This is a genomic window from Methylococcus capsulatus str. Texas = ATCC 19069, from assembly GCF_000424685.1.
Classification (GTDB): Bacteria; Pseudomonadota; Gammaproteobacteria; order Methylococcales; family Methylococcaceae; genus Methylococcus; species Methylococcus capsulatus.
This window is the reverse complement of record NZ_AUKJ01000016.1, coordinates 109706-340391: the sequence shown is the minus strand read 5'-3', so window position 1 is coordinate 340391 and position 230686 is coordinate 109706. Positions and strand designations below refer to the sequence as shown.

The following is a 230686-nucleotide window of genomic DNA, read 5'->3' as shown; positions in this document are numbered from 1 at the left end:
GAACGCGCCGCCCGCATTGGCCGCGATCACCAGGTTGATGAAACCGAGGCTGACGAACTTGGGACTCTTGGCCCCGACCGCCATCACCACCGCGCCGACCAACAGCGCCGAGGTCAGGTTGTCAGCCACGGAAGACAGGAAGAAGGTGATGACGCCGGTGATCCAGAACAGTTTGCGGTAACCGAATTTTCGGGTCACCAGCCAGGACCGCAGCGCCTCGAACACATTGCGCTCGGCCATGGCGTTGATGTAGGTCATGGCGACCAGCAGGAACAGCATCAGTTCCGCGTATTCCTTGAGGTCGTGCTCGAACGCCCGGTGCACCTCCTCGGCAGCGACGCCGGCGGTGCTGGCCATATAAGCAACCTGCGCCCAGATGATGCCGGCAGCCAGGATCACCGGCTTGGATTTCCGAAGATGGGTGAATTCCTCGGTCATCACGAAGGCATAGGCCACGACGAAGATCAGAACACAGTATAATCCCCGATGGGTTGCAGTCAGATCGAGATTCCGGGTTTCCTCCGCCAGGGCAAGCCCGGGCAGCCCCAGAAAAAGCGACAGTAAGACGAATGCGCGTAACAAGGCCAGATCCTCTATATTGTTATGAATCAAATAAAAACGCGGCCGCTCCATGAGCGGCCCGCCTGTTCCCAAATCCGACCCGCGATTATATAAGAAGAACATCCGGACTGACGAATCCACCGGGCGCCGGCGCGCCAGCGGCGCGCATGCCGTTTCAGCCCCACCACCATGCACCGGCTGCAGGCGTCGACTCCGACATGCGATGGTGTTATCGTCGATTTCATAGCAAAAAACTCAGGATATCGCCGAAGCGAACACCCACAGCAAACACGCCATGTATCAATACGACCAATATGACCAGCGGCTGGTCGACGAACGGGTTGCCCAGTTCCGCAGCCAGACCCGCCGATTTCTCCAGGGCGAACTGAGCGAGGACCAGTTCCGTCCCTTGCGACTGATGAACGGGCTGTACCTCCAGCGTCATGCCCCCATGCTGCGCGTCGCCATTCCTTACGGCGTGCTCTCGTCCCGGCAGCTGCACAAGCTGGCCGAGATCGCCCGCCGTTACGACAAATCCGTCGCTCATTTCACCACCCGCCAGAACATCCAGTTCAACTGGCCACGCCTGGAAGACGTGCCGGACATCCTGGCGGAGTTGGCGACGGTCCAAATGCACGCCATCCAGACCAGCGGCAACTGCATCCGCAACGTCACCAGCGACCCGCTGGCCGGCGTCTGTCCCGACGAGATCGAAGACCCCAGGCCCTATTGCGAAATCATCCGGCAGTGGTCGACCCTGCATCCGGAGTTCAGCTACCTGCCGCGCAAGTTCAAGATCGCCGTCAGCGGTGCGAGGAAAGACCGCGCCGCGACCCAGGTACACGACATCGGCTTGCAGATGGTCGAAAACGAGACGGGCGAAACCGGCTTCGAGGTCCTGGTCGGCGGCGGCCTCGGACGCACCCCGATCATCGGCCAGACCATCCGCCCCTTCCTCGCCAAGACGGATCTCCTCTCCTACCTGGAAGCCATCCTGCGCGTATACAACCGCTTCGGGCGGCGCGACAACAAATACAAGGCGCGCATCAAAATCCTGCTCAAAGAGACCGGCATCGAAGATTTCACCCGTCGGGTCGAGGCCGAATGGGTGCAAATCCGCCAGCGATTGGTGCTGGACACCGGCGAGATCGAGCGTGTAAAGAGGCATTTCACGGCGCCCGACTACAAGACCGTGGCCGGTCCCGGCCCGGACGCCCAGGCGGCGGCCGACCCGCGCTTCGCCGTCTGGCTGAGGAACAACACCACGCCGCACAAGATCCCCGGTTACCGGGCGGTATTCCTTTCGCTGAAAGCCTGCGGCGTACCGCCGGGTGACATCGCCGACACCCAGTTGGATGCCGTGGCCGACCTCGCGGAGCGTTACAGCTTCGGCGAGGTCCGCGCCACCCACACCCAGAACCTGGTGTTCGCGGATGTGCATCAGGACGACCTGCACGAACTCTGGCAGCGCCTGGACTCCATCGGCTTGGCGACGCCCAACATCGGCAAGGCGACTGACATGATCTGCTGCCCCGGTCTGGATTACTGCTCGCTGGCCAATGCCAGTTCGATCTCGGTGGCGGAAGACATCTATTCGCGCATCGACGATCTCGACTATCTGCACGACCTCGGCGACCTGCGGATCAACATCTCCGGCTGCATGAATGGCTGCGCCCATCAAAGCGTCGGCCACATCGGCATTCTGGGCGTCGACAAGAAAGGCGAGGAATGGTACCAGCTCACGCTCGGCGGCAGCTCCAGCAATGACGCCTCCCTCGGCGAGCGCCTCGGGCCCGCCATCGACAAGGCCCACGTGGCCGAAGCCGTGGAAACCATTCTGCAAACCTACATCGAGCTACGTCAGGACGGGGAATCCTTCCTCGATACCGTGCGGCGTCTCGGCATCAACCCGTTTCAGGAGCGCGTCTATGCCCATCATTAAAGACGGAGCCATCGTCACCGACACCTGGCACCACCTGGCCGACGACGAACCGGTGAGTGCCGCCCCCTGCACCGTCTCGCTCGCACGTTGGAAGCGGGAGAAGAGCGAACTGGCCGCCCACGGTGGCGCCTTGGGGCTGCGTCTCAGTGGAGACGATCGGGTGGAAGACTTCGCCGGCGAACTCGACCAGTTCCCGCTGGTCGTGGTGGAATTCCCCAGCATGGGCGATGGTCGCGGCTTTTCCATCGCGCGGCTGCTGCGGGAGCGCTACGACTACCGCGGTGAACTGCGGGCGCGCGGAGCCTTCATCCCGGACCAGGTGTTCTATCTGCGGCGCGTGGGATTCAACGCCTTCGAATTCACGTACGATGCGAACCTGCAAACCGCGCTGCCTCTGCTCAATGAATTCAGCGTGACTTACCAGGCCGCCGCGGACGAGCCGCTGCCACTTTATCGGCGCTGCGCCCGATGAACCTTTCACCCTCAAGACCGCGACCGGTCCGACAGGCAGTACGGTGTGCCCCGAAACGCCCGACTACCGGCTTTGCCCCTCCCTCAGCCGCTCCATGAGCACGCGAGCTTCGGCCCTCTGGCGTTCACTCCCCGCGGCGAGGATCTCCTCGAGTAGTTCGCGGGCCGAATCGGAGTCACCCATGTCGACATAGGCCTTGCTGAGGTCGAGCTTGGTCTCGAGCGGGTCCATGTCGGTGATGTCCCCATACGGATCCGTGTCTTCCCGTGTCAGGCCAGGCGCACTCGAACCCGGCTCCCCGGCGCTTCCCCCGCTTCGCTGCGCCGGAACCGCCTCGATCTCGATGGTCAACGGCGGTTCGGACAGGAGGGCCGAGGTCTCCTGTGCCGGAGATCTTTCGGCATTTTCGCCAAGACCGTCCAGCTCCGCGAGTAGCGCCTCGAGGGACTCATCCCGGGGACCTGCCGAACCGGCATACGGCTCCGGTTCATAAGCGATGAGATTGCCGGCGTCATGGACGATCTCCGGCTCTTCCTTCACGATTCCACCCCGCGCCGCCGGTTCCAGCCCAGCGAGATCGAACTCGAGAGGGGGTATATCTTCGGTCGTAGCCTCCTCTCCATGTGCAGCGCCGGCCGATAGCTCCGCCTCGACGGCCTCCGGCGGTACTTGTTCCGCGGCCGCAGGCGGCGGTGGCGGCTCGGGAGCGGTCTCGCCCGCGAGCGGCGGGAGCGCCGGCGCAGCGGCCGCATCGGGGAAACCGTCCGGAGCATCGGCCGGGACAGGAGATTTCAGGCGCAGCTTGAGACTCAAGCGGGATACCTCCCCCCAAAGTTCCGGCCGCGTCTCGCGCCAGCCCGACAACTCCTCCGCCAGCTCCTCGAACGCCTGGTATTTCCCTTCCAGATACAAAACCTCGAGCAGTTTCAGGTGAAATTCGTCGCGTTCGGGGTGGGCCGCGACGGCAGCCCGCATCAGCTGTTCGGCCTGGACATGCTTTCCGTTGGCCAGAAAAGCATCGGCCTCGGCGATCGGGTCGACCGGCTCCACGGCGTCCACCCCTTTGACCATGTTGCCGTATGCTTCCAGACTGCGGACACCCGCGGCGGAAACGGTCCGCGTCGCCGCAGATTCCTTGCTGCCGGTCATCAACCTATCGAGACTCGAAGGCAGCCCCAGGCCAAGGTCGAACAGCCAACGCTTCCGGTTCGCCCACCAGGCCAACGCCGCCGCGAGCGTGATGGCGCCCACACCCAGCCCCCAAAACCATGAGCCATTGGCAGGCGAATCCTCCGACGGCGCAGTTGCCTCCGCCGGAGGCTGGATCACCACAGTCACAGGCGCTGCGGCGCCGGTTTCGGCGACCGGCGACGGCTCCGGCGATGGAGTCGCGTCCGCCTGGGGAGATGTCGCGGCCGGCAAGACACCGGTGCCCGCTCCTGCAGCCGGGGCGACAGCCTGCATCGCCGCGATTTGCTGCTCCTTCGATTCGAGGAGTTTCTGAAGGGCGGAAAGCTGCTGTTCGAGCGCCCCCAGTCGGGCGCGAATTTCTTCATTTTCCTGACGAAGGCTCTCGGCGAGCTCCAGGGCGATGTCCTCCCGGGCGCCGGCGCCGCCAACCTGCCCTTTGCCGCCAGGCGCAAGAAGCTTGAGTCGGGAGCCGTGGGCCGCCGCCTCTCCCCCTTCCGACAGAGGCATGGGAGGCGACGTCGCCGGCGGGGAGACGGGGGCATCCTCCGAGCCACCGCGACGCGCCGCCCGCCGCAATTCCCGCCATTCCCTGGCAGCGTCTGCCGGCTGCAGCCCTGCCAGTACCGAGTGCGGAGGAATGTTCAACACGGCTCCCTGCCTGAGAGCATCGACGTTGCCCCCGACGAAAGCCTCCGGGTTGGCGCGGTAGATGCCGACCTTGACTTGGTCCGGAGTGAGGTCGCCGTTGGCATTGACGGCCTTGGCGATGGAAGAGAGTGTGTCGCGACGCCTTACGGGACCGAATTCCGACATTTCGCCGGCGGACCCGGCGCGACCGGCGGTAGGGAAAGCGGGATGGTCCGCGGCATGCAGCGAACGCGGCACCGGCTCGCGCGGGTATTGGGAGACCCGCTCGGACCGGCCGGGAGAACCCAGGTCGGGGAGGACCGGGGTCGGCGGATCGACCAACACGGTGAACTCCTTGACGACCCGGCCATCCGGCCAATCGACCTCCATGAGAAAACTCAGGAACGGCTCACGGATGGGCTCCCGGGAGCTGATACGGATCACCCCGCTCCCGTCGGCACGCCGCTCCGCCTGAAACCGCAGGCTCGACAGGAACTGCTGGCGCTCGATGCCGGCCTGGGCGAAAGCCTCCGGCGAAGCGAGCATCACCTTGATGTCCTCGAGTTTCTCGTCCGAAACGACGAGAGGCACCTCAGCCTTCAGCGTCTGGTTGAGGGCGGACTGCAACCTGAGTTCCCCGACCCCCAGGGCATGGGAGCCGGGAGAAACAAGGATGCCGATGAGCGTCAGGGACCGACGCGCCAATCTGATCCTCTCCGCTCCGTACACCGCGAGTCGTCAATAAGAATTATAAAAGTTGATGTTTCAAATATACTTGTCTATCAATATCTCCGCAATCTGCACGCTGTTGAGCGCCGCGCCCTTGCGGATGTTGTCCGCGACCACCCACAGATTCAGGCCGCGCGGATGAGAAATGTCCTCGCGGATACGGCCGACGAACACCGGGTCCTTGCCAGCGGCCTCCGTGACGGCGGTCGGGTAGCCTCCCGGCTGGTGCTCGTCGAGCACCACGACGCCCGGCGCCTTCCGCAGCAACGCCCGCGCCTGATCCGCCGTGATCTTGTCACGGGTCTCAATGTGCACGGCCTCCGAATGACCGTAGAACACCGGCACCCGCACCGTGGTCGGATTCACCCGAATGGAATCATCACCCATGATCTTCCGGGTCTCCCAGACCATCTTCATCTCTTCCTTGGTGTAACCGTTGTCCAGAAAGACGTCGATCTGCGGCAACACGTTGAAAGCGATCTGTTTGGGATACACCGAAGACTGGCACGGCCGGCCGTTGAGCAATTGCGCGGCCTGACCGGCGAGTTCCTCGATGGCCTTTTTGCCGGTGCCGGACACCGCCTGGTAGGTGCAGACGTTGATGCGTTCGATGCCGACGGCGTCGTAGATCGGCTTCAGCGCCACCAGCATCTGGATGGTGGAACAGTTGGGGTTGGCGATGATGCCGCGGTTCCGGTAATCGGCGATCTTCTCCGGATTGACCTCCGGCACCACCAGCGGGATGTCGTCCTCGTAGCGGAATCGCGAGGTATTGTCGATCACCACACAACCGGCCGCTGCCGCCTGAGGCGCGTAGACGTCAGAAACCGAGGCGCCGGGCGAAAACAGCCCGATCTGGACCTGGGACCAGTCGAATTCCTCGACGTCCAACACTTTGAGCCGGCTGTCCCGGAACTCCACGCGCTGACCGGCGGAACGGCTGCTGGCCAGCGCGTATACCTCACCCACCGGGAACTGGCGCTGGTCCAGGATGGACAGCATCGTTTCGCCGACGGCCCCGGTGGCACCCAGCACGGCGACGTTGTAGGTCTTGCTCATGATATGACTCGGTTCGGTGAAATTCGGTTGGCGGTCCCTCTCTCCGGGAAGCGTTCGGATCAGACGGCGCGCAAGGCGGTGACGATGGCATCGCCCATCGCAGCGGTACCGACCTCGACGGTGCCTTCCGAGACGATGTCCGCCGTGCGGAAACCCTGATCCAGCGCCGTCTGTACCGCCTTCTCGATCCGCTCTGCCGAGACCGCCTCATCGAAGCTGTAGCGCAACATCATGGCCAGCGACAGGATGGTGGCGATCGGGTTGGCGATGCCGCGGCCGGCGATATCCGGGGCCGAACCGTGGATGGGCTCGTACATCCCCTTGCCGCTCTCGGCGAGGGAAGCGGAAGGCAGCATGCCGATCGAGCCGGTCAGCATGGCGGCACAGTCGGACAGGATGTCGCCGAACATGTTGTCGGTCAGCATCACGTCGAACTGCTTCGGGTTACGGACCAACTGCATCGCGGCGTTGTCCACGTACATGTGGCTCAGCGCCACGTCGGGATAGTCCTTGCCGACCTCGATCACCACCTCGCGCCACAGTTCCGTGCATTCCAGCACATTGGCCTTGTCGATGCTGCACAGGCGCCTGTTACGCTTCCGGGCGATCTGGAACGCGCTATGGGCTATGCGGCGGATTTCCGATTCGCTGTATACCAGGGTGTTGTAGCCCTCCCGCTCTCCGTCCTCGTTGATGCGACGACCGCGCGGCTTGCCGAAATATATGCCGCCGGTCAGCTCCCGCACGATCATGATGTCGAGGCCGGCGACCACCTCGGGCTTGAGGGTCGAAGCCGACACCAGCTGAGGATAGAGCACCGCCGGGCGCAGGTTGGAAAACAGTTCCAGCTCCGAACGCAAGCCCAGGAGCCCCCGCTCGGGCCGCAGCGAATAATCCAACGGCTCCCATTTGGGACCGCCGACCGCTCCAAGCAGGATCGAATCGGCAGCCCGGCACAGCTCCAGGGTTTCCTTGGGGAACGGCGTGCCGTGCGCATCATAGGCCGCGCCGCCGATCAGGGCGTGTTCGGTTTCGACCGCGAGGCCGAAGTCGGACCGCAGGCAGTCCAGAACCTTCAGGGCCTCGGCGACGATTTCGGGACCGATGCCGTCACCGGGCAAGACAGCGATTTTGATAGTCATTGAAGCGATACCTGAATTACTCGAGATTTCAAGGAACGGCAAACAGCCAGGGTGCGGACTTCCTGCGGGCGGCTTCGTAGGCGCGGATGGCATCGGCATGCTGAAGGGTCAGACCGATGTCGTCCAGGCCGTTCAGCAGACGATGCTTGCGGGAGGCATCCACGTCGAAATGGAAGGTCTCGCCGAACGGCGTCGCCACGGTCTGCGACTCCAGGTCGACGGTGAGCTCGAAGCCGGGCCCGGCCTCGCTAAACAGCCGGTCGACCGTGGCCTCGTCGAGCACGATGGGCAGGATGCCGTTCTTGAAGCAGTTGTTGTAGAAGATATCGGCGAAACTCGGCGCGATGATGGCGCGGAAGCCGTAATCCTCCAGCGCCCAGGGCGCATGCTCGCGCGAGGAGCCACAGCCGAAGTTCTTGCGGACCAGCAATATCCTGGCGCCGGCGTAACAGGGCAGGTTGAGCACGAACTCCGGGTTGAGCGGACGGTGGCTGCAATCCATGTCGGGCTCGCCACGGTCCAGGTAACGCCACTCGTCGAACAGATAGGGACCGAACCCGCTGCGGCGGATGGACTTCAGGAACTGCTTGGGAATGATGGCGTCGGTGTCGACATTGGCGCGGTCCAACGGCACGACTCGCGAAGTGAATTTCTTGAAAGGCTTCATGCGCGCCCTCGTTCGGTGATGTCGACGAAATGCCCGTGAATGGCCGCCGCAGCCGCCATGGCCGGACTCACCAGATGGGTACGCCCGCCATAGCCCTGGCGCCCCTCAAAATTCCGGTTGGAGGTCGAGGCGCAACGCTCGCCGGGTTCCAGGCGGTCGGCGTTCATCGCCAGACACATGGAACAACCCGGGTCGCGCCATTCGAAACCGGCCTCGAGGAACACCTTGTCCAGCCCCTCCTGCTCCGCCTGCCGCTTGACCAAACCCGAGCCGGGCACCACCAGTGCCTGCTTCACGCTGGCAGCGCGCTTGTGCCCCCGGACGACTTCCGCCGCGGCGCGCAGATCCTCGATCCTGGCATTGGTGCAGGAGCCGATGAACACCCGATCGACCCGGATCGCGCCGATTGGCGTGCCCGGCAGGAGATCCATGTACTGCAGCGCCCGCTCCATGCTCTCCCGCCGCACGGGATCGGCTTCCGTGGCCGGGTCGGGCACCTCGGCATCCACCGCCACGACCTGTTCCGGCGAAGTCCCCCAGGTCACCTGCGGCTTGATGCTGGCGGCATCGATCTCGACGACCTTGTCGAATACCGCATCCGGATCGCTGTGCAGGTCTTTCCATGCCTCGACCGCCCGCTCCCACAACGCGCCCGCCGGAGCGAACGGGCGGCCCTCGAGGTAGTCGAGCGTGACTTCGTCCACCGCCACCAGGCCGGCACGTGCGCCCGCCTCGATCGCCATGTTGCAGACCGTCATCCGGCCTTCCATCGACAGACCGCGAATGGCTTCGCCAGCGAATTCGATGGTGTAGCCGGTGCCGCCGGCGGTTCCGATACGTGCGATGACCGCCAGTACCAGATCTTTCGCCGTCACGCCCGGCGCCAGCTTGCCCTGGACGCGGACCAGCATGTTCTTCGCCTTGCGCTGCACCAGGCATTGCGTGGCCAGTACGTGCTCGACCTCAGAAGTGCCGATCCCGAAGGCGAGCGCCCCGAAAGCGCCGTGAGTCGAAGTATGCGAATCGCCGCAAACGATGGTCATGCCCGGCAGGGTCGCGCCCTGCTCGGGCCCGATCACATGCACGATACCCTGGCGCACGTCGTCCATCGCGAATTCGGTGATGCCGAAATCGGCGCAGTTCTTGTCCAGGGTTTCCACCTGCAGGCGCGACACCGGATCGGCGATACCCCTGTCGCGGTCGGCGGTGGGGACGTTGTGGTCGGCCACCGCAAGATTGGCATCCACCCGCCAGGGTACACGCCCCGCCATCCGCAGCCCTTCGAATGCCTGAGGCGAGGTCACCTCGTGGATTAGATGACGATCGATGTAGATCAGGCACGATCCGTCCGCATCGACATGCACGACGTGGTCGTCCCACAGCTTGTCGTAAAGGGTTTTTCCGCTCATGGCTTCTAGATGCAAAGATGGTTCCGGCGGCATCTTCAGGCCAGGCTGGCCAGCACCGCGTCACGGATCGCCTCGACGCTGCCCACCCCCGGCACGGTGTGGAACTTCACCCCGCCCTGTGCCGCTTTGCTCCGGTAGTAATCGACCAATGGCTTGGTCTGGACATGGTAGATCTCCAAGCGCCTGCGGATGGTCTCCTCCTTGTCATCCTCGCGTTGGACCAGCGGCTCGCCGGTCTCGTCGTCCTTGCCTTCCACCTTTGGGGGATTGAACACCACGTGGTAGGTACGCCCGGAAGCCGGATGCACCCGCCGGCCGCTCAAACGCCGGACAATCTCCTCGTCATCCACCGCGATCTCCACCACGTGGTCGAGCGTCACGCCCAACTCGGCCAAAGCGTCGGCCTGGACGATCGTTCGAGGAAAGCCATCCAACAGAAAGCCGTTCGCGCAGTCCGGCGCGGCAATACGCTCCTTGATCAAGGCGAGGATGATCGAATCCGACACCAGCTGCCCGGCATCCATGATCTTCTTCGCCTCCATGCCCAGAGGCGTACCCTCGCGCACCGCGGCACGCAGCATGTCGCCGGTGGAAATCTGGGGGATGCCGAAACGCTCCGTGAGGTACTTGGCCTGCGTACCCTTACCAGACCCAGGGCTTCCCAGCAACATGATGCGCATGAATGACTCCGACGGTTTTGTGTGAGAAACCCTGCATCATGCCATAGATACGACCGCTGCGCCTACCGGCCCACTCCCGATGCCCGGCAAAACGGTGGCGGGCCGCTCGCCGAACGGACCGGACCGACTCTGTCCGCTCCGCAACGTTGGGGAAATACTCCCGATACAACCTCGTGATCTACTTGGCATCGTGGGTCGAAGCCTACTCCCCGGCCCACATCGACAGTCAACCATGGAACCGGTGCCCCAGCGGCCAGCCGCCCTAGCTGGCCGCTCCCTGCCTCGAACCCCGCCGCGGCCCTCCACGATCCCCGCCCCCGAACTCGACCGGCAACACTATGGCGTCCCCGTGCGCCCCGCCCTCTCCGTCTCCTTCCCGCCACAAAGACCGGAAAAACCGGCTACATCCCGGAAATAATCCCGATACACACGAGTGTTGAACTGTCGTTAGGGAATGGAAACACCATGACGATCCTCCTCGGTGTCTCGCGTAGCTTGGGTCCCTTTCGGCGGCCGGCCGGGGTTGCCCCTCCCTCACCTCACGTGCCCGGCTGGCCGCCCCTTCACCCGTTAGCTGGCGTTCTGGAGAGCAAACTCCCAGTTCAACAGCTTTTCGAGAACGGCATTCACATAATCGGCGCGGCGGTTCTGGTAGTCCAGATAATAAGCATGCTCCCAGACGTCGATTACCAGCAATGGCTTTTTTCCGGACGTCAAAGGAATGTCGGCATTGGCCGTCCTGATGATCTCGAGTTTGTCGCCATCGAGAACGAGCCAGGCCCAGCCACTACCGAACTGCGAAACCGCTGCGCTCGCGAACTCCTTTTTACAAGCAGCGACGCTGCCGAACGAAGCTTCGATTTTCCGCCTCAGTGCGGCCGGGGGCTCGCCACCACCGTTGGGCCGCAGGCTTTTCCAGTAAAAGGTATGATTCCAAACCTGGGCCGCATTATTGAAAATCGAAGTCCGGTCCGCCTTCCCGGCAGTATCGTGAATGATTTTTTCCAAAGTAGAATCGGCATATTCCGTCCCTGCCACGAGCTTGTTCAGGTTGTCCACATAACCCTTGTGATGCTTGCCATAGTGAAAGCCGATGGTATTGGCCGAAATCACCGGCGCCAGGGCGTTCTCGGCATAAGGCAGCGGCGGCAAGACATGGGGGGATGCAGCCTTCGAAACTCTGGGGAGCCCGCCTGCCGCCAACCAGGCGACGGCTCCCGCGGATGCGACAAGAAAGCTGCGACGCTCGTGTAAGATCGATGATTCACGCACATGATTCTCTCTCATAGCTGCACCTGATGGGTGGGATGGATGTTTGGCCCCCTCCTTGTCACCGCAGGCCGATTCAGGCTTTCTTGACAAATTCCGATTTCAGACCCATCGCGCCGATACCTTCGATCTTGCAATCGATGTCATGGTCGCCATCGACCAAACGAATGTTCTTGACCTTGGTACCGACTTTGACCACCGATGATGAGCCCTTGACTTTCAAATCCTTGATCACCGTCACACTGTCCCCATCTTTCAGCACGTTGCCGTAAGCGTCCTTCACCACATTCCCGCCTTCCGCGCTTTCGCCTGCGGCGGTTCTGGCCCATTCGTATCCGCATTCCGGACAGATGAACATGTCGCCGTCTTCATAGGTGAATTCGGAATTGCATCCGGGGCAACGCGGAAAACTGGCCATTTGATACCTTTTGAAGTCGGCTATGAAAAGTGGACGGAATCTACACTGCCGCCTGGAACGAAGTCAAAGACGAGGAACGGAAGGCGGTTCCTTCCATCGAGCGGGCTCTTGTTCCAAACGACCTGGAAAGGGAGCCGTCCCGGCAAGACTCCGCCCTCGCCGGTTCGGCAGACCACGGGGCCTTCGCCTGTACGGCACGCCAGAAGGCGATTACACAATGCTGACATTCCGCACACATTCAAGACACAACCCCGTGCTGAACTGTTCACCGTGAATCAGCCACCTCGGCAAAGCTGCGGGTGACTATTCATGGTTCATCATCTCCCATCTTCGGCGACCGGCATCGCGTCCCCTCCCTGCCGGTCGCCGGCTTTTTGGGCCGGGGGCCTCGGTTTCGGTGTCGAATGTGGCGGGGCGGATCGGATGTCCGGCTATTCGGGGACGATGGCGCGTCTCGCGCCGTTACGACGCTGAAATGCAGCCATGGTCGCTCGCAGTTGTGTACCAGTTCACTGCACCACTACGCTGCAATGCCTGCTATTGCGATAGCTATGGTGCCTCGGGCCGGGATCGAACCGGCACGGCCTTGCAGCCGAGAGATTTTAAGTCTCTTGTGTCTACCAGTTTCACCACCGAGGCGTGGGTGCGTGCAGTAGCCGCACGCATCTTATCATTTCACCTCGGTTCTGGCAGCGCGCACCGCACCCTGCCAGGCTCAAGCATGAGTCCGTGCTCTGATCTCGACACTCGGTTACGACTCACCGCCTCCGGGCGTCACCAGCCGCGCCTCGAGCCTGCCCGCGAAGGGAGTTTATTACAGAGGGTAGCCTTCGTCCCGAAAAAGGGCCTTGCAGGCGTCGACGACCCGCGGGTCGTACCAGCTCCCGCGGCGCGCCTCCAATTCCGCCAAAGCCGCTTCCTTGCCGAGACCGGGCCGGTAGGGGCGGTGTGACGACATCGCCTCCATGACGTCCGCGACCGCGATGATCCGGGCACCGAGGAGAATGGCCTCACCGGCCAGTCCTTGCGGATACCCCGAACCGTCCAGCTTCTCGTGATGCTGCAGAACCATGTCTGCGATCGGCCAGGGGAATGCGATGTCCTTGAGTATGTCGTACCCGACCTGGGAGTGGGTTTTGATGAAATCGAATTCCAAGGGAGTCAGCCGCCCGGGCTTGGTCAGGATTTCGGCGGGGATGCGAATCTTGCCGAGATCGTGGACCATGGCGGCCAGGCGGATACCATGCACTTCGTCTTCGGAAAGATTCAGCTTTTTCGCGATGGCCGCAGCCAGCTCGGCCACCCGCCGCTGGTGGCCGGCGGTGTAAGGGTCCCGCATTTCGAGGGTGGTGGCGACGGCTTGAATCGTCTGCTCCAGGCTTCGCGTGATCCGATCGGCGGTCTTCAGGCGTTCGGCCTGATCCCGCAGATGAGCGATGCCGTAGGCCATGTCCCCCGCAAGCTTTTCCAGCAGTGCCATTTCGTCGCCATCGAAAGCCTCCACAGTGTCCCCGCAGAGCCCCAGCATGCCGGTGACCTCCGAGCCGTTCCGTATCGGAATCAGCGCAAAGGCATCACAGCCCAGGGCGATGGCACAGTGACGCAAGGGGAACAGCGGCGATGCTTCGTCGACCTCCCTGGCCACCCGCCTGACCCCCGAATGGCCCACGCTGCGGAGGATGGAATCGAACACCCCGCGATCCCGCAGCCGAGCAGCGAAATCCGCAATCCCCGGCGTTGAGCTGTGATAAACCTCAGGCGGCCGATGTGCGTTCGCATCCTCCGGGAGCACGCCCACCCAAGCTTTGCCATAGCCGCCGGCGTCGGCGATGACGCGGCACATCTCGCCGAGCAGCTCGGCTTCGCTCCGCGCCCGGACCAGGATACTGTCGCAGCCGATGATGGTCTCGAGAACCCTGTTGAGCCGCCGCAACGCCTGCTCCGATCGCTTGACCTCGGTGATGTCGCGCCCGATCACGGAAGCGCCCACCACTTTCCCGTCTTCACCGCGCAGAGGGGATATCGTCAGCGAAACGTCGAACAGCTTCCCGCTCCGGGTCAGACGCCGGGTCTCAACGCCCCTGACCGCCCTGCCTTGGGCAATTTCCGCCAGACACCGGCGAATCTCGCCGTGGAGTTCCGGGGGCACCAGCCGGGTGACGGGCTGGCCGATGATTTCCTCGGCGCGGTATCCGTACATCTTCTCGGCACCGGCGTTCCAGCTCGTGATGATGCCATCGAGATTCTTGGTCACGATGGCGTCCTCCGACGACTCGACGATGGCGGCCAGCCGGGCCTTGAGGGCATCCGCATGTTTGCGCTCGGTGATGTCCCGGATGATGCCGATGGCAGCCCACTCCCCGCGAATCTTCACCGAAGAGACCGAAAGCTCTATCGGAAATTCAGTGCCCCCCTTGCGCAATGCGAACATTTCCCGTGTCTGGCCGATCGCCGCACCGGTGCCGCTCCGCCGGAACTCGGCGATTCCGGCGCGGTAACGCTCGAGGTAGGGACCAGGCGCCAGCACCTCATGGAGATCGCGCCCCATGATTTCATCACTCGAGTAACCGAACATGGCCTCCGCCGCCGGGTTCCAGTAGGTCACCCGACCGTGACCGTCGATGATCGCAATGGCGTCCAACGCCGCCGTGCTGATCTGGCGGAACTTCTCCTCGCTCTCGGCCAGATCGTCCTGGACGGCCCGGCGAATGTCGCATTCGCGCTGAAGCTCCTGGGTCTTTTCCGACAATGCGCGGGTGCGCTCTTCCACGCGCTGTTCGAGCAGGCGGTTGGAGCGGGCCAGTTCCGCCACGAACACGCGATTCTCCAGTGTCCTTGCCACGACATTGGCGATGTTGCTGAGGAAATCACGGTAATTGCGGAACTCCGCCGGATCCGACAGGCGCAGCAGCAATACCCCATAGAAACGAGACGCGATCCGCAAGGGGTAAACGAAAAGCCGCTGGCCTTTCCCCAGAGGGCCGGCCACGATCCGGGCATGATTGGACTCCATCCCGGCACACAGGGACGCAAGCTCGGCACACGCCGGCATCAGCCTGCCATTGATGCAAAGATGGGCGCCCGCCACCCCGGGCACCTCGGCCAAAGCAGCGTTCAAGAACTCCCCTATGCCAGCAGGGTCGGGAAGTATGTCCAGCGTCTCCTGAATCACCAGGAGACGGCCGAGGACGGTCGCCTCCAATTCCAACCGCGTCATCGCTCAGACGTTCGGGACAGGATAACGGGCGAAATATTCCTCCGGGGAGAGATAGTAGGGATTGTGCACGACCTGTCCCCGCACGATCATCATGGGGTGGGCGTTGAGAATCTTGAAGAGGGTGGCGCCGTCGAAGTGGTTGGCGTCGTACTGGCAAATCACGGTGAGCGGGCAATCGACCACCAGGAGGTTGATGCGGGACTCGTATTCGGCGAGCCGTTCCGAGCCCGGCAGCCCCCGCAGCGCCCAGTGCATTTCCCCGGTCAGCCGGACGCCGTTGAACCCTTCCCGGATGCCATCCTCGTAGGCCGAACGCAGCCGGCCCAGCATCCTGTCGGGCGAGAAACGGCCCTCCGGGCAATACACGTCGACGGACGGGTCGATTTCCAACTGCGCCTCCTCGGTGGGTACGATGCCGAGGCCAGCGAGATAGTCGCGCAGCGCCTGAGGACTCATTTCCTCGACGAAATACGCGATCTTTTCCCCGCTTTCGATGCCGCTGCGCACGAACTCGGACATGATTTCCAGGCGTTCCCGCTCGTCGTTGTAGATGTAGCACATATGGGTGCCGGGCGGAAAAAGCTCTGCGGTGAAACCCAGCGATACCGTGGCCCGTGCAGATGCCGTCATGTGCTCCTCCTAGTTGTGGGTTGTCTCGGCTGCAGCGGACAAGCATAGGCCTTTTTCCGCCGATTCATAGCCAGCGCAAACGGTTGGCATTGGTGACCACGGTGACCGAAGAAAGCGCCATGGCCGCGCCGGCGATCATCGGGTTCAACAGTATGCCGGCGAAGGGATACAGGATTCCGGCTGCGATCGGTATGCTCAGGGTGTTGTAAATGAACGCCCCCAGCAGATTCTGTTTGATGTTGCGCACCGTCAGCCGCGACAAGTGAACGGCCTCGGAGACTTTCAGCGGCGAACCCGCCATGATCACGACGTCACCGCTTTCGATGGCGATGTCGGTGCCGGTGCCGATGGCGAAACCCACATCGGCTTGCGCAAGGGCCGGAGCGTCGTTGATGCCGTCGCCGACCATGCCGACGATCTCGCCGCGCGACTGGAGTTCTTTCACCACCGTCGCCTTGTCCTGCGGCAATACCTGGGCTCGGACTTCGTCGATCCCGACCGAGCGGGCGATCGCCCGGGCGGTCGCCTCATGATCGCCGGTCACCATCAATACCCGGACACCCAGCTCCTTCAGGCGTTGCACCGCTTCACGCGCATCCGGCTTGATCGGGTCGGCGACCCGCAGCAGACCGACCACCCGGCCGTCGGCCGCCAGCAGGAGTGGCGTCAGCGCCTCCTGGAAGCAGTTCGCCAGCAGACCCTCGAACGCATGCAAATCGACGCCGTACTTTTCCATCATGGCCACGTTGCCGAGCAGCAAGCGACTGCCGTCGACGCTGCCGGCCACACCGTGACCAGGCTCCGCGGCGAAACCCTCCACCGCGGACGTGGCTATCTTGCCCGCCTCCGCGGCCCGCAGCACCGCCGAAGCCAGCGGATGTTCGGACCCTGCTTCGAGGCTCGCGGCCAGGCCCAGCACCCGTTCCTCCGACCAGCCCGGGGCCGTGTCGATGCCCATCACGCTGGGCCGGCCTTCGGTGATCGTCCCCGTCTTGTCCAGCACCGCGGCGGTGAGACGGCCCGCGCTCTGCAACGCCTCGCCCCGGCGGATGAGGATGCCGTGCTGGGCGGCGCGGCCGACCGCGACCATGATCGAAATCGGCGTCGCCAACCCCAGGGCACAGGGACAGGCGATGACCAATACCGTCATCGCGGTGACGAAGGCATAGCCGAACGAAGGCGCCGGCCCGAAAATCCACCAGACCAGAAAGGTGAAGGCGGAAATGCCGACCACCACTGGCACGAACACCGCGGACACTTTGTCCACCAGGCGGGCGATCTCGGGCTTGGTAGACTGGGCCTGACGCACGCTGGCGATGATCTGCGCCAGTACGGTATCACGCCCAATGCGGGTGGCGCGGAACAAGAAGCTGCCGGACTGGTTCAAAGTGCCCGCCACCACGGTATCGCCCTCGCCTTTTTCCACCGGCATGGGCTCGCCGGTCAGCATGGACTCGTCCACGGTCGACCGGCCCTCGACCAGGATGCCGTCCACGGGAATCTTTTCTCCCGGCCGTACCCGCAGGATTTCGTCCAGACCGACCTCGGCAATCGGTACGTCGAGTTCCTGGCCGCCGCGGATCACCCGCGCGGTGCGGGGCTGCAGGCCGATCAACGCGCGGATCGCGGAAGAAGTCTTGCCGCGGGCGCGCGTCTCCAACGCCGAACCGAGATTGATGAACGCGAGGATGACCGCCGCCGCCTCGAAATAGGCATGCTGCCCTTGCGCCGGCAGCAGCTCGACGGAGTCGATGGCAACCGTCGAATAAAACCAGGCCGCGCCAGTGCCCAGCGCAATGAGGGTGTCCATGTTCGCCTGGCGGTGCTGGAACGACTTGACCGCGCCGCGGAAGAAATGCCCGCCGGAGAAATACAGCACGACCAGGGTGAGCAGCGAAACGAGGGTCCAGAACGTCGTCCCCGAGGCCGTTCCGATCATCGGAAACCAATCCAGGTGCGCCCCCAGCATCAGCGGCACGCCCAGTGAGCCGGCCCAGGCGGCTTTTTTCAGCAGTTCGCGGTAGCGCTCCTCTTCGGCCCGCTCCTGCGCTGCCGGGTCTTCGAGGGCTTCCATCACCGCACCGTCATAGCCCGCCTCCTTGAGCGCGGCCTTCAGGCTTTCCGGATCGGCCTCGCCCTTCACCAGGGCGGAATGGTCGCCGAAATTGACGCTGACGGACTCCACACCCGGCACCTCCTTCAACGCGGTTTCCACCGCCTCGACGCATCCGGCACAACGCATGCCCAAGACGGACAAGCGCAACCCCTGGTCATTGCTCGAATCGTTACGGTCGTTCATGACTTGGCGTGATCCTCAGTGGTCGGTTACGGAGGGCGGTCGAGGCCTGTAAGGCCGGTTTGCCCGTGTGGATAAACCATATCACGGACGGCAGAGCATCCGCAGCAGGACGGATAGTCCCCCTGCCGCCGAAACCACTGCCGGAACCTCCCCCGCCGAAGCCGGACCCGCCGGAGCTGCGCGGCGCCGAGCTCATGGCTGACGCGGCCCGCGCCATCATCGTGGGCCGCTCCCGCAAAAATCAGGACCGCCCACCGCGTCCCCAGCACCGGCCCCTGCCATCGAAGCACACGGCCGGCACCCTGCGCTGGGCGGTTTCGTCAAGCTCGGAGAAGGCACGGGCGGGGCCCCGAACCGACATGGCCCGATCACGGGCAGCAATGAGTGCCTCCAGCGCACCTTTTCGTTCGCGACATGTGCCTTGATGGTTTCCAGCAGGTTCGAAACCAGATCGTGGCGGCGCTCGAGCCGCACCACAGTGCGTCATAGGTGAAAACGATCGAATGGATGATCAGGATGAGGACCAGAACCGCATACTGCATGGCTGCCTTGGCTCCTCGTCGACTCGAACCGGCAAGGTGACGCGCCGGCGGCCGTCTCTGGGTACAGGAGGGTTTTGTGAAATCCGGAAAGCCTCCGAAAGACGGGATATTTTCCCTATCCATTCCGGGCAGCCGTTCCCTATCATTGCGCGATTTTTTGAGAGTGACATCGACATGCGCAAGATCACGGTGTGCAGCCTCGCCGCCTTGAGTTTCGCCCAGTGCGCCGGCGCAGCGGAGGACACCTCCAGCACGGCCGACGCCGGGGCGGCGGGGGACAAGACGGTGCAACTGGAAACCGTCAAGGTCATAACCGACTCGCCGGTGGGTGATTCAGGGGTGGAGGAATACAAGCTGCCTTCGCATGTCCAGACCGTCGACGCCAAGGAGCTGGACCAGGCGGAAAGCGTCACTCTGCCGGACTACATGAACCGCTTCTTCGGCAGCGTCAATGTCAATGACGCCCAGAACAACCCGTTCCAGCCGGACGTGCAGTACCGCGGTTTCGTCGCCTCGCCTTTGCTGGGGTTGCCGCAAGGGCTTTCCATTTACGTCAACGGCATCCGCTTCAACGAGCCCTTCGGCGACACGGTGAACTGGGACCTGATCCCCGAGGGCGCCATCGACAGGATGAGCCTCGAATCCGGTTCCAATCCGGTGTTCGGCCAGAACACCCTGGGTGGCGCGATCAGCGTCCGCACCAAAACCGGTTTCACCGCACCGGGCTACCGCGCGGAACTGTTCGGCGGTTCGTGGGGACGCAACTCGGAGGAGGTCGAGACAGGCTGGAACAACGGCGAATTCGGGGCCTATTTCCATTTCCGCAATTTCCACGAGGACGGCTGGCGCGAATACTCACCCACCGGCGTGATGCAGTGGTTCTCCACCCTCAGCTGGAAAAACGACGACCGCTCCAACCTGAACTTGAACTTCGCGGCCACCGACGACAACATGGTCGGCAACGGCGCGGTTCCAGTCCAGCTCTACGACCAGCAGCCCAACGCCGTCTTCACCTATCCGGACCAGACCAAGACGAACCTCTTCCTGGCCTCGCTGGACGGCAACCACTGGCTGACCGACGACATCGAACTGTCCGGCAACGCCTTCTTCCGCCAGAACCTGATCAGCACCTTCAACGGCGACGGTTCGGACTACGAACCCTGTGAAAACGATCCCACCTATATGTGCAACGAAGGCGGGGAAGGCGAAGAAGTACTCGACATCGAAGGCAGGCCCGTGGTGTCCACCCCCAAGGTCGAGGGCGCCACCAACAATTTCACCCAGACCAACCAGCGCAACTACGGCGGCAGCCTGCAGACGGCCTTCAACCAGACGCTGGGCGGCTACGGCAACCGTCTGCTGGTCGGCGGCGTCTACAATCAGGGTCAGGTCGATTACGGCGCCGACACCGAACTGGCTGCACTCTTGAGCAGCCGTGGCACCCTGGGCAGCGGTGTCATCCTCGAAGAGCCGCGGGTGCGCCTCCATACCAGCGTCTACAACTACGGAGTCTATCTGAGCGATTCGTTTTCGCTCACCGACGAGCTCACCTTCACCGTATCGGGCCGCTACAATCTGACCCAGATCGAACTCACCGATCAGATAGGTACCGAGCTGAACGGCAAACACAGCTACGACCGGATCAATCCTTCCGCCGGCCTCACCTACAACTGGCGACCGGAACTCAACTTCTTCGGCAACTTCAGCCAGTCGAACCGCGCGCCGACGCCGCTCGAACTCAGCTGTGCCGACCCGGCCCAGCCCTGCAAGCTGCCCAACGCCTTCCTATCCGATCCGCCGCTCAAACAGGTGGTCGCGACCACCGGCGAAATCGGCGCGCGCGGCATGTTCGAGGACATCGATTTCGGGGTGGGACTGGAAGGCGATGTCAACTGGAACGCGACGCTGTTCCAGACCGAGAACAGCAACGACATCCTGTTCATCGCCGCCAGCGGGGTGTACAACAACCAGGGCTATTTCGACAACGTCGGCCAGACCCTGCGCCAGGGCTTTGAGTTTGGGATCAATGCCGAATTCGAGCGGTTCAGGCTGGGGCTGAACTACACCCTGCTCGACGCCACTTTTCAGACGCCGTTCGTCGAGAACAGTCCGAACAACCCCTATGCCCGGGACGGCCTGATCTATGTGCAAAAAGGCGACCACATTCCCGGCATCCCGCAGAACATGCTGAAGTTCAATGCTTCCGTGACCATTCTGGAAGGGCTCACTGCCGGCACCGAGATCATCTACAACAGCGGGCAGTATCTGCGCGGCGACGAAGCCAATCTGACCGCACCGCTGCAGGACTACACCCTCGTGATGCTGCACGGAGAATACCGCTACGACGAGCACTTCTCGATGTTCTTCCGCGTCAACAACCTGTTCGACGCGCAATACCAGACGTTCGGCATGTATGGCAATCCGCAGGAAGTGCTGGGACCTGCCTATACCAACAACCGCTTCGTCGGACCAGGATCGCCCAGGGCCGCCTGGGCGGGCGTCAAGCTGGCATTCTGAAGGAAAACCGGCGGGAGGCCGGTATAATTCCAGGAGCAGCTCATCTCCCCGGAATCGGCATGGACTCGATCACGCTGGCGACACCCGACGACTGGCATCTGCACCTGCGCGACGGCGCAGCCATGGCGGACATCGTGGACCACAGTGCCCGCCAGTTCGGCCGGGCGGTCGTCATGCCCAACCTGAAGCCACCGGTGACGACGGTGACGGCCGCACTGGAATACCGTGGCCGTATCCTGGCGGCCCTGCCGGACGACGCGCGTTTTGAGCCGCTGATGGCGCTTTATCTGACGGATGCCACGCCGGCCGATGAAGTCCGGCGCGCGGCCGAAACGCCTGAAATCATCGGCTTCAAGCTCTACCCGGCCGGCGCCACGACCCACTCCGAGGCCGGCGTCACGGCCATCGGAAAGATCCAGCGGACGCTCGAAGCCCTGGAACGGCATGATGTACCCCTGCTCGTTCACGGCGAGGTCACCGACGCGGAAATCGACATTTTCGACCGGGAAGCGCGTTTCATCGAATCGGTCCTCGAGCCGCTGGTCAGGCGCTTCCCGGCATTGCGCATCGTCCTGGAACACGTGACGACGAAGGAGGGTGTGGAGTTCGTGCAAGGCTGCGGTCCCCGGATCGGGGCCACCATCACGGCCCACCATCTGCTCTATAACCGCAATGCCTTGCTGGCCGGCGGCATCCGCCCTCACCACTACTGCCTGCCGGTGCTCAAGCGCGAATCCCACCGGCAGGCACTGGTATCGGCCGCGACCAGCGGCGACGCCCACTTCTTTCTGGGCACCGACAGCGCTCCCCACCCCCGGCCACACAAGGAGAGTGCCTGCGGTTGCGCCGGCTGCTACACGGCATTCACGGCCGTGGAACTTTACGCCCTTGCATTCGAGCGGGCCGGCGCGCTGGACAAGCTCGAGCGCTTCGCCAGCCACAACGGCGCCGATTTCTACGGCCTCCCCAGGAACCGCGGAACCCTCACCCTGCACCGGACGCCGTGGCGGGTTCCCGACGCTCTGCCATTCGGGCGGGACAGCCTGGTTCCCGCCATGGCCGGAGAAGGCATCCCTTGGCGGGCATCCCGCCACCCGGGTTAGACCGTCCAGAAAAAAAGCCCGCTTCACGAGCGGGCTTTTTGCAGCAGGGCAAGGAACCGTCAGGGCGATACCGGTTTTGCCTTTTCCTTCTCGATGGCTTCGTTGGCGCGGTCTTCGATGCCCTGCAGCTCGAACTCCATTTCCACACCCTCGCCCCCGCCAAAATCCTCCCCCAGCGGAGGATTGCCATCGTGAATGAGATAGTTCCGCTGCTGGAAATAGGCATTGCGGATGAACTCGTAACGGTCCACCGACGCCTCGTCGGCGATCTTGGTCGCGCTCAGCATGTCGGCCCGGACGTCCACGAACCGCCCGGCTCCGGCGCCCCAGGGAATGCTCGCGGGAGTGATGTAGTTGATGGGATTGGCCGCGGTGTCGCCGGCAAACCCGACCACGCCGCGCGGCGAACCTGGCCCGATAACGGGCAGCACGAGATAGGGACCGGATGGCACCCCCCAGGTCGCCAAAGTCTGGTCGAAATCCTCGTAGTGTTTGGGCAGATCGAGCTTATCGGCCACGTCGATGAATCCCGCCATGCCGATCGTCGAGTTGACGAGGAAGCGCCCCAGGTCCTGCCCCGTCTGCAACAATTTGAACTGCAGCAGATCGTTCGCGATCACCGAGACGTCGTCGACGTTGCTGAAGAAATTCGTGACCCCCTTGTCGACGAACTTGGGAGTGGCCCATTGATAGCCCTTGGCCACGGGCTTCATGAAATAGTCGTCGAGTCCATCGTTAAAGGACTGAACACCGCGGTTCCACTCCTCCCAAGGGTCGCGCGAATCGACATGCGTCCGGGGGGCGCCCGCCTCGGGCCCCTCCTGTTTGACCTTGTCCGAGGCACAGCCGGCCGCCCCTGCTGCGACGATGAGGACCAGCGCCAGCCGGCCGCCTATGATTCGAGAGTTTTCCATACTGTTTTTGTACCCTTGATCTCGTGATTCCAGGGGATCTTGACGCGTATCCCGTATTCTAAACGCTACACCGCAATCCGCAATGCAATCCCCCCCGAAATCGCCTTACAATGGGTTTAATGCACCGCAAACCCGCGATCGGCACTCGTCATGACATCCCGCAAATCCCCCCTGGCCCGGCGTTTCCGGAGTTATCTGCCGGTCGTCGTGGACGTCGAAACCTCAGGGTTCGATCCGCACGCCAATGCCTTGCTCGAAATCGCCGCCGTCCACCTGGATATGGACGAATCGGGGAATCTTCACCCCGTCCGCACCCATCAGCTGCATGTGAAACCCTTCGAAGGCGCCAAGCTGGATGAGGCCGCACTGAACTTCAACAAAATCAACCCGTTTCATCCGTTCCGGTTCGCGGTGGACGAACGCGAGGCTCTGTCGCAGATTTTCGACGCCGTCCAGCAGTCCATCCGCCAGCACGGCTGCACGAGGGCGATCCTGGTGGGTCACAACCCGGCCTTCGACATCGCCTTCCTCAACGCGGCATCGAGCCGCGCCAGGATCAAGAAGAACCCCTTCCACCCATTCAGCACGTTCGACACCGCGACCCTGGGGGGACTCGCCTACGGCCAGACCGTGCTGGCACGAGCGGCGCAAGCGGCGGGACTCAGCTGGGACCATCAGGAGGCCCATTCCGCCGCTTACGACGCCAACCAGACCGCCCGGCTGTTTTGCACCATCGTCAACCGCTGGAAGCGGATGACCGAACTCCTGCCGCCGGAGTGATCGGCCGGATTCAGTCCTGCCGCTCCCCGGCCTTCGTTGCCCCCGCCAGCAGTTTCTGCAGTTCGCCGCTCTCGTAAAGCTCCATCATGATGTCGCTGCCGCCGACCAGCTCCCCGCGAACGAACAACTGGGGAAACGTCGGCCAATGGGACACGAGCTTCAGGTTTTCACGGACCTCGGGCGCCTCGAAGACGTTGACGAAAGCGTATTCAACGCCGCACTTGTCGAGAATCTGAACGGCTCGTCCGGAAAATCCGCATTGGGGAAAATCGGGCGTCCCCTTCATGTACAAGATGACGGGATTGTCTGCGATCTGGCGCTTGATATTCTCGATCACGTCCACTGTTTGCCTCGTTCACTTCGGATGAAACCTGTCGATTTTTCGACACCCACCCCGAAACGTCAAGCGGAACGACCGACGGCCCGGCACCTGCCAGCCCGGTTGAAACGGCCTGCCGTATCGGGTCGATGAAGTTCTTGTGCTGTTCCCTCTTTTCCGTTAACCTTCCGAACTTCATCTAGGCAGTCTGGTTCGACTGCCTTTTGTTTTTTCGGGTTTTTCCGCACATCGATGACGAGCAACATCATGCCGACTTATGCCCGGCAACCCGTGACGTTCACCCACGGCGAGGGGGCCTGGCTTTTCGACACCGAAGGCAAACGCTACCTCGACGCCGTTTCCGGCGTCGCCGTCTGCAGCCTGGGCCACGCCCATCCGGCAGTTGCGAAGGCCTTGTGCGATCAGGCGGGGCGGCTGGTCCACTGCTCCAACCTCTACCGTATCGGGCTGCAGGAAGACCTGGCCAAGCAGCTGTGCGACCTGAGCGGGATGGACAATGCCTTCTTTTGCAACTCAGGCGCCGAGGCCAATGAGACCGCGCTCAAGATCGCGCGCCGTTACGGCCATCACCGCGGTATCGACACCCCGAAAATCGTCGTCATGGAAGGGAGCTTCCACGGCCGTACGCTGGCCACGCTGAGCGCCACTGGCAACCCCAAGGTGCAGGAAGGATTCGCCCCCCTGGTCGGCGGCTTCGTCCGGCTCCCCTACGGCGACGCGGAGGCCGTCGCCGCCGTCGACGACCCCGACGTCGTCGCCGTCCTGGTCGAACCGGTGCAGGGCGAAGGCGGGGTCCGCATTCCGCCTCACGACTACCTGGCGCGGCTCAAATCGCTGTGCGAACACCGCGGCTGGCTGCTGATGCTCGACGAAGTACAAACCGGCATGGGCCGTACCGGCCGGATGTTCGGCCACCAACATACGGGGATCACCCCGGACGTGATGGCACTGGCGAAAGCGCTCGGCAATGGCGTGCCGATCGGTGCCTGTCTCGCCCGCGGCGTGGCCGCGGAAATGCTCACGGCCGGCAAGCACGGCTCCACCTTCGGCGGCAATCCGCTGGCCTGCGCTGCGGCCCTGGCGGTGATCGACACCCTGACCCGGCAGTCCCTGGCCCAGCGGGCGGAGATCCTCGGCCAGCGACTGCTGGACGGCTTCCGGACCCGCCTGAGCGGACGTCCCGGCGTCATCGAAATCCGAGGCATGGGCCTGATGATCGGTCTCGAACTCGAGCGCCCCTGTACCCGCCTCGTCGGGATGGCGCTGGAGCAGGGCCTGCTCATCAATGTCACCGCGGAGCGGACCGTGCGCCTGCTCCCGCCCCTGATACTGACGGACGCCCAGGCCGACGATCTGGTGGAGCGATTGTGCTCCCTCGTCGAAGCCTATCTGGACGCCGCCGGCTGATATCACCGATCCAGCAGATTCGCCATGAAACCGCGTCATTTCGTCACCTTGCGCGATCTCAGTTCCGCCGAATTCCGTGCGCTGATCGCCCGCGCCATCGATCTCAAGGCCCGGAAGGAACCCTACGAACCCCTGAAAAACAAGGTCCTCGGAATGGTGTTCGAAAAATCGTCGACCCGCACCCGGGTGTCGTTCGAGGTCGGCATGGCCCAGTTCGGCGGCAGTTCCATCTTCCTGTCGCCGCGCGATACCCAGCTCGGGCGCGGCGAGCCGATCGAGGATTCGGCACGGGTTTTGTCCCGCATGGTGGACTGCATCATGCTTCGCACCCACGCCCATCGCACCGTGGAAATCTTCGCCGAGTATTCCAGGGTGCCGGTGATCAACGGGCTGACGGACCGCTTCCACCCCTGCCAGCTGCTGGCAGACATGCAGACCTATTTCGAACACCGGGGAGACATCGCCGGCAAGACCGTTGCCTGGATCGGCGACGGCAACAACATGTGCCAGACCTACGTCCACGCCGCCGGACTGCTCGATTTCCGGTTGCGCATCGCCTGCCCGCCGGGGTACGAACCCGAAGCCGAGCTGGTCGAAGCGGCGGGGAAATGCGTGGAGGTTGGTCATGACGTCCGGACCGCGGTGAACGGCGCCGACCTGGTTGTGACCGACGTCTGGGCCAGCATGGGGCAGGAGAGTGAGCAGACCGAGCGCACGGGCGCGTTTCGGGACTACCAGGTGAATGCGGCGCTCATGGCCCTGGCCCACGCCGACGCGCTGTTCATGCACTGCCTTCCCGCCCACCGCGGCGAGGAAGTGTCCGCGGAGGTGCTGGAAGGGCCACAAAGCGTAGTCTGGGACGAAGCCGAAAACCGGCTGCATGCCCAGAAAGCCTTGCTGGAATTCCTGCTGACGGCCTGAAGCGGTTTACCGGCCGCCTTGGGGACTCCGCTGTCGGCGTTATAATTCCGGTTTCGATGCAGGACATGACCCGTCCCCATCTGCATTCGTCCGTACTCTCATTGGTGTTCGGCCCGAAATGAAAAGGACCCTAGCCTGTTATCTGCTTGCCGCTGCCTCGGCAGCGAGCGCTGCACCAGAACACGGCCGCGTGCCGGCCGATGCCGCCCCCCCTCCGGCCCAGGTCTCGAAACCACGCGGCGGGCAAGTCGTTCTCCTGAAGGATTTCAATGAGGTCAAGCAGAAAAACCTCGAGCTCAAACAGAAACTCGCCGAACTGGAAAACGCGCGTAAATCGCTGGAAGCGGAGCTCGCCGGCCTGCGGGCCGGGCGGGAGGCGGCGGAATCGAACTCCCGCAGTCTCGGCGCGGAAAACGAGCGTTTGATGGCCGAACTGGCCGCGATCCGGCAGACTTCGGCCAATGCCCTTCAGATCGAAGCGGAACGCAACCGGCTGCGGGAAACCCTGGCGACCGTCGAACGTGATCTCGAAGCCAAGCGGCTGGAGAACCAGGCGCTGGCCGAAGACAGCCGGCAGCGCTGGTTCCTGATCGGCGCCGGCGTACTGGCCGGCGGCTTCCTGCTGGGCCTGATCGCTCCCCAGCTCGGTTGGCGCAGACGCAGCAGCTGGGATTCGTTTTGACGCATCTCATCCCCGCCTCCCCCGGCGAACCGGACATTCCACAAGGAAACTCATCATGACCGACAAGCACCCCCGTCCCCATTCGTCCCAGGTCGTCGACGGCATGGAGCGCGCCCCGAGCCGCGCGATGCTGCACGCCGTCGGCTTCGCCGATGCCGACTTCGCCAAACCGCAGATCGGCATCGCTTCCACCTGGGCGATGGTGACGCCGTGCAACATGCACATCAACAAGCTCGCCGAGGACGCAGCACGCGGCGTCGACGGCGGTGGCGGCAAGGCAGTGATCTTCAACACCATCACCATTTCCGACGGCATCTCGATGGGCACCGAAGGAATGAAATACTCCCTCGTGTCGCGGGAAGTCATCGCCGACTCGATCGAAACCGTGGTGGCCTGTCAGGGTTATGACGGCGTGGTCGCCATCGGCGGCTGCGACAAGAACATGCCCGGCTGCCTGATCGCCCTCGCCCGCCTCAACCGTCCGGCGGTGTTCGTCTATGGCGGCACCATCCTGCCGGGCTGCCACGACGGCAAGAAGCTGGACGTGGTGTCGGTGTTCGAAGCGGTCGGCGCCCGCGCCAACCACCGCATCGACGATGCCGAACTGCACGCCATCGAATCCAATGCCATCCCCGGTCCGGGCTCCTGCGGTGGCATGTATACCGCCAACACCATGGCCTCCGCCATCGAGGCATTAGGGATGAGCCTGCCGGGCAGTTCGGCCCAGGTGGCCATTTCCCGCGCCAAGGAACTGGATTGCGAGCGGGCCGGCGCGCAGGTCCTCAAGCTCCTGGACCTGGGGCTCAAACCCCGCGACATCATGACCAAGAAGGCGTTCGAGAACGCCATCACGGTGGTGATCGCCCTGGGCGGCTCCACCAACGCCGTGCTGCACCTCCTGGCCATGGCCAACGCCTGCGGCGTCGACCTGAAGCTCGACGATTTCACCCGCATCGGGCGCAAAGTGCCGATGCTGGCGGATCTGAAACCCAGCGGCAGATACTCCATGGCCGAACTGGTGGAAATCGGCGGCATCCAGCCGCTGATGAAGACCTTGCTGGACGCGGGACTCCTGCACGGCGACTGCATGACCGTAACCGGCAAGACCCTGGAAGAAAACCTGGCCGACGCGCCCGACTACCCGGCCGGACAAGACATGATCCGGTCGCTGGACAACCCCATCAAAAAGGACAGCCATCTGGTGGTCCTGAGGGGCAACCTGGCGCCGGAAGGCGCGGTCGCCAAGATCACCGGCAAGGAAGGACTGAGCTTCACCGGCACCGCCCGCGTATTCGACTGCGAGGAAGCGGCGCTCACGGCCATCCTCGACGGCACGATCGTGAAAGGCGACGTCATCGTCATCCGCTATGAAGGCCCCAAGGGCGGCCCCGGCATGCGCGAGATGCTCTCGCCGACCTCGGCGGTCATGGGCAAGGGATTGGGCAAGGAGGTCGCCCTCATCACCGACGGTCGCTTTTCCGGCGGCACCCACGGCTTCGTGGTCGGCCACATCACGCCGGAGGCCTACACCGGCGGCCCCCTGGCGATCGTCCGGGACGGCGATACCATCACCATCGACGCCGAGACCCGCGAACTGATGCTGCACGTCACCGACGATGAAATCGGCCGGCGCCTGGCGCAGTGGACTCAACCGGCGCCGCGCTACACCAAGGGCGTGCTGGCCAAATACGCCAGGTTGGTGAGCTCGGCCTCGGAAGGCGCCGTCACCGACGACGGCCTCTGACACCGTCACGGCGACCATGGCCCGGCGCCTGCCGTCCCTGCGCGAGATGATCCGGGCGCTGATCGCCCGGCCTTCGGTCAGTTGCACCGATCCGCGCTTCGACCAGTCCAACCGGGCGGTGATCGACCTGCTGGCGGAATGGGCCGAAGCACTGGGATTCCGCGTCGCGATCCAGCCGCTGGCACACGGCAAGGCCAACCTGATCGCCAGCCTCGGGCCGACGGAACGTGGCGGAGGTCTGGCGCTGTCCGGCCATACCGACACGGTGCCCTGCGATCCCGACCGCTGGCACAGCGACCCGTTCACGGCGGTCGAGAAGGACGGGCGGATCTACGGCCTCGGCAGTGCGGACATGAAATCCTTCTTTGCTCTGGTGCTCTCCGCTGCGAGCGAAATCGACCCGGCTACGCTGCGGAGGCCCCTGCTGCTGGTCGCCACGGCGGACGAGGAGAGCTCCATGGCCGGTGCCAAGGCGCTCCTGCCGGAACAGCTCGCCCCGGCCCGCTGCTGCGTGATCGGCGAACCGACCGGCCTCAGGCCCATTCGCATGCACAAGGGCGTCATGATGGAGTCGATCCGCGTCCGCGGCCAGACCGGGCACTCCAGCGATCCCGCCCTCGGCGCGAACGCCATCGAGGGCATGCACCGGGTGATTTCCGAACTGCTGGCCATCCGCGAGGAGTTGCAGGAGCGCTACCGCGATCCGGCCTTCGCCGTGCCGGTGCCGACCCTGAACCTCGGCGCCATCCACGGCGGCGACAATCCCAACCGCATCTGCGGCCATTGCGAGCTGAGCATCGACCTGAGGCCTCTGCCCGGCATGGATATCGGGGAACTCCGCAGCCTGCTGAAGCGGCGGCTGGGACAGGCATTGCCGGCTTCGCCGCGGCTCGGGCTTTCCGTCGAATCCCTGTTCGGCGGCGTGCCGGCTTTCGAGACCCGGGCGGATGCCGATCTGGTGCGCAGCTGCGAGCATCTCAGTCACGCCCGGGCCGGCGCGGTGTCCTTCGGCACCGAGGCCCCCTTCCTGTCCCGGCTCGGCGTGGAAACCGTGGTCCTGGGCGCCGGCCACATCGAACAGGCCCACCAGCCCGACGAATACCTCCCGCTGGAACACATCGAGCCTGCAACTGCGATTCTCCGCGGTCTCATCGAGCGCTACTGCATCGCGCCGGCACCCTGACGGAGGATAGCTCGGGATGAATCCAGACATAGCTCCCCAGACCTTCGTACGCTGGCTCCGTAGCGCCGCTCCCTACATCCATGCGCACCGGAACCGCACCTTCGTCGTCAGTTTCGGCGGCGAAGCCCTGACCGATGGGCGCTTCGCGGAGCTGGTCCACGACTTCGCCCTGCTCCACAGCTTGGGAGTCGGGCTGGTGCTGGTGCACGGTACCCGTCCTCAGGTCGAGCGGCGCCTGCGCAGCCGCGGTGCGGAACTGCGCTACCACCAGGGTCTGCGGATCACCGATGCGACCGGGCTGGAATGCGTGCAGGAGGCCGCCGGCGCCGTCCGTGTCGAGATCGAGGCCCTGCTGTCGATGGGCGCCGCCAATTCACCCATGGCCGGGGCACGGATCCGGGTGGCCTCGGGCAATTTCGTGGTCGCCAAACCTTTGGGCGTACGCGACGGCGTGGATTTCGGCTACACCGGCGAGGTGCGCCGGGTGGACGCCGGGGCGATGCGCCGGCTGCTGGACGAAGGCAGCGTGGTTCTGGTGTCTCCGCTCGGCTATTCCCCCACCGGGGAAATCTTCAACCTCAGCGCCGAGGAGGTGGCGACTGCCGTGGCCGGAGCCCTCGGGGCCGACAAGCTTCTGTTGCTGATGGAACAGCCCTGCGCCGGTCCCGACGGCCGGATGATCCACCAGATCACGGTGCAGGAAGCCGAGCGTCTGCTGGAACGCGGCGGCCCGGCGGAACCGGGCGTGGCCGCCCACCTGGCCGCCGCCCTCAAGGCCTGCCGCTCCGGCGTGGCCCGCGCCCATCTGCTGGACCGCCACATCGACGGCGCCCTGCTGCTGGAGCTGTTCACCCGCGACGGCGTCGGCACCCTCGTCAGCGCCAATCCGTTCGAGGAATTGCGCCCGGCCCGCATCAACGACGTGGTCGGCATCCTGGATCTGATCCGGCCGCTCGAACAGACCGGCGCCTTGGTGAACCGCTCCCGTGAACGCCTGGAGACTGAAATCGAGGACTACGTCGTCATCGAGCGCGACGGACTGATCGTAGGCTGCGCCGCCCTGCATCCATTTCCGGCCGAATCCGTGGGCGAGTTCGCCTGCCTCGCCCTGCACCCCGAATACCGGGGCGAAAGCCGGGGCGAAAGGCTGCTGGAATTCATCGAGCAGCGGGCCCGCAAGCTCGGCCTGGCGCGGCTCTTCGCACTGACCACCCAGGCCATGCAGTGGTTCCGCGAACGCGGTTTCGAGCCCGCCTCACTCACGGACCTGCCTGCGCAGCGGCGTGCCAGTTACAGCCCCGAGCGCAACTCCCAGGTGCTGATCAAGACGATCAGGCCATGTGAAGTTCCCCGAAAAAGCTGAACACCATGCCGGACTCCGGAACGCTGTGCCTCCTCCAGCTCACCGATTCGCACATCCTGCCCGACGCGGAGTCCCGGTTTTACGGCAGTGACAGCGCGGCCAGCCTGGGCGCCGTCATCGACCATGCGAACCGGCGCCGCTTCGACCTGGTCCTGTTCACCGGCGACCTGGCGCAGGAGCCGGTACCGCAAAGCTACCGGCGGCTCGCCGGGATTTGTGCCGCACTGCCGGCGCCGTGCCACTGGCTGCCGGGGAATCACGACGAACCCGCGCTCGCCCGCCACGTCCTGGAATCCACGCCGCTGCTGCACCAACCCGTGATCCGGCGAGGCCGCTGGCTGATCGTCTGCCTGGACAGCACCGTACCCGGCTCGGCCGGCGGTTCCTTGTCGACGGGACAGTTCGACCTGCTGGAACGGACCCTGAGCCGCCATCCGTCGCTGCACACCCTCGTCGCCCTGCATCACCATCCCGTTCCCTCGGGGAGCGCCTGGATGGACACGATGATCCTGGACAATGCCGGCGAGTTTTTCGCCGTCCTCCGCCGGCACCCGCAGGTCAAGGCGGTCGTGCACGGCCATACGCATCAGGTCGCGGACGTGGAGATCGAGGGAACGCGGGTGCTGGGGACCCCCTCGACCTGCATCCAGTTCCGCCCCGCCAGCCAGACCTTCGCGCTGGATGCGGAACGGCCTGGCTACCGCTGGCTCGAGCTGGGTCCGGACGGTTCGGTGGCCACGGGGATCTGCCGGGTCGCGGTACCGCCGGCATCGGACACGGCCTGAGCGCCGGCCGGCCGGCCGGCCTGCAAAGCCCGCTGCAGTTCGCTCAAGGCCTGGCGGTAGACTTCCCGCTTGAAATAAACGACGTCGCTCAAGGGATGCCAGTAATCGACCCAGCACCAGCGGTCGAACTCCGGACGCTCGGAACAGTCCAACCGGATGTTGGCATCGGTTCCGGTCAGACGCAGGATGTACCAGATCTGCTTCTGGCCGATGCAAAGTGGATAAGAGCGCCGGCGGATGAAGCGCTCCGGAAGCTGGTAGCGCAACCAGCCCTTGGTGCGGGCGATGATTTCGACGTACTGGCGCTCCAGGCCCACTTCCTCGTAAAGCTCGCGGAACATCGCGGCATCCGGGTCTTCATCGACCTTGATGCCTCCCTGAGGGAACTGCCATGACCGCATGCCCGCCCGGCGCGCCCAGAACACCCGGCCCTCGTCGTTGCTGAGGATGATGCCGACATTCAAGCGATAGCCCTCGGCATCGATCATATCTCCCGCTAATCCGCCCATAATCTCCAACTGGTATACTGTTCCCGGTCGCAAGTGCCATAGCGTCGTTCCGCCGGCCATCGCCCCTGCCACCGCCCCAAAGGACCCGGTGGAAAGGCTCGAAGGCAGACGAAGCAGTACACCGCTGCGAAATTCCGTCAATGTATTTGGAATGTAAAGGAAACCCGTGACTCTGGCAATATTCGACCTCGACAACACGTTGCTCGCCGGCGACAGCGACTACCTGTGGGGGCGCTTCCTGGTGGACCGGGGCATCGTCGATCCCGAGATCTATGAAATGGCCAACACCCGTTTCTATGAAGCCTACAAGAACGGCACACTGGATATCGGCGAATTCCTGGAGTTCGCCTTGCGCCCGCTGAGGGAAAACGACCCCGAGCAGTTGTTTCGCTGGCGTGAATCATTCATCGAAGAAAAAATCCTGCCGATCATGCAAACGGCGGCGCGGGAGCTGGTCGAACGGCACCGCTCGGCCGGCCATACGCTCCTGGTCATCACCGCTACCAACCGCTTCGTGACCGAACCCATCGTGCGGCTGTACGGCATCGACAACCTCATCGCCACCGAGCCCGAGCTCCGCGAAGGCCGCTACACGGGCCGGGTCGAGGGCATCCCGTCCTTCCAGGAGGGCAAGGTCCAGCGGCTTTCGGCCTGGCTGGCGGACAACGACGGTCACGACCTGGAAGACACCTGGTTCTACAGCGATTCCCACAACGACATTCCCTTGCTCTCGCGTGTCGCCCATCCCGTGGCGGTGGACCCCGACCCAGTGCTGCACCGCACGGCCCAGCAACGGGGCTGGCCGGTGATCAGCCTGCGAGCGGCCTGACGATCCTCTTAGCCTTTGCGGATGAGGAAAAGGTGCGTCCCGGCCTCTTCGGCATAATCGACGAGCACATGGCCCGCCTGTTCGAGATAGACGCCGAAATCGAGGACCGATGCGGGATCGGTCGCCCGTACACGCACGGTCTGGCCGCTGCCCAGAGTCTGCAGGGCCTTTTTCAGGCGCAGCAGTGGCAGCGGACACATCAGCCCGCTGGTATCCAGCTCCTGGTCGATGACGATCATGTTTTTTGACTCCGTTGCCCGGGGCCTCATTCTAACAAAAGCCGTTCCATGGATTACCTGCCGATTTTCCTCAAGCTTCGCGACCTCCCCTGCCTGATCGTGGGGGGCGGCGAGGTCGCCGTCCGCAAACTCGGCCTGCTGCTCGATGCGGGCGCAGCAGTCACCGTGATCGCCGCCAGCGCCGAAGCGGTCATCGTCGAACTCGCCGACCGCGGCCTGATCCGACTACGTACCAAAGTTTTCGAGGCGACCGACAGCGAAGGTTTCCGGCTGATCATTGCGGCAACCGACGACCGCGCGGTCAATGCCGCCGTCGCAACCGCTGCGCGGCGACACGGCATCCCGGTCAACGTGGTCGATTGCCCCGACCTGTGCGACTTCATCTTCCCGGCCATCATCGACCGCTCGCCGGTGCTGGTCGCGGTTTCCACCGGTGGCGCCTCACCCGTGTTGGCCCGGCAGCTTCGCACCCGCATCGAGGCCTGTATTCCCTCCCGTTTCGGTACGCTGGCCCGGCTCGCCGCCGACTTGCGGGAACGGGTCCGGCAGGCGATTCCCGAACCGCGCGCCCGCCGCCATTTCTGGGAGCGGACACTGGAGGGGCCAGCCGCAGAACTGGCGCTGCAGGGGCGCGCCGAGGACGCAGAGCGCGTGCTGCTCGAAGCAGCGGACGCAGCCGCCCGGCAAGAAAGACCGGCGTGGGGCTCGGTCGCGCTGGTCGGCGCGGGACCCGGCGATCCGGACCTCCTGACGCTACGCGCTCTGCGCCTGATCCAGGAAGCCGACGTCATCGTCTATGACCGTCTGGTCTCGGCCGAGATCCTGGCGCTGGCGCGCCGGGACGCGCGGCGCATCTATGCCGGCAAGGAACGCAGCCGCCATAGCATCCCGCAGGACGATATCAATGCCCTGCTGGCGAATCTGGCCGCCGAAGGCAACCGGGTGGTCCGCCTCAAAGGCGGCGACCCCTTCATTTTCGGCCGGGGCGGCGAAGAGATCGAAACCCTGATGGCCTGCGGCATCCCATTCCAGGTCGTCCCGGGAATCACGGCGGCGTCGGGATGCGCCGCCTATGCCGGCATCCCCCTGACCCACCGCGCCCATGCGCATGCCTGCGTGTTCGTCGCCGGCCACCTGAAGGATGGAACCCTGCAGGATCTGGACTGGTCTCAGCTGGTCCAACCCCACCAGACCGTGGTGGTGTACATGGGCTTACAGGGCCTGCCACAGATCTGCGCCGAACTGATCCGCCACGGCGCGCCGCCATCCCGTCCTGCAGCGCTGATCCAGCAGGGCACCACCCGCGACCAGAAGGTCTTGACCGCCACGCTGGAAACGCTCCCGGACAAAGTCGCCGACGCGGGAATCAAGGCCCCCACCCTGATCATCATCGGCGAGGTGGTAGGGCTGCGGAAAAAACTCGCCTGGTACCGCAGCCGCCAGGAAACCGAGGGAAGGTCCGGAAACGGCTGACAGGGGCCCGGCTCAATCGGTAGGGGGTCCTTCCGCGCCGTTCCGGTCCTCGGACGGCTCCGCCGGATCGATCGGTTCACCGGGAATGGCGTAGTCCTCGTTGGCCCAACTGCCCAGATCGATCAGCCGGCAACGTTCGCTGCAAAATGGCCTGAATCTCTGCGTTTCGTTCCAGGGTACCGGCTTGCCGCAGCGGGGACAACGCACGACGGTATAAATGTGCGACATCGACAATGGAGCTTCAAAGCAGACAGACGGTCAGCTGGAAAGGCACATCCTCACTGCACTGGACGGGACGCTCGTTCGACAGGCCGGTGAGGAAACGGACCGTGAAACGGTGCTTACTGCCGCTGATTTCGGCGAAATAGGGCAACTCGATCGGCACCGCAACACGCAGCAGCTGCACCGCCGCGGCATGATCCAGATTTTTCTGGAAGAATCCACCATGGGCGGTTTCCCAGATGCCGGCGGCACTGTCACGGAGCAACCCGAGGATGAGCGCGATCCCCTCCTGGACGGGATGGAAACAGTCCAGCCATTCGGTGGCCTCGTTCCTTCGCCGCTCGACGTCCCGCTCCAGCCAGAAATGATAACCCGGCAGATCGAACGAACAGGTGCCGCCCGGAATCGCCGTCCGCTGCGCGACCGATTTGAACAGCTCGTTCTCCATCACCTGATAGCCGATCCGTCCGCTATGGCCGTAGATGCGCTGGGCGGCGGCATCGATCTGGCCGAGCACCGTCGCCAATGCGGCCTGGTCGATATGCTGGTTGCCCTGCATCTTGCCCAACCCGCCGCCGAGCCGATCGAGTTCCTTGAGCAGCTCCGACTTGATGTCATTGCGGGCGAGCAGCGCGACGATCTCGTTCAAGGTCGCCACGACCGCACGGCAATCCCAGACCGAACCGCCCTGGTTGAAATGCCGGGCCTGACGGAACAGTTGCTCCAGGCGCATAAACAAGCGCATCCGTTCGTTCAACGGAAACTCATAAACGATTTGATTCTTCAAGTTCGGGAAACCGGTCGGATTGGGGGATAGGGATATGCCCGCGGGATCGTCGGACCGGACGATCGGTCGACGGCGACATTGTCAACTTTGGTCCCCATTAGTCAAGCCGCGGCGAGAAGGCTGTAGCGCCTGTGCAAGGCATCCACCTCCGCCTCCAGGCCGGCGGTGTCGGCGGCATTGACGATGACGTCGTCCGCCGCCGCCAGCCGCTCACTGCGGGAGACCTGGGCAGCCATGATGGCCCGCACCTCCTCGGGCCGCAGACCGCTCCGCCGGACCACCCGCTCGATCTGGAGGCTTTCCGGACAATCCACGACCAGCAGGCGGTCCACGAACCGGCGCCGGCCCGTCTCCAGCAACAGCGGAACGGACAGCACGCAATAGCTGCCTGCCGCTCCCAGCACCAGACGCGCGAGTTCGGCATAGACCAGGGGGTGTACGATCCCTTCCAGACGCTTGCGGGCCTTCGGTTCGGCGAACACGCGGCGCCGCAGCGCCGCCCGGTCCAGTCTGCCGTCCGCGCCGAGGATGTCGCTGCCGAACGCCCGGGCGACGGCCTTGAGCGCCGGCTGTCCCGGCTCCAGCAGTCGGTGTGCCACTTCGTCCGCCTCGAACACCTCGACGCCGCGTGCGGCGAACATGCGGGCGACCGTGGACTTGCCGGCGCCGATACCGCCCGTCAAACCGACTACGAGCATCGTTATGCTAGCCTCCAGGAGCGGCCCAGCGCCAATAGGCGTCGTTGAGCGCATTTCCCCACAGCAGGGCGATCCAGCCACCCGCCGCCAGAAACGGCCCGAAGGGAATCGGCGTGTCCCTCCCCTTGCCGCCGACTGCCAGCGCAACCGAACCGATCACCGCACCCGAGATGGATGAGAACAGGATGATGACCGGCAGCATCGGCCACCCCATCCAGGCACCGAGCATGGCGAGTAGCTTGAAGTCGCCGAACCCCATGCCCTCCCGGCCGGTCAGGAGCAGAAAGCCGCGATGCACCGTCCATAGCAGGAGATAGCCTCCAACGGCACCGTACAGCGCCGTCTCCAGACTGCAGAAGAGGCCTTGGGCATTCAGCAGCAGCCCCAGCCACAACAGGGGAAGCGTGATGTCGTCCGGCAGTACCAAGTGATCCAGGTCGATGAAAGCCAGGGCGATCAGGCCAGCCGTTAGGGCGCACGCCGCCAGCGCCTGCCAGGACGCGCCGAAATGCCAAGCCACCATTGCGAACAGCACCCCCGTGAGCGTTTCGACCAAAGGATAACGCCAGGAAATCGCCGTGCCGCAAGCGGCACAACGGCCACGCAGCCAAAGATAGCTGAACACGGGGACATTCTGCCAGAACCGGACCGGCGCCTGGCAGTGCGGACACTGCGATCCGGGTCTCCACAGGTTGTATTCGGCTTCCCCCACCGGCCGTCCGGTGCCGGGCTCGAGCAACTCCCCGCACTCCCTGCGCCAGGCCTGCTCCATCATGAGCGGCAGGCGGTGGATGACCACGTTGAGAAAACTCCCGATGATCAGTCCGAACGATCCGCAGAGGGCAACCCCCGCCGGCCCGGTCGGCAACAACATCATAAAGTCGGTCAAAGATCCCCCCCTTCAGACGACGGAACCCAGTTTGAAAATCGGCAGATACATGGCGATCACGAGCCCCCCGATCAACACGCCCAGAACCACCATGATCAAAGGTTCGAGCAGGCTGCTCAACGAATCCACGGCATTGTCCACTTCTTCCTCGTAGAAATCGGCGACCTTGGACAGCATGCTGTCGAGCGCCCCCGACTCCTCGCCAATCGCCACCATCTGCATCACCATGTTGGGAAACAGATTGGCCTGGCGCATCGACATCTGGAGCTGCTGGCCGGTGGATACGTCTTCGCGCATACGCATGACCGCTTCACCGTAGATGATGTTTCCGGTCGCCCCCGCCACCGATTGCAATGCCTCGACCAGGGGCACGCCGGCCGCGGACATGGTGGACAAGGTCCGGGCGAAGCGCGCGACGGCGGCCTTGCGCAGGATGGCGCCGACGACCGGCAGCCCCAAGGCCAGCCGGTCCAGCAGATGATTGAACGCCGGCGAGCGCTGCCGGGCCTTCACGAACGCCGCGGCGGCTACGCCTAGCGAGCCGAACACCACGTACCACCAGTCCCGCAGCCAACGCGAAAGGTTGATCACCATCTGGGTGAAGGCCGGCAGATCGGCGCCGAAGCTCTTGAACAGATCCTCGAAGGTCGGCACCACGAAAATCAGCAAGATCGACGTCACGATCACCGCAACCACGACGACGGCGATCGGATAAGCCAAGGCCTTCTTGATCTTGCCCTTGAGGGACTCGGTTTTTTCCTTGTAGTCCGCCACCTTGTGCAACAAGGTTTCCAGCACGCCGGCCTGTTCGCCGGCCCGGACCAGATTACAGAACAGCTCGTCGAAATGGACCGGGTGCTTCGACAGGGCATCCGCCAGGGTCGTGCCGGCTTCCACGTCGGCCTTGATGCTCATCAGCAGATCCTGCATGGCCGGATTGTCATGGCCGCGGCCCACGATGTCGAATGCCTGGACCAGGGGAACCCCGGCCGACAGCATGGTCGCCAACTGGCGGCTGAATACGGCGATGTGCTTGGGCGTGATCTTCTGGCGTGGACCACTGAAGAGGGGCTTGGGCTTCTTCTTGATCTTGACGACGCGGATGCCCTGGCGCCTCAGCTCCGTGCGCGCCGTGATCTCCGACCGGGAGCTGATTTCACCCCGGGTCCGGCTGCCGTTCCTGTCCAGGCCCTCCCAGACGAACAAAGCGGTTTCCTGGTTCGCCACGTGCTCAGTCCCTCGTCACGCGGTCGATTTCCTCGAGGCTGGTGATACCCGCCTTCACCTTCTTCAAGCCAGACTCCCTCAGATCCGCGATACCTTCCGCATGCGCCTGCTCGGTCAGGGCCATCACGTTCCCTCCCTCCAGGATGATGCGGTTGATTTCTTCCGAAATCGGCATGACCTGGTAAATGCCGACCCGCCCCTTGTAGCCCTTCACACATTGATCGCAGCCCGCCGGCCCGAACAGCGTGAAATTGCCGATGTCTTCCTCCCGGAAGCCGGAGGCGAGCAGGACCTCGGGCGGCACTTTCTCCTCCCGCTTGCACCGCGGACAAAGCCGGCGGGCCAGCCGCTGCGCCATGATCAGCAGCACGGAGGAGGCGATGTTGAACGCGGGGATCCCCATCTGCATCAGACGGTTCAAGGTCTGCGGGGCATCGTTGGTATGCAGGGTCGACAGCACCAGATGCCCGGTCTGGGCCGCCTTGACGGCGATTTCGGCGGTTTCCAGGTCGCGGATCTCGCCCACCATGATGATGTCAGGGTCCTGGCGCAGAAACGCCCGCAGCGCCTCGGCGAAAGTGAGGCCGGTCTTGTAATTGACATTGACCTGGTTGATCCCCGGCACTGTGATCTCGACCGGGTCCTCCACCGTGGAGATGTTCGCTTCGACGCGGTTGAGGAGGTTCAGACCGGTGTAGAGGGTAACGGTCTTACCGCTGCCGGTGGGGCCGGTAACCAGGATCATGCCATAGGGCTTTTCCAGCGCACGCAGGAAATTGTCCCGCTGTTCCGGCTCGAATCCCAGCATTTCGACGCCGATCTGGGCCGAGCTCGGATCGAGGATACGCAGCACGATCTTTTCCCCGAACAGCGTCGGACAGGTATTGACGCGGAAATCGATGGCGCGGGAGCGCGACAGCGTCATCTTGATGCGTCCGTCCTGGGGAATGCGGTGTTCCGCGATATCCATGCGCGACATCACTTTGATGCGAGCGCAGATCTTGACGCCCAGCGCAGGCGGCGGATTCGCCACCTCATGCAGGATGCCGTCGTGCCGGAAGCGGATGCGCAGGAACTTTTCGTAAGGCTCGATATGGATGTCCGAGGCCCCCTTCCGCACCGCGTCCAGCAGAAGGCGGTTGACGAAGCGCACGATCGGCGCATCGTCGATACCGGAGATTTCCGGCTCGGCGTGCGGGCCTTCGTCGTCCCCGGCGGTGATCTGCAGACTGTCCAGATCCTCTTCGAGCAGCTGCTTCAGGCTGGTATCCGCCGCATCCAGGACCGCCTCGATGCAGCGCGAAAGCTTGTTCTCCTCGACCAGGACACAGTCGGTGACGAGACGGGTCTGGAAAGTGATTTCATCCAGTCCCAGGAAATTGGTCGGATCCGAGACCGCGACGAAGAGGTGATTCCCCCGTCGCAGCAAGGGCAGGATGTGATGGCGGCGTATCAGCTTCTCGCCGACCCACTGCGTGGGGGGAATGTCGAAGACGACTGCGTCCAGATCGAGCAGGGGCAGCCCGAACTCCTGGTGGGCGACCTGGGCGATCTGGAGACCGTCCAGGATCTTGTTGGCGACGAGATAGCTGACGAAAGGGGTGTTCTTCCTGCGCGCATCCTCGAAGTACGCCTGGGCGTCCGCCTCCGAAAGCAACTGGGCCTTGACCAGGCTTTTCGCCAGACCGCTCAGCTGCTGGACGCCGGAAACCGCCGCCATGCTCAGGCCATTCCCCCGAACCCCGCCGATCGTGAATCGGACGGGACCATCACAGCGCCTGAATACGTTCTTTCTGGGCGACCAGAGAAGCCAGACCGGCCTGCAGATCGGCCAGACGGGCCTTCTCTTTTTCCACCACCGCCGGCGGCGCCTTGCTCAGGAAAGAGGCATCGCCGAGCTTGCCTTCCAGCCGCGGCAGCTCCTTGCCCAGGCGCTGGATTTCCTTGTCCAGCCTGGTCAGCTCGGCCTCCTTGTCGATCAGGCCCCGCATTGGGATGAGGACGCGCAGCTCGCCCACCAGGGCGATCGCCGCTTCCGGTTCGGGCTGGCCCGGCGCGAGCCAGTTCAGGCTTTCCAGCCGTGCCAGTTTCTCCAGCAGCGGGCCCGAACGTGCCGACCAGACCCGGTCCTGGCCGGTGCCGTGACTCAGCAGCACCGGCAGCGGCCGGGCCGGAGCGAGGTTCATTTCCGCCCGGATGCGGCGCACTCCCAGGATCACCTCCATCACCCAGGCCATTTCACGCTCGGCCTCGGGATCAGCGAGAGCCGGATCGACTTCAGGATAGCTTTGCCGCATGATCGTGGGCGCGAATGCTCCCGTCAGCGGCGCCACCCGGGTCCAGATCTCCTCGGTGATGAACGGCATGAACGGATGTGCCAGCCGCAGCAGGGACTCCAGAACCCCCGCCAGCGTCTGGCGGGTGCCGCGTCGTTCGGCCTCGTTGCCGGACTGGAGCACCACCTTGGCCAGCTCCAGGTACCAGTCGCAGTATTCGTTCCAGACGAACTCGTACAGGGCCTGAGCCGCCAGATCGAAGCGGTACTGACCCATCGCCTCGGTCACAGTGCCGACGGCGGCTTGGAACCGGCTCCTGATCCAGCGGTCCGGCAAACTGTAGCTGCAGGCGCTGCCGCCCGAGCCGCAATCCTGCCCTTCGGTGTTCATCAGCACATAACGCGCCGCGTTCCACAGCTTGTTGCAGAAGTTGCGGCAACCCTCCACCCGTTTCAGGTCGAAACGGATGTCGCGGCCGGTGGACGCCAGCGAGGCGAAGGTGAAGCGCAGTGCGTCGGTGCCATAGGACGGAATGCCCTCGGGGAAGTCCTGGCGGGTGCGCTTCTCGATCCGCGCAGCCATCTGCGGCTGCATCAACCCCTGGGTCCTCTTCGCGACCAGATCCTCCAACGAGATGCCGTCGATCAGGTCGATGGGGTCCAGCACGTTGCCCTTGGACTTGGACATCTTCTGGCCTTCGGCATCGCGCACCAGCCCATGGATGTAGACCTCACGGAACGGTACGTCACCCATGAACTTGAGGCCCATCATGATCATCCGGGCCACCCAGAAGAAGATGATGTCGAAACCCGTGACCAGGACGCTGGTGGGATAGAAGGTGTCGAGTTCCGGCTTGCGCTCGGGCCAGCCCAGGGTGGAGAACGGCCACAGGGCGGAGGAAAACCAGGTGTCCAACACGTCTTCGTCCTGCCGCAGGGGGATGGACGCATCGAGGCCATGCTTCGCGCGGACTTCCTCCTCGGAACGGCCGACGTAGACCCGGCCTTCGCCGTCGTACCAGGCCGGAATGCGGTGTCCCCACCAGATCTGCCGGCTGATGCACCAGTCCTGGATGTTGTACATCCACTGGTAATAGGTGTTGCTCCAGTTTTCCGGCACGAAGCGGATGCGCCCCTCCTCCACGGCCTTGATGGCCGGCCCGGCCAGGGGACCGGCCTTGACGAACCACTGATCGGTCAGGAATGGCTCGACCACCACGCCGGTACGGTCCCCGCGCGGCACCATCAGCCGGTGCCCTTCGATCTTCTCGATCAGACCGAGTTCGTTGAGATCATGGACAACCAGGTCGCGCGCCTCGTAGCGGTCGAGGCCGTGGTACTTGGCGGGAATATCCGCCCTCGGAAGAATCGCCGCGCCCTGATCGAATATGCTGATCATCGGCAGGGCGTGGCGCACGCCGATGGCGTAGTCGTTGAAGTCATGGGCCGGGGTGATCTTGACACAGCCAGAGCCGAATTCGGGATCCACATACGTGTCGCCTATCACCGGGATCTCGCGGCCGGTGAGCGGCAGCCGGACCGAATGGCCGATCAGGTGGCGGTAGCGCTCGTCCTCCGGATGTACCGCCACCGCAGTGTCGCCGAGCATGGTTTCCGGCCGGGTGGTCGCCACCACCAGATGGCCGCTGCCATCGGCCAGTGGGTAGCGCATGTGCCAGAGATGCCCCTGCTCCTCCTCGGAGATCACTTCCAGATCGGACACGGCGGTATGCAGCACCGGGTCCCAGTTCACCAGGCGTTTGCCGCGATAAATGAGTCCCTCCTCGTAGAGGCGGACGAATACCTCTCGCACGGCCCGCGACAACCCCTCGTCCAGAGTGAAACGCTCGCGCGACCAGTCCAGCGAGGCTCCCATGCGGCGGAGCTGACGGGTGATGGTGCCGCCGGAAGTCTCCTTCCATTGCCAGACCCGCTCGATGAACGCCTCGCGGCCCAAATCGTGGCGGGTCTGACCGACGCCGGCGAGCTGGCGCTCCACCACCATCTGGGTGGCGATGCCGGCGTGGTCGGTACCGGCCTGCCAGAGGGTGCGGTCGCCCTTCATGCGGTGGTACCGGATGAGGACATCCATCACCGTGTCCTGAAAGGCGTGCCCCATGTGCAGGCTGCCGGTGACATTGGGCGGCGGGATCATGATGCAGTAAGGCGCGCCCTCGCCCACCGGGGCGAAGAAGCCGGATGCCTCCCAGTGCTGATACCAGCGCTGTTCGATGGCGTGGGGTTCGTAGACTTTGTCCATGGATTTCAAAGAGATGAGCGAAGCCGGTCGGCGTCGAAGCCGGCGTTTTCCAGCAATTATAATATTGTTAATGATATCCAACCCGCCGGAAGGGGCTCGCCTCGGCTTCGAGGTCGACCATGGTGGGGCTCAGCCCCTCGCTCCGATAATGGCGGAAATGTTCGCGCTTGAGTGCCCGCGCGGCATCATCCGGCCCGACCAGCTCGATCACGCGCCGGAAGCGGCGGAATGCCTCGGGCACGGCAGAACCCAGATTGATCATCACATCGTCGAACCCGACGGGCGGTTCCCGGCCCACCGCCACCGGACAAGGGCCGGCAGCCGTGTGACCGGTCACTGCGCGGTGTGGGACGAAACTGCCCTGCCGGAAAGTCCACAGCATGTCGTCCAGTTGCGCCGCCTCGTCATCGGTATCCGTCACCAGGAACACCGTGTGTCCTTGGCGGTAGGCCTTCTCGGTCAGCCGGCAGGCGTAGGACAACAGGCTTTCACCGGCCGGCAGCAGATAGAAATCGACCCGGGTCATGCCGCCCGGTCGATGAGGTATTGCACCAGGAGCGGCACCGGACGGCCGGTAGCGCCCTTGTCGGCTCCCGTTTTCCAGGCCGTCCCCGCGATGTCGAGATGCGCCCATTTGAAGTCTTTGGCGAACCGCGACAGGAAGCAGGCGGCGGTGATGCTGCCGCCATCCGGCCCACCGATGTTGGCGACATCGGCGAAATTGGACTTGAGCTGTTCCTGGTAATCGTCCCAGATCGGCATGCGCCAGACCCGGTCCCAGGTGGTTTCGCCGGCCCGGGTCAACTGCTCGCACAGCGCGTCGTCATTGCCCATCAGGCCGCTGGGATGACGCCCCAGCGCCACGATACAAGCCCCGGTCAGGGTCGCCACGTCGATCACCGCGACGGGGTCGAAACGCTTGGCATAGGTCAGCGCGTCACACAGGATGAGGCGCCCTTCCGCGTCGGTATTGAGGATCTCGACGGTGATGCCGGCCATGCTCCTGACGATGTCGCCGGGCTTGTTGGCATTGCCATCCGGCAGATTCTCGGAAGCCGGCACCAGACCGACCACGTTCAACGGCAGCCCCATCTCCGCCACCGCCTGGATCGCGCCGATGACGCCGGCGCCCCCGCACATGTCGTATTTCATCTCGTCCATGTTGGCGGCAGGCTTCAGGGAAATACCTCCCGCATCGAAGGTCAGACCCTTGCCGATGAGGACATAAGGCCTGGCCTTGCCGCCGGCACCACGGTATTCCAGGACGATCAGCTTGGCCGGCTGGCGGCTGCCGCGCGCCACCGACAGCAAGGCTCCCATACCCAGTTCCTCCATGTCGCTCTCTTCCAGCACCGAAACCTTCAGCTTCTTGTATTCCTTGCCGAGCTTCAGCGCCTGTTCGGCGAGGTAAGCGGGTGTGCAGACGTTCCCCGGAAGATTGCCCAGGTTGCGGGCCAGGGTCATGCCGTGGGCGATCGCCTGACCCTCCCGGATTCCCGTTTCGACCGGGGCCGCATCCTGATCGGAGGCCAACAGGAATTGCAGCCGGGACAGGCGGGGCGGATGGTCTTCGGCAGACTCCCCCTTCATCTCCCGGAAGCGGTAGAGCCCGCTTTCCAGCAGCTCGATGGCCTGACGGATCTTCCAGTCCGCCCCCCGCTGGCCAACCTCCACCTCGTGCAGAGCCGACACCGCATGCTTGGCGCCGGATTCCTTCAACACCTTGAACGCCGCCGCCAGACTTTTACGATAGGCGGCGACGTTCAGCTCCTCGCGTTTCCCCAGCCCGACCAGCAGCACCCGGTCGATCCGGCCGCCCGGCACATGGTTGACCAGCAGGGTATCGCCGGCCTTGCCTTCCACGTCATCGCGCTTGAGCAGCCTGGCCAGCAGCCCGTCGAACAGCGCATCCAGCGCCTCGGCCGTGGGTGCGAGTTTACGCTTCTGGAACACGCCCACGATCAGACAATCGGTCGAAAGCCGCTCCAGCGTGTCAGTTCTTGTCGAATACTCCATGCTATCATCCGCCTGCTTTTTAGTCGCCCGGCACCGCCGCGTCCACACGCAGCCCAGCCGCCGGAAAAGCTGCTAGGTTAGTATGAATCCGCCGCCTTTTGAACCCGGAAAAGCACGCCGTTCCTTCGGACTCCCGACGATCGACCGTTTGATTGCAGGCGAGCTGGCCAAGACCCTGCTCGCGGTGCTGTTCGTTCTGGTGACCATCGTCGTCAGCCGCAAGTTCCTGGCCATTCTGGCGCGCGCGATCGAAGGCGAAGTCGCCACTGACACGATCTTCACCCTGCTGGGCCTGAAGGTCGTCGTCACCCTCGCCTCCCTCCTGCCGGCCTCGGTGTTCCTCAGTGTACTGATGGTGCTCGGACGCATGTACCGCGACAACGAGATGACGGTGTTCGCCTGCGCGGGCGTCGGTCCCCTCAGGATTTACCGCTCCATCCTGCTGTTCGCCGGGCCGGTCTGCGTACTGGGCGCATTCCTTTCCCTGCAGGCGATGCCATGGTCCGAACGCTTGAGCCAGGAACTCATCAGTAAGGACGAGAAAGGCGCCGACGTGCGTGGCATCAAGGCCGGCCGGTTCAACGAATTCAGCCAGGGCGACGTGGTGCTGTACGCCGAGCAGCTGAACACGGACAAGACCATGAGCCGGGTTTTCGCGCAAAGCCGTCGCGGCGACGAAACCGGTATCGTCATCGCCGAAAGCGGTCACATGGAAATCAACGACGTGGGCGACCATTTCGTGGTCCTGAACAACGGCCGCCGCTACCAGGGCGTACCTGGACGTGCCGATTTCGTGCTCAACGAATTTCAGGCCTATGGCGTGCGAATCAACCCGCCCGAGGGCAGCCAGGCGGCGCTCAAGCGCGAAGCCGCGGACAGCCTGCATCTGTGGATGTCGGGCCGGCCACGCGAACTCGCCGAACTCCAGCGCCGTCTGGCGGTACCGCTGGGCACCTTCACCCTAACCCTACTGGCAGTGCCGATCGCACGGACCTCGCCGCGCGGCGGCGTCTGGGGCAATCTCATCAGCGCCTTCCTGATCTACATCATCTACGAGAACCTGCAGAAGATATCGCAGGGTCTGCTCGCCACCGGCAAGCTATCGGTGTGGACGAGCTACGCCGGCATCTATGCCGTGATGCTGCTCGCCACGTCCGTCCTCCTGGCCCGCAATAGCGGCTGGCGCTGGGTGCGCGACACGGCGCTGGGCCGCCGATGAATACGCTGAACCGCTACATCGGCTGGGAAGTCATCAAGGGGGCGGCATTCGCTGCCCTGGTCCTCCTCGCCCTCCTGAATTTCTTCACCTTCGCCGACGAACTGCGCGACCTGGGTGAGGGCAACTACGGGCTGGGCAGCATCTTCCTCTATCTGACGCTGACCTCGCCCCACAGCCTGTACGAACTCATCCCTTCCGGCGCACTGATCGGCGGCCTGGTGGTGCTCGGCAACATGGCAAACAACCATGAACTGGTGGCGATGCAGGCCGCCGGCGTTTCCCGGGGTCGCATCGTCTGGGCGGTCCTGCGGGCGGGCATCGTGATCTCGCTGATATCGGTCGTCATCAGCGAATACGTCATTCCGCCGGCGGAACGGGCCGCCCAGATGCTCAAGGCCACCGCAACCCGCCAACAGGTCGCCTCCCAGACCAAGTACGGAGTCTGGATCCGGGACGGTAACGTTTACGTCAACGTCCGGGAAATCGAGAACCAGGAACGCCTGGGCGACATCCACATCTTCGAAATATCGCCGGACGGCCGCCCGGCCTTGGCCATGCATGCCGCGCGCGCCAGTTTCGACCGCGGCATCTGGAAACTCGAGGACATCGGCCTCACCCGCTTCGACCCCGCGGGGAACGCCGCCATCGCCGAACACAAGGAACAGGAGGATTGGTCCTCCGTCCTATCCCCGGACATGCTCGACGTGTTCATCGTCCGTCCGGAAAACCTGTCGGCACAGGACCTCGCCAAGTACATGGCCTATCAGACCGAAAACGCGCAGAAATCGCTGGCCGTGGAGCAAGCCTTCTGGGGACGCATGGTCAACCCGCTCATCACGCTGGCCATGCTCCTGCTGGCCATCCCTTTCGTGTTCAACGCCCGCCGTGACGTCAGCAGCGGGCAACGGATCGTGATCGGCGTCACGATCGGCCTCGGCTTTTATCTGACCAACAGAATGGTGTCCCATCTGGGACTGGTCTACGAAGTGAATGCCCCACTGACGATGGTAACACCTCCCCTGGTCGTCCTCTTCGCCGCCCTCGCCGCCTTCAGACGCCGCCCCTAGTCCTTTCAGTCGACCCTCAGCACCCGCACCCGGGAAACGATGTCCTGCAAGGTTCGGCGCTTGACGTCGAACCAAGCCCAGAAAGTCCCCAAGCCTAGCGTCAGAATGCCAGCCAGCAACCGGACCGCGACCTGGGACCCGCGCAAGGGCCCGGGATTTTCCGTACACAGCCGGATACGCCAGGCACGCATGCCCGGCGTCTGTCCGCCATGGGTCCAGAACCAGCCGAAATAAAGGAAAACGAACAGCGCCAGAAGCGCGGAGTACGCCGGATGCCCGGAACGAAACGCCTGCCCCTCGTTCAAAGGCAGTACGGCCGCCGTGACCGCGAACAGCAAACCTGCCAGCAGAAAAGCGTCGTAAAGAAACGCGGCGAAGCGGCGGAACACCCCCGCCACCTCGCCGCACCCCGGCATGCCCCCGTCCACGGGGCCCGCAGCGGATCTCATGGATTTCACGGAGGAATGGTCACTCCCGGCTCACCAGCTTTGCACCGAAATACATCGAAAGATAAATCAGCCCACCGACAAAGAGCATGTTGAGCACGACGGGAGGACGAACCAGCGGCATGAACATCAGGATGCCGATGTCGGCAACCAGCAGGCTGGTCAGGAGCGGATGACCGACGAACGTGTTGACGTCAAACTTGAACGGCATAGAACCTCCTCCAAAATTAATTATTGTGGACCCCCAAGGGTCGCTTTGGATTTTAGCCATCTGCCCGGTCTGGATTCCACCGGTCAGATCAGGGGAATTATAACCGTCCCCCGCCGTGCAGCTATCCGCCGACGCGATGACGGAGGGAAACCGGCGCAGACCGGACATCGGGTCGCCCCAGCGATCCCGTGAAGCAACGGCCAGCGCGCACGCCGGGTCTCGGCCTTCGTGGACAACCCCGAACCAAGCCTCCCTGAACGAGCAAGCATCCCCGCTGCCGCGGCGACACGCGCCGGCCGCCCGTTCGCGGCGGTCCATGACCGACGTGCCGCACCTCCGCAGAGTTCTCTGCGATCCCATACCTCGTACAGGCACCGGCCCGATCGACCCTCCGGCCATGACTAGCCCTTGTCAAGAACATCCGGCTACGCCGGCCATCGGCCCGGAGATCGCTTTTCACCACGCCCTAAATATTATTCCATCACTTCAAAAAATGGATGCTTCGAGCACACCCAATTGATTTTCTGGACTGCTATGCGGCGAGATTCGAGCCCGATATTCCGACCAAACAGGGAATAACACGGATCAATCTTCTGTATCGCCAACGATTACGTCCGTCTTAACCGACCAGCCATGAAAAACGACTTTACGGAGGCATCCGAAATGTTTCATTTCCAGTTCGACGCCATGCCATCGAACGGTGGTTGATTTCACTTGCCTGTGCGAAATAAACCTTACGACCGAAGCTTCGCAATGCTCTTGAGACCCTATCGGCCTGAATGATGCGCTGACCCGGCCGCTGCTCCCTCACGCAACCATCTATTTGTTCCTTAAGTCAAAATCCCGTGTCCACGGCGGCTGTTGCCGAGACCGGGGAAGTTCACTCGAAACACGCTCCTCCTCTACCGGCAGCACGAACCGGCTTTGCCTACGAGATGGCATGCCCAATGCTTACGCCTCAAAAAAACTCGACCACCTGTTGCCGGCAACTTTGACTGGGACCACTGCATGAGTGCGATTATTTCTTCTCTATACAGAGTATCGGACAGACAATCTTCATCACCAAAAAAACATCGAAGCGGCCCATTAGAGCTTGAGTATGAGCATTACCATGAGCTTGCAGACTACACGCCGGAACACTTCGACTCGTGCAATAGACTGGAAGATTTTTTTTACAGAACGACCGACACGGACCCAGAACAATTTTGCGCCATAGAAGACGGTATAATATATTCGTATCGCGATATAGACATCCGCTCAAACAAACTTGCCTGCTATTTGTTGACGAATGGAATTGTGGCAGGCATGCGCATAGGATTAATGCTTGATCCAAGCATAGATCTATATGTTTGCCTGCTGGCCATACTAAAAGCAGGGGCCGTATATGTTCCCATGGACCCATCCTTCCCGATCGACCGTCTCACCTATATAGCCAATGACTCTGAAACGAAGACGATCATCACTGCCAACTCGATGCCACAAGGCATGGAAGATTTTCCGTGCGAGATCATTCATATTGACAGAATAAAAGATATCGTTGATTCGTTACCAGAATCCAGGCCCAAGTCGGTTACGTCGGTCGATTTCGAGTGCTATATCTGCTACACATCGGGATCCACCGGAGCACCAAAGGGCATAGCGATAACCCACTCCAACATATGCAATTTTATTCGAGCCGCAACACCCATCTATGGATTCAGGCGCACCGACCTGGTCTATCAGGGCATGAGTATCGCTTTTGATTTCTCGGTGGAGGAAATCTGGACATCGTTTGCCGTCGGCGCGACGCTGGTTCCCAGGCCGGCAGGAATGGAGCGCTTCGGAGAAGGGCTATGCGATTTCCTTAATCAGATGGGGATAACCGTCTTATGCTGCGTGCCCACATTGCTGGCCACCCTGAATCGTGACATCCCGTCATTGCGACTCTTGATGGTGGGAGGCGAAGCATGCTCGCGGGCATTGGTTCAGAGATGGTCCAAACCAGGGCGGCGCATCCTGAATACTTATGGACCTACCGAGACGACGGTGACGGCGACCTGGACGGAGCTCATGCCAGACAAACCTGTCACCATTGGCAAGGCTCTGCCTACCTATTCAGTATATCTGCTGGATGACCGGCTTATGCCGGTCAATGGTTCGGAAACAGGAGAGATCTGTATAGGCGGCCCCGGGGTCGCCAAAGGCTATGTCAACCGGCCAGAGCTGACTGCGGAACGTTTCCTGCCAGACCCTTTCCGTCCGGCTGGTGAACACAGCCGTCTTTATCGTACCGGAGACTTGGGGCGCTATACTGAAAATGGCGAAATCGAATTTCTTGGGCGATGTGACACTCAGGTAAAAATCCGTGGCTATCGGATAGAACTCAGTGAAATCGAGGAAGTCATCAGAGGCGAGACCGGCGTCAAGGACGTTGTTGTGACCACACTCGACGGCAATACCGAAGCTCCGGATCTGGTGGCCTACGTGATTCTTGCCGGATCGGCTTCTCCCGCCAAGGCCGATGCCGAGCGTCTCCATCGTGTATGCCGCGACAGATTACCCTCCTATATGGTACCGGCATGGATCGAGTTTCTCTCCGATTTCCCCGTTCTGACGAGCGGCAAGGTGGATCGCAAATCTCTCCCCCCACCAAAATCCTCGCGTATCGGCACGGGTGGTAACATCGTCTCTCCAGCCACCTCGAACGAAGCACGGCTCGTCGAACTTTGGAAATCAATACTGGGCGTTGACGAGATTTCGGTGGAAGCCGACTTCTTTACCGATCTGGGCGGGCACTCCCTGCTCGCTGCCTATGCAATTGCCGAGCTGCGGCGAGATCCCGATTACCAAGCACTGTCTATGGGAGATATTTATAACTTCCCTACCATTCGTTTGTTGGCCCGACACTGCGAAACGTTGCAACGGGACACCTGCAAACGGCGGATTCCCGATACGACGGATAACTACCGCAAGGCATCCAATCTGCAAGTATATATCTGCGGCCTGCTTCAGTGTACTTTCATAGCAATCTATCTGACCCTTTTCCTTGCTCCTGCCGCATTCCTGCTCTACGCCATTGATTGGGGGCGGATACCCGATTGGACCTCATCAGCGTTTTGGTCGGACATTTCCGGTGCGATATCGCACTTCCGCATCGGAAGCCTGAATTTATATCCAAATTCGACCGATTCGACACACCTGGATCTTCTTCGAATCATATCTCGGTCCGTATCCCGCATTACGACTTGGTTCACTTCCTGGACGGCTGAAGACGGGCTCTCGCCAGCGTTCATTTTCCTGTTGCCGTCACTGATGCTTGTCAATTCGCTGCTATTGCCCATCCTGGCAAAGAAGCTCATTGTCGGCAAACTGACACCGGGTCGGTATCCATTGTGGGGATCCACATTCCTCAGGTGGTGGATCGAGCGTAAGACGACGCTGATTGCGCCAACCTATCTGCTCGCCGGCACGCCTTTCCTGAATACGTTCATGCGCGCATTGGGTGCTACGATCGGAAAGAATGTCCACCTGATATCGAGTAACCTGAACAACCCCGGTCTCGTTGTCATCGGCGAAGGTACCACGGTCGGCTACGATACCGAGGTTCAACCCTTTCGGATAGCGGATGGCTGGCTTCATCTCAGTCCGATCACCATCGGCCGGGACGTCGGCATAGGCCCGAGGTGTCTGCTCATGGGCGGCTGCGTCCTCGAAGATGCTTCCCGCCTCGGCGCGCTGACGCTGGTACCCGCTGGCCAGCGGATCGAGGCGGGTCAATACTGGCAGGGCTCTCCCGCTCATCCGGTTTCAGATCCGCCGCTGAGCGACATAAAGCTCCGCGAGCTGGGAAACGCGCCAGACAAATGGACCAGGGCGCATTTGTGTGGATTTCTTGGGGGAATTCTGATGGTTTATCATGCCCCTTTTCATGCCGCCCTTGCTGGTATGCTCCTGGCCTCCGCTGCCTTAAACCATTGGGGTTTCATCGGCGGACTGGCCACTGTAGTACCGGCCGGCCTGATTTTCGTATTGATGCTTTGCGGATTCATCGCATTCATAAAGCGGATTTGCCTCCCCCATCTGGAGCCGGGGATTCATCCTTTGCGCTCGATGCAGGGGGTCTACAACTGGCTGTCCGATAAACTCATGGAAACCAGCTTGCTCTATACGAACTCACTCTACTCCACGCTTTATACGGCACCATGGCTACGTATGTTGGGTGCCAAAGTCGGGGCACGGGCGGAGATTTCCACTGTCAGCGACATTGACCCCGATCTGCTCACTCTGGGAGATGAGTGCTTCGTTGCCGATATGGCATCCATCGGTCCGACCACACACCTGCGCGGCTGGTTCGAGATCGGGCCGACCACCATCGGAAAACGCTCGTTCGTCGGAAACGCAGCGTTGGTACCTGCAAACTCTCGCATGGAAGACAATTCGCTGCTGGGGGTTCAATCGACGACCGCTGCAGGTGAGATTCCCCCAAACACGTCCTGGCTCGGATCACCGGCGTTGTACCTGCCCAACCGTGAGGTAGTCCAAGCCGGCGAAGCGCAAACCTATCGCCCGCCCCTCCTTGCCTATGCGGTAAGGCTGGTGATCGAGTTTTTCAGGGTGACACTGCCCGAGGGCTTGAGCCTGTTCAGCGCCAGTCTGGTTTTCAGCCTGCTCAGGCAGATACCCGATTCCGTACCACTTTGGCAGAAGCTGACGGTTTATCCGATGGCCATTTTCGGTACGGGTATAGGCCTCGTCGTCCTTGTCGCCATCATCAAGTGGACCTTGGTGGGCTCCTATCGTCCGCGCAAAGAACCCAACTGGGCTCTGTTCGTCCGCCGTACCGAACTGGTCACGGCGCTGTACGAGAACGTATCGGTCAGCTTGGTGCTGGACTGGCTCACGGGCACACCATGGCTAGCGCCTTTTCTCAGGATACACGGAGTAAAAATCGGCAAGCGCGTGTATTGTGACTCGACGTTCATCACTGAATTCGACCTGCTCGAAATTGGAGACGACTGCGCCATCGGGAAAGATACATCATTGCAGACACATTTATTTGAGGACAGGGTAATGAAAATGTCCAAGGTCAAGATAGAAAGTCAGTCGCAGATAGGATCGCGATGTATCGTTCTTTACGATGCGATCGTTTCCAAAGGGAGCTATATCGAGAATCTTTCAATGGTGATGAAAGCGGAATTCATACCACCACGATCTCGCTGGATAGGCATTCCAGCCTATCCCTATCGTTCCTGATGATTCCGCAAGAAGCGCCAAATTCTTGTCGAAACCTATCCCGTATCCAAGAATACTTCCGGCCGTCGCAATGGCATTGACGACCGATCTTACGCATGCCGATATATCACCCGTCATTCAGATTTTTACTGGCGGACTGGATGGTCAAGGAGAACTGACGACCAGTCTTCACGTCAACGCAACGCCGCAGGGCATCACGAGGGGGAGCTATGTCGGGGAAATCATGAATGGGGGCGGGGTCAGGATAACCCCGGAACTGTCCTACGGGTTGCTCGAATCACTGGAAGGCAGCTTGTACCTGCCAGTCGTGACCGATGAACACGGGCAATGGAATGTCGCCGGCGGGATAGGTAGGCTCACGTGGGTTCCCATCGAGGCACCCGATGAAGGTGGATGGTTTCTTGGAACCACTTGGGCATTCTCAGACTACAATTGGAAATATTCACAAGCCACTCTCAATCTCAATGGCGGGTTCACGGCGGGCTATGACGATGATGACTGGCTATTTGCGATCAATGCCTTTTTCAACTGGGGTCTGAACGATCGCTACCAAAGCTCAGACGTGCCAGGTCTCGAACCGGCATTCGCGGCCAAACACTATTTTGGCGAGAACTTGACGCTCGGCCTCGAATACTATGGTGCCATCGGTCCCATCGCCCATCCCGAGCCGATTCATCTGCAGTCCCATACTATTTTCGCCACAGTCGACTGGGACGAGGAGGATTGGAGTATCAACTTCGGAATTGGCAGAGGACTGACCAGCGAGACGGATGACTGGACGATCAAAACGATTTTGTTCGTACCGATAGGCAATTATTGATCTACCAATGTCACCGACATGACGATGAAAAGAACCGCTGTCCGGACACCATTGACTGCAATCGCATCGATGGTCATCGCGAGCGGTTGCGTGACTGACCAGGAGTTTCTTGCCGAACACTCCGGCGCCGCGCTCAAGTTTGCGGAAGTCCAAGCACGCATCGACCTTGACTGTGATCGAGTCAGCGGCACCATCGTTTCTGAACGTATCGCCCAACGAATGCGGTGGGTCGGACGAGAAGAACTGGCTGAATACTCCATCAAGGTCGCAGGTTGTGGCAAGAATGCCACTTATGACATAAAGTGCCTCTCCGGCTCGGTATGCAGCAAATGATCATGCCGCATTCCTTTGAAACCAGGTTACGATCGACCGAGGGTCGGGCATACCCGTTGGCGGCATGGAGCCCTGCCGCCAACGAGCGAAACGGGGCATGTCGGGGGCTGCTGCACGGCCTCGTGACCCGTAGACCCCAAACCGTGGGACCTGTCCGGCTCCTCCTACGGCGTCACCGAAACCATCGCAGGCCCAACCCGATGCCAGACTCCGATAGATCCGCGAGCGCCGTTCTCTGAAACCCGTATGGCGTAACCTGCTCGAGGTCCCGATCCTCGAATTCGATGGATGCTCTCCGGCCATCGCAGGTGATGCTTGCAAGCATCGTCCGCGGGACGATCGTTCGGCCTGGTGAAGGCACGCTCATTCCAGCCGAGCCTGATTCGTGGTGGATTACACCCTATTTTTGCGGATGGAGCACTCGACGGGACGTTCATGCCACTGATTCATAACGTGGTATCCATACATGGCTTCGTATTTGCTTCAGGCCGAGTGTCACACCCTCCCCAAGCGAATCGCCCCGCCCCGGGGCTGCCCCATGCACTGCACACGCGGAAAATCGTGACCGTATTTTTGTCCTCGACATGGAAATTTCGCTGCACCGGCTAGTCAACACTTCATGGCCTCACGAAGGTGGCATACCGTTCCATAGGATTTTGGCTCTCCTGGGATTTCTTGCCGGCCTCGGCCTGTGGCTTGCGCCATCCTGGGCCGGCGTGGAGCCTTTGACCGAAAGCCAGGTCATCGGCCTGTTCTATGCCCGCAATCTCTCCATCCTCTCTGCGGAATTGGGACTGGAAACAGCACAGGCCCAAAAAGTGATCGCCGCCGCCATACCGAACCCGGAACTGAGCATCTATCAGCAGGAATGGGCCCCGAATTATCCCGTTTGGCAAAACGGACCGGCCACCTATGTGGCGGTCAGCCAGCTCATCGAAACCGCGGGAAAACGCCGACTCCGCATGGAAAACAGCCTGCTGGGCGAACAAGCCGTGGAAAGCGAGCTGCGCGATGTGATCCGCACGTTGACTCAGGCCTTACGCCGCGCCTACTACGGACTCCTGCTGGCGCAGGAAACGATGGATGCCGCCCTGGAACAGAGCCGTCACGTTCAACGGTTGGTCGAAGTGCAACAGAAGCGCTTCGAGGTCGGCGACATTTCGGAGCGGGACCTCACCCGGATCAAAATCGAAGCGCTGAAAGCGCAATCGGATATCGACAAAATCGCCGCCCAGCTCGTCGCGGCGCGATCGCAGTTGGCGGTGTTCCTGGCATGGCCGGACGATGCCGGCAACCTGAGCGTGAAAGACCAGTGGCCGGACGGAAAGTCTTTCGAAGATCTCAAAGACGAGATGGCGGCGGTGAACGCAGCCTTGGAGCGACGCCCCGACCTGCTGGCGGCCAAGACGCGGTACGCGCAGGCCAAACAGGGTATCGACCTCGCCAAGGCCCAACGCATCCCCGATATCAAAGTCACAGCCGGCTTCGCCCATGACCTCGGCAACTATATACAGAATGGGGCGACGCTGGGGCTGAGTATCCCCCTGCCCTTGTTTTACAGGCAGGAAGGCGAGATCGCCCAGGCAGGCATCCGGGCGAACGACAACGAGTTACGCGTCAGGCAAACGGAAGTCGCGGTACGTTCCGAAGTGAACACCGCCTTCGCCGCCTGGATCTCGGCAAACACCGTCGTTAAACGCTTCGAGACCGAGATCATGCAGAAGGCAAAACACATCCGGGATTCGGCCGAAATCGCCTATACCAATGGCAGCACCGATATCATCGACCTCATCCAGGCACAGCGTGATTACCGGAATACGATCATGGATTACTACCAAGCCCAGGCCAACCGCGCCTACGCCTATGCCGACCTAAAAATGGCCATCGGCGCGGAGTGAAGGAGTGAAGACGAAGGAGCTGCTCCAAGAGCTTCACGAACTCCGACGCCTCGTGCGTTTGACCCGGCGTAATCCGAAGGGGTGAATCACGGAGCCTTTTCCTTTTCCTTGACGTCCGACAGGGCTTTCTTGGCTTCGTCGGCGGCATCGCCTGCGACCTTCTTTTTCGCATCCTTCTCGGCTTTCTTCAGCTCCCGGAAAGCCTTGCGGTCGGCTTCTGCTTTCGGAGCGTCGCCGCTTATCTGCTTCAGGGGTTCGGCGTAAGGACGTGTCTTGTTTTCCTTGATCAGATGTTTCTCGGCGTCTTCGAGCTCTTTCGCCGCTTTCGAAGTCGCGCCCTTCGCACTGTCCTGCGCCGCTTTCTCCAGGTCTTCGATGGCCTCCTCGCCCTGCTCGTCCGCGAGAACCAGCGATGGCGATGCAGCCGCAACGAACACGGAGAGGGTCAGACCGAAAATGTTCATGTCGTTTTTCATTGCAACGTCTCCTTAGGGAATCAACGCGGGCCGGACCGGATCAGAAGCTGATGACTACGTCCGTGGAAAACAGAATCTGGTCTCGCCTGTCTCCGGCATAGCCCACCGATGCGCCGCCGTTGTTGAATGGCTTCGCGTTGTCCGCCCAATCGTAGCGCAGGTTGGGGCGGACGATCAGCCACTGCGAAGGCTTCCAGTTCAACCCCAAGGTAAATTCATAGTAGCTCGAGGCGGGCAGCCCGGAGCCCAGTCCAACCCCGCCGACCTGACGGCCGATGGAATAGACCCGACCAAAGTTTGCGCCACTCGAACCGAAATTCACCAAGGCATCGTCGTCCCTGAACCATTCGCCTCTGAGACCGATCGAGAGATCGTCCTGAATGTCGTAGAAAAGATAGTTGTTGATGCCATACCAGGTTGCATCCTGCGGCTTGCCATTGGCGCCCATCGACGCACCGTTGGCAAAACCATGGTCATGCTGGAAGACGTAGTGCAGGTCTTCGGTGATGTCGTGCTGGATCACCAGGCTGTAGATACTCCACTGGTTGGAGTTGGTCTCGGAGGTGGGACCGGTGGTGCCGGAAATGTTGACTTTGGTGCCTTGGTCGTCGCTGACCCAGCCGATGCCGCCAATGCCGGACCAGGCTCCCAGCCCCTGGTTGAAGCCGCCGTCCCAGCCACCGGTCACGCTGCCGGTCACGACACCGCCGGTCAGAGTCCAGTTGGAGTCGATCGGATAGCTGCCCAGGAGGCCGGTATGGGTGAAGGGCTCCCCATACTGCATGGTATAGGCATGCGAATAGAAGAAGTTGTCGGGCGCCGTGACGACTTCATAGCCGATGATGGTGTAGAAGTGGCCGAGCTTGAGGGTCAGGCCATTGCCGATGGGCGCGTAGACCGAAGCATAGGCCTGGGGCAGCGCGGTCCGGTAGTACTTGATGTTGCTGGCGTTGAGGTGCAGATCCCAGTTGCCCTGGGGCGCACCATAGGTTTGGGTGAATCCTGCGTCGGTGCCGTACATGAAGTCGAAACGGCCGCCGAAGTCCCAGTCATCGCCCGAGGTCGCCACGGCCCGTTCCAGATAGAGGTAGAGCTGGTTCATCTGCAACTCGGCCGAGCGGTCGCCGAACGATACCGGACCGTTCCATTTACTGTTGGTGAAATTCGTCGACACTCCCGTATCGATCCAGCCTCCCCATTTCACACCCCACTCCTCGAAAGGCTGCACGTTGGCGCCGTCGGTCGCCCAGTCCAGCAACCCCGTCGTTTCCGCGAAATCCTTCGCTTCCCCGCCCATGGAAAGTGTCGCCAGGATCCCGAACACCAGCGGTCTCAGCTTGGCCGTTTGAGTCATCATCGTCTCCAGTTGGTTATGCAGCGTCATCTTGGATCGCTACTCTCACCTGGAACCGAAGCACAGGGCATGCCATCTCGAAAACACCCATCGAACAACGAATTGGAGCAGGTCAAAGCATCATGATTTGCTAATAATTGCACCACAGTGATGCAATCGTGCTCCATATTTGCACTGATGCAACAAAAAACCGATTTATCACCAACGCCATCGTCCCAGTGCCTCCCAACGCAGTCCCCATACCGCAACGCCCGCCATTGCGCTAAAGTGTGACACCGTATTCTGCCGCATCCGACACGCCGGGCAGCGGCACCGCCTCAAGGTGCACCCTGCGGAATCCTCCGGATAAAGCATTTTCAGACGACCGATTCACGATCTATGCGGCACCCTACGGCTATCGTCAGCATTGCGCTGCTTACGGGGAGCGTCCTCACCGGCTGTATGTCCATCCGGACCCGCACACCGGAAGGCGGTGACGTCACCATGAACGAACGGGAATTCGCCACCTACGTCGAACACGTCTTCCGCCACCACAACCGGGTACTGGACGAGCTGATCACTTCGGAGCAAACCGCCCTGGCGAACGGCGACGTCGACGCCGACGAACTGGAGGAGGCCGAAGCGGACATGATCAGGACCTGCGACCCCCTCAATGAAGTGATCGCCGCGGAAGCCGAACAGCACCATGCCAGCTTTTCCACCCTGATGAAGCTCGCGGACGTGGTACCGGAATGCGAGTCCATGACCCGTGAGCTGGAAGCCCTGCTGCACCCCGCTCCTGCGACACTCGGCGCCCCCCGCGTCAATTCGGGAGGTGCCGGAACATCCGGTACCGGGGAGGGACCGGCTAGTGATACCGCCCCCTGATGGCCTGCGCCAGTTCGTGCACGGCCATGGCATAGTAGGTACTGTTGTTGTAACGGGTGATCACATAGAAATTCGGCAGGCCCAACCAGTACTCATCGCCCGCCTCCGCACGCAGCCGCAACAGACTGACGGGCATGTCCGCATCCAGGACGCCACGGGGCATGATGCCGTTGCGGGCCAGTTCAGCCACCGAATAACGGGTGTGGTATCCCGTTTCGAGCTCGCAGCGCCCGCCGCGCATCAGGACCGCCGGTATAACGACCCCCTCCCCGCTGCGCCAGCCGTGCGCGGCGAAATAGTTGGCCACACTGCCGATGGCGTCCGCAGGCTGCCAGAGATCTTTCCGGCCGTCGCCGTCGAAATCGACCGCCCACTTCAGAAAGCTGCTGGGCATGAACTGCCCCAGACCCATGGCACCGGCGAAGGATCCCCTCGGCTGCGCAGGATCGATCCGCTCCTGCCTCGCCATCAGGAGGAATTTCTCCAACTCCTCGGTGAAATAATCGGCCCGCCGTGGCGAATCGAACGCCAGAGTCGTCAAGGCATCCAGCACCCGGTGGCTGCCGAGGTTGGCCCCATAGACCGTCTCCACGCCCATGATGCCGAGAATGTACTCCGCCGGCACACCATAGCGCTCGCTGGCCTGGCGCAAGGTGCCGGCATGCCGGCGCCAGAAATCGACACCCCGGGCGATGTGCAGACCGTCCAGGAACTGGGCCCGGTACCGGGACCATCCGCCCGGACTGGGCGGCCCCGGCTTGGATTCCTTGCGCATGTAGTTGATGGTCCAGGTTTTGCGCTGCGCCTGGGAAAACAGGCCTTTCAGATAGTCATGGGGAAACCCGTGCTGCTGCGCCATCCTGGCAATGAAGCGGTCGAGCGCCGGGTAGCCGGCATAATCCCCGGTGACCGTTCGCGCTGAATAGCCCCCTTCGAGCGGCATGTCTGATTCGGCTGCGGTGGGCCGGGACGCCTCCCCGACCGCGGGCACGGCCGCGCGGTCCGCGATGGCACCGGGCCGGGCCGGGGGATGGGAAGAGCAGCCCGACAGGAGGAGGAGTCCGACGAATATTGCAGGGGATACTGAAAATCGATGACGCATAGCCAGAGGGGAGTCCGCGATTGCGCCCCGCCGGGGGGCCGTGGCCAGGCATTCTAATCCATCGGCCGCCGGATGGCTGGCATACCGGCCTGTCCGGACGGTATCCTTCACCCGGTCAATCCGTGCAGACCTTTTGCCCTGGACCCGATAGAGTCTTCGCCGATGGAACCCGACGCCGCACCGAAACCGCCAGACCCGCCCGTCCGGAAGACCCGGCCCAAACGGCAATCCAAGCCGCGCCGCCGCAAGAAGAAAAAAAACAGCATCCCGGCCTGGAAACGCACGGCCATGATCGGCACCGAAGCGGGAGCATTGACCGCCGCGTCGCTGGTGGCCATCATCGCCGTGCTGGGCCATTCGGCGGACTGGTTTTCCGGCACCGGTTTCTGGGCGCATCTGCTGCCCTTCACGGCGATGGTGCTGGCCCTGGCCCTCGCGCATGCCCTGGCGCTCCGGCTCTGGTTCCTCCTCCGCCCCTGGCTCGCGGGAAAAGCAGAAATCCTGCCGGCGATCCTGGCCGTGCTCGTCGCCGCCGGCGCCGGCACCCACGCTTCCCGCGAACAATTCCGGCAGGAACTCGGCAGTCTGCGGACCCTGGTCGGCGGCAAAGAGGAAGCCGAACGCATCACCCTCTCCCACCAGGTCTTCGCCGCCTACCGGCGCTCCAACCTGGCCGACCTGCAGCGGCTGATCGAGCGGAGCCAGCTCTTCTGGCCCGCGATCCAGGAGGCTGCAGCGAGTTTCGACATCGAAACGGAACTCCTGCTCGGCGTCGCTTCCACGGAATCCTCGTTTCTCCCCCGCGACAGCAAGGACGGCGGCCGCGGCCTGTTCCAGATCACCGCAGCGCCGGCACCGGCCGTGGAAGCCGCCCGGAAACGGCTGGCCACCGCCAGGCTGGACCTGGCGAATCCGCGCCACAACGCCTACGTCGGGGCCGCCACGTTCCGGCACTACCAAACCGAAATGCATGGCGACCTGTTCCTCGCCCTGCTGGCCTATAACATCGGTCCCAAGAACGGCGGCCTCCACTCGATCATGAGCCAGTACGGCGCCCGCGATTTCGTCACGATCCAGCCGTACCTGCAAAACCTGCCGAGGGACTATCCGATCCGGGTATTGAGTTCGGCCCTTGCCTTCCGGCTCTGGCGGCTGGACGGCAAGCTGCCACGCTACGAGGAAGGCGACAACGCCATGCATATCCAGAACGTCGGCATTCCCGGTCTGGACCCCGGCCGGTCGGGCGGATCGCCGTTGAGCGCCGCGCTGCTCCACTGAAGGCTCACCCCCCGGCCAGCCGTGCCCGGACCAGCTCGCGTACCTCCTCCACCGGATCGTCGAGTAGCCCCCGCAGGGATTCCGGCGGCGCCTTTGCGGCGGCGAGGTAACGGATCAGCCATTCGCGATCACGCAGCAGCAGCGTCGCGCCTGCCGGGTCCATCCGCTCGGCGACGATCTGGCGGACTTGCAGGTTTTCGTCGTAGGCCATCAGGGCAAGGCTCTGCGGCGGCAGCCGCCGCGCCACTTCCTTGCGCACCTGCTCGTCCGGATCGGCGATCAGGCGGAACAGCCGCCCCACCGGCAGCCGCCGCGCCACGTAGACCCGCACCAGGTAATCCGGATCCACGACCATGGCCTCCAGCCGCTCCGCCGGCAGCCGATCGGCCACCGTGATCCGGACCTCGCGGTCGACGTCGTGCATCAGGGCGTCCAGCCAGTCTACCGGCACCCGATAGGCGACGGTCCGCCGGACCGCCTCGTCGTCGTCGAACAAGAGTGGCTTGAGCGCGCTCTGGCTGGCATAACGGGCGGCGACGGCCCGCTGCTCCCACCGGGAGTCGAAGAGATAGCGTTCGGCAAGATGCGGATTGCGCTTCAGAAAACCGTCGATCCGGCGGCTGTTCTGAACCTGGATGCAGGCATCCCCCGGATCGCAGCGGCTCGATGCCAACAGGTCGTTCTGGAATTCGCAGCCGGCGCAACCCGGCGCCAAAGCAGAAACAGCCCCCGTCCCGGCTGTCGTGGCAGCATCGGTGACCGGCTCAGGCATGGCTTTCACGCCGTTGCGCACGCCGTAGCAGGTGCAGAATCTCGAGGTTCGCCGCCAGATCCATGGCCGTGAAGTCGTCATCCGTCCGGATGCCGGGATCGGCGCCGCGGTCGAGCAACAGCGAGACGACCTCGGTCCTGCCGGAGGAGGCGGCGAAAACGAGGGCGGTCGCGCCCGAGGGATTACGGCGGTCCGGATCGACGCCGGCGTCGAGCACCGCCGCAACGGTCGTAAGATCCCCGCTGTAGCACGCCGCCCACAGGGCGTCGTTGCCGTAAGCGTCGGTCACCGTCAGATCGGCCCCGGCGGCGGCAAGCGCCTCGACGATATCGGCCCTTCCCTGTTGGCAGGCCTTAATGAGGGGCCATGTCCCGCCGCCCTGACGGTTCGGCTCGCCCGGCTCGAAGCCGTGTTCGCGCAGCCAGTCGGCCAGTGGAGCGGCCGTCATCCCCACGTGCGCCGTGTCGGCATGCCAGGCCTCGAAGCCACCGTCCAGGCTGTATACTTCGCCGAAACCGAGATCGGCAAACAGCCGGGCGATATCCTGGCTGGCGATGCCGTGATAGCAGTATACGAGCAATGGTTTGTCGCGCGGCAGGACTCTGCGCAGCGCCAGCGGATCGAGATCGGAGAACAGCAGCGCCCCCGGGAGGTGGCCGCTGCGGTAGGCGCTGGCGTCGCGGATGTCGAGCAGCAGCGGCTCCCTGGTCGCGATCAGCTCGCGCGCTTCACGTGTCGATATGCGTCGGTACATCACACAGTGTCGGATCGGTTGTAGGATTCAGGACAACGGTCACGGCGCGCTCCAGGGTGGCGTCCCGCCCTGCGGCAACCGGGCCCCACGGCCTCCCGCGCCGGCGCCGGAGGCATCAAGCACCATGAAGCAAATCCTCTGCCAGGCTACCCTCTTACCACCCAAACACCCTCTGGAGACCAGCGACGATGACCATCCACCATGCCCTGGTGCTCAACCTGCATCAGCCTCCCGGCAACCTCGAACACCTGCTCGACCATCAAAGCTGGGAAGCCAAGGAAATCCTGTTCGCCTACGACCGCATCGCCCGCTCGCTGTGGGACTATTCCGACGTCGGCCGGGTCCATCTGTCAGTCTCCGGCACCCTGCTGGAAACCCTCTCCAGTCCGGGATTCCAGGAACGGGTCTACGGGATCGTCGACTGCGGCTCGCTGCTGTGGCACTGGCAGAACCAATCCATCATCGATATCCTCGGCACCGGCTACTACCACCCGGTGCTACCACTGATCCCCGAACGCGACCGGCTCGAGCACCTCAAGCGCTGGCAGGGCATCGCCGGTCATGTGTTCTGGCGCCAGCGTTTCAACGGCTTCTGGCCGCCGGAAATGGGCTTCTCCATGGAACTGATCCCTCTGCTGAGGAAATTCGGCTACCGCTACGTGATCGTCGACAGCGAACACGTGGAGCCGGTCACGCCCATGGCCTGGCAGGAAATCCGCTACCGCCCCCACATCGCCCGCCACGGCAGCCTGGAGATCATCGTCATCGTGCGCGACCGTGAGCTGTCGGACGCCCAGGAAGCGGGCATGGAACCGACCTGGTTCGAGAACGAGCTGAAGGAGCGCACCAAGTGGTGCAATTTCGAGCCGCTGGTAACCACCTGCACCGACGGCGAAAATGGTGGCTGGTTCCGCAACACCACTCAGGAGGCCAACTTCTGGGGCGCGTTCTACCAGCCGCTGCTGGCGACCGCACGCAAGGGCGGCGACATCCAGCCGGTATTCATCCACGACTACCTGGACCGCTATGGGGTTTTTGGCGAGGTCGAGGTCAAAACCGGCGCCTGGAACACCGGCTGGCACCACGGCCGTGACTTCACCCAGTGGACGGGGTCGGATGCGCAGAGACGCGGGCTGGCGGAAATCCGGGCCTTGAGTGACACCTTGCACGCCGAACTCGACAAACCCGGCGCGCCGCCGCCCGGACACGACCTGGACACCGCGCTCTGGCGGCTGCTGCGGGCGGAAACGAGCTGCAATTTCTACTGGGGCGAGGATTGGGTCGGACGCGCCCGTGCCGACTTGGAGGAGGCCCGGGCCGCGCTGACCCGCCACCTCGCCGCCCGTCCGGCGGACGCTGCCGCCGACGCCGCGGGACCGGAAACTCGGCGTCAACCGGAAGAGCCCCAATAGCCGGCCAGCAGACACCGATCAAGCCCGATCGCTTGTGTATCATTGCCGGACGTCAATTACGTCCCCCCGTCCCAATTCGAGGAGTTGTCCATGACCGAGATCGCGGAATACGTCGACGGCCTGCCCAACATCTGCGGCAACGAAAACTCGATCGACGAGGCGCTGAAGCGGCGCCCGCCAGAGGTCTTCCGGCCTTCGAGCCCGATCGCCTTCGATCGCATCCGCAGCGCCTGCGCCATCGCCCTGCACATGCACCAGCCGCTCATCCCGGCCGGCGGCGGCGACCTCGCCAGCGCCGAGATCATCGGCAACCTCCAGTACATGATGGAAAACCAGCACATCGGCGACAACCACAATGCGCCGGTGTTCCACTGGTGCTACAAGCGCATGGGCGAGTTCATCCCCCAGCTCATGCAGGAAGGCAAGGAACCGCGGGTGATGCTGGAATATTCCGGAACGCTGTTCCACGGCCTGCGCAAGATGGGACTCAACGACGTTTTCGACAGTCTGAAAACCATCACCTGCCATCCCGAATACCGCCGCGCCGTGGAGTGGCTGGGCTGCCCTTGGGGACACGCCGTCGCACCGTCCACCCCGAGTCAGGATTTCCGGCTGCACGTCAAGGCCTGGCAGCAGCATTTTGCCGGCATCTTCGGCCTGGAAGCTCTGCAAAGGGTGCGGGGTTTCTCACCGTCCGAGATGGCCCTGCCCAATCATCCCGACGTCGCCTTCGAATTCGTCAAGACCCTCAAGGAGTGCGGTTATCTGTGGGTGATGGTGCAGGAGCACACGGTGGAACGCCCCGACAACGGCGGGGGGCCGGAACTGAAACACCTGCCCCACCGGCTGGTCTGCCGCAATACCGCCGGCGAAAGCGTCAGCATCATCGCCATCGTCAAGACCCAGGGCAGCGACACCAAACTGGTCGCGCAGATGCAGCCTTACTATGAGGCACTGGGCCTTTCGCGCTGGGAGCTGGCCGGCAAGAGCGTCCCTCCCCTGGTCACCCAGATCGCCGACGGCGAGAACGGGGGGGTGATGATGAACGAATTCCCGCCCAAGTTCATGGAGGTGGTGCGCGCAGCCAGCGACAGCGACACCCCGCTGATGAATGCCACCGAATACCTGGAATTCCTGTTCGGCTTGGGCATCCAGGAATCCGACCTGCCCGAACTCCAGCCCATCCACCAGAAGAAAATCTGGGACCGCTTCCAGCCGGGCGAGGACCCGGAGAAGCTGGCCCATACCATCGAGGAACTGAAGAAGGAAGACCACCGCTTCCACATGGAGGGCGGAAGCTGGACCAACGACATCTCCTGGGTGCGCGGCTACGAGAACGTACTGGGGCCGATGGAGGAAGCCAGTGTGGCGTTCAACGCCAAAGCCATCGAAGCCGGAGTGAGCCCCGCAGAACCCCGCTACCGCAAGGCCCTGTTCCATCTCCTCACGGCGCAGACGAGCTGCTACCGCTACTGGGGTCAGGGACTGTGGACCGACTATGGCCGGGAACTTTGCCGCCGTACGTTGACCATCCTCCAGCAGGAATTCTGAAGAAACCGCAAAATATCCTCACCGGAAGCCCTCCTGGGACGGCTTCCGGATGTTATCCTTTGGTTTTTCAACTCCGGCATCCTGTTAGAGCGTGGCGTCCGCTTTGTCAAGGATAAGGAAACGGCCGGGACCAGCCCGATCTGACATGGAACACCAGCCCAACATCTCTCAAAAACTCCGCGTCACCTGTACCAACTGCAGCCTTAATTCGCTCTGCATACCGCGCGGCCTCGCCAAGGACGACGTCGACCGGATCGCCGACATCGTCGGACGTCGGAAGACCCTGGCGCGCGGTGAATACCTTTACCGGCGCGGCGATTCCTTCCGCGGCATCATCGCGATCAAGGCCGGCACCGCCAAGCTGATCGCCCAGGACCGTCGCGGCGAGGAATTCGTCTCCGCGTTCCTGCTGCCGGGCGAACTGCTCGGGTTCGACGGCCTCTCCACGGACATCCACCAGTGTTCCGCCATCGCGCTGGAAACCTTCAGCTATTGCGAACTGCCCGCCGCCCAGCTGGACTCCCTGTGCAAGGAAGTGCCGAAACTCCTGCGCGAGCTGTTCCGGCATGCGGGCAAGAGTATCGACAGCGCCACCGACCTCGCCCTGCTGGCCAAACGGCCTGCCGAAGCCCGGGTCGCCGCCTTTCTCGCCGATCTGTCCGAACGCCTGCAGCAGCGCGGATTCTCCGGAGCCGAGTTCCGCCTGAGCCTGACCCGGCAGGAAATCGGTGAATACCTGGGGATGGCACTGGAAACCGTCAGCCGGATCCTCAGCCAGTTCGCCAGCCAGGGCGTCATCACCATCAACAGTCGCAACGTCCAGATCCTCGATACCGCCACGCTGAACCGGATCGCCCGAGGCGACCCCTGGCTCAAGTCTTGAGGCCCGTCCCTCGCCGCAACAGGATCAGGGCTGCCAGCGTCAGAACCAGGATCAGTATCCCGACCATGGCGAAGGCCAGCTCCACCGGAACGTCGGAAATGCCCAGAAAACCGTAGCGGAAGGCATTGATCATGTACAGGATGGGATTGAAGCGCGAGGCCTCCCGCCAGAAATCCGGCAGCAGTTCGATCGAGTAAAACACCCCGCCCAGGTAGACCAGCGGCGTGAGCACGAAATTCGGGACGATGGAAATGTCGTCGAAGCTGTTGGCGAATATCGCGTTCAGGAAACCCGCCAGGGAGAACAGGGTCGCGGTCAGCACGAGCATGGCCGCCACCGCCCAGGGATGCACCGGGTGAAAATCCGCGAACAGCGCCGATATCGCCAGCACCACCCCGCCGACCACCAGTCCCCGCATCACCCCGCCGCCGACGTAGCCCGCCAGAATCACTCCATCGGGCACCGGCGCCACCAGCAATTCCTCGATATTGTGCTGGAACTTGGTGGAATAGAACGAAGACACCACGTTCATGTACGAATTGGTGATGACCGACATCAGGACCACGCCGGGGACGATGTAGTCGATGTAGCTGAAGCCGCCCATTTCACCGATCCGGGCGCCGACCACCGTGCCGAAGATCAGGAAATACAGCCCCGTGGTCACCGCGGGCGGCAGCACGGTCTGCGGCCAGATCCGCAGGAACCGGTAGATTTCCTTGAACAGGATGGTCTGGAGAGCGACGCGGTAGGTCATATCGGCTTCAGATGTCGTCTTCGGAAGACTCAAGCATGTCCACGAAAAGCTGTTCCAACCGGTTCGCCGCATTGCGCAGGCTCGCCACCTCGATGCCGGCCTGACCGAGGGCGTCGAACAGGCCATGCACCCCGAGCTCCGTCGGCACCGTGGCCAGGACGCTGCGATCTCCCCGCAGCTCCAGCCGATAGCCGGGAACCTCGGGCAGCGCCGACACGGGGCGACGCAGTTCCAGGATGAAGGCGTTCGCCTCGAGCTTGGCCAGCAGGCTGGCCATGTCGCTGTGCTCCACGATCCGGCCGTGATTGATGATGGCGATATGGCGGCAGAGGTTTTCGGCTTCTTCCAGGTAGTGGGTGGTCAGGATGATGGTCGTGCCTTCCCGGTTGATGCGGCGCAGCAGCGCCCACATGGAGCGGCGTATCTCGATGTCCACGCCGGCGGTCGGCTCGTCGAGGATCAGCAGCCGCGGCCGATGCACCAGCGCCCGGGCGATCATCAGGCGCCGCTTCATGCCACCGGACAACTGCCGGGAAACGGTGTTGCGCTTGTCCCAGAGCCCCAGCTGGGTGAGGCACTCCTCGGCGCGGCGGCGAGCCTCGCGACGGGGAATGCCGTAGTAGCCCGCCTGGTTGATCACGACGTCGATGACTTTCTCGAACTGGTTGAAATTGACCTCCTGCGGCACCAGGCCCAGGCAGCGCTTGGCGGCCTCCCGCTCGCGGTCGAGATCATGGCCGAAGATGCGCACCGTGCCCGAACCCTTGGTCACCAGGGAGCTCAGGATGCCGATGGTGGTGGACTTGCCGGCGCCGTTCGGCCCCAGCAGGGCGAAGAAATCCCCCGCCGCCACATCGAGGTCGATGCCTTTGAGAGCCTCGTGGCCGTTGCGGTAGGTCTTGCGGAGATCGCGGATGGAAAGGGCCGGCGTCACGGAAATTTGGCGGCTCGATTGATTACAATGGAGACGTCCGTTCCCCCACAGCCGAGACCGCCCATTGTATCAGAACCCTCCCGCCGCCGCGTCCCCGGCCACCAGCAGCGACCGCAGGCCCAAAGGCAGCCGCCCCCCGCCGGAACTCGTCGCCGCGATCGACCTCGGTTCCAACAGCTTCCACATGATCGTCGCCAGCCTTCGCGGTGGTGAACTGATCGTGGTCGACCGCCTGCGCGAAATGGTGCGGCTGGCCGCTGGGCTCACATCGGCGCGCAATCTGACGCCGGAAGTCCAGTTGCGAGCGCTGGAATGCCTGGAACGCTTCGGCCAGCGGGTGCGTGACATGCCGCCTGGCACCGTCCGCGCCGTGGGCACCAATACCCTCCGGGCCGCCCGCAACGCCCAGTCCTTCCTGATCATGGCGGAACAGGCGCTGGGCCATCCCATCGAGGTCATTTCCGGCATCGAGGAGGCCCGTCTGACCTATCTGGGCGTCGCACAGAGCCTGGCCGCCAATGGCCGGCGCCGGTTGGTCATGGATATCGGCGGCGGCAGCACCGAATTCATCATCGGCGTGGACAACACTCCGCGCGACAAGGAGAGCCTGCGCCTGGGCTGCGTGTCCCTGAGCTCCACCCATTTCGGTGACGGCAAGATCACATCCAAACGCTTCCGGCGCGCCGTCCTCCACGCCGAGCAGGAACTCGAACCGATCGAACACGCCTTCAACCGCGACCACTGGGACGAAGCGGTGGGCTCGTCCGGCACCTTGCGCGTAGTCCAGCGCATCATCCAGGCTGCAGGATGGAGCCGGGACGGCATCACCCCGGAAGGGCTGAACCGGCTGGCGGATGCAATGCTTACGGCCGGACACGTCGACCGTCTGGCGCTGCCAGAACTCAGCCTCGAGCGCCGGCCCATCATCGTCGGGGGAGTGGCGATCGTCCATGCCGCCTTCAACGTGCTGCGCATCCCCCTCATGAAGGTCGCGGACGGCGCCCTGCGCGAAGGTCTGCTGTATGATCTGCTGGGCCGTCTGTTCGACGACGATGTCCGCAGCCGCAGCGTCTCGGCCCTGGCGGCGCGCTACCACGTCGATGCCGTCCATGCCGGACGGGTGCGCGACACCGCCCGCCATCTGTTCGAACAATGGCCTTGGACCAGCGCCATCGACCGCGACGTCGCCCGCCTCTGGCTGGACTGGGCGGCCGAACTCCACGAGATCGGCCTCGACATAGCCCACAGCCAGTACCAGAAACACGGCGCCTACATCGCCGCCAACGCCGATCTGGCGGGATTCTCACGCCACGAGCAGAACATCCTCGCTGCGCTGATCCGCGCCCACCGCCGGAAGTTCCAGCCCAAGTCGTTCCGCGAATTGCCCGCCCCCTGGAACGAGGCCGGCAAAATCCTCGCGGTCATACTGCGGCTCGCCGTCGTCCTCAACCGCAGCCGCCACAACGTCCCGCCACCCACGACACTGGAGCGCCATGGCAATACGATCGCCTTGCGCTTTCCCGAAGGCTGGATCAACGATCACCCCCTTACCAGCGCCGATCTGGAACAGGAAGCCGAATACCTGCGGGGAGCGGACCTGGTGCTGACTTTCACCTGAATTCGTGTCCGCAGGCGGGAAAATCCCGGAGTTCCAGCACGGGTTTCATTCGCCGACACGTTTCGGTGCCTGCTCGATCCGATTGCGGTCCGGACGCGGACCCGCCGCGAGCCGTCGACCGATGACGGGACGTGCAGCCGGTATCAAGGTTTGTCCTCGGGCTCGAAGAATGATGCCGAGCATCCCGAATCTCTCTTGACGATGGGTGACGAGCTCCTGCGTCCCCCCGATGTCACATCCCCCGCGACTCAGTGTCCCGCACCCACCAGCTGCCGATAGATGCCGGCCAGACGCTGCCCCTGTGTCGCCGCATCGTATTCCGATTCGATGCGCCGCCTTCCCGCCGCGAGGATGCTTTCCCATTCGGGCGCCGCGGCGAGGCACTGGCGCAGGCAGTCCAGCAGGCCGTCCACGTCGCGCTCGTCGGCCAACCAGCCGGTCTCGCCGTCCAGCACGATCTCGGGGATGTCGCAATGCCGGCTGCTGACGATGGGCATCCCGCTGGCCGCCAGTTCGATGATGGCGACCGGGGCGCCGCCTTCGGTATCCCCGTCGTGGCCGGTGATGCTGGGGGAGAGGAATATGTGGCTGGCGTAGGCTTCGCGCCAGAACACCTCATGTGGCTGAAACCCCAGCATGCGCGTCACCGGTCCAAGATTCGTCCGCTCGATCACCGCCAGGATCTTCCGCTTTTCCTCCCGGCTTTCCTCCGACGCGCCAGCATCGCCGATCACCGTGATTTCCACCGGCAGCTCGCGCTTCAGCCGGGCCAGCGCTTCCAAGGCATAGGGAATGCCTTTGCGCTCGTGGAAGCTCGCGGCAATCAGCACTTTCAACGGTGCGCCCGGCGTCCAGGCCCTGGGCCGGTAGCGGATCGTCTCCACCGGTACCCCGAGATGCTGTACCCGGATGCGCTCCGGGGGGCAGCCAAGGCCGGCCAGGGCTTTGGCCATGGCATGGCCCTCGCACAGATAGAACGTCCCCTCCTCGGCGAACATCTCCCGGTAGCGCTCGCGCCAAGCCGGATTGACCGCCGGCATCCGCGACACGTCCTGGCCGTAGAAAGTCACGACATGGGGCACACCCAGACGCCGCACGGCCTTGTGCACGGTCCAGCCGTTGTTGCCGAAATGGGAGTGGACGAGGTTGGGCCGGATGCGGGCGGCGGTCTGGTCGAAAAAGCTGAATCCTTCCCGGAACCCCGCCAGGAACAGGGCACGGTGCAGCAGATAGCCGACCGGGCTTTCCCGTTTGAGGCAATGGATGTTGGGCACCTCGAACTGGTGCAGGTTCCTGACGCTGCGGCATACGACGTGGTTTTCGAACCCGGCCGGCAGGTGGCTGACCTGGCCGTACAGCCAGGTTTCGGTCAGCGGCAGCCAGACCGGCGAGTAATGGAGGACCTTGAGCGGCTTGTCTGTCATGGTTCCGAGTGTAAGAAATGGGCGATCAGCGCAGTACGATGGCGCGGACGGCGTCGATGACGTAGGCGACGTCGCTGTCGCTCAAGGCGGGCGACAGCGGCAGGCTCACGGTCTGGCGGCCGATGCGTCGGGCGTGGGGAAAGTCCTCCGGCCGCCAGCCCAGCGTCTCGCGGTAATACGGGTGCTCCGGCAGGCTGAGGTAGTGGACGCCGACCCCGACCCTGCGCGCCGTCATCGCATCCAGGAAGGCATCACGGCTCACACCGGTTTCCTTCTCGTCGATCAGCAGTGTGTACAGGTGGTAGGCGTGGCGGCAATCCGGCGCCGCCTCGGCCGGCCGGGTCACCGGCAGGTCGGCGAAGGCCTCCTGGTAGCGCGCCCATATCTCGCGGCGGCGGCGCCAGCTCTCCTCCACCCGGGCGAGCTGATGGATGCCGATCGCGGCCTGCAAATCCATCATGTTGTATTTGAATCCGCATTCGACGACCTGGTAATGCTTGAAGCCCTCGTCGCCGAAGCGCTTCCAGGCGTCCCGACTCATGCCGTGCAACGCCAGGGTCTTGACCCGGCCGATGCTGTCGGCATCCTTGCCGATCACCATGCCGCCTTCGCCGGTGACGACATTCTTGGTCACGTAGAAGCTGAAGCAGGCGAACTCACCGAAGGTGCCGGCGGGCTGGCTGCGGAATTCGGTTTCGATGGCGTGGGCGCAGTCCTCCACCACGCGCAGGCCGTGGCGGGCGGCTATTTCGCCCAGGGCGGCCATGTCGCAGGGATGGCCGGCGAAATGCACCGGCAGGATCGCCCGCGTCCGCTCGCCGACGGCAGCCCCCACCGCCGCCGGATCGAGATTCAGCGTCGCCGGATCGACGTCCGCCAGCACCGGCCTGAGTCCGGCGTGAAGTATGGCGTTGACGGTGGCACAGAACGTCAGCGGCGTGGTGATGACCTCGTCCCCCGGCTCCAGGCCCAACGCCAGGAGGCTCAGGTGCAGGGCCGCGGTGCAGGAATTCACGGCGGCGACGCGCTGTTCCGGCACGCCTTTGTAGCGGGCGAAATCCGACTCGAACCGGGCCACCCGCGGCCCCGTCCCGATCCACCCCGATTCGAGGCAGGCGACGACTTCGTCGATCTCCGCGCGGGAAATGGCGGGCGCGCCGAAAACCAGGAAATCTTCCCTGAGCGCCGGGCTGGTCTGCTTGGTCATGTGATGTGGTATCTGCTGCGGATTGGTGCCGTGACCCGGAGCCGCGAAGCCCGGTCCCCCATGCCTTGGTGTAAACTTCGGGGTTCTTTCGACGGCCTCTCGGAGAGCCACCCGATCATGCCCTGCGCGTATCGCATCCCCCCGGTTTCCCTGGCCCGAAACGGCGGGATTATAGCCGCCGCCACGGCCTTCGTCCTGTCCCAACGGGAGAACCGCCGATGAAGGTGCTGCACGTCGAAGGCGGCAGAAACCTCTACGGCGGCGCCCGCCAGGTGCTGTACCTGCTGGAAGGGCTCGAGCAGCGCGGGATAGACAACGTACTGGTCTGCCCGGCCGGCAGCGAACTCGCCCGGGAGGCCGCCGCCCATGCCGAGGTGCATGCCATTCCGATGTCCGGCGACCTCGATTTCCGCCTCATCGGCCGGCTTTACCGGATCATCGGGCGGGTCCGGCCGGACCTCGCGCACCTGCACAGCCGGATCGGGGCGGACGTCATGGGCGGCATCGCCGCGCGTCTGGCCGGCGTGCCGGTGGTTCATTCCAGGCGTCAGGACAACCCCGAGATGCGCTGGGCCGTCGCCGTGAAATACCGTCTGCATGACCGGGTGGTCGCGATTTCCGAAGGCATCGCGCGGGTACTCGCCTCGGAAGGTCTGCCGGCGGCGAAATTGCGTGTCGTGCGCAGCGCCATCGATCCGGCCCCTTTCCTCCAGCCCGGCGACCGCCCCGGGTTCCGCACCGAATTTGGCCTGCCCGAGGACTGCACGGTGATCGGCGTGATCGCCCAGCTCATCGAACGCAAGGGCCATCGCTTTCTGCTCGAAGCCCTGCCCGAACTGACCGGGCGCTATCCGGGCCTGCACGTCCTCCTGTTCGGCAAGGGCCCGCTGGAATCTTCCCTGATCGAAACCGTACGCCACCTCGGCTTGGCGGACCGCGTCCATTTCGCCGGCTTCCGGGACGATCTGCCGCGCATCCTGCCCTGCCTGGACCTGGTGGTGCATCCGGCCCTGCGCGAAGGACTGGGAATCTCACTGCTGCAGGCCGCCGCGGCCGGCGTCCCCATCGTGGCCTCGCGCGCCGGTGGGATTCCCGAAGCCGTGCGCGACGGCGACAATGGACTGCTCGTCCCACCGGGCGATGCCGCGGCCCTGGCCGCCGCCATCCGCCGCCTGCTCGACGATCGGGACCTGGCGCGGGACATGGGCCAGCGCGGCCGGGCGCTGATCGACCGTGAGTTCTCGGTCGATGGCATGGTCGAAGGGAACCTGGCAGTCTACCGGGAACTGCTGGCGGAGAAAGGTGGCCCGCTCAGCTGATCCAGTCGAGCGGGTCCTCGTCGGGCGACGGCTTGAGTCCCGGTCGATCGATAAACAGCCGGTGCCAGATCGCAAACTGCATCAGGCAGAAGATCTCCCGGCTGGCATTCCCCTTCTTGCGCTGGGCCTGGAACAGGGCGGGAAAATGACGGGTGTCGAACCATTCGCGCACCGCCGCGTTGCCCGAGAGCTTGCCTTCCAGCCGGTCCAACAGCTCGCCGCCCAGCCATTCCCGCACCGGCACGGTGAAGCCGCGCTTCTTGGTGTAGAGATGCTCCTTCGGCACATGGCGCTCGGCCCAGCGGCGCAGGAACACCTTGGGCCGTTTGCCATCGGTCTTGAGCGCATCGGGCAGGCCCAGGCCGAATTCGACGACCCGGTGGTCGAGGAAGGGCACCCGCCCTTCCAGGCCGAAACCCATCATCATCCGGTCCACCTTGACCAGCAGACTGTCCGGCAGGTCGGTGACCAGATCGGTATACTGGCAGTGCTGCAGATGGCTCCATACCGCGGGCGCCTCGCTCCAGGCCTTGAGGTACGGAGCACGGAAATGCTTCCGCTCGGCCGCCAGCGCCGGCCCGAACAGACGCTGTGAGCGCTTCCGCCACCATTCGCTGCGGGTGCGGAAACCGCCCGTCCCCGGTGCCAGGAGATTTCTGGCCAGCCACGCCAGTCGCGGCTGACGGTAGCGCCGGTAGCCGCCGAAGACCTCGTCGCCGCCTTCGCCGGTGAACACCACCTTGAGTTCCTTCGCCGCCGCCTCGGACAGCGCCGAAGTCGGAAAGCTCGCGTAATCCCGCATCAGGTCGTCGGCGGCCCAGACCGTGTGGGGAATCCGCCGGAACAGATCCTCGCGGCGCAGGCGGATCGACGTGTGCCGGCTGCCGAACACCTGCGCGATCCGCTCGGCATCGCCCAGCTCGTCCTTCATCGCCGCATCGACGTAACCGATGGAAAAGGTCCGGACCGGCTGTGCCTGCAAGCGGCTGAGCATGGCCAGCAGGATCGCCGAATCGTTGCCCCCGGACAGAAACAGGCCATAGGGCACGTCGGAGCGGACGTGCTCCTTCATCACCTGCTCGAACATCCCCTCGAATTCGGCCTCAGCCTCCGCGAAGTCCAGCGCCCGCGACCTCACGCCGAGCGGCGTCCAGTACCGCCGCTTGCGGAGGTTCAGCTCGGCGTCTGCCTCGAGGATCTCACCCGGCCCGAGGCGCCGGATGCCGGAAAACAGGGTCTCTTCGCCGGTCGAGCAGTGCGTGTGGAGGAACTGGGAAAAGGCGCCGGCGTCGATAGTGGGCGCGTTCGGCAGCAGCGGCAGGATCGCCTTCATCTCGGACGCGAACACCAGCCGGTCGGGCAGCGCGGCGTAGAACAAGGGCTTGATCCCCAAACGGTCGCGTCCCAGCACCAGCCGCCGGCGGACGCCGTCGTACAGCGCGAATGCGAACATGCCGTGGAGACGCCCGGCGAATCCTTCCGGATCGAGCGCGTAAGCATGCAGGATGGTTTCGCTGTCGGAATGCGTGGCGAAACGGCGCCCCTCCCGCTCCAGCGCCTCGCGGAGCTCGACGTGGTTGTAGATCTCGCCGTTGGCGACGACGGCGAGCCGGCCGTCGTCGGCCAGAATGGGCTGGCGGCCGCCGCTGAGATCGATGATCGACAGGCGGGTGTGGGCCAGGCCGAATCCGCCTTCGGTGAATACCCCCTGACCGTCCGGCCCCCGATGGGCCAGGCGCTCGATCATGGGGTGGAGCCTGTCTGCCTGGACATTCCGTCCTTTCAGGACGAGCCCCGCTATTCCGCACATGTGCTGTAATCGACGAAACGGTTCGCAAGAAAAAAGGCGCCTTCCTCGAAGACGCCTTCCCCTCGCAGGGTAAGGAATCCCCCTTTATCCTGCCAGCTATTTCTTCTTGCCGCGCGAATGCATCAACCGGCTGATGAGGCCGAGCGTGATGTCGATCATGTGGCCGAGGAAGCCGCCGACCATGGCGAGCACGTCCCCGCCCGTCATGCCGCTCAGGCGCTCGCGCCCGAACCGCAGGGCGACCGGCGTTCCGAATATGCCGAGCACCATCCCCAGCACCAGGCTGCCGCTGAACCAGGAACCGGAGGGCGCCGCCGCAGTCTGGTCCGACTTCTTCACTGTGGACTCGCCGGGTTTCTCCACACCGGCAGTCGGCGGTGCCACCGCAGGCTGAACCTTGCCATCGGGAGCCGGGGTGTAATTGTCGGGAATCGCGGCATCGGTCACGCCGGGAATGGTCGGGAAGGTGCCACTGCCCTTGCCCACGATCAGTTCGCCCTTCATGCCCTTTTCCATGTGCTGGGCGATGTCGCAGTGCACCAGGTAGGTCCGGTCCTCCTTGGGCAGGATCAGGGTACCGCTGATCTTCGCGGGTCCTGTGACCTCCAGATGGAACATGCCTTTGTCATACAGATACTTGGGCAGGCCATGCATCATCCACTGGTGGCGGATGTTGTCCTCGTTGATGAAATGCACGGTGAGCCGCGTGCAGGGTTTGAAGCGCCACTCATGCTCGCTGAACCCGTACATGGTACCCGGGAACTCCTTCGCGTACTTGTGGCCTGCGCGGACGGTGATTTCCGCCTCTTCGGAGATCCTGCTGCAGCCGCCGGGCAGTTTGTCCTTGTTCTGTCCCATGACCATGCCGCCGTCCATGTCCATCAGGTGACCGTCGCCATGGTCCATGAGCCGGGTATGCTCCCTGATTTCGGCCGTCTCCGCGGCCACGGCGGCAACGCTGACGGCGAGCAGCCCGGCCGAACAAAGGTAACTCAAACGGATCGTGATCGACTTGGTATTCATGTCTCTATTTCCGTACGGCGGCGATCCACTCGGATGCGGTTTCCAGCAGCTTCGCCCGGTTGAGATAGGCGAAATAGCCGGCGATACCCAACAGGAGTCCCAGCAACAGGTTGCGGCCGGTGTTGCCCGGCGCCACCGGCTCGGCACCGGATGCGGCGGGCTTGGTGGTGGCGGCCGGCTTGACCTCCGCCTTGACGAAAGTCTCGGGATCGCCGAGGCTGGCGTCGAACACTTCCTGCCAGGGCGAGATCTTCCGCTCCCAGTATTTCTTGGTGAAATACTGGGCCAGACTCATGCCGTGGGCATGCGGCGTGCCGTTCTCGTCGAGGTATTGCTTGTAGGCGATCAGACTGATGCTGCCGCCCTCGCCCATGCCATCGGTCGTGAACGCCCTTTCGACGTGGTCATGGAACATCCACAGGCCGGGGCCGAAGCTGCGCAGGCCGTCATCGACGGTTTCCAGCTCGAGATCCAGGCGCTGCGCCGGAGAAAGGGTATAGACGTCACGCCGGATACGTGCCTCGGGCCGCTGCTCGACGCCGTCATAATGCGTTTCCACCGCCTTGTGGCCATGGGTATGCAGCGAGATGACCTCGGTGTGACCGTTGAGCACCCGTAGCTTTATCTTCTGGTTGGGTTCGACCACCACCAGGGATTCCCGGAGGGTATACGGGAAGGCGCGGCCGTTGAGGAGGTAATAGTCGTCGGTCGCGTCGGTGATGTCGTAGTCCTGGTTGATGGCGCGGGCGATCAGGCGGGGGTCGTTGAACGACTGCGGCAGCTTGTGCAGTTCCTTGTCGACCGACTGATAATGCAGGTCGTACTCGGCATCATACTTTTCCGCCACTGCCTTGGAGGGGTGCCTGACCTGACCGGCACCGACGTTGAAAACCTGCACCCAGTTGTTCGGCCGGTTTTCCTCGACGATGAACATGCCCGCCAGCCCCAGCGGAATGTGCGTATGCGGCTGGACATGGCAGTGGTAATACATGGTGCCGGCCTGGCGCGGCTTGATCACATAGGTCTTGCTCTGACCCGGCATCACGTCCATTGCGCTGGTCTGTCCGACGCCGTCGTTGCCCTCGCCGCTGAAATCCATGAAGGGATGATCCACCCCATGCAGGTGGATCGAATGCGGGAAGTAATGGGTGTTTTCCAGCACCAGCCAGACGACGTCTCCCTGTTCCACACGAATGACCGGCGCCGGCATTCGGAGCATGGGATTGGCCTCGGCGCTGGCGAAACTGCGGGTGGACATGTCGCGGGTCTTGGGCGCGAACACCCAGAATGCCGGCTGAATGCCCGGCGCGATGTCGTAGGTCGGCACGACTCCAGCAAAGTCCGGGGAATGGCCGTTCAGCTCCATGACTTCCAGCTTGATGATGTAATGGTCCGGGTCGCCGTCGTTGTCCATGTCGTTCGACAGGATGAGGGCGTCGGCGGCCAGGTTGGTATCCATCAGCGTCTGCATGGAAACGTTGTTCGTGCCCTTCACGAACGCTGCGATTTCGGCGGGGCTGTCTGGATTGCACAACCTGGACTCCCGGATTTCCACACCTTCCAGCACCTGGGCCTTGCGCCACTCCGCCGGCGCTCCGCTGTTGCAGAACGGCTCGACTTCACCGAGCTCGACCTTCTTGGTTGCGGGTAGGGCGGTCACGGCCGGCGCACCTACGGACCAGGCCAGAAAGGCAGACCCCAGCGCTGCCGACAAAGAGCGTTTGATCATGATCATGGTAACCAGGGCACGGTGACTGAGAAATGCGAAAACACGCCGGAAGCGCCCATCACCCGGCCAGGCGGGCGATGGGCCGGCGTACCTTCAGGTTTTCTTCTTGATCAGCAGCAGCGAATCCACGACTTTCTTGAAGCCTGCATTCGAGAGATAGAGGATGTAACCGAGCGCGATGACGATCACCAGGATGATGATCCAGGTGGAGCCGGAAACACTGGTCTGATTGACGCCGACCTTGAAAGGAATGTGCGCATCGATCTTCTGGCCTTCGTTCACCAGCGTCACGTGCGCCAGGTAGTCGGAGGGCTCGGTGAAGTTGATGGTGGCGTTCACGGTGCCCGTGGGATACGCGGCAGGCGCCTGGTAGAACACGCGGCTGCCCTCGGGCTCCTTGGTGATTTCGAACTCGACGGTCATGTTGCGGAGCGCCTTGCCTTCATAGTCGAAGACCAGGGTGGTCGATCCGGTTTCCGGAATCTTGTCGCAGTATTCGGTGGTGCCGGTGAGCTGCGGCTGATAAGCGGTGAAATGGACCCAGAAACCGCCCACCGGGATGCGGCAGGAGTCGACGTCGACGCCGGAACCACCCCCATGTGCCCACAGGGTCGCAGGAATCAGGGCGCCAAGACCCAGAATCGCAGCCAGCAGGCCGCACTTAAGAAATTTCGTTCTTATCATTGGAGACGTCCCTCACTGAATGTAGTGATTTATTCTAATAATTGCCGGAGCCCGCACTCGTTAAGCCCCGCGAGCGCACCGCATCCGTGACGGAAGCAGCGGCATGGCATTGCGCGCGGGCAGACTAACATAGACAACCCTTGAATTAAAGGCCGCCCGGGGGAGGCGCGGTATCACTCTAGACCACGCCGGCCGCCCTTTCGTTCCCTTCGTCCAGCGTCTTCGGAGGCCTGGCCAGCAGGGTATATACGGCCGGAATGACGAACACCGTGAATACGGTCCCGATGAGCAGTCCACCGACGATGACCCAGCCGATCTGCTGCCGGCTCTCGGCCCCGGCGCCCGACGACAAGGCCAGCGGCAGGGCACCCAGAATCATGGTCAGCGAGGTCATCAGGATCGGCCGGAAGCGCAGCACGGAGGCTTCGACCACAGCCTCCACGAGACCGCGCCCCGCCCGTTGGAGCTGGTTGGCAAACTCCACGATCAGAATGCCGTTCTTGGTCACCAGGCCGATCAGCATGATCATGCCGATCTGGCTATAGACATTGAGGGTGCCACCGGTCCATTTCAGTGAAAGCAGCGCACCGGTCACGGCCAGTGGCACAGTGAGCATGATGATGAACGGATCGGAGAAGCTCTCGAACTGCGCCGCGAGCACCAGATAAATGAACAGCAGCGCGAACACGAAGGTGAGGTAGAGCGTGCGACTGGATTCGACGAACTCGCGCGACTGGCCATCGAGATCGGTCTTGAAATCGGCCGGCAGAATCTCCTTCGCCGCTGCACCGAGGTAGGACAGGGCCTCACCCAATGTGAAGCCGGGAGTGACGCTGGCGGACAGCACCGCCGAACGCAGCCGGTTGAAATGGTTGAGTTCCTTGGCCGCGCCTTTTTCCCGGGTCTCGACCAGATTGGCGAGCTGGACCAGCCGGCCGCCGGCACCGCGCAGGTAGATCGAGCCCACGTCGTTCACGGTCATCCGCTCGGCATCCTCCAGTTCGACGATCACGTCGTACTGTTCACCGCCCTTCTTGAAACGCGTCACCTGACGCCCGCCCAGCAGCGTCTGCAGCGTCCGGCCGATCTCGTCGACGTCGACCCCGACGTCAGCGGCCTTTTCCCGGTTCACCTGCACACTGATCTGCGGCTTATCGAGTTTGAGGTCGGTATCGGCGTTGACCAAGCCGGCGTACTGCCGGGCCCGGTCGACCAATTGCGCCGCCACACCATCGAGCTTTTCGTAGGTCGGCCCCTGGATCACGAACTGCACGGGCGGGCTGCGGAAGCTCTGCCCCAGGGAAGGAGGATTGATGGCGAAAGCCATCACCCCCGGCAAGGCCATCAGCTTCGGCAACAAGGTCGCCGCGATCTCCTGCTGCGAGCGGTGGCGCTGCTGCCATGGCTTCAAGCGCACGAAACCGATCGCGGAATTCACCGGGTTGGGCCGGTCCAACCCCGGCGCCACCACCATGAAATAACTCCGGACTTCCGGGATCGGCTGGACCATCGCCTCGACTTCGCGGGCATAACGGTCGGTGTACTCCACGGTCGCACCTTCGGGGGCCGCGATCATGATGATGATGTTGCCGCGGTCCTCCAGCGGCGACAGTTCCGCGTTGAGCGCACGGAACAGCCCTACCGCGCCGACGGCTATACCCAGCATCACCCCGATCACGGCCCACCGGTGCCGCAAGGCGGCCTTGAGCCCCTTTCGGTAGAGCGCCGTGAAACCGGAGGCCTGGCCGCCTTCGGCCCGCCCCGTCCTGACGGTAGCGCCCGGCTTCAACAGGCGTGAGCACATCATCGGGGTCAGCGTCAGCGCCACGAAACCGGAGACCAACACTGCGCAGGACACCGCCAGAGCGAATTCAGAGAACAGCCGGCCGGTATTGCCGCTCATGAACGCCAGCGGCGCGAATACCGAAGCCAGCGTCAACGTCATGGCAACCACCGCGAAGGCGATTTCCCGGCTGCCCTCGACCGCCGCCCTCAAAGGGGGTGCACCGCCTTCGATGCGCCGGTAGATGTTCTCCATCATCACGATGGCGTCATCCACCACCAGGCCGATGGCGAGCACCAACGCCAGCAGGGTCAGAATGTTGACCGAAAACCCCAGTGCATAAATGAAGATGAAGGCGCCGATCAGAGAGACCGGGATGGTCACGAACGGGATGAGGGTAGCGCGCGCCGAACGCAGAAACGACCAGGTAACCAGCGTGACCAACCCCAGGGACTCGGCCAGGGTCTTGTAGACGGAATGGATGGACTCGTCGATGAACTGGGAGGTGTCGAAGGACACTTCCAGCTTCATCCCGTCCGGCAGGGTTTGCAGGATTTTCGGCAGCTCCGCCCGCACCGACCGGGCCACCTCCAGGGTGTTGGCCGTGGCCTGCTTGACCACCCCCAGCGCCACCGCCGGATTGCCGTTCACCCGCACGATGTTGCGCTCATCCGCCGCCCCCAGCTCGGCCCGACCGATGTCCGACAGCCGCACCAGAAAACCGTTCACCTCCCGCACGATCAGAGCGTTGAATTCTTCGACCGTTTTCAGGTCGGTCTCGCTGAATACGGTGAACTCGCGCTGTGCACTTTCGATGCGTCCGCCTGGCAGTTCGACGTTGCGCTTCTGCAGCGCAGCCTCGACATCCTGCACCGTCACCCCGTGGGCAGCCATCCGCTCGCGGTTGAGCCACAGCCGCATCGCATAGCGGCGTTCACCGCCGATGATCACACTGGCGACGCCCGGCAGAGTCTGCAGCCGGTCCTGCACGTAACGATCGGCGAAATCGGTGATTTCCAGGGGACTGTGGCGATCGCTGGAAAAAGCAAGCCACAGGATGGGCTGGGCGTCGGCTTCGATCTTGCTGATGACGGGTTCGTCCATCTCGCGCGGCAGCCGGGCCCTGACCCGCGACACCCGGTCGCGCACATCGGCCGCCGCCGAATCCTGGTCGCGGCTGACGTTGAACTCGAGGGTGATCTGGCTGACTTCTTCGCGGCTGACCGACTTCATGGTCCGGATGCCTTCGATGCCGGACAGCGAGTCCTCCAGCGGCCGCGTCACCTGGCTCTCGATCACCTCCGAACTGGCGCCCTTGTAGACGCTGCGGACCGAGACTACGGGTGCATCGATGTTGGGATACTCCCGCACCGGCAGGCGCTGGAAACACATCAGCCCGACCAGCACCAAAGCGAGGCTCATCACCGTCGCCAGCACCGGCCGGCGGATGGAAATGTCGCTCAGTGTCATGGGGCGGGCGGATTTTCCTTCGCTTCGAGAACCGCGACCGGGGCCCCGTCGCGAAGCTTGACCTGGCCTTCGGTCACGACGCTGTCACCCTCGGCGAGCCCCTGCACGATTTCGACCTTGCCCTTGTAGCGCGCGCCAATCGCCACCGGAGTCGCGACCGCCTTGCCGGCTACCACCCGGAACACCGACGCGGAGCTGCCCTTCACCACCAGGGCGGACTCCGGCACGAAAAGCGCCCTGCGCGCCGCGCCCAGTGCCAGATGGATACGCGCGAACATACCCGGACGCAGTGCCCGATCGGGGTTCGGCAGCCGCGCCCTCACCCTCAGGGCGCGGCTTTCCTCCTCGAGACGCGGGTCCACGGCGTAGACCTGGCCGGAAAAAACCCGCCCGGGATAAGCCGCCACCTCGGCAGTCAGGGCGAGCCCCCTCGTCACGGTACCGGCATACTTCTCCGGCACCTTGAAATCCAGCTTGACCGGGTCCAGGGCCTCCAGGTTGACCAGCGCCTTGCCCTTGTCAAGGTATTCCCCGACGCTGACCTGCCGGATACCGACGATGCCGTCGAACGGCGCGCGCAGCACGGTCTTCTGCAGCAGCACCCGGTCCCGCTCCACCAGGGCGTTCGAATACTTGAGCTTGGACACGGCCTCGTCGTACTGCTGGGCACTGACATGGGCGCGCTCACGCATCGCCTTCATGCGCGCGAAGTTGGCCTGGTCCAGCTCCTGCTGGGCCAGACTCTGGGCCAAGGCCGCCCGGTATTCGTCCTGCTCGAGCTCGATCAGCACCTCGCCCGCCCTGACCGGTTTACCCTCGGTGAACCGGATCGCTTTGACCCGTCCCGGGACCTCCGGGCGGATCACGACCGACTCGTCAGCCAAGAGGGTACCGACGGCGTCGATGGCATCGTCGACGGACTCAGCCCAGACCCGCGCCACGAACACCGGGACCGACGGCGGCACCCGCACGTCGGCGGGCGGCACCGCTGCCGGCGGCGTCGCGGTATGTCGCCACCATCCGGCGATGGCAGCCAGCGAAGCGGCCAGGACCAGAACGCCGAAACTTTTGTTGGACATGGAGGGACGCCCCTCGAACCGGTGGCAAATGAAGCGGAAAGGAAATGTCAGGCCGGGCCGGACAGCAGCTCGCCCAGCTCGCCGGTGCGCTCCAGCGCAGCCAGATCGTCGAACCCGCCCACGTGCCTGTCGCCGATGAAAATCTGCGGCACGGTGCGGCGGTGGGTGATCGTCATCATTTCCTGGAATCTGGCGGGATCCAGGTCGACCCGGATCTTTTCGATCTCCACGACCCCCTTGGACTTCAACAGCCGCTCGGCCGCCGAGCAGAAAGGACACATGGCTGTGCTATACATGCGGACTGGGAGCATAATCGTCGCATCGGCTCTATGGCGGGAAGAGTTTCCGAGTTTAACACGCGCCCCGGGCCGGAGACGCCTCCCGATCGTTCAGCGGTCCCTCTTTACAAATCCATGTTTCGTGAGAATATTAGAATTTACTGGAATGACCTGGGTGAATACCATGACTACTGAACGCTGGGTACGTATCGTCGCCGGCTTTTTCATCCTGCTCTCCCTGTCCCTCGGCGTGGAAGCCAGCCCCCTCTTCGTCAACGCCAACTGGCTCTGGTTCACCGCCTTCGTCGGTGCCAACCTGTTCCAGAGCGGCTTTACCCGCTTCTGTCCGCTGGAAAGCATCTTGCGGAAACTGGGCGTGAAAAGCGCCTGCGGCACGGAATAGCCATGCAACTGGTCTGCCCGGCCTGCCTCACCCGCAACCGCGTGCCTGCCGACCGGCTCGGCGAGCAGCCCAAATGCGGCCGCTGCTCCACGCCGCTGTTGAGCGGCCATCCGGTCGAACTCGACGACGGCGGCTTCGATACTTACACCCGTCACTCCGATCTGCCGGTGCTGGTGGATTTCTGGGCGACCTGGTGCGGACCCTGCCGATCCCTCGCACCGGTCGTGGCCCAGGCGGCGGACGCCCTCAATGGCAGGATCCTGGTCGCCAAGCTGGACGTCGACCGGGCCCCTGCTACGGCTCAGCGTTTCAACATCCGCAGCGTCCCGACCCTGGTGCTGTTCCGGCACGGCCAGGAAACGCGCCGAATCAGCGGAGCGCTCGGCTTCGGCCCCTTGATGGATTGGCTGCAACGCGGTTGATGCAGCGGAAAGAGCGACCCGGCAAATTGCCGGGCCCCCTGCCCGATGGCATCGATACCCCGGTCCGTTTGATCCCGATCGTTTTCTGGCCGCCCAGGCCAAGGACTAGGCGAATGCGATCGCCGAACCTCGCGCGGGCCGCAAGCGAACGCATTGGATAAAGTTCTTCGGCGGAAAACCGGACGACAGAAAGCCTGGCCATCCGCGCGGAGATGACCTCCGGCAGATGAGATTGGAGACGGGGCCGTGATCGACGCCGAGGAACCGGCCCGAACCTCCAGCTCATGCCCCTGGCAGGGCATCTTCCAATACCCTGCCAGGGAACCAGGGAAAGAAACCCGGCGTCAGGGGTGATAGGCGGTTTCGCCGTGCTCACGGATGTCCAATCCCTCACGCTCGGTCTCCTCGGAAACCCGAAGGCCGACGAGCAGATCGACGATCTTGTAGGCGATCAGGGAGACCACGCCGCTCCAGACGATGGTGACGCCCACACCCCAGCACTGGCTGATGACCTGGCTCACCATGTCGTATTCGGCGACGGCGTTGGCCACATAGTCGTAGACCCCGGCACCGCCGAGGGCGGGAGAGGCGAAGATGCCGGTGCCCAGCGCGCCGATGATACCGCCCACGCCGTGGACACCGAACACGTCGAGCGAGTCGTCATAGCCCAGCGCATTCTTGAGGGTAGTCACGGACCAGAAGCACACCGCGCCGGCCGCCAAACCCAGCACGATCGAACCCATCGGACCGATGAAACCGCAGGCCGGCGTGATGGCCACCAGGCCGGCGACCGCACCCGAAGCACCGCCCAGCATGCTGGGCTTGCCGCGCGCGATCCATTCGACGGCCGACCACGCCAGCGTCGCGGCAGCGGTGGCCAGCATGGTGTTGACGAAGGCCAAAGCTGCGGTGCCGGTGGCCTCCAGGTTGGAACCGGCGTTGAAGCCAAACCAACCGACCCAAAGGAGCGAGGCGCCGATCATGGTCATAGGAACGCTGTGCGGCGCCATCGACTCCTTCTTGTAGCCGATGCGTTTACCCACCAGCAGACAGCCGACCAGGCCGGCGATGCCCGCATTGATGTGAACCACGGTGCCGCCGGCGAAATCCAGCGCACCCTTTTGAAACAGGAAGCCGGCGGTAGCGGTCGCCTTTTCGCCCGCCGCGGCATCGGTATAGGCGTCGGGGCCGGCCCAGTACCACACCATGTGGGCGATCGGCAGATAGGAGAAGGTGAACCACAACACCATGAACAGCAGCACCGCGCTGAACTTCATGCGCTCGGCAAAGGCACCGACGATCAGGGCCGGCGTGATGCAGGCGAAGGTCAACTGGAACGCGACGTAGATCAGTTCGGGGATCACCACACCCTTGCTGAAGGTGGCGGCAGTCGAATCGGGCGTCACGCCGGCGAGGAAGGCCTTGTCCAGACTGCCGAAGAAGACGCCCCCTTCGGTAAACGCGATGCTGTAACCGTAGACGGCCCAGAGTACGGCCATCAGCGAAAAGATCACGAAGACCTGCATCAGCACAGACAGCATGTTCTTGGCGCGGACCATGCCGCCGTAGAACAACGCCAGCCCCGGAATGACCATCAGGGTCACCAGCACCGTGGCGACGATCATCCAGGCCGTATCACCCTTGTCCGGGGTCGGAACGGCAGGGGTAGCGGCCTGCTGCACCGTCTCGACCACGGTCTCGACGATCTCGGTGGCGCCTTCGGCCTGCGCGGCGGCACCGAAACCGAGGCACGCCAGAGTCACCAGTAAAGTCGGAATGTTTTTCATATGAAGGGTCTCCATCGTCCGTTGTCGTTGTCACAGGGCATCCGGACCGGTCTCGCCGGTGCGAATCCGGACGACTTGTTCGAGATCGGCCACGAAAATCTTGCCATCGCCGATCTTGCCGGTATTGGCCGTCTTGGTGATCGCATCGATCACCGCCTCGAGCTGGTCGTCGGTGATCGCCACCTCGAGCTTCACCTTGGGCAGAAAATCCACGACGTACTCTGCGCCACGGTATAATTCGGTATGCCCTTTCTGTCTCCCGAACCCCTTGACTTCAGTGACCGTGATGCCGGTGATGCCGACCTCGGACAGGGCTTCCCTGACGTCGTCAAGCTTGAAAGGCTTGAGTATTGCGGTAACGAATTTCATGCAGGTCTCCTTGGTTGAAGTATTACGCGGTCGGCCTCACGTCTCCTTAGCACGGCGAATCAGGCGCGATCCGATGGCTCCACTGGATGAAAAGCATGAGCCATGCCACGGGAGATAAAAGAGCAGCCAAGAGCCAAACAAACCCTGGCCCCAAACAAATTGCACCTTTGTTGTCAAACGACCGCAACATTACGCACCAATTTAAGGCGCGCCGGCGCACATCCGGCACTTACCCATTCCGAACCTCCAGGCGGACCGCCATGATCGACAAGACCACTCTCGACGAACTTTCCAGACGCCTCGCCGACGCCGTGCCCACCGGGCTGCTCGGCGTCCGCGACGAGCTGGAAAAAAATTTCAACGCCGTGCTGCAGGGCACGCTCAGCCGCCTCAACCTGGTGAGCCGGGAAGAGTTCGATGTGCAGCGCGCGGTGCTGGAACGGGCCCGCACCCGCCTGGTGGAACTCGAAGCCCGCCTCTCCGAACTGGAAAAACGACTGCCTCCCGCCTGAAGCCGGACATGGCGCTCGCGATCGTCCACAGCCGCGCCTGCCAGGGCATCGACGCACCGGAGGTGACGGTGGAAGTCCACATCGCTCCGGGGCTGCCCAATCTCACCATCGTGGGACTGCCGGAAACCGCGGTGCGCGAGAGCAAGGACCGGGTGCGCAGCGCTCTCGTCACCACCGGCTTCGAGTTTCCCGCCCAACGCATCACCGTCAACCTGGCCCCGGCCGATCTGCCCAAGGAAGGCGGCCGTTTCGACCTGCCCATCGCCCTCGGCATACTGGCCGCTTCCAAGCAGATCCGTACCGAGCCTCTGCTGGCGCTGGAGTGTGTCGGCGAGCTGGCGCTTACCGGTGAACTGCGTCCGGTCCCCGGAGCCTTGCCCGTCGCCCTCCAGTCGCGCCGTGCCGAGCGCAGCCTGATCGTACCCTGGGACAATGCCGGCGAAGCGGCGCTGGTCTCCGGCGCCTGCGTGCTCCCGGCGCGCCATCTGCTGGACGTGTGCGCCCATCTGGACGGCAGCCGCCCGCTCGCCGCCGCCGAACCGTGCACCGAAACGTCTCAGGCAAGCGAGGAATTCCCCGATCTCGCCGAAGTCCGCGGCCAGTTCCAGGCCAAGCGCGCCCTGGAGATCGCCGCCGCCGGCCGCCACAACCTGCTGATGCTGGGGCCGCCGGGCACCGGTAAATCCATGCTGGCCTCGCGCATGCCCGGCATCCTGCCCGACCTGACCGAGACGGAAGCATTGGAAACCGCGGCGGTCGCCTCGGTCAGCGGGATGCCCTTCGACCCGGCAGTCTGGCGCCGACCGCCGTACCGCGCCCCTCATCACACTGCCTCCGCACCGGCGCTGGTAGGCGGCGGGAGCAGTCCCAAACCCGGGGAGATTTCGCTGGCCCATAACGGCGTGCTGTTCCTGGACGAGTTGCCGGAATTCGACCGGCGGGTGCTGGAGGTCCTGCGCGAACCCCTGGAGAGCGGCACCATCACCATTTCCCGCGCCACCCAACGGCTGGATTTCCCCGCCCGTTTCCAGCTCGTCGCCGCGATGAATCCCTGCCCCTGCGGCTATCTGGGCGATGCCTCCGGGCGCTGCCATTGCTCGGCCGAACAGGTGGCCCGCTACCGTGCACGCATCTCCGGACCTCTCCTGGACCGGATCGACATCCACATCGACGTGCCCCGCCAGGACCCGGCCACACTTATGGACGGCGCGTCCCCGAGCGAGGAGACCAGCGTTCAGGTCCGATCCCGCGTGACTGCCGCCCGCGAGCGGGCGCTCCGCCGCAGCGGCCAGCCCAACGCACTGCTCACGCCGCGTCAGATCGAGCGCCATTGCGCCCCCGACAGTGCGGGACGCGCCTTGTTGGAACGGGCCATGACACGGCTGAATCTGTCGCACCGCGCCTACCATCGCATTTTGAAGCTGGCCCGCACCATCGCCGATCTGGATGGCAGCGAGGCAATCACAGCCACCCACATCGGAGAAGCCATCGGCTACCGGCGTCTCGACCGCGCCGCGCACCGATGAATGGTCTCAACCCCCAGCAACACGCGGCGGTCACCACCCTGGACTGTCCGCTGCTCGTGATCGCCGGCGCCGGCAGCGGCAAAACCCGCGTCATCACCGAAAAGATCGCCTACCTGATCCGGCAGGGCACACCGGCCCGCCATATCGTCGCCGTCACTTTCACCAACAAGGCGGCGCGCGAGATGAAAAGCCGGGTCGGCAAGCTGGCCGACGACAAGTCACTGCGGGGTCTCACGGTCTCCACCTTCCATGCTCTGGGACTGGAGATCGTCCGGCGTGAACACAAGGCGCTGGAACTCAAGTCCGCCATTTCCATCTTCGATGAGCAGGACCGGCAGGCTTTGCTGCGGGAACTGATCCGCCACGGCGACCACCGCTTCGACCCGGAGCAAGCCGACGCCTACGCCGCGCGCATCTCGCGCTGGAAAAACCGCTTCATCACCCCCGACCGTGCCCGCTCGCTCGACGAGCCCGATGCGGCCGGAATCGCCGCCCTGTACGAAGCCTACATGCACCACATGAAGGCTTACAACGCCGTCGATTTCGATGACCTGATCCTGCTGCCGGTGATGCTGTTCCAGCGGCACCCGGAGGTACTGGACAAATGGCGCAACCAGATCCGTTACCTGCTGGTCGACGAATACCAGGACACCAACCAGACCCAGTACGAACTCATCAAGCTGCTCACCGGCACCTTGGGCAAGTTCACCGTGGTCGGCGACGACGACCAGTCCATCTATGCCTGGCGCGGTGCCCAGCCGGAAAACCTGGCCCAGCTCCGCAACGACTTCCCCCGCCTCAAGGTCATCAAGCTCGAACAGAATTACCGCTCCATGGGACGCATCCTCAAGGCCGCCAACCAGCTCATCGGCAACAATCCGCACATTTTCGAAAAGAAACTGTGGAGCGCCATGGGCCAAGGCGACCCGATCCGGGTGCTCAGGCACCGCGACGAAATCGCCGAAGCACGCCAGATCGCCGCCGATATCGTGCATCACAAATTCCGCCACAACACCCGCTTCGCCGACTACGCCATTCTCTACCGCGGCAACCACCAGTCGCGGCTGTTCGAGCGCGCGCTGCGGGAATTCAGCGTGCCGTATCACATCAGCGGCGGCACGTCCTTCTTCGGCTACACGGAGGTCAAGGACGTCATGGCCTACCTGCGCCTGCTGGTGAATCCGGACGACGACGCCGCCTTCCTGCGCATCGTCAACGTCCCGCGCCGCGAGATCGGCCCCACCACTCTGGAAAAACTCGGCCAGTACGCCAACCGCCGTCATATCAGCCTGTACGCCGCCTGCTTCGAACTGGGCCTGGAACAATCCCTTCCGGCCAACGCCGTCCAGCGCCTGCGCCGCTTCGGGGAGCACATCGCCGATACCGCCGACCGCACCACACGCGGAGACGTCTTCAAGATCATCGACGATTTTCTCGGCACGATCGGTTACGAAAACTGGGTGCGGGAAAACAGCAGTGACGCCAAGGCCGCCGAGCGCAAATTCGGCAACGTGCGCGAACTGCTCGACTGGCTCCGGCGCATCGCCGAAAAAGACGGCGAAAACCGCAGCCTGGCCGAAACCGTGGCCAAGGCCACGCTGCTCGACGTACTGGACCGCAACCAGGAAGACGACACCGGCGACCGGGTCAGCCTCATGACCCTGCACGCCGCCAAGGGGCTGGAATTTCCCTATGTCTACCTGGTCGGCATGGAGGAAAATCTCCTCCCCCACCAAACCAGCATCGACGAGGACAACATCGAAGAAGAGCGCCGCCTCGCCTACGTCGGCATCACCCGCGCCCGCCGCGACCTCACCCTGAGCTACTGCAGCCACCGGAAGCGTTACGGCGAAATGATCGGCTGCGAGCCCAGCCGCTTTCTCGCCGAACTGCCGCAGGAAGACCTCGAATGGCCCGACCGCCAGCCGCTCGATCCCGAAACCAAGCGCGAACGCGGCCGCGCCTCACTGGCGCAGCTGCGGAATTTGTTAAGCGACTGATGATCTTGTATAATGGTCCGCTCAGCGCGCCCGTAGCTCAGTTGGATAGAGCGTTGGCCTCCGGAGCCAAAGGTCGGACGTTCGAGTCGTCTCGGGCGCGCCATTTTGAGACTGAACGAATGCCCAGCCAGGGACATTCGCAGCAAATGCGGTAAATCTCGGGGCGTAGCGCAGCCTGGTAGCGCACCTGTATGGGGTGCAGGTGGTCGGAGGTTCGAATCCTCTCGCCCCGACCAATTCCCAAAATCAAGAAAGCGGCTTGGGTGATTTCACCTGCCGCTTTTTTTATTGCCCGCGTGACCAAATCGTGAGATCCCATCGAGCTCGTTCACCGCCACGCGGACATTTCCTTGAGTGACCTTCCCTCGAAAAATGGTCTTCAAACGGTGACGTAGAATCATCCTCACCCTGGAAAGGAAGACGATGGAGAATCCCGAAGCAGGGATATCCGGCCGGCCAGCAGCGCGTGGAACGGCTGCGGCGTTTCCGGGTCACGACCGACTCGAAGCACGACCTCCCGGAGCGCAACCTCACTCCGACCGGGCCGAATCAGGTCCGGAGCTCGGACATCACCTACCTGTGGACGGATGGATGCCGGCCGTATCCGGCGATCACCCCGGACCCGTTCAACCGGGAGGTCGTGGGCTGGTCACCGAAGCCGCGCATGACGGCGGACATCGTGACCGATGCGCCGACCATGGCCTGGTTCCGACGAAAGCCGGCAGCCATCGATCCCTCCTTCGGATCGGGATCGCCGGTATACCAGCAAGGCGATGGCGTTTTACCGCGGCAAGCGGTGGTACTCGACTTTGGGTTACGAATCGCCAGAGCAGTTCATGCGGGACGGGCCCGCGGCCCGGATTCAGGAGAAACAGGTGACAGGAACCCCACCGCTTGGAAGGCGAAAAACCGAGGGAAGGTCGAGTCAGTACGCTAGTCCGACTTGAACCAACCCGCCTCCACGGAAAGCGGGGCGGGTCAAACTGCATCGGGGGCGGTGTTCCCTCGAACGATGCCAGGCTCTTCTTCCCCGAACGCTACTTGGAGGCATCCGCTCCTTTCTTGGCGGGCAGACCGGGAACCTCTCCCGATTCCAGGAGTCTGGCCGCGTCGGGATTCGAACAGACGTCGGTCTTTAGGACCTGCTCGATCCTGGCGATTTTCGCCTTGAGCGCCTCGTTCTCCGCCTTTTGCTTTTCTATCTGCTCCTGCAGGCTCGGCCCGTCCTGTGCCGCTACGCCCGTACCTGCCAATAAGGCCATTGCCAGCATGGCCGGATATCCGATGCTTTTTTTCATTCCACTTCGAGTTCCAGTTTTTTCGTTCATTTGCCGCGCGCCAGATCGACTTCCCGCTCCAGCTCCTTCAATCGCCGGTCCAGCTCGGCGCGCCTCTTGTCGAGTTCGGCGCGGGGCGACATCGTATCCGCCTTGAGCAGATCGAGCTGGTTCTGGACGCTCCTGATCTCGCGGCTCAGGTCCTTCTTCTTCGTCCTGGATCGAGCCGCCTTGGCGTTCAGGGCATCGATGTCGCGCTGTAGGCCCGCGTATTCCTCTTCGGCGGCCTGCCGCTGAGCGTCGCTTTCGATAGCGGCCTGGTTCGCCTGCGCGTACCTGCTCTGTAAACCTGCCTGGGTCTGCTGCTCGCGGTCGAGGGAAGCCTGCATCTGCTGCTGCCGCTGCCCGTAGCTGCCGCTGGCCGAACAGCCGAGGCCGCGGAAGAACCCGCCCCGGCCGGGATCGCAGTCGGTGGTGGCGCAGCCCGAAACCCAGACAGCGAGCGCCGCCGGCAATACGATGCCCGGCCGGGAATCGGAGAAAGGCTTAGCCGACACGGTCCACACTCCGCAGTTGGGTGAGCGTATTCAGTTCCGATTCGAGCGCCTGGATCTGCTGTTCCTTCCGGGCCAGTTCCTCCTGTGCGATGTTCGCCAACTGCGGATCGGCATTGTGCGCGTTCATCGCGATCGCCGCATGCTGCTCGGCCAGGCGCTTCTTGGCGCTGCCCAGCGTCGCCTGCAATTGGGACCGGCTTGCATCGAGATCGGCCAATTGGCCGGCGGCCTGCGCGCGGCTGATCCGCCCGGCGGCGATGGCTTGGTTCAGCTCCGCGACCCGCGCCTTGTTGTCCTCCACGACTCGCTGGGCGACAGGAATCAGTTCGGCGAGCGACTGGTTGTCGCGGCGGATGTCGATGATGACGGCGTTCAGCCGGTCCTCTTCCCGGGCATAGTTGTTCTGGAGATTGCCCATGTAGCTCCCTGCGGCACAGCCTAAGGCGGCGCCCGCGAGCAGACCGGCCACCGCGCCTTTCCAGTCCCTGCCGATCAGGCCGCCCGCCAGGCCACCGACCGCGGCGCCAGCGACGCACCCCTCCGCCAGGGTCCGGTTGTAGGCCTCGGAAAGCTGCGCCAGGCGCGCCTGGCTGGAGCTCCCATAGGTTTGCCGGTAGCCTCCGGTACCGGCACAACCGGAAACGAGCAGCGCCGGGATCAGCGCAGCGGCGACCAGCCGCCGCCCTGCCGGAGGCAGGGGGAAGAGACCAGTCCCTTTGGGAGATTTGGGAACCCGCACACCACACCCGTTCATTTCTTGTTCAGCGCTTTGCATTCGTCGAGCCAGGCACGCTGCCGGACCACCGGCTTGTCACGGTACGCTGCCAGTTGCCGGTAATAGGTATCGGCGTAGCCGAGCAAGGCCTGGTAGTTTTTCAATTCCAGCTCGGTTTTCAGGACCTCGAACTGTTCGCCCAGTACCGGTCCGTCATAGATCGCCGCCGAGCCCAGAATCGTTTCGGAATAGTACAAGAGATTCTCCGTCAGGGCAGCACGATCGCCCTTCAACTGCTCGCGGCGGGATTTGACGCCCGGATCGTCCGCGCCGAACGCCGCCTCCCGCTGCTTGAGCAGGGTCTCCGCGGCGTCGACCCATTTCCCGTCCGCCCCCATCTTCTGGCAGAGGAAGGCGCCCAGGCGCAATGCCGCCTTGGCCGCCAGCTTGCGCTGGTCGTCGCGTTCCTGGATGGTGACTTTGAGCCGGTTCTGGACGTTCCTGAGCCGGTTCTTCATGTTGGCGTCCTGCGCCGCATCGGAGATCACCCCCAGCTCCGCGACCGGGTCGTCCAGCCCCTCGGGTTCGATGAATTTGGGCTGGCCGGGCGAGGCTTTCGGCGCGATCGCCGCCGAGCCCAGTTTGTCCCAGCTCTCGCGCAGCGACCTGAGCTTTTCGCGGGAGGATTCCACCGGCACCGTCATGACCAGCCGGAAGCCCGTGGTCTCCGCCCGCCTCGGCTCGCCTTTGACGTAGAACGGCACCTCGATGCGCTGGGCGGTACGCACCTCGGCCTGCGGCGTGAAGTAGTTGCCGCCGCGCACCACGAAGCCGCCGGCCTGGCCGTGGAGCCGGTCGAGCCGGTTCAAGCGATAGGGCTCGAACACCATTTCGTCCGCGTTGCCGAGGACGTCATGCAGACCCAGCGGGTTGGGCCTGAGCATGCCGATGGGCTGGGGCTTGCCGTTGGCCGATTCGGTGCCTTCGAACCAGACGTAGCGCACCATTTCGTCATCCATCGGAAACGTCCGCTCGCGGAACTGCGCGACCGGCACGGCGAGACCGCCGCGGGCGGCGAACTCCCACTCCACCTCGGTCGGCAGGCGCAGGAATCCGGGCTGCTGGCCATCCTTCGGCAGCCTGTCCGCAGCGTTTTTCAGCAGCCATTGGCTGTAGCGGTCGGCGAACGCCATGGCCTCCAGCCAGGTGACGTTGGTCTGCGGCAGCCGCTGATCGTCCGCCGGAGGCTGGCATTGCGATCCCAGAGCGGCGTACTGGGCGCGGTTCACCTCGTATTTGCCGATGAGGTAGAAGCGGGTCTTGGCGTCCTGGTCGAAGCTCCCGGCGATCTGGGCCGGACGCGGGTGCTCGGCATAGGCATGGTCCGCATCGTCCCCGCCTACGACGATGCCGTAGTCGTCGAGTGGCCCCTGGTTGGGGATCAGCGCCTTGCGGAAAACCATGGCGCCACCGCAGGGCATGGGAAAAATCACATCGCCTTCCGCCGGCTGAGGATTGAACAGACTCCCTGGCCAATCCGCGGCCGCGTTTAACGAAGCAGCGATCAGGAAAAGCGAACCGATGAGCCGCCGTTGCAATGCCGTGATCACTCCACCCACCTCGTCTCACTCTCGAATTCCCAAGGTCCCGCCGTTCCATTTACCATGCGCCGTCCTGTCCGACCACCCTCTGTCCCCATGAGCCGTTACCGCACCGCCCCCCTGGCCACCACCGAACTGCCACCCGGCATTCCCTTCATCATCGGCAACGAGCTGGCCGAGCGCTTCAGCTACTACGGGATGCGGGCGATCCTGGTGGTGTTCATGACCCGGTATCTTGTGGATGCGGCGGGCAACCCGGCGCCCATGCAGGAAGGCGAGGCGAAGGGCTATTTCCATTTGTTCGTGTCGCTCACCTATTTCACGCCGTTCCTCGGTGCGCTGCTGGCCGACGGCGTGCTGGGCAAGTACCGCACCATCATCGCGCTCTCGCTGGTCTATTGCCTCGGGCACTTCGCCCTGGCCCTGGACGACACCCGGACGGGCCTCCTGCTGGGGCAGTCGCTGATTGCACTCGGCGCCGGTGGCATCAAGCCCTGTGTTTCGGCGCACGTCGGCGATCAGTTCGGGCAATCCAACCGGCATCTGCTGAGCCAGATCTACGGCTGGTTTTATCTTGCCATCAATCTGGGCGCCTTCGTGTCCATGTTGTTGATTCCCTGGCTGCTGGAACGCCATGGCGCCTCCGTCGCGTTTGCCGTGCCCGGCCTCCTGATGCTGATCGCGACCCTCGTTTTCTGGGCGGGGCGCCACCGCTTCGTGCACATTCCGCCCGGGGGCATGCGCTTCATCCGGGAAGCCTGGAGCAGCGAGGGGCGGCGCGGAGTGGGCCGGCTGATCGGCGTGTTTCTCTTCATCACCATGTTCTGGGCTCTGTTCGACCAGACCGGCTCGTCCTGGGTGCTGCAGTCCCAGCGCATGGACCGCGTGCTGTTCGGCCACGCGATCCTGCCTTCGCAGATCCAGGCGGCCAATCCCTTGCTGATCGTACTGCTCACGCCCTTCTTCCACCACCTGCTGTACCCGGCCCTGGCACGTCTCATACCGATGACCGCGCTCAACAAGATCGCGTTGGGTCTGTCGTTCACCGTGCTGGCATTCGCCCTCGCCGCCTGGATACAGATGCGGATCGACACAGGATTGAAACCCTCCATCGGCTGGCAACTGCTGGCTTACCTGCTGCTGACCTCGGCCGAGGTCATGGTGTCCATCACCTCGTTGGAGTTCGCCTACACCCAGGCACCGCTGACCATGAAGTCCTTCGTCATGGCGCTGTACCTCGGTGCCGTCGCGCTGGGAAACCTGTTCACCGCCTTGGTGAACTTCTGGATCGAACGCTCGAAAACGCCGTGGCTGGACGGTGCCGGCTATTTCTGGTTCTTTACCGGGCTCATGCTGGCCACGGCGCTCGGCTTTTTCGCCTACAGCCGGAACTACCGGGAAGAATTGCATTTGCAGACGGAACGGTGAACGGTCGTCATTTGACTTCCGCCGCGCCTTCTCCGCGCGGATCGCTGGCGGCACTCAGGCGGTTGCGTGCCCGGTCCCACTGCACCGCTTGCATGTCGCCGTAGCGGTACCCGGTCGGCTTCAGGGCGTGACCGCGGCTCTCCAGGCCCCGGATGTCGTCCTCCGACAGCCCGCCGGGCTCGTACTCCACGACATCGGGCAGGTATTGATGATGGAAACGCCCGACAGAAACCCAGGATTCCGGCCCCCGCCCTTCGGCGAAATCGAGCACGGCCAACAGCACCATGGAGATGATCCGACTGCCGCCGGGTGTTCCAAGTACCGCGGTGCGGTCCTTCGTTTCCAGGAAAGTGGGCGACATGCTGGAGAGCATGCGCTTGCCCGGCGCGATGGCATTCGCGTCGCCGCCGACCAGACCATAGGCGTTGGGCCTGCCGGGTACGGTCGCGAAATCGTCCATTTCGTCGTTGAGAAGAACCCCCGTCCCGGGCGGCACGAAGCCGGAGCCGAAACTGTCGTTGATGCTCAGGGTGGCGGCGACCAGATTGCCGAGCCGGTCGATGACGGAGAAATGGCTGGTGTTGTCGCCCTGCCGGGCCGGCTCCGGTACCGTACCCAGAGCCGCGCTGGGCAAAACGCGGTCGGGCCGGATGGCGACGCGCAGCCCTGCGGCGTAGTCCGCACTCAACAACCGGCTCAGCGGCATCTTCACGAAAGACGGATCGCCCAGATAAAGGTCGCGATCGCGGTAGGCGCGGCGCTCGGCTTCGATCACCAGATGCTTGCGCGTCGACGCATCCATGCGGGCGAGATCGTAACCGGACAATATGTTCAGGGCTTCCAGCAGGACCGTGCCACCGCTGGATGGCGGGGCAGCGCTGGTGATCCGGATGCCACGGTACATGCCCCGCACCGGCGCCCGCTCCACCGCGCGATAGCCCGCCAGGTCGCCGGCCCGCCAGATACCGCCGGCATCCTTCACTCCTTGTACCAGAAGCCGCGCCGTCGTTCCGCCATAGAATCCGGCATGGCCGAACCGCGCGATCCGCCTGAGGGTCTGGGCCAAATCTTTCTGAACCAGATGAAATCCGGGCTGGGGCGCCATCCCCTGATCCAGGAAAATGGCACGTGCGGCGGGTGATTGCCGTAAGGCCGATTCGCGGTCTTTCGCCGCTTTCGCGTAGCGCTGGCCCACGGCGAAACCGTTTTCGGCATGGCGGATGGCGGGCGCCAGGGACTTGGCCAGAGGCAGGCGCCCGTAGTCCTCGGACAGCCGCACCAGCGCCGCGGGCAAGCCCGGAATCCCGGCTGACAGCGCGCCGTCCAGCGAGGCGCGTGGGCGGGGCTCGCCGCGGACATCCAGGTATATGTCGGGCCGGGCGGCAAGCGGGGCGGTCTCCCGTCCGTCCAGCATCACGGTCTTGCCGTCGGCCGCCCGGCGCAGCAGCCAGAATCCGCCCCCGCCCATCCCGGAGCTTTGCGGCTCCACCACCGCTAGTGTTGCGGAGATCGCGATCGCGGCGTCGAACGCATTGCCGCCCTGATCCAGGATTTCGAACCCGGCCTGCGTGGCCAGGGGATGGGCGCTGGCGATGGCGGCATGGCCGGGTCCGCCGGCCGCCTGGGCGGTGCAAACCGCGGCCGCGAGCAGCAGGCATCGAGCGAAAGCCGAGGCGACGGGCCGCCAGCCGGGAAAGTCCCACCCCCCTCCGTGGTGGATCGCAGCGAAGCGTCTCACGGTAAGCCTTACGTCGGATGGCATACTCCCGCCCCGGTTCACCGTCAGCCGCCGGTTCCGGATCACGTATCCCCCGCCGTTTGCGCCCAGCCGGGGAGCGTATCGGTACCGGCCGGGCAATTCGTCCCGCTGGGATCCGGTTCCTGGATCACGACGCCTCCCGGCCTTCTTTTCAGTTTCCCCGCAAGCCGGCTGTACACCAGAATGGCGCCGGAATCGACGACGGTCGTACCGGTATAGCTGGCATCACAGGCCAGCACGACCTTGCCTTTCTTGACGATCAAACCACCGCTGCCGGAAACCGGCCCGTTGAAGACCACGGCCCCCGGCGGCTTGCCTGGAACCGAAATTTCCGTCTTTCCTTGCAGGACGACCGGCAGATTGGTGTTGAAGCCATTCGGGAACGGGAACTGGCCCTGCGCGGAGATTTGCGGAGACAAACGGGCGGAAACGCCCGCCGCCGCCCCATTGAGTTGCAGCCCCACATAACCGCCAGTACCGTCATACAGAAAATTGAAGGCATTGAGCGCACGGACGCCGGTATTGACGAACGCACCACTCATCCAGTTCTCCGACCAGCGTCCCGACTGTAGCGGCGACCAGGTCACCGTGGCCGGGGTGACGGGATCCTGTGCATCCGAGACGCTGAAACCGTATCCCACGGCACCCTTCGAATCGAGCAGGGATACCTCCAGAGTGGCGGCCGTCAGATTCCCGGACGACGGGTGCGCCGGCAAGGACAGCAGCATGTCGTCGATGCCGGTATCCAGGACGGCCTGCCCCAGCGGGTAGGCGGTTCCATTCAGCGTGACGGATCCGGTCGGCGCCTGCCAGTCCGGGGGACTGCCGGGAACCTGCTCGAGCCCGGTGGGAATCAGCTTCTGAAAGGCGAAATCCGAGACCGACACACCCGCCTGACCGGCGTTCGCGGTGTTCGCGGCCGTCAGCCCCAGTTGCACCCCCTGCGGCGTGAGGATATAGCCGGCGCGCATCGAACCGCTGCGCATGGCGTCCAGGTTCAGGAATGGATTGAACTGCTGGTTCCAGCGGTCATTGTTCGGAGTGTCGCCGTGGCCGGTCCGGTCGAAGCCGATCCCCATCATGGTGGTGTGCGTCGACGGCTTGGTCACCCCGGGGTCGGTGCAATGATTGGGGAAAATCTCGCCGGCCGGGGCCGCCACGCAGGTCTCGGTCTCCACCACCAGGATCGGCAGCGTGGCCTGAGCAGGCAACGCGGCGCCGGTCTGACCATCGAGAGCATCCGGAAAAGTGATCCGGGTCTCTATCCACCGACCGTTGAGCCGATTCCCGCTGCTCCAGTAAAAGATATGGCCGGGTCTGCCTTTCGTCGGAAAATCCGGTGGCAACAGATCGCGGCTGACAGCGATACCGCGCGAGCCGGTATCGAGCTGGAAGCTTAGGGTATTCCCCCCTATCGTCGCGTTCATTCTCAACTCCGCCGGCATGCCGGCCGATCCGAAGGGGACGGGAGCAGCATAAGGAACGGTGAACGATTGGGTGTAACCGTCGTAAAGATTCCAGGTCAGCGGGGCCGCCTGACCGACGGCCCAAAGCGCCGACATGACGAAAGCCAAAACCGATGCCGATAAAGGTCTCATCAATCAATCCTCGGGAACCGATGGTTACTCCTGGACAACCGGCTAGGTCACCGCGCCGACACCGCGGGGTTGAATCCGGACACGAACCCAAGCCCCCGCAGGATAGGCTCACTGGATGTCTATCTCTTCACTGGCCGGAATCCCACCACGCCATGCTCCACATCGAACATGACGTCATAGTAGGTATACAACATCAACCCGGTATTCATATATCCCGACCAAGTCGGCCCGCCATCGTTTCCGCGCACGCTGGCAGAAACCTGGTTGACAGTCGCCTTCTGCCCGGTGAGAAGATAAAAATCGAGATCGTGGCCACCCGGAACCATCGTCGCCGCGCTGATCGTCAGACGCACTTTCGGTTTGAAATCTCCGGTATAGGGTACAGTGCTACCCTCCGGGTTGCGAAGAAACCGAGAGTCGACATACAAATCATCGTTTTGCCAAATGGTCGTCGCGGGCGCGCCGGTGTCGAGGGTCAAGCCAACGTTCGAAAACGCTTGGCCATTGCCATCGCTGGACTTGCCATACTCCCATGACAGATTCGCATAGGTGATCTGCTCGCTCCATGTCGGCATGTCGCCGACCGGAAAATTCGGATACGGCGGACAAGCAGAAGAAGGGGCCTCCGGCGCCCCACCCGCATCCACACAGGTCGGATTCATCGGCAACTGCGTGGTGAAGGTGGCCAGCTCCTCATCGGCAATGCCGATCGTCAATGTCGGTTTGGATTTTCCCAGCGGACCCACATGGACGATAAAACCGTTGGTCAGGCCGGTTTGCGGCAACTGAGGGAGGACGGAATAGACGCCGGCGGACTTATCGGCCGTCATTATAGGGAAAAGCGCCGCACCGAAGTCACCATAGAAATGCCCGAACAAGGGCGGCTTACCGGTCGCCAAGGCCTTATACCAGGCCTTGACCTTCTTCGGCTTTTTCTTGTCCGCGAAGGCTGTAATCTGGGCGACGCCGACCGGAGCCGCGGATTCACACTGTTTGGCGAATCCGGATCCCTGGGGTCTATACAGCGCCACCATAGTATCCACCAGATTGGCCGTGTACTCATTGCCAGACGTATAGGCTATCGAAAGCGCATCGGTCTGGACAGTTTCGTAATTTCCCCACCACTGCTCTTTATTTTTCGGTGGCGTAGGCGTATACGCCGCCCAGAATCCCGGACCGCCGGTATCGAATTCGTACAACTGGGGCGCGCCGCCGCCGAGCCCGACATGGATGCCGAGCTTATACTCCGGGGGTTTTCCAGAACCGGCATTGATGTCGATGAGCTTCAACGGTACGACGCAAGGCGCGTCCGCTTGGGCGACCTGTGCCGCCAGCAGGCCAGCGCTCACGATCAGCAATGAACAAAGGTTTTTCGAATTTGCATTATCGGCCATTCTCATATCTCCTTATGAACTCAAATAAAAACAGACATTCACATATCGGAGAGCCTGCTGTGCCTCCTGGCTTCCGGCATATATTCATCGATGAAAAGATCGTTTCACCGCCCAAACCGTCTTCCGGGTGGATTGCGATACCAACGAGTTTATTCTCGACGTAACGGACGAAAGGCCGCGCCCTCATCGGCTCGTATGGACATGGTTGATTATTGAAAGTTCTGCTTTTTTGTGCCGTTTAATTACTGCATAAATTGCGCCATTCCCCGACTCGAGAATGCGAACGCGATGGCAATGAGCCAAATCAGGGCATGCAAGGCAATGATCGCTCTGAAAACGACCTGGAACCGCGGCTTCCTGAGCTTGTGCCGATATTCCCGCTGGGCGATCAGGGCACCCGGCCAGCCGCCGAACAGGGCGAAGAGATGCAGGTAGGTTTCAGGCACGCGCCAGTGCCCGGTGATCGAGGAACGCTTGTCCAGACCATAGAGGAAAAGCGTGATGGCGCTGATGAACACGTACATCAGGAGAGGAACGGGGTTGCCGACGCTCCACAGCAGCCAGGTCGACAACAGGAAGGGCAGGCCGATGACGCCATTGACGTAGGGCGAGCGTTCCAGGGGTTTGACCTTGACGGGACCGAAACGCGGCATGGCGTACTTGACCCCCTCGATTGCCGCATGCCGCAGCCGCTCCCGACCGTCGGCCTCGGTCTCGATGCGGTAATGCACGATGTCTCCGACCTGGGGCCGGCGGCTCATGCCCTTTTTGAAAGCGCTGATGTGGATGAAGAGATCGTGGTCACCCGCGAAAGGGCGGATGAACCCGAACCCCTTTTCATCCCGCCAGACCACCAGTTCACCGACCTGGAATGGCGATAGCTTCCCCATGTGCGCACCCTGCCCGATTGTTTTCATCATGCGGCCCTCCCCCGTCAGGCCGGAAGCTCATTGTAATCGGTCGAGCAGGAGAAAAATCAGCGCGGCACTTCCCGGTTGATCATCCAGTAGACGACGGGGACGACCCACAGGGTGAACAGGGTGGAAGCGAAGATGCCGAAGATGAAACTCCAAGCCAAGCCGGAGAAGATCGGATCCAGCGTGATGACGAAGGAGCCGAACATGGCGGCTCCGGCGGTGAGGAAGATCGGTCTGAGGCGAGTGGCGCCGGCTTCGACCAGCGCATCGAACAGAGGCGTGCCCCGCTCCCGGAGGCGTTCGATGAAGTCGATGAGAATGATGGAATTGCGCACCACGATGCCGGCCAGGGCGATCATGCCGATCATGCCGGTGGCGGTGAACAGGATGGGATTGTCGTAGCCGGCCACTGGCGAAGTGAACAGCAGGTTCAACAGCCAGAATCCCGGCATGATGCCGATGATGGTCAGCGGAATCGCCACCATGATGACCAGCGGCATGCCGAGCGAACCGGTCTGGGCCACCAGCAGTACGTAGATCATGACCAGCGCGGCGCCGAACGCCAGCCCAAGGTCGCGGAACACGTCGACGGTGATCTTCCATTCCCCTTCCCCGGCCAGGTCGACCTTGTAGCCCGCAGGCAGCGGCTTGGCCTCCTCGATGTCGCCCCAGTCCAGCACCGCTTCGACCGGCGTGCGGCCCGCCATTTCGGCGGTGACGTAATTCAGCCGGAGCAGATTCTTGTGGTAGATGGTGCGGTCGGCCTGGTCCTCGACCAAAGTACCGAGTTCGCCCAGCGGCACCAGGCGGCCGTCCGCTCCCCTCACCCCGAGCGTCATGAGTTCGGCCAGGGACGAGCGCTCGGCGCGCGGCAGGCGGAGCACGATCTCGAGCGGCTCCCGTTCCCCCTGCACATGCACGGTGCCGACGGAACGCCCGGCCGTCGCGGCCTCCAAGGCTTCGGCCAACGCCGCCACGCTGAGGCCGTTGAGCGCCGCTTTGTCGCGATCGACCCGGTAGCGGATCAGGGTCTTGGGCTCGTCCACCAGGTCGTCGACATCGACCATGCCGGCGATGCCCGCGACATCGTCCCGCACCCGTTCGGTCACCCGGTCCAGCTCGGCGGGCTCGGCATCCAGCGGGCCGTAGACTTCGGCGACGAAAGTAGAGAGCACCGGTGGCCCGGGCGGGGTTTCCACGATCTTGGCCTTGGCTCCGAAGCGCGCGGCGATGCGCTCCACCTCCGGGCGTATCCGCAGCGCGATCTCGTGCGACTGCTGCTCACGCCGCTCCTTCGGCAGCAGACTGATGCGGATTTCGCCGACGTAGCCGCCGCGGCGCAGGTAGTAATGGCGCACCATGCCGTTGAAATCCATGGGCGAGGCCAGACCCACATAAGTTTCGAAATCGGTGATTTCGTTGACCCGCGCCAGGTATTCGCCCAGCGCCCGCGCCACCGCATCGGTGCGTTCGAGGCTGGCATCGCGGGGCATGTCGATCACCAGCTGCAGTTCGTTCTTGTTGTCGAACGGCAGCAGCTTCAGCGGCACCACCCGGGTCACGGCGAGCAGGCTCGACGCCACCAGGGCGCCGACCATCAGCCAGATGAACAACTTGGCGCGTCCGGGCTGCAACACCAAGGCGCCGAGGGTGCGGCGATAGAACCTGTAAATGGGGCTGTCCTGCAAGGCATACGCGGCCCCGCCCGTGCCGTATTCGCTCTTCAGCAGGTAATAGCTGGCCCAGGGGGTGACGGTGAAGGCGACCAGCAGCGACATCAGCATGGCGACCGGCACGTTGAAGGCCATCGGCGCCATGTAGGGCCCCATCATGCCGGTGATGAAGAACATCGGCAGGAACGAGACGATGACGGTGAAGGTCGCGAAGATGGTCGGCGGCCGGACTTCGTCGACGGCGGTGATAGCGGCCTCCAGGGGCGGTTCGCGCCGCAGCTTGAAATGGCGGTAGATGTTCTCGACGTCGACGATGGGATCGTCCACCAGAAGCCCCAGGGAGAGGATCAGGGCGAACAGGGTGACGCGGTTGATGGTGTAGCCGAACACGAGGTCGAACAGCAGGGTGATACCCAGCGTCATCGGAACCGCCAGCGCCACGATGAAGGCCTCCTTCGGCCCCAGGGCGAAGGCCAGCAGCACGATGATGGTGACGATGGCGATGAAGAGATGCTTCACCAGCTCATTGACCTTGTGATTCGCGGTCTCACCATAATCGCGCGAAATCGTCACGGTCACGTCTTCCGGGATGAGGGTGCCGTAAAGACCCTTCACCTCCTCGATGACCCGCTCGCTCACGCTGACCGCGTTGGCGCCACGGCGCTTGGCGACCGCGAGGGTCACGGCCTGGCGCTCCTCGCCGGGGCGGGCGGCGGCGGTTTGGCCGACCGACCGGCTGTCCGCTGCTGCGGCGCCGAAGCCGATGCGGGTATAGCTCTCGACCTCGGCCGGCCCGTCGATCACCTCTGCCACCTCGCGCAGGCGCACCACCCTGCCGTCACGGTGACCGACGGCGGTGTCCGCGACCTCGGCGGCGGAAGCGTAATGCGGGCCGGCTTCCAGGTCGACGCGGCGATCGGCGCGGTCGAAGCTCCCGGCTTCCAGCTTGACGTTGGCGTCCCGTAACGCCTGCATCAAGCCGCCGATGTCCAGACCGTGGGCCGCCAGCCGCGCCGGATCCGGATGGATCCGCACCGTCCGCCGCTGACCGCCGACCACGTAGATGCGGCCGGTATCCTCCCGGGAAGACAGCTTGTCCTTCATCTCGTCGGCCAGACGCCGCAGCGTCGCCGCATCGTACAACGGATTGGACGAAGACAGGGTGAAGGTGAGGATGGGGACGTCATCTATCTCCACCGGCTTGACCAGCCAGGACTCGACGATGGAAGGAATGGCGTCCTTGTTCGACATCAGCTTGCTCCAAACCTTGAGCAGGCTGTCCTCGCGGTCTTCACCGACGTAAAAGCGCACCGTCACCATGGCTTCGCCGGCGCGGGAGGCAGAATAGACGTACTCCACCCCGTCGATCTCCCGCAGCCGGCTCTCCAACGGCGTCGCCACCAGCTTCTCGACCTCCTCGGCCGAGGCCCCCGGCGCCCTGACGAAGACGTCCGCCACCGGCACCACGATCTGCGGCTCCTCTTCCCGAGGCGTCAGCAACAAGGCCGCCGCCCCGAGCATGAAGGAGGCGATGAGGAAGACCAGGGACAGCTTGGAGGTAATGAAAATGCGGACGATCGCCGCCGTCAGGCCCCGTTCGTCGTTGGGTTTGGCCATGCGGGTTCTCCGGAATGGTCAGGGGCTCGGAATCTGGACGGTGTCACCCGGCTCCAGCCCCGCCAGGACTTCGAGCTGGCCATCGTGGAACCGACCGGTACGGATGTGGCGCAATACGGAACGGTCCTTTTCGACGAGGCGCACGCTCTCGATCTGGCCGATGCGCGTCACGGCGGCCGCGGGAATCAGCAGCACCTCACGCTGGCCGCAAGGCAGTTCCACACTGACATAGGCGCCCGGCTGCCAGGTCGCGGCATCGGGCAGGCGCGCCTTGAACCAGACCGTACGGGTGGCCGGATCGGCGGCGGGGGCGACTTCGTCCACCTCGACCGGATAGACCTGCTCGGGCGAGCCGCCCCGTGCCGTCAACGGGGCTCCGGCCCGCAGCGCCCCCGCGCAGCGCTCGGCGACCGCGCCCTCGATCCGCAGCCTGCCGCTTTCCTGCACCGTCAGCACCGGCATGCCGGGCATGGCGGTGTCGCCCCGGTCGAGTTCGCGCGACACCACCGTGCCATCCACCGGCGACTTCAGTTCGGTCTCGCCGAACAGCGAACCGGCCTCGGCGATGGCATCCTGCGCCGCCTTCACCTGGGCGTTCGCGGCGCGGGCGGCGGCCTGGGCCGTTTCCAGGGTCTGGCGGGTGGCCGCTTCCTTGGCATAGAGGCTTTCGCTGCGGATCAGCTCGGCGCGGGCCCGCACCGCTTCGGCTTCGGCCGCGGCAAGCTGCGCCCTGGCCTGGCCGAGCCGGGCACCCAGCTCCTTGGCTTCCAGCCGCGCCAGGACTTCGCCCCGCTGCACCCGGTCACCCACCCTGCGGGTGATCTCGGTGATGCGTCCCGCGACCTTGGGCGAGATGCGGGCGACGACCCGGGCGGACACGGTGGCGGGCCAGGCGGACGTCTCCGCGATGGTCCGCGGCGCCAGTGTGTACGTCTGCCCCCTCACCGGTTCGGCCTGCTCCTCGGCCCGTAGCCCCGGCGCCGCCTTGCCGACGAAGCCGCCCTCCATCCAGACCAGCATCAGGACCAGGGCCGAGACGGCCATGGCGGCATACGACAGTGTATTGCGGGAGTTCGAACCGTGCGCTTGAGCGTGCATTGCTTTGTTCCTTCTATCTCTATCTAGCGCCAGAAACCCGAAGCCTTCTTCAGATTCGCCTCCGCGACCTCCACGGCATAGCGGGCGGCGATGGCGCGGGTCTGGGCCTGGGCGCGGTCGGCCTCGGCTTCGAGATAACGCGTCACCGTCGCCGCGCCTTCCCGGTATTGTTCGTGCACCAGCCGCAGCGCTTCCTCCGCCGACTTGGCGCCGGCTTCCGCCGCGTCCTTGCGCGACAAGGCTTCCTCGAGCTGCAAATAGGCCTTGCGTACTTCCTCTTCGATTTCCAGCCGGGTGCGCGTTTCCAGCGCCTGGGCTTCGGCCAGTCGCTTCTCGGCGGCGGAAATCCGGGCCGTGACCGCGCCGCCTGCGTAGAGGTCGAGTTCGGCGCTGACACCCAGCGTGACGTTGCCCTGCTCCGTGGAGAAACCCGGCGTCCGACTGTTCTGACCGTAGGCTGCAAAGGCGTTGACCCTGGGCAGCCGTGCGCCCCGTTCCATGTCGAGCTCGTGCTGACGCAGGGTGACCTGGCTGGTGGCCGCCTGCATTTCCGGCCGCTGCGACAGCGCCTGGGCCAGCACTTTTTCCATCCTCTCCCGGCCTGCGGCACCGTTGGCGGCCGGCTCCACCGCCTCCAGGCTGGCCACCGTTTCGCCACCGAGCAGGGTTTTGATGGCGGCGCGGGCGAGTTCGACCGAGTTCAGCGCGTGGGTTTCGTTTTCGCGGGACTGCGCCAGCCGAACCTCCAGGGAGAGCACGTCGGACTTGAGGCTGGAACCGGCCTGATGGCGGTGACGCGTGTGTTCGAGTTCGCTGGTGACCGCTTCCACCGATTTCTTCGAGACCTCGACCTGGCGCGGGGCCTCGAGCAACGCGTAATAGGCCGCGGTCACCGCCGCCGCCAACTGGTTGCGCAGAGCCGAGTGCTCCAGTTCCGCCACTTCGACGCCCAGTTCGGCCGCCTTCTTGCGGTAGTAGTCCTGGCCGCCGCGGAAGATCGACCAGGTGGTGAACACCTCCGGGCGGAAGTTCTCGACATAGCCCGGATGGTTGATGTTCATGCCGAAATTGAAGCGGCGCTGGGCTACGACATAGGAGAACGCCAAGGCGGGGTTGTCCGAATAGTCATAACCGACGCGCGCGGTGAGACGGGGATAGAACGCCGCGGTGGCTTCCTCGACGCTGGCCTGGGCCTGGCCCAGCCGGGCCTCGGCGGCATGGATGTCGGGATTCCTTTCCCAGGCGAGCTCGATGGCTTGCTGCAAGGTCAGCCGGGCACCGCCCGAGGTAGCGGGAAACACCGGCGGACTCCCCAGTACCCATGCCAAGAAGACCGGAGAAAACCACATCCGGAAACGGGCAGACCTGATTTCTGTCGAATTCATGGGCGCGACGCTGCGTGTCGATGTCGACGGTTCCCGGCGGGAAACTCCTTGAATGAATGATAGCCAGTTCCACCGCGTGGAACTACCGGCCCCCTTGCCCGATCCGGGCTTGCCTTGAATTTTAGCATTTGCTAATATTCTCGACAAGCGGTCGGTATACGAGCAGAATTTTCAACCGATCGTCGACAGCGTTGCCCAACAACACCATCAAGTACGCAGAAGGACTGCGCGGGAGGAAAAACGCAATGGCTCGAATCGTCATACTCGGCGCCGGCATCGGCGGTATCCCCATGGCCCTGGAAATGAAGCACCTCGCCCGCAAAAAACAGGACGAGGTGGTGCTCATCTCCGACAGCCCCACTTTCCACTTCGTCCCCTCCAATCCCTGGGTCGCGGTCGGTTGGCGTAAACCGGAGGACATCAAGGTCGAACTCGCCCCCATGCTGAAGAAGCGCAAGATCGAGTTCATCCAGCAGAAAGCGACCAAGGTCGATCCGGCCAACAACCGCATCGAACTCGCCGACGGCAGCTCCGTGAACTACGATTTCCTGGTCATCGCCACAGGCCCCCGCCTCGCATTCGACGAAGTGCCGGGCTTCGGCCCGCATGGCCACACCCAGTCGGTGTGCCACGTCGATCACGCCGCCGAAGCCATGGAATTCTGGGACGGCTTCGTCAAGGACCCCGGTCCGGTCGTGGTCGGCTCGGTGCAGGGCGCCTCCTGCTTCGGCCCGGCCTACGAATACGCCTTCATCGCCGACACCGACCTGCGCCGCCGCAAGATCCGCGACAAGGTGCCCATGACCTTCGTCACCTCCGAACCCTACATCGGCCATCTCGGCCTGGGCGGGGTGGGCGACTCCAAGGGACTCCTGGAAAGCGAGTTGCGCGACCGCCACATCAAGTGGATCACCAACGCCAAGGTCGACAAGATCGAGGCCGGCAAGATGTTCGTCACCGAAGTCGACGACGACGGCAAGGAAAAAAAGAAGCACGAACTGCCGTTCAAGCACTGCATGATGATTCCGGCCTTCACCGGCGTCGACGCGGTGCGCGGCATCGAGGGGCTGGTGAACCCACGCGGCTTCGTCATCGTCGACGAATATCAGCGCAACCCCACGTTCAAGAACGTTTACTCGGTCGGCGTCTGCATCGCCATTCCGCCGCTGGAGCAGACGCCGGTACCCACCGGTGTACCCAAGACCGGTTACATGATCGAGTCCATGGTCACCGCCACCGCACACAACATCCGCGAGCAACTCGACGGCAAGGAGCCCAGCTTCAAAGGCACATGGGCCGCACTGTGTCTGGCCGACATGGGCGACACCGGCGCCGCCTTCATCGCCCAGCCGCAGATCCCGCCGCGCAACGTCACCTGGGCCAAGAAAGGACGTTGGGTGCACCTGGCCAAGATCGCCTTCGAGAAGTACTTCCTCCGCAAGGTGAGGAAGGGCATCAGCGAGCCCATCTACGAGCGCCTGGGCCTCAAGGCCCTGGGTATCGTCCGCCTGAAGAACTGAGCCTTTCCGTCCCCGGCGCCCGTCCGGGCGGGCGCCCCCTCCCGAATCCCCGCCCATGACCAACCACGAATTCCTTCCGCTCTCCATCGCCATCCTCACGGTTTCGGATACCCGCACCGAAGACGACGACAGCTCCGGCAGGGTACTGGTCGGACGCCTCACCGAGGCCGGTCACCGGCTGGCCGAGAAATGCATCGTGCCGGATGACATCTACCGCATCCGGGCGGTGGTCTCCCGGTGGATCGCCGATCCCGACATACAGGTCGTCATCAGCACCGGCGGCACCGGCGTGACCGGCCGGGACGGCACCCCCGAAGCCGTATCGGTGCTGTTCGACAAGACCCTGGACGGCTTCGGCGAAGTGTTCCGCGCCATCTCCTATCAGGAAATCGGCACCTCCACCATCCAGTCGAGGGCCATCGCCGGCGTCGCCAACGGCACCTACGTCTTCGCTCTCCCCGGCTCCTCCGGCGCCTGCCGCACGGCGTGGGACAAGCTCATCCGCCAGCAGCTCGACCTCCGCACCCGCCCCTGCAACCTTGCCGAACTGATACCGCGGCTGGGGGAAAAATAGGCGAGAAACCGGGCATCCGGTCTCCTCACCGTCGGACCCATTCCCGGCAAATCGACGCGGACGATCGCAGTGGCTTAGACTGAACTCCCGGACACGGGCCGCGCCCGGCTTGCCGGCCGAGGAGTCGGTAAGGCGTCCGGGACCACCGCTTACCGCCGAGAGCCAAGCCCATGAAATCCGCCGAGCGCCTGTTTCCCGCCGTCAGGCCGAGAATCGCGGACACCTGCACGGTGCTGAAACTGCTGGTCCTGGTGCTGGTGCGCGAGTACCGCGAAGGGGGGATCAGGCATCGGGCGATGAGCCTGGTCTATACCAGCCTGCTCTCCTTGGCGCCGCTGCTGGCGGTGAGCTTCTCGGTGCTCAAGGCGTTCGGCGTACACAACGAGATCCAGCCGCTGCTCCTCGAAATGCTGGCGCCCCTGGGCGAAAAGGCAAGAGAGGTCACCGATAACGTCATCGGCTTCGTCGGCAACATCCAGGTGGGCGTTCTGGGCTTCGTCGGCTTTCTGATGCTGTTCTACACCGTGGTGTCGCTGCTGGAGCAGATCGAGGACAGCTTCAATCACATCTGGCGGGTGTCCAGGACGCGCCCGCTCTACCGCCAGTTCAGCGACTACCTCAGCATCGTCCTGATCGGCCCGGTACTGCTGTTTTCCGCGATCGGCATCGCGGCCTCGATGAGCAGCATGGAAATCGTACGGCGGCTGATCGCCCTGGAGCCCTTCGGCACGGCCTACTATCTGGCCGGCATCGTCCTGCCCTATGTGCTGATCGTCGCCGCCTTCGCCTTCGCCTATTCGTTCATACCCAACACCGCAGTGAAATGGCGGCCTGCGCTGGCGGGGGGGCTGTTCGCCGGCCTGAGCTGGAAGGCGACGGGCTTCCTGTTCGCCGAATTCACGGTCAATTCCGCCCATTACAGCGCCATCTATTCCGGCTTTGCCGTCATCCTCCTGTCCATGATCTGGCTGTACCTCAGTTGGCTCATCCTGCTGCTGGGCAGCGTCGTCTCCTTCCATGTCCAGTTTCCCCGCTATCTCGGCTACGGCGGACGGCGGCCCCACCTGAGTCCGCAGTCCCAGGAGCGCCTCGCCCTGCTGCTCATGATCCTGATCGGACGGAGCCATGCGCGCGGCGAAGCCGCCGCCTGCACGCTGCCCGGCCTGGCGGATCAGGTGAACCTGCCTTGGGAAGCCGTGGCGGACCCGCTGGAATGCCTGAAACGGCACGGCCTGCTGTTGAGCCTGAACGGCGAGCGGAAAGCTTACGTTCTCGCACGGGACACCGATGCGATCCTGTTGAGCGAAGTGGTGGAGGCGGTTCGAACCGCGGGCGACCAGCCGGCCCTGACTCTTCAAGACGAACCCGACGCCGTCCGGGAAATCCTGGCCGCCATCGACCGCAGCCCGGAAACGACTCTGGGAAACCGCAGCTTGCGGGACGTCGTCCGGATGAGCGGATAGCACGTCCCGTCTCCGCTTTTCCCGGCTACCGGAGCGGCAGGAATACGTCGGTGACCGCTTCGCTCTCCGCGACGTCCGGAAAGAATTCGATCCGCTGCACATACACCGGAAAATCCCGCAACGCCTCGCCGCTTTGCGGAAGCCATTCCGAATAGAGATACCGCACCGTTTCCGGCAGGGCATCGTCGGAACCGACATGCCGCAGCACGGCACAGCGGCCGCCCGGAACCGTCTTCTCAACGACGCCGAATTCGTTCTCCGCCACCTCCCGCCCGGTCGCGGCGCACAGGTCCGACCGGAAGTCGGCTGGCGCCACGACCGCCGGGTCGTCGTAAAGAACGTTGAACGTGGCGCTGATTCGAGGCGGCAGACCGTTCTGCCTGCGCCAGGCGATGAAACTCCGTATGGAATCGCCGATCAGGCTCGGATCGCCGCGATGCTCGAGAACGGCGACTCTCGTGTCATCGACGTCGATGATCCTGATCTGTCCGGCGGGCCTTGCAGACGGCATGTGAAGACTCCTCAGTTGGTTCAAAGGTTGGTAGGTCGCATGCCAAGGAACCCACCGCGGCTGCCGCCTGAACCCGGACGGCGATTGCCCGATACTCTTCTTGAACGCCCTCGCGAACGACTCCGGCCTTTCGTAGCCGCCGGCCAATGCGATGTCGATGATCGGGCGGTGGCTGCGGAATGCGAGTTGATAGGCGGCGCGCTTCAAGCGGCGGAGCTGGACGTATTGGTACACCCCGATGCCGAAAAGAGCGGCGAACTGCCGCTGAAAATGATATTTCGAGCAGGCGGCGACGCCGCAGAGCCTGTCCAGCGTGAGATCGCCGTCCAGGTTCGCGTCGACATACTCGAGCACCTTGCGGAATCTGGCGCGGTATCTGTCCGAGCTTGTTGCACTCAACGAAATATCTCCCTGGCGACCGTTAGCTTAGCGCCTTGAATTCAATAATGCCTGACAGAAATTGCTGAATCGGTGGAGCCACGTTTTGGCGCACAACGTATTTGGGTCCTGAACAAGGACAACGACACGGTGAGCAAGCTCCGATCCGGGCTTGGCCATCCCCGAGGCGGCCTTGTGAGAGAGGTGCGCGGGAAGACCTGAAGCTGTGTTGCGCGAAATCCCGTGCCAGCGAGTGATATGGTGTGGCCACAATTGTGAGGCCAGATTCCACGATATTGTTTTAATTGAATATTTATTGATGGCCTGAATGATGCTCTGCTGCCGGAGGGTATCTTCGTTCGCCATCGGCGAACGATGCAATAAGACCAAGAACACCACCGGAGGAGCCATGAATAACTCACGCCGACCCCAGTCGTTCACATCGAGTCGAAATCCGTTTCTTGCCTGTCTGTCGATATGTTTTGCCCTGGCGCTTGCGCCGGAATCGGTGCTGGCGGCAGCCAAACTGAAGATCGCCAAGGCGTCATGGTCGGAGAAGACGGGAGTTCTGACCGTCAAGGGCAGCCTCAAAAACTCTGCAGGGCCGGTCGAAATCTATGACATCAACGGTCGCCGCTTGGTTGCGATCGGCGACAGCAGACAGGGAGGCGCCTTCGGAGCCAGCATAAGCCGTGACGCGCTTGCCGCGGTGCCCTGCGCGGTACGGGTCCAGTCCGGCGACGGCGAGGCCATCAAGGCGGTGAAGGGGGCACCCAAGTCCTGCAGCGGCGTTCCGACCTGCAGCATCGTCAGTCCGGTCGACGGCACAGCCCTTCAGATGGGCGTGGAAACCCACTTTGAAGCCAACGCCACGGCCAGGGATCCGGCTGCCTTGCCGCTCAAGTACGAGTGGGATTTCGGCGGCGGCGCCATGGGCTTCCCTGCCGGCACACTGGTCCAATCCGGCTCGGTCGGCGAACACGCGACTTTTGTCCGCGATCATGGCATTTATCGGGTCCGCTTCGTAGTGACCGACGCATTGGGGCACCGATGCGAAGATTCGATAGCCGTCAGCGTCGGCCAGGCGCCGACCGCTCCGCCGGCAGTGGCGTCCCTCGCGGCGGCCTCGGTGCAGGCAGCCCCCAAATTTGGCAGCGAGCTGGAGGGCAAGGCCGGCGATGTCGTGGTCCTCCCTTTCGCCCACAGCGCGGCGATGGGGCAGGGCGTCGTAAACCTGGATGCGGGCAACCCCTGGCCCGGTTTCTTCCATCTGAATGCCATCGCGTACACCAAGGCGCGCCAGCCCTTGAACGTCGATGCGGACGCCTATGAACTCTTCTATTCGGCTGCGGTGAATCCCGCCGATCCCGTCGGGGCCGATTCCATCAACAGCACCAGCCGGAACTATCCGGTCGGTTCTTCCTTCAGCCAGGCCCAGATCAGGAAGACCGACATGTGGGAAGCACAGGAAGGCTGGGAGACCACGGCAGGCTACGAGCCGTTCTGGACGGTTGATGAGAACACGCCGACGGTTTCGCCCTTGTGGAAGGACCCGCCCACCATCACCAAGATATTGAACGCTGCCTTTCCCGACATGTGGGGGCAAGGCGCCGACTGGACCTGGTACCTGGCCCGCAATTCGGTGCCGGACGAAGGCTATCTCACCGGCAAGTTCGAGACCAGGATGACCGGCAACCCTGGCGACAAGGATAATTTCAAGGGCGGTCTCATGCCTGGTAAGGACAATCCTTACCAAGCCAATACGCCGCAGGCGTTCCTGACCCGCGAGGCAGATACCCAAGCCTTCCTGGCACTGGGAATACCTTTGACCGATATGGACGACCAGGGCCGCGTCAATCCCTTCCCTGTGATGCGGGTGGAGGTCAGGAGCAAGTCCACCGGACAGACTGCCGCGGCCGCGGACGTCGCGCTCAATACCGCCAAGGACGTGCGCTGCAGCGAATGCCACGTCTATGGTGGCATCGGTGCCGACCCCACCGTCAAACGCTATCTGCGACCGCAGAAAAAGGACGCGTCGGGCAATCCAGTTTTCGACGGCTACGGCAACAAGGTATTGCTGGCCGGAGAACAGAATCCGCGAGTGGAATATTTCCCCGACTACATGAATTCCAACCCGAAGAGCCTAGAAGAAAAGGAGAATGAAGCCTTTTGGAACCAGTACGCGATTCATGCCTTCATGGAGCTGGAAGACCGAACCGGCGCACTCCTGGACGACTGGGACCCCGATGCTGATGGCATCGCCGGTGAAGGGAACAGTCATCCCTGGGAGAACGGCCTGCGCTACATCAAGCAGTTCAAGGTGCCCGAACCCTGCCAATGGTGCCACCAATCCGCCTATCTGAACGAATGCGGCTACGGCACCACCAACTGGGACGGACTGGAATACGGGCCTTCCGAACACCGCTTCCACGGCCGCATCCAGGTGGACGGCCAGGGCAAGGTGATCCGCGACGCTCAGGGCCGGCCGCTGATGTGGGACGACCAGGGAACGGGCAAGACCAACCCCAACTCGCTGTTCCCGGTCGTGGACAAGCAGGGCAACAAGGTGGCCATGGAGCAGAACTGCCTCAAGTGCCACGTGGGCGCCAGCCAGAAGGGCTATCACGACCCCATGTACAGTGCCGGAATCCAGTGCGCCGACTGCCATGGCGACATGCTGGCCGTGGGCGCCGTGTTTGCCAAGAAAGCCCAGGGCGACCAGCCGAGGAACGCCAAGGGCGAACTGGTCGATCCCACCAAGCTCGACGAACAGGGCAATCCGACGCCTGTGCATCGGGTCGACTACCTCGATCAGCCGAACTGCGGGTCCTGCCATACCGGCAATGGAAGCGAACCCGTGCGCAAACTGGCCTACGATGCCGCCGACCCCGCGGCCACGCCGCTGTTGCCGGAGAATCCGCGGTTCGCCGTCAACAGCGCGAAGATCGCGTTCAACTATCTCGACTGGGACATGAACCGGGTGGACAAGAGCTACGATCTGCCCTTGTTCCGAAAGAGCCTGGACACCCATGGCAAGGTGCCATGCGCGGCCTGTCACGGCTCGACCCATGCCATCTGGCCGATCAAGGAGCCCGGCGCCAACGAGAACGTGACCGCGCTGCAGCTCCAGGGCCACACTGGCACCATCCTCGAGTGCAACGTCTGCCACACGGCGGATTCGTTCGCCAAGAAAGAGGATCTGGATGGCGGCCAGTACAGCGGCGACGCCAAAGCCGGCATCCTCGGCGGGCCGCACGACATGCATCCGGTCAACGACCCGTACTGGTGGAAAGGCGCCCAGGGCGACGGAGCCAACAGCGACGGCACCGCCTACGGCGGCTGGCACAACGACTACGCCAAGCTGCCGGGGATGAAGGGTGAAGACCAGTGCGCGGCCTGCCACGGCAACGACCACAAGGGCACGCGTCTGTCGAAGACGCCGGTGGACCGGGTGTTCGACTTCCGGGGCTTCGACGGCAAGAAGCTGAAGAAGGCCGGGTTCAAGACCAAGGTCGTGAAAGTGGCCGCCGGCACGCCGATCGGCTGCGATACCTGCCACAGTCTCCAGACCAGCTTCAAGGGGGCGCCAGGACACTGAGTTCCGCTCTCGTCAAGAGGCCAAGGATGGCACGCAACGCGGTGGGGTGCGGCGACGCACCTCGCCGTTTTTGATTTTTCGGGGGAAAACCCCCGGCTTAGGCGGGGGACTCGCAAAGTTCGACAAACCCTGGAGTGGGGCTTTGTCCAAATTTGGTTGGTCGTCATTTCCGGCATGGGTTCGCATATGCGCTCTGGCGAGCGCCGGAATCCAGCTCACAGGGACGTGTGAGGTCGCAGCCATCCGTGGCTACTGGAACACGGCAAATCCCTGCCGGGGCGAGGACGTGGCTTTTGCCCGACGGCGGTCAGGCCCCTTGGAGGGGCCAGCCGTGGAAAGCCACCGGCTTTGCCGGTGGATCGTTCCTCGGGTCCGCAATGGAATGCCGTATTTGCGCTGATTTGGTGATCGTCCGCCGTCAGTGGAACCGGGGAGCAGGCTGTATCGCCCGTTTGGAGCGGGCCTACCGGTTTGCTGCCCCGTCGAAGTACTCCATCGCCTTGGCGAAGGCTTTGCGGCCGACCTGTTGACCTATCCTGCGTCCGGCGAAGTCATCGGCCTCGATGTGAATCCCGCCCCACAGTCTGGATTGCCCGGCCTGGTCAGCGGCATCGAAATAACTCGCCCATTGCAGCCGTAGGTCGACGGAAGGTCCGCGCTCGTGGATGAGATAGTTGTCTTTTCGTGCGGCGAACTCCATCAGCCCCCCCGGAAAGTAGGGGCTGCCGGTAAGCGCAGCCAGCACTTCGGCAGCCGCCCGACTGAAAGTGCTGTGGCCCGAAATGTAGCCGGGAAAGGCGGGTGTGACGAAAGTCCTGCGCTGATAAGGCAGCCAAGCGGTGCCCAGGATCCAGTGCACCCCACTGACCTGGGTTTGGGGATCGGTCGGACTGCCAGGCCATGACAGCACGGCGATGTCGCCGATCCTGCCGCCGGTTTCGGCGGAGACCAGTTCCGCATGACGTCCGCCCGGAGCCGTGGTTTCCGGGGTAATGAGCTCGACAAGGCCAGGCTTGAGCGGCAGTCCTTGCGGGCTGTAGGAGGGCAGGAACGGATCGGACGACTGACCCTTCTTGGCCATATAGCGGATCATCGTGATCGGGCGCACGCCGTCGTACTTCCGCTTGGTGCCCCAGCAGGCGATGGCGGCGTCGTGAAGCGCGCCGTTGAGGGCGAAATAGGTCTTCACGTCCCATTCCAGCCGGTCGAGTTCCGGGCCGGCGCCGCCGATACGGTGCGGGAAGCCGGGCGAGTCCGCAACGGCATTGGCAATGGTGTTCCAGTGGCCGGGCGGGGTCTCCGAATGCGGTCCGTCCGCCCAGAATTCGGCAACCACTCGTCCGAAATCGCCTCGCGGGACGACCTGCGGCGGGTAGGGCTGGCCGGTCGCCGGATTGACCCGATGGCCCGTCCCCTCGTTAGAGCCGAGTGGATTGTTGCCCAGGGATGCGGGCGAGATGTCCATCGTCGCCCCATCGTCCGCCGCCAGTTGACTGGCCATCTCGATCACGCGGAGCGCCCCCGCCTTGTATTCGTCGTCTCCCTCGCCACCCAACTGCGGCGGCGGACCGGGATCGTAAAGCGCTTCCGCCGTGGCGGTATCCGGGAGAGCGAAGGGGATCACTCCGCCCCATTGTGATCCGATGAAGGTCTGGACCTTGCCGGGCAACGGAATTCCGTTCTGGGAAACGGTCTTGTCCAGGGCAAGCGGCTGCCAGCGATTGGGATCGAGGTGATAGCCGGTGTCCGAGGGATCGGTGAGGTCTATCCCCGGCAGCTTCACGATCAAGGGCTTGTTCACCGGCGTATAGGTGGGGTCCTGGTAGTTGGCGCCTTCCCCGGCGCCATCCCGGTCGCCGAAGGCGAGCACCGCCGCGGCGATCCGGTTTCCCAGCGCGGCGGGCGTGCTTCCTGCGGTGTCGGTAAAGCCGGGGTCCAGGCCCAGCCTGGCCATGCGGGAGTCGAAGCGGGCCTGCGAGGTCGCAGAGCCCAAGGCAAGTTTTTCCGAGTAGCGCCGAGACAGGATCCGGTAGGCCGCATAGCTGATGGCAATCCGGCGGTCATGCTCGATATCCGCGGATGCGGGATGTTCAGCCGTGAGATAGGGCTTCGACTCGTCGCCATAGGCCGTCCACGCGTCGTACATCGCGAGCGAGAGATGGAAAAGGTTGCGTGCGTGGACGCCGGGACGGGGATTGTCCAGCCGGATGGCGTCCAGGATTTCTTCGTTCCATTGCCGCGCAACCGACCAATGACGCTGCGGACGGCTATCGCAATAGGGTGCCGCCAAATAGTTGCCGCGCTTGCGGCAGTCGGCGGAGAGGCGGTCGGCCCGGTTGATCGCAGCGCAGGCGCTGCAATGTGCCTGAGCGATCAGGCAGGCGCCGGGATCCCCGCCGGGCAGGCTGGCGCAGAGGCCGGGGAAGGCGGTGCGCCCTGCGATCCCTCCACAGTGGCGGGCTATGCTGCTCTCGGCTTTTCGTTCCGCGTCCCGCAGGCGCGGCGAGTCGGCACCGAGGCAGGCCTCCAGATCGGCTGCCGTACTCGCTTGGTTCCGCTTCAGGCGTTTTTGGACGCAGCGGTGATATTCGGCCAGCTCGGTCCTGACGAAGGCGGCGAAAGACCGCGCGAGTGTCAGTTGGCAGCGCGCCGTGGCGTGGTCGCCGCCCGAATCCAGCACATCGGCGAGCTCGGCGCCGAACAGGGCGGTCATGTCGTATGCCTCGGAAAATGCGGCGTTGACGTCCTCCGGATTCGCCGGACCGAATGCCGGCACCTCGCTGCATTCCCGTGCCGCGGCGGCGAGGGTTTTGCCGCGGGCACGCTCGATCGCGGGGTTCCGGGCGCCAAGGCAGGCGCCGATTCCGTCTGCCGCGAGCTTTCCCCCTACCGAGGCTTTGACGCAATGGAGTGCGGCGCGGGCCGCCGCGCCGGCCACACCGGCTCCGGCTTTCTGGAGTGCGGCGACACAGCGCTGCTGGGAGGCCGCCGGCGGTGCGGCCGCGGCAGTCACAGCTTTTTCGGCCAAGAACAAAAGGGTCAAGATGAGTGCTGTGGGGGAAGTCAAAGGACGCATGGGGACGGTCGGATGCGGGGCGGGGATATGATCGTTCAACGTACTCCCGCCAAGCAGGGATTGTGCCGAGCCTTCGGGGGATGCGCGGCCGTATGCCCGGATCGAAGTCCGGGAGAAGTATTCGAAGCGATGCGGCGTGTCACGCATACCGTGCGTGATATGCCGCCCCCCGCATGCTCCGGTGTTCGATCAGCCCGTTCCCTCTCCCCTTCCCCCTTCAGCCGGCATGGACGCCCAAAGATCGGCCAGCGAGAACGCCAGTTCGGCGAAAGGCGGAGCGTGCACCTCGTCGGCTTCCTGCCAGGCGCCTTCCAGCAGCCAATGGCCGTCGAGGAGGCGGAAGACTTCCAGCGTGTGGAGATCCGGCTCCACCAGCCACAGCCATTGCACGCCCTGCGCGGCGTAGATCGGCATCTTGACCACGCGGTCGATGCGCGCGGTGCCGGGGGAGAGCACTTCGCACACCCAATCCGGCGCCAGGGCGAAATAGGCCTCGTCTGGCAGGGCCGGCATCCGCTCGCGCCGCCAGCCGGCCAGGTCGGGCACCAGGATGTGCGGTCCCAGATGCATTTCGGGTTCGTCGAGGATCCACCAGCCGCCGGGACCACCGCGGCCTTGGTCGTAGGGTCCGACCAGTTCACTGCCGACGATCGACGACGCGCGGGCGTGTTTCGGTGCGGAGCGGGGTTGGGTAATGAGTTGGCCGTTCAGGATTTCGCCGATGACGTGCTCGGGCAGTTCGAACAGGTCGCGGTATTCGGCCAAGCGTTCGGCGGGGCGGCTCATGGGAAGACTTCCGGACTGGGTCTATGCCTCTCATCTTCGCGGTTTTCCGCCGGCGGGTCCATATCCTGCGCGGTTGGGCGAGTGATTCCGAACGGGACCAGGATGCGCGCGGTTTCTGCCATCCCGCGTGTCAACTGACGTAACACCCGGTGAAAACCCGGAGCGGCCGTTTTTCCAGCTTGACCTAAGGCCATATCTATCAGTGTGTTAGGTGTTGGCCCGATCTCTGCTTGATCAGGGGACTCGTCCTCTGCGGCAACGCAGGACAGTTCGCCATCGGTAGATTGTGCAAACCATTGCGGATCCAGCGCGCCGACCATGGACATGCATGCAGGCACTATGTGGCAAACCGCTTAGGGGCGCTTCGGCGCCCCGTTTTTTGTCCGGTCGAAACGCGTGGCCCCAAGCGCGGATCTTTCCGCCATTCCCGGCGACAGCCCTCTTCTTGTCCATCGCTTTGGAGTTTCCATGAAATTCGTCGTTTTCCTTATCGCCATGACCACTTCCGCCGCCGGTTTCGCCGGAGCAAAAATACCCGCCGGCCATCCGCCGTTGAACCCGACTGGTGCGAGCGCACAGATGGTGCCCGCTGAATTGGCACAAAAGGCCACGGTGATCGACGTCATCAACGTAGCTCAGTATACCTATCTGGAAGTGAAACAGGACAAGCAATCCCAGTGGATCGCCGCACCGTCGGTCGAGGTCAAGAAAGGCGATGTCGTCCGCTTCGACGGTGGCGTGGAGATGAAGGACTTTCACAGCAAGACGCTGGATCGCACATTTCCGAGCATCGTCTTCGTCAACAGGGTCGTGGTCGGAGAAAAGTGACAGGGGGCGGCTCTGAAATTCGTTTGCGTGTGATTTCCGGGCACCTCGAATTTATGGCACTCACTGAAAATCCCTGGACTTTACCACCAACCCGCCCAGCCATTTTCCGATATCTTCCAGCCGCCCGGCGACGAGGTGCAATACACCCTCTTCCTGCTGCACGGTGCCGGATACCGCGAGGAGATGGGCGCGCAGCAGCGCACGGCGTTGGGCCTGGGCGGTGGCGGGCCAGACGATGAGGTTGATCTGGCCGGTTTCGTCTTCGATCGTGACGAAGGTGGTGCCGTTGGCGGTCATGGGGCGCTGGCGGCAGACCACGAGGCCGGCGACGCGGGCGATGGCGCCGTTCCTCACCTGCCACAGCGCTTCGGCAGTGCGGAAGCCGCGGCGGTCCAGCCGCTCCCGCAGTAGGCTCAAGGGATGGCGGCGCAGGCTGGCGCCGGCGGCGGCGTAATCGGCGATGACGTCCTCGGCTTCGCCCGGTTTCCTCAGCAAGGGCTCGGCTTCGGCGAATTGCGGTTCGGCATAGAGCGGGGTCGGTGCCTCCACCCCGGCGGCCTCCCAGAAGGCGCGATGGCGGTGGCCGCCGAGTCCGTGCAGGGCGTCGGCGGCGGCCAGGGCTTCCAGTTCGCGGCGGTCGAGCCGGGCGCGGGTGGCTAAATCCTGGACACTTTGGAACGGTCCCTGCCGGCGGGCGTCGCTCAGGCGTTGTGCCGCCGCGGACGAGAATCCGTTGACCAGGCGCAGACCGAGGCGGAGGGCGGGATTGCTACCTGTTTGAAGGGCCCTCACCCCAACCCTCTCCCAGAGGGAGAGGGGGTTAGGAATCTCAGTCGGCTCCAGCGTGCAGTCCCAGCCGCTGTGGTTGACGTCGATCGGCCGCACTTCGACGCCGTGGCGGCGGGCGTCCTGGATGAGCTGGGAGGGGCCGTAGAAGCCCATCGGCTGGCTGTTGAGGAGGGCGCAGGCGAAGGCGGCGGGATGGTGGCATTTGAGCCAGGCGGAGACGTAGGCCAGGAGGGCGAAGCTGGCGGAATGCGACTCGGGGAAGCCGTATTCGCCGAAACCCCGGATCTGGCGGTAGATCTGGCGGGCGAAGCGCTCTTCGTAGCCGCGTTCGCGCATCCCGTCCATCAGCTTCTTTTCGAACGGCTCCAGCCCGCCCTTGCGGTGCCATGCGGCCATGGCGCGGCGCAACCGGTCGGCCTCGCCCGGCGTGAATCCGGCGGCGACCATGGCCAGTTGCATCACCTGCTCCTGGAAGATCGGCACGCCCAGCGTCCGCCTCAGCACCTTCTCCACAGCGGGGCTGGGGTAGGACACCGGCTCCAGCCCGGCCCGCCGGGTCAGATAGGGATGCACCATGTCGCCCTGGATCGGTCCGGGCCGGACGATGGCGATCTGGATCACCAGGTCGTAGTAGCTCTGGGGACGGAGCCTCGGCAGCATGCTCATCTGCGCCCGCGATTCCACCTGGAACACGCCGATGCTGTCGGCCCGCTGCAGCATCTCATACACCGCCGGGTCTTCCGGGGGAACGTCGGCCAGCGTGAACGGCCGGCCCCGCCCTTCGCCGACATAGGCCAGCGCCTTGCGGATCGCGGTCAGCATGCCCAAGGAGAGGACGTCGACCTTGAGAAGACCCAGGGATTCCAGGTCGTCCTTGTCCCACTGGATCACGGTGCGCTCGGGCATGGCGGCGTTCTCCACCGGCACCCAGTGCGACAGGTCCTCGGCAGCGATGACGAAGCCGCCCACGTGCTGGGACAGGTGGCGGGGAAACCCCACCAGCATCTGCACCAGGGCCAGCAGACGCCGCACCGCCGGGTTTTCGGACGCGAGGCCGGCTTCGGCCAGGCGCTCCGGCAAGGTCTCCGCGACGCCGTGGCGGTCGAGCACCCGCGCCAGGGTGTCGATCCGCGACGGGGAGAAGCCCAGGGCGCGGGCGACGTCGCGCACCGCGCTCCTCACGCGGTAGGTGATGAGGCTGGCCGCCAGCGCCGCCCGGTGGCGGCCGTACTTGCGGTAGATGTACTGGATGACCTCCTCGCGCCGCTCATGCTCGAAATCCACGTCGATGTCGGGCGGCTCGTTGCGTTCCCGTGAGATGAAACGCTCGAACAGCAGATCGAGCCGGGCCGGGTCGACCTCGGTGATGCCGAGGCAATAGCACACGGCCGAATTCGCCGCCGATCCCCTGCCCTGGCACAGGATGCCGCGGCTGCGGGCGAACCGGACCACGTCGTGCACGGTCAGGAAGAACGGCTCGTAGGCCATGGCGCCGATCAGTTCCAGTTCGTGCTCGACCTGCCGCCGCACCTTGTCCGGCGCGCCCTCCGGCCAGCGTTCGGCCATGCCTTGCCGGGTCAGCTCGCGCAGCCAGGCAATGGCCGTGTAGCCGTCCGGCACCAGCTCGGCCGGGTATTCGTAGCGCAGTTCGTCCAGCGAAAACCGGCAGCGTTCGGCGATGCGCAGCGATTCTTCGAGCAGCGCCCGTGGATAGATCCGCGCCAGGAATTCGATGGGACGCAGATGGCGTTCCCCGTTCGGAAACAGCGCGTAGCCGAGTTCCGCCAGCGGCCGGCCGAGGCGGATGGCGGTCAGGGTGTCCTGCAGCGGCTGGCGCTCGCGGGCATGCATGTGGACGTCGTTGCAGGCGACCAGGGGCAGCCCCAGCCGTTCGCCCAGCGCCTGCAGGACGGAGAGGCGGAGGCCGTCTCCGCCGCTCAGGAACAGCTCGACGCCGATCCAGCAGCGGGCCGGAAACAACCGCGCCAGCCAGACGCCGGTTTCGTCATCGGGCGCGTCTTCCGGCAGCCAGATCGCAATACAATGGTCGAGCGGATGGGTTTCGAGCTGGCCGCGGAGCAGCCGGTATTCCCCTTTCTCCGCCGCCCGCCGCCCCAGGGTGATGAAGGCCGCGAGCTGGCCGTAGCCGCGGCGGTCCATCGCCAGCAGCACCAGCTTGGGACCGTCCTCCAGCCGGAATTCGCTGCCGATGATGAGTTTGAAGCCGAGCGTCTTGGCCTCGGCATGGGCGCGTACCACGCCGGCCAGCGAGCATTCATCGGTGAGCGCCAGCGCCGCATAGCCCAGACGGGCCGCTTCGGCGACCAGCTCCTTGGGATGCGAGGCGCCGCGCAGGAAGCTGAAATTGCTCAAGGCATGCAGTTCAGCGAACACCGCCTCAGCCGAACAGGCCATGCAGGTGCCAGGGACCCGCCGTGCCGGCGTCGCGGTAGACCCACAGCCGCGCCCCGACACCGTCGACCGCCAGGTGATAATCGCGCCGCACCGGCCCGCCGTCCCACCAGCCGGTTTCGATCCGCTCGCACTCGGGCAGGATGCGGATGTCTCGGTCCCTCAGACGCCGGGGCCGGGACAGCAGCCACAGCGGCCGGGGCGACCGCGCCGTCTCGCCGCTTCGGGGAGCGTTGCCGAACTCCGCACGCTCCGGCCGGTGATCGGCGCGAAGCATGGGCCGACGCAAAGCCTGCGGTCCCAGCCGGGCCTGGAGGCGGTCGAGCAGTTCGTCCCAGGACTCCCCGCCAGCCGCCCCGGGCGTGAACAGATCCGCCGTCGGCAGCGTGAACGGCTGGATGTCGGCGCTTTGCAGCAGTACCCCCCGGACGGGGCAGGGCAGCGCTGCCCGATCCAGCCGCTCGCGCAGCAGGGCTGCGAAGTGCCGGGCCGCCCGGCCCGCCCGGCGTGGCCTCAAGCAAACCCGCGTCGGCGCTGCGCGGGCGTGCCGCAGTTCGAGCTCCAGCCCGGCGGCGACGGCATCGCGGCTCCGGAGGAAACCCTCGAATTCCGCCAGCAAAGCCTCGACCAGCGGGAAGACCCGGGTCAGGTCTTCGGTTTCCACCGCCAGTTCCCGCCCGGCACGGAACCGCGGCGGGGCATGGAACCGACCCAGCGGCTGGGGCCGGCTGCCCACGACCTCGTCCAGCCGCCGCAGCAGATCGCTGCCGTAGCGGCGCGCCAAGCCGTCCCGCGGCATGCGCCAGAGATCACGCAGCACCCGCAGGCCGGCACGGGCCAGACGGCCGCTGAGCTTATCGTCGATGCCCAGCGCGGCGATGGACAGGTCGCCCAGCACGGAACGCAGCGCCTCGGTCTCGAGCACCGGCGCGGGGAATCCCGCCCGCGCCAGCAGCCAGGCCGCCATGGGCGTCGGTGCCAGACCGCATTGCACCGCGTGGCCGTCCGCCGCGCAAACCTGCCGCGCTGCTCCGGCCAGCCGCGCCGGTCCGCCGAACAGCCGCAGGCTGCCGCGCACCTCCAGTTGCAGGGTGGCCGGGAAGTCCAGGCTGATCCAGGGAGTGAATCGCAGGCAGCGTTCCGCCAGATGTGAAAGGACGCGCTGCTCGGCCTCCGGATCACGGCTCACCGCCGTCAGCCCGGGACAGAGCGCCTGGGCTTCGGACAAGGCCATGCCGGGGGCGACACCCTGCGCGGCGGCTGCCGCCGAAGCACTGTGCACCCGGAGCCGGCCATCACCGGCTTCGGTGATGGCGACCGGCTCCGGCCCCGTGATCCCCAAAGCCTCCAGCGCAAGCGCGGGAAAACACAGCGCCAGCCAGAGCGGCGCGGTTTCGGCCGCGGAAGCCGCACAGGGCGGTTCCGCCGGAAGAGAGGGAAAAGGGTGGGCGCGGGCCAGTGCCATGGCACCCTCAAAGCATCAACGGGACGCGTGCCCCGCAGAATCCGCCGCGGGCTTTCAGTATCCGCAGTTCCAGTCCGCCCTCGCAGACTCCGAGGCTCAGGCGCAATGCCGCCGTCGTGCCGCCGGCGGCGCCGTCGGTGAACAGCATACCGAGCGCACCGCTTTCCGCCGCCGCCAATTGCAGGCGGCGCCAGACGGAGGGCGGCAGCGTCCGGGGCCAGGCCAGCACCAGCCCGGTCTCGGGATGACGCAACAAAAGCTCCAGCGTCCAGCCCAAATCCCGCCGCCGATCCGCGACCGCCACCACCAGCATCCGGCCGATCTCGACCCCGGCCTGGACCAGCGCCGGCGCGTAGGGCTCGAACGGCGGCGCGACCCACACCAAGCGGCGGCCGTCCCCGGCGATGCGCCGCATCAGCGGCAGCAGCAGCCGCAGTTCGCCGATACCCTGGGCCGGTGTGATGATCTCGGTCAGCGCACCCGCCGGCCAGCCGCTACCCGGCAGCACCGCGTCCAGCGCCGCATGGCCGGTGGGGATGACCGGCGCCCGCCAGGATCCCGGCCGGCGCCCGCGCCAGATCCGGGGGTCGCGGTCCAGCAGCCCGGTCAGCGTCTCCGTCTTCCCGGCCATCAGCCCACCCGGGTACGGATCACGCCGACCACGATGCCTTCGATGCAAAGCGGCTGGCGTTCCGGATCGACGGCGATGACGGAAAACTCGGGATTGGCGGGCTCCAGATAGGCCACGGCGCCTTCCAGCCGCAGACGCTTCACGGTCACCTCGTCATGGAGACGCACCACTACGATCTGGCCGGAGCGGGCTTCCTGCGCCTGCTGCACCACCAGCAGATCGCCGTCGATGATGCCGGCGTCGCGCATGCTCATGCCCTGGACCCGCAACAGATAATCGCCCTTGTGCTCGAACAGCTCCGGCCCCAGCTGGCAGTAGCGCTCGACCTGTGCCTCGGTCAACAGCGGCCGTCCCGCCGCGACCTTGCCGATCAAGGGCAGGCCGGGCTCCTCGGCCCTGGCGAGCAGACGGATGCCGCGCGATGCGGAGGGGATGAGCTCGATCACCCCCTTGCGCTCGAGCGCGCGCAACTGCTCCCGCACCCCATGGGGCGAGCTGACGCCAATGGCGCGGGCGATCTCGGCGATTGTGGGAGGGAAGCCTTCGTTTTCCACGCTGCGGCGGATGCAATCCAGAATCTCACGCTGGCGGACGGTCAGTGGCTTCATGCTGGACATACGATCACTGTTTTTATGAACAGTAATCGATCGGCGTCAGTCCCGTCAACCGACCGACGCCCCTACTGCTTGAGACTATTGCCCCGCCCCGCTGCGGCATACGCCACAACCGAAGGAAAAAACTCATGCTGCCATCGCGTTGATTCAGCGTTTACTCTCTGCATGCGCCGAGGCTTTCATACCGCGGCAACGATGTTGGCATAATGTTTTCATGCTCCCAGGAGCATTTTTCCCTTATCAACCCCACAAAACAGGAGGTATTCATCATGCTCGTAGGTGCTCTCGCTGCATTCACGCTCGTCGCTCTCATGGGTCTTGCCATGATCGGCGACGTCTGGGCAGGCCGCGCCGTGGGGCCCGCCTATCCCATGCTGCACGGCGCAGCCTCGCTGGTCGGCTCCGCCCTCGTCATCGTGGCCGCCCTGGAAGGCGACACCCGCGTCTATCTCAACATCGGCATGGCCGTCGTGATCATCGCTCTGGGACTCCTGATGGGGCTGACCGCCAAGAAAGGCAAGAGGGTGCCGCGCGCCATCCTGGTGGTCCACGCCGGACTGGCCGTCATCTGCTATCTGGCTCTGGGTTTCTTTGCGTTCAATCCGAGCGCGACCCTGATCTGACCCAAATTCTTTCGCAGAACGCATTTTCCGCGTTCCGCGACGACCTCAAATCTCCCTCAGCGACGCTCGGCAACCGCTCGCCACCGGCACCGGTTGCCTTCTCTTTCCGCTCCCTTCGCGTTCCTGCCAGCACGGCATTTACCTCAGCCGCTTGGTGATTTCACTTACCGCCGTCGCCGTCACGGCACCTCAACGTCTTGTTAATAAAAACAAAAAGCGTTGGCATGCGGGATGCTTTGGATGTCAACGACCATAGCGGCGTCCTCTTTCCCGCAGACGCGAAGAGCGTCGGGCAGTCGGGGGCACCGGTTCGAAAACACCGAAGACTGGCAAGTTTCATCTTCAAATTCCGATATGCGCACGTCCTCTCTGAATGCCCGGCTACTCACCGCCCTCGTGGCGGCGTGGGCCGGGTTTCTTTTTGAGCCTGCCTCTCTGGCGCAACAACCGTACGCCGTGACCTACCCCGACATCGCCGGACTGACCGAGATCCAAGGACTGGATGTCGCGGTCGACGGCCGGTCCATCCATGCCCTGCTGGTCGGAAAACCGGCGGATGGCGGCCGCTCCCGCGTCGTCCACGTGCATTCGGAGGACGGCGGACGGACCTGGACGCCACCGAATTTCCTGGACCACCCGGACGATCCGCCGGTCATCGCCCGGCCCGGCAACGACGCGCGCATCGCCGTCAAAGGAAAAGATTTGGTGGCCGCCTGGCAGATCCAAGGGGAACTGCCAGGCACCGGGCCGATGCACATCGTGGGCTCGCGCGACGGCGGCAAGACCTGGACGCCCGGCGGCAATCCCGCGACCGGCGATGCCCTGAAAAACCAGGCCTACCTCTCCCTGGCAGCCGACCCGCAAGGGGCATTCCATCTGGCCTGGCTGGACGACCGCGAGGAAACCGGAGACACCCAGGGACTGCGCTATGCCAGTTCGAAAGACGGCGGATTGCACTGGAGCCCCGAAACCACCCTGGACCCGGCGGTCTGTACCTGCTGCTGGAGCCGGCTCGCGGTCCTGCCGGACGGCGCGCTGTCGGTGCTGTACCGCGACGCCGAGCCGCGCGACATGAAGCTTTTCCTGCGCCGCGATCCAACCCAAGGCTGGCTGTCCGCAGGGCCGGTCGGCGCCTTCGGCTGGCATTTCCCCGGCTGTCCGCATTGCGGCGGCGGGCTGACCGGCAGCCAGGCCGGGAACGGCCGGGTGACGCTGCATAGCGTGGTCTGGACGGGCAAGGAGGATTCGGCGGGCCTGTTTTATCTGAAATCGGCGGATGCCGGCAGGAGCTGGTCCCCGCCGCGGAAAGTCGGCGACAGTCAAAGCCGCGATGGCGACATCGCCACGCTCGGCCAAGGGATGCTGGCGATCGCTTTCACCCGCAATACGGCGGCGGGCGCCGCTGTCCAGCTCATACAGTCCGGCGACGACGGCGCCCGCTGGACGGAACCCGCCGCCCTCAGTGCCGAAACCGCCAAGGCCCGGCACCCGAGAGTCCTGGCCACACCCTTCGGATTCCGGGTCTTCTGGACCGAAACCCGCGCCGATGGGCAGAAAACCTGGGCCATCGCGGCCCCGAAAACCGAAACCCAAGCACGACGAGATTCATGAGCCCCCTCATTCCATCCCTGACCCTGGTCCTCGCCGGTCTGACCGGCACTGCGGAAGCCGCGGACGACGGCATGCTGACCGCCCCCGATCCTTTCCTTGCCCGGAAGGTGGACACGCCTGTCCATCTGGCCCACGCCATCCTGGTCAAGGCGATACCGGACCGGGACGCAACGATCACCGACGCCCCCGAGGAGATCCTCCTGACGTTCAACGAAGGCGTGGGCAACGACTTCCTGGCTCTGGCCGTGGTCGATGGCGAAGGCAAGCGTGTCGACAACCACGACGCCAGACTTGATTTCACCGACCGCTCCAAACTGCGGACCTCGGTTTCCAGGCTCACCCCCGGCCGCTACATGGTTCGCTACCGGGTGCTCTCCGCCGACGGCCATGTGGTCAGTGGCAAATATTTCTTTCAAGTCCAGAATCCCTGAAGGAGGACATTTCTCATGACGCATCGTTCCGCATTCTTCTGCCGCACCGTTCCAGTCTTGATCGGCCTGGCCCTGACCGCCGGTACGGCCTTCGGCGCCGGCGCCCCCCGCGACCCCGGCAATGGCCGGCAGATGTATCAGGGCGCATCGATGAGCTGCCTGGTGGCCAACGACTTCTACGCAGTGCATTTCACTGCCATGCAGGAAGGACGCTACGAGAACGAAAGGCATGAATTCACGAAATACTGCCAGGAGATTCCGGGCACCGGTAAGACCTATCTGAGCATCGACCTGCTGGACCGCGACGTGCGCAACATCCCGGTCGCTCTGCGGGTGATCGAAGAAGACCTGGGCGAAGGCGGCCAACTGCCCAAGGAGAAAAGAACACTGGCGGAAGTGCCGGCCAAAATCTACAAGAGCGGCACGGTCGAAACCTACACCAACATCACCGAACCCGGCCACTACGCGCTGATCGCCGTCTTTGGAGACGAGGCCGTGACCGAGGACGACCGGCTGCGGATTCCGTTCAGCGTCGGCGTTCCCTCCCCCGTTCAGCCCAACCGCTGGCCCGGCGCGCTGGCAGCCCTGATCGGCGGCCTGGTGCTCGCCACGCTCTGCTACGTCGCTTACCGCAATCTCGGCCTGCGGCGCGCCGCCCCTGCCGTCGGCGACGGCGCCGAAAAAGCACCGCGCCGCTTCCCAGTCTGAGACCGGTCCTCGATGAGGGATCATCGCCACACCCGTCACCACGTCGCCCTGTGCCTGCTGCTCACCCTGGCAGGCGGGCGGAGCACGTTCGCGGATTGGGCCGGCTTCGCCCAATACGACGCGGTGGCGGAAATCTCGATCGAGCCGGGCGCAGTCGACATGGACCTCCGCCTCAGGGAAGACCCGTTCCCGAAGGCCGGAGCCGCTGACGGCTCTGCCGTTCCTGATCTGTTGCAGCTACGGGACGGAAACGGGCACATCTTCGCAGGCAGGATGGAATCCCTTGCCAAAGCCAGCCCGGTCCAGGGCTCGATGGATGTCCCCTTTTACGGAGCCAAGATACATTTCCCCGTTCGCGGGAACCCCGACACCCTGACCCTGGTCCCGACGCTGGCGCCCGGTCAGAAGCTCGGCATCGTGGTCAGCCATCGCGGCGTGCCACTGGCTGACCTCGGCGAGCTCGAAGCGCCCGTCCGGCTGAGGCTGGACTGGAACGACCCCTGGCGCTCGCGCTTCGACGATCCCGGCCGCCTCAGGCGCCACAGCGCCCCCCGATCCTTCCTTTATGTCGAACCCTATGAAGTCCGACACGAGGTGTTGCTGCGGCTCGAAGACCTGGCACCGTATCTGCGTTTCAAACCCGGGGATCCGCAAAATCTCAGCGCGAGCGAACGCGAATCCTTGAAACGGGCGGCCGGCGATTTCCTGCGGGCGCACAACCCCCTCCGGATCAACGGCGCCGCCGTGGAAGCCCAGCTCGACCGGGTGGAATTCCTGCGCTTCGGCCGCCATGGCATGCAGAATGCCAACGACGCTGAAACTCTTCATCCGGCCTCGGCGCTGGTCGGAACGATCCTGGTCTATCTCACCGAAGCACCCACCGAAACGGTGGAACTGCAATGGGAGCTGTTCGGTCCCGACCTGGAACGACGGCCCGTGACGCTGTATTTCGGTCGAGAGTCCTTCGAGTTCGAGGCCACTCCGCGCGATCCGGTATTCCGCTGGTCATCGGAAGAAGCCTTGGGGCTCGCGCCCGAGATCGAACGGCCGGCTTCGGCCGCCGAGGACGGGCGCGGAGTGCCGGTCATCGGCTTACGGACCGCGGCCGCGGCCGTGGCTCTCCTGACCGCGGCATGGTTCGCCCGGCGCAGGCATCCCGTCCTGGCCTGTACCGGTCTGGCCGCGGCTGGCGCCGCGATGCTGTTTCCACAGATCCTCGACCCTGTCGGGCAGACGGAAGCCCGCACCGTGGCCTTTCCTCCTCCACAAGTCCGGACCCGCCTGGAAGCGCTGCTGCACAACGTCTACCGCGCCTATGCCCTGCGCGGGGAAGAAGCGAGCTACGACCGTCTGGCGATGAGCCTGGACGGCCCACTGCTGGAACAAGTCTATCTCCGCCAGCGGAAGGCGGTCCTGGCCCGCAATCAGGGGCTGGGTGGCGAAGGGCGGGTCAGCCGTGTCGAAATGCTGGACGATGGCCTCGTCATCCGGAAACTCGGGGCTTCCAGCTTCGAAGTCACGGGCCGGTGGATCGCCCACGGCGCGGTCTCCCACTGGGGCCATTCCCATGAACGCCACACGCTGTATGCCGCCCGCATGGTGCTGAACATCGCCGGAGACGGCACCTGGAAAATCACTGCGATGGATCTTCTCGAGGGCCAGCCCTCGCCCTCCGCCCGTTCATGATTGAAATCGAACGCCTGAGCTTCCGCTATCCCGGCGCCGGCACGGGCGTCGCCTTGCCCGCCCTGCGCATCGAGCGCGGCGCCCGGGTCGCCATCATCGGGCCCAGCGGGGCGGGGAAAACCACCCTCCTGAAACTGATCGCCGGCATTCTGACCCCCGGGACGGGCACCGTCCGCGTCGACGGAATCACCGTCAGCGCGCTGGACGACGACGCGCGTCGGAACTTCAGGATTTCCCGCATCGGCTTCGTGTTTCAGGAGCTCGAGCTGCTGGACTACCTCAGCGTGTATGACAACATCGTGCATCCCTACCGGATCAACCGGGTGCTGAAACTGGACCGGCAGGTACGGGACAGAGCCCGGGCGCTGGCGGAACACACCGGTCTGGGGGACAAACTCGCCGCACTGCCGCGGGAACTGTCCCAGGGCGAACGGCAAAGAGCCGCGGTCTGCCGCGCGCTGCTGACCGAGCCGGACCTGCTGCTGGCCGACGAGGCGACCGGCAATCTCGATCCGGCCAACAAGCTCAGGATCATCGAACTGCTGACACGGGCCGCCGAGCGCAACCGGGCCACCCTGCTGGCCGTCACCCACGACCACGAACTGCTGCCACTGTTCGACCGCGTCATCGACATCCGCCAGCCCGGGAGCCCACGCGCAGAATGAGGCACGATTTCTACCTGGCCTGGCGCCATCTGCGCCACCACCGGACCCGGACGCTCATCCTGGTGCTGTGCCTGGGCCTGATCGCGGCGCTTCCGTTAGGTCTGCACCAGGTGCTCGAGGCGGGCGAATACTGGATGACCCGCAGAGCCGAAGCCACACCGCTCCTGGTCGGCGCCCGCGGCAGTTCGGTGGATCTCACGCTCGGCGCCCTGTATTTCAGCGAAACCGGCGTGCCGACCATCCGCATGCAGGAGGCCGACCGCATCACCGCCACCGGCTGGGCCGACGCCCTGCCCGTCTACGCCCGCCACCGAGTCCAGGACCAGCCGCTGATCGGCGTCACTCTGGACTACTTCGACTTCCGGGGACTTGCGCCAGCCCAGGGTGAACTGCCCGCGATTCTGGGCGATTGTGTACTCGGCGCCGATGCCGCCGACCGCCTCGGACTCGGGCCGGGCGGCACCCTGGCATCTTCTTCGGAAAACGCCTTCGATCTCGCCGGCAGCTACCCGCTGAAACTCCATGTCACCGGCGTGCTGGCCAAGGCGCATTCGCCGGACGACCATGCCGTCTTCGTCGATATCCAGACCGCCTGGGTCATCGAAGGTCTGGGCCACGGCCACGGGGAAACCCAGGCCGCCCCCACCCGGCCCGATTCGCCCTTCGGCTCCCCGACCGTCCGCCGTGCCGATGCGGGACTCCTCACCTACACCGAGATCACTCCGGAGAACCTGGAGTTCTTTCATTTCCACGGCGATCCGGCCACCTACCCCATCAGCGCCGTGATCGCCCTGCCCCACGATACCCGCGCGGCTACCCTGCTACAGGGACGCTATCTGGACGACCATTCGGAAACCGAGATCGTCCGCCCGCTGGACGTGACCCGCGGCCTGCTGCAGAACATCTTCCGGGTCGGCGCACTGTTCGATGGCATCCTGCTGCTGGTCGGCACCATCGCCTTGCTCCTCGTCGCCCTGGTGTTCTCGCTGTCGCTGCGCCTGCGGCAGCGGGAAATCGAGACGATCTATCTGCTCGGCTGCGCGCGGCTCACGGTGCTGCGCCTGCTGTTCGCGGAGATTCTGCTCATTGCGCTGATCGCGGCCGCGGTCTGCGCCGCGGTGCTGGCGACCGCCGCCCCCTATGCTTCCGATCTTGCACGTCATTTCATCCTGAGCTGAAAACCGCCATGCCGACCTTCCGCATTCTTTCCTTCGTCATCGCCCTGCTCGCCGCTGCCTCCGCCTGGGGTGCCGGCGCCGTCAGCGAGCACCCGCTCAAAATCGTGGCATCGAACTATCCTCTGGCCTACTTCGCCGAACGGCTGGCAGGCTCCTGGGCCACGGTCACCTTGCCGGCGCCGGCGGATGCCGATCCAGCCTACTGGCGGCCGGACGTCAAAGCGGTCGGCGCCATGCAGAAGGCCGACCTGATTCTGCTCAACGGTGCGGACTATGAAAAATGGCTGGCGCACGTCGCCCTCCCCCGCCTGAAGCGGGTGGACACCTCGGCCGGCTTCCGCGACCGCTTCATCCGCATCGAGAACGCGGTGGTGCACAGCCACGGCCCGGCCGGCCAGCATTCCCACGAAGGCACCGCCTACACCACCTGGCTGGACTTCGACCAGGCGGCGCAACAGGCCGAAGCGGTCGCCAAGGCGCTGATCGTCAGACGCCCCGAACTCGAGACGGCCGTCCTCGACGCGTTGAAAGCACTGCAAACGGACCTGGCCGGGCTGGACGGCGAGCTCAAACGGATCGCCACCGCCAAACCGGGCGTACCCCTGATGGCATCGCATCCGGTTTACCAGTACCTCGCCCGCCGCTACGGACTGAATCTGAAAAGCGTCCACTGGGAACCGGGCGAAATGCCGCCGGAAAAGGAATGGACCGAGTTGGGGAAAACCCTGACCGTCCACCCCGCCAAGACCATGTTGTGGGAGGCCCGTCCTTCCCCCGCCATCGCGGACAAACTGAGCGCCAAGGGTGTCACCAGCGTGGTTTTCGACCCCTGCGCCAACCGGCCGGAATCCGGAGATTTTCTTGCCGTCATGAAACGGAACATCGAGAATCTGAAGATGGCCCTCCAGCGCTGATGAGTGTCCCATGCTGTATTACGCGGTCAAGCTGGCGGTATCGCTGCTGGCCCTGGTGGCGATCACCGAAATCGCAAAACGCAGCACCGTTTTCGCGGCACTGGTCGCATCGCTCCCCCTCACTTCACTGCTCGCCTTCGTCTGGCTGCACTATGACGGCGCGCCTGCGGCCCAGATCGCGGAACTTTCCTCCCGCATTTTCTGGCTGGTGCTGCCTTCCCTGCTGCTGTTCCTCCTTCTGCCCCTGCTGTTGAAACACGGCCTGGGCTTCTGGACTAGCCTGACCCTCTCCTCGGCGATAACGGCGCTGGCCTATCTCGGCCTGATGATGCTGTTACGTTTTTCCGGCATCCGGCTCTAAACGTTGCCGTTTCCCGGAAAAAGCTCGCTCCTGCGAAACACCTGGCCATGACATTCGTACCCCTTTGTCTAGGCTGACCGATGTCCAGGACAATATCGGGTCAGGCTGGAACGACTACGTGATTTGATATATCCATCGTGGGATTTAACGCAGTTACCGATGAACGACGGACAAGCAGCGGCAAGGATTCACTGCAGATACTCGCCGACTGACTCCCTTGGGTTTTCCAGCACCCGATCGACACGGCCCTGCAAAACCCTGCGCCGACACCATAACATACTGATATCAATGCTTGTTTCACTTATGAAACGTCCCACACCGAATCCATGTTGCGACCGCAAACTCGATCCCTGGATATTCCAACCCGCGCTCACACAATCGGGCACATGTCTTGCAAATGATACTTGTGCTGAATCTCCTAGGGCGCCCAGTTCGGGATTTGACGCACAGCCGCCAGTCGACGTTTTTCGACGCGTACCGGGCGGAAGACTGCTGCCGAAAGCTCCTGAAAACATGGACGCATTCCGATACCCGCCGCTCGCGGCGGGGTTTTTTGCGCACCCTCGAAGATTCACTGCAGTACATGTGTGCACCCGGCCATGAACTTGGAACCGGGCGACATTCATAATTCCCTATTACAAATAAATGCTCTCAAGGAGTCTCGAATGAATAATCATGGTCTTCGCCGCGTCCTGCTCGCTTCCTTTCTGGGACTGGCAACCGGCGTCAGTTTCGCCGGCGGGCGCTATGCGGACCCCCCGCCCAATCTCGTCGAAGTTTTCAACGCCAGCAAGGCGGCACTGGAAGCCGCAAAGCAATCCAACAAGGATTTGTGTCTGGAGAACGCCAAAAAGGCGAGGAAACTGGCCATCGATTCCTACAAGGAAAAGAGCACCATGCCCATGCAGCTTTCCAGCAGCCGACTGAAATCGGTGATCAACTCGCTTGAAGCCGGTCAAGTCACAGAAGCGGTGGCGCCACTGGAAGAAGTGGTGAAAGAAGTGGGCGACGAAGTCGAGTATTACAAGAAAGAAGGCAAGCTTTAAAGTCCCGAACCGACAACCGACGGCGTACGCCGCTTCGTTTCTGGACAAACGGTGCAGCGTGCGCCTCGTCACCTCCTCCACCCATTCGAGTCGACCATGAAATCCTACCAGAAAATCGCAGTCATCCTCCTTGGAACCGCATTTTTGTCCGCTTGCGGCAAGGAAGGACCATTCGGGAACACCCCTGGCCCCAAGAAACCGGAATGGATGAAATCGAAGAGCGAGACTCCGGAAGAAACGGACGCCAACCCGCCCAACAAATAATTCACTGCCAATTACCACTCCAGCCTGACTCCGGGGAACCGGTCGGGTACACATTACTCTTCGTACCGGACCCCGGCGCTCCGGATCGCCCCCATTCCGCGCAATGGGGCTTCCGAAATAATAATAAGTCGACCAATACGACAAGACTCCATGCAAGCAAGAAAAGTCATCACTCCGTCGCGTGCTTCGGGATCCTTTGCAACCGGAAACGTCCGTATTTTTCGCAGCGCCTTGCAAGACCGCCATAAGGTCTGGGCGATATTGTGCACGCTAAGCGCCACCTGCCCCGGCGCCGGTTTTGCCCATCCTCAGCCACAACCTCCCGCCGAAGCACTGCCGGAATCGGAATCACCGTCCGAGATACGGGTACAGCCGGCGACACCGGCCGAATCGACGGCCAAAGCCAGGTCGAGAGCGAGATCGAAAACAGATGACGATGACGAGAATGACCCGCAAGTCATCGAAGAACCGGTCAGCCTCGAAACGGTCGAGGTCGTAGGGCGCGAGACCGACCTGATAGGTTTGACGCAATCGGCCTCTCAAGGGGTGGTGGGCCAGAACCAGTTCAAGTACCGGCCCCTGCTGCGGGTGGGCGAACTGGTCGAGGTCGTGCCCGGCATGCTGGCCACGCAACACAGCGGCACCGGCAAGGCCAACCAGTATTTCCTGCGCGGCTTCAACCTGGACCACGGCACCGACTTCGCCACCTGGGTCGACGGGGTGCCGATGAACCTGCCGACCAACGCGCACGGCCAGGGCTACATGGACCTCAACAGCATCATCCCGGAACTGGTGGACCGGGTGGAGTACGGCAAGGGACCGTATTACGCGGAAATGGGCGATTTTTCCGCCGCCGGCTATGCCTATATGCATACCAAGCACCGGCTGCCGCAGGGCTTCGTCAATTTCACCGGCGGCGAATTCAACTACTACCGGACGGTCGCGGCCAATTCCAACGAGCTGGGGCCGGGCGATCTGCTCTACGCCGCTTCGGTCAACTTCTACGACGGCCCCTGGCAGCGGCCGATGGATCTGAACCAGTTCAACGGAATGGTGCGCTACACCATCGACAAAGAAGACTGGGGCCTTTCGGTGATCGCCAAGGGGTACAACTCCCGCTGGTACGCTACCAACCAGATTCCCGAAGCGCTGGTGCTGGAGAATCAGCTCGACCTCTACGGCACCATGAACCGCAGCGACGGCGGCAACACCAACCGTTACAGCCTCTCCACCAACCTCTGGAATCGGGGCGAGTCATCGAAGAGCGAAGTCAACCTGTACCTGGCCTACTACGACTTGGACCTGTACTCGGACTTCACCTATTTTCTGGAGCATCCGCAGCAGGGCGACCAGATCCTGCAGGGCGAACACCGCTGGTATTACGGCGGGACTGCCTCGCAGACCTGGTTCAACAACCTGTTCGGCACCAACATGGAAAACAGCGTGGGTCTTCAGATCCGCCACGACCAGATCGGCGGGCTGGAGCTGGCCAATACCCAGTGGCGCAAGGTCTTCAACATCGTCAGCCGCGACAACGTGTCCGAGACCAGTATCGGCATGTACTTCAAGAACGAAACCTTCTGGATGGAGAAGTTCAAAACCATCGCCGGACTGCGCAACGACATCTTCGTGTTCAATGTCGACAGCCAACTGACACCCTTGAATTCCGGCAACCGCAATTCCAGCATGGTCAGCCCCAAGCTCAGCATGGTGTTCGGCCCCTGGGCGGATACCGAATTCTTCATCAACCTCGGCTATGGTTTTCATTCCAACGATGCCCGTGGTGCGGTCGAGAGCGTGAATCCCAACAACGGCGACCCGGTCCATGCCGTGACGCCGATGGTACGCTCGAAAGGCGCGGAAATCGGCGCGCGCACCCAGTACATCCCCGGGCTCAACAGCACCCTGGCCTTCTGGTTCCTGCACACCGCGTCGGAGCTGGTGTTCACGGGCGACGCCGGCACCACCGAACCGACCGGCCCCGGCAACCGCTACGGCGTGGAATGGGCCAACTATTACCAGGCGACCGACTGGCTGACCCTGGACGCCGACCTGGCCTTCACCAAGTCCTACTACACGGATTTGCCCAGCGGCGACAACAGCATTCCCAACTCGGTCGGCAACGTCATCACCAGCGGCGCCACGGTTCAGATGCCCTACGGATTCTGGTCGACCTTGAGGCTGCGCCACTTCAGCAACGTGCCACTCAACGAGGCGGGAACGGTGTTTCTGGGCGACACCACCCTGGTCAACTTCGGCCTGGGCTGGCAGGAGGAGAACGTCAAACTGCAGCTGGATCTGTTCAACATCTTCGACTCCCGGGCCAACGACATCGCCTACTACTACCAGTACCGTCTGCAGAACCAGCCGCCGGAAGGCGTGGAAGGCAAGACTATCCACCCGGTGGAACCCCGGATGCTACGCGGAAGCATCACCATCAGCTTCTGAGGCAACGTCCCTGCCGAAGCTTTCGTAATCGACGTTCGGGTAGCAGAGATCCCCGTATGCCGAGCCCGAGCAGCCAGGCTTTCACCGGAAACGGCCCGAAGGGGCGCCCCGGGGAGCGGCCAGGCGATCCAGGGGTGGAAGCCCCTTCGGGTGCGGAAGGCCGATTCAATCCATCGTCACGGTAGCGACTCTCCACCGATTTTCGTGCCGCTCCCAATCACCGCCAGCAAATGCAGGAATGAAGGAGAGCCGGGGGGACGTTGCGCCAGGACCGCCGGCTGGCAGACCATTGAATCGCCAGGCTGTTTCAATGGGGATGATGCCCGCCGTGGCCCTCCATTGTGTGCCCGGAGTGGTCGCTCGACTGGGCATCGAACCAACGGTGAAGCGCTTCGACCAAGGCGGGATCCTCTGCCGAATATTCGATCTGCGCCCCCTGCTCCAGGATGCTGTACTTGACCTTCAGACTTCCGGGAGCGGCACGCTTCAGCTCGGCCAGACCAGGCATGTCTTCACCGTGTATGCGTGTGGGCGCGGAAAAATCGCCGCGGGAAAACTTCCCGGCGATTTCGGCGAGATGCTGGCGGATCAGGCGGATCTGCTCGGCGTCCGTCCCTTGCTTCGCCACGACCTGCTGGATACCGCCTTGCGCCATCTTGCTGAAGACGTGGATGGTCTTGTCCAGATCGAAGGGCATGACCCGCGCGCCGCGCTTCGCCACCTCGTCCAGCCGCTGTGCGCTCGGCTCCTTCGCCGGGGACGGCATGGCCGTTTCCCCTCCCTCGAGCCGCTGGGTCATGTAGAACACCGCATCGGCGACATCGCGATCGGACAGCAGCGGGCGGCGGCCCTTCGGCGGCATCTTGAGGAATCCGCCGCGGGCGTGGTTCTCCATGACAGAGAAGGACTCGAAAGAACGGCTTTTCCAGCTCTCCGGCCGATCCAGCCTCGGCGCCCCGTCCTTCCCATGGTCGTGGCAGCCGGCGCAGGCCGAGCGGTAGACCTTCGCGCCGTGTCGGGCATCGAGCTCGTCGCCCGTCAGCGGGGCGGACGGTTCTCCGGCGAATACGGTGGACGCGGCCAGTACGGCGCAGGTGATCGGGACGGGTCGGATATGCATGCGGACGGCTCCTCGATTGGGGGAAGTCGAATTATTGATGATTCGATACGCCGTTCCAATGGGCAGTGCCTTTCAAGTCTCATCGGCCCGCACCCAGGTTTCCACCTCGGGCGGACGATAGGCCGCGAAGATTTCGAGCAACTCTTCCGGCTGCCGCGCCACCAGCAGCATGGAACGGTGCAGGCGCCGCATGAAACCCTCGGCCGCCGCGTGCTCCAGGAACGCCACCAGCCGGTCGTAGTAGCCGGCGACGTTCAGCAAGGCGCAGGGCTTGTGGTGTATACCGAGCTGAGCCCAGGTCCAGGCCTCGAACAGTTCCTCGAAGGTGCCGATGCCACCGGGCAGGGCAACGAAGCCATCCGACAGCTCGGCCATCCGTGCCTTGCGTTCGTGCATGGAGGCGGTCACTCGCAGTTCCGTCAGTCCGGAATGAGCGATTTCCCTGGCGACCAGAGCCTGGGGGATCACGCCGATCACTTCCCCGCCGGCGGCGAGAGCCGCGTCGGCGACTGCGCCCATCAACCCTACACTGGCTCCGCCATAAACCAGGCGGATACCGCGCTCCGCCAGCAGCCTCCCGAACCTGCGGGCCTCGCCGAGGTATTCCGGCCGCTCCCCGACACTCGAGCCGCAATAGACACAGACGCTTTTCAGTTCCACCGGTCCTCTCCCTTCGATGTGGCCAAAACCGCATGATATCGTCTGGAAGAGGGGGAAACGGTTAAGATTCGACCCTTCGCCAAAACACTCGAGGAGACCGCATGAAAAGCTACCGCAAGGAACTCTGGTTCAACGTGCCGAACCGTGTCGGCTTCGTGAACATCACCCGGCAGGTCGAAGATTGCCTGCGCGAAAGCGGGGTGCGCGAGGGCCTGGTACTGGTCAACGCCATGCATATCACCGCCAGCGTGTTCATCAACGATGATGAATCCGGCCTGCATCACGACTACACCCAGTGGCTGGAAAAACTCGCTCCCCACGAGCCGATCCGCCAGTACCGCCACAACGACACCGGCGAGGACAACGCCGACGCCCATATGAAGCGGCAGATCATGGGGCGCGAAGTGGTGGTCGCCGTCACCGCGGGGCGACTGGATTTCGGCCCATGGGAGCAGATCTTCTACGGCGAATTCGACGGCCGCCGCAAAAAGCGCGCTCTGGTCAAAATCATCGGCGAGTGATCGTCATCGGTGCTTGCCGTGAGCGTGCGCCGGCCCCGGATAGTACGGGTAGTAGAACGGATAGGGATAGTAGTAATACGGCCATCCCCAGCCGTACCAGCCATACCAGCCGTACGGATAGGGGTAATAGCCGACCGGCTGGCGCTGGGGCCACAGGTACAGGTAGTCGCAGCCGACCACCAGGTAGTTGTATTCGGCTTCGTCGAGCTTCTGGGAACGTTCCCCGAGCACCTTCCCGGCTACCGTCAGTTCCCGGTCCTTTTCGTAAATCGTAGGATCGACGAAATAAGGGCACTCGGCCAGAAACCGGCCGCCGGAGCTGTCGCTCTGCTCCGGTCGGTCGGCGCTGTCGAGCGCCTTCTGGACGACTTCGATCTCCGAGGTCTTGCCGAGATGGCGGGTTTGAACGATGTCGCCGCCCAGGATCACCATGCGGTCCCGGTACGCAGCGGCGTGCGACTTGAGCTCGACGAAACTGCTCGGCTGTAAAGCCGCCTGCCGGCGCAGCGATTCTGGAACCGGACTGGAGGCACATCCCGACGCCAGACCGACGAACAGAGCCAGTCCCCACCCGGCTCCGGCGCGGAACAGCGGCCGACATTCGAGTCTTTGCATCATTCTCGGCCTCCCGAGCTGCCGCACAGGTCCATAACGACCCGCCGTCCGCCTACTTGGCGGCCTCGATCTTGACCGTCATGAAATAGATCGCATCCGCGATGTTCTGCTCCGACAAGCCGGCCTGTCCCATGGACGGCATGTGGAGAAAACCGTCACGGACATGGTCCTGCATGAGCGAAGGCCAGAGGATGCCGCGGGACTCCCATTCGTCGACGTCGTCCAATATCGGCGCTCCCCCCGCCCCCGTATCATGGCAGCGCGAACAGTACATACTGTAGGTGTACATGCCCTGGCGATAGTCCGGCTTGTAGTTCGCCACGGTCGGCGCCTGCGGCGGCGAAACGGCATCCTTGGTACAGCCGGCGAGGACGAGCGGCAGGACGAGCGGCGAAAACAGGGAGGCGGCAGTCTTCATGGGTCTTCCGGATAGTTCCATCCAAGCCGAGTCTAGCCCACGCCCCCCTCCCCCACAAGACGCAGAAAACATCATTCGGCGGTCGATGTACGATAGAATCCGAGCCATGCAAGACCGCTCCCAATCCCCCCGCACCATCCTCATCACTGGCTGCTCCTCCGGCATCGGCCTGTGCACCACGCTCGGACTCAAGGCGCGCGGCTACCGGGTGTTCGCCAGCGCCCGCAAAACCGCCGATGTTGCCCTGCTGCAGGCGAAAGGGCTGGAAGCCGTGCAGCTCGACCTGGCATGTTCCACATCCGTCCATACTGCGTTCGAGGAGGTCCTGGGGGCGACGGGTGGCAAGCTGTACGCGCTGTTCAACAACGGTGCCTTCGGTCAGCCCGGCGCGGTGGAGGACCTCAGCCGGGAGGTGCTGCGCGCCCAATTCGAAACCAACCTGTTCGGCACCCACGAACTGACCCGCCTCGTCATCCCCATCATGCGCCGCCAGGGCGAGGGGCGTATCCTCCAGAACAGCTCGGTGCTGGGCTTCGCCGCCATGCCCTGGCGCGGGGCCTACAATGCCAGCAAGTTCGCGCTGGAAGGGCTCACCGACACGCTGCGGATGGAACTGGCCGGCAGCGGCATCCATGTCTGCCTGATAGAGCCCGGACCGATCGCGAGCGAATTCCGCGCCCATGCCCATGATCTGTACAAGCGCAACATCGACGCCGAAGCCAGCGTGCACCGGGAACGCTACCGGACCATGGAGGCGAGGCTGGAACAGGGGGGCGCTGCGGCCCCGTTCACCGCCGGGCCGGAAGCGGTGCTCAAACGCGTGATCCATGCGCTCGAAAGCAGAAGGCCGAAGGCCCGCTATTACGTGACCTTCCCCACCTATCTGTTCGCGACGTTGAAGCGCGTGCTTCCCACACGCGCCCTCGATGCGATCCTCCGACGGATCGACTAGGAAGAAGAGTCGGCCGGTAAGCCGGGTTCTGTCGTGGACAGCCATTCATCTGGGACATACGTCACCGTACGTCTCGAGCGACCTACCCGGGAGCCGTGCGGGCCGCACGTCTGGGCGAACCCAATGCCCCCCTATTTGGTCTTGCTCCGGATGGGGTTTACCCTGCCGCTTGGCGTTACCGCCAGCGCGGTGCGCTCTTACCGCACCTTTTCACCCTTACCCCGGACGCACCGGGGCGGTATATTTTCTGTGGCACTTTCCGTGGGCTCGCGCCCCCCAGGCGTTACCTGGCACCCTGCCCTGTGGAGCCCGGACTTTCCTCCATCCCCTTCGAGGACAGCGGCTGTCTGGCCGACTCCATCGTAATTATAGCGTCACGAGGGAGTTCCCGCTCGCCGGCAGGGCCGAAGGGAGACCTCGGGGATTCCATTCCCCGGGATCCGTGGTCTCGGGCAGAGCCCGGGCTATTTGCAACTGGTCGTCGCCATGGAACCGGGAGCGACACCGCCGACCGTGGCCTGCACCAACTGAAAGAACACGTCGGTATTGTCCATGGTGCCACCCATCAGCGATGCACCACGACCACAGGCCGAGAGCGGAACGTCGTTGCCGGTGTGGGCCGCGACGGCATCCGCAATCTGTCCGGTGACCAGGAAATTGCCGGCGGTGTCTCGTTCCATCGGGCTTCCCGGATAGGCGTTCAAGGGAGCCACGGCGTTACCCGGCTGCTGGCTGTCGCGCAATGGCTGCGCATTGGTACGCCAGTCCTCGTAACGGTCGGCATTGGCGGCATAGCCGATCAGCATTTTCTTGTCCGGATCGGTGTCACTGGGGTAGCCGTCGGTTCCGGAAATGGGATAGTGCGGAAAACCCGCCGCCTCGTAAGTGCCGACCACGCCGTTGCGGACCTGGGTGGCCCCTTCACCCTTCGCGATCCGGGCTTGCAGTTCGTCGTCGGTCACGCGTGAGCCGCCGATGACCGCGACCCCCGCGCACTCGTGATCGGCGGTGACCAAAACCAGGGTGCCGGGATGAGTCCGGGCGTATTCCTTGGCCACGGCCACCGACTTGTCGAACTCGATCGTGTCGAGGATGAAGCGCTCGGTGTCCATGTTATGGGCCTGCTTGTCGATGGACGCACCCTCCACCATCAGTACGAAGCCCCGCGGGCTGTTGGCGTCGAGCACTTGCAGTGCCTTTTCGGTCATTTCCTCCAGCATCGGCTGGTCCGGGAAGCCGTAATCGTCCACGACAGTGGAGGTACCCCGGCGTTTGCCGAGCTTGTCCAGGGCCACGTTCATGTTGGACAGCGAGAACAGCCCCAGCAGCGGCCGGTTCGCGCCCGCGGCACTGAGGCTCGCGCTGTCGTAGACATAGTTCCAGCCGGCGGCCTGGAAATCGGCGATCAGATCGCGGCCCGGATCCAGGGCCCCGGGCGCCGCGCCCCAGCCGGCGACGATGTCGGCGGGCAGCACGTAATCGCTGCCGTTGCTGCGGGCGGAACCGTTGAAGTTCGCCACACCGCCCGCGTCGCCACAGACGGGAGCGCCGCCATTGCAGGTGGTCGGATTGGGCAGGAACCATTTGCGACCTCCGCCCATCAGCACGGTCAGGCCGGTGTTCGCCCTGTCGTCGAAGAACTGGTCGACGATGCCGGTTCCAGCCCCGCGGTTCTGGGTATGGACCGCCATGGATGCCGGCGTGGCGTCGAATACGTCCGCCGTGGTGACGATGCCCAGTTTCTTGCCCTGGCCGCGGGCCAGGAACTCGGACAGGTATTCGACCCGCGGGTTGTCGAAATTCGCCGTGGTGTCGTCCGGGAATACGCCTTCCTGATTGTTGTTGGCCTTGTTGCCAGTCACGTAGTTCTGCATCCCGGGGGCCGAGTCGGTCACGATGGAATTGAGCGAGGCGGTCATGATGCTGGCGGTGACCGGAAAGGTGTCCATCGCCAGCCTGCCCTTGACCTTACCCTGCGCCACGCCGTATTGCATGATGCGGGCCGCGGCGCGGTGACCCGCGCCCATGCCGTCGCCGAGCATGATGATGACGTTCTTGACCTTCACGCCGCCCCATGTGAGAGGGACGATTTCAAAGTTCCCGGTCGCGGTCACCGTCTTGTCGTCGCTCTGGGTGGCGGTCACGGTCAGCGTGCGGATACCGGCTCTGGAATTCGAGTAGCCCCGCACCGATGCGGCCACCGCATTCGGACTCACATCGGTGATGGCGGTCGCCGGAACCATGCTGGTCTTGCCGCCCGTGGAAGGCGTCACGGTCGCCACGATCTGGCCATCGACTTTGAAGACCACCGAAGTGATGGTCTTGCCGGTGTCGGGACGGACGGTGGCCTGCAGGTCGAACTTCTGCCCGACGACGAAGCGGGAAACGATCGGGTCGGCGCTGCCCGTCCTGAACAATTCACTGGGCGGCGTGAGACGCGATATCGTGGGGGCCGCTTCGACGCCCGCGGAAATCGCCGAGGCTGCCGCGAGCGCAGTCAGCGACATGCGGTTCAAGGACTTGTCATCTCTCATCGGGAAACTCCGGTAGTCAGGAAAAGTTTTTTTTCAAGGTCACGACTGCACACACGCCGGGGCCCCATTCCATTCCGGCCCCGCCGAATTCAAGCCCGGCACGCCCCTTCAGTGATGATGGCCATGCGTCACGACCGCCGGTTCCACGAAGACCGGCGCCGAGCCGTCCGGTGCCCTGATCGGATCGATGCCGTCTAGATTCAGGCGCGCATAGGAAACGCGCCCGTTCGGCTCCTCCCGGCTGCCCAGTTCCAGCGTCCCCGTCAGCGTCCAGAGACCGGGACGGTATGCCAGTGTCCTGTCCGCATTGTCGCCGGACACGTGCGCGAACAGCGTGGCCGGCGGCAGATAATCGGCCGGACCGTCCGCCAATTCGGCCAGGGTGACGGGGACAGGCGTCAGCATGACGAGGCCCGGCAATGGCTCCTCCTCCTGGACCAGATAGCCGTGGACGCGAACCCGCTTGCCCGCGAGTCCGCGGAGCTTGTCCGTGGGCTCGAGTCCCCGCGGTCCCACGGGCAGCTTGAAGAATTCGGACAGCCGCAGCTCGGCGGCCGGAACGGTCGCCGCAGCGGGCGACGTCCCGCCCCCGGGCTGGCTCGCACAGCCAGCCGTCCAGGCCAGAAATGACAGGACGCCACATCGCGCCAACCGGGACCAGTCTTCGAAATGCTTCATGCTCCACCGGATCGTGAAATTCAGACGGGGATGCCGACAGGCGCGTTGCACCGGGCACCTCTCCGGCGGAAGCCTAAGGATCAAAAGTTATGCGCTCGTGACGATCCCTTGACGGTTCGGTGGCGGCTCCCGAACGGCGGCGATGTTCCGGGCCCGCGCCTGCCGGCGACGGCCAGCCGCTGGAACGCATCCTGCTTGGGCGGCTTCATGGTCATGAGAGCTTTCCTCCCCGCCTTTTTGCTCGCCGTCCTGACGGGAACGGCATCGGCCTTGTTGCCGTCGCCGGCAGCCGCGAACACCCTCAGTTCGCTGGTCATGCCCGGCGAGCTGGTCTCTGGGCATGCCAAGTACGAACGACAGTGCCAGAAGTGCCACGATCAGCCCGCACAAACCGTATCCAATGCCTCATGCCTGGCCTGCCACGAGGAGCAGGCCGCGGACATCGAGGCTGGCACGGGATTCCACGGACGGCTGAAAAACATGGAAGAGAGGAAATGCAAAGACTGCCATGGTGAGCACAAGGGACGGCGCTTCGACATCATGGGGCTGGACAAGGAAACCTTCGACCACCGGAACACCGATTTCCTGCTGAAAGGCGAACACCTGAAGGTCGAGTGCGCGCGCTGCCATGGGAGCGGCAACAAATACCGCGATGCCTCGCACCAATGCTCCGTCTGCCACAAGGACGACGAGCCTCACGAAGGCCGGCTGGGCGACAAGTGCACCGACTGCCACAGCGAAGCCGGCTGGAGAGAGCTGAAGTTCGACCATGCGAAGACACGGTTCCCCCTGACGGCCAGCCACAAAGACGTCGCCTGCGGCAACTGCCATCCCGACCGTCGCTTCAAGGAGACAGCCAGGAACTGTTACGCCTGCCATGGAATCAACGACATCCATGCCGGCCACATGGGCCGACAGTGCGACAAGTGCCATGAAACGACGAAATGGACCCGGCCGAAGTTCGACCACCGGCGTGATACCAGCTTCCCGTTGACGGGCAAACACGACAAGGTTTCCTGCGAAAGCTGCCACAAGGCCGATCCATTCCGGGACAAGCCGGCGACGGCATGCGTGAGCTGCCACGAAAAAGACGACGAGCACGAAGGCCGACGCGGCCGGCGCTGTGACGACTGCCACACCCCGCTGGGCTGGGCGAAGACCACGTTCGATCACGCCCAGACGCGGTTCCCGCTGCGCAACAGCCACGCCAGCGTCGCCTGCGGCAGCTGCCACAAAGGCGCGATGTTCGAGGACAAACTCAGCCTCAACTGCGTCTCGTGCCACGAGAAAAACGATCCCCACAAGAATCAGGAAGGGGATGCCTGCGAAAAATGCCATACAGACCGGGGGTGGCGCGTCGGCGTCGCCTTCAGCCACGACCTGACCCGATTCCCGCTCACCGGTCTGCACACCATCACGCCCTGCGCCGAGTGCCACCTGGGCGCGAGCTTCCAGGACGCGGAGACCCAGTGCGTGTCGTGCCACCGGAAGGACGATCCACATGGCGAGGCCCTGGGCCGCAACTGCGAGCGCTGCCACACGCCGAACGGCTGGCGTCTCTGGAATTTCGACCACGGCAAGGAAACCGGCTTTCCGCTCGAAGGCAAGCACGAAAGGCTGGTCTGCACGGGTTGCCACAAACGTCCGGCGGCTGCCGACGGCCCAATCGCGCTATCCGCCGATTGCCATGGCTGTCACGCAAAGGACGAACCGCACCGCGGCGCCTACGGCAGGGAATGCGGCCGCTGCCATACGCCGCAAGGGTTCAACCAACTGAAGCAGCGCCTCAGATGACGCCGCATTCCATCGCGCCCCCTCGGCGTCCCGCCGATGATGCAAGGAGAAGCCAGTGAAACCTTCAGCCTCCCGCACGACTTCGCCGTTCCGATTGCTCGCCCTGATCCTTCTGGTTCTGGCGGGAATGCTGTCCGTACCGGCAGCCGCGGCCGACCGGCCGGCCACGCCGAAGGATTTCGAGCACCTGAACACCGGCTTCCCGCTGCGGGGCGCGCATGAACATCTGACCTGCGAACAGTGCCACGTCCGCGGCATCTTCAAGGGCACACCGCGCCGCTGCATCGGCTGCCATCAACTGGCGACCGATATCGAGGCGTCCAAGAAATCACCCAACCACATCCCGACCACGGAGGATTGCGACGTCTGCCACAACGACTTCCTCCCGAACGTGAGCTGGCAGCTCGTCAACATGAACCACGCCGGTATCGTCAACAATTGCGCCAGCTGCCACAACAACGTCTTCGCACCCGGCAAGCCGCCCAACCACATCCCCACCAACGCCCCTTGCGAGACCTGCCACCGCTCCACGATCGCCTGGGCCGGCGCGCGCTTCGACCATGTGGGCGTTTCGGCGGGATGCGGCCGATGCCATAACAACGTCACGGTTGCCGGCAAGCCGGCCAACCATATTCCGACCGGTCAGGCCTGTGAGACCTGCCATGTTTCGACTGCTGCCTGGTCGGCGGTCAGGATGAATCACGAGGGCATCGCGTCCGGCTGCGCCCGCTGCCACAACAACGTGCTCGCCATCGGCCAGCCCCGCAACCACATCCCGGTACCCGCGACACCCTGTGAAACCTGCCACAACCCCGCACAATTCCGTACCTTCGCCGGCGCACGGATGGACCACACCGGCGCCAACATCACCCATGGCTGCCAGCGCTGCCACGAAGCGGGAAACATCTACGGCATCACCGCCAGGCCAGCCCCTCCCCACCCGCAGCCGAACGTAGCGCCGGATTGCAGCCAGTGCCATCTGAATACGCATTCGTTCCTTCCGGTGTTCACGCGGTAGCCGTTCATGTCGAGACCGATACCGTGCACGACGGCACGCGCCAGGACCGCCCTGGGCGCGATATTCGGGGCGCTGGCGACGGCGGTGTTTTCCGCCACGGCGGCCCAGGGCTTCATTGAGGGATTGGACGTCGACCATTCGTCATCGCAGCCGGTCATCCACATCCGCATGGCGGAGCCGGTCAACTATGTGCGGCACTCGCCCACGGAATCCGGCGACACCCTGCGCATCCGGGTCAACCGCACGTCACCCGCCATGCCGCAGAGCCCCCTGCCGCAGCGGAGCGCACTGCCTTGGACGGCAACCGCGGAGGTGCCGCTGACCGAAGTCGAATATGAAACCAAGCCCGGCGGGGACTTCCTGACGCTGCGTTTCAATCGCGTCGTCCGGTTCCATGTCAGGCCGGGCGAAGATGCCCAGGGAATCGACGTGGAGCTTGCAGAACCGGAGGACAGAGAGCACGCCACGACGGCCAGCAAAGCCAAGCCCGTCCGAGGGGCCGGCGGTACCTGCGCCTCCGGCCTGCGCGCCAAGTCACCGCCCGCCGAACTGCAGGAGGCCGCGCGCCGGTGCATGATCGAGGAAGACTGGCCCGCCGCCGTGGCCCTCTACACCAAGCTGCTACAGCAAGCCGATGCGAGCTATCACCGGGAGGCCCAGGAGATGGTGGGCGTGGCGCGCGAGCGCAACGGCCAGTCCTTCCGCGCCAAGTCCGAATACGAGAAGTACCTGCAGCTCTATCCCGAGGGCGAAGGAGCCGAGCGCGTCAAGAAAAGACTGGACGCGCTGAACAGCGCCGGGCAGCGGCCCAAGGAGAAACTGACACCGCTGTCGTCCCCCCCGGTCGCCGAGCGCGGCTGGGAGAGTTACGGCAGCTTCGGCCAGTACTATTTCCGCGATGCGTTGCTCACCGACAACCAGGGCGAATACGTCGACCAGTCGCTGTTCCTCACCGTGCTGGATTTCACCAGCCGTCTGCGCACCGAACGCTTCGACATCCGGACCCAGTTCGACGCCCGCTACCGCCAGAACTTCCTGAAAGTGGTCTACGACGAGAACAACCAGTTCCGGGTCGCCAACGCCTTCGTCGACTTCGTGGACAAGGAAACCCGGATTTCCGGCCGCATCGGACGCCAATCGCGCAGCAGCGGCGGCGCCATGGGCCGTTTCGACGGCGGGGTGCTCAGCTACCGCTTCGCGCCCCAGTGGCAGGCCACAGTCATCGGCGGCTTCCCGGTTCTACCGTATCGTTCCACCGCGCCCAACACCAATACCTCGTTCGAAGGCGCCTCCCTGGAATTCGGGCCGTTCGCGGACTACTGGGCGGGCAATGTGTTCTTCATCAACCAGACCGTCGACGGCCTGCTGGGCAGGCGGGCCATAGGCGGCGAAGGCCGCTACCAGCATCCGGTCCATCCCGTTTTCACCCTGTTCGACTACGATGTCCACTTCAACGCGCTGAATACGGCTCAAGTGGTCACGAACTGGAACTTCGAAAACGGCGCCATCCTCACCCTGACGGCCGACTACCGGAAAACGCCTTACCTCAGCACCAGCAACGCGCTCATCGGCTGGGGATCGGGCTATGGTCCCGGCACCGGCTACGGCGTGGACTCGGTCAGCGACATCCTGCGCTATCAGGACACCATCGACCTCAAGACGCTGGCGGCGGACAATACCCCGACGTTCAAATACCTCAGCCTCAGCGCCATCACGCCGATCACCCCCGATACCCAGATCAACGCCGACATCACCGTCTCCAATCTGTCGGCGACCAAGGGCTCTCCCTGGGTCTCCGCCTACCAGGGCTCGGGCACCCAGGTCTCCTATTTCGGCCAGATCATCACCAACCGCCTGTTGACCGACAACGATGTCTGGAATTTCGGCCTCCGCTACATGACGCAACAGATCGACGACATCCTGTCCGGATTCGTGGACGCGCATTATCCTGTCACCCCGGACATCCGCATCGATCCCAGGTTGAGGATCGACTACTTCACCGGCTTCGACGGCCCCGACGTCTGGCGGGTCCGTCCCGGCACGCGCTTCAACTACCGCGTGGTCGACGGACTGTACTTCGAGCTGGAGGGAGGGTTCGAATACATGACCAAGCCCCTAGCGCTCAACGAACGCGATACCAAAGGCTATTATGTCAACGTGGGATACCGCTGGGATTTCTGACCCCACCGCCCCTATCCACCCGGACGACCTCCATCGATGAACAGCAGTGCAATGACGACCGCATTCGCAGGGAATTCCGCTCCAACGGCTGGAGTAAACAAGGACACCGGTTTTTTCGGCAGCCTCCTGGCGGACAAGAAGATTCTCACCCTGTTCGCCGCCATCGTCCTGTTCGGCTTTTTCACGAAAATCGCCCGCCTCGAATACCCGCAGGACTTCTATTTCGACGAGGTCTATCACGGCTTCACGGCGACCGTCGTCCTGCACGGCGACCGGAACGCCTACGACCCCTGGGCGAAGTCGCCGCCGGGGAAGGCGTATGAGTGGACGCACCCGCCCCTGTCCAAGCTGATCATGGCCGGAATGATGTCGGTCTTCGGGGAGAACGCGTTTGGCTGGCGCATCGGCTCCGTCATTTTCGGGACCCTCGCCACCCTTGCCGCCGCCGCGCTGGCTTTCGAGCTGTTCGGCTCCCTCCCCGTCGCTGTCCTGACCGGCGCGCTGATGAGCCTCGACGGCCTCCTCCTCAGCCAGTCCCGCATCGCGATGAACGATATCTACTTCATCTTTTTCATGTTGACGGCCTTGATCGGCTACGTCCGCTGGAAAAGAGACGAGACCTCGATGCGCTGGCTGTATTTCACCGGAATGGCACTCGGCCTTGCGCTCGCGACCAAATGGACCACGCTCTACGTGTTTCTGGTCCTGGCCGTCGATCTCGGCGTGACGGCGGTCCGTAACCGGCGCCTGCCTCCCCTTGCGGCCTGCCTCAACATGCCCGTGGCGCTGGGGCTCCTGCCCATTGCGATCTATCTGTCGTCCTACCTGCAGTACTTCGCTCTGGGCTACCGTTGGCCGGAATTCATCGAACTGTTCCGGCAGATGTGGTTCTACCATACCGGACTGAAAGCCACCCATGCCGCGCATTCGCAACCCTGGCAGTGGATACTCAACCTCCGCCCGGTATGGATGTACGTCGATTATTCGGTGCCCGGAAAAATCGCCAATATTTACAACCTGGGAAACTCGGTGATCCTTTATGGCGGGCTTTATGCCGTCGCCGCCGCAATCCTCAAGATGGAATGGTACCGGAGCTGGCCCGTGGCGTTCATGATCCTTGTCTATTTCATGCTCTGGCTGCCATGGACCCTGTCGCCCAGGATCATGTTCTTCTACCACTATGCACCGGCGGTGCCGATACTGTGCATCATTCTCGCCCGCTGGCTCGGCGGCAATCTGGTGAGCAGCGAAAAAGTCGATCGGATGGCCGCGAAATTCATCGTCGCGGCGGCCGTTCTCTGGTTCGTGGTGTTCTATCCCGACAACACCGCCATACACGTTCCGCAGGGTTTTGCCGACGCCGTATATTTTTCGGTTCCGGGATGGAAGAATTGAAGAGTCGGGTCAGCCCCCCGGCTCCTGGCTGTCGCGCGCCACGACCTCCTGGATGAAATAGCGAGGCCTGCGCTTGGTCTCCAGGTAAATCTTGCCGAGGTACTCGCCGATGACACCGAGGCTCAGCAGTTGAATGCCGCCGAGCAGGCTCATTGGCAGCAGGATCGACGACCAGCCTGGCACGGCCTCGCCCGCCACGAAACGCACCCACAGCACCCAGCAGACCACCAGGAAACTGACGGCGGAAATGAGAAAACCGAGGAAGGTGATCACGCGCAGCGGAAACACCGAAAACGAGGTGACGCCCTGAAGGGCGAGACCCAGCATTTTCCGCAAAGGATATTTGGACTCCCCGGCGACGCGCTCCGCCCGGTCGTAATACACGGTCGCGGTGTTGAAGCCGAGCTTCGGGATGATCCCGCGCAGGAACAGGTTGACCTCGCCGAACTCCCTCAGCGCATCGATGGCGCGCCTGCTCATCAAGCGATAGTCGGCGTGGTTGAACACCACTTCCACGCCCATCAGCGCCAGCGCACGGTAATACCATTCGGCACTCCAGCGCTTGAACAACGAATCCGTTTTCCGGTTCTTGCGGACCCCGTAGACGATGTCGGCGCCGGCGGCGTGGGCATCGAGCATGGACTCGATGGCGGTCAGGTCGTCCTGAAGATCGGCGTCTATGCTGACGAGACAATCCCCTCTTGCATGCATCAATCCTGCCAGCAGGGCACTCTGATGCCCCTGGTTTCTGGACAGCTTCATCCCGCGGACGAAACCATAAGTCTCCGCCAGACCGCGAATGCTCTGCCAGGTGCCATCCCTGCTGCCGTCATCGACGAAATACACCCGCGAATCCGGCCCGATTTTGCCTTTCTCTTGGAGGTCATGCAGCACTGCGGCGAGCCGTCTGGTGGTTTCCGGCAATGCTTCTTCTTCATTGAAACAGGGTACGACGATACCGAGTGTGCGCATGGCAGATCCTTGGATTTTCAAGTCAGGCGGATTTTCGAACCGGCGGCGCATACGTCCATTTGAGGCTGCCAACGAAATTCCAGAACAGCACGGCGACGGTCGCCGCAATCTGTGACCAGAGGTAAGGAAGATGCGTGTAAGTGATTCCGAGCTGAACGATGGCGCCGTTTAGCAACAGTCCCATCCCGGCCGTGACGGCAAACCGGAATACAGCGACGCGATGGCCGTTCTTGGCCTTGAACGTCAATTTGTAATTCAGCCAGTAGTTTACAACGGCACTGGCCGTGAAACCCAACGAAGAGGCAAGGGTCACCTGCCACTGCCAGAGACTGACCAGTGCGACGAGCATCACATACTGCAAGGCCGTGGCCAGTCCGCCTACGAAGACGAAACGGAAGAATTTTTTCAGCAGGCTTACTTTGGGCATACCGGCTTAAGGTCGCACAGATATACCAGTTCGGGAAGTTTCCCGAGAAATCTCACGAGACCCCCCTCGATGCCGGGGTGCACCGACCTGCGAAAAGTCGGAACGGCCCCCGGCGCCGACCGGCACCGGGGGACCTGACAGGGCTGATCAACCCTTATCGTCGCCCGCGATCGCTACTTGCACTGCGGTACGCGCTTCACCGAACGAACCGCCGTCTGATCCTGGAACTGGACTTTCACCGTGCAGGGGACGGCTCCCTCGGCCAGGGGAATCTTCGCCAGCCATTTGCCGTGCACGTCGGCCAGCACTTCTCCGATCACGGCGTCCGTCGCACCGTCCACCAGTGTGACAGGATCGGCCACCAGCGCTTCGCGCTCGGATTTGCTCAGCTGCCTGTCGAACTTGATGCGCCCCGACAGGATGAGTTCGCTCTGATCGGCCAACCATTGCGCCTTTTGGATGATCAGCGCCCGGATCGATTCGACATCGGGCACGTCGCTGGGCGCGGGCTGAACAGTCACGTTGGTCCAACGCGGATCGGAAGCATCGCTCTCGTGCCCCGCATGGTCCAGGGTGACCGCCTGGAAGCCCAGGTCGAAGGTCTTACCCGCATCCTCGGCCTTGGGCACCCAGGTGAGTGTGGCGACCTGCTTGCGGCTCTCCGCGTCGAATGCCTGGGTCAGTTTCGCCCCTTTCGGCAGTTTCACCCCTTTGATGGTGGCTGTGTCGTCATCGCAGTCGAGAGCGCTCAAGATGATCTTCAGGATTTTTCCGACCTGAACGTTCCAGCCGGTCGGGATGGTATCGAGTTCCGGCCTGGACTGCAGCAGACAGCCGATGGGGAACGGCGCTGGGCGGGTCGTCGGAGCAGGCGTGGACGTCGGCGCCGGCGTCGAGGTGGGGGCCGGGGAGGCCGTCGGAGCCGGGCTGGGGGTAGGAGCGGGGCTGGACGTCGGAGCCGGAGTCACGGTCGGAGCCGGAGTCACGGTCGGCGCCGGAGTCGGCGTAGGTGTAGGAGTGGGAGTCGCGACCGGCAGGTCGGCAGCCCCACCGATTTCCGTCGCGATGGCATTCAGGTCAGCATCGCTGAGATTGCTCAAGCTGTTCATCGCGCTGACGCTGGCAATGGCCGCCTTGGTGGCTGATGCGTTCTTCTTGGAGCCGGACAGAGCCGGACCATAGCCGCCGGCCGTCGCGCCCTTGGCACTGTCGTAAGCGCCATGACACCCCTGGCAGCTTCCGGCATAAGTCGCCGCGGCAAAGGTTTCGGAGGAAAAACCGCCACTCGCGGCAATGACCACTGCCAGGGACAGGGTCCTGAATCGATACCCCGCTGGCTTGGTTACGGCTTTGTTCAATTTTACGTTCATAGCAAAACTCCCAAGTTTCATGCCACAGAAAATACCGCTCCTTTCCCGATGGCGCCCTTCTACGCCATCCCGTCCTCGGAAATCCTTGGATACCACCGTTCCCTGCAGTATCTCCAGAGCGATAACGTATCCAACGTCCGCCGATTCAAATTTCCCACCTGATGAGTGGGCCGATATCGAATGGACGCTGCCAATAAAAGAAGTTCAACGAGAGGTTGTCGAAAACGCCCCTCCCCTCGCGGGGAGGAGCCTGAACGGGTTCTCCCCTTCAAGTCCATTCGAACCCGTTCATCCGATGTCGCTCCTTATTTGCATTGCGATGGCGCGCGCTTCACCGGCCGGGAAGCGGTGTCGCTCAGGAACTCGACATCCACCGCACAGGGGACGGCGGTGTTGGCCAACGGAAGATTGGCCGACCACTTGCCGGAGGAGCTTGCGGTCACCTGTCCGATGATCTCCTGAGTACTGTCGGCCCGGATGATGACGGGATGGGCCAGCAAGGCGGCGCGTTCGGCGGTGCTCAGCAGCTTGCTGAACTTGATGGAGCCGTTTACCGCGAGCTTGCCTGCCTCCCTGTAAGGCTGCCATTGCGCCTGTTGGATGACGACGGCCTCCACGGCTCCGGCTTCCGGCGTGGTGTTCGCCGGCCAGACGCGGATGTCGGTGGAACGGGACTGTGACGAATGGTTCTCGTCCTCGTGCTCTTTCTCCCCTTTCCACGAACGCTTTGCACTGACTTCCGACTCCACCGCCGTGAATGTCACATGGTAGATCCTGCCGGCGGCTTCCGGACCCGGCGTCCAGGTGATGGTGGCCACCTGCTTCCGGGTGTTCACATCGAACCCTTGGGTCATCTTTGCCCCCGTCGGCAGCCCCTTGGCCTTGATCACCAGCGAATCATCGTCGCAATCGAGGGCGCTCACGGTGAACCTGAGTTCCTTGCCGACATTGGCGTCCCACGGTGACGGAATGGTATCGAGTTCAGGCTCCGACTCATCCCCACAGGGCGTGGGCGTCGGAGCCGGGGTGGCCGTCGGGGCCGGGGTGGCCGTCGGAGCCGGAGTGGCCGTCGGAGCCGGAGTGGCCGTCGGAGCCGGAGTGGGCGTCGGGGCCGGAGTGGGCGTCGGCGTGGGTGTCGCCACCGGCAGATCCGCCGCACCGCCTATTTCCAGGGCGATGGAATTCAAGTCGGCGTTGGTCAGGTTGCTCAGGCTGTTCATCGCGCCGACCTTGGCAATGGCCGCCTTGGTGGCGGAAGCATTACGCTTGGAGCCCGTCAGCGCGGGTCCATAGCCTCCCGCCGTTCCGCTGGCGGTGATGGCGCCGTGGCATCCCTGACAACTGCCGCCGTAAGTCGCTGCGGCCGATGCGTCGGTGGAAACGCTCCCCGCCCCGGCCACCACCACGGCCAACCATAACGCCTTGTTGCGAATTCCGACCGGTTTCCCGCCGGAACGAGCCAATGTCTCATTCATAAATAAACCCCAAGTTACATGTCATGAAAAGTCGCCCGGCTCGAGGCCGGCCCCCCTGTCAAGTTGCTCATCACGCTTCGAAACGATCTTTTCGGAGCGGTGACCCTTCTTGAGCAACAAATCAGAAAACTCTAACATTCCAGGCTGACCAAGAGCCTGCAACGCTAGAAACAAATGTAGTCAACAAATGAAGCAGCGAAAGTAGGTTCCTTCACTTTTTTCGATCAATTGCACTGCGACGGAGCGCGCTTGACGGGGCGCGATCCCATCTCGCCATGGAAATCGACCGCTACGGAGCATGGCACTTTCCCGCCATCCAGGGGGATTCGTGCCGACCACTTGCCGGATACGCTGGCGTTGGCCTGGCCGATGACTTCATGCGTGGTGGCGTCGGTGATGACGACAGGGTCGGCAACCAGCGACTGGCGCTCGGACTTGGTCAGAATCCGGCTGAATTTGATGCGTCCCGTCAGAAGGAGCTGGCTCTGACCGGCTGACCACTGAGCACGCTGAATCGCCACGACCTCGACGGCCCCCGCTTCCGGCGTCGTGTTGGCCGGCCATACCCGGATGGCGGTCCAGCGCGGTATCGACACCGACTTCTTGTGGCCGTTGCCGTCTTTGTCGACAGCCACGAACACCACCGTGTGAACCGTGCCCACGGCCTCCGGCCCGGGCGTCCAGCTAACCGTGGCGATCTGTTTGCGGACGTCCGGTTCGAACTCCTGGGTCAGGGTGGCTCCCGAAGGCAGTCCTTTGGCTTTGATGGTCAGGGAGTCGTCGTCGCAGTCCAGGGCGCTGACCGTGAACCGGAGTTCCTTGCCTGCGTTGGCATCCCACGGCGACGGGATGGTGTCGATCTCCGGCCTCGCCTCATCCGCACAGGGCGCGGGCGTCGGGGAAGGACGGGGAGTTGCCGTGGGCGCTGGCGTCGGCGATGGCTTGGGCGTGGGAACCGGTGTGCCGGTCGGCGCCGGCGTGGCGGTGGGAGCCGGCGTCGTGGTGGGAGCAGGCGTCGCACTCGGCGCGGGTGTTGGCGTGGCCGTCGGCGCAGGTGTTGGCGTGGCCGTCGGAGCGGGGGTGGGGGCACCGAGATCCGCCGCCCCTCCTATCTCCAGTGCCACCGCGTTCAGATCGGCGTCGGACCAGGAGGCGCCCATCGTCCCCATGGTGCCACCAGCGGCGATCGCCGCCCGGGTGGCCGAGGCGTTCTTCTTCGCTCCCTTCAACGCGGGCGCCATCCCGCCGGCCGTGGCCCCCGACCCACTGTCGTAGGCGCCGTGACACATCTGGCAGTTGCCGGCATAAGTCAGCGCCGCAAAAGACTCGCCCGGGACGCTCCCGGTCGCAACCATGACCACCGCCAGGGACAGGGCGTGCCTGGACCAAGGCCCCTCGGCCGTAGTATTCGCAGATCGGAAAATCCCAAGTTTTTTCGTCATGACCCGAACCTCTTGCTTGTTGGTCGATACTACGAGGGAAGAAGCCGTCCGGTACTCCCACCGTCCCGGCACCCCTTCCGTACCGAAACGCTGAAAACAAAGGGTCCGTCGGGCCTCTCCGTTTCCTCGCTCATTAGAGCCAAACAATATTTGTGCCATAAAATATTTCTCATGTGACACATACGGTTACGATCGACCGAAGGCTTTTGTCGGGGACTCTCGTCGCCGGTAGGAAACACCCCCTGGCGCCGGATTCTTGATATGGATCAAATCTGCGGGATGGTTGCGAACGGGAACCCTCGGAGCCGTTGGCACACGGCGTCCGGCCGCCAACGCGGGACTGGCCGGGCGCTGTCTCCGGAAAGCGTCATCGTCGTCCTTGCGATGCAGGTCCGGCTGCTTCTGTGCGAACGGTCCGGAATCCGGTCGAACATCCGACGCGCCCAGGCCTGGTACGAAACCGTACGGCGAAATGCGGCCCCACGGGCCAAGCGAACCGATCGGGCAGATGCGAGCGGGGCGGCCCTGCGGCGGACGCTACCACAGAAAACCGAGCAGCGTCCTACGGCCGACCCGGTGTTTTTCGAGAATTTTGACGCAGTCTTCATGGCCCCCGGCCCGGGCCAGCGAGACGGCAGTGTGCCTGTGGCCGTTGCGGAGGGTCGGATCGGCGCCGGCTTCCAGCAGTGCCGCGACGGTTTCACTGTGACCGGCTTGTGCCGCCAGCATCAGCGCCGTCATGTTCCGCCTGTTCCGGCGGTCGGGATTCGCGCCCTTCCTCAGGAGCAGACGAACCACGCCGGCGTGTCCGCGGCCTGCGGCCACGGCCAGGGCAGTGTTGCCATCCCCGCTCGGCGCGTCCACGCGAGCGCCGTACGCCAGCAGTCGCCCGGCGGTCTTTTCATCGCCCTTCCAGGCAGCGCGAGCCAGGGCGTCATGACCGGGCGCCCGGTCGCGATCGACGGCGGCTCCGTGAGCCAGCAATATCTCGACGATCCCGGAATGCCCGCCGTCGACGGCATGCCACAAAGCGGTATGGCCGTCCGCGTCGGTTGCATTCGGATCGGCCGAAGCCGCCAGCAGGACCTCGACGCTTTCCGGATGCCCGCCGAGGGCCGCCAGCATGATCGGGGTCCTGCCATCCTTCCGCGCCACGCCGGTGGCTGCACCCAGACTGCACAGGACCCGCACGGTCGTGGCCTTGCCGCGCTGCGCCGCCCATGAGAGCGCGGTGTTTCCGTCTCCGTCGGTCGCGTCGAGCCTCGCCCCGGCGGCCGCCAGCACCTCGACCACTTCGCCATGCCCTTCGCGGGCGGCCCACATCAGGGCCGTCCGGCCGTCCGGCGTCGCAACATCGGCTTCCGCCCCATGAGCCAGCAGGATTTTCACGATCCCGGCATGGCCGTTCCAGGCAGCGCGGGTCAACGGGGTATGACCGTCCGGAGCCCTGGCGGCGACATCGGCGCCTCTTGCGAGCAGCGTTTCGACCGTCGAAGCGTGCCCTCGCCAGGCGGCCACCGTGAGTGCCGGCCAGCCGGGATAGCCGTCGATGCCGTCTTTCGAACTCAAACGGGACGGCGGGTGCCTGGGCCGTTTTTCGGGCTCCCCCTGGATGCCCGCCGCACTCCGGTGCCGGTCGGCACCGGCAGCCGCCAGCCAACGGGCGATCTCCGGATGTCCGGCTTCCAGCGCCAGCCGGTAGGGCGTGCGGCCTTTGTCGTCCAAGGCATCGATCTCGGCACCCCGCGCCAGCAACTCCCGTACGGCACCGGCATCGCCGCGCCGGGCGGCGCGGTGAAGGGGCGTGTCCTTCTCTCGATGCCTGCGTTCGGCGGTGGAATCAACGCTTGGCGCCGGGGTCGGCATGGCCTCCAGCCGCCTGTACGCCATCGCGTGATGCTGCGCTGCGGCTTTTTCATACCAGCTCCGGGCTTGAACCGGATCGGGGCGTACGCCCAGGCCCTTCTCGTACATCAGCCCTAGTTCGAACTGCGCGCGGACCTGCCCCTGTCCCGCCGCGGCTCGGAACCATCGCAAGGCCTGCGCATGGTCTTGCGGCACACCGCGACCGTTCTGGAACATCGCCCCCAGGCGGTACTGCGCCTCGGCGTCGCCCCGTTCGGCCAGCACCCGCCAGCGAGCGATCGCTTGATCGTACTGGCGGAGGCGCGCCGCCTCGAGCCCCCATTCCTGCGCTTCATCGGCCGGGACGACCGCCGGGCCGCCCAGCCCGGCGAAGGACAGGAGAACAAGCAAGTATCGGCCCGGGTTCGACATCGCCGCCGTTCCGGTGCGCATCAAAGCCGTTCGGACTTCGACGACATCGCGACCGGCTTCGCCGCCTTTCCGGCGACGACCGCCTCTTCCGCGACCCGATCATTTCCGGAGCCGGCCTCCGACTGGAAGGGAGTGGCCGGTAGAGCGAGTACCCAGAACGACACGATGGCGACAGCGAGCACCAGTCCCGCCCAGGGCCGCTTGCCGGGGATGGACTGTCCGGCCTCCCCTTCCTTCCAGCCCGTGATCATGGAAAGCACGAGGTTTTCGTGATGCAGGAAGCCGGAAGCAATCGCCGCCACGATATGCACGAACACGATCACCAGCATGAAATTGGAAAGCAGGGCATGGAAGCGCTTCAGAGCATCCTCCCAGCGTTCGTCGTAAGAAAGTAATCCGGAAGCGCAGACCAGAATGCCGAGAAGCAGCAGCAGTACGATGGCGACGGCACCCGCCGGATTGTGGCCGACGTAATGTTCGGGATGCTTGGACAACAGGCTCTTCAGGTAGCGGAAGATCGCGAGCGGGCCGCGCACGAAATCCTTGAAGCGGGAATAGCGCGGGCCGACGAAGCCCCACAGCAGGCGGAAACCGATCAACCCGAGGATGGTGTAGCCGAACATCACGTGCAGCACCCGGTAGTCGCTGTCCGCCGACAGGTAGGCGCCGAAAAAACTGGTCACCAGCGACCAGTGGAATATCCGCGTGGCGAGATCCCAGACGATGATGCGTTGCGCCATGTTTTACCCCCGTTCCGTTTCTGGTTTTCCGGTCGGCGATTCCGCGTCCCGGCCGAACGGAGACCAAGCAAACTTCACGCCATCAGTGCGCTCTCCCGGATCCGCTGGATCTCGTCGCGCAGCCTGGCCGCCTCCTCGAACTCCAGATCGCGGGCATGCGCATACATCTTTTCTTCGAGCTGCTTGATGAGCCTGGCCGCCTCCGCCGGTTTGGCCACCTTGTACCCGGCGCCAGGTTCGGCGACGCGGGCCGCCTGCTTTCGCGAGCCCGCGGAGCCTCCCGGAATGGACACTTCCAGGATGTCGGTCACGGACTTGGTGATGCCCCTTGGGGTCAGGCCATGCCTTTCGTTGTAGGCGATCTGTTTGGCCCGGCGACGCTCGGTCTCGCCGATGGCCTGTTGCATCGACTGCGTCACCTTGTCGGCATAGAGGATGGCCTTGCCGTGCAGGTTGCGGGCGGCCCGGCCGATGGTTTGGATCAGCGACACCGCCGAGCGCAGGAACCCTTCCTTGTCGGCGTCGAGGATGGCCACCAGTGACACTTCCGGGATGTCGAGACCTTCGCGCAGCAGGTTGATGCCCACCAGGACGTCGAACTTGCCGAGCCGGAGGTCGCGGATGATTTCCACCCGTTCCACGGTGTCCACGTCGGAGTGCAGATAGCGCACGGCCACGTCGTGTTCCATCAGGTACTCGGTGAGGTCCTCGGCCATGCGCTTGGTCAGCGTGGTCACCAGCACGCGTTCGCCCCCCTGCACCCGGAAGCGGATCTCCGACAGCAAATCGTCGACCTGGGTCGATGCAGGGCGGACCTCGACTTCCGGATCGACCAGGCCGGTGGGGCGCACGACCTGTTCCACCACCGCCCCGGAGTGGGCCCGTTCATAGGGGCCCGGCGTCGCCGAGACATAGATCCGCTGCGGCGCCCGCGCCTCGAATTCCTCGAATTTGAGCGGCCGGTTGTCGAGCGCCGACGGCAGCCTGAAGCCATACTCCACCAGCGTTTCCTTGCGGGAGCGGTCGCCGCGGTACATCGCGCCGATCTGCGGCACGGTGACATGGCTCTCGTCGATCACGATCAGCGCATCGTCCGGCAAGTAATCGAACAGGGTCGGCGGCGGTTCGCCCGGCGCCCGGCCCGACAGGAAGCGTGAATAGTTCTCGATGCCCGAGCAATAGCCGACCTCCAGGATGATTTCGACGTCGAACAGGGTCCGCTGTTCGAGGCGCTGGGCTTCCACCAGTTTGTGCTGGCTGCGGAGATGCTCCAGCCGGTCCTTGAGTTCGACCTTGATCTCTTCCACCGCCTGCAGCAGCTTCTCCCGAGGAGTGACGTAATGGGTCTTGGGGTAGACGGTGTAGCGGGCGATGCGGGAAATGACCTCGCCGGTCAAGGGGTCGAACAGCGACAGCCGCTCGATCTCGTCGTCGAACAGCTCGACCCGCAGCGCTTCCTTCTCCGACTCGGCCGGGTAGATGTCGATCACGTCGCCCCGGACACGGTAGCTGCCGCGCCGCAGTTCGGCTTCATTACGGGTGTACTGGAGCTCGGCCAAACGCCGGACCAGGGTGCGCTGGTCGATCATGTCACCGCGCACCAGGTGCAGCACCATCTCGAAATAGGAGGCCGGCTCGCCCAGGCCGTAGATGGAGGACACGGTCGCGACGATGACGGTGTCATGCCGCTCGATCAGCGCCTTGGTCGCCGACAGCCGCATCTGCTCGATGTGCTCGTTCAGCGACGAATCCTTTTCGATGTAGGTGTCGGAGGCCGGCACATAGGCCTCGGGCTGGTAGTAGTCGTAATAGGACACGAAGTATTCCACCGAATTCTCGGGGAAGAATTCCTTCATCTCGCCGTAAAGCTGCGCCGCCAGCGTCTTGTTGTGCGCCAGGATCAGGGTCGGGCGCTGAACCTGGGCAATCACGTTGGCAATGGTGAAAGTCTTGCCCGAACCGGTCACGCCGAGCAGCGTCTGGTGCAACTCGCCGTCGTTCAGGCCCTCGACCAGACGCCGGATGGCCTCCGGCTGATCGCCCGACGGCGCATAACCGCTTCGCAGCAAGAACGGCTTGGATTTCTGGGCGCGCGGCAGTTTCGAGCTTTGCTCGACCGGTTGGGCCAGGCAGTGGCCGCTTCCAGGCAACATGGCGTATTCAATCCTCCGGGGAACGAGTCACTGGCGGGGGGAGTTTCAAGGATAGCCGAAGCCGGTGTGACGGAATGGATACCCTCGGGATAATGACAAATTTTCCACCCGCGGAGTTCAAGGAAAGCCGCCTAACCGGTAACATAACGCCTCGAATTTTCCAGCCAATCCGCGAAACCAATGAGCATACGACTTTCCGACCGCGTCCAGTCCATCAAGCCGTCCCCGACCCTCGCCGTCACCGCCCGCGCCGCCGCGATGCGCGCCGCCGGCAAGGACATCGTGGGACTGGGCGCGGGCGAACCGGACTTCGACACGCCGGACCATATCAAACAGGCGGCCATCCGGGCCATCGAAAAGGGTTTCACCAAATACACGGCGGTCGATGGAACGCCCGGCCTCAAGCAGGCGATCCAGGCGAAATTCAAACGCGAAAACGGCTTGGATTACGCGCTCGATCAGATCCTGGTGTCCTGCGGCGGCAAGCAGAGTTTCTACAATCTGGCCCAGGCCCTGCTCAACCCCGGCGACGAGGTCGTCATCCCGGCGCCTTACTGGGTATCCTATCCGGACATGGTGCTGCTGGCCGGCGCCGTCCCGGTGATCGTCGAGGCCGGGCAACAGCAGGCGTTCAAGATCACGCCGGCACAACTGGAAGCCGCGCTGACGGCCAGAACCCGGCTGTTCGTGATCAACAGTCCATCCAATCCCACCGGCATGGCCTACACCGCGGACGAGCTGGCCGGCCTCGGTGAGGTGCTGCGGCGGTTTCCCGATGTCGTCGTCGCCACCGACGACATGTACGAGCACATCCTCTGGGAAGGTGGATTCAGCAACATCCTGAACGTCTGTCCGGACCTGTACGAGCGGACCGTGGTGCTGAACGGCGTGTCCAAAGCCTACTCGATGACCGGCTGGCGCATCGGCTACGCAGCCGGACCCGAGCGGCTGATCGAGGCCATGACCAACATCCAGTCGCAGAGCACCTCCAATCCCACCTCGATCTCGCAGGTCGCGGCAGAGACCGCGCTCAATGGCGAGCAGGGCTTCATCGCCGGCATGGTGGAGGCTTTCAAGGAAAGGCACGACTTCGTGGTCGGAAGACTGAACGCCATCCCCGGCGTCGATTGCCTGAAAACCCACGGCACCTTCTATGTCCTGCCGAATGTCGAAGCGGCGATGGCCAGGCTGCATCTGGCGGACGACGTGGCGCTGTCCGAATACCTGATCGAACAGGGCGGCGTGGCCGTGGTGCCGGGCTCGGCTTTCGGCGCACCGGGCCACGTCCGTCTCTCCATCGCCACCAGCATGGCCAATCTGGAAAAGGCCATGGAACGCCTGGCGACCACCCTGTCCAAATGACCGACAGGCATTGCCGGGAGACGTCCCCGGCAATGCCCCACCGCGCATCCTAGAGCTGCAGACTCCGCAGATAGGCTTCGAAGCCAGCCCGCAAATCGGGATGCTGCAGGCCCTGTTCCACCGTGGCGATGAGATAGCCCAGCTTCGATCCGCAATCGTAACGCTTGCCGTTGAATTCGTAGGCCAACACCGTCTGCTCGTTGAGCAGCATGGCGATGGCGTCGGTGAGCTGGATTTCCCCGCCCGCGCCGCGCGAGACATTGGCAAGCTTGTCGAAGATCGCCGGCGTGAGGATGTAGCGTCCCACCACGGCCTGGTTGGATGGCGCGTTCTCGGGCCGCGGCTTTTCCACGATCGCTTCGACCTTGTCCAGCCCGGCCTCAATCGGACTGGTCTTCACGATGCCGTAGCTGTGAGTGTCGCCGGGATCGATGCGCTCGATGCCCAGCACCGAGCACTGCCATTTGTCGAATACCCGGACCATCTGTGACAGACAGCCGCCGTGGTTGTTGCCGTCGATGAGATCGTCGGCGAGCAGCACCGCGAATGGTTGGTTGCCGATGACCGCCTTGGCGCAGTTGACGGCATGGCCCAGCCCCAGCGCTTCGGCCTGACGGATGTAGATGCAGGTGACGTGCGGCGGAATGATGTTCCGGACGATGTTCAGGATGTCGTCCTTGCCTCGCGCCGCCAGTTCCGTCTCGAGTTCGTAGGCCTTGTCGAAATGGTCCATGATCGCGTTCTTGCTGCGGCCGGTGATGAACACCATCTCGTCGATGCCGGCCGCCACGGCTTCTTCCACCGCATATTGGATCAACGGCTTGTCCACCACCGGCAGCATTTCCTTCGGGCTGGCCTTGGTGGCGGGCAGGAAGCGGGTCCCCAGCCCCGCGACCGGGAAAACGGCTTTTCTGATGACTTTTGCCATGTTGTCCTACCTTGTCGTTTTCAGGTTGATCTTTCCTTTCTTCTCGAGATATTCCAGGATTTGCCCGGCGCATTCATCCAGGCCGTCCTCCCCGGTCCGCACCGTGATCTCCGGAGCAAGCGGCTTTTCGTAGGGCGATGAAATCCCGGTGAACTCCGGAATCTCGCCGGCCCTCGCCTTGCGGTACAGCCCCTTCACATCGCGCTGCTCGCAGACTTCGAGGGGGGCATCGCAGAAGATTTCGACGAAGTCACCGGGCTCGACCAGGGCTCTGACCAGATCGCGGTCGCGGCGAAAGGGCGAGATGAAGGCGGTCAGGGCGATCACGCCGGCATCGACGAACAGCTTGCTCATCTCGCCGATGCGGCGGATGTTCTCGCACCTGTCCTCGGCGCTGAACCCCAGGTCCGAGCACAAGCCGTGGCGGACGTTGTCACCGTCGAAGACGTAAGTTCTGCAGCCCTGCTCGAACAGAAGCTGCTCGACCCGATGCGCGAGGGTCGATTTGCCGGCGCCGGAGAGCCCGGTGAACCAGAGAATGAAGCTCTTGTGACCGTTCTGCCGTTCGCGCTGACCGCGGGTTACGGTGGATTGATGCCAAACGATATGGGTGTTCATCGAATACGTCCTTCTCCCGAATCCGGAGCGCTCTCCTCGCCGGCCCGGCAGCGCTGGGGCTGCATCATACCGGCTTCACCGCTTCCCAGAAAGCGCGCTCCGCCGGTTGCGCCGCCTCTCTTCCCGGCCCCGCGTCTCCCCGCCGAAGCGACGCTTCTGCGGGGTTTCCGGCGTCACCGGCGGAAGCCCCACGGAACGCAGCAAACCATCCAGAGCCTCCCCTTCCAGCTCGATGGAGGCCCCGGCGCGCAGCCGCGGCGGCAGAACGATGTCGCCGTAGCGCACCCGGATGAGACGGCTCACGACCAGATTCTGCGATTCCCACAGACGCCGCACCAGCCGGTTGCGTCCTTCCCGGACCACCACGTGAAACCAGCGGTTCGCGCCCTCTCCCCCGGCTTCTGCCACCGATTCGAAGCGCGCCGGACCGTCTTCGAGCTGCACCCCGTCGAGCAGCCTTTCGATGACGGCCTCGCTGACCGTTCCCAGGATCCGGACGGCGTACTCGCGCTCGACTGCGTGGGACGGGTGCATCAGACGATGGGCCAGTTCGCCGTTGTTGGTCAGGAGGATCAGCCCCTGGGTGTTCACGTCCAGCCGTCCGACCGCCACCCAGCGGCCCAGCTCCAGACGCGGCAACCGCGAGAAGATCACCGGACGGCCCTCCGGATCGCGCCGACTGACCAGCTCGCCCACCGGCTTGTGGTACAGCAGCACACGGGTGAATGCCTGCAGACGCTTTTCGAGGTTGACCAAATGGCCGTTCAGCATGATCTGGTCACCCTTGCGGTAGCGATCGCCGAGATGGGCCGGCCGGCGGTTGAGGAAAACTTTGCCGTCGCGGATCAGTGCTTCGATCTCCCGCCGGGAGCCGAAACCGGCACGCGCCAGCGCTTTCTGGATACGCTCGCCCTCGCCGGCTTCGGCTGGCTCAGGCCCCGGCGTCGGCTGGATCGGGCGGTTCCTCGGACGGATGGGTCGGGTCGGTTTGCGCGGCGGCAAGGACATCTTCTAACTCCGGTGATACGGCGAATTCCGGCAGGGCCGGCAAATCCGCCAGGGATTCGAGATTGAAATGATCGAGAAACTGGGGTGTGGTCGCAAACAGCGCCGGGCGGCCGGGAACGTCGCGATGGCCGACCACGGTCACCCATTCCCGCTCGGTGAGCGTCCGGATGATCCCCGAACTGACCGCGACACCGCGAATCTCTTCGATCTGACCGCGCGTCACCGGCTGGCGGTAGGCGATGATCGCCAGAGTCTCCAGCAGAGCGCGCGAGTAGCGTCCGGGCCGCTCCTCGAACAGCCTGGAAATCCACGGTGCATAGGCGGCGCGGACCTGGAACCGGTAGCCGCTGGCCACCTTGCGCAGTTCCAGCGGCCGTGCGGCATACTCGTCTGCCAGCGTCGCCAGCGCCAGGCGGATCTCCTCCGTGGCGGGCCGCTCGTCCTCGCCGAACAGCGCTTCCAGCTCGGCCAGAGAAAGCGGCCTTTGCGCCGCGAACAGTGCCGCCTCGAGGATGGCCTTGAGATCCACCTCAGTCGCCTCCGGTAGCGGCCACAGCGCGCACCCGCAGGGCGCCGAGGGGCTCGTCCTGGATGATTTCGATCAGCCGTTCCTTGCCCAGTTCCAGCACGGCCAGCAGCGACACCACCGCCCCGGGCCGACCCTCGTGCAGCGGGAACAGGGTTTCGAAAGCCAGCGTCGCATTGCCCGCCAGGCGCTCCAGGATCATGCTCATACGCTCGCGCACCGACAGGGATTCCCGGCATATGTGATGATGGCGGGTGTGGTTCAGGCGCTTGAGGACGTCCTGGAAGGCCGACAGGAGGTCTTTCATGGCGATGCTCGGATAGACCTTCGGCACCGGGATGTCGTCGCTCCCCGCCCCGGCTTCGAACAGGTCGCGCTCCAGCCGAGGCAGCCGGTCCAGCCGTTCCGCCGCGGCCTTGAAACGCTCGTATTCCTGCAGGCGCCGCACGAGTTCGGCACGCGGATCCTCTTCCTCGGCTTCCGTCTCCTTCGGCCGGGGCAGCAGCATCCTGGACTTGATCTCGGCCAGGATCGCGGCCATCAGCAGGTACTCCGCCGCCAGTTCCATTCGCAGGCTGTCCATCATCTCGATGTAACCGATGTACTGGCGGCTGATCTCGGCGATCGGGATGTCGAGGATGTCGAAATTCTGCTTGCGGATCAGATACAGCAACAGATCGAGCGGACCTTCGAAGGTCTCGAGAAAGATTTCCAGCGCGTCCGGCGGAATGTACAGATCTTCCGGCAACTGACCGACCGGCGCACCCTTGACCCGCGCGACCGGCTCCAGGACTTCCGGGGCGGGCGCCGCCCCGGTCATGCGCCTCCGGCCAAACCGACGACGGTATAGATCAGATGTTGGACCAGCAGCAGCGGCCCAACCATGATGCGTCCCAGCATGTCCGTGTAGATCAGGATCAGCAGGATCCAGAAGCCGTAAGGCTCGAGCCGGCCGTACTGGATCGCCGCCCGCAGCGGCAGGAGGGTGGAAACGACCCGGCTGCCGTCCAGCGGCGGAATCGGCAGCAGGTTCAGCACCATCAGCACGCTGTTGATGGTCACCCCGGCCTTCCCCATCAACCCGAGGGGCAGAGCCACGTAGCCCAGGCTTTCGGGCAGCTCCGTGGCCAGCCGCAGCAGAATCGCCCATCCCAGGCCCATCACCAGGTTGGCTCCGGGTCCGGCGACCGCCACCAGCGCCATGTCACGGCGCGGCCGGCGCAGCCGCCCCCAGTCCACCGGCACCGGCTTGGCCCAGCCGAAGATGAAACCCCCGAAAGCCAGCAGCAGCCCCGGCACCAGGAGAGTCCCGACCGGATCGATGTGCCGCAGCGGGTTCAGCGACAGGCGGCCGAGGCGCTTGGCAGTGTTGTCACCCAGCCTGCTGGCAGCCCAGCCGTGTGCCACCTCGTGGAGGGTGATCGCGAACAGCACCGGCAACACCCAGACGCTGAAACGCTGAACCAAAGTAAGATCATCCATCGTGTGATCAGACCCGAAGTGAAAAAGGATGAAAAGGCTAGGCGCGCAGGAAGCCGATACTGCCTTTGCCCTGGCGAACGATGACCGGAAACTCGCCGGTCAGGTCGACGATCGTGGTCTCCGCGAAGGGTATGACGCCCGCGGCGAGGATCAGTTCCACCCGCGTCCCCACTCGCTCCCGGATGTCCTCGGGATCGGCGAGTCCTTCGGTCTCGCCTGGCAGGATCAGGGTCGAGCTGAACAGGGGTTCACCCAGCTCGGCCACCAGCATCCGCGAAACCGCGTTGTCGGGCAGGCGGATCCCGATGGTCTTGCGCTTGGGATGCTGGAGGCGGCGCGGCACCTCGCGCGTGGCCTCCAGCAGGAAAGTATAGGGCCCTGGCGTCAAGGTCTTGATCAGACGGAAAGCTTCGTTGTTGATCCGGGCGAAAGCCGATACCTGGGAAAGATCGTGGCAGATCAGCGTGAAATTATGCTCCTCGTCCAGCTGGCGGATGGTGCGGATGCGATGCAGGGCATCCTTGCGGTCCAGCTGACAGCCGAAGGCATAGGACGAATCGGTCGGATAGACGATCACCCCCCCCTGGCGGACGATCTCCGCGGCCTGGCGGATCAGCCGCTGCTGCGGCGTGTGGGGATGCACCTCGAAATATTGCGCCATGCGGTTAGTGTACTACAGGAGCCGCGACGGCCGATACGCGGCGTCCCGCCTCAGGGCTTCGGCTTCTTGGCGACATCGTCGCGGAGGTAAACCGGCAGAGCCTGTTCCGGCGGAACGCTGCCTCCCCGGGCATGAATCCTGGCACCCAGGCGGGCGACCGCCGCGGCGCGGGGAAAGCGGCCACTCAGGACCGAGTCCAGCCGCCCGCCGGCCAGGCCGCTCAGGCAAGCCCGGTAAGTGGCCCAGCCGCTTCCGGTTCCTGCGCCAGTCCCTGCCGCCGACGAAAAATCCACCCGGCCGGGCGCCAGAACACGCTCCTGCCCCAGCAATTCGGGGTAGCCTTCCGCATCCCGACGGTAGACGGCGAAATAGACCTCGCCCATGCGCGCGTCGATGCACGGAAAGGCGTATTCGCAGCCCGTCTCGGCGATCGCCTCGTCGGCCAGGGCGGCGAGGGTCGAGACCGGAGCGACCGGGAGATCCAGCGCGAAGGCGATCCCCTGCGCCACCCCCGCAGCGATGCGGACCCCCGTGAACGAACCCGGCCCCCGCCCGACCGCGATGGCGTCCACCCGCCCCAGTGCCATGCCGGCTTCCGCGAGCAGCGACTCCAACATGGGCAGGATCAGCCGGTTGTGCTCCCTGGGAGCCACCTCGTGGCGCTCCAGGACGGCGCCGTCCTGGTACAGTGCTGCCGAGCAGGCTTCGGTCGCGGTCTCGATGGCGAGTAAAATCATGGCTGTGATTCTTCGACGCTTGTGCAATAGCGGCCGACCAGTTTACCCCAGCGGCATGGCCAACAAACCGGACCACATCGTGAGACGGCGGCGGCGCTATAATCGCGACTCCGCGACACCACGAGCCCGCGATGGACGACGTTCAACTCCTCCGCTACAGCCGCCAGATCATGCTTCCCGAGGTCGATGCCGGAGGTCAGGACCGGCTGCTCGGCGCCAGCGCTCTCATCATCGGCCTGGGCGGACTGGGCTCGCCGGCCGCCATGTATCTGGCTTCCGCCGGTGTCGGCAGGCTGGTCATAAGCGATTTCGACGCCGTCGATCTCTCCAACCTCCAGCGTCAGATCGCTTTCGACACGGCGGACATCGGCCGGGGCAAGGCCGAGGCCTGTGCCGGACGGCTGCGGCGCATGAATCCAGACGTGCGGATCGAGCCGGTCGCCGAACGCCTCTCCGCAGCGGCCCTCGAGGAATGGGCCGGCGCGGTCGATGTGGTCCTGGACTGCTCCGATAACTTCGCCACCCGCTTCGCCGTCAACGCGGCCTGCGTGGCCACCCGCACCCCGCTGGTGTCGGGCGCCGCGATCCGCTTCGAGGGACAACTCGCCGTATTCACGCCCGGCGATGGCGTGAACCCTTGCTACAACTGTCTCTATCCCCAGGGCGGCGAACCGGATGCAAGCTGCGCCCGCAACGGCGTCGTCGCAGCGCTGCCCGGCATCATCGGCAGCCTGCAAGCCCTGGAAGCCATCAAACTGCTTTTGGGCCTTCCCGGCGTTCGTAGCGACCGCCTCGTGGTCTTCGATGCGCTGCGGCTGGAATGGCATGAAGTCAGGCTGGGCAGGAACCCCTCCTGCCCGACTTGCGGCAGGCGGTGAGGCGTATGGGAACGCCCGGCCCATGAAACCCGGCAGTCCGCGCCACGGCCGCGGCGCCGTCAGCAACGCGGCTTCCCGATTTTCTGCCACGACCCGGGAGGCGGTGGACGACGGCTGGTTTCCGGAAGAACCCCCGCCGCTGGCGACCGCGGTCAGCGTCGAAACCTCCCGCTCCGTCGTCACCCGCAACCAGTCGCCGGACATCCCTTTCGATCAGTCACTGAATCCCTACCGCGGCTGCGAACATGGCTGCATCTACTGCTATGCCCGCCCCAGCCACGCCTATGTGGGACTGTCGCCGGGGCTGGATTTCGAGACCCGGCTGTTCGCCAAGCCCGACGCACCAGCCCTGCTCGAAAAGGAGCTGGCCCGTCCCGGCTACCGGTGCTCACCGCTCGCCCTGGGCGCCAACACCGATCCCTACCAGCCCATCGAGCGCGAGTGGCGGATCACCCGCCAAGTGCTGGAAGTCCTGCAGCGCGCCCGCCACCCGGTGACGATCACCACCAAATCCGCCCTGATCGAGCGCGATCTGGACATCCTCAGCGAGATGGCAGCGGCAGGCCTGGCCAACGTGCAGGTGTCCATCACCACGCTGGACAAGGCACTGGCCCTGAAGCTCGAACCCCGCGCCTCGGCCCCGCACCGGCGGCTGCTGGCCGTCGCGCGCCTCGCCGCAGCCGGAGTGCCGGTGAAGGTGATGATCGCGCCGATCATTCCCTGGCTCACGGACAGCGAGATGGAACGCATCGTGGAAAAGGCGGCCGAGCACGCCGCCGTATCGGCGGGATACATCCTGCTGCGGCTGCCGCGGGAGGTCGAATCCCTGTTCGCGGAATGGCTGACCGCGCACTACCCGCTGAAAGCCGCTCACACTCTCAGCCTGGTCACACTCGCCCACGGCGGCAGGATCTACGACTCCGGCTTCGGCCGGCGCCAGGTCGGGAGCGGCGACTACGCGGCGCTCCTCGCCCGCCGCTTCCGCCTGGCGCTGAAACGCCATGATCTGACCGAGGAACCGCCCGGCTTGGTCAGCGACCTTTTCACGCCGCCCGGACAACGGCAACTGGCGCTGTTTTAGCCCCCCTCTCCGCCATTCTCATACTTTCAGGCGGTATCCTACCCCGGACTCCGTGATCAGGTATTCCGGCTTGGCCGGATCGGTTTCGAGCTTCTGCCGAAGCTGGCTCATGTAGATCCTGAGGTAATGGCAATCCTCTACATGGCTGGGCCCCCAGACCTCCAACAGCAGTTGGCGGTGGGTCAGCACCTTGCCCGCGTGGCGCGCCAGCGCGGCGAGCAGACGGTATTCGGTGGGGGTCAGGCGTATCTCCCGATCACCGACCGCCACGGTGCGCCGCAGCAAGTCGATCCGCAAGCCTCCGCCGGCGCCTCCCTCGTCCGGGACATTCACGGTCCCGCCGGCCGAACGCCGCAGGGCCACCCGGATGCGGGCCAAGAGTTCGCCGATGCCGAACGGTTTGGTCAGGTAATCGTCGGCGCCGGCATCCAGGGCTTCGATCTTGTGCTCCTCCGTGCTGCGGGCCGACAACACGATGATGGGCAGCAGGGTCCATTCCCGCAGCGCCTTGACGACCTCGACGCCATCCCTGTCCGGCAGGCCGAGGTCGAGAACGACGACCTCCGGCCGGCGTAGCCCGGCCTCGATGATGCCGCGGTTGCCGGTATCGGCTTCATACACCTGAAAACCCTGGCTGCGCAGACTGGTGCGCAGGAACCGTCGCATCGGCGGGTCGTCCTCGATGACCAAAACGACGGGATTGGGGCCGGGCATGGTCTATTCCGCCGGCTCGGCTTCCGGTTCGATCCGGGGCGGCGACTCCCGCAGCGGCAGGACGATCGTGAATACCGCTCCACCGCCGGCCCGGTTCCTGGCGCGGATGTAACCGCCATGCGCCTCCACGATGGCACGGCAGATGGCGAGTCCCAGACCGACACCGCTTTGCGGGCCTTCGCGGTGGACCCGGTAGAATTTTTCGAAGATGAGCTCCTCCTGACCTTTGGGAATGCCAGGCCCGTGGTCGGAAACCGTGATGGTCATCGTGAACGGCGTGGCCTCGGCGGCAATCTCGATGGGACTATTTTCCGGCGTGTAGCGGATGGCATTCTCCATCAGATTGGCCAGCACCTGCTCCAGCATCACCGAATCCACGTAGACGAAGGGGGCATCCCGCGGCAGGCGCACCGTCACCGGGCGCCGTTCGAGCTGCTTCTTCAAGCGCGTCAACACGGTGCCGACGATTTCCTCCAGAACGTGCCACTGCAGATGGAGCTTGACCACCCCGGCGTCGAACCAGGCCATGTCCAGGATATTGTTCACCAGGCTGGCCATGCGGCGGGACTCGTCGTAGATCGCCCGACAGAGCTCCCGCCGGTCCTCCGGCTCCAGGGCGTAGTCGCCTTCGACCAGGGTGCTCGCCGAGCCCACGATGGTCGCGAGCGGGGTGCGCAGATCGTGGGAGATCGAGCTGAGCAGGGAATTGCGCAGGCGCTCGGACTCCATCCGCACCTGGTTGATGCGGGCCTGTTCGGCGAGGCGGACCCGCTCGATCGCCTGCACGATCAGGTTCACGAAGGTCTGCAGGAGCTTTTGCTGCTCCGGCAGGAAAACCCGCCGCAGGTTGACCGGCTTCATGACCAGCACGCCGATGGTCTTTTCCGCTCCGGTCAAAGGGATGTACACGCCGCTGGCGCCCGGCAGCGTATTGGTACCCCGGCCGGCCATTTCGTCGTGATCGAACACCCATTGGGCCACGCTCATGTCGATGCCCGGCAAGAATTCCTCCGCAAGCGGGGAAACCGGATAGCCGATCCTTCCGCTTTCGTCCGGGAACAGCAGCACGGCGCGTCCTCCGAACTCGGTTTCGATCTGGCGCACCGCGATCCGGACGATCTCGGCCTCGCTCCGGCTCGCCGCCAGTTCTTTGCTCATGGCATACAGGACGGTCGCCCGGCGTTCCCGATGGGAAGCGACCTTGGCCTGGGAGCGGACGTTTGCCATCAGGTTGGCGGTCACCAGAGCAACGCTGAGCATGACGGCGAAGGTGAACAAATACTGGGTGTCGGCGACGGAAAAGGTGTGATACGGCGCCACGAAGAAGAAATCGAAGGCGAGGACGCCCAGGATGGAAGCGAGGATGGACGGCCCGCGCCCATAACGGGTCGCCACGAAGATGACGCCCAGCAGATACACCATCACCAGGTTGGTCAGCTCGAACCGGCCGAACATCGCCTTCGCCGTCAGAGTACACAGGAACGTCGCCGTCGCCGCTCCCAGATAGCCCCGGTACTCCGCCCCACCGCCGCGGTCCGGTTTGGCGCTCAGCCCTGGCTGCGGCGCCTGAAGCGATTCCTGGCCACGGTCCTCACCCGGCGGACTGCCCAGCAGGTAGACGTTGATGTTGTGAGCCTCGGCAATGATCGTGTCCACCACCGAACCCAGCAGCCAGCGCTTCCAGCCGCGCCGCCGAGGTTTGCCCATCACGATCTTGGTGACGTTACGTTCCCTGGCGAGATCGATGATGGCCTCGCTCATGTCCGGCGCACTCAGGGTGACGGTCTCGGCGCCGAGCTGTTCCGCCAGCCGCAGCATGCGCAGCACTGCATCGCGCCGCTCCGCCGGGAGGCGCTGCAGCGCCGGGGTCTCCACGTACACCACGAGCCACTCCGCCTTGAGGCTGGCCGCCAGTCGCTTGCCGGCGCGGATCAGCCGTTCCGCCATCGGGTTCGGGCCGATGCACACCAGGATGCGCTCGCCGACCTGCCAGACCTCCCGGATGGTGTGGTCCTCGCGGTAGTCCTGCATCTGGGCGTCGACACGAGCCGCGGTCTGGCGCAAGGCCAGTTCGCGCAGCGCGATGAGGTTGCCCTTGCGGAAGAAATTCTCTGCCGCCAGCTCTGCCTGCTGGGGCAGATAGACCTTGCCCTCCTTGAGACGGACCAGCAGCTCGTCCGGGGGCAAGTCGATCAGTTCGACTTCATCCGCCGCTTCGAACACCGTGTCCGGCACGGTTTCCCACACCCGGATGCCGGAAATCTGGCCCACGTCGTCGTTGAGACTCTCCAGGTGCTGGACGTTGAGCGTGGTGTAGACGTCGATGCCGGCACGCAGCAACTCTTCCACGTCCTGCCAGCGCTTGGGATGGCGGGAACCGGCGGTGTTGGTGTGAGCCAGCTCGTCGACCAGGATCACCGAGGGCCGGCGTTTGAGCGCGCCGTCGAGATCGAACTCGCCGACCACCGTTCCGCGGTATTCGACCGTCCGTACCGGCAACATCTCCAGTCCTTCGAGGAGGGCCTCGGTCTCCTTGCGGCCGTGGGTTTCCACCAGTCCGACCACGACATCGATACCCTCGGCGCGCCGCTCCCGGGCCGCCTCCAGCATCGCATAGGTCTTGCCCACCCCCGCCGCGGCGCCGAAGAAAATCTTGAGCCGGCCCCGCCGCGCCCTGGCCTGCTCGCGCTCGACCCTGGCGAGCAGGGCATCCGGGTCCGGACGTTCCGCGGCCATCGGCGGCGCTACCATCCCCATCCGTGGGCGGCCCCTGGTCCGCGCCGAACCGATGTGTCAAATGCCCCCATGGGGTGCCATCTCGCTCCCCCCTCACTCTCCTCCCGCGGAGGCCCTCCTGCCGCGCCTGTCCATCGAGCCAGTACCGCCCGTGGAAACTGCCCTCTTCGGGATTTTCCAGCGTTCACCATGACCTTCATCGGAGGGCATCCAGCGCGAGATTGAGCTTGAGCACATTGACCCGCGGCTCGCCCAGAAAGCCGAATTGACGGCCTTCGGTGTACCGTTTCACCAGGTCCTCGACCACGGGTAGCGACAGGTTGCGCAGCCGCGCCACGCGGGCCGCCTGGTAGGCCGCGGCGGCGGGACTGATGTGCGGGTCCAGGCCACTGCCGGAGGCCGTCACCAGATCGACCGGCACCGGCGCCGTATTGCCGGGATCGGCATTCCGCAACGCCTGAACCCTGCTCTTGATGGCCGCGAGCAACGCCGGATTCGTCGGCCCCTGATTGGAACCGCTGGAGGCCCCGGCATTGTAGGCATGCGGTGCGGTCGCCGAGGGGCGGCCCCAGAAATAGCGGGGATCGCCGAAGGGCTGGCCGATGAGTTCGGAGCCCAGAACCTTCCCGTCCTTTTCGATCAGGCTGCCATTGGCCTGGCGGGGAAACAGCAGTTGCCCCAGCTGGGTGACCAGCACCGGATAGAAGACACCCGTGATCAGGGTCCACACCAGCAGCATGAGCAACGCGGGTTTGAAATGGTGAATCATGGGACATCCCCTAAACCAGATCCAGGGCGACGAGCAGCAGGTCGATCAGCTTGATGCCGATGAAGGGTACGACCAGGCCGCCGACGCCATAGATCAGCAAGTTGTTGCGCAGCAGCGCCGAAGCGCCCACCGGCTTGTAGCTCACCCCCCTCAGCGCCAGCGGAATGAGCGCGACGATGATGAGGGCGTTATAGATCACCGCCGAGAGGATGGCGCTGGCGGGCGTTGCGAGCCCCATGACATTGAGCGCATTCAGCGCCGGATACGTGGTCGCGAACGCCGCCGGGATGATGGCGAAATACTTCGCCACGTCGTTGGCGATGCTGAAGGTGGTCAGAGCGCCACGGGTCATCAGCATCTGTTTGCCGGTCTCCACGATCTCGATGAGTTTGGTGGGATTGGAATCCAGGTCCACCATGTTGCCGGCTTCCTTGGCAGCCTGTGTGCCCGTGTTCATCGCCACGGCCACGTCGGCCTGGGCCAGGGCCGGGGCGTCGTTGGTACCATCACCGGTCATCGCCACCAACCGGCCTTCCGCCTGGTAGCTGCGGATCAGCTTGAGCTTGGCCTCGGGCGTCGCCTCTGCCAGGAAATCGTCCACCCCGGCCTCGGCGGCGATGGCGGCCGCGGTCAGCGGATTGTCGCCGGTGATCATGACCGTCTTGATCCCCATCCGGCGCAGTTCGACGAAGCGTTCCTTGATGCCGCCCTTGACGATGTCCTTCAGCTCGATCACGCCCAGCACCCGCCCATTTTCGGCGACCACCAGCGGCGTGCTGCCGCGCCGCGCCACATCATGGACCAGCTTCTGTACTTCCTCGGGGAAACTGCCGTCCTGCTCCTCCACGTAGACGCGGATCGCATCGGCCGCCCCCTTGCGGATCTGGCGACCTTCGAGGTTCACGCCGCTCATGCGGGTCTGGGCGCTGAAATGCACGAAGGTGGCACCCAGGGTACGCACGTCACGTTCCCTCAAGCCGTACTTCTGCTTGGCCAGCACCACCACGCTGCGGCCTTCCGGCGTCTCGTCCGCCAGCGACGCCAGCTGCGCGGCGTCGGCCAATTCCTGCCGGCCGATCCCCTGCAGCGGCAGGAAGGCCGATGCCTGGCGGTTGCCGAGCGTGATGGTGCCGGTCTTGTCGAGCAGCAGCACGTCCACGTCCCCCGCCGCCTCCACCGCCCGGCCCGAGGTGGCGATCACATTCTTGCGCATCATCCGGCCGATGCCGGCCACCCCGATGGCCGAGAGCAGGCCGCCGATGGTGGTGGGAATCAGGCACACCAGGAGCGCGACCAGCACGGTGACCATGATCGGCCGGCCCTCGCCGGCCGTTTCCACGCTGTAGATCGAAAACGGCAGCAGGGTCACGGTCGCCATCAGGAAAATCAGGGTGAGCGCCACCAGCAAAATGGTCAGGGCGATCTCGTTCGGGGTCTTCTGACGCTTGGCGCCTTCGACCATGGCGATCATGCGGTCGAGGAAGGCCTCGCCCGGATTGACCGTGATCCGTACCACCAGCCAGTCCGACAGCACCCGCGTGCCTCCGGTGACCGCGCTGAAGTCCCCGCCGGATTCGCGGATCACCGGCGCACTCTCACCCGTAATGGCGCTTTCGTTGACCGAAGCCACCCCTTCGATCACCTCGCCGTCGGCAGGGACGAAATCGCCGGCCTCGATCAGCACCACGTCGCCGCGGCGCAGGCTCGACCCCGGGACCTTGCTGTAGTTGGCGCCGTAGCGCGGCTCGTCCAGCTTCTTCGCCATGACGTCGCGCTTGGCGCTGCGCAGGGATGCAGCCTGGGCCTTGGCCCGCCCTTCCGCCACCGCCTCGGCGAAATTGGCGAACAGCACGGTGAACCAGAGCCAGAACGTGATCGCCAGTATGAATCCCGAAGGCGCCTCACCCTGACCGATCAGGGACTGAACATACAACACCGTCGTCAGCAGGCTGCCGACGTAGACGACGAACATCACCGGGTTCTTCAACTGTGTCCGCGGCGCCAGCTTGCGGAACGAATTCAGCAAAGCCTCCGCGAGGATCTCGCGGTCGAACAGTCCTGGTTTCGCGGTTTGATGAATCATGAACGATTCCTCTTATCTAGCGCCGATCATCATGAGGTGTTCGACGATGGGGCCAAGCGCCAGCGCCGGTATGAAGGTCAAGGCGCCGACGATGATGACCACGCCGACCAGCAGGCCGACGAACATCGGCGTATGGGTCGGCAGGGTGCCCGCCCCGGGCGGCACATAATTCTTGGCGGCCAAGGCGCCAGCGATCGCCAGCACCGGCACCGCCAGCCAGTAGCGGGAGAACCACATCGCCAGCCCCAGCATGAGATTGTAGAAAGGCGTATTGGCCGCGAGGCCGGCGAAGGCACTGCCGTTGTTGTTGCCGGCGGACGAGAAGGCGTAAAGGATTTCACTGAAGCCGTGGGCGCCCGGATTGAAGACCGAGGACTTGCCGGCGTCGAGCATGACGGCGACGGCCGTCCCTCCCAGAACCATCAAGGGCGGCACCAGAATGACGATGGCGGCCATCTTCATCTCGTAGGCTTCGATCTTCTTGCCCAGGTATTCCGGGGTACGGCCGATCATGAGGCCGGCGACGAACACCGCGACGATGGCGAACACCAGCATCCCGTACAGGCCGGAACCCACGCCGCCGAACACGACCTCGCCCAACTGCATCAGCCACATCGGCACCAGGCCGCCCAGCGGCGTGAAGGAATCGTGCATGGCGTTGACCGATCCATTGGACGCCGCCGTCGTCGCCGTCGCCCACAGCGCGGAGTTGACGATGCCGAAGCGGGTTTCCTTGCCCTCCATGTTGCCGCCGGCCGGGTCGACACCCAAAGCGGCGAAGGCGGGGTTGCCGCCCTGCTCGCAGAGGACGGTGACGAAAAGCAGCGGAACGAAGATCAGCGTCATCGCCGCCAGGATCACCCAGCCCTGCCGGGTATCGCCGACCATCACGCCGAAGGTGTGGCAAAGCGCCCCGGAGATCACGAGGATCGCCAGCATTTCCAGGAAGTTGGAAAACGGCGTCGGATTCTCGAAGGGATGGGCCGAATTCACGCTGAAAAACCCGCCGCCGTTGGTCCCGAGCTGCTTGATGGCGACCTGCGACGCCGCCGGCCCCAAAGCCAGCGTCTGTTCGCTGACCGTGACGTGCCCGGTCACCGGATTGCCGTCCGCGTCGACCAGGGGGTGACCGCCATCGTCCTGCTTCGGCCTGTCGTAACCGGTCGCTTCCACGAGAGTGACGTTCCGATAGGGTTCGAAGGTCTGCACCACGCCCTGACCGATCAGCAGGAGGGCCAGAAGGAACGACAAAGGCAGCAGAATGTGCAGGATGCTGCGCGTCAGATCGACCCAGAAATTGCCGAGGGTGTCGGCGTTCCTGCGGACGAAGCCCCGGATCAGCGCCACCAGCACCGCCATGCCGCTGGCGGCCGACACGAAATTCTGCACCGTCAGCCCCAGCATCTGGGTGAGATGGCTCAGGGTCGTCTCGCCGCCGTAGCCCTGCCAGTTGGTGTTTGTGGCGAAACTGATCGCCGTGTTGAAGGCCGAATCCGGCGCGACCGCGGGCAGGCCCTGAGGGTTCAACGGCAAGAACCCCTGGCACCGCTGGAGTGCATAGACCGCCAAAACCCCCAGCAGGTTGAACACCAGGAAGGCGGAGGCATAGCCGGTCCAGCGCATTTCCGCCTCGGGATCGATGCCGGTGATGCGGTAGATGAAGCGCTCGACCGATGCCAGCACGCGCACCGTCGCCGACCTCCCCTCGTACACCGCGGCCATGTAACGGCCGAGCGGCTTGGCCAGGGCCAGCAGCACACCGAGGTACCCGCAGATTTGCAGCAAGCCGTTGGCCGTCATCAGAATTTCTCCGGACAAAGGAGAGCGAATACGAGATAAACCAAGACTCCCAGCGCGAGCAGGGCGCTCAACAGATGAATCCAGCTCATTCTTTCTCCTTCAGGCATTCCAGGCCATGAACCAAGCCGATCGTCACGAGGGACACGCCAATCAATACCGCGAGATAGAAAACGTCCATAGCTCCAAATCCCCTGCAGTTTGAATTTCGGACGAGAAAGCTTAGCGATTTCGGGATAAAGATCTCCTAAAGATGACGGAAGAGTGCGTAAAGGAGGCATAAAAAAGCCGGTTCGAGCGAATTCGCAGGCGGACGGCCGTCGCACCGGGCTCACCGAAGGAATGGACCGTCAGACCAAGGTCCGATGTCGCCTCGGTGGAGTTGTCGCAAACCTCCCGCACCATGAAGCAAGCCAACCCTGTCCTCATTGCGATCGTCGATGATGAGGAGGCCGTGTGCAAGCCGTTGCGGAGACTCATTCGGGACGCCGGCTCGGCGCCTGGTGGCGCTGAGCGACCTCGGACCGCACCAGCCGACTCTGGCCGCCTTGCGACCCGCGCTTGGCTGCCACCCCCCCAGCTACTTGATAATATGGCGCCCCGATTCAGGCCCCGACCGGCGGCCTGACCCGAACACGAACACGAGGAACCCTGATGTCCGATATCGAAATCGCGCAGCGCGCCAAGATGCTGCCCATCATTGATCTGGCCCGCGAGAAACTAGGAATTCCTGCCGCCAGCCTCGACCCTTACGGGCATTACAAAGCCAAGGTCGCGCTCGACTACATCGACGGCCTCAAGGACCGGCCCGACGGCAAGCTCATCCTGGTCACCGCCATCAGCCCGACCCCGGCCGGCGAAGGCAAGACCACGACCACGGTCGGCCTGGGCGACGCGCTGAACCGGATCGGCAAGAAGACCGTGATGTGCCTGCGCGAACCCTCGCTCGGCCCCTGCTTCGGCGTCAAAGGCGGAGCCGCGGGTGGCGGCCATGCGCAGGTGGTGCCGATGGAGGACATCAACCTGCATTTCACCGGCGACTTCCACGCCGTCGGCGTCGCCCACAACCTGCTCTCGGCCCTGATCGACAACCACATCAACCACGGCAATGCGCTCGACATCGACCCGCGCCGCATCCAGTGGAAGCGCGTGGTCGACATGAACGACCGCGCCCTGCGCAAGATCGTGGTGGGCATGGGCGGCACCGCCAACGGTTATCTGCGCGAAGACGGCTTCGACATCGTGGTGGCATCGGAAGTGATGGCCATCCTCTGCCTGGCCACCAGCATGGCGGACCTGAAGGAGCGGCTGGGCCGCATCATCGTCGGCTACAAGAGCGACGGCAAGACCCCGGTCTACGCCCGCGACCTCAAGGCCCACGGCGCCATGGCCGCCCTGCTGAAGGACGCCATCAAGCCGAATCTGGTGCAGACCCTGGAGAACAACCTCGCCATCATCCACGGCGGGCCGTTCGCCAACATCGCCCACGGCTGCAACACCGTGACCGCCACCCAGACTGCGCTGAAGCTGGCCGATTACGTGGTGACCGAAGCCGGCTTCGGCGCCGACCTGGGCGCCGAGAAGTTCATCGACATCAAATGCCGCATGGCCGGGCTGAACCCCGCCGCGGTGGTGCTGGTCGCCACGGTACGCGCCCTGAAATTCCACGGCGGCGTGAAAAAGGAAGACCTGAATCAGGAAAACCTCGCCGCGCTGGAAGCCGGTTTCGCCAACCTGGAAAGGCACGTCCACAACATCCGCGAGCACTATGGCCTGCCCTGCGTGGTGTCGATCAACCATTTCAGTTTCGACACCGAAGCCGAAATCGCGTGGCTGATGAAGAAGTGCGAGGCGTTGGGCGTGAAGGCGGTCCTCGCCCGCCACTGGGCTGAGGGCGGCAAGGGCGCGGAAGCGCTGGCCCGGACGGTCGCCGACATCGTCGACCACCAGCCGGGCCGGCATACTTTCGTCTACGGCGACGAAGCGACGCTGTGGAACAAGATCGAGACCATCGCCACGAAAATCTATGGCGCCGCCGGCATCAGCGCCGACGCCAAGGTCAAGGCCCAGCTCGAAGCGTGGAATGCCGACTACGGGCATTACCCGGTGTGCATGGCCAAGACCCAGATGTCCTTCTCCACCGACCCCAACGCCAAGGGCGCGCCCAGCGGCCATACCGTCGCCATCCGCGAAGTCCGCCTGGCCAACGGCGCCGGCTTCGTGGTCGCCATCGCCGGCGACATGATGACCATGCCCGGCCTGCCCAAAGTCCCGGCGGCCGAGCACATCGACGTCGACGACGACGGCCGGATCAGCGGCTTGTTCTGATCGGCGTGCGGCCGCCGCGGGCCCACGCTTGGCAGCCCGCGGCGGTGCCGGTCAAGGCAACCCCAATGCTTTCAGGCTGGCTTTACCCAACTCCACCCGTTTGCCCACGTCGGACTCGCTCCGGACATCCATGTTCAGCGCAAACGCATAGACGCGATCGTCCCGTTGCACCCAGCCGACCCACCAGCCCACCCTGACTCCGGCAACATTTCCCAAGCCCGTTTTGCCATAGAGTTTCCAATTCGTGCCTTGTTCCAATCGGATGATTTCTCGAACGGCTCCCTGAATATCTTTCGGAAACGGCAATTCCCCCAGCGCCAATTTGGCGAGAAACCGGGTTTGCTCGACCGCGCTGATCTTGAGCGGCCCGGCCAGCCAGAACGTATCCACCGCAGAGCCAATTTCCCTGTTGCCGTAATCCAGGCGAGATACGTAGTCCTTCATGCGCTCGAGACCGATACGCCGGGCCAGTTCCTGATAGATCGGAACGTTCGAAATCACGATCGCCTCGCGCAGCCCCATGTCCTTCTCCCAGCTTTTGAAAGGCTGAGGAGCGCCGCCATAGGGCAAGACTTCATCGACACTCTTGACCGCGCCGGTGGCAAGTCCAATCAAAGTATTTGGAATCTTGAACGTCGACGCAGGAACGAATCTGGTTTCTGCGCGTTTTCTCTCATGACCGGTAAACGTCTGGGCGGAGACGTCATAAAGTACGAAAGTGCCATGCACGCCGGCATGCCTGAAAATATCGCCGACTTCCCGGCTGTCTTTCCAGCCGGCTGCATGCGCTGCGCATGCAAACAAAACCACTGCTGCAAATACCCCTTGCATTATTCGAGTCGACATACCCCGACAGGGGTGCGGAACGTTTGCAGCCGACAAGGAAGTCGGCATATTCATATCATTCGCCCTGCTCACTGAGAATCCCTCGACCTTGCCACCAGCCCCTCCAGCCATTTTCCGATGTCCTCCAGCCGCCCGGGAATTATGGGTGACTCCACAGTGAACGCAGAAGAAATCCGCCTCCGGAAACACGCCCGGCGCCGGCACGACCTTCACTGCGCCAACGACCGCTGCAGCTCCATGGCTGCGGCTTCGCTCCCGCAGGCGCGCTGGGGTTTCGGGTCCTTGCGGCGCACCGCAGCGAGTTCGGCCTTGGCGGCCCTGAAGTCAGCGAGAAACGCCGGGCTGGCGCGCAGCTTGGCCACCGTCGCCGAAGCCACGTTTCGTCCCTGAATCACGTCGCTGTACCAGTGCGTATTGCAAACGACGCGGCTCAGTCCGAACGCCCGCCCGCGGGCAAGGATTTCGGCGGCACGCTCCGGTGAAAGCCCGGCGAGGATGAGCGCCCAGGTCATGCCGATCGCCCCGTGCGCCGAAGGATAGGAGCCGTTCTCCTCCAGCCTGGCCTGCTCCGCCGGCGTACAGATCGGCTCCTGGTTCGACATGAACGGCCTCGGCCGCCGGTAGTAATTCCTGGCGGCATAGGTCGAAAGCCCGGCGTCGATCAATGATCGCCGCAGCAGCACATAGAGGTGCGGCGTATCCGCTTCCGTGATCGGCGCGTCCAGCGCGCAGGAAAAAGTGCCCGCCGCATGCGGAAACATCAGATAAGCGTCGGAAATCGCCAGCGTCCACGCCGGGGAATCGCGCAGCGCCAGGCTCCTGCGGCTGTAATCCATGTCGAGTGCAAGCGCTTGCGATCCTTCCGCGGGAGGCGGCGGAACCAGCGCGCGACTGTTCGGAAGGGTTTGAAACGGCAGATAACCCACGACCGAGGCCGAGCGGAATTCGGCTGGAACATCGGCCTGCCGAAGTGCGGGGTTTCGGGCGCAGCCCGCGAACAGAGCGGCATGCACCAGCACAGCCCAAAATACATGCCGCCCACGACTGCAGACACTGTTCATCGAACCTCCAGCCCCGCTCGTTGTCGCATCTCCCTGGGGTAGTGTAAGCCCGCAACGCGCTCGGCGGTTCTTTTCGGACTGCAAAGATCCGGAGATCCGGACGCGGATTCGCCAGCGTCGCCAGCCATAACCGCACCGACGGCTTCAACTCACCTCGAAGACGCCCGACATAGGCCTGAGCGAGGCCCGATTTTTTGGGCGGCAACGTCGATCGGGTTCCGTCATCTGTCCTCGAGGCCGTGCATACCGTCGGCGGCGTGGTGACCCCGGCCCGGCCCCTGATGATGGTGGTACCCGACGACAACCCGCTGGAGGCCGGGGTCTTCGTCGAAAACAAGGATATCGGCTTCGTCAGGGCCGGCCAGGAGGCGGAGATCTGAGAAGCGCGGGCTTATCCATTCGCGCCGCGTCAAGCCGGAGCGCTCCACCATGCGGGTGGACGGGAAAACCGTCAACCTGTCTCCGGGCAGGTCGGCATCCGTGGAAATCAAGACCGGCACGCGCCGGGTGATCGGATATTTCCTCAGTCCGCCGATCCAGCACGCCAGCGAGAGCCTGCATGAAAGGTGGGTTCGGGTTCCGCGGTCGGCCCGGGATTTCCCCGTATTGCTCCTGTCCTCCTCCCGTTGTTGAATATCGGGGCCCGAATGATGAAGGTGGAGGACGGACCATGCCGATCAATACCTTGGAATCATCGCCCTGGCGGGGAAGCCGTCACGATTTTTGCCGCGAGCGGCTCGAACCGCTTCTGGAACAGGCCGGCATCAGGATCAATGGGGACCGGCCCTGGGACATCCGGGTCCACGACCCGGCCTTCTTCCGGCGCATGTTCGCCGACGCCTCGCTGGGGCTCGGCGAGTCCTACGTGGATGGCTGGTGGGACTGCGACCGAATCGACGAGTTCATCTGCCGGATCATCCGCGCCGGTCTGGCCGACCGCTTCCGTTCCTGGCGGGATGCCGTCGCCGCCCTGCAGGCCAGACTGTTCAACCTTCAGCATGCGGCACGGGCGTTCCACGTGGGCCAGCGCCATTACGACATCGGCAACGATCTCTACGGCTGCATGCTGGACCGGCGCATGATCTACAGTTGCGGCTACTGGAAGGACGCCACGACGCTCGACGAGGCCCAGGAGGCCAAGCTGGACCTGGTGTTCCGCAAGATCGGGCTGGAGCCCGGCATGCGGGTGCTGGACATCGGCTGCGGCTGGGGCGGAGCGGCACGGTTCGCCGCGGAGAAGTACGGTGTCGAGGTCTACGGCGTCACCGTTTCCGCGGAGCAGGCCCGCTACGCCCGGGAAATCTGTCAGGGTCTGCCGGTCACGATCGAGCTGAAGGATTACCGGGACATCGAGGGTCACTTCGATCGCGCCTACTCGCTCGGCATGTTCGAGCATGTCGGCTGCAAGAACTATGGAACCTACATGAAGCTCGTGGCCGACCGGCTGCCCGACGACGGTCTGTTCCTGCTGCACACCATCGGCATCAACACCTCGGACAATCACGGCAATCCCTGGGTGGACCGCTACATCTTCCCCAACTCCATGCTCCCTTCCATCGCCCAGATCGGCACGGCCACGGAAAACCGACTGGTGATGGAGGACTGGCAGAACTTCGGTCCGGACTATGACCGGACGCTGCTGACCTGGTACGACCGGTTCGAACGGCACTGGCCTTCACTGCGGCCCCGCTATGGCGACCGCTTCTACCGGATGTGGCGCTTCTACCTGCTGAGCTTTGCCGGCGCGTTCCGGGCCCGCTATATACAGCTGTGGCAGATCGTGCTCTCCCCCAAGGGGTTGACCCGGCGCTACGACGCGCCGCGCTGAGCCGCGAGAAAGTCATTCCCTTTGCCCCAAAGGAAGAGCATCGCGAGAAGGCTCGATCGATGAATCGAGGATCGCCCTCTCGTCAGGTCCCGGCGGATCGCCTGCCGGCATCCACCTGACGGGGCTTTCGTCCTGAAGGGGCGACCGCCCGCCCGTCGGGTTCGATTACCGGATCGCCCTCCGCTCTTCTTTCCTCCCCTCTCCGGTAGCCCGCAAACCCCGTGTCCGGCTCCGCGGCTCGGGGCTCGCGCCCCGTCACGCAATCGCAATCCAACTGTCATTTTCAAGTCATATCGCCGTAACAAAAGCCGGCTACTTTTGCGCACTCATCTTCTCAAGGGACATTCGGCGGCCGCGCCATCGGTGTCCCGATGGGATTTTTTGGGGTGGGGGGAGACCGGCCATCGGAGCATCAATGCATCGCCCATGTCTGAATCCGGCCGGCTCGGCAACGCCGGGTTCGCGTGGCGAACGAGAGTTTTTCCCATTTACGGAGAGTGCGAAAACCATGAAGAAATTGCGAGCAGTTTTTCTGGGCACGCTGGTCGCCGCGGGGCACCCGGCCCATGCGGCCATCAACGACGGGAAGTTCGGAACGCCGGGCGAGTTGTTCATCTCGATCCTGGATGTGGACGGAAAGAAGTCCTATTACAAGGACCTCGGCGTCGATATGGTCCAGTTCATGAACGGCCAGGGCTGCCTCGACGCCAATCTGGCGCAGGATCCCAATTTTGCGGCCTTTGCCGGCAAAACCAACCTGGTCTACAACATCGCGGCGGTCAATCCCTTGCTGAAGGATGCCAGTAACATCACTCAATGGGGCTATCTGGCCACATCGAGCCAGGGCAAGGACATTTTCAGCGCCAAATGGAACCTGATCGACAATGCGATCCAGAAGATCCAGGGTTACATCGCCGCCCTCAACGTCCAGCCGTTCGAGAACAAGCCCGGGCAGGCGGCGGAGAACAAATCGGGCGTGTTCGGTCCCGACGACCTTGCCTATCACGGCAAGGGCACCTGGGGTCCCACCATGGGGAGCTCCGTCAACGGCAACACCGAAGGCACCCCCGGCGCCGAACTCGAGTTCTATTTCATCAACAACTCCACCGGCGATTCCAAGGGAGAACACATCACCAAGCTGGGGGCATGGAGCTTGTCGAGCGCCGGCGCTCTGAGCTACAGCGGCACCGGCACCTCGACCCTGTGCTCGGGATCGGGGAACAAAGCCCCGACGGCGGCCATCACCAATCCCGCTCAGACGGTAGCGGTCAATACCACCGTCACCCTGGACGGCAGCGCCAGCACCGATCCCGACAACGGTCCCCAACCCTTGTCCTACGCATGGAAGCAGACCTCCGGCCCCACGGTGACGTTGAGCAACGCTGATCAGGCGAAAGCCAGCTTCACACCCGCCGAGGTCGGCAGCTACACCTTCCAGTTGACGGTCAGCGACGGCGCCGCCACCGGTACCGCCCAAGCCACCGTCACGGTGGAAGGCAGCTCCACGGGCGCTTCCATCCACATCGATGCGCCCGCGGCCTGGAAGGTCAAGCAGGCTCAGACAGTCGCCTGGACCACCACGGAAGTGCCGGCCAGCAAGCTGGTCAACCTCGAGTTCTCCACCGACGGCGGCTCCAAGTTCAAGAAACTGAAGAGCGTCGCCAACAAAAAAGGACAGACCCTGTGGAAACCGACCAAGAAGCACGTCACACAACAGGGTGTGCTCCGGGTTTGCGTCAAACCGAGCAAAAAGTCCTCGTTCGTCTGCGACCAGATCGACGTCACGGTAGAACCCTGACTCCGGCAAGGTCCAGGAACGGCGGCCCGCCGGAACCGGCGGGCCGCCCGGCGTAATCACCCAATCACTCTCAAACAGACAGGAGTTAACTCATGCAAGTCAAGAAAATCGCTGCAGCGGTCGCGGCAAGCTCTCTGGGATTCTGCGCTCAGGGCTGGGCATTGGAACCCGGCGTATCGCCCGACATCGAAATCTTCATGTCCGGCGCATCGGCCCAGGATGGCAATGTCCGGCAATTGTTCGAAGAACTCTGCGTGGGAGGAACGCTCGATGTCTATTTCGACAACTCGAACCCCTCCAACCCCGGTTCCGCACACACGGCTATCTTCTGCCAGATCGATTCGTCCAAAGTGACGGGGCTTTCCGTCAACAATCCCAAGGTGCTGTTCCACAAGCGCTCCGCCGGCGGTTCGGCGCAGGGTGTGGGCCCGGTGCTCGACGAACAGGCGATCGACGCCATGATGATCAACAACGGCAACTGCCAGAAGGATGCGGCGAGCGGTAACTGGCTGTGCCGGATCTCCCAGCCCGGCGACCTCGCGCAAAAGGTGTCCGACGCCGGCGTCTCCGACGTCAATCCCGCGATGTTCCGGAGCATGAACACGCCGGATGGCGTGGCTCCGGTGGATCCCGCGAAGGTCAGCCAGCGCCTGGACGTGGTCTCCGGCGGCGCCCTGGTTTTCAACACGCCGGTGACCAAATCTCTGCGCGACGCTTTGCAGCGCGCCCAGATCGACATGGGTACCCTGGACCCGGACTGCGAAGGGCAGGACACCGAGCGCTGCATGCCCAGCCTGAGAAAGTATCAGATCGCCAGCCTGCTCACCGGCAACATCGGCAAATGGAGCGAAATCAAGGTCGTCGACAAGAACGGCCAGGCGAAAGGCGACTTGACCCAATACGCCAACGGATCGATCACGGACGACAAGGTCTATATCTGCCGCCGGGTCAACGGATCGGGTACCCAGGCCACCACCAATGCCAATTTCCTCAATGCACCCTGCACCGACAGCGCACTGAGTCCCGCTTCCACCTCCAATCCGCTGGCAGGACCGGTCGTGATCCTGAACTCGGGCGCGGGGAATGTCGACACCTGCCTGGATGATTTCAATCAGGGCACCAACAACAGCAAAGCCAATGCGGCCGGAGTCAAGGCCTGGGCCATCGGTGTACAGAGCACCGAACGCAATGCCAACCTCAAATACAACTACCGTTTCATCGCCATCGACGGCGTTGCACCCACGCTCGCCAACACGGCAAGCGGCCACTACATGGATTGGGCGGAAAATACCTATCAATGGCGCAAACCCGCCTACAACGGTCCGACCGGCGACAAGCTGAAGATCATCCAGAAGATCGCATCCGATGCCGGCAGCCCCAGCCTGACCGCCAAGAACAACGCCGCCTACGCGCATCCCTTCGGCCAGGGCGGTTATCTCGCGGTGACCACGGCGGGCAACACCCCGTCGGCGGATGGCAAGTTCGATCCCAACAATCCGATCCTGCCCTACAGCCATGCGCCCGGCCTGTCTCTGGACAACTGCCGCGTGCCGGTGGTCAACGACAACCTGCCGAACCGGCTCTGATCGAGGGGGCTGTGGCGGGGCCGCGCACGGCCTCGCCTCTCCCCGCTGCGGGGGCATAAACCGGCGTTCCGGAAGGGACGCCGGTTTTATCGCTATTTGTATTCATACAGGTGCAACGCCGTATAAAGGCAAAGTCCGTCTCTCTGGTATCGAATGGAACGCATGCAAGAAACAATGCCGCGGAGCCGCACCGGTGTCCTTGCCGGCATCCCCTTCTGTCTGGCCTTGGCTGCATCGCCGGCCAATGCCGATCCGACCGGCAACCCGGCCGCAAAGGACAGCCCGCCGGACGCCGCGGCTGAACAGGCGCCGCTGTTCGACGTCTGGGAGTACCGGGTCGAGGGCAATTCCGTGCTGGATCAGAGAGTGGTCGAAAAGACCGTCTACGGCTTTCTCGGACCGGGCAAGTCGATCGGCGACGTCGAAAGCGCGCGCGCAGCCCTGGAAAAGGCTTACCACGACGCCGGCTATTCGGCGGCGCTGGTGGACATCCCCGAACAGGACGTCAACGAGGGCGTGGTGATCCTCAAGGTCAGCGAAGGCAAGGTCGACCGCCTGAAGGTGACCGGCTCACGGTATTTCTCGCTGGGCCATATCAAAGAAAAGGTGCCGGCCCTGGCCGAAGGCCAGCCGCTCAATCTGCCCGCCGCCCAGGAACAGCTCAGCAAGCTTTCGGCGGAGAATGCGGACCGCACGGTGACGCCCGTGATGCGAGCCGGCAATACCCCCGGGACGGTGGAAGTGGAGCTGGCGGTGGACGACCAGCTGCCCCTGCACGCGGGGCTGGAGTTCAACGGCCGCAACAGCGTTGGCACCAGCCGTACCCGCCTGATCGCTTCGGCGCGCTACGACAACCTCTGGCAGCTGAATCACAGCGCCTCGCTGCAATTCCAGATATCCCCGGAAAACACCGACAACGTCCAGGTCTGGTCGGGCACCTATGTGATGCCCATGGACATCTTCAATTCCGACGCCCGCATGGTCTTCTACGGCATCGGCCTGAATTCCAAGAGCGGCGTGTCGACGGTCGGCGCCCTCAACGTGGTGGGCGACGGCGAAATCTTCGGGCTACGCTGGATCAAACCCCTCCCCCGCCTCACCAAGCAACTCGGGCATTACGCGACCCTCGGCTGGGATTACAAGAACTTCGGCCAGGCCATCCTGTCCGACAGCGGCACCCAGATGACACCGATCAGCTACTCGCCCTTCATGGCCGGCTACGACGCCAGCCTCGGCTATGACGATGGTTCGTTCAGCCAACTCAACCTGGAAACTCATGTCCTGTTCTGGGGCGATTATCAGGAATTCGAAAACCGCCGCTTCGGCGCGACCCCCAATTACGTCTACCTGAAGGGGGACGTCCGACACCGGCAGGTACTGCCGGAAGACCTGTCCCTGCAGGTACGGATGACCGGCCAGATCACCAATGTGCCCCTGATCAGCAACGAACAGATGGGCGCCGGCGGCATGTTCAGCGTGCGCGGCTACCACGAGGTCGAACGGCTGGGGGACAATGGCATCAACGGCTCGCTGGAATTCTACAGCCCGGATCTCGGCCAGTACCTTTACGAAAACATGGGGTTGCTCCGGTTCCTGGTGTTCGGCGACCTCGCCTACCTCTGGGTCAAGGACGCCTTGCCCGGACAGCCCCAGCACTTCAGTCTGGCCAGCACCGGCGCCGGATTCAACATGGAGCTGTGGCGCAAACTCAACGGCACCCTGTTCTGGTCCTATCCCTTTACCCGGACGGAAAGCGTCGCGGTAGGCGAAACCCGCGTCGATTTCCGCATCGCCTACGATTACTGATCGGGGAACGAGCATGACGACCCGCGAAGCTGCAAACCGCAAAGCCCATCTTCCCCCCGCCGACCTCGGCCTCAAACCGCTCGCCGCCTCCGTCCGTACCGTACTGGCCGGCGCCTTCCTGGCCGGCGGCGCCGCGCATGCGGGAAGCCTGCCGGTGCCTGCCGGTGTCTTCGTGTCGAGCGGCAGCGCCGACCAGTCGGTCGCCGGCAACCTGATGACGATCAATCAGCACTCGGACCGCGCCATCCTGAACTGGAAGAGCTTCGACATCGGCGCCGGAAACACGGTGCAGTTCAAGCAGCCCTCGGCCTCGTCCATCGCCCTCAACCGCATCTACCAGAACGATCCCAGCCGCATCTTCGGCAGGCTTTCCGCCAACGGCCAGGTTTACCTGCTCAACCAGAACGGATTCCTGTTCGGCAAAGGCTCGCAGGTGGACGTCAACACCCTGCTGGTCAGCACGCTGAACATCACCGACGATACCTTCCAGCGCGGTATCACCAAGGTCCTGGACCAGGACGGACGGGCTGCGCTGGTGGGCGATGGCAAAGTCTACCGGGTCGACGATCAAGGCCAGTTCGTCCTTGACGAGAAGGGGAATCGCGTCAAGATCGGCATCGAGTTCGCCGAAGGCTCCTCCGTCAAGACCGCCAATTCCGGCCGCATCATCGCCGCCGCTCCTTCCGTGGTGAACAAGGGCGATCTCTCCTCGCCGGACGGCCAGATTCTCCTCATCGCCGCCACCGACAAGGTCTATCTGCAGGAAGCCGGCAAAGACTCCACCCTGCGCGGCCTTCTGGTCGAAGTCGGGACCGGCGGCGAAGTCGCGAACATCGGCAGGGCACTGGCGGAGCGCGGCAACGTGACGCTGATGGGATTCGCCGTCAACCAGCAGGGCCGGGTGTCGGCGACCACCTCGGTTCGCGTCAACGGCTCGGTGCGGCTGCTGGCACGGGAAGGTGCCAGCGTGCGGCGTGAGGGCGATGCCTGGCTGTTGCAGGCGAACCGCACCAAACGCAGCGCCCCCCTGGACGACGGCCTCGGCACCCGGGCCACGGTGACACTGAAAGGGGGCAGCAAGACTTCGGCGAATCCGGACCTGAACGACCCGGCCACCGCCGTGGACGGCCAGGCGCAGGATGCTTCCTGGGTGGAAATCATGGGACACCAGGTCCGGATCGAGAACGGTGCGCAACTGGTGTCCCGCTCGGGCAAGGTCACGGTGACGGCCACCGAAAACCCCGCCAACCCCGGCCTCGACAACGTCAAGAACGACGCCCGCGTCTATGTGGACAAGGGCGCGACGATCGACGTATCGGGCATCAAGGACGTCAGCGTGCCGATGGAACGCAACGTGGTGACGGTCGAACTGCGCAGCAATGAACTGCGGGACTCGCCGCTGCAACGCCACGGCGTACTGTATGGAAAGAAAATACGGGTCGACATCCGCAAGGGCACGCCGATCGCCGACATCTCGGGCGAACTGGAGCGCATCGCCCGCACCGTGGCCGAACGCAGCACCGCCGGCGGTACCATCAAACTCACATCGGAAGGCGACGCCATCCTCCAGCGGGGCGCGCTGCTGGACTTCTCCGGCGGTTCGGTGGCCTACCGCTCCGGCTACATCGACACCACCCAGTTGCTGACGCCGGACGGCAAGACGGTGGACATCGGCAGCGCCGATCCGAATCAGACCTATGCCGGCATCTTCGGCCAGGTCACCCAGAAGTTCAAGGTCTGGAACGTCACCAAGACCTGGGACATCATCGGCCCCAGGAACCTGGGGCGCTATGAACAGGGCTATGTGGAGGGCAAGGCCGCTGGCACGCTCGACATCAAGGCGGCGGCGCTGGCGCTGGAGGCCGAGATGCGCGGCGCCGCGACCGCCGGTCTGCACCAGCGTGAGGCGGGAACCCAGCCCGCCGGCGGAACCCTCAAGATCGACCTGGCGCGCAGCCCCGACAGTACCCAGTCCGTGATCTTCGGCAGCGCCTCGGGATCTCTGGGCATCGGCAAAGACCAGCCGTTTCCCCAAGATCCCGAGAAGCCCGGCCAGCCGGCCGCCCTGGTGCTGTCCGGCAACAAGCTGCGCGACTCCGGCATCATGTACGCCGATATCAAGACCAACGGCAAGGTCGCCATCCGCTCCGGCGAGAACCTCGCCATGACCGACGGAGGCAGCCTCGCGCTCACCGGCGGCGAAATCAAGGTCGACGGAACGATCACGGCCCACGCCGGCGAAGTCGATCTCTCGACCCGGCTCACCAGCGCCACCCAGGGCAAGCTGTCCGGTGCCATCGACCTGGGCGCAGGCGCCACCATCGACGTCAGCGGCCAGTGGATCAACGACCGTCCGGCCGACGCTACCGGCCACGCCGGGCAGGACCGCAGCCGCGTGCTGGTGAACGGCGGTACCGTTTCGGCGAAGGCCGAAGGTGACGTCAGTCTCGCCGCCGGCAGCCGCATCGACGTCAGCGGCGGAGCGCGGCGCACCGGCAAAGACAGCATCAAAGCCGGCGACGCCGGGAGCATCAGCCTGGAAGCCGCGGCCGTCGACGGCTCGGACCTCAAACTGAAAGGCACGCTCGAAGGCTATGCCTTCGCCGGCGGCAAGGGCGGGTCGCTCAGTCTCGTCTCCGACCAGGTGATCCTGGGCAACGCCACGGACGTCGGGACTGCCAAGGGCGCCGACCCGCTGGTCCTCACCCCGGATTTCTTCGGCCAGGGAGGGTTTGCGCATTACTCCGTAGGCTCCAACAAGAGCGGGGTCACCGTCAGCGACGGAACCCGTATCCAACTCAGCGTCCAGAACCGGGTCATCGATCCGACGGCCGTCCGCCGCGTCAGCGGCTCGAACTTCCGCGACTTCGCGCAGGTCGAGCTGCTTCCCGAACTGTCCCGCCAAGCGGGAGAGCTCGATCTGGTGCTGGCCCAAAAGGTCGGGCAAGGCGGAAAGGACGCTGCTGTGCGCATCGGCGACGGCGCGGTGATCCATACCGATGCCGGCGGCAAGATTTCGCTGCAATCGGATTCCAGCATCTTCATGAACGGAACCCTCGAAGCCGCCGGCGGCGACGTGGCGATGACCGTCACGCCGCCGGCCGGCACCGACCCCGGCTTCAAGGCGGACCAGGGCATCTGGATCGGTTCCGGCGCGAAGGTGGACGTGTCCGGCACCGCCCTGCTCTACAGCGACCGGCCGGACCACGTGACCGGCAAGGTGCTGGACGGCGGAACCATCACCCTGCACGCCGACCGCGGCTTCGTCGTCGCGGACGAGGGCTCGGAACTCTCCGTCTCCGGGACCCAGGGACGCCTGGACGTACCGGTCAGGGGACCGAACGGCGCCATCTCCCAGGAGCGCCGCCAGATCGCCTCCTCCGGCGGCAGCATCGCGATCCGCGCCGCCGAGGGCATCCAGCTCTACGGGAAGCTGGACGGACGGGCCGGTGACGGAACCGGCACCGCGGGCGGCGGACTGTCGCTGGAACTCAATCCGAACACCCGGGCCGAACCCGACGAGATCGGCCAAGGCCAGACGCCCTTCCCCAAGGTCCCCAGCGTGATATCGCTGAACCAGTCCGGACCCGCGGGGACGGCCACGGTTCAGGGCGAGGCCGTGGCCTCCAACCGCTACGGCCAGGCGGTGCTGAGCGCCGGGCAGGTCGAACGCGGCGGCTTCGGCGAACTGACGCTGCGCACACCGGGCCGCATCGAACTGGGCAGCGGCCTCAACCTGCACACCGAGCGCAGCATCGTCCTCGACGCGCCGGTGCTGGCCTTCGCGCCCGCCACCGGCGCCACCGCCGGCAAGGTGTCGCTGGATTCGGCCTACGTCGCGCTGGGTTCGACCCAGACCCGGCCTGGCAACGCCGCTCCGACCGCCGGCAACGGCAGCCTGCAAGTCAACGCCGGCCTGATCGACCTGGTCGGCACCACCGCCCTCCAGGGCTTCGACGGCGCCAACCTCAAAAGCGCCGGCGACCTGCGGCTGATCGGGGTGCGCACCACCCAGCAGCAGCGGGACTTCCTGGGCGAGTTCCTGGCGGCCGGCGATCTCACCCTGACCGCCGACCAGATCTATCCGTCGACCCTGAGCGACTTCCGGATCGCGGTGAGAGGCACAAGCGACGGGACGCTCACGATCAAGCCAGGCGACTCGAAAGGGGGAACGGTGCTCTCCGCCGGCGGGAAACTGACGCTGGAGGCTCCGAACATCGTCCAGGGCGGCACCGTGAAAGCACCGCTCGGCCAGCTGAATTTCCAGGCATCCAACCGTCTCGAACTGGCCGCCGGGAGCGTCACCTCCAATTCGGCCAAGGGCGCGATCATTCCTTTCGGACGCACCCAGGGCGGGCTGGACTGGATCTACCCGCTGGGCGACCAGAACCTGGTCTTCACCGCGCCGCCGGAAAAGAAACTGGTGCTCGACGGTCCGAAGGTCGACATCGCCAACGGCTCGGTGATCGACACCCGGGGCGGCGGCGATTTGTTCGCCTTCGAATTCGTGCCGGGACCAGGCGGTTCCTATGATCTGCTCGACCCCACCAGCCAGGGCTACCAGGAAGCCTACGCCGTCCTGCCCTCCTTCAAGGGCACGACCGCGCCCTACGATCCGCTGGAATCCGCCACCTCGGGCCTCAAGGTCGGCGACAGCGTCTACCTCTCCGGCGGCGGCGGACTCAAGGCCGGCTATTACGTCCTCCTGCCGGCCCATTATGCGCTGCTCCCCGGCGCCTATCTGGTGACGCCCGACAAGAACGTCACCAACATCGTGCCGGGCCTCAACCTGCAGCGTGCCGACGGCGCTCCGATCGTCGCCGGTTACCGCACCGTTTCCGGCACGGGCATCCGCGACGCACTCTGGAGCGGCTTCGCGGTGGAACCCGGCAGCGCCGCCCGCACCCGCGCCGAATATTCGACTTACGGCGCCAACGCATTCTTCTCTGCCAAGGCGGCCAAGGATGAAACCGCGCTCCCCTATCTGCCGCGCGACGCGGGCTCACTGTTCATCTCGGCGGAGACGGCGCTGGGTCTGGATGGCCGGGTGTCGGCCAAAGCCGGCGCCAAGGGCCGCGGCGGCCGCCTCGACATCGATGCCACCAACATTGCCATCGTCTCCCAAGGCAACGCCGGGCAGACGAGCGGCAGCGCCATCAGGCTGGTCGCAGAGAAGCTCAACGGGCTGGGAGTTTCCAGCATCGCCATCGGTGGTGTGCGCAACACCGTGGATGGTACCGTCACGGTCGACACCCATGCCTCGACCATCTCCCTGGAGCAGAACGCCCGGCTCAAGGGCTCCGAATTTATCCTCACCGCCAAGGACAACATCACCCTCGCCAAGGGTTCCGGCATCACCGCCGAAGGCCCGTCCAAGAGCGTCGGGACACCGAAGGTCTATAAAGTCGACGGCGATGCAGCCTTCCTGCGGGTGTCGACGTCGGACCAAGCCGATCTCCAACGCAGCAGTGTCTCGGGTCAGAGCGGCTCGATCCGTATCGGCGCAGGCGCGACCCTGGCCACGTCCAACTCCATGATCGTCGATGCCACGGCCAACATGGATCTTTCCGGTAGACTCCTGGCCCAGGGCGGCTCGGTATCGCTGGGCGCCAGCCGGATCGGGCTGGGCGCCGACGCCAGCTTCCAGAACGGCCTGGCGCTGAGCCAGACGGCACTGAACGCCCTCCATGCGAACGAACTGCGCCTGAACAGCGGCAGCGACATCAGCCTGTACGGCCCGGTCGAACTGACATCGCAGCGGATCGTACTGCGCTCGGGCGGACTCCTGGGATTCGACAACGCCGGCCAGACCGCAAGCATCAAGGCCGGAGACATCCGTCTGGAGAATCCGCTCGCTGCGAGCACCAGCCGTACCGGCAACGGCACCGGCACTCTCTCCCTGGTCGCCGACACCGTCGAACTGGGCGGGGGCGCCTATGCACTCGAGGGCTATTCCAAAGTGACGGTCGAAGCCGGCAAGGCCATCGTCGGCTCGGGTACGGGCACGCTGACCGCCTCGGCGGATCTCGACTTCAAAACCCCCGTCGTCACCGGCGACCGCGGGGCGGACACCCGGATCGACGCCACCGGCCACGCGGTCGCCATCCAGTCGTCCGGCGCCGCTCAGGCCGCCGCCGACGCACTCGGTGCCCAGTTGTCGATCACTGCGGACAGCATCCGGAATGCCGGGACGATTGCGCTCAAATCCGGCGTCGTCAAGCTCGATGCCCTGAAAGGCGACGTGGTCCTCGCCGCCGGCTCCAACATCGACGTTTCCGGCCGGGAAGTGAGCATCGGCAAAGCCAATGTCAAAACCGACGGCGGTGCGGTGGAGCTCTCCAGCCGGACCGGCAGCGTCGCGCTGGAATCCGGCGCCCAGCTCGCGCTCAACGGCAGCAAGGGCGGCGAGCTGCAGGTGTCGGCGGCAGCGGGCGGATTCCGCTTCGACGGCAGCATCGACGCCCGGGGCACGGAACGCGGCGGCCGTTTCGGTCTCGATGTCCATACCCTGGAAAACGGGGGCGACGTCGGCGGAATGGCCGGGAAGCTGGCGTCGGCCGGATTCAGCGACGGCATCAGCCTGAGGGCGCGCACCGGTGACCTGCACCTGAATACCGGCGATACCCTGGCGGCCCGCACCATCGAACTCGCGGCCGACCAGGGCTCGGTCCGGATCGACGGCAGCCTGAAAGCCCAAGGCGACAACGCCAGCCTGGACCTCAAGGCCGGCGGCGGCCTGACCCTGGCTGCGGGCGCCGACCTGGAAGCGCACGGCAGTACCAGCCAGGGCGGCCGGATCGCGCTGGAGTCCATGGATCAGGGTCCGCAGGGCGGGATCACCGTGGCATCGGGCGCCCGAATCGACGTGAGCGCGACGGACGGTTCCGCCAACGGAACCGTGAACCTGCGCGCGCTGCGCACGGGGCAGGACGTCGCCGTCTCGGGGAACCTCGGATCGTCCGTGACCGGGGCCCGGGAAACCACGGTGGAAGCCGTCCGTATCTACGATCACAGCGGCACCATCGGCAGTACCGACATCGCGGCCTGGAAAACCGACACCGACGCCTACATGGCCAACGCCGGCGCCATCGAGAGCCGTCTGGGGCTGCCTGGCGGCCTCAGAGCCGGCCTGGAGATCCGCAGCAGCGGCGACCTGACCCTGGGATCGGCCGGCTGGGACCTGGTCGACTGGCGCTATGGCGGCCGTCCGGGCGTCCTCACCTTGAAAGCCGCCGGCCAGCTATCGATCGACGGCAAACTCAGTGACGGCTTCCGCGATGACCCCAACGGCATCGACGTTTCCGGCATCCTCGGCCCCGGTGCCACCGTCGCCGTGAAAGACATGCTGCAGACCGGTTTTTCATGGAGCTACCGGTTGCAGGCCGGCACCGACGTGGTGGTAGGCGCCGACGTCGCGGTGCGGACCGGCACCGGTGACATCGACCTCGACGCCGGCCGGGACGTGGTCCTGACCAATGCCGGCTCATCCATCTACACTGCGGGCCGTCCGACCGACACCCAACGCTACGGCAATTTCAAAAACGGCTTCGTGGCCTTCCAGTTCTACGGCGAATACCCGGTCGACGGCGGAGACATCCATATCAGCGCCGGCCGCGACGTGATCGGCGCGAAGACCGGCCAGTTCTTCGACGGCTGGCTGGTGCGCACCGGCAACTGGACCGATGGCACCAGTCACCAGGGCGAAACGCCGACGGCCTGGGCCGTGGCGATCGGCGGTCCGGTCGGCACCTCGGCGCAGCAGGGAAGCTTCCAGCAGAACATCGGCGCGCTCGGCGGCGGCAACATCACGGTCGAGGCCGGTCGGAACGTGTCCGATCTTTCGGCGGTCATCGCCACCACCGGCAAACAGCTCGGCACCCCTTCCAAGCCGAACGATCCCTCCGACACCGGCTTCAACACCAACGAAGTGCAGATTTCCGGCGGCGGGAACCTGACCGTCCGTGCCGGCGGCGACGTCCTGGGTGGTACTTTCTACACCGGCAAGGGCATGGGGGAAATCAGCGCGAGGGGTGCAATCAAGGCATCGACGACCGGCCTGGGGCCGGTGCTGGCACTGGGAGACTCCCGGTTCAGCCTGAACGCCGGCCAGGACATCGAACTGGGCGCGGCCATCAACCCCACCGTGATCAACAGCGCTACCGCCCGCAACTTCTTCTTCACCTATTCCGACCGCAGCGGCATCGCGCTGGAATCGCTCGCGGGGAACGTCCGCCTCCAGAACGACATCCCGGGGATGGTCAGCGCCGTCAACAATCTGCGCAGCACGAGGAACCAGCTCAGCTTCCCCGGCGCTTCGTTGAGCGCGCTCGGCGTGTATCCCGCCTCGCTCGACGTCACTGCGCTGCAAGGGGACATCGTGCTGGAACGCAGCTTCACGACCTATCCCGCTGCCCAAGCGAGCTTCAACCTCATGGCGGGCGGAAACATCGGCAGCGGCTCGGTGGGTGACAACGTCAATGTCACCCAGTCAGACGCCGACCCCGCCCTGCTGCCCGGGATCGCGCATCCCACCCGGAGCTGGGACGATGCTTCGCAGAGGCTGCAACCCTTCGGCGCCGCCAATCTGATCCATGCCCAGGTTCCCGTCCATCGCGGCGACAGCGAGGCGGCAAGGATATACGCCAATGGCAACATCGCCTCCGTCGATCCCCTGCTCCTCGTCCTGCCCAAGGCGGTGGACGTCATGGCGGGCCGGGATCTGTTCGATGTCAGCCTGCACGTGCAGCACCCCGACTATGCGATGTCCACCATCACCGCCGGCCGCGACATCCGTTTCACCTCCCCGCGCAACGCCCAGGGCAATCTGGTGAACCTGACCCGCGAAATCCGGCTTGCAGGCCCCGGTCAGCTCTGGGTCAGCGCGGGACGGAACATCGACCTGGGCGCTTCGGAAGGCATTTACACCATCGGCAACACCGAAAACCGCACCCTGCCGGACAACGGCGCCTCGATTACGGTCATGGCTGGCCTGAACGGCAACCAGGCGCGCTTCGACAAATTCGCGGAGAAATACGACCCCACCTCGGCCCGGTACCGCACCCTCCTGCGCGACTACATGCGCCGGCGGACCGGCAACGGCAGGCTCGATTACGCCGGTGCGGTGGACGCCTATCGGGCCCTGCCCGGCGACCAGCAGCACGAATTCCTGCTGGCCATCCTGTTCGAAGAAATCCGGACCTCCGCCGCCCAGGCCGCCAAGACGGGCAGCAAATCCGCCTACGACCGCGGCTTCGCGGCCATCGATACCCTCTTCCCGCAAGGCGGCGACACCCACTACAAGGGTAATCTCAGCCTGTTCTTCAGCAAGATCCACACCGTCGACGGCGGCGACATCAATCTCCTCGTTCCCGGCGGCGGTGTGAATGCCGGTCTGGCCGTTGCCTTCGCCGGCTCGAAGGCCGCCAGCGATCTGGGCATCGTCGCTCAGCGGCAAGGAGCCGTGAATGCCCTGGTAAACGGCAATTTCATGGTCAACCAATCGCGGGTGTTCGCCATGGACGGGGGTGACATCACCATCTGGTCATCCAATGGCAACATCGACGCCGGCCGCGGTGCCAAATCGGCCATCGCCGTCCCGCCGCCGCGGATCACCTTCGACGAACGCGGCAACCTGCAGGTCGAATTCCCACCGGTGGTATCGGGCAGCGGCATCCGTACCGCAGCCAGCACGGCCCCCGTGCCCGGCGACGTATTCCTCGCCGCCCCGCGGGGCGTGGTCGATGCCGGCGAGGCGGGCATCGGCGGCACCAACGTGGCGATCGCGGCGACGGCCGTACTCGGCGCCAGCAACATTCAGGTCGGAGGCACCGCCACCGGCGTACCCAGCACCAATGTCAGCGTCCCGGTGGTTCCGGCCGGCGCGGCAGCCGCTGCGGGCGCGGCCACACAGGCCGCCATGCAGTCCACCGTGTCCGACAGCGAGGAGAAGTCCGAACCCAAGGTGGCGAATTCCAGCGGCCTCAACCCGCTCAAAGTCGAGTTGCTGGGATTCGGCGAATGTTCGACGACTGACATCAAGAACGGTTCGCCCGGCTGCACTTGACCGGTCCGGCCGCCGGCCGGACCGGTCCGCGCCGCGGCGGCGCGCGGCGAAGAGACGTCCCGCGCTGCTCGTTCCGGGGCCTCGAAAGGGCCCGGTATTTCGGAAACGTCAAATCCCGGTCACTCACCAACGGGAGCCGATGCCTCCCCTTTTCATCCGAGCTTCGTTCTAACGCCCGGCACGTCCGGAACGAATCCCGGCGACGTGTTCGACTTCTCCGCCGCGAACCCCGCCAAAGCGGCGCGCCGCCTCTCCCGGTGCACCGTCATCGTCTCCAATCGGAGCCTTCTTCGCCGAAGAAGCCCCCCCCGCTGCGCCACGGTGGGTTGAATTCTCCCTACCTGCCTGCGTTGTCGGCGTATCTGTGTACCGTAGGTGGATGTCACTTCGGACGCGAATCTTGCTGCTCACGGACCGGCCCGCTTCTGGTTCATATCCTACCCCTTCGGTTTATATACCCCTTCGCCCGCAACCGAAAGCCTCAAAACCCTTGAATAATCAACCCATCCTCTTCTGGCACCAAAGCTGCTTGATAGTGCGCGGGAGCCACCGACCTTGGATATCCCCAATATCCGTGGAACAGCATGCGTGAGCTCCTCCGTTTCAATGCCAATGACAAGAGGACTCACCCATGAAAGCAGACCACCTCATCCCGGTCGTATTGATTAGCGCAGGACTTCTCTCGGCAGGTAACGTTCAAGCTCATGAAGCACGTTGTCTCCCAAGTACGACCCATAACGATCCGTGTTACTACCTGGTTCTCGTGGGATTCACCCATGAGCCGGCACTGGCCAACGAAATGAATGGACTCGATCTGTGGATCAAGAAGAACGTCGGCACCCCGACCACGCTAGATCTCACCAAAACGATCCCCGATTTCGACGACGACACCAATAATGGCGGCGCCAAATACGTTCCCGTCGACGTCATGAAAGACGACACCATCATGAATGTCATGATTCACGTTCTGCGCCTGAAGAAACAGACACACGTAACCGCCGAATCGGACAAGAACGTCATTAGCGCCACAATGCTGAAGCCTTATTACGGATACACCATGATGGGCCCGTTGGTTCAAAGCATGGACCCGCAGTTCAACTACAAATATTCCGCGCGCTTCATGACGGGCCCGACTGGCCCACGGACCGGCGATTCTGCAGACGTGCAAGGAGTAGGCGCCTATGGATTCCACATCACGGCCATGATCAACGACGAAACGTACGACGAATTTTTCGTATGTGGCCAAGGAACGACGAACCCCACGGGGGACGCGTTCTCATGTGTCGGCGTACCCCAGAAAATAAAATAAAGGCCAACCCCGATCGCCGATGGCGACGGTAACCGACGACACCCCATCCTCCCGCCAATGACAAACATACAGGCCATGACAGTGATCGATATCCGATGGGTCCGTTATCTCCATGCCAGGTCAGCATGAATGTCTAGGAGGCGAACACGTTTCATAAATCCGTTCGAGCGAAGTGAGTTCTTTGCTTGTCGTTTGTCTGCCGTGTCGATTCATCAAACCTCACAGGGACCCATGTCCAAAAGAGGACAGATAGCGATCTCCTGCTTGCTCGATCGACAAGATACGATCGAGCCTGCTAAAGCACGCTTTTACCACGGATTCCACAGAGCATCAGTTCGGCCAAAAGGTAACCAATAAACCCCGACTTTGTCTCCCATAAAGACAAACGGGCCATGACATCTTTTTTATCGACACGGCTGCGGTTTCCTTGAACCAACCTGCCGACGATCGACGACGAAGCTGACTGAATAAACATCCCCCTCCTGAACGATGAACACAACATCGCCCCTATACATCATCCTCATTGCCATGTCGTTGCTTGCCTGCCAGGAGACGGACAACGAAACGCACCAGGAAACTCCAAAATACGAAGCAACCACCCCATTTCGCAAAGACATATCAATAAAAAAGGAATATGTATGTCAGATACACGGCATCAGACATATCGAGGTGAGGGCCATGGAAAAAGGCTACCTGCAAGACATATATGTAGATGAGGGTCAGTTGGTACATCAGGGCCAGCCGATGTTCAAAATCATGCCGGCCATCTATCTAGCAGAACTGATGAAGGCGCAAGCCGAAGCCAACATCATGAATATCGAATACAAAAACACCAAAGGCCTGGCCGACCAGAATATCGTATCGCAGAACGAACTCGCTTTGGCCAAAGCCAAGCTGGACAAGGCCAATGCCGAAGTAAAACTGGCAGAGACACATTTGAGTTTCACCGCCATCAATGCCCCATTTGACGGAATCGTCGATCATCTCCTGGCCAGAAATGGCAGCCTTTTGGACGAAGGGACACTATTAACCACGCTCTCCGACATCAGCAAGTTATGGGTCTATTTCAACGTACCCGAATCCGAATATCTCGACTACAAAACCAATAACAACGCCGACCAGACATACTCGAAAGTCAAGCTGAAAATGGCAAATGGCGCGATTTTCGATCAGGAAGGCAAGATCGAAACGATCGAAGCAGATTTCGACAACACCGCAGGCAACATCGAGTTCAGGGCCACTTTTCCGAATCCCAACGGTCTCCTCAGACATGGAGAAACCGGAACCATCATAATGAAAAAGCCATACAAAAACGCTTTGCTCATTCCCCAAAAAGCCACCTTCGAAGTCCTGGACAAGATGTTTGTCTACGTCATCAACAATGAAGGCGTCGTCGAACAGAGGCAGATCACTATTGACGCAGAAATTCCATATTTCTTTCTGGTAAAGCAAGGCGTCAAAGATGATGACAAGATCTTGATCGAGGGCTTGCGTAAAGTACATCCTGGCGACCATCTGGACATCACCTTGATTCCAACAGAAAAGCTACAGTCAAATCTGCAGCTCCATGCCGAATAAACAGGATTCGTATTCATCTATGTTTGGCGTTTTTATCAATAGACCGGTGATGGCGATATCGCTGTCACTATTGATCGTGTTCATGGGGTTTCTGTCGATAAAATCATTGCCGGTATCACAGTTTCCAGACATTGCCCCTCCCCGCGTAACCGTAACACTGTCATTCCCAGGAGCGAGTGCGGACGTATTGGTGAAATCGTCCATCATCACAATAGAACGTGCGATCAATGGCGTTCCCGGCATGAAATACATGGTTTCCGCCGCGACGAGCGCTGGGGAGGCTACGATCCAGATCCTGTTCGATCTGGGAATCGATCCACTGCAAGCCATGATCGACGTCAAGACTCGGCTGGATACGACCATGAGCCGGCTCCCCCAGCTGGTGACGCTCGAAGGCGTCTGGGTCCAGCGCATCCAGCCAAGCATGCTGATGTATATCAATCTGTTCAGCAAAGACAAGAATGCAGATCAAAAATTCCTTTTCAATTACGCCTACGTCAACGTCGTTCCAGAGATCCAACGGGTAAACGGCATAGCACAGGCAAGGATATTGGGCAGCCGCCAATATGCCATGCGAATATGGCTGAATCCGGACAGGATGAGAGCCTATAAGGTTTCAACAGAGGAAGTACTCAAGGCCATCGAGGAGCAAAGCATTATCGGCCGGCCTGGCAGATTGGGACAGAGCACGGGAGTCACAGCCCAATCGAAAGAATATGTTCTGGTATATGAAGGCTGGTACAACAAGCCGGAGCAATATGAGGATATCATCATACGAGCCAACTCGGAAGGCGAACTGTTGCGTATAAAGGATATCGGCACCGTCGATCTGAACAGTGAATTCTGGAATATCTATTCGGATAAGGATGGCCTTCCTTCCGCCTCGATCGTCCTCAATCAAAACTACGGCACCAATGCCAGCAAAGTAATCGAGGACGTAAAGAAGAAACTGAGAGAGTTGAAGGAGACTTTTCCGGAAGGAATGGATTATGAAATCAATTACGACGTTTCCCGCTTTCTGGATGCATCCATCCACAAGGTTCTCCATACGTTGATGGAAGCCTTCGTGCTAGTCGCCCTGGTTACATTTGTTTTCCTGGGTGACTGGCGCTCGACGCTGATACCGATCCTTTCGATTCCAGTCTCGTTGATCGGTACGTTTGCAGTCATACAGGCTTTCGAACTATCGATCAACCTGATCACTCTATTCGCTCTGGTGCTCGCCATCGGCATTGTGGTCGACGATGCTATCGTGGTAGTCGAAGCCGTACATGCCAAGATGGAGGCCGAACACCTCTCCCCCTATCAGGCATCCAAGAAGGTTTTGGGCGAAATCGGTGGCGCCATCATTGCCATCACCTTGATCATGATATCTGTTTTCGTGCCCATTTCCTTCATGAGCGGACCTGTCGGTGTGTTCTATCGGCAGTTTGGCATTACTATGGCGTCCGCGATTCTCATTTCCGCACTGGTCGCGCTGTCACTTGCACCTGTACTCTGCGGCATGATCTTGAAAAATACTCACGGACAACCAAAAAAGCGAACCCCAGTCCGCATCTTTATTGATACATTCAATTATTTTTTTGAAAAGATCACCGGCAGATACGTCACGATTCTAGAAAAGATCGTTACTCGCCGCCTGGTGACCATTCTTGCCTTTGCGGGTTTCTCTATTGGTATTTATGCGGTCAATCTCGAACTACCGGCGGGCTTCATTCCTGGCGAGGATCAGGGAATGATATACGCGATCATTCAAACTCCTCCGGGATCGACGATAGAAACCACCAACAAGGTCGCTCGTGAACTTGAGGAACTGGCTAAAGGAATCGAAGGAGTCAAGTCCGTTTCGTCACTTGCCGGATATGAGGTTCTGACCGAGGGACGAGGATCTAACGCAGGCACCTGCATCATCAACCTGAAAGATTGGGAAGAGCGCAAGAATACCGTGCAGGATATCATCAAGGAGCTAGAGGAGAAGTCCAAGGATTTTGGAGCGATTATTGAATTTTTCGAACCTCCTCCCGTACCCGGTTACGGCGCGTCATCAGGTCTAGCGTTACGATTGCTTGACAAGTCTGACGTCACCGATTATCAGCAATTTGACAAGATCACCCAAGATTTTCTCATGCAATTGAAAAAGCGCAAGGAATTAACCGGCTTGTTTACTTTCTATGCAGCCAATTTCCCCCAATATGAGCTTGTAATAGACAACAAGCTTGCGATGCAAAAACATGTATCGATAGCCAAAGCCATGGAAAATCTTGACATCATGATTGGGAGCACCTATGAACAAGGATTTATTCGGTTCAACAACTTTTTCAAGGTATACGCACAGGCACTTCCAGAATACCGCAGATACCCTTCAGATATTCTAAATTATTTTGTCAAAAACGAAGAAGGAGAAATGGTTCCTTACTCGTCATTCATGACGATGAAAAAAACCCAGGGGCCGAATGAAATCACCCGTTACAATCTCTACAACTCTGCGGTGATTCGGGCTGCTCCGGCAAAAGGATATACTTCGGGAGACGCCATTGAAGCCGTCAAAGAGGTCGCAGCAGCGACTCTTCCACGTGGTTACGACATCGCGTGGGAAGGATTGTCGTTCGACGAAGCGGCCCGAGGCAATGAAGCGGTCGTCGTTTTCATTGTCGTCATCGTATTCGTTTATCTCGTTCTCGCAGGCCAATATGAGAGTTTCATCTTGCCATTGGCTGTGCTGTGTTCGCTGCCTGCAGGCATCTTTGGCTCCTATTTCTTACTGAAATTGTTCGGACTCGCCAACGATGTGTATTCACAAATAGCCTTGATCATGCTTATCGGGCTATTAGGAAAAAACGCCGTACTTATCGTAGAGTTTGCCGTTCAACGGCACGGTCAGGGGTTGACCGTCAAGGATGCCGCAATCGAAGGAGCAAAAGCGCGCTTCCGTCCCATTCTGATGACTTCGTTTGCTTTTATAGCAGGTCTGATACCATTGGTTAAAGCCACGGGCGCAGGCGCTATAGGAAACCGCACCATCGGAACTGCCTCAATGGGCGGAATGGTATTCGGAACCGTCGTAGGCGTCGTTCTGATACCAGGGCTCTATTACCTATTCGGCAAAATGATAGAAGGTAAATCCCTGATCAGAAACGAAGATAAAGAACCTTTTACCGAAACTTACCAGTACAGCAGGGACAACCTTGATGACTAAGGTTGTATGTCGTTTCCTCGCTGTTCTGGCGTCGTTGACGTTACAAGCCTGCGGAATTCCTGATATGACGACCAGGACAGCGGACGTCCATTTGCCAGATCAGTTCAAGGCCGGGCCGACCGACAAATCAAATTCAGCAATCATCAAATGGAATGACTTCTTTGAAGACGAGAATCTTTTGAATCTCCTGGAAACTGCCGTTGCCAACAACAAGGACGTAAATATCATGATGCAGCGTATCAGCGCTGCCGAAAATGAAATTCAGGCGAGGCGTGGTGCGTACCTGCCTTTCATCAGGACCGGCGCCAACGCCGGGGGAGAAAAACCCGGCGACTATACCTTCAATGGCGCCGTCGAACGCAATCTTCCGCTTGCAGGAAATCCGTTTCCGACATTTGTAGGCGACTATCAGTTCGGGCTTACATCGACGTGGGAGCTGGACATCTGGCGAAAACTTAGGAATGCCACTGAGGTGGCCATGCTCGAATACATGGCGACCATGGAAGGAAAGAATTTCCTCATCACGAATCTCGTAGCCGATGTGGCTCACTCCTACTATGAACTCGTCACGCTGGATAATCAGCTGGAAAATCTCGATCAGAACATAGCGATTCAGCAGGATGCATTGCGGATCGTCAAAGAGCTTCAGAAGTTTGCAAGAGCAGATGCTCTCGCCGTCAAACGTTACGAAGCTGAAGTGGCCAAGAACCAGAGTAAAAGGTACGAGATCAAGCAGGAAATCGTCGTCGTAGAGAATCGGATCAATTACCTCCTCGGCCGGACGCCTCAGCCTATCAAGCGGACCTCGGCGGGCTTCCTGGATCTCGAACCCAAACTCATCAACACTGGTATTCCATCACAATTGCTCCTGAACAGACCTGATATCAGAAAGGCCGAGCTGGATCTGGCTGCGGCCCAACTGAACATCGAGGTTGCGAGGGCTGAGTTTTTTCCTTCTTTCGGCATCAGAGCAGGAGTTGGATTCGACGCATTTGCAATGAAATATCTTATCAATACACCGGAATCATTGGCAGCCTATGTTGCGGGCGAACTGGTTGCCCCCCTGGTCAATAAAAATGCCATCATAGCCAATTTCAAAACCGCCAATGTCAAACAGGTCGAAGCCGCATTCGAATATGAAAAGTCCATTATCAACGCCTATGTTGAAGTTCTGAACCAGATATCGAATATCGAGAATACGCGGAAGAGCTTCAACTTAAAGAAGGACCAGGTTGACCACCTGGTCAAATCGATCGATATTTCTATTCAACTCTTCAAATCCGCAAGAACGTTCTATCTGGATGTATTGACGACTCAACGGGATGCCCTCGAAGCCAAACGTGAGTTGATTGAAACAAAGCAAAAACAGGTATTTGCGATGGTCGACCTTTATAAGTCCCTTGGCGGAGGCTGGAGATGAGTCGTCCGGCACCTAGAGCAGGTGCTCTTCGCCGATGCGAGCCGGCAACGACTCTAATCCGATGCGTGCCTTTTCTTTTTTTTCTATTGAATAGTCTGCTGACAAGCTGTGCGGGTGGTCTGGGCACCGTGCCGAACGATACAACCCACGTAGAGAAGGCGGTACAGGTCAGCCGCGATACGTCTACGGGGTGGGTTTTCTATCATGGACCCGCCGTCACTCAGGAAGCCGAACCGGAAGGCTTCCCTGAAGTGGGAGAAATCAGCTTGCATGCAAACACGAATCGCTTGGGCGATACACGATACTTTCTCACAGTCGACCAACGGTATCGAGGCCATTGGCGTGGCGCCATCCACGCAGCCGATGACGAGGGCCACGAGTTTCTCGCTTATTCTTTACGACAAGGAGTAGAATGTGAATTCAATTGCGAATTTCAGGACGCTATCGTTATCGAATTGGAAGGCCGATATCTGACCGAACATAAACATAAAGGAATCACCCTGTATCTCCTTGGCCCCAACGGTTATGTTTCGACTCCATTCATTTTGACGCCGGCGTATATCCAAGGGTTCCTTCTGAAGATCGGCAGGCAATCGTCATAGAGGTCGTGGTATACCCAGCTACTCATTCAAGCCAGATGACTCTCGGACTGCCATCCCCTGTCCGGGTTTCATCCCGGCCAGAAAGGGACTCTATTCTCCCTCTTCATCGTCTTCTTCCTGGGCCGGGGATTCCACGGAACCGCCACCCGTCATCCCCGTTGGCGTCTCCTCCTTCCAGGGCGTGACCTGGAGGTCTTCGATTTTGTAGTGAAAATCCTGTACGGCGTTTTCTTTTTCTACTGCGGCGATGCCGGTGAACGGCTCGGACTCCACGAGTTTGTCCAGCAGGCTGCTGTCTCCCAACTTTTCCAGTATTTCTTCGTTCGCCCGTACCAGGCTGCGGTTTTTGACCGTGCAGTCCTCGATCCAGCGGGTCCTCTCCTTGACTGCCTCCACCAGAAGCTGGTTGTCCTTGCGGTAGCGCTGCAATTCTGCCAGGACTTTCTTCTGCTGCTCGGCGAGCGCATGCAGGCGCGAGGTCTGACCGCCGAGCTGCTGTTCCAGGCTCTGTCGGGCCGTACTGATCTTCTTCAGTTCCCCCTCCAGGGGTTCCAGCTTCGCGGCCTTGCCCTCTAGCGCCTTGATCGTCGCGGACTGTTCGGCAAGCTGCTTTTCGAGCAGGGCGTTCCTCGCTTCCAGTTCGATCTTGTCCTGGCTGAGCTGCCGCAGCATGCCTTGGGCCTTGCGCAAGGTCTGGACGACACCGTCGTCGCCCTTCGGTTTCTCCGCACTGACCGGCGCCATCCATAGCAGCGAACACAGGCACACCGCGATGGAAGGTCCCAGAGGGTGAGAACGCGACGGCGGCGGCATGGTCCCGAATTCAGCTCCGTTGTCGTTGGAAGGGGGCCTGATTTTTTTCATCTCGGTGGTGCTAGAAACGGGCATTCAGGTCGATCAGCAAGGTGTTCACGTTATAGGTCGGGCCGGAGATCACCGAGCTGGAAAGCCAATTGAGTCCGAGCCAAGTATTGTTGGCAATGGCGTAGTTGCCGGCCAATTCCCAGCCTTTGGCATTGGTGCCGCCGTAGGCGTGGAAATTGGAATCCGTGAAGGCGTCCAGAACGGAATCAGCCTCCAGATATTTGTAGGCCAGCCATACGTTCCAGTCGCCGAATTGCTGTATGTTCGGTTCGCCCACCTCGAAACGGGCTTCGAAGGCATTGGTTCGAGGCTGCAAATTCTCTCCCAGCGTGTTGTAGATCTGTTGCTGATCGAAACCGAAGTTATGCGAATAGCTTCCGATCAACATCACGTGATGCGGATAGAAACCCGTATAGTCGTAAGTCGCCGTGACATCGAAAATCTCGAATTTCGAAGCAAGACCGACCAAGCGCGGCTCGGTGGAAGAATTGAGATCATTGCTGATCCGGGCCAGGCTGTTGCCTTGTGTAAAGAATCGGGGAGCCGTCCAGTCATACTTGGTACTCCCCAGCGGATCACGCCTTGCCTGAGTGTTGTTGTAGTCGTAATAGGCCACACCGATTTTGAACCGGTTGTTGCGGTTGAACAGATAATCCATACCGCCCTGTGCCGCCCACAGGTATTTACTGGCACCGAACAAGGTATCCTGTTCCAGGGGAAAGGCACCCAGTGTCAAATATGCCTCGTTTGGCTTGGTATAACCCCAGTTGAACTGCTGACGTCCTGCGGTACTGACCACGTGGTAGGCAATGACTTCAGGGTTGTAATCATGCCCGAACGGAAATCGGAACGTGCCTGAAAACCCTTCGAAATTCAAATCAGGGTCGAAGGTGTTATCCGTACTGAACCACGGATTCGCCATCCGGCCGGCCCACAACGTGAGCCAGTCCTGGCCTTTATCGTCCAAGTAATCGTACTGGAGGAATGCCCGGTCGAGCTGTACTTGGTACCCTGTACCATACTGTCCCATCACTTGGTTCGTAGAAATGGGACTGTACTGGTTGCTGGTGCTCAACCTGATCTGCGCCTGCAGTTCGTCGGTGATTTTCGCCTCCAGCCCCAGCCGCATCCGCAGCCTCCAAAGATTGAAATCGTTCGTGGTGTTTCGGTAAGGATCACCGAGTTGGGTTATGCCACCGGCTGCATTGATTGCCGGCCAGTTGAAATAGGTATTGGGCCGATTGCTACCGCCAAAGAACTGGCTTTCCGAGCGAGCCATGAAGTCTCCAAACAATTTGAACCGGTTGACCCAGTCCGGCAGGGCCGCTGGAACACCCCATTTCTCCTGCTTGGCATTGGCCTTGACCTCCTTGACCACCTCGTCCTTGAGTTCCTTGCGCACCTCGGCGCGGATTTCGTCCTTCACGAAGTCCGGTACGTAGGTGACCCGAACGGTGCCTTTTTCTCCCTTGCCCGAAGCAGCATCCTTCCCTTCCGGTTTCACACTCCCACCTGCCGACTGCTCGGCTTCCAGCCGAGCTTCGGCCTTGGCCTCGGCGGCTGCCTTCTGTTCGGCCTGGTGAATCATCTGTTCCGCCTTGCCCTTGTCCAGAATGCCCTGCTGGACCAGCAGCTCGATCAGGTTCAGCGTGGTGTTGCGCAGCTTCAGCAACTCCTCCTTTTCGTTTTTCTCCGTGCCGTAAGCGGCAGGCGTCCCCGCCAGCGCACAGGAGACGAGCAGCGCCAGGGATTTGTGTTCGCTTTTCATAATGTCCCGTTTTTTTACCTCGCCGCATCCAAGGTGCGGGTGTTTTCAGTGGGTGACTTTTCAACCTTCGGACTGGACCCGGATTTTGACCGGTTGCGGCATGCGCTCCGGAGGCGGTTCGAGTTGTCCGTGTATCGTTGCCAGCGCTGCCTTGAGTGCCTCGTCGATCTCCGCGATGCCGCTGGACTTTCCCAGCTCGACCCGGCTGATGGCCCCCTGAGGACTGATCCAGATGTGGAGCACAGCCTGGTATCGGCTGTTGCGGGCCCGGTCCTTGAGCTTTCTCTGCAGCTCGCTGGAAACGGTCCGCTGCAACTGCTGGCCGTACCAGATGATGGCGTTGCCGCCACCTCCCCCGATCAGGCCGTGCCCGCCTTTCTTACCGACCAGTCCGAAACCGTCGCTTCCGGCTCCCCCTTCGGCATCCACACCGAGGTCCTCACCCGGCGGCGGCTCTTCGGCCTGTTCGGGTTCCGGCTCCGGCTCGGGTTCCGGCTCCTCGATCTTTTCCTCCTTGACCTCGGGCTCGGGCGGCTTTTCCTGCGGGGGTGGGGGCGGCGGTGGTGGTGGCGGCTGAACCACGGTGATCTGCTGAATCTGCTTCTTGGTCTGGGCCGGCTTGTCGAACAGATCCCGGGCCAGGTAGACGCCCAGCGCCACCAGCAGGACCAGTACCGTACCGACGGCGAAGGGCAGATATCGGCGCAGCAGCTTGATGTTCATGGAGAGCCCCCGCTACTTCACCAGCTTCTGCGTCACCAGGCCCAACTGGCTGATTTCGAGCCGGGTGACGATGTCCAGCACTTCGACGACCTTCTGGTACTGGATCGAGGCATCCGCCTTCAGCACCACGGGCAGGTCCGGGGTCGCCGCCTTGTACTGGGCCAAGCGGGTCTCCAACTCCTCGAGCGACACCGGGTAAGTGTCCAAGTAGACAGTGCCGTCCTGGGTGATGGAAATCGCCTTGGTCTTGGGCTTCGACAGGCTGGGGGTGCTGCTGGCCTTGGGCAGGTTCACGGTGATGCCCTGCACCGTCGCCGTGGTCATGATGATGAAGATCAAAAGCAGCACATACGCCACATCCAGCATGGGCGTGATGTTGATGTCGTCGTAGACCTTCTCTTCCGATTCGACTTTCACGACGAAGCCTCCCTGTAACGGTCGGCCACGCGCTCGGACAACATGGCGAGGAACTCGTCCGAGAACACCCGCATGTCGGCAATGACATCCTTGATCTGGGTCAGCAGGTAGTTGTAGGCGAACAGCGAGGGAATCGCTACCGCCAGCCCCGCTACAGTCGCCAGCAGTGCCGCCGCGATGCCGGGGGCGATGGAGTTGATGTTGACGTCGCCGGTGGCAGCGATGACCGCGAAGGTGATCATCACGCCCACCACGGTACCGAGCAGCCCGAGGAACGGCCCGCCGGCGATAGCGATGGTCAGGAGCACCATCTTGCTGTTGAGACGCTGGCTCTCCCGTACCACGATGGAATCCAGCTTGACCCGCACGACATTCAGAGCTTCTGGCGTCAGGGGTTTAGCCGAAGAGCCCGTACGCTTTTTAACCTCGCGGATGCCCGCATGATAGATGTGATAGAGCGGTGAGCTCTGGAAATGGTCGTGTTTGCCCACCAGGGCCGACAAGAATTCGGAATCGGCCAGCTCCTTTTCGTCTTCGGTCTCCTCCCGGTCGAGTTGGCCGGGATCGGCGTCGGGACTCAAAGCTTCGTATTGGGTGAGGAACGCCTTGTTGTCCTTCCGGATTTTGGAGATCACCACAGCCTTGATGATCATGACCAGTACCGAAACCACGAACATGACGCCGGTCAGAGCGATCACCACCCAGCCGTCCAAGGTCACGTTCTGAATGATGACCCCGAAGGAACTCACCTCGCCCGCGCTGCTCTTGCCTTCGTCCTGGCCGAAACTGACGACGCTGAAATCCTGACTCTGGCTGCGTGCCGACAGCTTGATCCATTCGGCGCTGCGGGCCGTGTTCGAAACCTGGACCTCATCGAGCAGCCCGGTCAGAAAACCTCCCGTCGCGGCCCCTCCCAAGCTGATCGAGGGATTCATGGCCGACGGAGCGGCAGCGGCCTGCGCCGCAGGCTCGCCATTCAAATAAAGCTCCAGCTTGTCCGGCCGCAGTACCAAGGCCACGTGCTGCCAGCGATCCGGGGTGGTCATCGCCACGGGCGCAGTCTCGACCACCTTGCCCGCAGCCAGGTAGCGCGCCACCAGCGTACCGCCGCGCACCTGCAGCTCGATGGCGCTCGCCTCTCCTTCTGCGGCACGGAAGACATAGCCCTCAGTCGCACCGGAGTCGAGCTTGAGCCAGCTCGAAAAGGTCCAGCCCTTGGCCGGGTCCAGTTGCAGGGACGGCGACGGATTGATCTCGATCCCGCCGGTGCCGGTAAACCGGGCCGCGACCCCGATCCAGCCCGCCGGTTCCGGCAGGGCCGCCGACCTGGCCGCGTCATTGCCGTATGCCGTGGCGTCCCTGGGGGCAGGATCCTTTTCGTCGAAATGGAAAACCAGTGCCTGGTTGACATCGTAGGTTCCCTTGGCGTCGCTGCCGTCCTGGGCTTCCTCGTTGCCGTAATACATCCAGAACGACTCGTCGGCCGATTGGCCGGGAATCCGCGGCACCTTGACCCAGATCAGCGCCATTTCGTTGACCGGATCGAGCCTTTCGAGGTGGAACTTGAGCGGCGTTTTGTCGTCCGCCATGAAGCGCAGGTCTTTCCCGCCCTCGGCCAACTCGCCAAAATAGCTGAAATTGCCCGTATGAAGCCGGATCAGTAACGGGAAGTCGGCCACCAGGTCGCGGGTATCCGCACCGGTGACGCTGGCATCCACGGAAATCTGTTTTCTGGACCGCCAGTCATCGTTCCACCAGGACAGTGCGATGGCCGGCGCCATGGCCAGGCATACCAATACGATCAGCCTCAATGTCTTCATGTCTCTCGCCGCGCCGTGAAACGCGTAGTGTTGAATGGAAATGCTTTCATCGTATTACGCGGGTGTTACGAACACGTTACGAACACGACGGGGCCGCCGGATCCGCCAAGGGAAAACCGGACCGAGCCGGCGAACCGGGTATCAGCGCTGCATCTGCATGTCATTGGAGACATATCGCCCGGGTAGCCAGGCTCGAGGGTGCCGAGAAACCCCGATGATCGGGACTGGCCAGATGAAGGGAGACGACCCGGAAGAGGGGGCGAAGGGAGAAAAATCGGACGCAAGAGCCCTAATCAGCCCCCCATTTACAGGCGTAGACAGTGCCAGCAAGGAAGGATCGGAACGGATTTACACATCCATGTGGATATGACGACGATACCCGAGACTTCGTTCGGAGCGATGCCGCAGCCATGATCACCGCAGAGGCACAGACGTCGCGCTTACCTCGATGTGACGCTCCGGAACGACAGGAATGCAAAGCCGCCGTACCGCGTCTGGCAAAGCGCCGGCGGAGGGTGAAACTGCCCGTCATTGCGGCGGCTCGGCTTCTGCCTTGCGCCGCACCTTCGTTCCGCTCCGCGCCTGGAACGAGACATATCGCCCAGAGCCACGGCGTGGATGACTCATGAAGTCGCGCCTGTGCGACACCTCACAAGGGTCATCGCTGGCACGCAAAACCATGGGACCGCATCGGCCCAGGGGGAACGCCGCGACTGCTCCCCGCGCGACGAGCCTGGCACGAAAAATGTTTCACAAAGAACATCCTTCGTCGGATGTACCTCCATGAAAAAGACGATTGTCTCGACCGCCCTCCTCTGGGCTTACCTCATCGAAAGCCATGGCGCTCTGGCCGGGGGGCACCACCATGGTCATGGTCACGAGCATCACCATGGTCACGGCCACGAACACCACCACGGCCATGCCTACGGTCTCCACCGGCACCATCACCACCCCCATTTCGGCGGGGATGAAGCACCGGTCATCCATGTCCCACTGATTCCCGCTCCGATAATCGCATTGCCGGCGCCCCCTTCCCTGCCTCGCCTCTCACTCCCCGCGCCGCCTCCCTTGCCGGGTCTTCCGCACCCTTGAATGAGCGCAGCGGATCAGCGTGAAATCGGCGCCAGATAGCCCAGGAACTGTTCGGTGCAACGGTCCCAGGTGAAGCGCTCTGCAAATTTCCGGCAGTCCTCGCTCCGCAGCTCCAGTGCGCGCAGCGCGGCGGCACGTAGATCGTGGTCGAGACACCCCACCGAGGGGTCGGTGATGACATCCTGCGGCCCCGGTACCGGATAGGCGGCGACGGGGACACCTGCCGCCAGGGCTTCCAGCATGACCAGCCCGAAGGTGTCGGTCCGGCTGGGGAAGACGAAGACGTCCGCCGCCGAGATCGTCTCGGCCAAATCCAGGCCGCAGCGATAACCGAGGAAGCGCACGTCCGGATAACGCTTCTGGAGCTCGGTCCTAGACGGTCCGTCGCCCACCACGTACTTCGCGCCGGGAAGATCGAGCCTCAGGAAATCGTCCAGTCCCTTCTCCACGGCGAGGCGTCCCACATACATGAACACGGGACGGACGTCATCGATCCGCGCCTTGCCTCGCGGCGCGAAAAGCGTCGTATCGACGCCTCGGGACCACAGCACCAGATTACGGAACCCCCTGGCGCGGAGATCGCTGACCTGGGTTGGCGTCGGGGCCATCACCCGCACGCTGGGACGATGGAACCAGCGCAAGGCCGCATACCCCCAGCGCAAGGGGAGCCTGGTCCGCAGATTCACATATTCGGCAAAACGGGTATGAAAGGATGTCGTAAACGGCAGCCGCCGTTGCAGGCAATAACGACGTGCCGCCATTCCCAGCGGGCCTTCGGTCGCGATGTGGATGGCATCCGGCGCGAAGGCGTCGAGTTGCGACGGCAGCCTGGAACCGCAACCCAAGGCCAGCCGGATCTCGGGATAGCCGGGGCAAGGCCAGTTCCGATAACAATCCGGTGTGAACGTCTCGACCTGGTGCCCGCGCTGCCGGGCTCCCTCGCATATCCGGCTCAACGTCGTGACGACACCGTTAACCTGCGGTCGCCAGGCGTCGCTTATCAGTGCCAGTTTCACGCTTGGTATCCTCGAGCAGGAAGGCGCTTTCATCGACCCAGCGCACGACCTTTAGCTCACCGGCCGGCGTTTCCACCAATGCCGTGCAGCTTTCCACCCAATCGCCGCAATTGGCATAGGTCAGGCCGTCGACCTCGCGCAGCGCGGCATGGTGGATATGCCCACACACCACGCCATCCAGCCCCCGGCTCGCCGCTTCCCGCATCAGCACTTCCTCGAAGCGGCAGATGACATTCACGGCATTCTTCACCTTGTGTTTGATGAAAGCGGAAAGCGACCAATAAGGGAAACCGAGCCTGCGGCGCCCCCAATTGAACCAGCGGTTGAATGCCAGCAGCACTTCATAGGCCTCGCTGCCGAGCACGGCCAGCCACTTGGTGCTGCAGACCACACCATCGAACTCGTCGCCGTGCAATACCAGCAGGCGCCGCCCGTCTTTCGTCTCATGCACGACGCGATCGACGACCTCCACGCCTCCGAACAGACTACCGGTGTAATCGCGCAGCATTTCGTCGTGGTTACCGGGTACGTAGACGACCCTCACACCGCGTTTGGCGCGATCCATGACGGCGCGCAGAATTTCCGAATGCATCGGCGGCCAGTGCCACCCTGATTTCAGTTTCCACAAATCGAGGATATCGCCGACCAGATAGAGCGTGTCGCAGCGGACATTCTTGAGAAAATCCACCAGATACTCGGCTTTGCAACCGCGGGTACCCAAATGGACATCGGAAATCCACACCGTTCTATAATCCAGAGCCATTAAGACCACCTCATTCAGCCGGATCGGTAAACGGTCACAAGGTAACCACCGTGTATTACAAAGCCGTCATGATTTGATGACAGTTTCAGGATTCGGAAGCCGTGACACCGCGGAACAGCGATTATTCACCGGGCAGAAATGAGATGGTCATTTCCTTGTCATTCCTGAACGCTAGAGTCTTGCCCGACTCACGTCGTCTCGAGACCGAGTTTCGGGCAAACCCGCCCCCGGAGGGTTCTTTTCGAACGACCGCCCCCGCGCACAGACGCCCCCGTCAAACCGCAGCCATTCCGGGGAATCGGCTGGACCTGCCCGAAGAGGCGGAAGCTAAGACGACCCGCCCGGGACGGCCGATGTCTGGCTCAACGCATCCCGCAGGGCCATCTCCAGCTCGGGACATCTGAACCGAAAACCGGACTCCAGCAGACGGGCCGGCAAGACCCGCTGGCTGCCCAGCAGGAGACCGCTCATTTCTCTTCCCATCAGTGCTCGGACGAGGCGGGCGGGAACGACGAGGAACGCGGGCTTGCCAAGCAAGCCCGAAAGGGTTTCGGTAAACCGGCGGTTGGTGACCGGATTCGGTGCCGTAGCGTTGAAAATCCCCGAAAATTCCGGTGTGGCGATCAACCACCGTACGATGGCGATGTAGTCGCGCAGACAGATCCACGACACCCATTGCTCGCCGCTGCCGATGCGAGCCCCGAGTCCGAGACGGAACAGCGGCAACAAGGGCGCGAGAAAACCGCCCGAGGCCCCCATCACCAACCCGGCCCGCAGGATGCAGACACGAACGCCGAACTCGGTGGCGCGCAGCGCAGCCGACTCCCAGGCCTCGCATAACCGATGCCCGAAACCGTCGGCAGGGGCCGAGGATTCATCCAAAATGCGATCTCCCTGATCGCCATAGAAACCGACCGCCGAACCGCTGATTAGCAATTTCGGTTTGACCTTGGCGCGCTCGATGTAATCGACCAGGGATCGGGTCAGCTCGACCCGGCTATCCCACAGAAGCCTCTTGCGCGCATCCGTCCAGCGTGGACCGACGAGCGGTTCGCCCGCCAGGTTGATCACGACGTCGAACACCAAGGAATGAGAAAGGTCTGAGAACGCGGTGATTGCGGTGACACCCAGGCCACAGCGGTCGCGAACACGGTCTGGTCGGCGGCTGAGCACGACCAGTCGCGCCCCGCTGCCGCCGAGTTCCTGGCACAGCCGACTGCCGATGAAACCGGTCCCGCCTGTCACAAGGACTCGCATCATCGCCCTCCCCGTCCCGCACCGTCGCAGGCCGTAATCATGGCGGCACCACCGATCGTTGGACCGGCGCTCCCTCCTCCCTGAAGACAGTTGCAGAAAACGCAAGGACCGCGTGCATCGAATTCTCGCCGGCCCATTTCGGGGGCTCTGACGGCGCCCCTGAGGAGAATCACGCTCTATGGCCCGAGTTCCGCCACATCACGTGAGAAACATGAAACGCATGAAACGTTTGATATGTGCGTGGCAAGGAAGGAACACGGACCTCGCGCCCCCAGCTTGCCACACCACGGGGAGACCTCTTATTGATTGCTGCCGTCTTCGTCCTTGAAGACCCAACGAACGAAAAAGAACGCGATCGCGACAATGGCGATGGTGACGACGATCCCCGTCGGCGATCTCATCTTTTCAACCAGATCAAGTATAGCTCCCATGTATTGTACCTGCCTTGTAGTGTAATGATTCGAAAGAAATAGATATCAGATTGGGGTCTGAATGCTACCGGCCCGTAATGTTACCTTGCCACCATCTCCTGTCAAGAAAAACGACCCGATCGAGGAACGGACGGGCTGGAAGATACAAAAAACCCGGGCGTCGACACCCGGGTTTTGAAAGACGATTCGCTCTGTACGAGTCCGACCCGTATTGTTAGGTATTGTGACTCGAGGTCGGAGTGACGAACTTTACAGAGACGGGGAAGCGATGGTGCTGGAGATCTTCTGCTTGTCACCGTCCGGCGAGTTGCCGCAACCGACAACGACCAGAGACATCATGACAACGCCCAGGGCGCACAGTACTTTCTTCATAGATCCTCCTCAATTAACAATGGGTTAGAGTTGTGCTTTTATTGTTGGTGCCGTTAGCACGGCTGATTTTATAAAGCACATTCCTGAAAAACGCAAGCCCCGGAAACGGGCATCGGCGCCCGTGGACGGGCCGGACACAGCCGCGGCTTCCATTGACTTGCGCCGACGCATTTCTATAGAATTGCGCGTTTACGCGAATCCCTCTCAGGAGCACCTGAACATGTACGCTGTTATCCAGACTGGCGGCAAACAATACCGCGTCCAACCCGGCGACAAGGTGAAGGTCGAGTCCCTCGATGCCGAAGCCGGTCAAGAAGTTGCCTTCGAAAAAGTCCTGCTGATCCAGTCCGATGACGGGGTCAAAATCGGCCAGCCCTTCGTCTCGGGCTGCAAGGTGACCGGCACCGTCGTCGCCCACGGTCGCCACCCAAAAATCCGGATCATCAAGTTCCGTCGCCGCAAGCATCACATGAAGCAGGCCGGACATCGCCAGAACTACACCGAAGTCCAGATCAACGAAATCTCGGCGTAACCCCCTACGGAGAGACATCCATGGCACACAAGAAAGCAGGCGGCAGCTCCCGCAACGGCCGCGACTCCGAATCCAAGCGACTGGGCGTCAAGCGCTTCGGCGGCCAGGTCGTCCGGGCCGGCAACATCATCGTTCGTCAGCGCGGCACCCACTTCCACCCCGGCGACAATGTCGGCTGCGGCCGCGACTACACCCTGTTCGCGCTGACCGAGGGCCGCGTGGAATTCAAGGTGAAGGGTCCGGCAGGCCGTAAGTACGTCTCGGTGATCCCCGCCTGAACGACTCCGGCGCGCAACACCGCTCAGGCCCAGCTCGTCTGGGCCTTTTAGTTGATATCCATGAAATTCGTTGACGAAGCCGAAATTCGGGTCGATGCCGGCGACGGCGGCAACGGCTGCATCAGTTTCCGGCGCGAAAAGTACATTCCTTTCGGCGGCCCCGACGGCGGCGACGGCGGCGATGGCGGCAGCGTTTACCTGGTCGCTTCGGACAACCTCAACACGCTCGCCGACTTCCGCTTCCACTCCCATTTCCGCGCCCAGCGCGGCGACAACGGCTCCGGCAACAACTGCACGGGAAAAAGCGGCGAGGACTGCTTCATCCACGTCCCCACCGGCACGATCGTGACGGACGCCGACACCGGTGAACACATGGGAGACCTGACCCGCTCCGGCGATCGCCTGCTGGTCGCCCGAGGCGGCTTCCACGGCATCGGCAACGCCCGCTTCAAGAGCAGCACCAACCGCGCACCCCGGCGAGCCACCCCTGGAACACCGGGCGAGCGCCGCACCCTGCACCTCGAACTCAAACTGATCGCTGACGTCGGCCTGCTCGGCATGCCCAATGCCGGCAAATCCAGCCTGATCCGCGCGGTATCCGCCGCCCGCCCCAAGGTCGCCGACTATCCCTTCACCACCCTCCACCCCAATTTGGGTGTCGTGCGGGTCGGAGATCAGCGCAGCTTCGTCATGGCCGACATTCCCGGACTGATCGAAGGCGCCGCCGAAGGGGCCGGCCTCGGCGTGCAATTCCTCAAGCACCTGACCCGGACCCGTCTGCTGTTGCACGTGGTCGACATCGACCCCTACGAAACGGGCATCAACCCCGTCACCGCGGCACGAAAAGTCATCGCCGAGCTGTGCAAATGGGGCCACGGACTGGAGGAGAAGCCACGCTGGCTGGTACTGAACAAGATCGACCGGTTGGCGCCGGAGCTCCTGGAAAGCCGCTGCCGGGAAATCATCGACGGCCTGCACTGGACCGATCCGGTTTACCGGATCTCCGCCATCCAGGGCGAAGGGCTCGACCGCCTGACCCGTGATGTCATGCGGTTCCTCGAGCAGCAGGAGAGGAGATCGGATGCAGAGCAGGAATGAGCTCCCTGGCAGCCGGCGCGTCATCGTCAAGATCGGCAGCGCCCTGCTGACCGCAGGCGGCAAAGGACTGGACCAACCTGCCATCGGCCAATGGGTGCAGCAGATCGCGGAACTGCGCCAGCAGGGGATCCAGGTGGTGCTGGTTTCCTCAGGCTCGGTCGCCGAAGGCATGTCGCGGCTGGGCTGGAAGACCCGGCCGCACCGGCTGAATGAGCTCCAGGCCGCCGCCTCGGTCGGCCAGATGGGGCTGGTGCAGACTTACGAAAGTCTGTTCAAGCGGCACGGCCTGCAGACAGCGCAGATCCTCCTGACCCACGACGACCTGTCGAACCGGGAGCGCTATCTCAACTCGCGCAGCACCATACTCACATTACTCGAGCTCGGAGTGATCCCGGTCATCAACGAAAACGACACCGTCACCACGGAAGAAATCCGCTTCGGCGACAACGACACGCTGGGTGCGCTGGTGGCGAATGCGGTCGAGGCCGATCTGCTCATCATTCTGACAGACCAGGCCGGACTGTTCGAGCGCAACCCCTCGCTCGACCCCTCGGCCCCGCTGGTCTCCCAAGCCGGTATCAACGATCCCCGGCTCAATGACATGGTCGGGGACAGTCTGAGCGGTCTGGGCCGGGGAGGCATGATTACCAAGCTACGTGCGGCACGGCTGGCGGCCCGGTCGGGAACGGCCACGGTGATCGCCAGCGGCAGGGAAAGCGGAGTACTGCCCCGCATTCTCGACGGAGAAGAGCTGGGCACACTGCTGATTCCGGACGTTTCCCCTCTGATCGCCCGCAAGCGCTGGATGGCCGGACAGCTCAAACTGAAAGGATGTTTCGTGGTCGACGAAGGCGCCGCAAGGGTATTGCGGGACGCCGGGAAGAGCCTGTTGCCGATCGGCGTAATCGCCGTGGAGGGCGAATTCCGGCGCGGCGACCTCGTAGCCTGCACGGATTCCGCGGGCCGGGAAATCGCGCGCGGACTGACCAACTACAGCGCCGAAGAAGCCCGTCTCATCATGCGCCAGCCGAGCACGCGGATCGAGGAGATCCTGGGATACGTGGACGAGCCAGAACTCATCCACCGCGACAATCTGGTGTTGAGCTGAAATGGAGAGTCGGGCAGCGATTCCTGCCCGCCACTCCCTGATGAGATTCAGGACGCAGCCTGCAGCGCCAGCGCCTTCACGCGGGCATTCAGACGGCTCTTGCTACGCGCAGCCTTATTACGATGGATCAGACCCTTGTTCACCGACGAGTCAATGATGGGTACCGCCTGCCGGAATGCTTCCTGCGCCTTCGCCAGATCGCCGGAATCCACCGCCAGAATGACTTTCTTGATATAGGTGCGCAGACGGCTGCGCAGAGCGGCATTGTGTGCACGGTTGTTCTCCGCCTGCCGAGCGCGCTTTTTCGCGGAAGCGATATTAGCCAAGGTCGACCTCTCCTGGGTTGCAACTTCAAGAAAAGTTGGGGATTGTCTTCAGCTTTCCCGTCAGTGTCAACCACAAATTCACCGTCGGCGCGGCATCCGGCCCGCTGTTTGATTATACTTGGTCTTTTTGCTGGAGCCGAACGCTGAGCCGACGGTTGCTGAAATCCACCGCCATGGTGGGTTCCATGACACTGATATCACGTCTGCTGGGCTTCGTCCGCGACCTGATCATCGCGCGGACCTTCGGTGCCGACGCGGCCACGGACGCGTTCTTCGTCGCCTTCAGGATACCCAATTTTCTACGCCGGCTTTTTGCCGAAGGCGCTTTCTCACAGGGGCTGGTGCCCGTCCTCTCGGAACTGCGCGTCAGCAGTGACGCTGCGACTGTGCGGCAGACCATCGCCCGCATGGCGGGTACACTGGGGCTGGTGGCGGCCCTGCTCGCCTGCCTGGGCATGGCTGCTGCGCCTGTCCTGACCTTTCTGTTCGCTCCGGGTTTCCAGGCCCAGCCTTTCCAATTCGGCCTGACGGTGGGAATGCTGCGCATCACCTTCCCGTACCTCTTCTTCGTCACGCTGACGGCGTTCGCCGGCGGCGTTCTGCATACCTGGGGACAATTCGCGGTCCCCGCGTTCACCCCGGCCCTGCTCAACCTGGCGATGATCGCCGCGGCCCTGTGGCTGGCGCCGCTGTTGGACTTACCCGTGGAGGCTCTGGCCTGGGGGGTTTTCGCCGCCGGCTTGCTGCAACTGGCCTTTCAGCTTCCTTCGCTGTGGGGCATTCGCCAGATCTCCCTGCCTTGCCCGGTCTGGCGGGACCGGGAAGTCCTGCGCATGTTCAAACTGATGGGGCCGGCGATCCTTGGCGTCTCCGCGACCCAGATCAACCTGCTCCTGGACACGCTGGTGGCATCGTTCCTGGTCTCCGGTAGCGTATCCTGGTTATATTACTCGGACCGGCTGGTGGAATTGCCGCAAGGGCTCCTGGGCGTGGCCATCGGAACGGCCATCCTGCCGCACCTGGCCGCCGGCCATCTCGACCATGACCGCGACGGCTTCTCCCGGACGCTGGACTGGGCGCTGCGCTGGGTCGTCCTGCTGGGGCTGCCCGCCACACTGGGACTGATGATTCTCGCCAAACCGCTGGTATTCACCCTGTTCGAACACGACGAATTTTCTGACCACGACACGGAAATGGCGAGCCGCAGCCTGATCGCTTACGCGGCCGGACTGCCAGGCGCCATCGCCGTCAAGGCGCTGGCCTCCGGATTCAGCGCCCGCCGGGACGTCCGCACTCCTTTGCGGTATGGTCTGTACGCGATCGCAGCCAATGGCGTGCTGGCCCCGGCCCTGGCTTTTCTGCTGGCTCCCTACGGCTGGGGACACGCGGGCCTGGCTGCCGCGACAGCGGCGGCGACCTCACTCAACGCAGCGCTGCTGCTCCGCAAACTGCTGGCCGAAGGCAGCTATCGGCCGGACGCCTCCTGGCGCCGCTACGGGACCCATCTGGTCATCGCGAATATCGCGATGGGCGCGCTGCTCACCCAAGCCCTCGAGTCGCCTTGGGCCGACGCGTCCGTGTCCGAACGCATCCTCCGTCTCGGCCTGTGGATAGCGGCCGGATTCGCCGTCTACCTGGTCAGCTTGCTGCTGGCGGGCCTGCGTCCCCGTCACCTGCTCCTTTCCGAAAAGGCGTGAATCCGATCATGCGCGTCATTCATGGCCTCTCCGGTACGATATGCCCTCCCGCCTGCGTCGCCAGCATCGGTAACTTCGACGGTGTCCACCTGGGACATCAGACCTTGGTCCGGCGGCTGACCGAACAAGGACATCGTCTCGGCCTGCCGGTTGCCCTCGTTCTGTTCGAACCGCAGCCACGCGAATTCTTCGACCAGGATCAGTCCCCTCCCCGTTTGATGCGGCTGTCGGAGAAACTGACCAGACTCGCCGAGCTGCCGGTCGACTGGGTGCTGCTGCTGCGTTTCGACGAGAAACTCGCCACTCTGGCGCCGGCTGACTTCGTCCGGCGGATACTGGCCGAACGCCTGCACGTCCGGCATCTCATCGTCGGCGACGACTTCCGTTTTGGCCGGGGCCGCAGCGGAGACTATGAACTGCTGTGCCGGCTCGGGCGGCTCCACGGCTTCGCGGTGAGCGACACCGAATCGGTGACGGTGGGTGGCATCCGCGTCAGCAGCACACGGGTACGGGAGGCGCTCGGACGAGGCGACATGGCCGGAGCGGCGACCCTGCTGGGCCGCCCCTATGCCCTGCGCGGACGCGTGGTCCACGGTGACCAGCTCGGCCGTCGGCTGGGCTTTCCCACCGCCAACGTCGAGCTGGGGCGTGAAAACATTCCGGTGCAAGGCGTATTTGCCGTTACAATGTCGGGTATTTCGGCCGAACCCTGGCCTGGCGTGGCCAACATCGGCATCCGGCCAACCGTCGGCGGCCGCCGCAAGGCCATGCTGGAAACCCATTTGTTCGATTTCGCCGGCGACCTGTACGGGCGCCGGGTGGAAATCCATCTGCACTACAAACTTCGCGACGAGATGCGGTTCGCCAACCTCGAAGAACTGAAGGAACAGATCGCCTGCGATGCGGCTGCCGCGCGCAGCCATTTCGCGGCAGGCTGACCCGATACACGACTGCAGACTTTCGACCATGGATTACAAGAGCACTCTCAACCTCCCCCAGACGCCGTTCCCGATGAAAGCCAATCTGGCACAGCGGGAACCCGAACAGATCGAGCGCTGGCGCACGCTGGATCTCTACAGGAAGGTGCGGTCCCGGCGTGCTGGCCGGGACAAGTTCATCCTGCACGACGGCCCGCCCTATGCCAACGGGGAAATCCACATCGGCCATGCGGTCAACAAGATCCTCAAGGACTTCATCGTCAAGAGCAGAACCCTGAGCGGTTTCGACGCCCCCTACGTACCGGGCTGGGACTGCCATGGCCTGCCCATCGAGCTGATGGTCGAGAAGAAAATCGGCAAGGCCGGCCACAAGGTCAGCCCCGCCGAGTTCCGCAAGGCCTGCCGGGAATACGCCGCGGCCCAGGTCGACCTCCAGCGCCGTGAATTCATCCGGCTCGGCGTGCTGGGCGACTGGGAAAATCCGTATCTGACCATGGATTTCCGCTTCGAGGCGGACATCGTCCGGGCGCTCGGCCGGATCGCCGCGCGCGGCCACCTCGCCAAGGGCGCCAAGCCGGTCCACTGGTGCCTCGACTGCGGTTCGGCCCTGGCCGAGGCCGAGGTGGAATATGAGAACAAGCATTCACCGGCGATCGACGTACGCTTCGCCGTGGTCGACGAATTCGGCCTGATGGCGCGGTTCCATACCGCCGACGGCGCGCTCGGCGAGGGCCCCTTGTCGGTGGTGATCTGGACCACCACACCCTGGACCCTGCCCGCCAACCAGGCGGTGGCGCTCAACCCGGAACTGGACTACGTGGTCGTCCAGCGCACCGACATCAAAGAAAGGCTGGTGCTGGCCGATGCGCTGATGAAGGACGTGATGCTGCGCTGCGGCGCCGAGGGTTACCGCGTCATCGGCTATTGCAAAGGCGCGGCGCTGGAAGGGGTGCAGCTCCGACATCCGTTCTACGACCGTATCGTCCCGGTGATCCTGGGCGACCATGTCACCCTAGACGCCGGCACCGGCGCCGTCCACACCGCCCCCGGCCACGGCCAGGAGGACTACGCCGTCGGCCAGCGCTACGGACTTGCGGTGGACAACCCGGTCGGCGGCGACGGCCGCTTCCTCCCGAACACCGAGCTGTTCGCCGGCGAACATGTGCTGAGCGCCAATGGTCACGTGATCGAAGTGCTCAAGGAGCGCGGCGCATTGCTGCACGAGGCGCGCATCGAGCACAGCTACCCGCATTGCTGGCGCCACAAGACCCCGGTGATCTTCCGCGCCACCCCCCAGTGGTTCATCGCCATGGACAAGGGCGAGCTGCGCCGCCAGGCCCTGGAGGCCATCGGCCAGGTGCAATGGATACCGGACTGGGGCCAGGCCCGCATCGAGGCCATGGTCGGCAACCGCCCGGACTGGTGCATCTCGCGCCAGCGTACCTGGGGCGTGCCGATCCCGCTGTTCGTCCACAAGGAAACCGGCGCACTGCATCCGGACACCGACCGGCTGATCGAAGAAATCGCAAAGAAGATCGAGACCGCCGGCATCGACGCCTGGTTCGAGCTGGACCCGGCCGAACTGCTGGGCGCGGAAGCGGACCGCTACGGCAAGATCGGCGACACCCTGGACGTCTGGTTCGATTCCGGCGTCACCCACCATGCAGTCCTGGCCCAGAACCCCGATCTCGCCTTCCCCGCCGACCTCTACCTGGAGGGCTCGGACCAGCATCGCGGCTGGTTCCAGTCCTCGCTCATGACCTCGGTCGCGATGAACGGCCAGGCGCCCTACAAGGCGGTGCTGACCCACGGCTTCACCGTGGACGCCGAAGGCAAGAAGATGTCCAAGTCGCGCGGCAACGTGGTGGCACCGCAGAAGGTCATGCAGACCCTGGGGGCCGACGTGCTCAGGCTGTGGGTGGCAGCGACCGACTACCGCGGCGAAATGACGGTGTCCGACGAGATCCTCAAGCGCATCTCGGACGTCTACCGGCGCATCCGCAACACCGCCCGCTATCTGCTGGCCAACCTGGACGGCTTCGACCCTGCCCTGCATCTCGTCAAACCGGAAGACATGCTGGCGTTGGACCGCTGGGTGGTGGACCGTGCCCTTGCGATCCAGCAGGAAGTGATCGAAGCCTACGAGACTTACCAGTTCAACACCATCTTTCAGAAGACCCATCACTTCTGCTCGGTGGACCTGGGCAGCTTCTATCTGGACGTGCTCAAGGACCGGCAGTACACCTGCAAGACCGACGGCCGGCCGCGTCGCTCCGGCCAGACCGCGATGTACCACATCGCCGAGGCCATGGTGCGCTGGCTCGCCCCCGTCCTGAGCTTCACCGCCGAGGAGATCTGGCAGTACCTGCCCGGCCAGCGTGAGGAATCGGTGTTTCTCTCCGAATGGTACGACGGCCTGTTCGGCCTCGATGAAAACAGCCGTTGCGACCGCGCATTCTGGGATCAGATGCTGAAGATCCGCGAGGCCGTCAGCAAGGAGCTGGAAATCCTGCGGGTCCGCGGCGAAATCGGCGCCTCGCTGGACGCCGAAGTCGAGCTGTTCTGCGATCCCCCACTGTTCCGGAAACTGAGCGAGGCGGGTGACGAGCTGCGCTTCGTGCTGCTGACCTCCTATGCGACCGTCAAACCGGCGGCGGAAGCCGGGACGGACGCCCTGCCGACCGAAATTCCCGGCCTGGAGCTGAAACTGGCCGCATCCGGCAAGCCCAAGTGCGTGCGCTGCTGGCATCACCGCCACGACGTCGGCACGCACCCTGACCATCCGGAACTGTGCGGCCGCTGTGTGGACAACGTCGCCGGTACCGGCGAGCTGCGGACTTTCGGTTGAGATCGTCCATGTTGAAATGGCTTTGGCTGTCGGTGCTGGTCTTCGCACTCGACCAGCTCAGCAAGCAGATCGTCGACACATCGATGCGGCTGTATGAGACGATCCCACTGCTGCCGGTGTTCCAGCTCACCTACCTGCGCAACCAGGGCGCTGCGTTCAGCTTCCTGAGCGAGGCCGGCGGTTGGCAGCGCTGGTTTTTCATCGCCCTGTCGGCCAGCGCCACGCTGCTGATCACCTACTGGCTCAAGCACATGGACCGGCGGAAAACCTGGGAAGCCGCCGCCTGGGCCCTGGTGCTGGGCGGTGCCGTCGGCAACCTGCTGGACCGGATCGTCTACGGCTACGTCATCGACTTTCTCGACGTGTTCTACGG

At 63.3% G+C, this 230686-nt stretch carries 182 protein-coding genes, 3 tRNA genes, 1 other RNA gene and 1 pseudogene (2 of these 187 cut by a window edge); 81 read left to right on the top strand and 106 right to left on the bottom strand.

All coding sequences use genetic code 11. The features are described from left to right. Positions 1 to 633 carry the 5' end (the start) of a sodium:proton antiporter NhaD gene (nhaD, locus tag H156_RS0103725; protein WP_017366354.1) on the bottom strand. Its footprint begins 780 nt before the window's first position, so 633 of the gene's 1413 nt are visible here — the first part of the coding sequence; its start codon is at positions 631 to 633; its stop codon lies beyond the left edge, outside the window. Positions 634 to 856: 223 nt separating this feature from the next. Between nhaD and H156_RS0103720 the strand changes: the two genes are divergently transcribed. Both H156_RS0103720 and H156_RS0103715 read left to right on the top strand, forming a co-directional pair. After that, the gene (locus H156_RS0103720; RefSeq protein ID WP_017366355.1) at positions 857 to 2503 is read left to right on the top strand and encodes a nitrite/sulfite reductase; all 1647 of its coding nucleotides are present in this window, start codon (positions 857 to 859) and stop codon (positions 2501 to 2503) included. Then, the gene (locus H156_RS0103715; protein ID WP_017366356.1) at positions 2490 to 2975 is read left to right on the top strand and encodes a DUF934 domain-containing protein; all 486 of its coding nucleotides are present in this window, start codon (positions 2490 to 2492) and stop codon (positions 2973 to 2975) included. Before H156_RS0103720 ends, H156_RS0103715 begins: the two co-directional genes overlap by 14 nt. A gap of 63 nt (positions 2976 to 3038) precedes the next feature. Here the strand turns inward: H156_RS0103715 and H156_RS0103710 are convergent, their stop codons facing one another. The 12 genes from H156_RS0103710 to H156_RS0103655 all read right to left on the bottom strand — a co-directional run bounded on the left by H156_RS0103710 (position 3039) and on the right by H156_RS0103655 (position 18312). Further along, positions 3039 to 5498 carry a motility hub landmark protein FimV gene (locus tag H156_RS0103710; protein WP_017366357.1) on the bottom strand — a complete coding sequence of 820 codons (2460 nt, stop codon included), beginning with the start codon at positions 5496 to 5498 and terminating at the stop codon, positions 3039 to 3041. 60 nt (positions 5499 to 5558) lie between these two features. Further along, positions 5559 to 6581, bottom strand: a complete 1023-nt coding sequence (locus tag H156_RS0103705) for an aspartate-semialdehyde dehydrogenase (protein WP_010961306.1) — start codon at positions 6579 to 6581, stop codon at positions 5559 to 5561. Between the two features lie 59 nt (positions 6582 to 6640). Then, a complete protein-coding gene (leuB, locus tag H156_RS0103700; RefSeq protein WP_017366358.1) occupies positions 6641 to 7723 on the bottom strand; it encodes a 3-isopropylmalate dehydrogenase in 1083 nt (360 codons plus the stop codon). Between the two features lie 28 nt (positions 7724 to 7751). After that, on the bottom strand, positions 7752 to 8390 hold the full coding sequence (gene leuD / locus H156_RS0103695) for a 3-isopropylmalate dehydratase small subunit (RefSeq protein WP_017366359.1): 639 nt from the start codon (positions 8388 to 8390) through the stop codon (positions 7752 to 7754). Continuing rightward, positions 8387 to 9799 carry a 3-isopropylmalate dehydratase large subunit gene (gene leuC, locus H156_RS0103690; protein WP_017366360.1) on the bottom strand — a complete coding sequence of 471 codons (1413 nt, stop codon included), beginning with the start codon at positions 9797 to 9799 and terminating at the stop codon, positions 8387 to 8389. The genes leuD and leuC overlap by 4 nt, the downstream gene beginning before the upstream one ends. 35 nt (positions 9800 to 9834) lie before the next feature. After that, entirely contained in the window at positions 9835 to 10479 is a 645-nt protein-coding gene (gene adk / locus H156_RS0103685; RefSeq protein ID WP_017366361.1) for an adenylate kinase, read from the bottom strand. A 570-nt stretch (positions 10480 to 11049) separates the two neighbouring features. After that, complete coding sequence (locus H156_RS0103680; protein ID WP_154656644.1) at positions 11050 to 11766, bottom strand: superoxide dismutase; 717 nt, start codon at positions 11764 to 11766, stop codon at positions 11050 to 11052. A 58-nt stretch (positions 11767 to 11824) separates the two neighbouring features. Next, positions 11825 to 12166, bottom strand: a complete 342-nt coding sequence (locus H156_RS0103675; RefSeq protein WP_010961312.1) for a zinc ribbon domain-containing protein YjdM — start codon at positions 12164 to 12166, stop codon at positions 11825 to 11827. 552 nt (positions 12167 to 12718) lie between these two features. Next, positions 12719 to 12805: transfer RNA gene (locus tag H156_RS0103670), tRNA-Leu, on the bottom strand. A gap of 175 nt (positions 12806 to 12980) precedes the next feature. Then, a complete protein-coding gene (locus H156_RS0103665; RefSeq protein ID WP_017366363.1) occupies positions 12981 to 15383 on the bottom strand; it encodes a PAS domain S-box protein in 2403 nt (800 codons plus the stop codon). Positions 15384 to 15386: 3 nt separating this feature from the next. Continuing rightward, entirely contained in the window at positions 15387 to 16013 is a 627-nt protein-coding gene (locus H156_RS0103660; RefSeq protein ID WP_017366364.1) for an MEDS domain-containing protein, read from the bottom strand. 64 nt (positions 16014 to 16077) lie between these two features. After that, on the bottom strand, positions 16078 to 18312 hold the full coding sequence (locus tag H156_RS0103655; RefSeq protein WP_017366365.1) for a heavy metal translocating P-type ATPase: 2235 nt from the start codon (positions 18310 to 18312) through the stop codon (positions 16078 to 16080). Positions 18313 to 19028: 716 nt separating this feature from the next. On the opposite strand from H156_RS0103655, the gene H156_RS0103650 reads away from it, so the two are divergent. Then, positions 19029 to 21371: a TonB-dependent receptor gene (locus H156_RS0103650; protein ID WP_017366366.1), complete on the top strand. Its 2343-nt coding sequence runs from the start codon at positions 19029 to 19031 to the stop codon at positions 21369 to 21371. Positions 21372 to 21430: 59 nt separating this feature from the next. Further along, complete coding sequence (gene pyrC, locus H156_RS0103645) at positions 21431 to 22474, top strand: dihydroorotase (RefSeq protein ID WP_017366367.1); 1044 nt, start codon at positions 21431 to 21433, stop codon at positions 22472 to 22474. Between the two features lie 59 nt (positions 22475 to 22533). On the opposite strand, the gene H156_RS0103640 is transcribed toward pyrC, so the two are convergent. After that, positions 22534 to 23388, bottom strand: a complete 855-nt coding sequence (locus H156_RS0103640; RefSeq protein WP_010961319.1) for an MlaA family lipoprotein — start codon at positions 23386 to 23388, stop codon at positions 22534 to 22536. A gap of 150 nt (positions 23389 to 23538) precedes the next feature. Here H156_RS0103640 and rnt point away from each other — a divergent pair, with 150 nt between their 5' ends. After that, complete coding sequence (gene rnt / locus H156_RS0103635) at positions 23539 to 24168, top strand: ribonuclease T (protein ID WP_010961320.1); 630 nt, start codon at positions 23539 to 23541, stop codon at positions 24166 to 24168. Positions 24169 to 24178: 10 nt separating this feature from the next. Here the strand turns inward: rnt and grxD are convergent, their stop codons facing one another. Then, complete coding sequence (gene grxD, locus H156_RS0103630; protein WP_010961321.1) at positions 24179 to 24511, bottom strand: Grx4 family monothiol glutaredoxin; 333 nt, start codon at positions 24509 to 24511, stop codon at positions 24179 to 24181. A 228-nt stretch (positions 24512 to 24739) separates the two neighbouring features. Between grxD and H156_RS0103625 the strand changes: the two genes are divergently transcribed. The 7 genes from H156_RS0103625 to cpdA all read left to right on the top strand — a co-directional run bounded on the left by H156_RS0103625 (position 24740) and on the right by cpdA (position 32593). Then, on the top strand, positions 24740 to 25915 hold the full coding sequence (locus tag H156_RS0103625) for an aspartate aminotransferase family protein (RefSeq protein WP_017366368.1): 1176 nt from the start codon (positions 24740 to 24742) through the stop codon (positions 25913 to 25915). 24 nt (positions 25916 to 25939) lie between these two features. Then, positions 25940 to 26836 (top strand): ornithine carbamoyltransferase, encoded by an 897-nt coding sequence (gene argF / locus H156_RS0103620; protein WP_010961323.1) that lies wholly within the window; start codon positions 25940 to 25942, stop codon positions 26834 to 26836. A gap of 118 nt (positions 26837 to 26954) precedes the next feature. Then, on the top strand, positions 26955 to 27518 hold the full coding sequence (locus H156_RS0103615; RefSeq protein ID WP_026046083.1) for a TIGR04211 family SH3 domain-containing protein: 564 nt from the start codon (positions 26955 to 26957) through the stop codon (positions 27516 to 27518). Positions 27519 to 27573: 55 nt separating this feature from the next. After that, positions 27574 to 29262, top strand: a complete 1689-nt coding sequence (gene ilvD / locus H156_RS0103610) for a dihydroxy-acid dehydratase (protein WP_017366370.1) — start codon at positions 27574 to 27576, stop codon at positions 29260 to 29262. A 16-nt stretch (positions 29263 to 29278) separates the two neighbouring features. Beyond that, positions 29279 to 30445 (top strand): acetylornithine deacetylase, encoded by a 1167-nt coding sequence (gene argE / locus H156_RS0103605; RefSeq protein WP_017366371.1) that lies wholly within the window; start codon positions 29279 to 29281, stop codon positions 30443 to 30445. A gap of 16 nt (positions 30446 to 30461) precedes the next feature. Beyond that, positions 30462 to 31808, top strand: a complete 1347-nt coding sequence (argA, locus tag H156_RS0103600) for an amino-acid N-acetyltransferase (RefSeq protein ID WP_017366372.1) — start codon at positions 30462 to 30464, stop codon at positions 31806 to 31808. A 5-nt stretch (positions 31809 to 31813) separates the two neighbouring features. Further along, a complete protein-coding gene (cpdA, locus tag H156_RS0103595; protein ID WP_017366373.1) occupies positions 31814 to 32593 on the top strand; it encodes a 3',5'-cyclic-AMP phosphodiesterase in 780 nt (259 codons plus the stop codon). Here cpdA and H156_RS0103590 read toward each other — a convergent pair. After that, positions 32506 to 33081: an RNA pyrophosphohydrolase gene (locus H156_RS0103590; protein ID WP_010961329.1), complete on the bottom strand. Its 576-nt coding sequence runs from the start codon at positions 33079 to 33081 to the stop codon at positions 32506 to 32508. The genes cpdA and H156_RS0103590 overlap by 88 nt on opposite strands. Positions 33082 to 33268: 187 nt before the next feature. Between H156_RS0103590 and H156_RS0103585 the strand changes: the two genes are divergently transcribed. Continuing rightward, the gene (locus tag H156_RS0103585; RefSeq protein ID WP_017366374.1) at positions 33269 to 33931 is read left to right on the top strand and encodes a histidinol-phosphatase; all 663 of its coding nucleotides are present in this window, start codon (positions 33269 to 33271) and stop codon (positions 33929 to 33931) included. An 8-nt stretch (positions 33932 to 33939) separates the two neighbouring features. Here the strand turns inward: H156_RS0103585 and H156_RS0103580 are convergent, their stop codons facing one another. Continuing rightward, on the bottom strand, positions 33940 to 34170 hold the full coding sequence (locus H156_RS0103580; protein ID WP_010961331.1) for a sulfurtransferase TusA family protein: 231 nt from the start codon (positions 34168 to 34170) through the stop codon (positions 33940 to 33942). A gap of 48 nt (positions 34171 to 34218) precedes the next feature. On the opposite strand from H156_RS0103580, the gene cysG reads away from it, so the two are divergent. After that, a complete protein-coding gene (gene cysG / locus H156_RS0103575) occupies positions 34219 to 35643 on the top strand; it encodes a siroheme synthase CysG (protein ID WP_017366375.1) in 1425 nt (474 codons plus the stop codon). 12 nt (positions 35644 to 35655) lie between these two features. Here the strand turns inward: cysG and yacG are convergent, their stop codons facing one another. The 9 genes from yacG to H156_RS0103530 form a co-directional block, all read right to left on the bottom strand. Further along, on the bottom strand, positions 35656 to 35871 hold the full coding sequence (gene yacG, locus H156_RS0103570; RefSeq protein ID WP_017366376.1) for a DNA gyrase inhibitor YacG: 216 nt from the start codon (positions 35869 to 35871) through the stop codon (positions 35656 to 35658). A gap of 13 nt (positions 35872 to 35884) precedes the next feature. Next, a complete protein-coding gene (gene zapD, locus H156_RS0103565) occupies positions 35885 to 36652 on the bottom strand; it encodes a cell division protein ZapD (RefSeq protein ID WP_010961334.1) in 768 nt (255 codons plus the stop codon). A 101-nt stretch (positions 36653 to 36753) separates the two neighbouring features. Then, the gene (gene coaE, locus H156_RS0103560) at positions 36754 to 37350 is read right to left on the bottom strand and encodes a dephospho-CoA kinase (RefSeq protein WP_017366378.1); all 597 of its coding nucleotides are present in this window, start codon (positions 37348 to 37350) and stop codon (positions 36754 to 36756) included. A gap of 7 nt (positions 37351 to 37357) precedes the next feature. Next, entirely contained in the window at positions 37358 to 38227 is an 870-nt protein-coding gene (locus tag H156_RS0103555; RefSeq protein WP_017366379.1) for a prepilin peptidase, read from the bottom strand. A 24-nt stretch (positions 38228 to 38251) separates the two neighbouring features. After that, complete coding sequence (locus H156_RS0103550) at positions 38252 to 39466, bottom strand: type II secretion system F family protein (RefSeq protein ID WP_010961338.1); 1215 nt, start codon at positions 39464 to 39466, stop codon at positions 38252 to 38254. A gap of 4 nt (positions 39467 to 39470) precedes the next feature. After that, positions 39471 to 41186 carry a type IV-A pilus assembly ATPase PilB gene (gene pilB, locus H156_RS0103545; protein WP_010961339.1) on the bottom strand — a complete coding sequence of 572 codons (1716 nt, stop codon included), beginning with the start codon at positions 41184 to 41186 and terminating at the stop codon, positions 39471 to 39473. Positions 41187 to 41235: 49 nt separating this feature from the next. Beyond that, the gene (locus H156_RS0103540) at positions 41236 to 44001 is read right to left on the bottom strand and encodes a valine--tRNA ligase (RefSeq protein ID WP_017366380.1); all 2766 of its coding nucleotides are present in this window, start codon (positions 43999 to 44001) and stop codon (positions 41236 to 41238) included. A gap of 67 nt (positions 44002 to 44068) precedes the next feature. Then, positions 44069 to 44527: a DNA polymerase III subunit chi gene (locus H156_RS0103535; protein ID WP_017366381.1), complete on the bottom strand. Its 459-nt coding sequence runs from the start codon at positions 44525 to 44527 to the stop codon at positions 44069 to 44071. After that, entirely contained in the window at positions 44524 to 46017 is a 1494-nt protein-coding gene (locus tag H156_RS0103530; protein WP_017366382.1) for a leucyl aminopeptidase, read from the bottom strand. The genes H156_RS0103535 and H156_RS0103530 overlap by 4 nt, the downstream gene beginning before the upstream one ends. 148 nt (positions 46018 to 46165) lie before the next feature. Between H156_RS0103530 and lptF the strand changes: the two genes are divergently transcribed. Continuing rightward, the gene (gene lptF, locus H156_RS0103525) at positions 46166 to 47236 is read left to right on the top strand and encodes an LPS export ABC transporter permease LptF (protein ID WP_238536913.1); all 1071 of its coding nucleotides are present in this window, start codon (positions 46166 to 46168) and stop codon (positions 47234 to 47236) included. Next, entirely contained in the window at positions 47233 to 48303 is a 1071-nt protein-coding gene (gene lptG / locus H156_RS0103520; RefSeq protein ID WP_010961344.1) for an LPS export ABC transporter permease LptG, read from the top strand. The genes lptF and lptG overlap by 4 nt, the downstream gene beginning before the upstream one ends. A gap of 5 nt (positions 48304 to 48308) precedes the next feature. Here the strand turns inward: lptG and H156_RS0103515 are convergent, their stop codons facing one another. Then, a complete protein-coding gene (locus tag H156_RS0103515; protein ID WP_026046085.1) occupies positions 48309 to 48752 on the bottom strand; it encodes an RDD family protein in 444 nt (147 codons plus the stop codon). Positions 48753 to 48771: 19 nt separating this feature from the next. Then, positions 48772 to 49278, bottom strand: a complete 507-nt coding sequence (locus tag H156_RS17450) for a hypothetical protein (protein ID WP_238536914.1) — start codon at positions 49276 to 49278, stop codon at positions 48772 to 48774. Between the two features lie 690 nt (positions 49279 to 49968). On the opposite strand from H156_RS17450, the gene H156_RS0103505 reads away from it, so the two are divergent. The 4 genes from H156_RS0103505 (at position 49969) to H156_RS0103490 (ending at position 57243) form a co-directional block, all read left to right on the top strand. Further along, positions 49969 to 54192, top strand: coding sequence for a Pls/PosA family non-ribosomal peptide synthetase (locus tag H156_RS0103505; protein ID WP_238536915.1), 4224 nt, complete (start codon positions 49969 to 49971; stop codon positions 54190 to 54192). Positions 54193 to 54262: 70 nt separating this feature from the next. Beyond that, positions 54263 to 55012 (top strand): hypothetical protein, encoded by a 750-nt coding sequence (locus H156_RS0103500; RefSeq protein WP_017366387.1) that lies wholly within the window; start codon positions 54263 to 54265, stop codon positions 55010 to 55012. Between the two features lie 24 nt (positions 55013 to 55036). Continuing rightward, positions 55037 to 55345, top strand: coding sequence for a hypothetical protein (locus H156_RS15755; RefSeq protein WP_154656643.1), 309 nt, complete (start codon positions 55037 to 55039; stop codon positions 55343 to 55345). Positions 55346 to 56001: 656 nt separating this feature from the next. Continuing rightward, positions 56002 to 57243, top strand: a complete 1242-nt coding sequence (locus tag H156_RS0103490) for a TolC family protein (RefSeq protein ID WP_238536916.1) — start codon at positions 56002 to 56004, stop codon at positions 57241 to 57243. Between the two features lie 86 nt (positions 57244 to 57329). Here H156_RS0103490 and smbP read toward each other — a convergent pair whose 3' ends face one another. Both smbP and H156_RS0103480 read right to left on the bottom strand, forming a co-directional pair. Further along, the gene (smbP, locus tag H156_RS0103485; RefSeq protein WP_017366391.1) at positions 57330 to 57719 is read right to left on the bottom strand and encodes a small metal-binding protein SmbP; all 390 of its coding nucleotides are present in this window, start codon (positions 57717 to 57719) and stop codon (positions 57330 to 57332) included. 40 nt (positions 57720 to 57759) lie between these two features. Then, positions 57760 to 59103, bottom strand: a complete 1344-nt coding sequence (locus H156_RS0103480; RefSeq protein WP_017366392.1) for a porin — start codon at positions 59101 to 59103, stop codon at positions 57760 to 57762. Positions 59104 to 59451: 348 nt separating this feature from the next. Between H156_RS0103480 and H156_RS0103475 the strand changes: the two genes are divergently transcribed. Next, complete coding sequence (locus H156_RS0103475; RefSeq protein ID WP_228370178.1) at positions 59452 to 59940, top strand: protein kinase family protein; 489 nt, start codon at positions 59452 to 59454, stop codon at positions 59938 to 59940. Here the strand turns inward: H156_RS0103475 and mltB are convergent. Beyond that, positions 59921 to 61042 (bottom strand): lytic murein transglycosylase B, encoded by a 1122-nt coding sequence (gene mltB / locus H156_RS0103470; protein WP_017366393.1) that lies wholly within the window; start codon positions 61040 to 61042, stop codon positions 59921 to 59923. The genes H156_RS0103475 and mltB overlap by 20 nt on opposite strands. A 162-nt stretch (positions 61043 to 61204) precedes the next feature. On the opposite strand from mltB, the gene H156_RS0103465 reads away from it, so the two are divergent. Continuing rightward, entirely contained in the window at positions 61205 to 62320 is a 1116-nt protein-coding gene (locus H156_RS0103465; protein WP_238536917.1) for a transglycosylase SLT domain-containing protein, read from the top strand. 4 nt (positions 62321 to 62324) lie between these two features. Here the strand turns inward: H156_RS0103465 and H156_RS0103460 are convergent, their stop codons facing one another. Together H156_RS0103460 and H156_RS0103455 are read right to left on the bottom strand one after the other, a co-directional pair. Further along, complete coding sequence (locus H156_RS0103460; RefSeq protein ID WP_036246026.1) at positions 62325 to 63092, bottom strand: 4Fe4S-binding leucine-rich repeat protein; 768 nt, start codon at positions 63090 to 63092, stop codon at positions 62325 to 62327. After that, positions 63085 to 63846, bottom strand: a complete 762-nt coding sequence (locus H156_RS0103455; RefSeq protein WP_017366396.1) for an ankyrin repeat domain-containing protein — start codon at positions 63844 to 63846, stop codon at positions 63085 to 63087. Before H156_RS0103455 ends, H156_RS0103460 begins: the two co-directional genes overlap by 8 nt. 188 nt (positions 63847 to 64034) lie before the next feature. Here H156_RS0103455 and H156_RS0103450 point away from each other — a divergent pair, with 188 nt between their 5' ends. The 3 genes from H156_RS0103450 (at position 64035) to H156_RS0103440 (ending at position 67692) form a co-directional block, all read left to right on the top strand. Further along, the gene (locus H156_RS0103450; protein WP_010961357.1) at positions 64035 to 65258 is read left to right on the top strand and encodes a polysaccharide deacetylase family protein; all 1224 of its coding nucleotides are present in this window, start codon (positions 64035 to 64037) and stop codon (positions 65256 to 65258) included. Between the two features lie 90 nt (positions 65259 to 65348). Further along, on the top strand, positions 65349 to 66809 hold the full coding sequence (locus H156_RS0103445) for a hypothetical protein (protein WP_017366397.1): 1461 nt from the start codon (positions 65349 to 65351) through the stop codon (positions 66807 to 66809). A 145-nt stretch (positions 66810 to 66954) separates the two neighbouring features. Continuing rightward, the gene (locus H156_RS0103440; RefSeq protein WP_010961359.1) at positions 66955 to 67692 is read left to right on the top strand and encodes a helix-turn-helix domain-containing protein; all 738 of its coding nucleotides are present in this window, start codon (positions 66955 to 66957) and stop codon (positions 67690 to 67692) included. Here H156_RS0103440 and H156_RS0103435 read toward each other — a convergent pair. Together H156_RS0103435 and H156_RS0103430 are read right to left on the bottom strand one after the other, a co-directional pair. Then, positions 67682 to 68446: an ABC transporter permease gene (locus tag H156_RS0103435; RefSeq protein WP_010961360.1), complete on the bottom strand. Its 765-nt coding sequence runs from the start codon at positions 68444 to 68446 to the stop codon at positions 67682 to 67684. The genes H156_RS0103440 and H156_RS0103435 overlap by 11 nt on opposite strands. 7 nt (positions 68447 to 68453) lie before the next feature. Then, the gene (locus H156_RS0103430) at positions 68454 to 69380 is read right to left on the bottom strand and encodes an ABC transporter ATP-binding protein (RefSeq protein ID WP_010961361.1); all 927 of its coding nucleotides are present in this window, start codon (positions 69378 to 69380) and stop codon (positions 68454 to 68456) included. A gap of 64 nt (positions 69381 to 69444) precedes the next feature. Between H156_RS0103430 and ppx the strand changes: the two genes are divergently transcribed. Beyond that, the gene (gene ppx / locus H156_RS0103425; protein ID WP_017366398.1) at positions 69445 to 70998 is read left to right on the top strand and encodes an exopolyphosphatase; all 1554 of its coding nucleotides are present in this window, start codon (positions 69445 to 69447) and stop codon (positions 70996 to 70998) included. A gap of 248 nt (positions 70999 to 71246) precedes the next feature. Here ppx and H156_RS0103420 read toward each other — a convergent pair whose 3' ends face one another. Both H156_RS0103420 and H156_RS0103415 read right to left on the bottom strand, forming a co-directional pair. Next, the gene (locus H156_RS0103420) at positions 71247 to 72422 is read right to left on the bottom strand and encodes a glycosyltransferase (RefSeq protein WP_017366399.1); all 1176 of its coding nucleotides are present in this window, start codon (positions 72420 to 72422) and stop codon (positions 71247 to 71249) included. A gap of 25 nt (positions 72423 to 72447) precedes the next feature. After that, positions 72448 to 73629 carry a DegT/DnrJ/EryC1/StrS family aminotransferase gene (locus H156_RS0103415; protein WP_010961364.1) on the bottom strand — a complete coding sequence of 394 codons (1182 nt, stop codon included), beginning with the start codon at positions 73627 to 73629 and terminating at the stop codon, positions 72448 to 72450. Positions 73630 to 73847: 218 nt separating this feature from the next. Between H156_RS0103415 and H156_RS0103405 the strand changes: the two genes are divergently transcribed. Next, positions 73848 to 74948, top strand: a complete 1101-nt coding sequence (locus H156_RS0103405) for a glycosyltransferase (protein WP_017366401.1) — start codon at positions 73848 to 73850, stop codon at positions 74946 to 74948. Here H156_RS0103405 and asnB read toward each other — a convergent pair. From asnB to grxC, 7 genes are all read right to left on the bottom strand, one after another. Next, positions 74941 to 76758 carry an asparagine synthase (glutamine-hydrolyzing) gene (asnB, locus tag H156_RS0103400; protein WP_026046089.1) on the bottom strand — a complete coding sequence of 606 codons (1818 nt, stop codon included), beginning with the start codon at positions 76756 to 76758 and terminating at the stop codon, positions 74941 to 74943. The two genes, H156_RS0103405 and asnB, sit on opposite strands and share 8 nt — an antisense overlap. Positions 76759 to 76854: 96 nt before the next feature. After that, positions 76855 to 77781: a cupredoxin domain-containing protein gene (locus H156_RS0103395; RefSeq protein ID WP_017366403.1), complete on the bottom strand. Its 927-nt coding sequence runs from the start codon at positions 77779 to 77781 to the stop codon at positions 76855 to 76857. A 4-nt stretch (positions 77782 to 77785) separates the two neighbouring features. Further along, positions 77786 to 79510: a multicopper oxidase domain-containing protein gene (locus tag H156_RS0103390; protein ID WP_036246021.1), complete on the bottom strand. Its 1725-nt coding sequence runs from the start codon at positions 79508 to 79510 to the stop codon at positions 77786 to 77788. A gap of 93 nt (positions 79511 to 79603) precedes the next feature. Next, positions 79604 to 80194 carry a hypothetical protein gene (locus H156_RS0103385; RefSeq protein ID WP_010961369.1) on the bottom strand — a complete coding sequence of 197 codons (591 nt, stop codon included), beginning with the start codon at positions 80192 to 80194 and terminating at the stop codon, positions 79604 to 79606. A 178-nt stretch (positions 80195 to 80372) separates the two neighbouring features. Next, a complete protein-coding gene (locus tag H156_RS0103380; RefSeq protein WP_017366405.1) occupies positions 80373 to 83447 on the bottom strand; it encodes an efflux RND transporter permease subunit in 3075 nt (1024 codons plus the stop codon). Next, positions 83444 to 84526, bottom strand: a complete 1083-nt coding sequence (locus H156_RS0103375) for an efflux RND transporter periplasmic adaptor subunit (protein WP_017366406.1) — start codon at positions 84524 to 84526, stop codon at positions 83444 to 83446. The genes H156_RS0103380 and H156_RS0103375 overlap by 4 nt, the downstream gene beginning before the upstream one ends. Before the next feature lie 47 nt (positions 84527 to 84573). Next, the gene (gene grxC / locus H156_RS0103370) at positions 84574 to 84822 is read right to left on the bottom strand and encodes a glutaredoxin 3 (RefSeq protein WP_425607732.1); all 249 of its coding nucleotides are present in this window, start codon (positions 84820 to 84822) and stop codon (positions 84574 to 84576) included. A 166-nt stretch (positions 84823 to 84988) separates the two neighbouring features. On the opposite strand from grxC, the gene H156_RS0103365 reads away from it, so the two are divergent. Both H156_RS0103365 and trxC read left to right on the top strand, forming a co-directional pair. Beyond that, positions 84989 to 85207, top strand: coding sequence for a YgaP family membrane protein (locus H156_RS0103365; RefSeq protein WP_026046091.1), 219 nt, complete (start codon positions 84989 to 84991; stop codon positions 85205 to 85207). A gap of 2 nt (positions 85208 to 85209) precedes the next feature. Next, positions 85210 to 85629, top strand: a complete 420-nt coding sequence (gene trxC, locus H156_RS0103360; protein WP_017366409.1) for a thioredoxin TrxC — start codon at positions 85210 to 85212, stop codon at positions 85627 to 85629. Between the two features lie 344 nt (positions 85630 to 85973). Here trxC and H156_RS0103355 read toward each other — a convergent pair whose 3' ends face one another. Both H156_RS0103355 and glnK read right to left on the bottom strand, forming a co-directional pair. Then, positions 85974 to 87416 (bottom strand): ammonium transporter, encoded by a 1443-nt coding sequence (locus H156_RS0103355; protein WP_017366410.1) that lies wholly within the window; start codon positions 87414 to 87416, stop codon positions 85974 to 85976. A 30-nt stretch (positions 87417 to 87446) separates the two neighbouring features. Further along, positions 87447 to 87785: a P-II family nitrogen regulator gene (gene glnK, locus H156_RS0103350; RefSeq protein ID WP_010961376.1), complete on the bottom strand. Its 339-nt coding sequence runs from the start codon at positions 87783 to 87785 to the stop codon at positions 87447 to 87449. Between the two features lie 260 nt (positions 87786 to 88045). Between glnK and H156_RS0103345 the strand changes: the two genes are divergently transcribed. From H156_RS0103345 to H156_RS16625, 6 genes and pseudogenes are all read left to right on the top strand, one after another. Further along, complete coding sequence (locus tag H156_RS0103345) at positions 88046 to 88297, top strand: accessory factor UbiK family protein (protein ID WP_017366411.1); 252 nt, start codon at positions 88046 to 88048, stop codon at positions 88295 to 88297. Positions 88298 to 88305: 8 nt separating this feature from the next. Further along, on the top strand, positions 88306 to 89823 hold the full coding sequence (locus H156_RS0103340; RefSeq protein ID WP_017366412.1) for a YifB family Mg chelatase-like AAA ATPase: 1518 nt from the start codon (positions 88306 to 88308) through the stop codon (positions 89821 to 89823). Beyond that, positions 89820 to 91823: a DNA helicase Rep gene (gene rep, locus H156_RS0103335; protein ID WP_017366413.1), complete on the top strand. Its 2004-nt coding sequence runs from the start codon at positions 89820 to 89822 to the stop codon at positions 91821 to 91823. Before H156_RS0103340 ends, rep begins: the two co-directional genes overlap by 4 nt. 26 nt (positions 91824 to 91849) lie before the next feature. Continuing rightward, a tRNA-Arg gene (locus tag H156_RS0103330) sits at positions 91850 to 91926 on the top strand. Positions 91927 to 91982: 56 nt separating this feature from the next. After that, positions 91983 to 92059, top strand: a tRNA-Pro gene (locus tag H156_RS0103325). Between the two features lie 194 nt (positions 92060 to 92253). Continuing rightward, positions 92254 to 92547, top strand: a pseudogene (locus H156_RS16625) (IS3 family transposase); the annotation flags it as partial. A gap of 313 nt (positions 92548 to 92860) precedes the next feature. Here H156_RS16625 and H156_RS0103315 read toward each other — a convergent pair. Genes H156_RS0103315 through H156_RS0103300 form a run of 4 tightly spaced genes read right to left on the bottom strand, consistent with a single transcriptional unit; the run spans position 92861 to position 95982 of the window. Continuing rightward, positions 92861 to 93121: a hypothetical protein gene (locus tag H156_RS0103315; RefSeq protein ID WP_017366414.1), complete on the bottom strand. Its 261-nt coding sequence runs from the start codon at positions 93119 to 93121 to the stop codon at positions 92861 to 92863. A 26-nt stretch (positions 93122 to 93147) separates the two neighbouring features. Then, positions 93148 to 93657: a hypothetical protein gene (locus H156_RS0103310; protein WP_154656641.1), complete on the bottom strand. Its 510-nt coding sequence runs from the start codon at positions 93655 to 93657 to the stop codon at positions 93148 to 93150. Continuing rightward, entirely contained in the window at positions 93647 to 94411 is a 765-nt protein-coding gene (locus tag H156_RS0103305) for a glycine zipper 2TM domain-containing protein (protein WP_026046092.1), read from the bottom strand. The genes H156_RS0103310 and H156_RS0103305 overlap by 11 nt, the downstream gene beginning before the upstream one ends. Beyond that, a complete protein-coding gene (locus H156_RS0103300) occupies positions 94408 to 95982 on the bottom strand; it encodes a formylglycine-generating enzyme family protein (RefSeq protein WP_017366417.1) in 1575 nt (524 codons plus the stop codon). The genes H156_RS0103305 and H156_RS0103300 overlap by 4 nt, the downstream gene beginning before the upstream one ends. 87 nt (positions 95983 to 96069) lie before the next feature. Between H156_RS0103300 and H156_RS0103295 the strand changes: the two genes are divergently transcribed. Further along, complete coding sequence (locus H156_RS0103295; RefSeq protein ID WP_026046093.1) at positions 96070 to 97401, top strand: POT family MFS transporter; 1332 nt, start codon at positions 96070 to 96072, stop codon at positions 97399 to 97401. 7 nt (positions 97402 to 97408) lie between these two features. Here the strand turns inward: H156_RS0103295 and ggt are convergent, their stop codons facing one another. From ggt to H156_RS0103260, 7 genes are all read right to left on the bottom strand, one after another. Further along, the gene (gene ggt, locus H156_RS0103290) at positions 97409 to 99139 is read right to left on the bottom strand and encodes a gamma-glutamyltransferase (RefSeq protein WP_017366419.1); all 1731 of its coding nucleotides are present in this window, start codon (positions 99137 to 99139) and stop codon (positions 97409 to 97411) included. A gap of 62 nt (positions 99140 to 99201) precedes the next feature. Next, entirely contained in the window at positions 99202 to 100758 is a 1557-nt protein-coding gene (locus H156_RS0103285) for a hypothetical protein (protein WP_036245953.1), read from the bottom strand. Between the two features lie 119 nt (positions 100759 to 100877). Next, positions 100878 to 102152: a hypothetical protein gene (locus tag H156_RS0103280; protein ID WP_050998235.1), complete on the bottom strand. Its 1275-nt coding sequence runs from the start codon at positions 102150 to 102152 to the stop codon at positions 100878 to 100880. Between the two features lie 242 nt (positions 102153 to 102394). Further along, positions 102395 to 103072 carry a DUF1294 domain-containing protein gene (locus tag H156_RS0103275; protein ID WP_017366422.1) on the bottom strand — a complete coding sequence of 226 codons (678 nt, stop codon included), beginning with the start codon at positions 103070 to 103072 and terminating at the stop codon, positions 102395 to 102397. Positions 103073 to 103128: 56 nt separating this feature from the next. Next, positions 103129 to 106359, bottom strand: coding sequence for an efflux RND transporter permease subunit (locus H156_RS0103270; RefSeq protein ID WP_017366423.1), 3231 nt, complete (start codon positions 106357 to 106359; stop codon positions 103129 to 103131). Positions 106360 to 106377: 18 nt separating this feature from the next. Beyond that, positions 106378 to 107457 carry an efflux RND transporter periplasmic adaptor subunit gene (locus H156_RS0103265; protein WP_017366424.1) on the bottom strand — a complete coding sequence of 360 codons (1080 nt, stop codon included), beginning with the start codon at positions 107455 to 107457 and terminating at the stop codon, positions 106378 to 106380. A gap of 23 nt (positions 107458 to 107480) precedes the next feature. After that, entirely contained in the window at positions 107481 to 108842 is a 1362-nt protein-coding gene (locus H156_RS0103260) for a TolC family protein (RefSeq protein WP_017366425.1), read from the bottom strand. A 245-nt stretch (positions 108843 to 109087) separates the two neighbouring features. Between H156_RS0103260 and H156_RS0103255 the strand changes: the two genes are divergently transcribed. The 3 genes from H156_RS0103255 to H156_RS0103245 all read left to right on the top strand — a co-directional run bounded on the left by H156_RS0103255 (position 109088) and on the right by H156_RS0103245 (position 112399). Then, positions 109088 to 110362: an NAD(P)/FAD-dependent oxidoreductase gene (locus H156_RS0103255; protein WP_010961392.1), complete on the top strand. Its 1275-nt coding sequence runs from the start codon at positions 109088 to 109090 to the stop codon at positions 110360 to 110362. A 55-nt stretch (positions 110363 to 110417) separates the two neighbouring features. Then, positions 110418 to 110936 carry a molybdenum cofactor biosynthesis protein B gene (moaB, locus tag H156_RS0103250; RefSeq protein ID WP_010961393.1) on the top strand — a complete coding sequence of 173 codons (519 nt, stop codon included), beginning with the start codon at positions 110418 to 110420 and terminating at the stop codon, positions 110934 to 110936. A 170-nt stretch (positions 110937 to 111106) separates the two neighbouring features. Further along, positions 111107 to 112399, top strand: coding sequence for a YhjD/YihY/BrkB family envelope integrity protein (locus tag H156_RS0103245; protein ID WP_017366426.1), 1293 nt, complete (start codon positions 111107 to 111109; stop codon positions 112397 to 112399). A 25-nt stretch (positions 112400 to 112424) separates the two neighbouring features. On the opposite strand, the gene H156_RS0103240 is transcribed toward H156_RS0103245, so the two are convergent. Continuing rightward, complete coding sequence (locus tag H156_RS0103240; RefSeq protein ID WP_017366427.1) at positions 112425 to 113309, bottom strand: AraC family transcriptional regulator; 885 nt, start codon at positions 113307 to 113309, stop codon at positions 112425 to 112427. 388 nt (positions 113310 to 113697) lie between these two features. Here H156_RS0103240 and H156_RS0103235 point away from each other — a divergent pair, with 388 nt between their 5' ends. Then, positions 113698 to 116886, top strand: a complete 3189-nt coding sequence (locus tag H156_RS0103235; protein ID WP_154656640.1) for a cytochrome C — start codon at positions 113698 to 113700, stop codon at positions 116884 to 116886. Between the two features lie 463 nt (positions 116887 to 117349). Here H156_RS0103235 and H156_RS0103230 read toward each other — a convergent pair whose 3' ends face one another. Beyond that, entirely contained in the window at positions 117350 to 119899 is a 2550-nt protein-coding gene (locus H156_RS0103230) for a vanadium-dependent haloperoxidase (RefSeq protein ID WP_238536779.1), read from the bottom strand. Between the two features lie 252 nt (positions 119900 to 120151). Further along, a complete protein-coding gene (locus tag H156_RS0103225; RefSeq protein WP_017364201.1) occupies positions 120152 to 120748 on the bottom strand; it encodes a Uma2 family endonuclease in 597 nt (198 codons plus the stop codon). Positions 120749 to 121144: 396 nt separating this feature from the next. Here H156_RS0103225 and H156_RS0103215 point away from each other — a divergent pair, with 396 nt between their 5' ends. Then, entirely contained in the window at positions 121145 to 121576 is a 432-nt protein-coding gene (locus tag H156_RS0103215) for a hypothetical protein (protein WP_143708528.1), read from the top strand. 60 nt (positions 121577 to 121636) lie between these two features. Here H156_RS0103215 and H156_RS0103210 read toward each other — a convergent pair whose 3' ends face one another. The 4 genes from H156_RS0103210 to lexA are packed head-to-tail and all read right to left on the bottom strand — an operon-like array spanning position 121637 to position 127481. Further along, positions 121637 to 124780 (bottom strand): error-prone DNA polymerase, encoded by a 3144-nt coding sequence (locus tag H156_RS0103210; protein WP_017364204.1) that lies wholly within the window; start codon positions 124778 to 124780, stop codon positions 121637 to 121639. Further along, positions 124764 to 126242 carry a Y-family DNA polymerase gene (locus tag H156_RS0103205; RefSeq protein ID WP_017364205.1) on the bottom strand — a complete coding sequence of 493 codons (1479 nt, stop codon included), beginning with the start codon at positions 126240 to 126242 and terminating at the stop codon, positions 124764 to 124766. The genes H156_RS0103210 and H156_RS0103205 overlap by 17 nt, the downstream gene beginning before the upstream one ends. Before the next feature lie 7 nt (positions 126243 to 126249). After that, positions 126250 to 126873 (bottom strand): translesion DNA synthesis-associated protein ImuA, encoded by a 624-nt coding sequence (gene imuA, locus H156_RS0103200; RefSeq protein ID WP_017364206.1) that lies wholly within the window; start codon positions 126871 to 126873, stop codon positions 126250 to 126252. Next, positions 126873 to 127481, bottom strand: a complete 609-nt coding sequence (gene lexA, locus H156_RS0103195; RefSeq protein WP_026045790.1) for a transcriptional repressor LexA — start codon at positions 127479 to 127481, stop codon at positions 126873 to 126875. Before lexA ends, imuA begins: the two co-directional genes overlap by 1 nt. Before the next feature lie 275 nt (positions 127482 to 127756). Between lexA and H156_RS0103190 the strand changes: the two genes are divergently transcribed. From H156_RS0103190 to H156_RS0103135, 11 genes are all read left to right on the top strand, one after another. Beyond that, positions 127757 to 128110 (top strand): hypothetical protein, encoded by a 354-nt coding sequence (locus tag H156_RS0103190; RefSeq protein WP_143708529.1) that lies wholly within the window; start codon positions 127757 to 127759, stop codon positions 128108 to 128110. Positions 128111 to 128464: 354 nt separating this feature from the next. Then, positions 128465 to 129721 carry a sialidase family protein gene (locus H156_RS0103185; protein ID WP_017364209.1) on the top strand — a complete coding sequence of 419 codons (1257 nt, stop codon included), beginning with the start codon at positions 128465 to 128467 and terminating at the stop codon, positions 129719 to 129721. Further along, positions 129718 to 130152, top strand: coding sequence for a copper resistance CopC family protein (locus tag H156_RS0103180; RefSeq protein ID WP_010961405.1), 435 nt, complete (start codon positions 129718 to 129720; stop codon positions 130150 to 130152). The genes H156_RS0103185 and H156_RS0103180 overlap by 4 nt, the downstream gene beginning before the upstream one ends. A 15-nt stretch (positions 130153 to 130167) precedes the next feature. After that, a complete protein-coding gene (locus tag H156_RS16385) occupies positions 130168 to 130860 on the top strand; it encodes a hypothetical protein (protein ID WP_017364210.1) in 693 nt (230 codons plus the stop codon). Between the two features lie 12 nt (positions 130861 to 130872). Beyond that, positions 130873 to 132546, top strand: a complete 1674-nt coding sequence (locus tag H156_RS0103170) for a hypothetical protein (protein ID WP_017364211.1) — start codon at positions 130873 to 130875, stop codon at positions 132544 to 132546. Continuing rightward, complete coding sequence (locus H156_RS0103165; RefSeq protein ID WP_017364212.1) at positions 132543 to 133211, top strand: ABC transporter ATP-binding protein; 669 nt, start codon at positions 132543 to 132545, stop codon at positions 133209 to 133211. Before H156_RS0103170 ends, H156_RS0103165 begins: the two co-directional genes overlap by 4 nt. Further along, the gene (locus H156_RS0103160; RefSeq protein WP_017364213.1) at positions 133208 to 134389 is read left to right on the top strand and encodes an FtsX-like permease family protein; all 1182 of its coding nucleotides are present in this window, start codon (positions 133208 to 133210) and stop codon (positions 134387 to 134389) included. Before H156_RS0103165 ends, H156_RS0103160 begins: the two co-directional genes overlap by 4 nt. 8 nt (positions 134390 to 134397) lie before the next feature. Continuing rightward, positions 134398 to 135303 carry a metal ABC transporter substrate-binding protein gene (locus H156_RS0103155; RefSeq protein ID WP_017364214.1) on the top strand — a complete coding sequence of 302 codons (906 nt, stop codon included), beginning with the start codon at positions 134398 to 134400 and terminating at the stop codon, positions 135301 to 135303. Positions 135304 to 135313: 10 nt separating this feature from the next. Beyond that, on the top strand, positions 135314 to 135664 hold the full coding sequence (locus H156_RS0103150) for a DUF3147 family protein (RefSeq protein WP_010961410.1): 351 nt from the start codon (positions 135314 to 135316) through the stop codon (positions 135662 to 135664). Positions 135665 to 136329: 665 nt separating this feature from the next. Further along, positions 136330 to 136710 (top strand): hypothetical protein, encoded by a 381-nt coding sequence (locus H156_RS0103145; RefSeq protein WP_010961412.1) that lies wholly within the window; start codon positions 136330 to 136332, stop codon positions 136708 to 136710. Between the two features lie 495 nt (positions 136711 to 137205). Further along, on the top strand, positions 137206 to 139422 hold the full coding sequence (locus H156_RS0103135; RefSeq protein ID WP_238536781.1) for a TonB-dependent receptor: 2217 nt from the start codon (positions 137206 to 137208) through the stop codon (positions 139420 to 139422). A 307-nt stretch (positions 139423 to 139729) separates the two neighbouring features. Here the strand turns inward: H156_RS0103135 and H156_RS0103130 are convergent, their stop codons facing one another. After that, positions 139730 to 140542, bottom strand: coding sequence for a c-type cytochrome (locus H156_RS0103130; RefSeq protein WP_017364217.1), 813 nt, complete (start codon positions 140540 to 140542; stop codon positions 139730 to 139732). A gap of 72 nt (positions 140543 to 140614) precedes the next feature. Then, positions 140615 to 141202: an LOG family protein gene (locus H156_RS0103125; RefSeq protein ID WP_017364218.1), complete on the bottom strand. Its 588-nt coding sequence runs from the start codon at positions 141200 to 141202 to the stop codon at positions 140615 to 140617. A 101-nt stretch (positions 141203 to 141303) separates the two neighbouring features. Between H156_RS0103125 and H156_RS0103120 the strand changes: the two genes are divergently transcribed. Then, the gene (locus H156_RS0103120) at positions 141304 to 141723 is read left to right on the top strand and encodes a secondary thiamine-phosphate synthase enzyme YjbQ (RefSeq protein ID WP_017364219.1); all 420 of its coding nucleotides are present in this window, start codon (positions 141304 to 141306) and stop codon (positions 141721 to 141723) included. Between the two features lie 3 nt (positions 141724 to 141726). Here H156_RS0103120 and H156_RS0103115 read toward each other — a convergent pair whose 3' ends face one another. Next, positions 141727 to 142341, bottom strand: coding sequence for a Slp family lipoprotein (locus tag H156_RS0103115; protein ID WP_017364220.1), 615 nt, complete (start codon positions 142339 to 142341; stop codon positions 141727 to 141729). 49 nt (positions 142342 to 142390) lie between these two features. After that, the gene (locus H156_RS0103110; protein WP_017364221.1) at positions 142391 to 142756 is read right to left on the bottom strand and encodes a c-type cytochrome; all 366 of its coding nucleotides are present in this window, start codon (positions 142754 to 142756) and stop codon (positions 142391 to 142393) included. A gap of 106 nt (positions 142757 to 142862) precedes the next feature. Between H156_RS0103110 and H156_RS0103105 the strand changes: the two genes are divergently transcribed. Beyond that, positions 142863 to 143708: an SDR family oxidoreductase gene (locus H156_RS0103105; protein WP_017364222.1), complete on the top strand. Its 846-nt coding sequence runs from the start codon at positions 142863 to 142865 to the stop codon at positions 143706 to 143708. Between the two features lies 1 nt (position 143709). Here H156_RS0103105 and rnpB read toward each other — a convergent pair. The 3 genes from rnpB to H156_RS0103095 all read right to left on the bottom strand — a co-directional run bounded on the left by rnpB (position 143710) and on the right by H156_RS0103095 (position 146920). Beyond that, an RNA gene (rnpB, locus tag H156_RS16400) (RNase P RNA component class A) lies at positions 143710 to 144067 on the bottom strand. Between the two features lie 105 nt (positions 144068 to 144172). Further along, positions 144173 to 146242, bottom strand: coding sequence for an alkaline phosphatase (locus H156_RS0103100; protein ID WP_010961421.1), 2070 nt, complete (start codon positions 146240 to 146242; stop codon positions 144173 to 144175). 108 nt (positions 146243 to 146350) lie between these two features. Beyond that, the gene (locus H156_RS0103095; protein ID WP_017364223.1) at positions 146351 to 146920 is read right to left on the bottom strand and encodes a hypothetical protein; all 570 of its coding nucleotides are present in this window, start codon (positions 146918 to 146920) and stop codon (positions 146351 to 146353) included. A gap of 213 nt (positions 146921 to 147133) precedes the next feature. Here H156_RS0103095 and H156_RS0103090 point away from each other — a divergent pair, with 213 nt between their 5' ends. From H156_RS0103090 to H156_RS0103075, 4 genes are read left to right on the top strand one after another with little or no spacing between them, the layout of a single operon-like run. After that, complete coding sequence (locus H156_RS0103090; protein WP_036246010.1) at positions 147134 to 148714, top strand: cytochrome c3 family protein; 1581 nt, start codon at positions 147134 to 147136, stop codon at positions 148712 to 148714. 55 nt (positions 148715 to 148769) lie between these two features. Continuing rightward, positions 148770 to 149732 carry a cytochrome c3 family protein gene (locus H156_RS16380; protein ID WP_154656638.1) on the top strand — a complete coding sequence of 321 codons (963 nt, stop codon included), beginning with the start codon at positions 148770 to 148772 and terminating at the stop codon, positions 149730 to 149732. 6 nt (positions 149733 to 149738) lie between these two features. Continuing rightward, positions 149739 to 151913 (top strand): tol-pal system YbgF family protein, encoded by a 2175-nt coding sequence (locus tag H156_RS0103080; RefSeq protein WP_238536782.1) that lies wholly within the window; start codon positions 149739 to 149741, stop codon positions 151911 to 151913. A gap of 51 nt (positions 151914 to 151964) precedes the next feature. Next, positions 151965 to 153308, top strand: a complete 1344-nt coding sequence (locus H156_RS0103075) for a phospholipid carrier-dependent glycosyltransferase (protein ID WP_017364227.1) — start codon at positions 151965 to 151967, stop codon at positions 153306 to 153308. Between the two features lie 9 nt (positions 153309 to 153317). On the opposite strand, the gene H156_RS0103070 is transcribed toward H156_RS0103075, so the two are convergent. The 8 genes from H156_RS0103070 to uvrB all read right to left on the bottom strand — a co-directional run bounded on the left by H156_RS0103070 (position 153318) and on the right by uvrB (position 164164). After that, on the bottom strand, positions 153318 to 154280 hold the full coding sequence (locus H156_RS0103070; RefSeq protein ID WP_036246006.1) for a glycosyltransferase family 2 protein: 963 nt from the start codon (positions 154278 to 154280) through the stop codon (positions 153318 to 153320). Positions 154281 to 154302: 22 nt separating this feature from the next. Further along, positions 154303 to 154707 (bottom strand): GtrA family protein, encoded by a 405-nt coding sequence (locus tag H156_RS0103065; RefSeq protein WP_017364229.1) that lies wholly within the window; start codon positions 154705 to 154707, stop codon positions 154303 to 154305. 173 nt (positions 154708 to 154880) lie between these two features. Further along, entirely contained in the window at positions 154881 to 156077 is a 1197-nt protein-coding gene (locus H156_RS0103060) for a c-type cytochrome (protein ID WP_017364230.1), read from the bottom strand. 305 nt (positions 156078 to 156382) lie between these two features. Next, a complete protein-coding gene (locus H156_RS16375; RefSeq protein WP_026597572.1) occupies positions 156383 to 157552 on the bottom strand; it encodes a c-type cytochrome in 1170 nt (389 codons plus the stop codon). Between the two features lie 224 nt (positions 157553 to 157776). Continuing rightward, the gene (locus H156_RS16370) at positions 157777 to 158907 is read right to left on the bottom strand and encodes a c-type cytochrome (protein ID WP_238536803.1); all 1131 of its coding nucleotides are present in this window, start codon (positions 158905 to 158907) and stop codon (positions 157777 to 157779) included. Between the two features lie 624 nt (positions 158908 to 159531). Beyond that, positions 159532 to 161250, bottom strand: coding sequence for an ankyrin repeat domain-containing protein (locus H156_RS15715; RefSeq protein WP_161625729.1), 1719 nt, complete (start codon positions 161248 to 161250; stop codon positions 159532 to 159534). A gap of 41 nt (positions 161251 to 161291) precedes the next feature. Further along, the gene (locus tag H156_RS0103025; RefSeq protein ID WP_017364463.1) at positions 161292 to 162011 is read right to left on the bottom strand and encodes a cytochrome b/b6 domain-containing protein; all 720 of its coding nucleotides are present in this window, start codon (positions 162009 to 162011) and stop codon (positions 161292 to 161294) included. 74 nt (positions 162012 to 162085) lie between these two features. Next, positions 162086 to 164164: an excinuclease ABC subunit UvrB gene (gene uvrB, locus H156_RS0103020; protein WP_017364462.1), complete on the bottom strand. Its 2079-nt coding sequence runs from the start codon at positions 164162 to 164164 to the stop codon at positions 162086 to 162088. A 180-nt stretch (positions 164165 to 164344) separates the two neighbouring features. On the opposite strand from uvrB, the gene H156_RS0103015 reads away from it, so the two are divergent. Further along, entirely contained in the window at positions 164345 to 165526 is a 1182-nt protein-coding gene (locus H156_RS0103015) for a pyridoxal phosphate-dependent aminotransferase (RefSeq protein ID WP_017364461.1), read from the top strand. Positions 165527 to 165575: 49 nt separating this feature from the next. Here the strand turns inward: H156_RS0103015 and galU are convergent, their stop codons facing one another. The 8 genes from galU to tsaB all read right to left on the bottom strand — a co-directional run bounded on the left by galU (position 165576) and on the right by tsaB (position 171486). Further along, complete coding sequence (gene galU / locus H156_RS0103010; protein WP_010961435.1) at positions 165576 to 166454, bottom strand: UTP--glucose-1-phosphate uridylyltransferase GalU; 879 nt, start codon at positions 166452 to 166454, stop codon at positions 165576 to 165578. Between the two features lie 6 nt (positions 166455 to 166460). After that, positions 166461 to 167072 carry an adenylyl-sulfate kinase gene (cysC, locus tag H156_RS0103005; protein WP_017364460.1) on the bottom strand — a complete coding sequence of 204 codons (612 nt, stop codon included), beginning with the start codon at positions 167070 to 167072 and terminating at the stop codon, positions 166461 to 166463. Between the two features lie 75 nt (positions 167073 to 167147). Further along, complete coding sequence (rluB, locus tag H156_RS0103000; RefSeq protein ID WP_017364459.1) at positions 167148 to 168080, bottom strand: 23S rRNA pseudouridine(2605) synthase RluB; 933 nt, start codon at positions 168078 to 168080, stop codon at positions 167148 to 167150. Then, positions 168004 to 168609, bottom strand: a complete 606-nt coding sequence (scpB, locus tag H156_RS15710) for an SMC-Scp complex subunit ScpB (protein ID WP_017364458.1) — start codon at positions 168607 to 168609, stop codon at positions 168004 to 168006. Before scpB ends, rluB begins: the two co-directional genes overlap by 77 nt. Position 168610: 1 nt before the next feature. Next, on the bottom strand, positions 168611 to 169426 hold the full coding sequence (locus tag H156_RS0102990) for a segregation and condensation protein A (RefSeq protein WP_017364457.1): 816 nt from the start codon (positions 169424 to 169426) through the stop codon (positions 168611 to 168613). Further along, the gene (locus tag H156_RS0102985) at positions 169423 to 170088 is read right to left on the bottom strand and encodes a site-2 protease family protein (protein ID WP_036245942.1); all 666 of its coding nucleotides are present in this window, start codon (positions 170086 to 170088) and stop codon (positions 169423 to 169425) included. Before H156_RS0102985 ends, H156_RS0102990 begins: the two co-directional genes overlap by 4 nt. A gap of 37 nt (positions 170089 to 170125) precedes the next feature. Continuing rightward, on the bottom strand, positions 170126 to 170749 hold the full coding sequence (locus H156_RS0102980; protein ID WP_017364455.1) for an L-threonylcarbamoyladenylate synthase: 624 nt from the start codon (positions 170747 to 170749) through the stop codon (positions 170126 to 170128). A gap of 50 nt (positions 170750 to 170799) precedes the next feature. Further along, a complete protein-coding gene (gene tsaB / locus H156_RS0102975) occupies positions 170800 to 171486 on the bottom strand; it encodes a tRNA (adenosine(37)-N6)-threonylcarbamoyltransferase complex dimerization subunit type 1 TsaB (protein ID WP_017364454.1) in 687 nt (228 codons plus the stop codon). Between the two features lie 131 nt (positions 171487 to 171617). Here tsaB and H156_RS0102970 point away from each other — a divergent pair, with 131 nt between their 5' ends. Together H156_RS0102970 and H156_RS0102965 are read left to right on the top strand one after the other, a co-directional pair. After that, a complete protein-coding gene (locus H156_RS0102970; RefSeq protein WP_017364453.1) occupies positions 171618 to 172364 on the top strand; it encodes a HesA/MoeB/ThiF family protein in 747 nt (248 codons plus the stop codon). Positions 172365 to 172386: 22 nt separating this feature from the next. Further along, entirely contained in the window at positions 172387 to 173445 is a 1059-nt protein-coding gene (locus H156_RS0102965) for a PA0069 family radical SAM protein (RefSeq protein WP_017364452.1), read from the top strand. A gap of 18 nt (positions 173446 to 173463) precedes the next feature. Here H156_RS0102965 and H156_RS0102960 read toward each other — a convergent pair whose 3' ends face one another. The 6 genes from H156_RS0102960 to H156_RS15705 all read right to left on the bottom strand — a co-directional run bounded on the left by H156_RS0102960 (position 173464) and on the right by H156_RS15705 (position 181636). Beyond that, positions 173464 to 174159 (bottom strand): response regulator, encoded by a 696-nt coding sequence (locus H156_RS0102960; protein WP_017364451.1) that lies wholly within the window; start codon positions 174157 to 174159, stop codon positions 173464 to 173466. A gap of 3 nt (positions 174160 to 174162) precedes the next feature. Continuing rightward, positions 174163 to 176895: a sensor histidine kinase gene (locus tag H156_RS0102955; protein WP_017364450.1), complete on the bottom strand. Its 2733-nt coding sequence runs from the start codon at positions 176893 to 176895 to the stop codon at positions 174163 to 174165. A 196-nt stretch (positions 176896 to 177091) separates the two neighbouring features. Then, a complete protein-coding gene (gene kdpC, locus H156_RS0102950; RefSeq protein WP_017364449.1) occupies positions 177092 to 177664 on the bottom strand; it encodes a potassium-transporting ATPase subunit KdpC in 573 nt (190 codons plus the stop codon). Between the two features lie 10 nt (positions 177665 to 177674). Further along, positions 177675 to 179747, bottom strand: coding sequence for a potassium-transporting ATPase subunit KdpB (gene kdpB, locus H156_RS0102945; RefSeq protein WP_017364448.1), 2073 nt, complete (start codon positions 179745 to 179747; stop codon positions 177675 to 177677). 12 nt (positions 179748 to 179759) lie between these two features. After that, a complete protein-coding gene (gene kdpA, locus H156_RS0102940) occupies positions 179760 to 181547 on the bottom strand; it encodes a potassium-transporting ATPase subunit KdpA (protein ID WP_017364447.1) in 1788 nt (595 codons plus the stop codon). Beyond that, positions 181547 to 181636 (bottom strand): potassium-transporting ATPase subunit F, encoded by a 90-nt coding sequence (locus H156_RS15705; RefSeq protein ID WP_017364446.1) that lies wholly within the window; start codon positions 181634 to 181636, stop codon positions 181547 to 181549. Before H156_RS15705 ends, kdpA begins: the two co-directional genes overlap by 1 nt. 562 nt (positions 181637 to 182198) lie before the next feature. Here H156_RS15705 and H156_RS0102925 point away from each other — a divergent pair. After that, a complete protein-coding gene (locus tag H156_RS0102925) occupies positions 182199 to 183872 on the top strand; it encodes a formate--tetrahydrofolate ligase (protein ID WP_010961451.1) in 1674 nt (557 codons plus the stop codon). Between the two features lie 51 nt (positions 183873 to 183923). On the opposite strand, the gene blaOXA is transcribed toward H156_RS0102925, so the two are convergent. Further along, positions 183924 to 184703, bottom strand: a complete 780-nt coding sequence (gene blaOXA, locus H156_RS0102920; RefSeq protein ID WP_026045825.1) for a class D beta-lactamase — start codon at positions 184701 to 184703, stop codon at positions 183924 to 183926. A gap of 224 nt (positions 184704 to 184927) precedes the next feature. Continuing rightward, positions 184928 to 185779, bottom strand: a complete 852-nt coding sequence (locus H156_RS0102915) for an acid phosphatase (RefSeq protein WP_010961453.1) — start codon at positions 185777 to 185779, stop codon at positions 184928 to 184930. Between the two features lie 239 nt (positions 185780 to 186018). Between H156_RS0102915 and H156_RS17300 the strand changes: the two genes are divergently transcribed. From H156_RS17300 to H156_RS16930, 11 genes are all read left to right on the top strand, one after another. After that, the gene (locus H156_RS17300) at positions 186019 to 186159 is read left to right on the top strand and encodes an HlyD family efflux transporter periplasmic adaptor subunit (protein WP_202948205.1); all 141 of its coding nucleotides are present in this window, start codon (positions 186019 to 186021) and stop codon (positions 186157 to 186159) included. A gap of 290 nt (positions 186160 to 186449) precedes the next feature. Then, complete coding sequence (cfa, locus tag H156_RS0102900) at positions 186450 to 187607, top strand: cyclopropane fatty acyl phospholipid synthase (protein ID WP_017364440.1); 1158 nt, start codon at positions 186450 to 186452, stop codon at positions 187605 to 187607. Between the two features lie 508 nt (positions 187608 to 188115). Beyond that, positions 188116 to 189405, top strand: a complete 1290-nt coding sequence (locus H156_RS0102895) for a PKD domain-containing protein (RefSeq protein WP_017364439.1) — start codon at positions 188116 to 188118, stop codon at positions 189403 to 189405. Positions 189406 to 189497: 92 nt separating this feature from the next. Next, on the top strand, positions 189498 to 190991 hold the full coding sequence (locus tag H156_RS0102890; protein WP_017364660.1) for a hypothetical protein: 1494 nt from the start codon (positions 189498 to 189500) through the stop codon (positions 190989 to 190991). A gap of 162 nt (positions 190992 to 191153) precedes the next feature. Continuing rightward, positions 191154 to 192797: a ShlB/FhaC/HecB family hemolysin secretion/activation protein gene (locus H156_RS0102885; protein ID WP_238536816.1), complete on the top strand. Its 1644-nt coding sequence runs from the start codon at positions 191154 to 191156 to the stop codon at positions 192795 to 192797. Between the two features lie 13 nt (positions 192798 to 192810). Then, on the top strand, positions 192811 to 202860 hold the full coding sequence (locus H156_RS0102880; RefSeq protein WP_017364662.1) for a filamentous haemagglutinin family protein: 10050 nt from the start codon (positions 192811 to 192813) through the stop codon (positions 202858 to 202860). Positions 202861 to 203491: 631 nt separating this feature from the next. Next, positions 203492 to 204169 (top strand): hypothetical protein, encoded by a 678-nt coding sequence (locus H156_RS0102875; protein WP_081504024.1) that lies wholly within the window; start codon positions 203492 to 203494, stop codon positions 204167 to 204169. A 489-nt stretch (positions 204170 to 204658) separates the two neighbouring features. After that, complete coding sequence (locus H156_RS0102870; protein WP_017364664.1) at positions 204659 to 205747, top strand: efflux RND transporter periplasmic adaptor subunit; 1089 nt, start codon at positions 204659 to 204661, stop codon at positions 205745 to 205747. 19 nt (positions 205748 to 205766) lie between these two features. Beyond that, positions 205767 to 208943 carry an efflux RND transporter permease subunit gene (locus H156_RS0102865; protein ID WP_017364665.1) on the top strand — a complete coding sequence of 1059 codons (3177 nt, stop codon included), beginning with the start codon at positions 205767 to 205769 and terminating at the stop codon, positions 208941 to 208943. Beyond that, positions 208936 to 210363, top strand: coding sequence for a TolC family protein (locus H156_RS0102860; protein ID WP_010961463.1), 1428 nt, complete (start codon positions 208936 to 208938; stop codon positions 210361 to 210363). The genes H156_RS0102865 and H156_RS0102860 overlap by 8 nt, the downstream gene beginning before the upstream one ends. Positions 210364 to 210428: 65 nt before the next feature. Further along, on the top strand, positions 210429 to 210965 hold the full coding sequence (locus tag H156_RS16930) for a hypothetical protein (protein ID WP_154656636.1): 537 nt from the start codon (positions 210429 to 210431) through the stop codon (positions 210963 to 210965). A 90-nt stretch (positions 210966 to 211055) separates the two neighbouring features. Here H156_RS16930 and H156_RS0102845 read toward each other — a convergent pair whose 3' ends face one another. The 10 genes from H156_RS0102845 to H156_RS17630 all read right to left on the bottom strand — a co-directional run bounded on the left by H156_RS0102845 (position 211056) and on the right by H156_RS17630 (position 221488). Beyond that, positions 211056 to 211778: a hypothetical protein gene (locus tag H156_RS0102845; protein WP_036245994.1), complete on the bottom strand. Its 723-nt coding sequence runs from the start codon at positions 211776 to 211778 to the stop codon at positions 211056 to 211058. A 61-nt stretch (positions 211779 to 211839) separates the two neighbouring features. After that, on the bottom strand, positions 211840 to 213597 hold the full coding sequence (locus H156_RS0102840; protein WP_010961465.1) for a putative porin: 1758 nt from the start codon (positions 213595 to 213597) through the stop codon (positions 211840 to 211842). A 60-nt stretch (positions 213598 to 213657) separates the two neighbouring features. Continuing rightward, positions 213658 to 214320: a TonB family protein gene (locus H156_RS0102835; RefSeq protein WP_010961466.1), complete on the bottom strand. Its 663-nt coding sequence runs from the start codon at positions 214318 to 214320 to the stop codon at positions 213658 to 213660. A 12-nt stretch (positions 214321 to 214332) separates the two neighbouring features. Next, positions 214333 to 214737, bottom strand: a complete 405-nt coding sequence (locus tag H156_RS0102830) for an ExbD/TolR family protein (RefSeq protein WP_010961467.1) — start codon at positions 214735 to 214737, stop codon at positions 214333 to 214335. Next, on the bottom strand, positions 214734 to 216557 hold the full coding sequence (locus H156_RS0102825; RefSeq protein WP_010961468.1) for a DUF2341 domain-containing protein: 1824 nt from the start codon (positions 216555 to 216557) through the stop codon (positions 214734 to 214736). The genes H156_RS0102830 and H156_RS0102825 overlap by 4 nt, the downstream gene beginning before the upstream one ends. 750 nt (positions 216558 to 217307) lie before the next feature. After that, positions 217308 to 217544 (bottom strand): hypothetical protein, encoded by a 237-nt coding sequence (locus H156_RS0102820; protein WP_010961470.1) that lies wholly within the window; start codon positions 217542 to 217544, stop codon positions 217308 to 217310. Between the two features lie 119 nt (positions 217545 to 217663). Beyond that, on the bottom strand, positions 217664 to 218665 hold the full coding sequence (locus tag H156_RS0102815; RefSeq protein WP_017364670.1) for a glycosyltransferase family 4 protein: 1002 nt from the start codon (positions 218663 to 218665) through the stop codon (positions 217664 to 217666). Then, the gene (locus H156_RS15690; RefSeq protein ID WP_010961472.1) at positions 218622 to 219428 is read right to left on the bottom strand and encodes a UDP-2,3-diacylglucosamine diphosphatase; all 807 of its coding nucleotides are present in this window, start codon (positions 219426 to 219428) and stop codon (positions 218622 to 218624) included. Before H156_RS15690 ends, H156_RS0102815 begins: the two co-directional genes overlap by 44 nt. Positions 219429 to 219755: 327 nt before the next feature. Then, positions 219756 to 220685, bottom strand: a complete 930-nt coding sequence (locus H156_RS0102805; RefSeq protein ID WP_026045856.1) for a TIGR01777 family oxidoreductase — start codon at positions 220683 to 220685, stop codon at positions 219756 to 219758. A 680-nt stretch (positions 220686 to 221365) separates the two neighbouring features. Next, entirely contained in the window at positions 221366 to 221488 is a 123-nt protein-coding gene (locus tag H156_RS17630; protein ID WP_010961475.1) for a hypothetical protein, read from the bottom strand. A 220-nt stretch (positions 221489 to 221708) separates the two neighbouring features. On the opposite strand from H156_RS17630, the gene rplU reads away from it, so the two are divergent. The 4 genes from rplU to proB are packed head-to-tail and all read left to right on the top strand — an operon-like array spanning position 221709 to position 224504. Continuing rightward, a complete protein-coding gene (gene rplU / locus H156_RS0102790) occupies positions 221709 to 222020 on the top strand; it encodes a 50S ribosomal protein L21 (RefSeq protein ID WP_017364673.1) in 312 nt (103 codons plus the stop codon). 20 nt (positions 222021 to 222040) lie between these two features. Continuing rightward, positions 222041 to 222298 carry a 50S ribosomal protein L27 gene (gene rpmA / locus H156_RS0102785; protein ID WP_010961477.1) on the top strand — a complete coding sequence of 86 codons (258 nt, stop codon included), beginning with the start codon at positions 222041 to 222043 and terminating at the stop codon, positions 222296 to 222298. Between the two features lie 60 nt (positions 222299 to 222358). After that, a complete protein-coding gene (cgtA, locus tag H156_RS0102780; RefSeq protein ID WP_017364674.1) occupies positions 222359 to 223396 on the top strand; it encodes an Obg family GTPase CgtA in 1038 nt (345 codons plus the stop codon). Next, positions 223380 to 224504 (top strand): glutamate 5-kinase, encoded by a 1125-nt coding sequence (gene proB, locus H156_RS0102775; RefSeq protein WP_017364675.1) that lies wholly within the window; start codon positions 223380 to 223382, stop codon positions 224502 to 224504. Before cgtA ends, proB begins: the two co-directional genes overlap by 17 nt. A gap of 47 nt (positions 224505 to 224551) precedes the next feature. On the opposite strand, the gene rpsT is transcribed toward proB, so the two are convergent. Beyond that, the gene (gene rpsT / locus H156_RS0102770; protein WP_017364676.1) at positions 224552 to 224830 is read right to left on the bottom strand and encodes a 30S ribosomal protein S20; all 279 of its coding nucleotides are present in this window, start codon (positions 224828 to 224830) and stop codon (positions 224552 to 224554) included. 17 nt (positions 224831 to 224847) lie between these two features. On the opposite strand from rpsT, the gene murJ reads away from it, so the two are divergent. The 4 genes in view from murJ to lspA are tightly spaced (at most 28 nt apart) and all read left to right on the top strand, a layout consistent with a single transcriptional unit that may run on beyond the window. Continuing rightward, positions 224848 to 226527 (top strand): murein biosynthesis integral membrane protein MurJ, encoded by a 1680-nt coding sequence (murJ, locus tag H156_RS0102765; protein WP_017364677.1) that lies wholly within the window; start codon positions 224848 to 224850, stop codon positions 226525 to 226527. Next, entirely contained in the window at positions 226524 to 227465 is a 942-nt protein-coding gene (ribF, locus tag H156_RS0102760) for a bifunctional riboflavin kinase/FAD synthetase (protein ID WP_017364678.1), read from the top strand. Before murJ ends, ribF begins: the two co-directional genes overlap by 4 nt. Positions 227466 to 227493: 28 nt before the next feature. Next, positions 227494 to 230313, top strand: coding sequence for an isoleucine--tRNA ligase (gene ileS, locus H156_RS0102755; protein ID WP_026045859.1), 2820 nt, complete (start codon positions 227494 to 227496; stop codon positions 230311 to 230313). 8 nt (positions 230314 to 230321) lie between these two features. Further along, a protein-coding gene (lspA, locus tag H156_RS0102750) for a signal peptidase II (RefSeq protein WP_193375376.1) crosses the window boundary here: on the top strand, positions 230322 to 230686 show its 5' portion. Its footprint extends 100 nt past the window's final position; 365 of the gene's 465 nt are visible here — the first part of the coding sequence; its start codon is at positions 230322 to 230324; the stop codon falls past the right edge of the window.

Bases quoted from the DNA above. Each gene is read 5' to 3' on its own strand.
- H156_RS0103515 (WP_026046085.1), bottom strand. From the start codon at position 48,752: ATGAGATCCGCTGCGGGCCCCGTGGACGGGGGCATGCCGGGGTGCGGC.
- H156_RS0102980 (WP_017364455.1), bottom strand. From the start codon at position 170,749: ATGGCGCAATATTTCGAGGTGCATCCCCACACGCCGCAGCAGCGGCTG.
- H156_RS0103265 (WP_017366424.1), bottom strand. From the start codon at position 107,457: ATGCACGCTCAAGCGCACGGTTCGAACTCCCGCAATACACTGTCGTAT.
- H156_RS0103365 (WP_026046091.1), top strand. From the start codon at position 84,989: ATGACTACTGAACGCTGGGTACGTATCGTCGCCGGCTTTTTCATCCTG.
- mltB (WP_017366393.1), bottom strand. From the start codon at position 61,042: ATGCGTCATCGATTTTCAGTATCCCCTGCAATATTCGTCGGACTCCTC.
- H156_RS0103080 (WP_238536782.1), top strand. From the start codon at position 149,739: ATGTCGAGACCGATACCGTGCACGACGGCACGCGCCAGGACCGCCCTG.
- H156_RS0103580 (WP_010961331.1), bottom strand. From the start codon at position 34,170: ATGATCGTCATCGACCAGGAGCTGGATACCAGCGGGCTGATGTGTCCG.
- H156_RS0103455 (WP_017366396.1), bottom strand. From the start codon at position 63,846: ATGTACCGACGCATATCGACACGTGAAGCGCGCGAGCTGATCGCGACC.
- cysC (WP_017364460.1), bottom strand. From the start codon at position 167,072: ATGAACACCCATATCGTTTGGCATCAATCCACCGTAACCCGCGGTCAG.
- H156_RS0103385 (WP_010961369.1), bottom strand. From the start codon at position 80,194: ATGATAAGAACGAAATTTCTTAAGTGCGGCCTGCTGGCTGCGATTCTG.
- H156_RS16375 (WP_026597572.1), bottom strand. From the start codon at position 157,552: ATGAATGAGACATTGGCTCGTTCCGGCGGGAAACCGGTCGGAATTCGC.
- H156_RS0103065 (WP_017364229.1), bottom strand. From the start codon at position 154,707: ATGCCCAAAGTAAGCCTGCTGAAAAAATTCTTCCGTTTCGTCTTCGTA.
- H156_RS0103380 (WP_017366405.1), bottom strand. From the start codon at position 83,447: ATGACACTGAGCGACATTTCCATCCGCCGGCCGGTGCTGGCGACGGTG.
- H156_RS0103275 (WP_017366422.1), bottom strand. From the start codon at position 103,072: ATGATGAAAACAATCGGGCAGGGTGCGCACATGGGGAAGCTATCGCCA.
- H156_RS0103025 (WP_017364463.1), bottom strand. From the start codon at position 162,011: ATGGCGCAACGCATCATCGTCTGGGATCTCGCCACGCGGATATTCCAC.
- H156_RS0102915 (WP_010961453.1), bottom strand. From the start codon at position 185,779: ATGAACAGTGTCTGCAGTCGTGGGCGGCATGTATTTTGGGCTGTGCTG.
- H156_RS0103355 (WP_017366410.1), bottom strand. From the start codon at position 87,416: ATGAAAAACATTCCGACTTTACTGGTGACTCTGGCGTGCCTCGGTTTC.
- ileS (WP_026045859.1), top strand. From the start codon at position 227,494: ATGGATTACAAGAGCACTCTCAACCTCCCCCAGACGCCGTTCCCGATG.
- H156_RS0103680 (WP_154656644.1), bottom strand. From the start codon at position 11,766: ATGAGAGAGAATCATGTGCGTGAATCATCGATCTTACACGAGCGTCGC.
- ilvD (WP_017366370.1), top strand. From the start codon at position 27,574: ATGACCGACAAGCACCCCCGTCCCCATTCGTCCCAGGTCGTCGACGGC.
- H156_RS0103090 (WP_036246010.1), top strand. From the start codon at position 147,134: ATGAGAGCTTTCCTCCCCGCCTTTTTGCTCGCCGTCCTGACGGGAACG.
- H156_RS0103100 (WP_010961421.1), bottom strand. From the start codon at position 146,242: ATGAGAGATGACAAGTCCTTGAACCGCATGTCGCTGACTGCGCTCGCG.
- H156_RS0103075 (WP_017364227.1), top strand. From the start codon at position 151,965: ATGACGACCGCATTCGCAGGGAATTCCGCTCCAACGGCTGGAGTAAAC.
- pyrC (WP_017366367.1), top strand. From the start codon at position 21,431: ATGGACTCGATCACGCTGGCGACACCCGACGACTGGCATCTGCACCTG.
- lexA (WP_026045790.1), bottom strand. From the start codon at position 127,481: ATGAAGCCACTGACCGTCCGCCAGCGTGAGATTCTGGATTGCATCCGC.
- tsaB (WP_017364454.1), bottom strand. From the start codon at position 171,486: ATGATTTTACTCGCCATCGAGACCGCGACCGAAGCCTGCTCGGCAGCA.
- H156_RS0103295 (WP_026046093.1), top strand. From the start codon at position 96,070: ATGAGCCGTTACCGCACCGCCCCCCTGGCCACCACCGAACTGCCACCC.
- cgtA (WP_017364674.1), top strand. From the start codon at position 222,359: ATGAAATTCGTTGACGAAGCCGAAATTCGGGTCGATGCCGGCGACGGC.
- galU (WP_010961435.1), bottom strand. From the start codon at position 166,454: ATGGCAAAAGTCATCAGAAAAGCCGTTTTCCCGGTCGCGGGGCTGGGG.
- H156_RS0102870 (WP_017364664.1), top strand. From the start codon at position 204,659: ATGAACACAACATCGCCCCTATACATCATCCTCATTGCCATGTCGTTG.
- H156_RS0103675 (WP_010961312.1), bottom strand. From the start codon at position 12,166: ATGGCCAGTTTTCCGCGTTGCCCCGGATGCAATTCCGAATTCACCTAT.
- argF (WP_010961323.1), top strand. From the start codon at position 25,940: ATGAAACCGCGTCATTTCGTCACCTTGCGCGATCTCAGTTCCGCCGAA.
- H156_RS0103555 (WP_017366379.1), bottom strand. From the start codon at position 38,227: ATGATGTTGTTGCCGACCGGGCCGGCGGGGGTTGCCCTCTGCGGATCG.
- H156_RS0103340 (WP_017366412.1), top strand. From the start codon at position 88,306: ATGGCGCTCGCGATCGTCCACAGCCGCGCCTGCCAGGGCATCGACGCA.
- H156_RS0103345 (WP_017366411.1), top strand. From the start codon at position 88,046: ATGATCGACAAGACCACTCTCGACGAACTTTCCAGACGCCTCGCCGAC.
- H156_RS0103110 (WP_017364221.1), bottom strand. From the start codon at position 142,756: ATGAAGACTGCCGCCTCCCTGTTTTCGCCGCTCGTCCTGCCGCTCGTC.
- H156_RS0103505 (WP_238536915.1), top strand. From the start codon at position 49,969: ATGAGTGCGATTATTTCTTCTCTATACAGAGTATCGGACAGACAATCT.
- H156_RS0103420 (WP_017366399.1), bottom strand. From the start codon at position 72,422: ATGACAGACAAGCCGCTCAAGGTCCTCCATTACTCGCCGGTCTGGCTG.
- H156_RS0103165 (WP_017364212.1), top strand. From the start codon at position 132,543: ATGATTGAAATCGAACGCCTGAGCTTCCGCTATCCCGGCGCCGGCACG.
- kdpC (WP_017364449.1), bottom strand. From the start codon at position 177,664: ATGATTCACCATTTCAAACCCGCGTTGCTCATGCTGCTGGTGTGGACC.
- H156_RS0103395 (WP_017366403.1), bottom strand. From the start codon at position 77,781: ATGAATACCAAGTCGATCACGATCCGTTTGAGTTACCTTTGTTCGGCC.
- H156_RS0103535 (WP_017366381.1), bottom strand. From the start codon at position 44,527: ATGACCCGGGTCGATTTCTATCTGCTGCCGGCCGGTGAAAGCCTGTTG.
- H156_RS0103225 (WP_017364201.1), bottom strand. From the start codon at position 120,748: ATGAGCCGCCCCGCCGAACGCTTGGCCGAATACCGCGACCTGTTCGAA.
- uvrB (WP_017364462.1), bottom strand. From the start codon at position 164,164: ATGTTGCCTGGAAGCGGCCACTGCCTGGCCCAACCGGTCGAGCAAAGC.
- asnB (WP_026046089.1), bottom strand. From the start codon at position 76,758: ATGTGCGGAATAGCGGGGCTCGTCCTGAAAGGACGGAATGTCCAGGCA.
- H156_RS0103180 (WP_010961405.1), top strand. From the start codon at position 129,718: ATGAGCCCCCTCATTCCATCCCTGACCCTGGTCCTCGCCGGTCTGACC.
- rnt (WP_010961320.1), top strand. From the start codon at position 23,539: ATGACATCCCGCAAATCCCCCCTGGCCCGGCGTTTCCGGAGTTATCTG.
- H156_RS0103445 (WP_017366397.1), top strand. From the start codon at position 65,349: ATGACCGAGATCGCGGAATACGTCGACGGCCTGCCCAACATCTGCGGC.
- H156_RS0103475 (WP_228370178.1), top strand. From the start codon at position 59,452: ATGCGGCACCCTACGGCTATCGTCAGCATTGCGCTGCTTACGGGGAGC.
- H156_RS0102875 (WP_081504024.1), top strand. From the start codon at position 203,492: ATGAAAGCAGACCACCTCATCCCGGTCGTATTGATTAGCGCAGGACTT.
- H156_RS0103415 (WP_010961364.1), bottom strand. From the start codon at position 73,629: ATGACCAAGCAGACCAGCCCGGCGCTCAGGGAAGATTTCCTGGTTTTC.
- rplU (WP_017364673.1), top strand. From the start codon at position 221,709: ATGTACGCTGTTATCCAGACTGGCGGCAAACAATACCGCGTCCAACCC.
- H156_RS0103185 (WP_017364209.1), top strand. From the start codon at position 128,465: ATGCGCACGTCCTCTCTGAATGCCCGGCTACTCACCGCCCTCGTGGCG.
- H156_RS0103660 (WP_017366364.1), bottom strand. From the start codon at position 16,013: ATGACGGCATCTGCACGGGCCACGGTATCGCTGGGTTTCACCGCAGAG.
- H156_RS0103315 (WP_017366414.1), bottom strand. From the start codon at position 93,121: ATGAAAAAAAGCATCGGATATCCGGCCATGCTGGCAATGGCCTTATTG.
- H156_RS0103210 (WP_017364204.1), bottom strand. From the start codon at position 124,780: ATGGCCTGTTCGGCTGAGGCGGTGTTCGCTGAACTGCATGCCTTGAGC.
- H156_RS0103120 (WP_017364219.1), top strand. From the start codon at position 141,304: ATGAAAAGCTACCGCAAGGAACTCTGGTTCAACGTGCCGAACCGTGTC.
- H156_RS0103235 (WP_154656640.1), top strand. From the start codon at position 113,698: ATGAATAACTCACGCCGACCCCAGTCGTTCACATCGAGTCGAAATCCG.
- smbP (WP_017366391.1), bottom strand. From the start codon at position 57,719: ATGAAAAACGACATGAACATTTTCGGTCTGACCCTCTCCGTGTTCGTT.
- H156_RS0102925 (WP_010961451.1), top strand. From the start codon at position 182,199: ATGTCCGATATCGAAATCGCGCAGCGCGCCAAGATGCTGCCCATCATT.
- H156_RS0103540 (WP_017366380.1), bottom strand. From the start codon at position 44,001: ATGGACAAAGTCTACGAACCCCACGCCATCGAACAGCGCTGGTATCAG.
- blaOXA (WP_026045825.1), bottom strand. From the start codon at position 184,703: ATGCAAGGGGTATTTGCAGCAGTGGTTTTGTTTGCATGCGCAGCGCAT.
- H156_RS0103435 (WP_010961360.1), bottom strand. From the start codon at position 68,446: ATGACCTACCGCGTCGCTCTCCAGACCATCCTGTTCAAGGAAATCTAC.
- H156_RS0103245 (WP_017366426.1), top strand. From the start codon at position 111,107: ATGAAATCCGCCGAGCGCCTGTTTCCCGCCGTCAGGCCGAGAATCGCG.
- H156_RS0103500 (WP_017366387.1), top strand. From the start codon at position 54,263: ATGGCATTGACGACCGATCTTACGCATGCCGATATATCACCCGTCATT.
- H156_RS0103405 (WP_017366401.1), top strand. From the start codon at position 73,848: ATGAAGGTGCTGCACGTCGAAGGCGGCAGAAACCTCTACGGCGGCGCC.
- H156_RS0102835 (WP_010961466.1), bottom strand. From the start codon at position 214,320: ATGAACATCAAGCTGCTGCGCCGATATCTGCCCTTCGCCGTCGGTACG.
- H156_RS0102845 (WP_036245994.1), bottom strand. From the start codon at position 211,778: ATGCCGCCGCCGTCGCGTTCTCACCCTCTGGGACCTTCCATCGCGGTG.
- cpdA (WP_017366373.1), top strand. From the start codon at position 31,814: ATGCCGGACTCCGGAACGCTGTGCCTCCTCCAGCTCACCGATTCGCAC.
- adk (WP_017366361.1), bottom strand. From the start codon at position 10,479: ATGCGCATCATGTTGCTGGGAAGCCCTGGGTCTGGTAAGGGTACGCAG.
- H156_RS0103015 (WP_017364461.1), top strand. From the start codon at position 164,345: ATGAGCATACGACTTTCCGACCGCGTCCAGTCCATCAAGCCGTCCCCG.
- H156_RS0103615 (WP_026046083.1), top strand. From the start codon at position 26,955: ATGAAAAGGACCCTAGCCTGTTATCTGCTTGCCGCTGCCTCGGCAGCG.
- H156_RS0103640 (WP_010961319.1), bottom strand. From the start codon at position 23,388: ATGGAAAACTCTCGAATCATAGGCGGCCGGCTGGCGCTGGTCCTCATC.
- H156_RS0102890 (WP_017364660.1), top strand. From the start codon at position 189,498: ATGCAAGTCAAGAAAATCGCTGCAGCGGTCGCGGCAAGCTCTCTGGGA.
- H156_RS0103715 (WP_017366356.1), top strand. From the start codon at position 2,490: ATGCCCATCATTAAAGACGGAGCCATCGTCACCGACACCTGGCACCAC.
- H156_RS0103280 (WP_050998235.1), bottom strand. From the start codon at position 102,152: ATGGCCGATAATGCAAATTCGAAAAACCTTTGTTCATTGCTGATCGTG.
- coaE (WP_017366378.1), bottom strand. From the start codon at position 37,350: ATGCTCGTAGTCGGTTTGACGGGCGGTATCGGCGCCGGCAAGTCCACG.
- H156_RS0103260 (WP_017366425.1), bottom strand. From the start codon at position 108,842: ATGAATTCGACAGAAATCAGGTCTGCCCGTTTCCGGATGTGGTTTTCT.
- H156_RS0103650 (WP_017366366.1), top strand. From the start codon at position 19,029: ATGCGCAAGATCACGGTGTGCAGCCTCGCCGCCTTGAGTTTCGCCCAG.
- grxC (WP_425607732.1), bottom strand. From the start codon at position 84,822: ATGTATAGCACAGCCATGTGTCCTTTCTGCTCGGCGGCCGAGCGGCTG.
- rpmA (WP_010961477.1), top strand. From the start codon at position 222,041: ATGGCACACAAGAAAGCAGGCGGCAGCTCCCGCAACGGCCGCGACTCC.
- H156_RS0102860 (WP_010961463.1), top strand. From the start codon at position 208,936: ATGACTAAGGTTGTATGTCGTTTCCTCGCTGTTCTGGCGTCGTTGACG.
- H156_RS15755 (WP_154656643.1), top strand. From the start codon at position 55,037: ATGAAAAGAACCGCTGTCCGGACACCATTGACTGCAATCGCATCGATG.
- H156_RS0103170 (WP_017364211.1), top strand. From the start codon at position 130,873: ATGAGGGATCATCGCCACACCCGTCACCACGTCGCCCTGTGCCTGCTG.
- H156_RS0103115 (WP_017364220.1), bottom strand. From the start codon at position 142,341: ATGATGCAAAGACTCGAATGTCGGCCGCTGTTCCGCGCCGGAGCCGGG.
- rluB (WP_017364459.1), bottom strand. From the start codon at position 168,080: ATGTCCTTGCCGCCGCGCAAACCGACCCGACCCATCCGTCCGAGGAAC.
- H156_RS0102985 (WP_036245942.1), bottom strand. From the start codon at position 170,088: ATGGATGATCTTACTTTGGTTCAGCGTTTCAGCGTCTGGGTGTTGCCG.
- H156_RS0102960 (WP_017364451.1), bottom strand. From the start codon at position 174,159: ATGCCCGGCCCCAATCCCGTCGTTTTGGTCATCGAGGACGACCCGCCG.
- H156_RS0103205 (WP_017364205.1), bottom strand. From the start codon at position 126,242: ATGGCACTGGCCCGCGCCCACCCTTTTCCCTCTCTTCCGGCGGAACCG.
- pilB (WP_010961339.1), bottom strand. From the start codon at position 41,186: ATGGCGGCGGTTTCCGGCGTCCAGCAGCTGAGCGGTCTGGCGAAAAGC.
- H156_RS16385 (WP_017364210.1), top strand. From the start codon at position 130,168: ATGACGCATCGTTCCGCATTCTTCTGCCGCACCGTTCCAGTCTTGATC.
- leuD (WP_017366359.1), bottom strand. From the start codon at position 8,390: ATGAAGCCTTTCAAGAAATTCACTTCGCGAGTCGTGCCGTTGGACCGC.
- H156_RS0103460 (WP_036246026.1), bottom strand. From the start codon at position 63,092: ATGCCTGAGCCGGTCACCGATGCTGCCACGACAGCCGGGACGGGGGCT.
- moaB (WP_010961393.1), top strand. From the start codon at position 110,418: ATGACCAACCACGAATTCCTTCCGCTCTCCATCGCCATCCTCACGGTT.
- H156_RS0103450 (WP_010961357.1), top strand. From the start codon at position 64,035: ATGACCATCCACCATGCCCTGGTGCTCAACCTGCATCAGCCTCCCGGC.
- H156_RS0102885 (WP_238536816.1), top strand. From the start codon at position 191,154: ATGCAAGAAACAATGCCGCGGAGCCGCACCGGTGTCCTTGCCGGCATC.
- H156_RS0103190 (WP_143708529.1), top strand. From the start codon at position 127,757: ATGCTCGTAGGTGCTCTCGCTGCATTCACGCTCGTCGCTCTCATGGGT.
- H156_RS0103160 (WP_017364213.1), top strand. From the start codon at position 133,208: ATGAGGCACGATTTCTACCTGGCCTGGCGCCATCTGCGCCACCACCGG.
- H156_RS16370 (WP_238536803.1), bottom strand. From the start codon at position 158,907: ATGGTTGCGACCGGGAGCGTCCCGGGCGAGTCTTTTGCGGCGCTGACT.
- H156_RS0103145 (WP_010961412.1), top strand. From the start codon at position 136,330: ATGAATAATCATGGTCTTCGCCGCGTCCTGCTCGCTTCCTTTCTGGGA.
- H156_RS0102820 (WP_010961470.1), bottom strand. From the start codon at position 217,544: ATGGATGACCGGTGCTTCATCCCCGCCGAAATGGGGGTGGTGATGGTG.
- H156_RS0102990 (WP_017364457.1), bottom strand. From the start codon at position 169,426: ATGACCGGGGCGGCGCCCGCCCCGGAAGTCCTGGAGCCGGTCGCGCGG.
- H156_RS17450 (WP_238536914.1), bottom strand. From the start codon at position 49,278: ATGGACCGCCGCGAACGGGCGGCCGGCGCGTGTCGCCGCGGCAGCGGG.
- H156_RS0103375 (WP_017366406.1), bottom strand. From the start codon at position 84,526: ATGTCCAACAAAAGTTTCGGCGTTCTGGTCCTGGCCGCTTCGCTGGCT.
- H156_RS0103060 (WP_017364230.1), bottom strand. From the start codon at position 156,077: ATGAACGTAAAATTGAACAAAGCCGTAACCAAGCCAGCGGGGTATCGA.
- H156_RS0102880 (WP_017364662.1), top strand. From the start codon at position 192,811: ATGACGACCCGCGAAGCTGCAAACCGCAAAGCCCATCTTCCCCCCGCC.
- H156_RS0103465 (WP_238536917.1), top strand. From the start codon at position 61,205: ATGGAACCCGACGCCGCACCGAAACCGCCAGACCCGCCCGTCCGGAAG.
- H156_RS0102970 (WP_017364453.1), top strand. From the start codon at position 171,618: ATGGACGACGTTCAACTCCTCCGCTACAGCCGCCAGATCATGCTTCCC.
- H156_RS17630 (WP_010961475.1), bottom strand. From the start codon at position 221,488: ATGAAGAAAGTACTGTGCGCCCTGGGCGTTGTCATGATGTCTCTGGTC.
- yacG (WP_017366376.1), bottom strand. From the start codon at position 35,871: ATGTCGCACATTTATACCGTCGTGCGTTGTCCCCGCTGCGGCAAGCCG.
- H156_RS0103480 (WP_017366392.1), bottom strand. From the start codon at position 59,103: ATGACGCTGCATAACCAACTGGAGACGATGATGACTCAAACGGCCAAG.
- kdpA (WP_017364447.1), bottom strand. From the start codon at position 181,547: ATGACGGCCAACGGCTTGCTGCAAATCTGCGGGTACCTCGGTGTGCTG.
- H156_RS0102865 (WP_017364665.1), top strand. From the start codon at position 205,767: ATGTTTGGCGTTTTTATCAATAGACCGGTGATGGCGATATCGCTGTCA.
- cysG (WP_017366375.1), top strand. From the start codon at position 34,219: ATGGATTACCTGCCGATTTTCCTCAAGCTTCGCGACCTCCCCTGCCTG.
- H156_RS0102825 (WP_010961468.1), bottom strand. From the start codon at position 216,557: ATGAAGACATTGAGGCTGATCGTATTGGTATGCCTGGCCATGGCGCCG.
- trxC (WP_017366409.1), top strand. From the start codon at position 85,210: ATGCAACTGGTCTGCCCGGCCTGCCTCACCCGCAACCGCGTGCCTGCC.
- H156_RS0103150 (WP_010961410.1), top strand. From the start codon at position 135,314: ATGCTGTATTACGCGGTCAAGCTGGCGGTATCGCTGCTGGCCCTGGTG.
- H156_RS15690 (WP_010961472.1), bottom strand. From the start codon at position 219,428: ATGGCTCTGGATTATAGAACGGTGTGGATTTCCGATGTCCATTTGGGT.
- argA (WP_017366372.1), top strand. From the start codon at position 30,462: ATGAATCCAGACATAGCTCCCCAGACCTTCGTACGCTGGCTCCGTAGC.
- H156_RS0103285 (WP_036245953.1), bottom strand. From the start codon at position 100,758: ATGAGACCTTTATCGGCATCGGTTTTGGCTTTCGTCATGTCGGCGCTT.
- H156_RS0103665 (WP_017366363.1), bottom strand. From the start codon at position 15,383: ATGACGCGGTTGGAATTGGAGGCGACCGTCCTCGGCCGTCTCCTGGTG.
- H156_RS15705 (WP_017364446.1), bottom strand. From the start codon at position 181,636: ATGAGCTGGATTCATCTGTTGAGCGCCCTGCTCGCGCTGGGAGTCTTG.
- kdpB (WP_017364448.1), bottom strand. From the start codon at position 179,747: ATGATTCATCAAACCGCGAAACCAGGACTGTTCGACCGCGAGATCCTC.
- H156_RS0103390 (WP_036246021.1), bottom strand. From the start codon at position 79,510: ATGATCAAACGCTCTTTGTCGGCAGCGCTGGGGTCTGCCTTTCTGGCC.
- H156_RS0103095 (WP_017364223.1), bottom strand. From the start codon at position 146,920: ATGAAGCATTTCGAAGACTGGTCCCGGTTGGCGCGATGTGGCGTCCTG.
- H156_RS0103305 (WP_026046092.1), bottom strand. From the start codon at position 94,411: ATGAACGGGTGTGGTGTGCGGGTTCCCAAATCTCCCAAAGGGACTGGT.
- H156_RS0102805 (WP_026045856.1), bottom strand. From the start codon at position 220,685: ATGCGAGTCCTTGTGACAGGCGGGACCGGTTTCATCGGCAGTCGGCTG.
- lptG (WP_010961344.1), top strand. From the start codon at position 47,233: ATGAATACGCTGAACCGCTACATCGGCTGGGAAGTCATCAAGGGGGCG.
- H156_RS0102965 (WP_017364452.1), top strand. From the start codon at position 172,387: ATGAAACCCGGCAGTCCGCGCCACGGCCGCGGCGCCGTCAGCAACGCG.
- H156_RS0103270 (WP_017366423.1), bottom strand. From the start codon at position 106,359: ATGGCCAAACCCAACGACGAACGGGGCCTGACGGCGGCGATCGTCCGC.
- H156_RS0102840 (WP_010961465.1), bottom strand. From the start codon at position 213,597: ATGAAAAGCGAACACAAATCCCTGGCGCTGCTCGTCTCCTGTGCGCTG.
- argE (WP_017366371.1), top strand. From the start codon at position 29,279: ATGGCCCGGCGCCTGCCGTCCCTGCGCGAGATGATCCGGGCGCTGATC.
- H156_RS0102895 (WP_017364439.1), top strand. From the start codon at position 188,116: ATGAAGAAATTGCGAGCAGTTTTTCTGGGCACGCTGGTCGCCGCGGGG.
- rep (WP_017366413.1), top strand. From the start codon at position 89,820: ATGAATGGTCTCAACCCCCAGCAACACGCGGCGGTCACCACCCTGGAC.
- H156_RS0103440 (WP_010961359.1), top strand. From the start codon at position 66,955: ATGGAACACCAGCCCAACATCTCTCAAAAACTCCGCGTCACCTGTACC.
- H156_RS0103625 (WP_017366368.1), top strand. From the start codon at position 24,740: ATGACGAGCAACATCATGCCGACTTATGCCCGGCAACCCGTGACGTTC.
- H156_RS0103720 (WP_017366355.1), top strand. From the start codon at position 857: ATGTATCAATACGACCAATATGACCAGCGGCTGGTCGACGAACGGGTT.
- H156_RS0103255 (WP_010961392.1), top strand. From the start codon at position 109,088: ATGGCTCGAATCGTCATACTCGGCGCCGGCATCGGCGGTATCCCCATG.
- cfa (WP_017364440.1), top strand. From the start codon at position 186,450: ATGCCGATCAATACCTTGGAATCATCGCCCTGGCGGGGAAGCCGTCAC.
- leuB (WP_017366358.1), bottom strand. From the start codon at position 7,723: ATGACTATCAAAATCGCTGTCTTGCCCGGTGACGGCATCGGTCCCGAA.
- H156_RS0103705 (WP_010961306.1), bottom strand. From the start codon at position 6,581: ATGAGCAAGACCTACAACGTCGCCGTGCTGGGTGCCACCGGGGCCGTC.
- H156_RS0103530 (WP_017366382.1), bottom strand. From the start codon at position 46,017: ATGGAGTATTCGACAAGAACTGACACGCTGGAGCGGCTTTCGACCGAT.
- H156_RS0102955 (WP_017364450.1), bottom strand. From the start codon at position 176,895: ATGGCCGCGGAACGTCCGGACCCGGATGCCCTGCTCGCCAGGGTCGAG.
- H156_RS0103070 (WP_036246006.1), bottom strand. From the start codon at position 154,280: ATGCGCACACTCGGTATCGTCGTACCCTGTTTCAATGAAGAAGAAGCA.
- H156_RS0103105 (WP_017364222.1), top strand. From the start codon at position 142,863: ATGCAAGACCGCTCCCAATCCCCCCGCACCATCCTCATCACTGGCTGC.
- glnK (WP_010961376.1), bottom strand. From the start codon at position 87,785: ATGAAATTCGTTACCGCAATACTCAAGCCTTTCAAGCTTGACGACGTC.
- H156_RS0103155 (WP_017364214.1), top strand. From the start codon at position 134,398: ATGCCGACCTTCCGCATTCTTTCCTTCGTCATCGCCCTGCTCGCCGCT.
- proB (WP_017364675.1), top strand. From the start codon at position 223,380: ATGCAGAGCAGGAATGAGCTCCCTGGCAGCCGGCGCGTCATCGTCAAG.
- H156_RS0103655 (WP_017366365.1), bottom strand. From the start codon at position 18,312: ATGAACGACCGTAACGATTCGAGCAATGACCAGGGGTTGCGCTTGTCC.
- H156_RS0103130 (WP_017364217.1), bottom strand. From the start codon at position 140,542: ATGCATATCCGACCCGTCCCGATCACCTGCGCCGTACTGGCCGCGTCC.
- leuC (WP_017366360.1), bottom strand. From the start codon at position 9,799: ATGAGCGGAAAAACCCTTTACGACAAGCTGTGGGACGACCACGTCGTG.
- imuA (WP_017364206.1), bottom strand. From the start codon at position 126,873: ATGGCCGGGAAGACGGAGACGCTGACCGGGCTGCTGGACCGCGACCCC.
- H156_RS0103590 (WP_010961329.1), bottom strand. From the start codon at position 33,081: ATGATCGATGCCGAGGGCTATCGCTTGAATGTCGGCATCATCCTCAGC.